This window comes from Gemella sp. zg-570 (assembly GCF_018866345.1).
In the GTDB taxonomy this organism is placed as follows: Bacteria; Bacillota; Bacilli; order Staphylococcales; family Gemellaceae; genus Gemelliphila.
Genome location: NZ_CP076443.1, coordinates 205,172 through 435,857, shown reverse-complemented (window position 1 = coordinate 435,857; position 230,686 = coordinate 205,172). Strand labels below are relative to the sequence as shown.

Below are 230,686 nucleotides of genomic sequence, written 5' to 3'. Positions count from 1 at the left end.
AGGTATTTCTTCATTTTCTATTTTGAACTTTAGTTTTATTTTGGCTTCTTCAAAAGATATATTTTTAAATTTGTTTAGTAGTAGTGTTATTCCCATTTCTGCTGCATAAACAGCGCCTAACTCTAATTCGTTATTTCCAGAACAAGAGTTTGTTATGTAGCCACTATCTTTTAATATATCTAAATCTGAAAATTCTATTGTTTCTGCCTTTTTTGTTATTACTTCTCCTATCCACTTATATTTTCTGCTTTTTTCTTTTAATTTATTATCAAAGTATGTACTTGTTTCATACATTTAGTACTCCTCCAAGTTAAAACTAACATCCCAAATTCCATATTTATTTAATAAGTTTATTTTGTAGTTTGTCACGTAAGAAGATATTGTTTTTTCTGTAAGTGTATATGGATTAAAATATTTTACTTCTAGTTCTCTATTTTTTAATAATTCCGATATTTTTAAAAGCCATTTAGAGGTTAATGTCAATTTTACTGTTATGTTCACTACTCCTTCTCTTAAAACATCTCGTTGTTTTATACCTGCTTGTGTTATTCCTCCACTTGATGATTCTATATCATTAAATTCAAATTCTAATTCATCAGGAGTTGGTATTTTTATGTTATTTATTTTTAAGTATGTTGTTTTATTCATTTTATCTTCCTCCTGATTTTATAATTTGTCTACGTTGTGTATTTACTATAATCTCATCTAATAAGTTACCTCCTAAATATACAGGTATTGTTATATCTTGTGCGTTATTGTTAAGGTTTATTTTTGATAGTAGTTTTGATATATCTGAGTTACTTTGTGTTACGTTAATTAGTTTTTGTATTTTATATTTTTCTGAACTTGGATTTAATACTAGATCTTGTGAGAGTCTTTTTACTGATGATTTTAATATTCCTCTACTGTTATCTAGTGTTTTTGATAAACCTTTTATAAAATCTGGCATTCAGCTTTCATAATCTGTAAGTGGCCCTACTTCTGGCACACTAAAGTGTAGATAACTCCAAATGGTATCAGCTACTCCTTTTACTGCGTCTACTACTGCACTAATTTTATTTTTTATACCTTGTACTAACCCTGAAATTAAATCACTACCCCAAGTGTATGATGATTTTATTAATCCGAAGATGTAATCTACTGCTGCTTTAAAACCGTTTTGAATTGTAGAGCTAATGTTCCCTATTATGTTACTAATGGCAGATAACATGTTATTAAATATTTGTGATACGTAGTTATATATATTGCTTACTATATTAGTAATTATTGAATAAATACTATTCCAAATTGTTGACATCGTACTTGATATATTGTTAAGTATAGTGCTTATTGTATTTTGTATTTTATTCCATGTAGAAGATATTAAATTACTAATTGTCGTTATTACACTATTAATTAGACTACTAATTCCACTCCAAATTGTTGAAATTATTTCTTTTATTGAACTCCAAATAGTTCCTGTGATAGTAAAAATAGTATTCCAGTAAGTTGTTATTACTGTTTTTATTATTTCTATTATTGTAATTACTGTTGTTTTTAGACCTATCCATATTGTTTCAAAAAATAGTTTAATTCCTTCCCATATTGTTGTGAATGTTGTTTTTAGATTCGTAAATGTAGTAGTAAAATATACTTTTATAACTTCCCAAACTATTATTAGTGTTTGTTTTACTTCTTCCCAAATATTTATAAAGTATTCTTTTATCCCTTGCCATGTTCTTAAAAAAAATTCTTTTATTTCACTCCAATGATCTTTTAAATAACTACCTATAGATATCAATGTTACAACCGCAGCTATTATAGCGAGCATTTGTACTATCGCACCAGATAAACCAGCCATTACACCACTCATCGCACTAAAAGCACCAGAAATTGTTGCAACACCCGTTATTAAATTTCCTATAGAACCAATGACTGTACCGATTATTACTAAAAGTGGACCTATCGTAGCTACTATAAGCCCAATTATTACGACTATCTGTTTAGCTGTTGGACTTAAACTATTCAACCAAGTTGCTATACCTCCAAAAACTGTAGCGATCCCTTGTAAAATTGGACCTAAAACATCAGAAATTGTTTCTCCTAAACTACCTAATGCTAGCTTAGCGTTATTACTAGCTACTTTAAATTTATCTATACCATCCTCTGTTCCTTCAAATGTTTTGTCTACAACATCCTCGTACTCAGACATACTTTTTGATAAATCATCTATAGAAAATCTACCTTCTCTTATAGCCCTAGTCATCTCTGCAGCACCTTTAGTTCCGAAAATCTTAGTCGCAATCGTTAGTGCTTCAGTTTCACTCCCTGCATTTTTTATCGATTCAATTGTTTTCTTAAGGGCTTCATCCATAGAAAGTCCATCTTTAGTGTAGGCTGCGACTGCCTTTCTAAAACCTCTTAACGCTTGATCTGCATTTACACCATTTGCTTCAAATTGTGCAAGTAAGTTAATACTCTGACCTAGATTTAACCCCATTTCTTTTAGGATTGCTCCATGTTGCTGAACTCCGTTCATAAGAGTATCAACACTTATTCCTGTATCTTGTGCTTTTTGTGTTATTAATCCTAACACATTGGCAGTTTCCTTAGCGTCAATACCCCACTGAAGCATTATTTTATTTGTCATTCCTATAGCGGTATTTAGGTCTGTTTCATTTATCTCTGCGAACTTAAGAAATAAAGTAGATAGTTCTTGAAGCTCATCACCAGTGACTTTAAACCTAGTGTTAACCTCTCCCACCGCAACACCTACATCACTCATACTAACAGGTAAACTTTTAAAAATATTATCCGCAACATTTTTTAACCCCTCAAAACTTTCTCCAGTTGCTCCAGTTTTTTTGATAATCGTATCATATCCTTCATCAATTTCACGAAAGGCTAATGTTGCTGCAGCTCCAACTGCTACAATTGGTGCTGTCACATTTTTTGATAGATTTGTGCCTACTGAAGATATCTTCTCTCCAGTCTCTTTGAATTTACCTCCAACTTCTTTAAGTGTAGCTTGCATCGAACTATTAGTGTGTTTTAATTTTTCTGTGAATTTATCTAGTTCTTGTTCAGTCGCAATAATTTCTCTTTTTAATGCGTCAAATTGCTTTTCTGAAATATCTCCATTTGCGAGTGCAGTTTTAGCTTGTTCCTCAGCGAGCCTTAATGTTTCTAGTTTTTTCTTATTTTCTTCTATGGCTGTATTTAAGAGTTCTTGTTTTTGAGTAAGTAATTCGGTATTATGTGGATCAAGTTTCAATAGTCTTTCAACATCTTTAAGTTCTCTTTGAGTTTGCTTAATCTTACCTTCAACTTCACTTAATGCTTGTTTTAATTTAAGAGTATCTCCTCCGATTTCTACAGTAATACCTGCTATTCTACTTGCCATACAATCACCTCCTAAAAATTATCCATATCTTCTTGTGTCGCTATTACTTTATAGTTATAACTATCATTATTTTTTTCAATGTACATATCATTTACTAACCCTATTGTTAACTCAGATAAATCATTCATTGAAAGTCCTAATTCAACTGAACGCAGTAAAAAAAGAGCGGTATTTAACGTCCGCTCAGTTTCTTTTGCTTTTTTTTAGATGTACTCATATTTTTAACATTTATACCCCATAATTTTATTAAGTCTGGTAGAAGTTTATATACAGATAAAGTATCAAACTGTTCTAACCATTCACCTACATCATTTGAGATTTTATCATCTGCATGGTAAGCCATAATATATGCGATATTTTCAAATATTTCTAAACTCTCAATATCGATATTTCCTTTATTCTTATTAATCTTATCTAATATAAGCAAATCTTTATAAATATCACGACTAAACTTCATTCTGTAAAGTCTAGGTATCGCTGCTGACGCTTTAAATGTTACAACTTTTCCATCTACATTTATATCTTTAATAACTCCCATTACATTTCTCCTTCATGTGTTGGCATATACACTGTTTGATACCAATTCTTATATGTTTCTTCTGTTGTCTCTTTACCAGTTTTACTCTTCACAAGTCCTTATTTGATAGGTCTTGCTTTTATTGAAAGTGTTTCTGTTTGTACTTCTCTTGATTCCTCATTTGTTTGACCTTCAATTTTTGGGCGACCTGCTGAACAATTATAAAGTACATGACGTATTTTTTTCTGATCTCCATCAAATTCAAAAAGTAGTGCAAAGTTCTTTGTTTCTGATCCTGAATCTTCAACTAGAACTTTATTCTTATCTTCTTTTTCTTGAAGAATATCCTTTCTGAAACTTTCTGGAATCATTGCAATCTCAAGATCACCGTCATATCCCATATTGTTATTGATTGTGTAATATGATCCTCCATCTGCATAGAAACTTTCTGGTTCTCCATTAGGTTCTAAACTAATTTTTACAGCACCTGGAATTGGTACTGGTTTTTCATAAGTTGTTGTATCACCTTCAGTTAATTTTGCATAGTGAACATGAGACAAATTAAATTTTACTTTATTTTCCATACTTAAACCTCCATCTTATAAATTGTTTCATACATTTGTTCACTAGATATCCATATTTCCTCTTTTTGATATATTATTCCTTCATTTAAAAATATTTTTTCTAGCCTGTTTTCAAGTTCAAAATCTTTTTTTGAAGTATATAATTCCACTATAAGTTTTTTAAATTTGTAATAAATTAACCCATCGGCATTAAATAAGTTGTCCCCAGAATAGTAATATAGTAGGTATGGTAATTTTGGATTACTACCTTCTTTAAAATGACTATAGACAAAGGGTATTTTTAATTTTTCTAACATTTTACATACTTCGTTTGTATCCATCACATTTTCTCCTCTAGTTTTTGTGTAATTCTCTCTTCTAAATTTCTAGTGGCTGGCTCTATATGAGGTATTGCTTTAGTTCGTCCACCATTTTTTTTAGCGTGTCCAAATTCTAGTAAGTGTGTTAGTTGATATTTGTTTCTTGAATGAACTACAACCTCAATAGAATTAGCACTTTCTCTTTTCTTGGTACTTTTCCAACTTGCTCGATATTTTTTGGTTTTCACAGGAGCATTATCTTTAATTTCATCTCTTACTTCATTTCCTAACTCCACTATACAAGATTTTAGTTCGTTTCCTGCTAAGTCGGCATAGTCTTTTAAACTTTTATTAATTTCTTTTGCTAATGAATCAATATTTACTTTTTTAGTCATTTATATTTACCATTTTAAATTTAATATATTTATTATTAAACTCGTCTAAATCTTTCAAATTATATATTTCATTATTTATTTTTACTCTGTATTCTAGTGTATTCATATTTTTTAATTTATTACACTTTCTAATTGTTACTAAATAATAAGATTTATTTTTTATAACACCTTGTTTTTCATATTCTTCTGAATTTAATAATTTTATATTGGAATAACAACTATAAAAATCACTCCAATGTTCTGTTTGTTGGTGTAATTCATCAAAATTAACTATACATTTTTGTATTGTTATTCTTGTATTTAATAAATGAATGTACATTAAAATTCCACCTTTCTTATCCCAAATAAAAGACTTCTAAGAGTTAGTGTTAATTCTTTATGGTTAGCTTCTTCTCTGTGTTCAAAAAGATAAGCAACTGTATACATCATTGCTGTTTTAACTTCTTCACATAATAAAAGAGTAGAATCTTCTTCTACTCTTAGAATATGCACGCATAAATTTTTTGAAGTTTTTATTAAAGATTCAAGCAGTAAGTCATCATCACTTGAATCTACTCTTAAATATTGTTTTACTTCTTCTAGTTTAAGACTCACTGCTTATCACTCCTTTTTTATCCATCTGTTTTTAATATTTGTACTGCTTCTTTAACTAGTAGTTTCCCATCAACTCTTTCTTTAGCTACAAATCCAATCATACCATTACCCGCGAATAATTCTTGGAGTTCCTTAAATGAACGAGCACCTCTATCACCTATGTTATAATAGCTAAAATCACCAAAAGCAATTTTATTTTCTGGTGCAAAAGCTGAAGTATACACTGGGTATCCTGCTAATTTATCAGGTTCTCCTAATTGGTATGATGGTTGCCAAATATATGCACCATTGTTATCTTTTAGTTTTCTGATATTAGCTATTATTTTATCATTTGTAATAAAAACTGCATTTTTTCGGTATGGACGCTTTAAAGCATGAACTAAGTTTATTACATCATCTGCTTTAATCGTAGATACTTTATCTAAATAGGTTCCACCATTTGTTTCATGAAATATTCCTGTCGGTTTATTATTTCCATCTCCATTTAAAAATGCATCTTCTTCAGCATTAGCTAGTGCTTTGCCGAATTGTTCTGTTATATAGTTTTCTAAATTAAATGCACTATCATAAAGTAGTTCTTCTGTTACTTTTATAGCAACATGCAATTTGTGAGCATCTAATAACATTTGTTTAAATGTTGCTTCTCCAAATTTCAACCCTCCACCTTCTTCAACCCACGCAGCCGCAGGGCTTGTCGCAGCTATATTGATTTTATGCTTACCATTTGTTTTTAAAGTCTGAGATAATTTTCTAATAATATTTTCTTCTTCTAACGTATCAACTAATCTACTATCATACTCATCTGGAACTAAATATCCTCCATCAGTATCTACTTTTTCTTGTAGGATATTTTCAATTTGTCTAAAATTAGATCGTAGTGCTTTTATCATTGCTTTTTTGTGTTGAAGATTTTTTTTGATTTTATCTTCTTTGTCAGACACCATTGGTTTTGAGATTAACGGATCATTTACTGGTTTTGATAATTCTCTTTCCATATTTTCCATCTCTTGAAGTCTCTCTATTTCAAAAGTAAAGTTTTTAACTTTTTCTTCCATCTTGTTGTAAGTTTCAACATCTTCTTTTGATAATAGTCCATCACTATCTTTTTTACTCTCAACAAAGGCTTTTGCACCTTCCCATGCTTTAGCACGTTTTTCAATTAATTCTTGTATTTTTTTATTCATAATTCTTACCTCCAGTTTTTTATTAAATCTAATCTATTTATTAACGAATCAGCTTCTATTTTTTCTTCGTTTACGTTTTTAAAAGTTTCTTTGATTTTATTCATCATTGAATTTTGAACTGTTGCTTCTTGATAAAGCATACTAACATTTGGAATCTCAATATCCTGAATCTCATCTCGTTTTAAGATAGAATCAGCAAAACCAAGTTCAACTGCTTTTCTTGCATCCATCCATGTTTCATTATCCATAAGTTTTGATATTTTGTTTCGTGATAATCCCGTTTTTATTTCATAAGCATTAATTATTGATTCTTTAACCTCACTTAACATATCTATAGCTCTTTGCATTTCGCTTGTACTACCATATGCAATTGTCATAGGGTTATGAATCATAAGCATTGAAACAGGACTCATAATAACTTCTGTTCCTGCCATAGCAACTACACTCGCAGCACTAGCTGCTATCCCATCAATTTTCACCTTAACATTTCCTTTGTGTTCCATTAAGAGATTATAAATTTGTGCGGCTGCAATACAGTCTCCACCAGGTGAATTTATCCATACAGTAATATCTCCACTATGTTTAATTAGTTCTTCTTTAAAAATCTGTGGAGTAACCTCATCATCAAACCACGATTCTTCAGCTATTGTTCCATTTAAAAATAATATGTTCTCTGGTGGTTTATCATTATTATTTTGTACTGTCTTCCAATTCCAAAATTTTTTCATCTGTGTTTTCCTCCTTATAATCTGTTAATCTCTCTGCATAAGAACCAGCCTTTTTAAGTGGTAACATGTTACCATTGACTAGATATAAGTTTCCTCCTTCCTCATCTGATATCAAATCTAAGTTTTCTAAACTCCTTATATCATTAGCACTCATCCAACCATTCTGACGTGCTGTTGCATATCCATTCATCCTACTTTGATAATCTCCTCTAAGTAGTCCATCAACATTGAATTTTATATAATATTTTTTCTTTTCATCACTTTTAAGTAATCTCCTAGTCATAGCTTGTTCAAAACGTTTCACCCAAGGATCTAGCGTATATTTAACAAACTCAAGAGATTGTTGTTCAATATTAGAAAAACTAGACTTTTCAAGATCACCTACCATGTGTGGAGGAACTCTGAAAATTCTAGCTATCTCATTTATTTGAAATTTTCTTGTTTCTAAAAACTGTGCTTCATTTGGTGCTATTGAAATAGGAGTATATTTCATACCTTCTTCAAGTATCGCAACTTTATGGTTATTCTTACCTGAAAATCCTCTAGTCCAACTTTTCCTTAAAATCTCTGCATTTTTTACTGTACCAGGATGTTCTAATATTCCACTTGGTGTCGCTCCATTAGAAAAAAATTTCGCCCCGTATTCTTCAGCTGCAATAGCCATACCAATTGCATTTTTAGCCATAGCTATTGGTGAGTAACCTACTAAGCCATCAAATCCTAATCCTGGTATGTGTAATACGTCTTGTGTGGTTAATTTTACTTTTCCATCATTTGTTGTATATTCATAAAAAATTGTATTATTTTCATCTCTATCAACTTTCATTTTATCTGGCATTAGTGGGTAAAGTCCTAAAACATCACCTTTCCCATTACGAATAATTTGAGCATATGCATTCCCCCATAATAATAAATGTGTCATTAATGTTTCTCTAAATATAAAACTTGTCATCTCATTGTTAGGTTCGTTATGGAGTAAGTTATATAAATAGTGGTTGGTTGCTTTTTTACTTCCTAAATCTGTTATTTCGTATATATGTAGTGGTAAACTAGCGAGGGTTTCTGATAATATTCTCACACATGAATATACAGCTGTCATCTGCATTGCAGTTTTTTCATTTACTCTTTTGCCACTTGCTGTTTGCCCAATAAAAAAAGAGTGGTTATTTCCACTCAATTTATTTATTGGCTTATCTCTTGATTTAAATAGTCTACTTAATATCATAATTTTGTCTCCTAATTTTTTGTATAATAAAAACACCTACTTAAGTGTAGATGTTTCATTTCTTATATTTTCAAAAGAGCAGATAATTGATCCCTTTTGGCATAAATAATTGCGATAATTTGTACGGATTTATTTTCTAAATCTATCCAGTAATATACATAGAAGTTTTCAATAAGTATTTTTCTAATACCTTCCTTAGCGTATTTTTCTTCACTAAGTTTAGGATTTCTTTCTGGAAATATATCTAATTTTTCAATACCTTCTTTTAATTTTTTTAATGTTTTTCTTGCTGCTAATGGAGAGTTTAAATCATTTTTAATATATGTTATTATATTTTCTAAATGTTCTACAGCTTGAGATGTAATTTCTATTTGGTATTTTTCCATTAAATCTCGCTTTCTAATTTAGAAAATACTAAATTCATACTCTTTGATTTACCCTCTTTCGCCTGAGATAATCCATTAGTAAGTATATTATCTAACTCTTCTTCACTTAAGGTATCTACAGTTATTACTTCATTAGGTATAGTTACTGAAAATGGTATACCTTTATTCATAATAATTTGCCTATAAAACATGTCTATTGCTGTTGCTCTAGGTATACCAATTGTTTCTAAAATCTGTTCTGCTTGTTTCTTTATATTTTCTTGTATCCTAACATTAACGCTAGCTGTTTTGGTCATTACCATATTTATCACCATCCTTAGCTAACATTATATAATTTTGTGTTGCTTTTTGCAATACATTTGTATTTTTTTTTTATAAAAACAACAATCCTCTATCATCATACCCACTTTCTACATTCTGATTACCACATCTTATAGCTCTATCTAGTGCCATAAATGTCTCACATATGAACTACCGCAACATCCACACCTAATTTTTCCAAAGTATTTTTTCTCTGTATAGCATTTTTTATTTTCACTTAACTGCACTTGAACCGCATCAAATACTTCTTTATCAATTATTGCTTCATGGCTATTTTCTACATAATACTGAGGTAGCTATCCGTTGTTCCTTTTCTGAGTCTTGTTTAAGAAGTCTGCTACATAGTGTTTTTGAAGTAAGGCATCACCTTTATATTTTTAATTTGTTAAAATACTTCTTACACTGCTATAACTCCATTTTTCTTGCCCTCTTGGTGTCAGTATTTTATTTTCAGTTAGATGTTTTGCTATTTGATTAGGATTTTTCCCTGATAAGAACTGTCCAAATATGTATCTTACTATTTGGGCTTGCTCTTTATCAAATTCTAATCCACCCTCCTCTTCTGGCTTAAAACCTAGTACATTATTATATGCGAATGTCACTCTACCCTCAGCAGCTTGTTTTCGTTTAGACCATGTTATATTTTCTGATATTGATCTACTTTCTTCTTGTGCTAAGGAACTCATTATTGTAATAAGTAATTCACCCTTTAAATCAAATGTCCAGATGTTTTCTTTTTCAAAGTATATCTCCACTACAAAATCTTTTAGTTTTCTTACAGTTGATAGTGAACCTACTGTATTTCTTGCGAACCTACTTTGTTTTTTCTTTTTTATATTATCCCAATGTTCTAATTTAGTGCGTTGCAGTTTTAGTTGATCCAATTGCTCTAAAATATGCACATAGTCTTTTCTTTCTTGCACACGTATTTCCAATTCATTTTGTAAATGTTCAATTTGTAACTGGATATCTCTCAACGATAATCCATCCTTGTTTAAGCTCGTTTCAATTTTTTGATTTAGCACTTCTAAAACTTCGTGACGATTCCCCATCAACTTATTTATTCCACGGATAATCATATTTTGGAGCTCTGTCTCATTAATTAATTCTACACAACAACAGGATACGCCTTTATCAATTCTCGTTTTACAACGCCAATTTACTGACTTTTTTCCTTTAGAAGACCATTGAATTCTTCTGAATGCACTCTCATATTCTTTACAAATAATCACATTGGATAAGCATACTTACTACTATACGTTGATTTTCTTTTGTTTTTTCCTTGATATTGTTCTGCTCTTTGTCGCAACTCCACTTGAACTTTATGAAATACTTCTTTTTAAATAATGCCTTCATGGCTATTCTCTACATAATACTGTGATACTATACCGCTATTCACCACTCTCTTTTTACTCAATACATCCACTGTATAAGTTTTCTGAAGTAAGGCATCTCCCATATACTTTTCATTAGTCAGTATTTTTCGAATACTCCCTGCACGACATAAACTAAGATTAGCTGCAGTCATTATATTATCCGCCATCAAACTATTCGCAATCTTCTGTAAACTTTTTCCCTCTAAATACTCTTTGAAAATCCGTTTAATGATATGTGATTCGTTTGGATCTACTACCAATTGCCCATTCTTGTCTTTGTTATACCCTAAAAAACGATTGTGATTGACCCCGCACTTCCCCTTTTTGATATCTGTACTGAATACCCATCTTGACGTTTTTACTAATGGATTCTGAATACCCATCTTGACGTTTTTACTAATGGATTCTGATTCTTGCTGTGCAAGAAAGGCCATAATAGTGAGTAGAACTTCTACCTTAGAGCCCATAGTGTTAATATTTTCTTTTTCAAAATAAACTGGAATTTTATACTCTTTTAATTGCCGAGTATAATGCAAGCAATCTAGTGTATTTCTAGCAAAACGGCTAATGGATTTTGTAATAATCAAGTCAATTTTTCCCTCTTCTTTTCACTTTCTGAAATTGATTTTCTTCTCGCACCTACTCTACTTCCGCCACGCATTAAATCCGCCTCCTATAGTTGTAAATGGAATTTTACCATATTTTCATTGATTTAGCAATTTGTTTTTTCTTTTTTTCGTCCGTTTTTGTCCGTTTTTTGTCCGTTTTCGGTATTCATAACATTATGTAAAAAATAAGTCTATAGTTACCACATACCTATATTGTTATAGTAAATTATATAATTAAGTTAGCCAGAGATACAAAAAAAGCATCTCATAGGATATACTTTTAGTAACTACAAAAAAAGGATACCAAGAGATGCAAGAACATTATAACACAAAAGGCAAACACATTACAGAAAAAAAGCGTTATTTAATTGAAAAATGGAAAAAAGAAGGAAAAAGCAACCGAGAAATCGCTAGATTATTAGGCAAAAATCACCAAACTATTAATAACGAAATTAAACGCGGACTGATTGATTTATCTTTTCATGGTGGCACTAAAGAATACTCTGCTCAAAAAGCACAGAATGATTATAATCATTTACGTTTAGCCGTAGGTAGAACGGATACGTGGACTGTAGAAAAAGAAAATGTAATCAGAGAAAAAATTATGCATAAATATTCCCCTGAAATGATTAGTCAATTACTGGATATGCCGTCTTTTACGACAATTTACACATGGATATATAAAGGATGGATAGCAGGTATTTCACGTAAATATCTGATTTACCCTAGAAAAACTAAACCAATAAAATCAAATGAAAAACGACCACCAAGAAAAACGAATGCCCTTTCTATTGAACAGCGTCCACAAGAGATTAACGAACGAAAAGAAATTGGGCATTTTGAAATTGATTTAGTCATTTTAAACAAGAAACGTGGACAACAGTTATTGACATTAACAGACAGAAAAACACGCTATGAAATCATTCGTCTTATTCCTGATAAAACGGCCCAAAGTGTGAATACCGCTTTGACGTCTATTCAACAAGACTATTTAATTCGCTCTTTAACAGCTGATAATGGTTCTGAATTTTTAAGACTAGACGAAGCCATCACTTGTCCTATTTATTACGCACATCCGTTTTCTTCTTATGAACGAGGTAGTAACGAAAATGCAAATCGATTGATTAGACGATGGTTCCCAAAAGGCACAACAACCGTTACTCCTAACGAAGTAACGGCTGTTGAACAATGGATAAATCGTTATCCACGTAAATTATTTAATTATGTATGTCCTTATGACTTGCCTGAGGTGGCTAACTTACTATTGTAATTTGCGATCTGTATTGTTATCAATAAAAATATAACAACTAACCTCGTCATAATATTAAATTGTTATATAATATTTTTTCTTTTCCTATAATTTAACTAATATTTTCAAACATCCCTATCAACTCCACCCCGATTAAACATTACTGTTAACTCGACACCTCCTCCTAAACTTTAAAATTCTCTCAAAACAAAAAATACCCAAGCGTTATTCAATTTCGAATAACACTTGGAAATCCTTATTTTATCAGCATATTTACTGCATCCACCCTATTTTTTCACCAACAGAGTTATACACTATACATGAAACGAGTGGATATGTTCGTTTATAAATTATTTTACATATTAAAGAAAATATTTTATTTTTTTTAATTTTAATCATTAGTTAAGTACCTATTTGTTTCTTTTTTAATTACTGCATTATTTTTTATTATTTGGGATTGGATCTATACTATTAAAGTAGACACAAAAATAAATAATATATTATAATAAAATAGACAAGAAAGGAAGTGGTAAAAATGGCTAAAAATGTCTACACAGAAGATTTTAAAAAATCTATAGTCAGCCTATACCAAAATGGAAAATAACAAACAGAACTTAGCAATAATTATGGAGTTTCTATTAGTACAATAAATAAATGGGTAAAAAATACTCAGAGATTCAAATAGATGACGGTGAAATATTTACTGCTCAACAAATTAAAGAATTACAGAAACGTAATGCTCAATTAGAGGAAGAAATAATAATTCTAAAAAAAGCGATTGCCATATTCACTCCACACTTAAACAAAGATTAGAAGCTATCAATCCCCTTAAAAACCAACACAATATCAAGCTTCTTTGTAAAGTGTTAAATGTAAATAGGAGTACATATTATAAATATATTTCGCCAAAAAGAATTAGAAATACTTATTGAGGAGCAAAATAAAAAAATAGAATACCTAGAAAATGAATTGAACAAAATTCCTATAAAAGCTAATATATCTGAAATATTACTTAATGAATTTGGTAGAATAGAAAGTGAATTAACAACCCTAAATTATCAGCTTAAAATGTATGAGGAATTATACAAACTAAAAATTGATAAAGAAAATGTTGAAAATGAATTAAATTGTATAATAAAATCTATATCTGAAAAAATAGAAAATACTATAAATAATCAAATGAATGAATACAATGATTTTGTATGTGATAATAAAAAAACAGCACCTATACTGAATATAGAAAGTATTAAAAAATATAACTTTTATATTCCAAATGATACAGGGACTGGTTCTCAATTTAGAGCTATTATTGAATATGATTTAAGTTTATTGAATAAAACTCAATTACCATGTATAATACATGATTCGATAATATTAAAACAAACTGAGGATGAAGGTATTTCAAAAATATTAGAATTATATAATTCATTTGACAAACAAATATTTATAGCAATAGATAAACAAAATACTCTTCCTGAGAAAGCAAGAAAAATAATAAAAGATACAACTATTACTAGTTTATCTCCTAACGGAAATGAACTATTTGGACATTCTTGGAATAATAAGAATAACTAATATACATTTGATTGCAATTATAATAAGAGAAATACAAAGTATTTACTTATTTAAAAATATTACAATTTAAATAAATCATTTTACTAATATGTTAAAATACTATATTAATGTCATATATTATATTTATTAAATATACCTTACATATTTTTTATTAATTTGATATAATATTACTTGAAATATAAAAAAAGGAGAATACAATTATGCGTAAATTTTATTTTAATAATATTGATGATTTAATAAACCATTTATTCTACAAATACGGGGAACTTTCTCCATTAAAATTACAAAAGAGTTTATATTTCTTATTTGCTTTTTATTCTGGAAATTATCAAGCAAAAGAAAAAGAAGGAGTCACTGAATCTTCATATTCAGACTCTTATCCAAAATATTTGTTTGATGCAAATTTTGAAGCATGGAATTATGGTCCGGTCATAAAAGAAGTTTATAAAAAAAATAAAGCTAGAGAATATAATGCTAAAGAGTTTAAATTTGATCTAGAGGCCAAAATTAATATAGAAATTAATAAGTTTATTAATGATGTTTCTGAAATGATTATAAACAAATCAGATTTTGCTCTTGTTGATAGAAGCCATGAAGATTATGTATGGAAAAATTCTTTTAAAAATAAAAATTCTAAGATTATGAAAAAAGAAGATATAGAAAATGAATACAGAAAAATTTTCCAAAGCATTTAATATTATGGAAAATAAAAAAAACAACATAAAATCAAATTCATCATTAAAAAGTAGCAATAGTATTAAGTCATCAAAATTTTTACAAGTTACTGAAGAATCAGACTATCAAATTTACGAGGAAAACACCCTTAAATCATTTAATATAAAAAATAGTGAGTTTACTAATTTTTTAAATAGACATCAAATTAGTGATTACAAAGAAAAAGTGTCAAACTTATTTGATAATCTAGTTCAATTAAATAATGAAAATAAAGCTATACTACTTAGTGTTGATTTAAAAGATATAAAACCTGATATTTATAAAAAAACAAAAGAAATTATGCTTAAATTTATTAGCGAAGATGATTTTTTAAAATTTGAGGATATGTTTTTAAAATATAATATTTTAGATAAATTGAAAATGTCAACACCTTATAGAATATTTTTATACAAGGATTTTAACAAAAACAAATATATTATATTTTTAATAGATCCCCATCACCTAGTTATAACTGATAAAAAAACTAGAAAAAATAAAGTATATAAAAATAATATTAATAATGATATTTGCATAAGTAAATTTCAAAAAACTCCATAACTATAAATAAAAACAAAGACCAAGAGAAATTTTGGCTGTATAATAAATACGAGGCATGGAGAATTTTGGCTCTAAGTCAAATCCTGGGGATGGAAATTAATGGTAATCTTATGCAGCAGAATTCTGCTGCATAAGATTATTTTTAATGTCATTTTTCTTATCATAATTCGCCAATAATCTAAATACAATTAAAATTCTTAACCTAAAATTATAAAATGATGTACCCATAAGATACTCTTTTAATAAGTTTTATTTTATTATTAATCCCTTCTAGAACACCATTAGAATAGTTATATCTCAAGCTATTTATCATATAATCTTCATATTTTTTAATAGTTTTAATAGCTTTGATCATACCTTAAGAGTAAGTATCTTCATTATTATTTATAGTTTCTTTAAATAATTCTATATTTCTTGTCTTTAATGCATACCTTATTTCTTGCATTATTTTATAGTTGTTAGCCAATATTTGATCTATTGATAGTATGTAATCTAATACTTCTTTGTTAGATACTGTTCTTCCAAATGTTCTTGAATAGTGAGTTTTCTGATAGTTTATTTCACTATATTCTTTTAATAGTAACCTCCAATATATTTTTAATTATATATATATATGCCTTTCTTTATTTTTGAATTTATTCATTAGTTGTATTCTGTATTTATTGAATTCTCTATTTATATTCTGTACTATATGAAACCTATCTATTATTATTTCTGCTTTAGGAAATATTTCTTTTATTAGTTTCATATAGGGTGGATATATATAAATACATATTGTTTTTACTTTTTTTCTTATGTTTCTTGGTATAGCTATAATGTTATGAATCCCAAAAGTTAGACAAAACTTTAGGAGGTGCAGTTCAATTTTTCATAGAATTGAGAATTAAATAGAACCTTTCAGCTATATATATTTTCTATATATATTAAACACTCTTTTAAAGAATACATGTTCAAATTACTTACTGCTCCTATTTGACCTAAAATATATGCACCGGAATAAAAAGGAATCTCTTCAATAAAAATATCTAAAATATTATAATTTTCTGGTAACCCATATTGTTTTGATAATTTATTTAACAATAATTTTTTACTATTATAATCTTTATAGTTTTCAAAATCTTTATATAATATCCTTTGAAATTCTGTTTTCACGATATTTTCAATCAACAAGTTAGTAATAAATTTTCTATAGTATTTTAAATTTTTTATTAAAATATCATTGCAAATGGAGCTTTCTATTAAATGAGCAAACTTTTCTTCTTCCTCTATTGATAAAATTAAGTTATATCTTATTTTAAAATAATTTAAAATAACATGAGATATTTCATGTAATATATATATATTATTAAAAATATTATTATAATTATTAGGAAAAATTAATATATTTTCTCTGCTCAATGGTAGATACACACATCTATAATAGTTTTCATTTAAATAAATTAAATTCTCACATAATGTTTTACTTACAAAGTTATATAAAGATATATCAAATTTTATTAAATTCAAAATATTAGTTATATTTATCTCATTAAAGACATCGCTATCTTTTATACCAAATACATAATATTGATAATTTTCTTTAAACGTATCTATTAATGGTTTTAATCCATTTTTATCTCTCCATATATAATAATCAAACTTGTATTTTTTTATATTATTATTTATACTTTCATTAATAAAATTCTCACATTTTATATCAATACCTTCTAAACTGAATTCAATATTGGGCAAATTAGGTGGATATTTTCTAAATAATTCCATTATATCTTCCTCACTTGCATCTTTTATCATTATAATATTTTTATCTAGCGCCCTTTCATACTCTAACAAGTTTTCTCTTGGTAAAATACTGGCTAAATACTCAATAGAATCTCTCTGTTCAATAATTGCATACAGCAATTTATCTGTTAATTGTTTTTCCATCGTTTTACACCAAAAATAATCATAAGTATCAGTAAAACAAATACAGCGAATATTAACCAAACAAATGTTACTTCAAAAGTATCAGATAATACTCCATTAAGGAAAACTGCTGCACTCATTATTAAAGATTCTACTGCGTAAAATATAGAAACTAAGGTCGTTCTACTTTTATTATATAATATTATTTCTTCGTGTAGAATCACACTTGATCGTATAGAAAGTACCGTAAAGAAAATAATATAAACTATAAAAATTAAAAATTTTAATATTGGTAAATTAATAAAATAAATGACAATTACTAATATGCTATTCATTATGAGTAAAGTAGTAAACAACAACTTATTACTCTCGACTTTCCCTATTTTTTCTGATAAAAAGCTACCTAACATTCCTGAAATACAAATTATCACCCATATATACCCATTTAAAAAATCTAGGTTAGGTATATAAAAAATAGATTGCCATTGATTTGATGGACCAGCATCTAAAATGGAAGGCATTAATAGCAATAAAATTAGCAAAGTTGAACTTTTCAAAATTGATAATTTTAAAACTGTACTTTTTAAATGCTCTGATGAATTTTTTATAATACTTATTATATCTAATTTTCCTCTATTTAAAAATGTTCTAGGGAATGCACTTAAAACAATTAAAAATACTAAAGAAAAAATAATAATACTAGCTATCAGTGACGCACTTTGATTATGCTTAAACAAAATTTTAGAACTCACAAAACCAACAATCATCGTTAATGACGAAGTTATCATCATACTTCTTGAAAAAATTTTTGAAATTTCTTCCTTTTTTCCTATTTCATCCAAACTATTTACAATCCAACTTTGTAAAGTTCCAGATTGAAAAGATTCTGCAATTGCTGAAAATAATGCTGAAATTAACAGTAAGTAAAAATTTTGGGTTAATAAAAAAATTAATCCGATCACTCTAAAAATACAACTTAATAGTAATGTCTTTTTTACTCCTATTACATCCGTTATTACTCCACAAGGTACCTCTGTTAAAAATGAAAATAAGAAAAATAATGCTAAATATATCCCTAATTGTGAGTAGGTAAAACCTTGATTTAATAAAAAAATATATAATATTGGGTTAAACATAGCTATTCCCATAGCAAGACCACTAGTTAAGATAAAATATTTATTAGTAATATTTTTAATCATCAATACTATTCTCCTTTAACTTTTTTATTTATTGTATACTTTTCTCCATAATTATCTCTCTTTAAAAAACCATAGTCAATCATATATCTTCTCAAAATAGCATAGTCATCATAATATTTTTTCAAAAATTTATTGAGCTCCTTTTCAGAAAACATTTCATTTTCTTTTTGTAATTCACCCAATAAATATGAAAATATAATTATTTTTACATTCTCTTTTTTGGGGATAACAGTTAATCGTCCATTTCTCAAATATCTATTTATTATTTCGTTCTCCATTTTTCCTCCTTATAAAAAATTGCTAAATATTTGTACACTTCTCTTTCAATATCCAACTCATTCCCCACTAATCTTACATTACTTAAATGTATCAGGGAAAGATGTTCAGCTCTGATATAATTTTTATTAGTAAAATATTTTATTTTTCTTTTATTTAAATTTATATTTATTTTCACTAATTTTTTTTTATCTCTATCTTCCTTTCCTTTTATATATTTTTTTAGCATTGTATATCTAGACTCATAAGCAATTGAAAAATAATCAAAAAGATATACTGTATTCTCTAACATCAACATAAATTTTTCTAATTCGGTCATATTATCAAAATCTACACAATCTTTTAGAGTATTCAAAATTCTTTTTGAATCTTCACAGGAAAATTTTTCAAAATTATCAATTCCTAAATTATAGTATCTGCAAATTTCTTTTTCATAAGGTAATATCTTGAAATTATTTAATTTAAAGCTACTCAATATAAAAGTAATTTTATGAAAATTATTTATTCCTTTACACCTTAATCTCAATACTCTTTCATTATTACCATTAATATAGAATAGATAAAAAAATTTTATGTCATTTTCTAAAATACTATTTAATGCTAGAAAGACATCACTTATAAAAGAATCTAAAACCAACTCTAAATATATCCAATCTTTCAACATATCCCTTTTATATGGATTTTCTACTATTGGGTACAACTTAGTACAATTATCTTTACTATTATGACTACCTACATCATATGAAATAATCACTTCATTAGCATAATGTTCATTTTTTTCATATATTATACTGTCTTTCTGTATAAATTCTTTAAAATGCAGGATTGAATATTTTTTTAATTCTTTAAATAAGAAAAAAATTACATTGCTATCATTAAAATCTACAAATATTTCCACATCACTTATTACATAAGAAAAATCTTGAGATTCACACATTTCGTATATTTTCAATAGTACGTCTCTAAATTTAGATATATCAGAAAATAATAACTTATTATACTTAATAACAAACTGTTCCCTATAAATAATAAATTTTCTATTAATCATTAATCTTGGTATATAGTTATAATCTTTTATTAAAGTTGGTATATAATTATAAGCTATATTATCTATATTAGAAACTAGTAATAGAAGTCTACATACATCATCTAGTAATTTTAGATTAATTGGTGAATTTATACTTATATCTACCTGCTTACCGTCTTTATCAGTTAATATAAATTCTCTATTTTTTTCATTCACAGTTAAAAATAAATCATTTAAATTTAAATCGCTAGATATATTTCTTGAATAATTAATATTTATTCCTTTTTTTTGTTTATTTTTTAAAAAATAATTAGTAATATTATTCTCTGATTTATAATTTAACGAATACTTATTTTCTTGTATCTCTTCATTTATAGAAAAACTTCTATATAAAGGTTTAGATGTATCCAAGTTATATAATAATTTTCCTTTAACTTCTATTATATTAACAGTAACATCGAAATTATATTCATAGTTCTTCTCAAAATTAAGTTTTTTTACTCTAATATCCAAAAAATTTTTATCATTAGTCATAAAATAAGCATCTAGGTGTTCACATATAAATTTAGTCCATTCTTCACTTCCATCATACTCATTAATAGATATAAATTCATTTACTTTATTCAAAAAATTGTAGTTTTTCAAAATATCTAGTATACTTATTTTTATAAAAGAATACGCATCTGTAAATTCTTCTACTAATTCATAATAACCTTTTAGATTTCTCTTTTTACGCAATCTACCTAAAAAATTACCCAATTCTACTATATCATTACTTGGAAGATCTAAATAATACATCTCATTACTTAATCTTGGACGTACAAGTATCCCATCTTCAGATATATCAGATAATACTATTTTTTCTTCTGATTCAGGAAGTAAAAACTTATTTTCCAATAAATTTTCGACTAATAACCTAATGTCACTATCAGAATAGCCAAGTAATCTAAAGTTTAATAATTTATATAATAACTCATTATTTATAAATCTATTTTTTGTACAAAATTCTACTATATCTTTAAGATAAATTTTTTCTATCCTTATTAATTCACCATTTTTTTTTAATTCATAGTAATCACCATAGTCCATAAATTCCCTATTAAAGAAATATTTTCCAGTAGGAACATAGAAAATATTGGCTTTTTTCAATTCAGGATAACTATACTCAACTTTCTTTTCACTTATAGTCACATTATGTTCTAGTACCATACCAAATAGAGGATTTGTTCTATACCTCATTCTATTTACGTATTTAGTCTTACCTTCAGGAGTATATATATTCATGAATTTTAGTATAATATCAATATCTGAGAAAGAATTATCAAATTTCCCCATTGATAATACTGGTTTTCTTAATGTTATTTTTTTGAAATTCATATATTCTCCTTACTTATTTATAAAATTTTGCCATATCTTTTAATAAATTGTAGATTAAATATGCAGATGTGTTGGCCCCTACAAGAGACAAATCATTGCTGGAATTATATTCTACAATATCAATTCCTAAAACTTTCACATCTAAATCAAATATTTTCCTAATAATTTCCAATAAGTTATTTACAGTTGAACCATTTGGTACAGGATAAGTAACCCCCGGATTATAAACAGGATCTAAATAATCCAAATCAATCGAAATATATAATGGTATATTCTTATTCTTTTTTAAGTAAGTTATTAAGTTTTCTATATCAGTAAATTTTGTCAAGTCTCTTGAAGTGTTATATTCTTCTATAAATAATGGACTCCTCGCACCAAAATTTATCAACTCTATATCTCCACTAAAGCTTTCTTTTAATTTTTTCATTACATTTCCATTGTGTAATTCTTCTAGTTCTGATATATCTAAATGTGCATCAAAATACAATAACCTTAATGACTTATAACCACTATTATTTATTCCTTTGACAATCGGGTATGTTATAGTATGATCCCCTCCCAAAAACAAAGGGAATATATTATTATTTGAAGAGTATATTTTATAAGATATAGATTCAATTTCATTTATCATTTTACTATTAAAATTTATATTAAGGAACCCGTAATCATAGATATATGAACATTCGACATCTAAATCTTTATTTTCTCTTATACTTATATTTGGATTTGGAAATTTATTTGACATATCCTTTAGTATAGAAATAGAATCTCTATTGTAATTATGCTTTATTGTCCCTTGAAAATAAGGAAATTCAAAAACTCCAACCTTCTTCTCTCTACTCTCTACATCATTCAAATCTTCTAGTAAACATCTACTATCAATCCCAAATAAAGAATAACTTGTATTAGGAATCAAATTATAATAATTTGGAAATAAGCTTATAAAACTATAATTAATTAATATCTCTATATCATCATTGCCAAATAAAATATCAATATATTTACCTCTATTCTTATATAAAAAATCTGCGCTTTCTTTATTCATTTCTAAATAAATTTCTGAAATTCTTATTCCATTCTCTTCTCTTTTAATGTAATTATTAATAAAATATTTCATAATTAAATCCTTAACTAAACATTCTTAATGTATTAATTAACTTTCCTTTTTCTCTCAGTATATTTTTTAATCTTTTTGTTACTTTAGTATTATAATTATCTATATCTTGTAATCCCGGGACTATTACTCTTGCTGTATATAAAAGGACATCATCTCGGGTTAAATTCGCACAATAAACATTGTAGCTTTCTCTTTTTAAATTATCTACTAAAAATTGTAAATCTAATATTATATTCCCAGTAGATAAATCATTTATACTAGTAAATTTTATTTTTTCACTATCTATATTAATTAAAAAGGGTGAAACATATTCTTTAATTCCCATTCCCCATAAAACTGAAGGTATTTCTTCATGCTCTATGTTATCTTTAATTAAATACTCTAATTCTTTTTGTGAAACTCGTAACTGTATTGCTTCAAAAATACTTCTTTTTATTGCTACAAGAATACTCAAATTAGCCCCTGAACCATGTGTATATATAGGATATTTTTTAGATTCCAATGTACAGTGCACAACATGAACAAAAGAAAATTGGCTAATTAACGTTAGATGAATGTTTATATCTTTTTCATTCAAAAATTTTAATATTCTTTTTATAGATTTATCATCACATTCATTAATTTCAATTACCTTAACTTTCATCCTTGCTTTATGTACTATCGAATAGGAATCTCTTTCTAAGACTTCCAATAAACCTTGCAAAATAGCTCTAGAAAATGTTACTTCTGAAGAAATTCCAGTGGTTGATTGTGAATGTAACATAAGTTCTTTAGGGCGATCATATGGAAAGAATACACTATTTGCTGGTAAAAAAATTTTTTCCTTATTCGTTAAACAGTATCCTTCAATCCACTCAAAATTTTTACATTGAGAATATTCATTTATAAAATTTTCATCTAATTTTAATTCTATAGGATTAAGAATTCTTCTCCCAAGTCTCTTTAAATTTTTATAACTATCTGTTATTATATATTTATTATCGTACAAAAATAATCTGGCAGAATATCTCTCTATTCCTTCTCCTACCGCACTAAAAAATGATTGTACATCTGTACTCCCCTTTCCACCATGAACAGAAAATTTATTTTCAATATCCTTTCTTGACGAATAAGATTTATATATTTTAAAATTTAAATCACTATATTCGTCTAAACTTTCCACCTTATAAACAGGAGATAATTCACTTATGGAACTAATTAAATTATTTGAATCATGGACACTTAAATATCGTGTATCTCCTAATTCATAATTTTCTGAAATTAGATCTGCATCCGAAAATGCTACAGTTTTCTTATTAGGGTATTTTACTACATCTACATACTCTATATTCCCTGTATGTTTTCTGTATACAACAGACTTATTATTTAACAATTTATAATTTGTAAATTTAATTATTTCTTGATTATTTTCTTCAAGTTTATTAAAAAAAGAATGATATGCTATTATTCCATAATTATTTGAAAATAATTCCAAAATAGAATAGTCAATATTTTCCACTATCCTAATTACTACGGATTCTAAATCCTCAAGTTTTATCATATATAATATATTGTATGTTTCTAAAATACAAATAGAATAATTATCAAAATTATTAGACTGTGATACAAATTCAACAGCTGTGCTATAATCTCTAATAGATATAACTGGTATTCTAATATTATTTATTGTAAGAAAATTAATTTCATTAATTTTAGGAAATTCATATTCAAAAATTGAATCATCTAGTATTTCATAATAATCTTGAAATAATTTGCAAAACATTTTTCCTTTATTATTTAAATACACTTCTTCTATTTCCTGCATAAATACTTCCTACCTCCATTTTATATTTTAAAATAAGAGTGCAAAGATAATTCTTCACACTCTTTCTAATAACCCTACACTATTTTAATACGCACTAGAATATCTGCATTTTGATTGTGCAACTACAGGTTTTGAAACGCTAACCTTTTTTATAATAAGATTTTCTTTTTTATCTTTAGTAGAGTTTATAACATTATTTTTATTAACTTTTTTCATGGTATTTCCCCCTTTCTTTAATTATTATGATTAAAGAATATCAAAAAAATAAATTTTCGTCAACTTATTTTCTGTTTTTTATATTTTTTTTTGAAATTATATAAGATATTAGGGAATTTTTACTATATTTTTCTGAAAATTATATCTTTAATTTATTAAAAAATTTATTCTTAATTTTTTCCAACCATGGCTCTTATTTTTTATAAGAACTGATAATAGAATTTCTTTTTCTCCCTTTCTATAATCTATAAAACTAATATAACATACTAATAAATTACTACTTTTGAATTATTTAAAATTTGAATTCTTCACTTTTTTACAGATCGCAAATTACAATAGTAAGTTAGCCACCTCAGGCAAGTCATAAGGACATACATAATTAAATAATTTACGTGGATAACGATTTATCCATTGTTCAACAGCCGTTACTTCGTTAGGAGTAACGGTTGTTGTGCCTTTTGGGAACCATCGTCTAATCAATCGATTTGCATTTTCGTTACTACCTCGTTCATAAGAAGAAAACGGATGTGCGTAATAAATAGGACAAGTGATGGCTTCGTCTAGTCTTAAAAATTCAGAACCATTATCAGCTGTTAAAGAGCGAATTAAATAGTCTTGTTGAATAGACGTCAAAGCGGTATTCACACTTTGGGCCGTTTTATCAGGAATAAGACGAATGATTTCATAGCGTGTTTTTCTGTCTGTTAATGTCAATAACTGTTGTCCACGTTTCTTGTTTAAAATGACTAAATCAATTTCAAAATGCCCAATTTCTTTTCGTTCGTTAATCTCTTGTGGTCGCTGTTCAATAGAGAGGGCATTCGTTTTTCTTGGTGGTCGTTTTTCATTTGATTTTATTGGTTTAGTTTTTCTAGGGTAAATCAGATGTTTACGTGAAATACCTGCTATCCATCCTTTATATATCCATGTGTAAATTGTCGTAAAAGACGGCATATCTGGTAATTGACTAATCATTTCAGGGGAATATTTATCCATAATTTTTTCTCTGATTACATTTTCTTTTTCTACAGTCCACGTATCCGTTCTACCTACGGCTAAACGTAAATGATTATAATCATTCTGTGCTTTTTGAGCAGAGTATTCTTTAGTGCCACCATGAAAAGATAAATCAATCAGTCCGCGTTTAATTTCGTTATTAATAGTTTGGTGATTTTTGCCTAATAATCTAGCGATTTCTCGGTTACTTTTTCCTTCTTTTTTCCATTTTTCAATTAAATAACGCTCTTTTTCTGTAATGTGTTTGCCTTTTGTGTTATAATGTTCTTGCATCTCTTGGTATCCTTTTTTTGTAGTTACTAAAAGTATATCCTATGAGATGCTTTTTTTTGTATCACTGGCTAACTTAATTATATAATTTACTTTATAAAATAAATTAGATACAGTATAAATAATAAATATTTTTGTATTTTAATAATATTAAAATTATATGTAAATAATTAAATTATTTCATCTAATATAAATAGGCTTTGACTATACTTATTTTTTCCGATATAATATATTATAATTAAGTAGGATTTATTGTTTAAAAATACTAATAAATAATAATGTATATATAATTAAACTAAATTAGAATAGCTATTTTGTCTAAATCTTAATTTTTAAAGAATAATAATTTAATACATATACTCATTAATACCATATTAATTATAAAAAAGAGGTGATTATACGAACAATAATTTTGTTATATTTAAAAATAAAAAATCTGATTTATATTACATTTTCTTCATTAATTCTAATATGAAAATAGAAATAAGTTATAAATTATACAAAGTGATGTTACATTACTCTAAAAACAATATGTTAATACAAGACAAAATAAATAATATTTTATCAATTAGAAAAAAATATTAATTTTAAGCAAGAAACTGTTATTAATACTAATATAAGTATGTTTAATAGCAGAAAGATAAATATACAAGATATTAATATAAACAATAAGGCGATAGTATTTTTTGGATTTCCTTATGATTTAGGTTCTTCAAATTATGCTGGTTCAAGAAATGCCCCAGTATTATTAAGAGAATATAGTAGTTCTTTGTATGATTATTTTAATAATAATTTTGTATCATTACCATTAGAAGCTTATGATATTGGGGATATAAATAGAAGAATTTATAAGAGTAATGGTAAAGAGTTTGATTTTGCATCTAATATTGTTGAGTATTTAATTTCATCTAATAAAATACCCATAATTTTAGGAGGAGATCATTCTATTTCGTATTCTACAATTAAAGGTGTTATAAATTCTAAAAAAGAATTTGGAATTATTCATTTTGATGCTCATCAAGATTTTCAAACAGAATTAAATTCAAATCAAAATTGGAGAGAATATCTACACCACGGTAATTTTTTAAATTGGATTATAGGAAATAAAGAAATTAAATTTTTATATCAATTTGGAATAGATGAGTACTCTAAAATATATAAGCATAATAAGATTCGTAGTTTTAATACAAAAGATGTTTTATTAAATATAGATAAAATTTTAAAATCTATGGATAAGAACATAGGATACTATTTAACCTTTGATGTAGATTGCCTATCTACAGAATTTATAACATCAACTGGAACGCCAATCCCAGGAGGGTTCACATATAGAGAAATTAATTATATTATTGATAAATTTATGGAATATAATATAAAAATTATTGCTTTAGATATTGTAGAATTAAATGATAAAAATAGAATGGATAGTTTAAATATATGCAAAATAATATTGGATTTAATTAAAGTATTGAGGTGATATATTGGAACTAAAGAATTTAGTACATAACTCGAATGTAAGAAAAAATAAAATTAATTCTTTTTTAGATTTTAAAGAAGAATTGATTAAAGATAGCCTATTTTTAGATTTGTATTTCAAATATAAATCTCCAAAATACACCTCACAAAGCACTTATTATCAAAATAAAATTTTAGGAGATTCTTTTGTATACGAAAGAAATATTAAATATAATAATATTGAGGAAAAATATAATTCATTAATTGATAATAAAGATAAAATACTTTTATTTAATTCAGGTATGTCTGCAATAACAACTTTAATAACAACATACATAGAGGGATATAATAAAACTAAAATAACTATATTAAGTACTATAGGATATTTTGAAACAGATAAATTTTTAAAAAAATTAACCTTTCCTGTAATATATAAGTCTGCGAACAATGAATTAGACTTAGTAAATGAAATAATTTCTAATGATATAGATATTTTATTTATTGAACCAGTTACTTATTCTTTAAACATGAATATTTTTGATATTTATCATATTATAAAATTATTTAATGACTATTCTAATAATAAAAAAATAAAAATTATTATTATTGATATAACATTAATTAGCCATTTCAATATAGATATTGATAAAATAAAAAAGATATTGAATAAAGAAAATATCTTTTGTATCATTGTTCAATCTCTACTTAAGTTATATCAATTTGGGTTAGAATTAACAAGTTCTGGAATGGCTATTTTAATCAGTAATTTCCGAGATGAAAAAATTAAAAATGAATTTGAAAAATATACCAATACAGTTGTTGAAAATAGAATGCTATATGGTACAAATTTAAATTTATCATCATTAAGAATATTTACTAACAACTTTTTATTCCATAGTATTTATTTGGAAAAATATATAAAAAAAATTCACGAAAACAATAGTTATGTCGCGAAACGTATTAATAACATAAAATTCAAAAAAATAGTCCACCCTGTCTTAAAAAACACTATTTTTAAACATTCAAAATCACCTTTTATTTTAATTCAATTAAATATAGATATTGAGAGTGAATATGATAAATTAATAAAAATAATTATTGATAACCCAGCACAAGAAGATTACTTAATTGATTATGGTTCTAGTTTTGGATTTCACAAAACTAGGATTGAAAAAATTATATATGACATTAACAACAGGAAATGCTTTTTAAAAATAGCTGTAGGCTACTGTAATAAAAATTTAGAAAAAATTATAGAATTAATAAATAATATGTAGTAAGAAGAAATTTATGCAACTTAGTAAATTTATTTTGCCAACTTTTGATCGTAATTTCTTTGATATAATTAAAGATTTAAAAACTCCTTGTGTTTGTTATGATTACAATTTTTTAATTAAAACTATAGAAAATTTTAAAAAAGATTTATCTTTATTCTATAGATCAGATTTATATTTCGCTGTAAAAGCTAATAATAACATAGAAATATTAAAAATTTTAAAAAAACTTGATTTAGGGGTGATGTTGCAAGTTATGAAGAATATAGTTTAGTAAGAAAATTAAATTTTGATAAAATATCAATAACGTCTCCTTGTTTAAGTATAAATGATATTAGAGAAATTTCAAAAAACAATATAATTGATATAGATAACATAGAACAAATAAACTACATTAATAATGAAAATATTGGAATTAGAATAAGTTTAGATAACTCTAAGTATGAAAATTATGGCATACCTATAAGCAATAAACATGATTTTGAATATATTAAGAAAAAAATAAAAAAATCATACGAATACATTATCACTCTAATAATTTTAATGTAGAAGAATTTCTAAATAGAATTAAAATATCTAAAAATTTAATAGAAAAGTATCCTACAATAAAAGAAATAAATATGGGTGGAGATTTATTAACATTATATAAAAATAGGAGTAAGTTTTTAAAAATTTTAATTAATTTGAATAGTGATCCGGTATTTAAAAAAATTAAATTAATTTTTGAACCTGGAGATGCTCTATTGAAATACTGTGGATTTTTACTCACGTCTGTAGTTAATAAAAAAATTGTTAATAATAAAAATATACTTTTTGTTGATTCATCTATATGGGTTTCATCACCTTGGGGAATAGAAAAACCTATAATATTGAATCCTAAAATAAAGAAAGAAAAATATGAAGTTATGGGTAATACTATGTATTATGGGGATTGTTTTGGAAATTTTTCACTTGAAACAAAAAATAAAGGAGATATAATTATTTTTCCTGGATTTGGTAGTTATACTATTTCAAATTTTAGAAATTTTCATCTTTATAAAAAATATAAAGAATACTTAATTATCGACAAAAAAATATTACAAATATGAGGCAAATTATGAAGGAAATAGTAAGTGTTGATAGTCTTAGTAAAGACTATATAATTAAAAACAGAGTTAGTTTTTTAAAAACTGAAAAGAAAATTAAAAATGCTTTAAAAAATATAACTTTCAAAATATCGGAAGGAGAAATTGTAGGATATATAGGAAACAATGGTGCAGGTAAATCTACAACTATAAAATTATTATTAGGTATACTCACTGCTACAAAAGGAAGTATAAAAGTTTTAGGTAAAGACCCTTTTGTCAATAGACAAAGTAATGCTAAAAATATTGGGGTACTCTTTGGGCAAAAATCTCATTTATGGTGGGATTTACCCCTGATAGATTCCTTTAAATACCTATCAAAAATTTATGATTTAGAAGATGAAGAATGGCTAAATTATTTGATAAAAGAATTAAATGTAACCGAATACTTATATCAGCCAGTTAGACAACTTTCCTTAGGGCAAAGAATGCGTGGAGAATTTATAGCCAGCATAATACACAAACCAAAATTAGTTTTTTTAGATGAACCTACCATAGGTTTAGATATAGAAACAAAGAGAATAATTATTGAACTCATTTTAAAAATAAATAAACAATACAATACTACTATAATATTAACAACTCACGAAATTTCAGATATAGAAAAAACTTGTAAAAGAATGATTTTAATAAGTGATGGGCAAATAACTTATGATGGAGCAGTTAAAAGCTTCAAAGATATTTTTAATAAATATAAAAAAATAAAAATGTACGGAGAAAATCTATATGATTTAAAAAAAGAAGGTATATTTTTACTGCGTACAAATATTGATTCAAAAGAATTTGTTTTTGATGAAAGCAAATTTAATGTAATAGATTTATTAAAACTAATACCAAATGAAAGTATAGTTACACAAACAGAGGTATTAAAGTTAAATCTTCAAGAGGTATTACTTGTCAAAGACAAGCTAGGTGAGAGCTATGAATAGATTTTTTGGATATTCTTTATATCAATATAAAACTTTACGTCAATATAAGTTTAATACAATAATGCAAATAATAGCGTCTTTAACTATGATATTAATACAATATAGTGTATGGACTTATGTAAAAAAATATAATTCTATAGATGTTGATGAAATAATAACTTATGTTTTGCTAGCTATTATTTTACAAATATTATTACCTATAAAATCAGCTACAAATTTTGTATCTGAAAAAATTTTAAAAGGTAATATTATTAATTATTTAAACAGACCTGATGGATTGATAATCATAATATTTTTTATTGTTTTTGGTAACTTTTTTTATAAATTAAAATTTCAAGTATTACCTATTTTAGTTATCTATGTGGTGTTTTTTTACAATATAATTTTTAAAATTTTTTCTTTTGAAAGATTGATACTTTTTCTTTTAATGTATTTACTAAGTTATCTTATTGCATTTTTATTAGGCTATATTATTGCCCTTTTATCAACAGTATTTATAAAAATAAATGGTATTTCTGAGTTAGTAAATGCCCTACTTATTGTTTTTGGTGGAGGACTATTACCTATAGACTTATATCCAAAATTGTTATTAAAAATATCAGAATTTACACCATTTTATTCCATAATGTATACTCCTGTTTCTATGATTGTATATGATAATAATTATAGCAAAATATTATTTATGTTTATTATGCAAATTTTTTGGATTATTATATTATGGATAATTTATAAAAAATTATCATATTATGTGTTTAAAAAATTAGATATAATGGGAGGTTAAAATGAAGAAGCACTTATATTTATATTTAGAATTTCTAAAAATGGATACAAAAAGAATACTAAGTTATAAGCTAGATTTTTTAGTAGGGAATTTAGGATACTTACTTGATAGTTTTACTACCTTATTTATATTACTTATTACTCTAAATTATACAGATATAATTGGTGGATTTTCTTTATATCAAATATTATTTATGTATGGTTTTTTAACTTTGACAGCAGCCTTATGGGAATTTTTCTTTGTTACAACATTAGAAGTTCCTTATTTGATACAAACAGGAGAGTTAGATTTGTTTTTATTACGACCTCTTAATATCCTTTACCAATTTATTATTTTTCAATTAGATGAAGAAGCTTTATTTGAGTTAATAACAGGGATAATTATTATTGTTTTTGCATTATACAATTTAGATATTAATATAACTTTCATATTTTTAATAAAGTTTATTTTATTTACAATATCTGCAGTCTTAGTAAGAGAAGCAATATATCTCGCCTTAGTATCATTTAGTTTCTTTTCAATAACAAATGATGGGATAAAATCAATTTTATGGCAGTTATATGAGTTGTCAAATTACCCTATTAATATCTATCCATTTTTTATAAAAGTAGTATTAGTGATTATTCCTTTCTCATTTGTAGGATATTTTCCAGTGATAAATTTAATAAATTATACAAATATTTTTGATTTAGAAAGCTTACTATTAATGTTTATTGGTCTTCTGCTAGTCCTACTAGTATACAAAACAATATGGAATTTTGGATTAAAAAGATATCAAAGTACAGGCTCATAGTAAAACAGGGTTCTAAAAGGAGGTGATATTTAATGAATGAGAATACTTTTAATTTAGATATTGACAATATAGAAATTCAAGAAATCCTAGAAGAATTAGATGAATTGGAACTACAATTAATAAATTCAGAAAACTTAGAAAAAGATTACGGATTTGTTTTTGCTAAAGGTGGAGGAAGTAGACCTAGAGTTTCAATGGATTATTAAATTATAATTATTATAGTATCTATTGTATTGTTATTAAAATAATAGAACCCTAATAAAAATCAAAGTAACATTACAATTATATAAAAATTTCGAGCAATAGATTAAATACCGCTCGAAATTTTTATATAATAATATACTTTAACCGATTTTAATTCTCATAATTTTTAATATTGATTTTAGTTTCAATAAAAGAAATATAATATTTTAATTTGCTAAATTTTTAAAAAACGAACAATATCCATACAATAATAAATAGACTAAAAAGTGTAATGCATTAAAATATTTTCTATGTTTATTCCCGTAAGCTTCAAATTCATTTTTGCAGTTTATACATTTAAATTGATAATATGCTTTTTTTCTACTATATTCAGATTTTTATTACCATTTATTTCTACATTTGTCTAAACAGAATCTTCTTATCCTCCCTTTTCCTTGTTCTACACTCTAAATATTCATTTTTTTATTTTTCTATATTTTCTTTATTTCTTCTACAATATGATTTTACTGTGTTTATTTATAGATCTAGTTTTTCTGATATTTTTTGTAAATTAAACCTTTTTCTCTTAATCTTATTATTATTCTTTTATCTATTCTCCTAATAGATAAAGGACAAAGTCTTATGGCTTAAGTAGTATTTTTAGAAATTTTTTATAAAAAATATAATAATATAATTTTATTTTAAGATAGAATTTCCCTTTTACTCCTTTAACCTTAAAAGTTATTATCGCTATCTGTGATTAATATTATACATGAAAATAGTATAACTATTGTAGAAATTACTGCATAATTCACAATATATCCTCTTAATACTGCTACTATAGGATTAACTAAAAAATATACTTAAGATTACACAAATAACAATAGCCATAATTTTTTCAGGAATATTCTTTTGAACAGTACTAAAATATGAGATAGACACCAGTCTATTTATCTAACATATACTGTCCATAATACTACTATTATTAGATAAGATAAATATACATTTTCTAGTAATAACATTAAACCTATGATAAATAAAGCTGAACTTTGTAAAATTAAGGTAATATTAAAAATTTTAAACTTATTAGTTACAACAACTAAATATTTATAAAATATACTACAGTATATTATTTCAAATACAGAAAATGCTAATTCTAAGAAACTGTGACTCCCTTTAAAAAATGAAAATGAATCTACTGAAATTTTAGGTAATAATAAAAATATACTCCAAAAACAGAAGTTTGTTAATAGACCAATGGTAACTATACTTCTTACTATAATTTTTTTAAAAATATATGAAATTCCTTCTTTAATATTTTGTATAGAAGAATTAGAACTTGTATAAGTAACTACATTCATTTTTAAATTCACAATAGATGTCAAAAATAATATACTTATAAATAGTAAGGCAAGCAGGGTTTGTTTAAAATCTAAAAATGTAATATATATTACATATATAAAAATTACCACTATACTTTATATTTGACTAAACGTTATTGCTAGAGAATTATTTTTATATAATTTTTCATTTTTTTATATAAAATAGAAATTATAGATTCCTAAGGTTGGTACATGTAAGTTCCCTATAATAGCAGATAAAAACATAACTATACTTATCATTACTGTAAATTCAAATTTACCTTATAATAAAATTATACCTACTATTAATAAATTCGTGCAGTAATTAACAATTTTATAAAATATAACTTATTAAATTTGTCTAAGATCCCAGCAACTAAAGTCGATAAAAATATCCCACATAATTAACTTACTTGCACCAATTATCGTAATTACAATTCTACTATAACAAATTACTACAGCATGCCAGTAAATATGCACTCAATACTTGATATAATATACTTGTTATAAAATCTTAAACTAAAATCTTTTTAAAGATTATTTCTTCCTATACAATAAGTTTATTTTAATTTCCGAATTATTATCTCATATCATAAGTGTATCTCTTTAGTTGCAAATTCATCAAAATCACTTGAATGAGAAACTACTAACGTTGTCATTTGATATCTAGTGCAGTAGTCACTTATATTTTGGGCAATTTCTTTTGATAAACTATCATTTAAAGCACTAGTAGGTTCATCTAATACTAAAAACTCTGGTCTCCTGATTAAGATCCTTGCTAGAGATAATCTTTGTTTTTGTCCGCCTGATAAGTTATCCCCATTTTTAGTTAATTCATAATTAAGACCTTTTTCTTCTACTAGTTCTGTTAGTCCAACCACATAAAGTACTTCTGTAAGTCTCCTTTCTAAATTATCATCACCCAATAGAATATTTTCTCTTAGAGATTTTTCAAATATCAGTGGAGATTGGCTTGTTTTTAAAATTCTTGAATAAGTATCCTTTAAAACAAGTTCACTATCATTCCATCTTAGTTTTCCTGCAAATGTTTCATCACTTGTTTTTACATTATTCATTATTATATCAACAAGACTAGATTTACCTACACCACTAGCTCCTTTAAGAAGAACAAAGTCGCCTCTGTTTACTTCTATTTTTAGATTTTCCAAAATCTTAACAGATCCTTCATTATGTTTAAAATAATTAATATCAAGACTTAATTTTTCAAAAGCTTCTAATTTCTCTTTTTCTTTTGTTTTATAAGAAACCAAATCAACAAAGTTTTCTTCCATCTTTTTACTAGTTTCATAAATTCCTATTTGGATAGAAATTGAACGCACTGGTTCGTCTAACATTCTTGAGTATGTGTACAAGGCTACTGCTGACCCTACTGTCATTTGGTCATTAATTATAAAATAAGATGAAATAATAATTGAAATTATGGGCAAGACAAAGGCTATTATCGTTGATGTGCCAACATATAAAGAAAAATACTTAGCAACAGCTTTGTTTTTATCTATTCTTTCTTCAATTAGAGAATTAAATCCTTTTATAAAATAAGATTCTTTCCTTAATTGTTTTACATCTAATAATGAATTTAGTGATTCTAAAATGTATTGATTAGATCTGGCAACTAAGGCTTGATCTTCCTTTACAACATCTGACATTTTTTTACTAACATTTTGAACAACAAGGAAACACAAAAAAGTTAATACTAACATAGCAAATGTTACATAAATATTGTACACAAGCATATAAGTAACAGTCACTATAAATACCAGTGCCTGCATAACCATAAGTACAACCCCTTGTGAATACCAGTCAGATATTCTTTTACTGTCATTGGTAATTTTAGATAGAACTTGCCCTGATGATTCATCTTTCATATCGGAATAATCTTTCTTCAAAATTTGCGAATATAAAAATTTCATAAAAGTAAAATTACCCAGAAAGAATAATTTCCTAAGTAAGTATTGACCTATAAAAATAAATACGAAATAAACAGTAGTTATTACTGCAAGTATCTTTAAATTATAAATTCCACTACTAAAATCTTTATTTATCATAGAATCGAAAATCTTCTGAATATAGCCTACTGCAGTCAGAAGCAATATCGTTTTAATCAATGAGAATATTAGAGTTAAGCTTTGATCTAACCGTAATATTTTAAAATACTGTTTCATATAAATCCTCCATATTATGACAATTAAGATAAGCTACTTTTTAAGTAGCTTATCTGTTAATTTTCTTTTTAATGATTCGTAGTACCCACTTTCACATAAGTCTTCAAATTCTAACAATTTATAATTTTTTAAAATATAAGATGGATATTCAACTTTATTTTTGAAATTACTTTCTTTTATTATTTTTGCAAATTCTTTGATTTTACTCAATAATCTAGGATCCCTGCTTTTTACAGCTGTTCTTATCGAAATAAACGTAATTTCTGGAATTGGTAGCATTTTATTAGTGATCTTGCTGACAATTTCCTCCCCTTTCCAAAATTTCCCAAACATAATCTGCTCAGATGAAAATAACTCTTTTAACGTGTAATGTGACCAAGATATTATCTTTTCCCACTGTCTATATGATAAATCGTCCACATCAAAAATTATATTTTTTGTATAGAATATCATATCTCTCTCAGATAAATTATGTCTTGCTTTTCTAAATTTTTCTGTTAAAATCAATGATTTATAGAATATGTATTTAGATAATTTTTCATCAGTATTCTCTGAACTTAAAACAACCTCTGTGCAATTCAACAAATTTTTATCTATTGATGATTTTAGATATGGACAAATCATATCTATTTTTTCTATATACTTTAAAAATTTTTCATTCATAGTATTTCCCTACATATCTTCTATAATTGCTGAGCAATCCCAAGACATTTTTAATACTCCCGTTTTTATATATTCTTCATATTCTTTTTCTTGGAAGTTACCCTCTCCTGTTACAAACCATGATATATCTAATTTACCAAATTTATTTTCATATAATTTTACCCAAGCTAATTCTTCTGGAAATTTAGCTTTATTTGGTACATGTTCTATATAAGCTCCTGCAGTTTCTAAGCAAAATTCTTTATATTCTTTATCATCTTCTAACATATGGTGCCAAACTTCATCCATGTATGTATTAGGCATTTTTAAATCCACACCTTCTACTTTTAATAAAGTGAAAAATTTTCTTAACTCTTTTGTTGCATGTTCTTCTGTTACAATTAATTTAGTCATAATAGTCTCCCCTATTAGTTATAGTATACTTTTTGTATCTATAATAAAACTACGTTTTTAAACGAATTTATTATATTCATCTTTTTTATTTTCCAGATAAATAAAAATGTAATTATATAATTTACACTAATATAAATGATAATGCTACACTGTAATCTATCGTTAATAAATATATTAATACCGATATAATTAGATTAAGTAACAATATTTTATTGGTATTTAATTTAAACATATCTACATTTTCTATATTTGAAATTCTTAGATAGTAATATTTATCTATCCTGGATTTACACCAAAACTCCCTTGTGTATATCCAATTACTAATAATGTTGAAAAAATTAAATTTATTGTTATTATTTTTAATACTTTATTTTTCATAAATATTTCCTCCCTATCTTTTTTATGAATTATACATCCTCAAAATTTCGTTGTCAATATTTTTTAATATGTTTTTGTGTTTTTCTATTTATTCTTTTATAATTTTCAATTCTCTAGCTATTAATTATCATTTTATAATATGACGTTTTTGTTTGAGTTATATAAAATAAAAAAGAGAAGCTTTCTCTATGAAAAATTCTCTTTTATGTATTGCTTTATTTGTATAGCTAATTTATTATTATTTTCTCCTTTTAAATATAATAATGCTTTTTTTATAATATAGTTTCACTTCTTATTTTTCTTTAAAACTCTCACTAACATTGCCTAAAAAACAAGATATATTCTAGTAAATATGACATTTTATATTACTTACATATTTCTATAGTGTCTAATATTTCCTGTATCCCCTTTTTATTTTCTTTATTTAATCATAAAAATCTATAATCGTTATATTTATACTTTAGTAATTTATAGTCTTCTTCTACACTATTTGCTTTAATTTTATCAAAAATTTTTGAAACATTTTTTGAGATTCTTTTTTCTCTCTACTAATGTAGCCATTAGTCCTGTTTAGTAGTATATTATTATGAATATAATTAATATTTTTAAGAAGCGATCATAATCTCCTATAATATTTGCTGTTAAGACTCCTAAAAATGAAAAATTTAATTGATGAAATATTACTAGTGATTTCATGCTTCCTACCTTATTATGTATATTATTTTCATAATTTTCTTTACTGTTTTTATTATTGGACTAGCTAGATTATTTATTGTTGATAGATAAGAAGTTATAATTGATATTCTCTTATTTATAGATGATCTATCATCTGCATAAAAATAATAAATATATGGAGCATAGATAAATATCTTTGAGCGGTTTTCTATATATTTTATTTTCCTTTTAAAGATGACTCCATCTTTTGTATTTATGATAAATTCAATCATTTATCATATCTATATAACCTATTTATATTGGATATTCTATATATTTAACATCTACCTTATTTTCTAAATTAATCTTATAAATCCTTTGTTTTGTGATTCTAATAAATATATATAATTATCCCTTAATGCTGAATGCTGATAAGCTCATAATTTGAGATATTTCGTTTTAATGTTAATCCTGAGACTCTAAACTTTATATCCATGAAATCCAATACTTCTTCTTTGAAAGACAGGTACTATGCCCCTTCAAATAATAATATAGTAGCATTTTCCTAAAACGATTCAAGTGATAGTGCGAGTACAAAAAGAGGAAGTCTTAATCAAGTAGAATCAGAAAAAATATATAATGGATATAAATTTATTTGAAACTTTACAAATTATCAAGGTAAGGGAACGATATCTTCACTAGATTTAATTCTTTGTCTAGGCGAAAGATCTTACATGGGATATGTATATAAAAATGATAAATTTCTAGTGGTATCAACAATAGAAAGAGCTATTAAAACATTAACAGAAAAACTAACGACCATTAGTAATGTCGAGATAGACTTTAAAAAGGAGAATTTACAAGTATAGTACTAAAAGATACAGGAGAAATATTAATAAAAAACATCAAAAAAGACCTAATAAATATAGGACTAACTTATAACTTACTTAAAAAAGTAGGAGTTGCTGATAAACATACTATTATGCCAGAAAAAATTCAAACAGAATAATTGTTATAATATATTCTATTCAAATAAAACACATTATATTGGACTAACCCCATATAGTCCATACTCTAATACCACACTTAAAATTATAAAAATAAAAAGGTGACTTATCTACATTTTCTTCTAATTTATCTTCAAAGATTAATATTTCTACAATAGCTTTTTTACCTAAAGGAAAATTTGAATTAAAGAAGTTTACTCTTGCCTTATAAAGCATTCCGCTAATATTGGTAGAGAATAAATCTTCTACTGCTTTAGTTACTAAATTATCTCATATATATTCTTCCTCTACTCCTGTCTTTATATCTCTTAGTATTATTCTAGCTTGTCCTTTCACTCTCTTTTCCTTTCTAATTTTTTATTTTTATTTAGCCGAGTCTTATTCTTTCCGTACTATCTTCATAATGGTTATCACATATGTTTTTTATTTTGAGGGAAATTCTATAATTGATACTAGTTGTCTTTTGTATTTCATAAGGTAGTCACTTGTATTTATAAATTTCTTTGTAACTACTTTACCTAGTTCTATTTTATTAAATAGTCCTGTAATATTTTTATCATTCTTAGATTTTGCTTTGTTTAGAGTACTTAGTTAGTGCCAGCCTCAGAAGTTTCCATATCTCCTTTTATCTTTAAATTAAAATTAGTTATGCAAGATGGTTTATTATCATTTGCGTTTTTCTTGCTAAATACAATAACACCTCCGAGATCTAAACTGGAATATCTACTGGAAGCCTTAGCTCAAATGTAATATACTTCATTACTAATATATCATTTAAGATATTTCTTACTAGTCTTTCTCTTGTTTCTTTTAATCCAGTTTACTACTAGATTCATAATAAAACCATATCCTGTCCCTTTTATAATATCTCTTTTTGTAAAATAATATCTTTTGCAATCTTCGCTGTAAATATCCGTCATGTTCCTTGTTATTTTATATTGTGTAATATTATATTCCATCAAGATAAAAACTTTCGGGATCTCCTTTAGTTTCTAGTGATATCGATACTCTCCCAGGTATAGGCACTGGCTTTTTATAGCTTATTGTTTCTTTGCTTTTGTAAAATAAGGCATCCATAAAGATAACTCGGGCTTGTTTTTATTACTTTTACTATAATTTCAATTTTTTCTTTTGGTATATTTGAAATTATTCCTTGTGCATACTTATGAATATTTTGATGACTTATATTTGTTTTGTTACCTAATTCTTATAAAGTAAGATTGTTTTTCAATCTCATTTTTTATTCTATTACCACTATCCAAATCTTAAACCTCAGAAATAAGATATTTACTATATTTTTATAATTTATCATATTTTTAAAAATTCCACAAACTAAATTTAATTATTAAAAAATGTCCACTTCTTATTTAGTTGCGGATATAAATTAGTATGAATGTCTAAAAATTAAAAAAAGACTTATAAAAAGTCTTTTTTCTAGTAAAGTGCTATGAATGCCTATTATAACATATCTTAGCCATATATTAAATTAAAATTATCAAGAAAATGGTAAATTGTCTTCCTGAATTCTACATTTTCTTTATATATATTTATTACGGTGAAAAATTTAATTTTATAGTCATCTAAAGCAATATGCGAATGGCTAATCTATTCATCTCTTTCATTAATATATCATTTACCTAGTTCATAAAGTTTTTCTTGTTGCACATTTGGAATATCTGTTTTTTATTTAAATGTTATTTCATATATCTTTTCATATGCTAAAAATGCCCTTTTTGAAATATTATCTTTAACCTTATTAAACTCTTATTTCATCTTCTATAAAACTGTTATATCAAATGATTTTACACTTGTTTTTCTAGTTTCAATAAATGTAACCTGTCTTTTTTGTACTAAATTATCTGATTCTTCTAATAATGTAGATAATCCACTCCGTTCTTCTAATACAATTGTTTATTCAAAATCATATGAATGTTTTCTCAATGTTTTTTCTGTTAATTTGTAACTAAATGAGAATACTTTATCTTCTATTTTATTATAAGTAAAATTTTCTTTTCTTACTAAGCCAGGTCTTTATATTTTTCTATTTTTTCCTTATAGTAAAATTTCATCTCCTCTTACACTACCTCATATGGAAAATAGTTAATGTCAATATTCTGGATTACCTTGCAAAAGTTACTCAACACCACCTTTATCTTTTATTGATGTTAAAGCTTCCCCTAGTGCTGAAAATTTTACTGTTAATTTATCATTTTTAACTTAATAACCATTTTCATTTCCTCCTAAAATAAAGTAAAGTGGCAGTAAAGGACTAATATATTTATGTATAAAATTTATTAAGAAATTTCTTTGATACTATTCAATAACTTGTGTTTCTGAAACTTTCTTGTACCAGTGAGCAGATTTTTTCGGATATCTTTCTTGTGTTTCAAAGTCTACATAGAATAAACCGTAACGTTTTTCATATCCATTTGACCATGAGAATACATCCATTAATGACCAAATGAAGTAGCCTCTTACATCTGCTCCATCCTTAATTGAATCTGAGATAACTTCAAGGTGTTTTTTCACGTAGTCAATTCTTACGTCATCGTAAACTGTTCCATCTAAAAATTCATCTTTATAGCCTAATCCATTTTCTGTGATATAAATTTTCTTGTAGTTTGGATAATCGTTTTTAACTCTCATGATTTGATCATATAAACCTTGGGGATAAATAATCCAGTCCCAATCAGTTTTTTTTACATAGTCAGGAGCAACCCTTTTACCTACACCTTTTATTTGATATTTAGAAGACCCTTTTTCGCCTTTCCCGTTATGAATTATTTCATTTTCTCCATCAAATGCTTCCATCCAATCACTCATATAGTAATTTATTCCTAAAAAATCATTTAAATCTTTTGTTGCTTCTAAAACTTTAAAATCTTCATCTCTTAGGTCTAATTCTCCACCGTTAGAATTTAGAATTTCTTTAACTCCTGCAAGTGTTGCTTCTGAGTATTTTCCCAAGTATGTAGCGTCTAAAATAAATTTGTTGTGAATAATATCTTCTAATTCAGCTGCTCTTACATCTGCAGAATTTTTTGGATTAAGTGGATATTTAGTTGGAAGTGCATGAACTACACCGATTTCTCCTTCATATCCTTTATCTTTATAAATTTTTACTACCTTAGCATGTGAAACCATCATATTGTGGTGCGATTGGAATAGTTTAGCTAAATCATATTGAATACCAGGTGGGAATTTCCCTACTAGGTATTGTCCGTCGCCGATAGGTCCGATTTCATTAAATGTAGTCCAGTATTTAACTTCTTTAAATTCTTCAAAACAATACTCTGCATACGCTACAAAGTGTTCAATATTTTCTCTATTTAAGAAATCTCCATTAGAGTGTAAAGTTTCTGGAGTATCAAAGTGGTGTAATGTTACAAATGCTTCTACACCATGTTTGTGACATTCATCGAATAATTTGTGGTAGTATTCCACACCTTTTTGATTGACTTCCCCATACCCTGTTGGAAAAATACGTGACCAAGCTATAGAAATACGAATTCCATTAAGTCCGTATTCTTTTGCTAATTTTAAGTCTACTGTATATCTATTATAGAAATCGCTAGCTGGTTCTGCCGTATACCAATAATTATCTACTAGATATTTATCCCATGCAACAGCTCCTTTTCCATCAGTTTTTGTAGCACCTTCAGCTTGATATGCTGCTGTTGCTCCACCAAATATAAAATATTTTGGTAATGTCTTTGTCATTTTCCTATACCTCTTATCTCTAAAATACGGAAATAATGCTATTAATTTTATTAAATATTACTATTTCCATTATCAAAATTTATTAACTATTTACTTGCTCTTTTACGAATTCTAATGATCCTTTCCCATCACGAGTTAATCCGATGTATTGAAATCCTTCTGTTTTAACTAGTTTGATCCCTAGTTTATCAGTTTCTGCTTTCATATCTTCATAGTTAGAAGATACTTGAGGAGCTAAGATAACTAATTGATATTGTGGAAGAATTTCACGGTGAGCTCCGTAAGAACCTGCTGTTGCAGTAATTGGCTCTCCAAATTCTTTAGACGCTTTTGTTAAAGCGTTAGCTAAAAGACCACTTGTTCCTCCACCTGCACATAGTACAAGAACATTTATTTGTTCCGTTAAAGTTTTTATTTCTTGATTTTTTTTCTCTGCTTTTTCTAACAATGCATCATCTTTAGCTGTGTTGAAGTTAGCTAAAAAAGTAGTTTGAGAAGATTTTCCAGATAATTCATCTTCAAGAATTTGTTTGTCATATACTTTGAAGAATGGGTAGTAAATTAACACGTCTACCACTATTAATGTTAATCCTAGAACGAATGACCATAATCCAAAGCCTGTTCCCATTACAATTCCAAGGGGACCTGGTGTTGTCCATGGTAAGTTTATGAAGAATGAGTTCATTCCAAGTACATCAACAAAAAATTTGAAAATCCATACATTTGCGATTGGTGCAAATACGAATGGCACAAAGAATACTGGGTTCAATACAAGCGGTGCTCCAAATAAGATTGGTTCGTTAACTCCGAAGAATGTTGGAACAACTGATGCACGGCCGATTGCTTTATTACGTTTAGATTTAGATAACCACATAAAGATAAATGGCACTACTAATGTAGCTCCTGTTCCTCCCATTGTTACGATGAACATTTGAGTACCAGGTGTTAAAATTTTATCTGCTTGTTCTCCTGCTTCTAATAATTGAAAATTTGTTTCGATATTTGCATATGTAATAGCTGCGATTGCCGGTTCTACGATTGATGGTCCGTGAATTCCCACGAACCAGAATAATGCAAATGCTCCGAAAATAATTGTAATTCCTACATATCCATCAGCAGCGTGGAATAATGGAGCTAATAAAGTTCCAACTACTTCTGCAGATCCTGTCCCTACTGTTGATCTTGATAAGATATCAATTCCATATAATATAATAATTGATAATGTGAATGGAATTAAGTCTTTGAATACTTGAGAAATGTTTGGTGGAACTTCCTCTGGCATACGGATTGTTACATCATTTTTTACACACACTTTGTAAATATTTACTACGATGAATGCTGATAAGAATGTTGTTAGTAAACCTTTAGTTCCTAAAAATCCATTTGCGAATCCTTTTTCTAATTGATCAGCTGCTAGTAATAAGAAACCAGTAATAGCTGCCAACATTGTAGATATAAAGTTTATCTGGTTTGTTGGTGGTAAACTAAGATTTATTGAATCTGTTAAAGATTTAGCAGTAGTCCCAGCTACTAGTAATGCAACTACTCCCATTGTGTATCCGTATGGTTTCATAATTAATGCTTCAGTAGCTTCATCCCATTTAAATCCAAAAATGTTAGGTACATAAGCAATCAGTAAGAAAATACTAGAGAATAATATTACCGGCATGCTGGCAATAAATCCATCACGGATTGCTCGTAGATAAATATTTCTCGATACCTTTTCAAAGAAAGGTTTCATTTTTTCTATTTGTAAAATTAATCCATTCATTATTTGCCTACCCTTCTATACAATTCAATAAAGTGTTTGATTGTATCTTTTAATAGAATTGTTGTCATTAGGTGGTCTTGCCCATGCATCATAGTAACACTATATGCTAAATCTTCTCCTACTGCTTCTTTTTGAATTAGAGATGTCTGTGCATTGTGAGCTAATACAATGTTTTCTTGAGCTAAAACTACTAATTGTTCAGCCTTATCAAAGTTACCTTCTTGAGCTACTTTTAATGATTCTAATAATTTAGAGCGTGCATCTCCTGCATAAGCTACAATTTCAAATCCTAATAATGTAATTTCTTCTTTGTTCATAGTATTTTCTCCTCTCTAAATCTATTGATTGATTTATTTTAATCTTTCTTTCCATGGTGTTGCTGTTTCTTTTAAGACTTTGTTTAAGTCATCGATGTTTTTGAATCCAGTTGTACGTAACCACTCACGTGCAGCACCTTCACCTTGTTCAATATATTCTTTAACACTTCCTGCCCAAGTAGCACGTCCACATAAAACACCGTTAAATTTAGATTCTGCTTCTTTAGCAAATAATAATGTTTCTTGGAATAATTTTGCTGAAACTCCTGCACTCAAGAAAATGTACGGTAAGCGAGTTGCTTCCTCTTGCTCTTTAAAAAATGTCGCTGCTTCTTCTTTAGTATGTAGAACTTCTCCATCTGCATATCCTTCAACAAAGTTCATATTTACAGGCACTTCTACTTTTAATACATCAACACCAAATCTGTCATCTGAGAATACTTTCATTGCTTCGATAACTTTACGAGGTTTTAATTTAGCGTATTCTGCACTTGTTGCATCTGATAATTTCTCATCGTAAGATAAAATTTCTAAGTAGAATGGAATATCTTCTGCTTTGCATTCAGAACCAATCCTTTCAATATATACTTGTTTTTTAACCTTTGTTTCTTCATCACTATCAACATCATAGTATAATAAGAATTTAATTGCATCTGCTCCTTTTTCTTTAAGGCGTAGTACTGACCAATCTTCTAAACAGTCAGGCAATCTCTTAGTGTTGCTTGTATCATATCCAGTTTTTTCATATGCTAATAGTAAACCTGTATTATTGTCCAATCTCTTAGTTGCTGCTAGTCCATATTCTGGGTCTAATAACATTGATGATGCATATGGAGTTAATTCTTCTGTTACTAAAACTTTTAATTCTTCCATTTGTGCAACTGATATCTCTTCTGTTTGGTGTTTAGCCATTATTTTTTTTAATGCACCACGTTGGTCAAAAGCTAATGCTGATATTATTCCGTTTTCATCACTTAATTTTTCCATATATTTTAATTTTTGTTCTGTTAATGCCATGCTTTTATACCTCTTTAACTTCTATTTTGTCAAATAATTCTTGATAGTTCTTTAAATTTATAAATCCAGTTTGTTTTTCTTGTGCATTTAGCATTCCTAATATGTTAGCTTTTTTCAGTAAATCTTCATCGCTTACTTCATGTATTAATGCTGATGCTATACCTGCTACTGTAGAATCTCCAGAACCTACTGGATTTACAACCCCAATTTTTGGAATGTTTACTTTGTAGAATTTATCACCATGTTTGGCAAAGGCTCCATTAGAACCCAGTGAAACGATAATCCATTCCACACCTACAAATAACTGATCTGATAATAAACCTTTTAGGTCTTCAATATCATATGTAACTTTTACATCAAATATTGCTGATAATTCATCAATATTTGGTTTAATTACATAAGGTTTCTTTTTCGCTTTTAATGTAGATACTAAAAATTCTCCTGAACAATCAAGAATTGTCTCCTTATTATTCTCAGTAGAAATTTCTACCATTTTTACATAGTAATCTTTAGATACACCCTTCGGTAAACTTCCTGATATAACAACTAAATCTGCTTCTTTTACTAATTTTTCATAATGTGTTAAAAAGTTTTGAGCTTCTTCTTCACTTATCTTAGGCCCTGGTTCCAAAATTTCAGTTTGATTTCCCCCGTGTAAAACTGCTATACAGTTACGAGTATCTCCTGATATTTTATAGAAATCATTCCCTACTTTATTTTTATTTAATTCCTCTTCTATAAATTCCCCAATTTTTCCACCTAATAGACCGCTTGCCTTAACATTATCACCTAACTGAGATAAAACTCTAGTAACATTTAATCCTTTGCCTCCTACTGTTTTATTTACTTCAGCTACACTGTTTACTGTATCTAAATTAAATTTATCTAATTGGTAAGCTATATCAACTGAGGGATTCATTGTTATTGTAAGTATTTTCTTATTAGTCATGATACTCTCCGCGAGCCCATTTTTCTAATAATTCTGTAAAGAATCCTTCATCTGTTTGATATTTATTAATTGTTTCTACTTTAGTAATTTTTTCGATAAGTTTTTTGTTTTCTTCTGTTGGTTTGTATTCTGCTTTGATAAATGCTTCAATGATGTCGTTCATTAGTAAGCCTCCTGTGATTTTCCCTCCAAATCCGATTACATTAGCGTTCAATTCTTCTTTAGCATATAATGCTGAAGTCATGTCTCTTACTAAAGCTGAACGTATTCCTGGAACTTTGTTTACAGCGTTGTTAATTCCAACTCCTGTACCACAAATACAAATTCCTAAGTCTGCTTGTCCTCTCGCTACTGATTCTCCTACTTTTTTACCGAAGATTGGGTAGTGAGTTCTTACGTTATCGTAAGTTCCGAAATCTAGTACTTCATATCCTTGTGTTTTTAAAAAGTCTACAACTGCAATTTTTTCATTTGTAACAATGTGATCACATCCGATAGCTATTTTCATTTTTGTATCTCCTCTTTATACTTTCTTCCTATAAATAATTCAATTAGCACATTTTGTTAAGCATATCTACACGAATTTGGTGACGTCCACCGTCGTAATCTGCTTCTACAAATCCTTTGGCGATGTTTTTTGCAATTCCTGGACCAACAATTTCAGAACCGATTGTAATTATTCTTGAATTGTTGTGTACTCTTGTCATGTAAGCTGATCTTTCATCTGAAACTTCTGCTGCTACCATTCCTTTAAGTTTTGTCGCTACCATAAATGGACCAGCTCCATAAGCATCAACTACAATCCCTAAGTTTTTTTCATTTGCAACAACTTCTTTAGCCACTGCTAATGTTACATCAACAAAATCTGCATCTTCTTTTTCAACATCTAGTACTTCATGTCCTAAATCTAGCAAGTAAGCCTTTAGTACATTCTTTAATTCCACTCCTGCTTTATCAGAACCTAATACAACTGTCATTTAAATTTCCTCCTCTTGTTTTTATTTTATTTAGTAGAATGTTTGTTTTTGTTGCTTCTCTTTCTACACTTTCATTTTTACAAAAAAAAACACATTTGTCAACACTTTTTTTGGATATTTTGTTATTTTTTTGTTTATAATTGTTTATAAAAACAAAAAATGACAGTCCCAATCACTACTGTCATGCGTTTTCATTATATTGTTTTCATTTTTGAAAAATTAAACTAGCTAATTTTAATTATGTTGATATTCTTAAGAATTGGAAATACATATACTAAATTTTATAATAATTCACCTTAAGTAAATTCCCATTATTTTTTATTCATATTATTGTTCTAACGATATTACTTCAATATATTTTGAAATTTGATTAATTATATCTGCATCTTCTGAATCTGTTACTACAGCCGTCAAGTCAGCCAATTTACAGAATGTAGTAAAATCTTTCTTGCCAATTTTTGTGCTATCTAATAATAAATATTGTTCCAAAGAATTATAAATTGCCAATTTTTGAGTATAGCCTTCTTCCAGCGACGAAGTCATAACATCATTCTCAAATATTCCATTAGCACTGAAGAACATTTTACTAAAATGCATATTTTCTAAACTAGTATTTGTAATTTCTCCTACAAATGATTCTGAAATTTGACGCATTTCTCCACCTAATAAAAACACCTTAAATGTTACAGATTTTTTCTTAGATAGAATATTAAATACTGGTAGGCAATTAGTAACTACTGTTAAATTAGTATTTTGAATTTCTTCAGCTAAGATTTCTACAGTAGTACTTGGACCTAAAAAAATTGTATCTTCCTCTTCTATTAAATTCGCCGCTAATTTAGCTATTTTTAATTTTTCTTCAGGATTTTTAGTATGCTTTTCTCTGTACGATACTTCTTTATATTGGAAGGCTGAATTCGATCTTGCTCCACCATGTATTTTTTTTAATACACCTTGTTCTTCAAGTTCAATAAAATCTCTTCGGACGGTCATATCTGTAACACCAAATGTTCCCATAATTTCTGAAATCCTTACTGTTCCTTTTTTATTTACTAATTTAGTAATTTCCTGATGTCGTTGAAACTTGTTCATTTTTATAACTCCTTTACATCCTTTACAAACATTATACAACAAAATAACGTAAAATGTTTATATATTGGATTTTCAAACAAAAAAAGTAATATATTCTCACTTATATGAATATATTAAATCCTTCTTTTATATTTATTTCTAATATTTCTAATCATTTTTGGGGAATCATATTTTCTAAATCAACTTATTTTTATTACTTTCACTCTATGACTCCTGATATATAAATAATATCATATAGTATTTTTTGTCAATATAGTATTATTATTGAACTTAATATTATTATTTAACAATTATATTTGGAATTAAATTTTCTAAATATTTTAACAAAAACTTAAACTATTTAACGATACATTAAATCTATGTAATCTCTAGGTTTATATCTACATTAATAATCTCATTACTAACATAGGTAGTGAACTCTTATCACTTTTTTCAGCTTATTTAAATGGTGTTATTCTATACATTTGTATCAACTAACTAATATCAACATAGGTTATAAAAAATTTCATATCTTATCTCCTAGCTCTTTATAAAAACTATAAATTTACTGATTAAGTAATTTATCACTATTACAATAAATTGAATAAATATTTTACCAATAAAGTCTTGAAATCCTATCCATACTAACAATTCCACACCTAATATTTCCACAGCCATAGTAAATAGTCTTGATGTGAAAAATTTTGATAATTCATAAAATATTTTTTTAAAGCCGTAAGCCTTAGAATTAAATACATATCTTGCATTAACTACATAAGCAAAGAGTATGGATAGTGCTATCGAAATAAAATTTGCTACTGCCCTTTCCATTCCTGACCTAGTCAATATGTAGTAGGCTACTAAATTAACTAGAGTGGTACAAACTCCAAAGAAAATATAGTTTATAATAGTTTTGTATTTTGGATTTTTATAATAAGCAAAATTTATATTTAATGATTTTTTCATATTAAACCCCTATTACTATAATAAGCTATACAACTTTATCTCAGGATATTTATCACTAAACCAACGCATAGCAAATTCATTTTCAAAAAGGAATACATACTTATCTTGCAAGTCTTTTACCAGCACACTTCTTGATGATGACATACTTTCTTTTATCATATCTTCATTTTCTATCCAGCGTGTCGTCTTTTGCCCGATATGTTCCATAATAACTTCGGTATTATATTCATTTCGCATTCTATGTTCAAAAACTTCAAACTGTAATTGCCCAACTGCACCTAAAATTATTTGGTTGGTGTGTAAGGTTTTATAATATTGAATAGCCCCCTCTTGAACCAGTTGCTCCACTCCCTTGTGGAAATGTTTTTGCTTCAAGACATTTTTTGCAGAAACCTTAACAAAAATTTCTGGCGTAAACGACGGCAACTTTTCAAATTCAACTTTTTTATTTTGGTAAAGTGTATCGCCTATCTGATAATTACCACTATCATAAAGACCGATAATATCTCCTGGATAGGCTGTATCTATGGTAGCTTTATCATCAGCCATAAAATTGGTAGAACGTGAAATTTTTATTTTTTTGCCAGTTCTCGTAAGATTAACGTCCATTCCTCGATTAAAAACTCCTGAACACACTCTTAAAAAGGCTATCCTATCCCTGTGTTTCGGGTCCATATTGGCTTGAATTTTAAAAATAAATCCTGAAAATTCTTTATCTAGTGGCTGAACCTTGCTACCCTCTACGGTATTTCTTTCTTTTGGTGTCGGTGCCGTATCAACATAATAATTTAAAAAACTTTCCACTCCAAATGACGACAGGGCAGAACCAAAAAATACTGGAGTTTGTTCCCCTCTTAACTGCTTATCATAGTCATACTCTACACCTGCTTGTGTAATTAATATCATATCTTCGACACATTTTGTATACATAGTGTCATTTGCCAAAGGATTATTATCAAAAATATTATATTCACTATCTAGATCAACAAAATTTTCTCCCTCTTTAAAGGGTTCTATATAATGATTTTTTCTATCCATGATACCAAAAAAGTTTTGTCCCATTCCTACTGGTAAGTTCATAGGATAAGTTTCTATTTCTAATTTTTCTTCAATTTCTTCTAATAATTCTAAGGGGTCTTTTATTTCCCTATCCAACTTGTTGATAAAAGTAAATATGGGTATACCCCTCATCTTACAAACTTTAAAAAGTTTTAGAGTTTGTGCCTCTATCCCCTTAGCTCCGTCAATTACCATGACTGCACTATCTACTGCCATCAAAGTTCTATAGGTATCTTCAGAAAAATCTTCGTGTCCTGGCGTATCTAAAATATTTATTATTTTTCCGTCATAATCAAATTGCATAACAGATGATGTTACAGAAATTCCACGTTGTTTTTCTATATCCATCCAATCACTTTTAGCAAATTTTCCTGTTTTCTTTCCCTTGACTGTTCCAGCTTCTCTAATAGCTCCACCGAATAATAATAATTTTTCAGTTAGGGTAGTTTTCCCAGCGTCAGGGTGAGAAATTATTGCGAAAGTTCTTCTCTTTGTTACTTGTTCTTGTATTGTGGTCACTTCTACTTTCTACCTTTCATTCTTATATTTCTTATTTGCCTCTTCTAAACATATTACAGGGTCAGAGTGCCAAACTTTTTTGCCGTTTTTTAAAATTTCGTAGTCCTCTCTACCCTTTGATGCCAAAATTATTACATCACCCTCTTGTGATAATTCTACTATTCTTTTTACTGCTTCTGTTCTAAACCATATTTTTTCGTAATTTTTGTGTTGCATTCCTTCTTCTATGGATGACATCAAAACTTCTACATCTTCATCTCTTGGACTGTCTGTTGTGATAATCACACAATCTGCTTGCGATATTATCTTACCTATATAAGCCCCTTTTGACAAATCTCTTCCGCCACCCATACCAGTTAAAAGCAGAGTTCTTCTGCCCTTTCTCATCTCCTTAGTAGCCTCTAATAATTTTTCATAGCCGTCTGGTGTGTGGGCAAAATCACTTATTATATCTATTGGCAAGCCTTCTCCTAAAATTTCCATACGTCCGTATAAGGCTGACAAGTTGGGTAAAAGTTTTATAATTTTTTCCAAAGAAAATCCTTTTAACCATACTGCTATTAGGGCAGCCAAGATATTACTTACCATAAAATTACCGATAAATGGTATTGTCGCTTCAAAATTACCCTCTGGACTTTTCAAAGTAAAACTAGTTGCTAATTTATTATTTATAGTAGCCGTTTTAATATTATAGGCATAAAAATCTGCACTTTTATCTTCTATCGAATATGTAATTTCTTCTTGATAAAGACACTTAGACATTATCTCATAGTATTTATCATCTTTATTAAGAACTCCGTACTTGCTCTCTAATAAATTATTTCCTAGGGTTGAAAATAGTAAGGCCTTGTCATAAGCATAGGTCTGCATATCGCCATGAAAATCTAAATGCTCGTGTGTTAGGTTAGTAAAAATTGCTATATCGACATCAACATTATAAATTCTTCCTAAAACCATGGCATGTGATGAGGCTTCAAAAGAAAAATGTTTGATATTTTCCCTTTTAACTTCACCAATTTTATTGTGCAGGCTGACAACATCTGGTGTCGTATTTCCTAGATAGATAGGTTTATCATCATTTTTACAAAATCCATTCGTTCCTAGATAAGAACTACTTTCTCCTAGCAGTATTAAAATATTATGAATTAATGAGGTAATACTTGTCTTACCATTAGTACCCGTTACTGCTACGGTAGAAATTTTTTTATAGCTGTCATTTAGGTAAGCCGCCAATTTACTGGCAATTTTATTTACTTCTTTTTCCTTTACTACTAGGACGCAAGAATTATTAAAATTATAATTTGTATCCTTGCTGGCTACTATCAAACTTGCACCACTATCTACTGCCGATTTGATATAATCATGACCATCAACACTATAACCAACTTGGGCAACAAAACAAAAATTCTTTTTAACCTGTTTTGAATTGCTAGTAATTCCAGCAAGTGCTTCAGGAATTTTACCATATATTTTTTTTATTTTAATATTTTTTATAATTTTTTTAATATCCATAAATTAATTCGACCCTTATAAAAAATTTACCACCTTACATTATAACACGTTAATTAAGAATACTCAAATTATCATTTATCTTTAATATATTAGTAAATTATATAATTAAGTTAGCCAGTAGTACAAAAAAAGCATCTCATAGGATATACTTTTAGTAACTACAAAAAAAGGATACCAAGAGATGCAAGAACATTATAACACAAAAGGCAAACACATTACAGAAAAAGAGCGTTATTTAATTGAAAAATGGAAAAAAGAAGGAAAAAGTAACCGAGAAATCGCTAGATTATTAGGCAAAAATCACCAAACTATTAATAACGAAATTAAACGCGGACTGATTGATTTATCTTTTCATGGTGGCACTAAAGAATACTCTGCTCAAAAAGCACAGAATGATTATAATCATTTACGTTTAGCCGTAGGTAGAACGGATACGTGGACTGTAGAAAAAGAAAATGTAATCAGAGAAAAAATTATGGATAAATATTCCCCTGAAATGATTAGTCAATTACCAGATATGCCGTCTTTTACGACAATTTACACATGGATATATAAAGGATGGATAGCAGGTATTTCACGTAAACATCTGATTTACCCTAGAAAAACTAAACCAATAAAATCAAATGAAAAACGACCACCAAGAAAAACGAATGCCCTCTCTATTGAACAGCGACCACAAGAGATTAACGAACGAAAAGAAATTGGGCATTTTGAAATTGATTTAGTCATTTTAAACAAGAAACGTGGACAACAGTTATTGACATTAACAGACAGAAAAACACGCTATGAAATCATTCGTCTTATTCCTGATAAAACGGCCCAAAGTGTGAATACCGCTTTGACGTCTATTCAACAAGACTATTTAATTCGCTCTTTAACAGCTGATAATGGTTCTGAATTTTTAAGACTAGACGAAGCCATCACTTGTCCTATTTATTACGCACATCCGTTTTCTTCTTATGAACGAGGTAGTAACGAAAATGCAAATCGATTGATTAGACGATGGTTCCCAAAAGGCACAACAACCGTTACTCCTAACGAAGTAACGGCTGTTGAACAATGGATAAATCGTTATCCACGTAAATTATTTAATTATGTATGTCCTTATGACTTGCCTGAGGTGGCTAACTTACTATTGTAATTTGCGTCTTTAATATATTTAATTTTTTAAAAATAAATAAGACCAATAATAAATTATTAGTCTTCACTATAAAAATTTTTCATATTATTTACTTACGTTTATAAAATATTTTTAGTCTCTGTTATTTTTATTGCTTCCATTATATTATTAGCTAACCTTTTTATGACTGGAACAACAACAGAGTTTCCTGCTTGTTTGTATAAATGACTTTGTGCTAAATTAGATGGTAACACATAATCTTTAGGGTAACCTTGAAATAAAAAACATTCTTTTGGAGTTAATTTTCTAATTCCATGTTTAGTTAAAATAATTGGTACATTATGCCCACCTGTTCCCATATTAGCTGTTAAAGTTGGACATAGTTTAGATTTATTTTCTCTAACATAAACTCTACGCCATTGATACAAAGTATCTTCATTTTTTATCTCATCTTTTAAAACTTCATAAAAACTACAATTATTTTCATTATAATAAAATTTATCATCAACTTTTTCATTGTAATTTATAATATCGCTTATTTTTGTGCTTAATAGTAGCGGTTCAATATCCTTAAAATTTTTAAAATCATCTTTTTTTCTAAAACCTATTATATAAATTCTTTCTCTATTTTGTGGAATATTCCCGTATTCGCAAGCATTAAGAATCATTGTTTTTAATTTATACCCATAACTTTCCAATGTTTCTTTTATAACTTTATAAGTATTTCCCTTATCATGCGTCAATAAATTTTTAACATTTTCTATGAATATTACTCTTGGTAATTTATCCTTTATAACTCTAGCTAACTGAAAAAATATTTCTCCTCTTTCATCTTCAAAACCTTTTCGATAACCAGCTATTGAAAAAGCTTGACATGGAAATCCACCTACAATAACGTCAACATCTGGAATAGTTTTTGTATTTATGTTATGAATATCGTCAATTACGATTTTGCTATGGTGATTAGATTTAAAAGTTTCAGCTGCTTTATTATCAAACTCATTAGACCAAACAATTTTAAAACCAGCTTGTTGAAAACCTAACTCTATTCCTCCAACACCTGCAAAAAGACCTGCAACTTTCATATTTATCTCCTTTTGCAAAAAATAAAACTATTATGTTTTTATAATTTAAATCTATATACTGTCTACTTTCTAAACTCTTCTTCAAATTCTTCGAAACTACCTAACTTTAAAAAGTCTAGATTATATATACCATTTTTCATTTTTGATAATTTTATACTATCTATGCCCATTATATCTAGTTTTTCTCTAGTAACGAGTTCTCCTTCTTTCAACTCAAGAATATCCCTTAAAATCCATTTGCCAAGTTCAGAATTAGGGTTACTCATCAATGCTTTTCCACCTTGTTGTGCAACTCTCATACTAATAATTTTTCCATTTGGTAATTTTACATCAAAGGGGGTTGTTTTATTATCTTCAGTACTATAATTAAAGAACTGTTTTTTATTCTTATGTATCCAACTAGGTATAGAAATATAAACTTCATTCAAATTTCTAATTCTTCCTCTTGCATTCCACTGATTAAGCCCTGAACGCTCTTCTACTCTATTATTTCTTGTGCTATATAAAGGTAAAACTATATAATCTATAACTGAATTATCACTCAAATATAATTTATCTACACTATTTTCTTCAATTATATCTTTATTTTTAATAGATAGCAAAAAATTGTATGGGTCTTTTAATATTTCAACGCTAAAACCAAATATTTTATTATTTCTACAAGTATTAAATCTTTTTAATAATGTACTTTTTGATAAACTAAAACTATATTCATGTATCATATCTGTAAAATGAATTGTCGTTTTACTTTGTGATGTTACTTTAATATTATCTATATTAATTAAATCCATATCTTCTTCAAAAATATATATATATTTATCACTTCTTGTTACTAAGTGATACATCATTTCGTTCAAATTACATATTCTCATAGTTGATTTAATTCTTTCATTTCTCATTTCAGAAACTTTTTTTACTAAATCTAAGCCTTTCAAATCTCTAAGTAAATATGATTCTTTATTAAACTCGGCAATCTTTTGAAATGTATTACCTTTATTCTGTAAAAATGTCTTTAAACCAATACCGATACCATTTTTCCCAGCATCAGCAGAAACATCACTCCTAGATAAATTATCAGCATTAAACGACTTGCAAAATATATTCTCCATCGCCCTATAATATAAAAATGGACTTTTACTTTCTGAAAATAAATTAGATAAGGAGCAAGTAACTTCAAGTAATTCAACATATAATTTTTTACTATAATCATCTTGTTTTAAAAAAAATTTACTTTCCAAAAACTCAATCCTAAAATAAAATTTCAATTAAAATATTGTAACATATTTTTGAAAACTTTTCTATAAATAGATGATAATATAAAATAAAGGAATTTGCATATTTATTTTATTTTTTTATTCCTAATTAATGCTATAATAGATTAATAAAAGAGAAATTATGGACAAAGAAAAATTTATTTTAGAATTACTTGAAACCATAAAAAATAAAGATTTGGCAAAAATTACTTTTTCTAATATTCGGGACAAGTCATTGGAACTGGAAAAAGTTATTGATAAATTTCTACTAATAAAAAAGAAAATCATATTCAATTTGGATATCTCTATAAGAGAATTTTAAAACATATAAATATTAAACTAGATGATTTCAAGGCTATTGGTTAAGAACTTACTAAACTTTTTACCTTTGCTCGTAATATAAATATAAAAATTTCAAAAAAAGAAAAACTGAATATTAGTAGAAAAATAATTTTTCTAGATGCTAGTTAAGCTGGGTGAGATAATACCATAAAAATATAAAAAACTTGACTGGGCAAATTTTTCTACCAAGTTTTTTTATATTATTAATATAAACTAAAAGTCTATATCTATCAATAATTTTTTTAGTGTGGATAAGAAAATCTATACTAAATATTTTTTATTAATTTTCTATCAATCCCATTGAGAAAAAAGAAAAAAGAGAACTGATAGTTCTCTTTTTTCTAAAGGATCTTGTAAAATATGTTTTATAATAATAATACTTAAATAAAAATTTTTTAATTCTATTTTATTAGCAAAATGCTATTTCTTAACAAATAAATTTTCTGTTTTTTCTAAATACTTATTGATTACTAACTGTGTAACCAAACTAGTTGAATTAGGAATAAAATTGCAAAAACATACATTAAAGGATGAATGTCCTTAACCTGTTTTTTAGTAAGTTTTAAAACTACATAGAAAATAAATCCAAATGCAATACCGTCATTGATAGACCCAGTTAAAGGAATACCCAAGATGGTTACAAAAGCTGGGAATGATTCTGTAATATCTCCCCACTCTATTTTTGCTATGTTTTCCATCATAAATGAACCTATTATTATAAGTGCAGGTGATGTAATAGCAGAAACAGACGCTAGACTACTAGCTAGTGGGAATATAAATACCGATATTAAAATTAACATAGCTGTTGTAAATGAAGTTAGTCCAGTACGGCCACCGTTTGCCACTCCTGATGATGATTCTATATAAGCAGTTGTTGGAGACGAACCGAATAAGGCACCAACTGTTGTTCCAAATGAATCAGCTAAAAGAACATTTCTAACACGATCTATTTTCCCATCTTTTATAAGCCCTGCTTGGTTAGCAACTGCAATCATAGTTCCTGTTGTATCAAATAGAGTAACCATTAAAAAGGCGAATACTATACCATACAAACCCATTTGAAAAACATTAATACTTTCAGTTATAGGATTATAAAGTAAAGAAAAATTAAATTTCGGAAGACCAAAAATACCATTAATTTTTAATATACCCATAAAGTAACTTACAACAGCTACCACAAACATTCCTATAAAAATAGCACCTTTTACTTCTAAAACTAATAAAATTAGAATAACTATTATTCCTAAAACTGTTAGGTAAGCCATAGGTTCACTCAATTTTCCTAATGATAATATTGTCGCCTTATTAGCTACTATAATACCTGAATTTTTAAGTCCGATAAAGGTAATAAACAGACCGATAGCAACAGAGATCCCATGTTTTAGATTGTTCGGAATCGAATCAATCAGAGATTCCCTAAATTTTGTAGCAGATAGTAAAATAAATATTACCCCTGAAATAAAACAGCTTGCTAAAATTGTTGTATAATTTGCTCCAGTAATGGCAACAACACTAGCAAAATAAGAATTAAGAGCCATTCCTGGTGCTACAACTATTGGATAGTTAGCCCCAAGTGCCATAATTAAAGTACCAACTAAAATAGCAAGTATCGTAGCTGTAAAAACTCTTTCTAATGGAACTCCTACACTTGATAAAATAGCTGGATTAACTACAATAATATAAGACATTGAAAAAAATGTAATAAAGCCTGATGATACTTCCGTTAAAACATTTGTCTTATTTTCTTGTAATTTAAAAATTCGATTTAACATAAAATTTTTCTCCTTTTTTAAATTATAGTTCGTAATCGAACCAATAACTATATTACTATTTTTTAAAAAATAAATCAAGAAAAATTTATTATTTTTTCTATAAAAATAAATAGAAGCAAAAATCTTATTACTAAAAGATTAATTACTTTTATTTATAAATTTTGTTATTTTCTTTGCCATAAAAAATTATTCTTTATCAAATTTTGGCACATAAAAATGACGATTTTCCAAACCGAATATTCTATCCGAAAATTCTCCTGGTGTAACATCTACTAAATTTTTATCAAACATTTGCATACGAGCATCTATATTGTCAATAAAATTCAAAATTTCCGCTTCTTTTAACATAGGTAATTTTGGAGAGCCAAATTCATACTTGCCATGATGAGATAGGATAAGATGGCGTAATAAAATAATTTCTTCACCCTCTATGCCTAATTTTTCTGCTGTTCTTGAGACTTCGTCACTCATAGTACAGATATGCCCCAACAGTTCCCCCTCTATGGTGTAGTTAGTAGATATAGGTCCACTTAATTCAATAGTTTTTCCTAAATCATGCAGGATTATTCCACTGTATAATAAGTCTTTATTTAAACTTGGATAAATATTTATAAGAGCCTGAGCTATTTTTAACATGGTAGTAGTGTGATAAATTAAGCCAGAATAAAAATCATGATGCATAGACTTGGCAGCAGGATAAGTTACAAATTCTTTTCTATATTTATTTAAAAGTTCTATGGTAACAGCCTTTAAATTTTTATTGTCTATAAGTTTTAAAAAAGTATTAAGTTCTGCTATCATTGTATCTTTAGGAATTGGTGCTACTTGAATAAAGTCATCAACATAAACTTCATCACTATCTGTTTTTAGGCGATAAGAATTTATTTTTAGTTGCATTTTTCCCCTGTATTCATTGGCTATCCCCTCTACATAAATTAAAATTCCAGATTTTAAGTTTGCATAGTCATCTTCTTTAACTTCCCATATTTTTGCTTCTATACTGCCAGTCTTATCTTTTAAGCTAAGAGTTAAATAGGGTTTCCCACTTGTAGCTATTCCCTTAGTAACATTATTTACTAAAAAAAACTGATTTATCTGCATTGCATTTTCAAAATCTTTAATAAACATAATTTCCTCCTTTTATAAATATTCACGCATTAATTTTAATTTTTTATCTATTTGATTACTATAATTTCCATAGCTAACAGGGTCTTTAGGATTTAGTATTGAATGAATATTATTATCCTATCAATAATTTTACTACTTGCTCCCCAACCTATTCCTATTATATTTTGTACTTCTTCCATTATTATAATATTATATAGATTAATATGTCCAGCTTTTGAATATCCTATATTTTCCATATTTGCCAAAATATTTTTTTGCCTGTATAGATAATAAGGAAAGTAATTATTTTTTTCATCCATTCCTTAGTTATCTCAAGCATCTGTTCTGCTTCTCTCCCACTCGCTACCGGATAGCGTGAGCGTTGCTTAGTCATCTGGCTAGCACGTTTAAAACTTAGGGCGTGTACCGTAATATTTTCTGGTGCAAGTTTTTCAAAATTATTAAGAGTATCTTTGATGTCTTCAATATTTTCCCCAGGCAAGCCTACTATCATATCCATATTAATAGTCTTGATGTAGGGTCTTGATAGATGATATTTTTTTATAGTTTCTTCAACACTATGTATCCTTCCTATTGCCCTAAGTGTAGTATCGTTAAAACTTTAAGGATTGACGCTAATTCTATCTATCTTGTATTTTTTTAAGACAGCCAGTTTTTCTTCATCTATGGTATCTGGTCTACCTGCTTCAACAGTTATTTCACGAAGTTTTGATAAATCTATTTTTTCATATATCTTAACCAAAACTTTTTCCAAATCTTCTGCACTTAAACTTGTTGGCGTTCCTCCGCCAAAATATATGCTGGTAACAGACTTTTTCTTTTCTGTTAAAATTTCAAAAACTAAATCAATTTCTTCAAAGAGCATATTTAAAAAAGGTTGCATACGCTCATCATTTTTCCTTATTTGATAGGCAGGAAATGTGCAATAAGCACATTTAGTTGGACAAAAAGGAATACCTATATATATGCTTACTTCATTGTCATTAATTTGATAAAAGTCGGGTATGGTTGCTAGTTGCAACTTAAAAATATTTTCTAAAGCCAAAATACTTTCATCAAGTAACAGATAATCTTCTTTTAATATTTTCTTTACCGCGTCGTAATTTTTATCTTCCTTATAAAGAATATGAAATAGTTTTGTTGGTCTAATACCTGTTAAAATTCCCCAAGGACTTACATAATCAAATACTTTATTAAAAAATTTAACTATTTATTTACTTAATAATCTTTTTAACTATTTACCATCTTTGTAATTTTTTATTAGAGAATAACTTGTGTAATTATTATAATCACTAGATAATTGAATTTTATATTTGTTTATATTAAAATCTAATCTTATATTTATTGTATCAGCTATTTCTTTGTTGTCGTAACAAAAAGTAGCACCCTGCACATACTGCTGTGCAAGGTGTTTAATTGTTAAACCATAAACTTCTTCTAAAATACCTGTTACTAAAAAGTTATAGTTATTATTTTTCATATTTATTAAATAATTCTTCCAATGGTTTATAAATTATTTTATTTATATCATCTAAAGTTATTTGTAAACGTTGTTGTGCTTGTATTAAATTATTAACTTTTTCATCAGCTAACAATTTAGCTTGTAACTCTTGGAATTTAGTCGTTTTTTCTTCTGAAGGTTGTTCTCCCTTATTCATTAAAGTCATAAATTCTTCTTGCACTGAAATAAATTCTTTGTATAATTTATCAGATTCTGCATTCTCTTTTACTGCTTCAAAAGCACCTTCCACAGTCTTATAATTTTCATCAGCACGCAAGGCACGTTCTAATTCATTTGCTTTATCATAAAGATTTGTCATTTTGAATCTCCTAAATATAATTATTTTTACAAGCTAAGTATATCATATATCTACTATTTTTAAAAGTTAATAGAAATTAGAATGTATTCATTTACAAAATAAGCCACTTAGTATAAAATAAAGATATAATAAAAAACTAGGAGGCAGTTTATATGAAAATAGCATGGATTGGTGTTGGTGTTATGGGAGAAAGTCTTGTAAATCATCTACTTAATGCAGATCATGAAGTATTTGTTTACAACAGAACACAAAGTAAGTGTGCTAATGTTGTAAAAAACGGAGCTATCTTATTAGAAAAAATTTCTGACGCTCCAAAATTTGCAGATATTATTTTTACAATGGTTGGTTATCCAAAAGATGTAGAAGAAGTCTATCTTGGAGAAAATGGACTAATAACCGAGGCAAAAGAAAATCAAATATTTATAGATATGACAACCTCTTCTCCGACACTAGCTGAAAAAATTAATGCAGAATTTTTGAAAAAAAATGCTCATACATTTGATATTCCTGTTACTGGTGGGGATATAGGAGCAAAAAATGGAACACTTACAGTTTTTGTTGGTGGAGATAAAAAAATATTTGAAGAAAAAGTTTATAAACTTATTCAAACATTCTGCAAGACAATAGAATATTTTGGGACTACTGGCAAGGGGCAATATGCAAAACTTGGAAACCAAATTGCCATAGCAACTACCATGATTTCGCTTGCAGAAAGTTATAAATTTGCAAAAGAAACTGGCTTAGATACAGACCTATTCTTAAAAACTATTTCTACTGGTTCAGCAGGAAGTTTTTCAATGTCTTCTTATGGTCCTAGAATATTAGAAGAAGATTATAAGCCAGGATTTTTCATTCATCACTTTATCAAAGATATGCGACTTGCTCTTGAAGAATGTCAAAAATTAAATTTACTTCTACCAGGTTTAGAATTAGTTTATGAAATGTATAACTATCTAAAAGATGAAGTAAAATATAATGAGGGAACACAAGCCATAATAAAATATTATGAATAAAATGTAGCAAACCAAGAACATATTCCTTTAAATTAGACAGTTAAATTATAATATATTTTAATTAAAGCATCATACCATACTTTACTAGGAATGATGCTTTTTAATATAATTCTTGTATTATTTAAAATTATACATAATCTTTTATTGTAAATAAGGCTAACTTTCTTGTTTTATAGTTTGTTTTTTCTTTTCTTACCATAAAAAAATATATCCCCAAAAACCAAACACTTTTTTGTGTTTAATTTTCAGGGACATATTTTTTTATTATTTATTCAAAGCTGATTTTGCTTGTTCACAAAGATTAGCAAAAGCTACACTATCGTGAATAGCTACTTCAGATAACATTTTACGGTTAATGTTAATTCCTGCAACTTTTAATCCATTCATTAAACGGCTGTATGAAATTCCATTTAATCTAGCTGCTGCATTAATACGAACTATCCATAATCTTCTGAAATTACGTTTTGTTTGACGACGGTCACGGAAAGCATACATTCCAGATTTCATTACTTGTTGTTTTGCAACTTTAAATAATGTATGTTTTGAACCAAAATATCCTTTAGCTAATTTTAAAATCTTTTTACGGCGACGACGAGTCACTGTTCCACCTTTAACACGTGGCATATCAAATTCCTCCTTACGAATATATAAAATAAATTAAATTTACTTTATCTCTAATATATTATTTTACTAATAAAGTTCTAATACGTTTGTAATCACCACGAGATACCAATGATGCTTTACGCAGATGACGTTTTTGTTTAGTAGTCTTTCTTGAAAACCAGTGAGAAGTATATGCACGGCTTCTTTTTAATTTTCCGCTTGCTGTTCTTTTCACACGTTTTGCTAAACCACGGTGAGTTTTCATTTTTGGCATTATCAATTTCCTCCTATATTAAACCTTTACTTATCTTTTTTTGGTGCTAGGACTAAAAACATACTGCGACCATCCATTTTAGGCCTTTGTTCGACAGTTGCTACATCACTAGCTTCATTAGAAAATTGTTCTAAAACTTTCTGTCCAATTTCTTTGTGGGTGATTGCTCTACCCTTAAAGCGAATAGTTACCTTAACTTTATCTTCTTTTGTTAAGAATTTTTTAGCATTTTTTAATTTAGTATCAAAATCATGTTTATCAATTGTTGGTGATAATCTAATTTCTTTTACTGTAATAATTTTTTGATTTTTACGGGCTTCTTTTTCTTTTTTCTGTTGCTCAAATTTGAATTTACCATAATTCATTATTTTTGCAACAGGAGTTTTTGCGTTAGGAGCAACAATAACAACATCTAAATTCATTCTTGATGCGATTTCGATAGCTTCTGACTTTGTTTTAATTCCTAATTGTTCCCCATTTTGACTAATTAAAAGAAATTCCTTCGCTTTAATCCCTTCATTGATTTGTGCAGTATCTTTACTAATGACCAGCACCTCCTATTTATATAATTCATCAAATACTATAAAAACAAAAGGCTGAATGTACATAATACATCCAGCCTAAATAATTCTAAAATTATTACTAACCTAACATCCTAAACGAGTGCAGGTGAGAAACTGGTGCTTCTACTTTCGTATTCAATATCTGTTATTGTACATTTTTTTATAATATTTGTCAACAGTTTTATTTTTTATTCCACAAAAACTTCTGATTCTTCTTTTGAATCTAATTCTGTTTCTTCTATTTTTGCTAAATGGTCGATTGAAATATTATTATAACGCATCATACCTGTTCCAGCTGGAATAAGTTTTCCGATTATAACATTTTCTTTTAGACCCATCAGTTTATCTTCTTTACCTTTAACTGCTGCATCTGTTAGTACACGAGTTGTTTCTTGGAATGAAGCTGCTGACAAGAAACTTTCTGTTTCTAGTGATGCTTTTGTAATACCTAAAATTACAGGTTTGGCAGTAGCCATAGTGCCACGTTTTGCTAAAATTTTAGAATTTTCATCTGTAAATCTATGAATATCTACTAAGGAACCTGGTAATAAGTCTGTATCCCCTGCATTGATAATTCTAACTTTACGAAGCATTTGACGAACCATTACCTCAACGTGTTTATCACTTATTTCTACCCCTTGCATCCTATATACTTTTTGTACTTCTGTTAATAAGTAACTTTGTACTCTTTCTATTCCTGCAATAGCTAATAGTTCTTTTGGCTCAATAGAACCTTCTGTTAATACTTGACCACGAGATACTCTATCTCCTTCTTTAACAAGAAGACGACTAGCACCGTAATCTTGATATTCTCTTTCTTCTTCTAAGTCACTAACAACAAATATTCTACGAACATGGTTGAAAGTAATTTCTACTTTAGTAACTAATCCATCAATTTCTGAAACTAGGGCTTTACCTTTTGGATTTCTAGCTTCAAATAATTCTTGGATACGGGGTAAACCTTGAGTTATGTCTGCTCCTGCAACCCCTCCAGTATGAAAAGTACGCATTGTAAGCTGTGTTCCTGGCTCTCCGATAGATTGGGCAGCTATTGTACCAACAGCCTCTCCAACCTCTACTTTTTCACCAGTAGCTAAATTTTTACCGTAACATTTTTCACAAACACCATGACGGCTATTACATGTGAAGGCTGAACGTATTAAGACACTTTCAATACTAGCATTTTCTATTGCTTTTGCTTTGTCAAGAGTAATCATTTCGCCTTCTGCTACTATTAATTCTCCTGTATCAGGATTAATAACATTTTCTTTTGAATAGCGACCTTCTAAACGTTCTTGTAGCGATTCAATTTCATCTGTTCCATTTTTAAGTGACGAAACTTTTAGTCCTCTTGATGTTCCACAATCTTTTTCTCGAACAATTACATCTTGAGCAACGTCTACTAAACGGCGAGTTAGGTATCCAGAGTCGGCTGTTTTAAGTGCCGTATCTGCAAGACCTTTACGCGCTCCGTGTGAAGAAATAAAGTATTCTAATACCGTTAATCCTTCTTTAAACGATGAACGAACTGGCATTTCCATAATTCTTCCAGATGGTGAAGCCATAAGTCCACGCATACCTGCCAACTGTGTAAAGTTTGAGGCGTTACCACGAGCTCCCGAATCACTCATCATGTGTATTGGATTCGTTGCTGGAAGTGAGTCCATAAGTTGATCTTGAATAATATCTTTTGCTTTTGCCCACTGTGCAATGATGTTTTGGTATCTTTCTTCTTCTGTTAGTAGACCACGTTTAAATAGGTTCATAATCTTATCAACATTCTTTTGTGAAACGGCAAGAATTTCATACTTGTTAGGTAGTACTAATACGTCACTAACCCCAACAGTTATACCTGCTCGAGAAGAATATTTGAATCCTAAATCTTTCATTCTATCTAACATGGTAGATGTTTCTGTGATATGGAATATATTAAATATTTCAGAAATTATTTTTGATAAGAAACCTTTTTTGAATGGTGTTACTGGTTCTAATTTAGAAATAAATTCTTTTAAACCACCGTCTTTTAATTTTTTACTTGAAATAAAGTATTTGTCAGGTAATGCTAATTCAAGATTTTCCTTTGTTGGTTCATTCAAATAAGGAAATTCTTCTGGCAATATTTCATTAAATATTACTTTACCTATTGTTGTAATAAGTATTTTTTTATTTTGCTCTTGAGTGAAATTTTTATTTTTAAAAGATTTTGCAAATATACCTATTCTTGAATGTAGATGAATATAACCATTTTGGTAAGCCATACTAGCTTCGTTGGCATCTTTAAAGATCATACCCTCCCCTACTGCACCTGGTCTTTCAAGTGTTAGATAGTAATTACCTAATACCATATCTTGAGACGGTGTAACTACTGGTTTCCCGTCTTTAGGGTTTAGGATGTTTTGTGCTGCTAACATCAACATTCTAGCTTCTGCTTGTGCCTCTTTTGATAAAGGTACATGTACTGCCATTTGATCTCCATCAAAGTCAGCGTTGAATGCTGTCGTAACAAGTGGGTGCAACCTAATCGCACGACCCTCAACCAAAATTGGTTCAAATGCTTGAATACCTAGTCTGTGTAAAGTCGGTGCACGGTTAAGAAGAACTGGATGCTCTTTAATTATCTCTTCTAAAATATCCCATACGTGATCTTCCATTTTTTCAATTTGTGTTTTAGCATTTTTTATATTATTAGCTAATTCACGTTTTACTAACTCTCTCATAACAAAAGGTTTAAATAATTCAAGAGCCATTTCTTTTGGAAGTCCACATTGGTACATTTTTAAATTTGGTCCTACTACGATAACAGAACGACCTGAGTAGTCAACACGTTTACCTAATAGATTTTGGCGAAAACGACCATGTTTTCCTTTTAACATATTAGATAATGATTTCAAAGTTCTATTACCTGCTCCTGTTACTGGACGGCCTCTACGGCCATTATCAATTAAAGCATCAACTGCTTCTTGTAACATACGTTTTTCATTTTGCACTATTAAGCCAGGTGCATTTAATTCTATTAATTTTTTAAGACGATTATTACGGTTAATAACACGTCTATACAAATCATTCAAATCAGAAGTAGCAAAACGACCACCGTCTAACTGTACCATAGGACGAATTTCTGGCGGTATAACAGGTAATGCAGTCATTATCATCCATTCTGGTTTGTTACCAGAATTTTTAAATGCTTCAAAAACTTCTATACGCTTAATAAGTTTTACAACTTTTTGCCCTGATTTATAGTTACTATCACTTAATTCTTTAAGTTCATTTTTTAAATCTTTAAGTTCTTTTTCTAAATCTAATTCCTCTAATAAGTCACGAATAGCTTCAGCTCCCATTTTTGCAACAAAAGAATTAGCTCCGTACTTACTTCTTGTTTCACGAACTTCACGCTCTGAGATAATTTGTTTTTTTAATAAATTTGTTTCTACTGGATCGATAACGATATAAGAAGCAAAATAAATTACTTCTTCCAGTTGTCTAGGAGTTAAGTCCAGTAATAGACCCATTCTACTTGGGCTGCCTTTGAAATACCAAATATGACTTACAGGTGCTGCTAGTTCCAAGTGAGCCATTCTTTCACGACGCACTTTTGATAAAGTAACGTCAACACCACATTTATCACATTTTATGTTTTTATATCTTACCCTTTTATACTTTCCACAGGCACATTCCCAATCTTTAGTAGGACCGAATATTTTTTCACAAAATAGACCGTAATTTTCTGGTTTTAGTGTTCTATAATTTATAGTTTCTGGTTTTGTAACTTCTCCGTAAGACCATGATCTTATTTTCTCTGGAGAAGCTAGACTGATTTTCATATATGAGAAATTATTTACATCTATCAAGAAGCCTACCTCCTTTATTATTTAATAACAATAATTCTTGCATAGTTTTTATTGTAAGTCTTCTTCGATTTTTTCTATATCCGCATATTCATCTTCATCACTTGTTAGTGATGCTAGTAGTGCATCTAAGCCCAAAGTTTCTTTTTTTTCCACAATCTCTTCTTCTTTAGAAGCTGATTCTTCTACTTCCTCTATGCTACGGTGTGAATGATGTTCAATAGTATCTGCAATTTCCATTTGAGCAAGGTCAACTTCATTGTCGTTGCTATCCATAACTCTAAAGTCCATACCTAGTGCTTGTAATTCTTTCATAAGAACCCTAAATGATTCTGGAACACCAGGGCGTGGTATATTTTCACCTTTTACTATTGCTTCATAAGTTTTTGTTCGTCCATTAGTATCATCTGATTTGTAAGTTAATATTTCTTGAAGTGTGTAGGCTGCACCGTATGCTTCTAATGCCCATACCTCCATTTCCCCAAATCTTTGTCCACCAAATTGAGCTTTACCTCCAAGTGGTTGTTGAGTTACAAGTGAGTAAGGGCCCGTTGATCGTGCGTGTAGTTTGTCGTCTACCATGTGGGCAAGTTTAATCATATACATTACCCCAACTGATACACGACTATCAAATGGTTCTCCTGTTCGCCCGTCATAAAGAACTGTTTTAGCATCTTTTGACATACCTGCTTCTGCAATAGTTGACCAAACATCATCATCATTTGCTCCGTCAAAAACAGGTGTGGCAACGTGTATTCCTAATTTCTTTGCAGCCATACCTAAATGAAGTTCTAATACTTGTCCGATATTCATACGAGAAGGTACACCTAGAGGATTTAACATAACATCTACTGGTGTTCCATCTGGTAAGTAAGGCATATCTTCTTCTGGTAAAATATTTGATATAACCCCTTTATTCCCATGGCGACCTGCCATTTTATCACCGACACGTATTTTTCTTTTTTGAACGATAAACACTCTAACTAATTCATTTACACCATTAGCTAGTTCTGCTCCGTCTTCTCTTCTGAATATTTTAACATCTGCAACTACCCCATCAGCACCATGTGGTACTCTTAGTGATGTATCTCTTACCTCTTTTGATTTAGCACCAAATATTGCATACAATAATTTCTCTTCTGGTGTTTGGTCAGTTACCCCTTTAGGAGTTACCTTACCTACTAAAATATCTCCGTCTTTTACTTCAGCTCCAATGCGAATTATCCCCCTTGAATCAAGATTTTTAAGGGCATTTTCTCCAACATTCGGTATTTCACGAGTAATTTCTTCAGAACCTAATTTAGTATCACGAGTTTCTGTTTCATATTCTTCCAAGTGAATAGATGTATACACATCATCTTTTACAAGTCTTTCACTCATAATAACGGCATCTTCATAATTATAACCGTCCCAGTTGACAAAGGCTACTACTAGATTTTTACCTAGGGCTAATTCTCCCTTCTCCATAGATGGACCGTCAGCAAGAATATCTTTTACATCAACCCTATATCCAACTTTAACAATAGGTTTTTGGTTATAAGATGTAGAGTGGTTTGAACGTGCAAACTTATGAACTTGATAAGTATCAACATTACCTAAAAGTTCTTCTCCATCTAACATTTCAATTCTTTTTACTTTAATTTTTGTTGCATCTACATATTCAACAATCCCAGGATATTTTGCTACTACGGCTGCTCCTGAATCTCTAGCTGATACATGCTCCATACCAGTACCAACAAATGGTGCTTCTGTTGTCATCAAAGGCACTGCTTGACGCTGCATGTTGGCACCCATTAAGGCACGGTTAGAGTCGTCATTTTCTAAAAATGGAATACAGGCAGTTGCCACAGACACAACTTGTTTTGGAGATACGTCCATATAATTCATCATTTCTTTTGGTTTAATCGTATTATCCCCACGGAATCTACAAACTACTTCATCATCTAAGAAGTACCCTTTTTTATCGACATTTGAATTTGATTGAGCTACCACGTATTTATCTTCTTGGTCTGCTGTTAAATAAGAAACTTCTTCTGTTACATAAGGTCTTCCTTTTTTATCAAATTCTACTTTTCGATATGGTGTCATTATAAAACCAAACTCATTAATTCTTGCAAATGAAGAAAGTGAGTTGATTAGACCTATGTTTGGTCCCTCTGGTGTTTCGATAGGACACATACGACCATAATGTGAATAGTGAACGTCACGGACTTCCATACCCGCTCTCTCACGAGTTAGACCACCAGGTCCTAGAGCAGAAAGACGACGTTTATGCGTTAATTCTGATAAAGGATTTGTTTGGTCCATAAATTGTGATAATTGAGAACTACCAAAAAATTCTTTAATTATTGCTGTTACAGGACGAACATTAATAAGTTGTTGCGGTGTTATTTCCTCTGAATCTTGGATAGACATTCTTTCACGAACTACTCTTTCCATACGAGTAATACCTACACGAATTTGATTTTGTAATAATTCTCCTATACAACGCAAACGACGATTACCCAAGTGGTCAATATCATCAACATTACCGATCAACTCAAATTCAAAACCATCACTATTTCTTCTATTTCTTATTAATAGTAAATAATAGTTTATAATTGCAATAATATCAGCTATTGACAGCGTCATTAAATCTTTATCAGGGCTGGCATTACCTACTATGTGTAAGACTTGGTCATTAGTTAATTCGTCAATCTTATAATTACTTCCAGCTTTTACAGCATTTACTACTTTGAATAATTGTATTCTCAAAGTATCTTTGCCGTCCAAACTTTCTTTCATATAGTACTCTTTAACATTTGCTGTCGTCACTAATTCATTACTTATACTATCCAATATTGCTCTTGTTAATTTTATACCTTTTTCTACTAATACTTCCCCTGTTTCAGTATCAACTATTGGTTCAACTAAAACTTGATTTTCTAATCTTTCTGATACATTTAGCTTATTGTTTAATTTATAACGTCCAACTTTTGCTAAGTCGTATCTGCGAGCGTCGAAGAAACGTGCATATAGTGTCGCTTTAGCTGTTTCTACATTTGTAGGTTCTCCTGGTCTTAATTTATCATAAATGACTTTTAATGCAGTTGCTGTATCTCTATTTTCATCTTTTTCAAGCGTATTTAGTAATTCATCATCTTCACCGAATAAACTGATAATTTCTTCATCAGTATTAAAACCTAATGCTCTAATTAGTGTTGTTAAAGGTATTTTTCTAGTTCTGTCTATTCTAGCAAATGCTAATCCCTTAATATCTTTTTCAAACTCTAACCAAGCCCCACGGTTAGGTATAACAGTTGTTTTATAAGCATTAGAAATATTTTTTACTTTTAGTTTTTCATCTTCAGTAAAATAAACTGATGGTGAACGTACTAATTGTGAAACTATAACACGTTCTGCTCCATTGATAATAAAAGTACCAGTATCTGTCATAAGGGGTAATTCTCCCATAAACACTTCTTGTTCTTTTATTTCGCCTGTTTCTTTGTTTAGCAACCTAACTTTAACTCTTAATGGAGCTGCGTATGTAACGTCACGTTCTTTTGCTTTGTCTATATCGTATTTAGGAGTTCCTAATTTATAGTCAATAAACTCTAAACTTAATTTTTCATTATTTCCTTCGATAGGAGAAACATCTCTAAAAACTTCTTTAAGCCCAGTTTCTAAAAATTTCTCGTAAGACGAAGTTTGAATTTCTATTAAGTCTGGTAGGTCTATAGCTTCTGAAATTTTTGCATAACTACGTCTTTCTCTATGTTTACCAAATTTAACTTTTTGCAACTGTGTCACCCCTCGATATTTTTTATAACATTGATTTTTAAGTTTGTATAAAATGCTGTAAATATAGTTTTTTATACAAATTTTAATAATTCATTCATAATTTTAAATAAATTACTTGCAATATATCATATTATCATAATTTATTTTTAAAGTCAATTTATTTTATTGATTTTAGGATATAATATCCCTTGTTTCTAGAAACAATTTTAACGTCTTTAAATAAATTTTCTAATAATTTTTTACAACTTGCCATACCTTGTTTTTTTTGAATGACTACCCACAACTCTCCATCAGTATTAAGAAATTCAAAACTTTGTTTCATTATTTTATGCACTACTTCCTTGCCTGCCCTTATTGGCGGATTGCTTAAAATTATATCAAAACTTTCTTCTATATTATCAAGAACATCATTTTCTATTAATTTTACTTGATTTTCAACCTTATTTAATTTCAAATTTTTATCAGATAATTCTAAACTTCTTTTATTTATATCTATCATGGTAAAAGAAAAATTTTTGTAGTTATCAGCTAAAAATACAGATACTACTCCGTAACCACAACCCAAATCACAAACTTTTGCACTAGTTTTTTGGCTACTAAAATTTTCTAGCAAAGTTCTCGTTCCAAAATCAACACCATTTTTAGAAAATACGCCATTATCCGTTATAAATTTATATTCTTTTTCCTTGATAAATCCTCTTATTATTTGCTCCTTACTTTTTGAATTAGGATTATTTGTATAATAATGTTCCATATATTATCACCTACATAAATTAAAAAAGTATATCTCTGCTTAGCTGAGCTAATCTGAGATATACTATATATTATTATCATCTAAATACATTCTAATGAATATTTGTTATTTTTACATCTATCTAATTAGTTTTTAGTTAAAATTCAATTATTTAACTTCTACTGAAGCTCCAACTTCTTCTAATTTAGCTTTAATTTCTTCTGCTTCTTCTTTAGAAACTCCTTCTTTAAGAGTTGATGGTGCACCGTCAACTTTTTCTTTAGCTTCTTTTAGCCCGTCGCCAGTGATTTCACGAACAACTTTGATTACTTTAATTTTTTGGTCTCCAGTAGCAACTAATACTACATCAAATTCAGTTTTTTCTTCTACATCAGCAACTCCAGCACCAGCTACAACAGCTACAGGTGCAGCCGCAGTTACTCCAAACTCTTCTTCAATTGCTTTTACTAGGTCGTTTAACTCTAAAACTGACATAGCTTTGATAGCTTCTAAAATTTGTTCTTTAGTCATTATAATTTTCCTCCGATTGTGTATAAGTAATTTTTATTTTTTATTAAGCTTCTTGTTCAGCTTTTTGGTCTGCAACAGCCTTAACTGCTAAAGCAGTATTTCTCATTGGTGCTGTTAATACAGATAATAGCATAGAAAGTAATCCTTCCTTGCTTGGTAATGTTGCGATAGCTTTAACTTCATCTAACAAAGCTACTTTACCTTCGATTACACCTGCTTTTAATTCAAGGTTTTCATGATTTTTAGCAAAATCATTCAGAACTCTGGCTGGTGCAACTACATCTTCACTTGAAAAAGCAATGGCATTTGGTCCAGTTAATACTTCATTTAACCCCTCAATTCCTGCTTGTTCCATAGCTCGACGTACTAATGAGTTTTTGTAAACTTTAAATGTTAACCCTTCGTTACGCATATTGTTACGTAGTTCTGTTACTTCAGCAACATTGAGACCACGATAATCAGCGATAACGATTGATGAACTTGCTTTAATTTCTTCTGCAATTTGGTTTACAAGTTCTTGTTTTCTCTCAATAGCTTTTGACATTGAATTTCCTCCTAATTAGATTTATCAATCTCATTGTACCAATAAAAGAACCTTTCTGCATGCGAGAACACACAAAAAGGCATAACATAATACTCTTTTTATTATCGTCCTCGGTAGGATTATTAAAACTTTCGTTCCCTACTGTCTTAGGTACATTTTAAACTGACTTTAGATAATATACACTATTTCTATTACAATGTCAAGTTATTTTTAATTTCATTTGCAAAATATTTTTTAAAATAATTTTTTTAATAATTAAATTTTATTTAAATACATAATAATTATTTTTTTAACATAAACTTTTAAAATTTTACTTCTTATAATAATTTTGTAAAATTTAAACAAAATAAAAAGCAGAAGTTTTCTTCTGCTTTAATTTCATAATCTCAAATTTTAAGTAATTATTTTTTAATAAGTTTTTATTTTAACCATAAAATAATTTTTCTTGAAAATTTTTAAAGTAAAATAATTTTTTTATTTCCACAAGTCTTCTAATAAGTGAGTTTGTGTTCTATCTGGTCCAGTAGAAAATACTGAAATTTTAACGCCAACTAATTCTTCTATGCGTTTTAGGTAGTTGCGAGCATTTTCTGGTAATTCTTCTAATGATGTTACTCCTGTAATATCCTCATCAAATCCTGGTAAAATTTCGTAAACTGGCTTGCAGTCTTTTATAATATTTTCACTAGCTGGATATTCTTTTAACAATTCTCCATTAAAGTCATAGGCTGTACATATTTTTAATTCTTTCAAACCACTAAGAACATCTAAGCAATTTACTGACAAGTTAGTCATACCTGATACACGTGCAGAATGACGCATAACCACAGTATCAAACCAACCTATGCGTCTTGGTCGTCTTGTAACTGTTCCGTATTCATTACCAACTTCTCTAATTGTATCTCCTATTTCATCAAATAATTCTGTTGGGAAAGGTCCATCACCTACTCGTGAAGTGTAGGCTTTACATATACCTAAGACTTTAAATCCATTTGTTGGGACAAAACCATTGCCAACAGTAATTCCACCAGCACTCGGATTTGATGAAGTTACATAAGGGTAAGTCCCGTGGTCAATATCAAGCATTACACCTTGTGCTCCCTCAAACAAGATGTTTTTATTAGATTTTTGTGCATCTTCTAATACTTTAGCTGTATCCGTAACATACTCAGATAATTTTTTTCCGTATTCAAAGTATTCATCAAAAATTTCTTCGACTGTAAAACCTTCTACTCCGTAAATTTTTTCAAAGACTTCATTTTTTTCTAACAAGTTTTGTTCTAATTTTTTTCTGAACAAATCTGCATCTAATAAGTCTGCTATTCTAATTCCACAGCGTTTATATTTGTCTACATAAGTTGGCCCTATACCTTTTTTAGTTGTTCCAATTTTAGAGTCACCACGTCTTAATTCTTCGACTTCATCTAATTTTAAATGATAAGGTAAAACTACATGTACTCTGTTAGATATTCTTAATCCCTTACAAGTTACTCCAGTTTCTTTAAGTTTATCAATTTCTCCGCACAGCCATTTAGGGTCAACAACAAGACCATTTCCGATAATTGATAACTTGTCTTCGTTAAATATTCCTGAAGGTATCAACTGAAGTTTATAAGTCTTACCATCAAATTTTATGGTATGCCCTGCATTATTCCCTCCCTGATAACGAGCAATCACATCAGCCTTTTCTGCAAGAAAATCAGTAATTTTCCCTTTCCCTTCATCTCCCCATTGTGAACCAACTATTACTATTGTAGTCATATAAATTGACCTCCTAAATTTTATATAAATATCACTTTTTATTATAACAAGTTCTATTAATGTTTGCAATATACAAAAAAATATTAAGTATTAAATAGAAAAACGAATAATTAACATTAAAAAAAGAGTGAATTTTTAAATCCACTCTCTAAAGTTCGCTTTTTAAAAAATATATCTTAGAAGATATATGCTCAAACCCCATTTTTTCGTACATATACTTTGGTGTGTCGTAAGAATCTGCTATTAAAATTATATATTTTTTATTAAATATTTTTATTGCACGATGTATTAACCCACTAGCAATACCTTTTTTTCTATATTTTTCTGCTACATATAAATTATCAACTTCTAAATAATTATCATTTAAAATAATATTTACAGAAGCAATAATTTTATTATTTTCCTTAGCTATTAACTGAACTATTTCTTCATTTCTTATATCTTCGTATATGGATTCTTTGTTGTGATTTGCCCACTCTTCATTGGCAAACTCTAAGTCTATTTTGTAGTTAAAATCAATATATTCTGGATAATCAGCCTTTTCTAAAACTGAAATATTTAAGTTATCAGCATCAATAATTTTTATTTTTTCAACATCTAGCCTATATAAATCAAATTCGGTGTTAGTGTAACCATTATTTTTTAAAAATTTTACTAATTTTTTATCTAACTCTGTATTTTCTGGCAGAGCTAAATTAATAAAATTTACACTCTTATCCCTAAAAAATTCTCTGCAAGCATCTATATAGTAAGCTAGCTCATCTTCATTTTTAGGAATTTCTTTTATTTCTAAATAGTTATCACTGTAAGATAATTTTGATTTTATTCTTCTGTGGATAAGATATTTTTCAGTTTCAAGGGCTACTTTAGATTTTGTATGAACATTTATAAAGCTATGTTGCATTGTAAAATACCTTTCTAATATAAGAATTATTACTGTTTCTTGTCAGATTTTTCTTTGCTAGTATCTTCTTTAGGCCTATTCTCATTACTTATAGTAGGGTCATTAGCTAAGTCTTGAATAGTTAATTGTTTTGGTAAATACTGCAATAAATCCTCTGCCGCTAGATTAACATAATTAGCTGTTCTGTAAAAGTTAGCAGCTGGTTTAACAGTTGATTTTTCATACTTTTTTATTAAAGGAACTATATATCCTTGATAGTGAATATTTATTAAATCATTAGCCATTGGTAAATTATTGTCCAAGGTATTATTTAAAACTGAAGATACATAAAGTAGATGAGATGGTTTTGGATAATAATAGTAAACTCCTGCCATGTTTGCGTCATATCCACCTATTCTATGTGATACTATATTTATATTATTAGTAGCAAACATTGATACAGCAGATGTTATCTGACTTGTTGTCATGTTGTGAGTAACATTATCTCCACCTATTGAAATCAATTCATTAACTTTTGCCAGAGCATTTAAACTCTTAGCCTTGTCTATAATTGCATGAATTATTTGAAGTTGTCTTTGACCTCTTTCGATGTCACTGTCATGGTATCTAGTACGAGCAAAAGCTAGAGCTTCTTCTCCTTTCAAATTATGCCAACCCTGTTTTAAATGAATAGTCCCCTGTTCTCCGTTAGAATTTTGCTCCACCATATCAAAGGGAACATATAATTTTACACCACCCAAAGAGTCTACAACTTGTTCAAAGGCTTTAAAATTTACAACGACATAAAAATTGATAGGAACATTAAGTAAATTACTCACCGCTTCTATTGTCCCATCGCTACCCCCATAAACATGGGCATGAGTTATCTTATCAAAGAAATAGGCTGAGGGATCATTTTTATCAGACGAATTTCTCATAAGAGTAAAAGAATCTCTAGGTATACTTACCATATCCATTCTATTTTTATCCTTATTGACAGTTAATAAAACTAGAGAGTCTGTTCTACTATTTTCTCTAGTTTGCCCTTCTGCAGCCCTAGAATCATTTTCATCTATCCCCATTATTAACAATGAAAACTTTTTAAAATTAGGGTCAACCTGCTCTGTATTTTCCGAATGTTTAAAACCTTGTTTTACATTACTTGAAAAATTACCCCAAGTGTAAATAAGAAAACCACTAGTAGCTACAAGTAAAAAGAGAAATGTATATAATATTCTTCTCCATCTTTTTCTTTTCTTTTTATTTTCTTCTACAACTTTTTCAACTCGTGATAATCTCGAATATTGATTTTTATCAGTATTATTACCCATATCTTCTCTCCATTTTTATAAATACCATACAATTATACTATATTTTTTTTTCAAATACTACTTTTAAAAGTAAATAAATATAATTAATTTAATTATTATCTAATTCTACAACTATATATTCAAGATTATTATTTATTCTCGTTGGAAAAGAACTATTCCCCAGCCCCTGTGAAACTATCATAGAAGTGTTTTTTTCTTTATAAATTCCATGCGTATATTTTGGAAAAAATCCTTGACTTGGAGAAAATATTCTACCCACAAAAGGAATATTCCACTGTCCACCATGAGCATGTCCAGAAAAGACCAAATCAAAACCTACTTCTGAATAGATATATAATTTTTCCGGTCTGTGAGCTAGTAAAATATTAAATTCTCCAGAATCATAATTTGCTAAAAGTGTATTTCTGTGATTTGCATAATAATTTTTATAATCATCAACCAAGAAATAATTAAAATCTTCTATTCCAGAAATTATAATTTTATCATTGCCTCTTTTTAGACTTACTTTTCTGTTAGAAATATTTTTTATTCCTAGCTTATCCAAGACTTTTTTTAAGTTTTCGTATTCATCACCAAGTCTAAGTTCATGATTGCCAGAAACAAAATAGCAATCTGCCATATCTACTAACTGGGATAGTATATTGTAAGCTGTGGCAGAATTATTTCTATAACTATCCAATATGTCGCCAGTAATAAAAATAAGGTCTGCTTTTTCTTTTCTTATATTGTCAAAAAATATTTGGTCTGAAAAACCTATTTTGTCGCAGTGAATATCTGATAACTGAATTATTTTAAAACCTCTAAATGAAGGAGGGATTTTTGAATTATTTATTTTAAAACTATTTTTTTTGACAAATTTATTTTGATATAAATATGTGGCAATCAAGGATAAACTTGCCAAAATATATTTTTTAATTTTCATATAGTTCTCACTTTACATATTTTTTCTAAGTATATCATTATAGTCTGTTTACTGCAATATTAATATAATTTAACATAAAAAGTGCGTGATTTTTATTTCACGCACTTTTTTATTTACAACTATCACAATCACATTCGTCGCAATTTTCACCATCACAACTACAAGCTGAATTTGTATGATTGTTATTAAAATTTTCATAACTACTATTCATCGCTTGTTCAGCTAAAAAATCATGCAAGTATCTTTTTATTGTTGCACTAGCAGTTAATTCGTAAACATTACTTAAAATTTCAGGATAAGTAGCTTCATTATACAAGAAAGGTCTATGCTTTTTTATTTCTTTTTCGACAAAATCTGCATAGTCTTCTTCTTCAGAAAGTGCTAATAAGGCTAGGGCTAGAAGAGACGAATCTTCTTTAATTATGTCATACCCCTGATAAATTTCAAATACTTTTTCTGCTTCGTAAAGTTCTTTTAGGGCATTAATTGCAATATACAGACTGTCATTATCAATTCCCATAATCGTTAAAATTTCTTTTACCATTGTTCTAATATCATTGTATCTTTTCTCTTGCTTATAAAGAGAAGTTAGTTGAATGTAGACATTTTTTGACAATCCTTGTAAGTCTAAATATTTTTCTAAATACTTAATAGCTTCTTGTCCCTTACTCATAAAACCAAGGTGCATATAAGCATCAAGATTTTCATTATCCAAGGCTACCGTTTTTAGTAAAAATTCTTTTGATTTATCCAAATCTTTTAATTGGTTATGGGCGTATGCCAAAGAAAAATAAATTTCTGCATCCTCATATTCTATTCCATATTGATTATAAAAATCTACTACATCTTCAAATTTTCCTAAAGATAAAAGATTATTAGTAACTTCTATAAAATTATCAATATTATTATTTTCATTAAACATCTTGTAGCTAAGTTCTAAGGCATCATCACCACGACCAACTTCAACGTAAACATTAGCAAGTTCTACATCAATAAGAGCTTTTAAATCTTCATCATCTTTAACTAATAATTTTGCTTGTTTAAATTTTTCTTCTGCTACATCAAATAAGAAATCATACTTGTAAATAAGACCTTCAAGCAATAGTATTTGGGCAGTTTTTTCTGCATTAAACAAAACCATTAGGGCTTCATCTTTTTTCCCAAGGTGCATTAAATTATCTACATAGCTTACTATGGCACCCTCATCTTCCTTATTATTTTCATATATTACTTCAGATACTTCTAGTGCCTTGTCTAGCATTCCATGTTCAAAAAATATCTCCCTAAAAACTTCTAATTGCCCTCTTTCTAAAAAATTAATATCTATATTTTCATATTCTTTTAAAAATTGTTCTATATCCATATTCTGCTCCTCTTTTAATAATTTCTATTTGCTAAACTAGCTACAATAAATAATAAATCTTCTCTGACATTTTTTGGAAACTTTTCTAGCATCAGTTTTGCCTTAGTTAAATATCTATCACTTATTAATTTTACTTTTGATAAAATTTCTTTATCAGCCTTTAATTCAGAAATGAGATTTAATTTTTCAATTTCCGTAAAATTTTTATATCCCAAAAATTTTTTTCTATCTTTTTTTATTTTAAAAATTATGGGCAGTGTTATGTTACCACTCATAAGATCCTGTCCCGTATCTTTACCAAGCACCTTTTCATCTGCTACAAAATCAAGATAATCGTCCATAATTTGATAACTCATACCCAGATAATAGCCGAACTTGTAACTTTTTTCTACATACTCATCAATTGCACCAGAAGATATTGAACCCAAGGCACAAGAACAAGCTATAAGAATGGCAGTTTTTCTTTTTATTTTTTTCAAGTAATCAAGTTCTCTTGTATCAATATTATACAAGTCTTCATACTGGATAATTTCACCATTACAAATTTGTTTTAAAGTTTCTGATAAATAAGTATGAACTCTTCCATTTTTTATCTTAGCTACTTCATTTAGGACAAGGGCAAACAAATAGTCCCCGATAAACAAGGCTGTATTGTTGCCATAAATATTATTTAAAGTAGCACGCCCCCTGCGTTCACTTGCACCGTCTATAATATCATCATGAATTAATGTCGTTGTATGAATTATCTCTAATATGGCAGCTATATGGCGTATATCCTCACTATATTTTTTATTATCTCCTAGAGCTGAACAAACAAGAGCTAAAATCAACCTAATACCCTTGCCACCAGAAGAAAAGTAAGACTGGATAATTTCATTTATTTTCTCATCATCACAAGAAACTAAGTTTACTATTAATTTTTTTGTTTTCTTTATTTCTAATTCATAATTATTAAGCATGCAAGAAATTAAACTCCTCTATCAATGTTTGAAGCTGCACTTCTCTTTTTAATAAATCTGATAAATATTCTTTATAACAATCATAAAAATTTCTTAAAAAAAATACTTTTTCATCAAAACTAAATTCCTTATTATATAAACAAAATAATAAACTTGGTAGACTAATAGCTAAATCAATAATTTCTAAGTTAGAAATATCTTTTTTAAGTAATAAAAGATAATTTTTTTTCATTACAGAAGAAAGCAAACTCAATTTACTCAAATCATTTAAAAAAAGCGAGTAATACTCAAAACTAAAAAAATCTCCTAATAATATTTCTTTAGAAGATAACTTAACATTAAAAAAAGCTTTTATGTGCTTATCTAAAGACGAAGTAGCAAAATAAATTGCTTCATTAATATTATCATTATCAAGAGAATATTTACAAACTAAATCTTTATATCCTAAAAACTTTATTAAATTTTCGTCATACTTATAAAAATATTTTTTCATACTCCTTACTCCATAAATTGCGATATAGAAATTATAACACAAAAACTACTTAATAAATAGAATTTGGCACAAAGAAAACAGCCAATATTAAATATTAGCTGACAAAAATTTTATTTGAATATTTTTTCTAAGTTTACTGCCTTGTTTAAAATTTCTGTTATGAATATACCAAAACCCATAACTAAGAATTGCGATAGAAGTAAAGAAGCATATATTGCTACAAAAACATCCCATTCAAAAGCAACTCTTGCTGAATTTTCTCCTGAAAATATTGCAATCTCATAAGCAATAATAGGCATACATACCCCTAAATAAACTACTATATTAACAATGTGTCTAACTATTCTATTTTTAATAAATTTAAAAATAAATATACTTAAAGCTAAAGCAAGCCCTGTTCCTAAGGTTCCAAAAAATACATCAACAAGACCTAAGGGACTAAAAAAATTAGCAATAGCTACACCCAAAGTAATCGGCACCCAAAACAGTGGACTGAATACTACTAATTGGGCTAAAGATTCACTGTATCTAAACTGTATAGCTCCATAAGAAAAACTAAGATTAGATACTGTCAGCACTACATATATGGCGGCTATTAAGGCTTGCAGTGTTAAAATTTTAACTTTATTATTTCTCATTTATCCTCCTTACAATGTTCAAGAATAAAAACAAAAAAACACTAGAATATGAGAGGCTAGTGTTTAGCTAGTTTTTTTTATAGATGGATCTCTCAAACATCTTTTATTAAATTTTTTAGTACTAATTCTAACATTAAATTATAAAATAGTCAAATAAAAATTTTAAAGATAAAGCATAGTTAATAATTTATTAAAAAATAGGTTCGGAAATTCCAAACCTATTTAAAAAATTAATTATCGTATTTTGCTCCACTATAAGCATCTTTTTTATATAATTTTAAAACATCTGTACATATTTTATCATATATAAATGCTGATACAAAAGGTATAACTATATAAACTAAGAATACTACTAATACACTAGCTCCCTTTTCAATAGCTTTAAGTGGTCCTATTAATCCTATAATACCAAAACCTGCACTTGTTTGATCGCCTAAAATATTAAATGCCCAGACTGATAAACCAGTCGTAGCCGCAGTAGCTAATATAGGAACTAAAAGAAGTGGAGTCCTCGCCACGTTAGGCATCATAAGTTTTATAGCACCAAGTATTATGGCTAAACTTACTCCTGACGGATTTTTAACTTTTATTGAACCTATCATAAGTACAGCTGCTGCTGATAAAACTCCAATAGCAGAAGCTCCTGCTCCTAAATAATTTGTATTAGAGAATAAAATAATACCCATTGCAACAGTAGATACTGGTGTAACTATAAAGAATGAGAACGACATAGCTATCAACATACACATAACTAAAGGTTGCAATGTAGTAAATGATAAAACAATATCAGCTAAAAATTTAGTAAGTTTTTGCATATATGGTAATGTATACAAACCTATTAAAGCTGGTAGTCCCCCACCTACTATTGGCAAGAAAATAATTGCTAATGAACCGAATTTTCCACTCACTGATTTAATAATATAAGTAGCAATCAAAGCAACAAGAAGCACATTAAACAAGTCCCCAACAGGTGTTGTTGTATATGCTTTTAATTGTGCATTATAAACTATCGAACCACTACCTGCTAATAAAGCAGCACCAAGAACAGTATTTTCTAAAGGTGTAAACTTCATTGAAATTGCTATTAATGAACCTATTAAAACAGGAACTGCAAATTGTAATAAATATACAGCCTTGCTCGCCGTTGCGAAAAAGTCTGACAAAAATAATTTTCCTGCGTACTTAAACACTGCACTAAGAACTGCGTTTGCTATAAGACCAGAAACTATACCTATTGCCATACCATTTAAAACAATATTAAATAGTTTTTTTAGTGTTAATTTTTCACTCATTTTAACATCTCCTTTAAAAATTTAATTCATCTGATTATAATAATGTAAGATGAGTTAAAACTATAATAACACAATTTATAAGAATTGCAATATGAATTTTCAAAAAAATAAGTAAATTTATAAAATAATTTTTCAATTTATTATTTTCATAAGATAAAAACTAAAAAAATTAGTGCCGTTTTTTATCAACACTAAATATTTTTATTTTATAAAATTGGTTTTTTTACAGGACTTCCTGCTTTTCTTGGATACTTGTTAGGAGTTTCCTTTGTTTTTTTTATTTTTAATATATGGCGTTCTTCTTCGCCAATAAAAAATTCAAAATCTTCTTCTAATTTTCCACCTAATAAGGCTATAGCTTTTTTAGCTTCCAATTTTTCTTCATCAGATTTTTGAGATTTCAAGGCTATAAAGTGTCCTCCTTTTTTTACAAGAGGTAAGCAAAATTCTGATAATATATTTAATCTTGCTACTGCCCTAGCAGTTACCAAATCAAAACTTTCTCTGTATTCCTTATTTTGTCCCAAATCTTCTGCCCTAGAATGAATAAAATTATACTTGTCTAGCCCTAACTCTTCTGCCAGTATATTTAAAAATTTTATACGCTTATTAAGAGAGTCAACTATGGTAACTTTCAAATGTGGAAAAATTATTTTCAGGGGAATAGACGGAAAACCTGCACCACTACCAACATCACAAATATTTTCTACACTAGAAAAATCAAAATAAAATGAAGTAGCCAAAGAATCGTAAAAATGTTTTGTATAAAATTCTTCTTCATTGGTAATAGCCGTTAAATTGATACGTTCATTCCAATAAATAACCAATTCAAAATATTTTTCAAACTGTTTTTTTTGTTTGTCTGATAAGTTTATTCCATTTGTTGCTAAATTTTTATAAAATTCTTTTTTATTCATCATTTTTTCTCGTTCTTCTTTGCTCTAAATAGACTAATAAAATAGAAATATCTGCTGGATTAACTCCAGATATACGAGATGCTTGACCTATGGTCAAGGGTAATACTTTTTTTAATTTTTCTCGAGCCTCTATTGCCAAACTAGGTACATCGTCATAGTCTAAGTCAACAGGTATTTTTTTCTCGTCCATTTTTTTCATTTTTTCTACTTGTTGCAATGATTTTTTAATATAGCCTGCATATTTTATTTCTATTTCTACTTGTTCAATTAGATCAAGGGGTAGACTAACTTCTTGTTCTGCTAAATTCATAATATCGAAATAAGAAAGTTCTGGGCGTTTCAATAAGTCTAGTGCCAAGATACCATCTCTTAATTCTGCTGTTTTTAAATTATTCATCTTGTCAACAACTATTTTTGTTGGGGTAATTTTAAATGTTTTTAATCTTTCTATTTCATCAGCTATCATTTGTCGCTTAATACAAAATTTATCATAACGTTCTTTTGATATTAAATTTAACTTATAAGCCTTGTCTGATAATCTCATATCAGCATTATCATGGCGTAGTAATAATCTATGTTCAGCTCTTGATGTCAATAATCTGTAAGGTTCGTTAGTTCCCTTAGTTACTAAATCATCTATTAAGACACCTATATAGGCTTCATCTCTACCCAATATTAGAGGTTCTTCCCCCAATACTTTACAAGCCGCATTTATACCCGCAATAATTCCCTGACCAGCCGCTTCTTCATAGCCACTTGTTCCGTTAAGTTGCCCAGCTGTAAATAGTCCTGCTATTAACTTTGTTTCTAGTGTTGGCCATAGACTTGTTGGATTGATAGCGTCATATTCAATAGCGTAACCATTTCTCATAATTTTAGCATTTTCTAAACCTGCTATGGATTTAATCATATCTCTTTGGACATCATCGGGAAGGGAAGTTGATAAACCTTGTACATAAATTTCTTTTGTACCCCTGCCCTCTGGTTCTAGAAATAATTGATGTCTTTCCTTGTCATTAAAACGAACATACTTATCTTCGATACTCGGACAATATCTTGGACCAGTTCCCTTTATCACACCAGAATACATAGCAGAACGATTTAAGTTTTTAGCTATAATATCGTGAGTGCTAGTATTTGTATAAGTTAGCCAGCAAGGTATTTGATCTTTAACAAAATCGGTAGTTTCATAACTAAAAGCATATTCCTTATCATCACCTGGTTGAATTTCTGTTTTTGTAAAATCAACAGTATCCGCATTAACACGAGGTGGTGTTCCAGTCTTAAATCTAACCATATCAAATCCTAAATTTTCTAGTTGTTCTGCCAAGTCAATAGATGGCATTTGATGATTAGGTCCTGAAGAATATTTAACATCACCTATTACTATCTCTCCTCTAAGATAAGTTCCCGTTGTTATAACAATAGCCTTAGCCTTGTAACTTGTTCCCAGCATAGTTTTAAGTCCAATAACTTTATTATTTTCTACTATAAGATCACGCACCATAGCTTGTTCCAAATCTAAGTTAGGAGCATTTTCTAATAAATTTTTCATTTCTAGTTGATACTTTACCTTATCTGATTGCATACGCAAGGCACGAACTGCTGGCCCCTTTGCTGTATTTAACATTCTTGTTTGAATATTTGTTTTGTCAGCAATTTTTGCCATAGCTCCACCAAGTGCATCAATTTCACGAACAACTATTCCCTTAGCTGGACCACCAACACTAGGATTGCAAGGCATAAAACCAATCGTATCTAAATTAATTGTAATCAATAAAGTTTTTACACCCTTTCTACTGGCAGCCAAAGATGCTTCAATACCAGCATGACCCCCACCAATTACAATTACATCATACTCTTTTAAAAATTCAGTCATAATTCCTCCAAAATATTTAATAAATAACTTTCAAAATTATGCTTTCACCAAAATTTTGTATATTACTTTTCAAATATATATTATCATAACTTATATTTATTATCTAATCTTTTAACTAAAAATAAAAACATAATAAGGTTAAATAATTTTAACCCTATTATGTTCATAAAAATTATATATTATTTTTTAATAATTTCATAAGTTGCTTTTACATCATCACTTAGCAAATGAGATATTTTACAACGTAATTTAATATTTTCAATTATTCCTTCTATATCCTCTTTTGTTAAATCAGGATAATCAACCTTTATTTCAGCATGATAAGCCCTGTTTTCGTAATCAAAAGATAAGTCTATTTCTATGGATAAGTCTAGAATTTCATATTTTCTGAAAAAGTAGCCCTTAGAACACATCAAGATACAGCCAGAAAATGCCACCGTAAAAACATCCATAGGTCCATCTGCTTCTGTCATCTTTAAAACATATTCTTGCTCATTACTACTTTTAGCAAAAACATCAAAACCTTTATCTAATTTACTCTTAACCTTATACATAATTTATTGCTCCTTTATTATTTTTTTTATTTCCTCATACAAATTACAATTAATTTTATTAAATTTAATATCACTAAAATCGAAATATTTTGTTATTTCATTAGGCTGTAATATTAAATATGCTCCAGCAGAAGTAGCAGCTAATGAACCTGGTTTTGAATCTTCTACTGCGATACAGTTTTCGATACTCACTCCCAATCTATAAGCAGCCGCCAAATAAATATCAGGTGCCGGCTTGCCATTTTCCACATCATATTTTGTTACTATATCATCAACATAGTTATAAAGATTATGTTCTTTTAAACCATCTATGATATGTTCCAAACTTCCATTAGATGCCACACCGATTTTTATATTATTTGCTATTAACAATTTAAAAGTATCTTCTATATAGGGAAGCAAAGGTGATTTAATAAATCTGTCATACATAGACGTTAAATCTTTTTCTAGTTTGCTATATTTTTCTTCACTCATATCATAAGTTGACATAATATACTTTTTACATTGCTCTGCACTTGTGCCAGGAACGTTTTTAATATAATTTATAATATCCAATTCTATATTTGTATGTTTTTTTATTAATTCTGACATTACTTCATAATATGTTTTTTCTGTATCAACAATCGTTCCGTCAAAATCAAAAATAACCGCTTCTAATTTTTTTATCATCAATCAACCTCCAAGATTCTCTATTATCATATTAACATTTTTAAAACTTTTTTGCCAGAGAAGAAGATAAAAAAGTTAGAATAACATTTAAAAAATAAATTCTGCTATAACTTATATAAGTGCTTATTTCTTGTTTTCTTATATTTTTATTTTATTAAAATTTTAAAAATTAAATTTCTCTAGTAGCTTCTTTTAACCACATTCTTTCTTCTTCAGTTAAGTGCGGAGCGACTACTTCATAAACTTTTTTGTGATATTTATTTAATTCATATCTATCAACATCATTTAACATATTAAAGTCTATTGCTTCTAAATCAAATGGCACGTAGGTTATTACTTCAAACTCTAAAAATTGACCATATTCATTTTTTACAGTTTTTCTAACAACTAATTCATTTTCCAAACGTATTCCGTGTGAATTAGTAATGTATAGTCCAGGTTCATTTGATAGTACCATGCCCTCTCTTAAAGGTTCTAATTCATTTAGACGAATTTGCCAACGAATGCCAGCTGGACCTTCATGGATATTACCCAAGTATCCTACTCCGTGTCCTGTTCCGTGATTATAGTTTTCGTAATTTTCCCACAGAGGCATACGAGCTAAAACATCAAGATTTTGCCCAGTAACTCCCTCTAAAAACTTAGCCTTAGATAATTGTAAATTAGCTTTTAATACACGTGTGTAGTCATGCTTTAATTCATCACTAACTTTTCCAATAGCAGTAGTTCTAGTAATATCCGTAGAACCCTGCATATAATTTGCACCAGTATCAGTTAGTAAGAATGTTCCAAGATTAATATTTACATTTGTTTCTGGAGTTGAAGAATAGTGAATAATAGCACCGTTAGCGGCATGACCACATATAGGAGCAAAACTTGGGCAGATATAATCTCCTTGCTCTCTTCTAAATTCTACTAATTTATCAGAAACACTAAGTTCACTTTCCTTTTCAATAAGTCCATTTTTAGCTAGTTGTTTTAACCAATAAATAAATTTAGTGTGTGCAACTCCATCTTTAACATGGGCAGAAATTATATTTTTAATTTCAATTTCATTTTTCATAGCTTTCATCAGAACAGTTGGATTACGTTTTTCTATTAATGTCGCTTCCTTAGGAATATTATTAAATATTGCATAATTTAACAAAGCTGGGTCTACTAAAACAACATCTGAATATGAAAATTCTTTTACATCTTCATAAATATAATTATACGGCTTTAAATTAACATTATCTTTTGCAAGTTCTTCTTTTATTGAAGTAGATAATTTACTTTCATCAACATAAAAATCAACTTTATTTTCATATACTATTGAATAACTTAAAAGTAGAGTGAAGAAATCAACATCAGTACCACGAATATTTAGTAACCAGCCATTGTCATCTAAAGTTGTTATTATGTGTGCATTAGCTCCAACTTCAGCCATTTCACGTCTAAGTCTTTCTAATTTTTGAGCAACAGTTTGTCCAGCTTGCTCTAAACTTAACGAGAATGCCTTGTTTTTTGATAATGAAGGTCTATCATCCCAAATTTCATCAACTAAGTCAATATCGTATTTTATTGTGGCATTTTTCTTTTTAAGTTTGACAAATAATTCTTTACCTTGCCCAAACATAACAACTCTTCCGTCAAAACCTAATACTCCACCCTCTGAAATATTTTCAACGATAAAATCTGTTATACTTGGAACCTCTGGCTCTCCCATTTTTTGTAAAACTATACCACTGCTTGCAAGTTGATTTTCTGCCTGTAAAAAGTATCTACCGTCAGTCCAAAGACCTGCAAAATCTTTTGTAACGACAACAGTCCCAGCAGAACCAGTAAAGCCACTTATAAATTCCCTAGACTTAAAATGTTCCCCTACATATTCACTGTTGTGATAGTCAGCAGTAGGTATCATATAAATATCTATCCCATCACTAGCCATAAGTTCTCTTAATTTAGCTATTCTCTCAAGCACATTCATAAATTTTCTCCTTATTTTAATATTTCCCTAAATTTATCTGTTGCTTTAATAAGTCCGTCAACAATCCCTGCTTCTCCTGATGAATGACCTGAAGCAACAACTACATTTAATTCACAATTATTTAATTTTTTACTTAGTTCATAAGCCCCAATAACTCGACAATCAATATCATAACGTCCATGAACAATAATAGTAGGAACATCTTTAATAACATCTACATTATTTAAGATATAATTATCATCATCCCAGAACATATTGTTCATCCAAAAATGGCATTCTATGGTCGCCATTGAAATTGCATAATTAATTTCTCCAAAACTATTTTCTAAATTTGGATCTGGCAGAAGAGTTACAAGATTTCCCTCCCACATACTCCATTCTTTAGCTGCTTGTTCTCTATCTTCCCTATCATCACTTGTTAATCTTCTATAATAAGCTGAGATAATATCTTTTCTTTCTTCTTCTGGTATTATGCTAATATATTTTTCAAATGCTTCTGGTTGAATATTACTTGCACCACCAATTTCATAAATCCATTCTATATCTTCACGGCGTCCCAAGAATATTCCCCTCAATACCAAACCTTGTACTCTTTCTGGATGCTTAATAGCATAGCATAAAGCTAGTGTTGCCCCCCAGCTACCACCAAAGACAAGCCATTTTTCAATATTTAAGGCTTGACGAATTTTTTCTATATCTTCGATAATATGCCAAGTATCATTATTTTCTAAACAAGCATGTGGTGTAGATTTACCACTCCCTCTTTGATCGAAAACTATTATACGATAAAATTCAGGGGCAAAGTATCTTCTACAAGTTGGAGAAGAACCACAACCAGGTCCACCATGTAAAAAAATAACAGGCTGTCCCTTTGGATTACCTGATTCTTCATAGTAGATTGTATGCTGTTCATCTACTTTTATAAAATCAGTAAAATTAGCTTCAATCTCTGGGTAAAATGTTCTTAATGTCATATTAATTACTCCTTATTTCTATTTTATACACCTATATTATAACATAGAAAAATAAAAATGAGTAAGAAATTTTCTATTCATTTAATTTATTTGACGACCTTTTATAAAATAAACTAACGTTCTATTAAAATTTCTCCCTCACGAAGTTTAACAATAGAAGCAAGTTTTTTCTCGAATAAGAATAATAACAGTGCTAATACTGCCAAGACTACCGCTATTCCTATTATACATGTAGGAAGTTTTGTGTCAAAGTCCAATTATAAATATATCCATAAGATTTAGCGGCAATAAATGTAGAAATAGTCCAAACTGCCATTAAGATAGATAGAATATGTTTTGGTGCATATTTAGAAATAAAGGCATTTCCTAATGGAGAAAATACCATTTCCCCTAATGAAAGAATAACACCAAACATTACAATCCATAAAATACTTGCTTTAGATGATTCTGGAGTTCCTACACCACCTTGCACTTCTGCTCCAACAAGCATTAAGAACGATGTTCCAAGAAGTAATAAACCTAGAGACAATTTTTTATATAAGCTCATATCTCCTTGAGGTCTCTTAGAAAGTTTCACCCATAAAGCTCCAAGAACTGGCTCTAAAACGATACATAGTAAGGTATTTTCTGAATCGAATAGTGCAGTAGAAACTTGACTACCAAATACATTTAAGTCTACATAAGTTGGTGCATAGTCATAAACAGCAAGATATGTTAAGTACCAGAATAACCAGAATACTACTGAGAATAATGAGATAAGAATTATTGAAAAAACTCTTCTTAATTCCTAGGTTGCTATAGGCGTTTGTTCTTTTTTATCTGTTTCTTCTTTAACTTCACTTTCTTTGTGAATTGACCCTGCTTGTAGAGATTACATTACAGAAAAAGGATACGGAGAATATTTCACTCACAGAACTGGTCATAATATAGGTTTAGAGTGCCATGAGTTCGGTGATGTTTCTTCTATCAATACTGATGTTCTTGAGCCGGGTATGGTATTTTCAATAGAACCAGGTATCTACCTACCAGGAGAATTTGGAGTTCGTATAGAAGATTTAGTTTTAGTAACAGAAGATGGTTGCGAAAACTTAAACAAACTAAATAAAGAACTAGTTGTTGTAGGAGAATAAAAATTTTTTAAAAAAGGAGTATTTTTACTCCTTTTTTATTTTGCCAATTAAATAAAAAATAATACCACATAGCAAAATATTATATGAATTTTTTTATTAATATTTTATAATCTAAAATAAAGGAGGTATAAAATGAATTTAGAATTAATTATTGACAGCAAATTTAAGGAGACACTTATAAAAATTTTTACAAATAAAGTTGATAATAAAATTGAAAAAATTATTAACTTCACTAAAACGAATAAGGACGTGATTATTGGCTATAAAAATAATGAACTTGAAATACTAAAAGAAGAAGATATAGAAAGAATATTTATTGAAGATAAAACTACATTTTTAATTGCAAACTGTCAAAAATATAAATCAAAAAGTAGATTATATGAATTTGATAATCTACTGAATAATAATTTTATAAAAATATCTCAAAGTGAAATTGTAAATCTAAATTTTATTAAAAAATTAGATTTCAGCTACAAGGGAACTATTATGCTTAAATTCAAAAATGGAGATAGCACATTTGTTTCAAGGAGAAATATAAAAAATTTTAAAAATAAGTTGAATATTTAGGAGGTATAAATATGAAAATTTTAAAAGAAATAATTTTATATTCAATAATAGGTATTGGCTTTGGTACGCTACTACACTACATAATAACTACTTTTATTTTAGATTACAGTTTTTCACCAGTTGTTCCTAATTTTGCTAGTAAATTTAATAACATAGATACAGCAGTAGGGCTGCAACTTTTAGTATTTGCCCTTATAGGAGTATCACAAGGTTTTGCAAGAAATATTTTTAAGCAGGACAATTATTTATTTAGGCAGAGTATAATTCATTATTTTCTTATTACCCTGCCCCTGCTTTTAGGTGGTTACTACCTACATTGGTTTGAATTAGATCTTAAAAAATTACTAAGATTTTTAATTTTTGTAAGTTTAATTTATTTTATACTATTTTTAATTTTCTACTTTTCTACAAAAAAGAAAATAGATGAGATAAATAAAAAATTAAGTAAGAATTTATAATTTAAAAGGACTACATTCATGTAGTCCTTAAATTTATATTTTTGTAATTTCAACTTTATTTGTAAACTTTATTTAAAAATTTCTCTATATAAGACCAATATTCTTCATTATATTTTCTTTCTGCCTTGCAGTGTTTAGAGTCTTTAAATATATGAATTTCTTTATTAGATGTCAATAATTCATAAGCTTTCTGAGCATTTGCTAATGGAACATAGCCGTCTGCATCGCCATGTAATATTAGGGCTGGTAGTTTTGTAGTTTTCAAGGCTTCACTTGCATCAACATCTCCAAAATTATAACCCGCCTTAATTTTCGTAACCATGTTAGCTAGAGGTATTACAGGAAATGATGGCAAGCCAAACATTTTATCTAGTTGGTAAACAAATTCTTCTTTTAAGTTTACATAACCACTGTCTTCAATAAAGCCTTTAACATTATCTGGCAAGCCCTTATTTAGAGAATTCATAGTTGTTGCTGCACCCATACTAATACCAAATAAGACTATTTGTGGGTTGTTATTTTCAGTAGAAACTTTTTTCACCCAAGAAACTAGGTCGGTTGAATCATACCCGCCCATAGAGTAGGCTTTCCCTTCACTTTTCCCATGTCCTATTAGGTCAGGTGCAAATACATTATAACCCCTATCGTAAAAACCACGAATATAGTTTGCCGCTTTTTTAGCTTCAATAAAGAAACCGTGTGTTACTACTACCCATTTTCTTGCCTGTGCTTCTTCTTTAGAATCTTTATGAACAAAAGTATATCCTTTTAATTTTACTCCCGTAACAGAATTCATGCTGTGTTCTTGTTTGTTTTCATCAAACCATTTCATATTTATTTCTTTTCTCGGATCAACTACTCCGTCATCATCTTGATTTGAAACCTTATCTTTATTAACTTTTGGATTTAAGGCAAAGTTGTAAAAATAATCACCGGTAAACCAACCCGCTCCCAAAATAAATACAACTAAAAAACTAAGAATTATTTTTTTATATTTTTTTACAAATTTCATTAACATTCTCCTAATATATAATTTATTTTAAAATATATTATATATCTAACAGAGATAAAAGTAAACAAAAAAGTTTACTTTTATTTTAATTGAAATATAAAATAAATTTATTTACTTCTTAAAATTTTTCTAAAATTTTTAGGGTATCTAGCATTTCTTTCATTACTTTTACATTGTGCATTCTAACAATTTTTGCTCCTCTTTTTATAGCTTCTATTGATAAAGTAGCACTAACAATATCCCTATCCTTAGGCTGGGTGTTCCCCCCTAAAATAAAATCTGTTGTTCGTTTACGACTGGCTGCGTATTGTATTGTAGAATTAAGAATATTCATAGCTGCTAATTTTTTAGTAATGATAATATTTTCCTCTGCATTTTTTCCAAAGCCTATTCCTGGATCTACTATAATATTTTCTTTTTTTACTCCTGCCCTTAAGCAAATATTTAGACTTTCTTGCAAGTCAGCAATTAAACTTTCTATTTCTCTTCCTTTTTGAGTAGCTCCATTGTGCATAATTATGATTGGTAGATTATATTCAAAAGCTACTTCTGCCATATTATTATTCTTTGCGCCATGAACATCATTAATTATATTTGCTCCCAGTTTAATAGCCTCCTTAGCAACCCTAGCCTTATATGTGTCTATACTAATTAAAATATCTGGAAAATTTTTTCTTATGCTTGGTAATATTAAACTTAATCTTGCTATCTCCTCTTCTTCAGACAATAACTTTGCTCCAGGTCTTGTAGATTCACAGCCCACATCTATTATGTCGGCTCCGTCTTCTAACATTTTTTTTACCTGATTTAAGGCTAAGTCTTTGTCAAAAAAATCTCCACCGTCAGAAAAAGAATCTGGGGTAAAATTTAAGATGCCCATTATTAAATATTTCTTTTCTGTCAATAATTTTTGAAGCTTAGTCATCATTTTTCTCCTTTAATAATTCTTTTCTTACTTCTGATATAAGATATAAAGACCCACTTACTAAAAAAGTTTCATCAGTTTTTAACTTAGGTACTATATCTTCTAAGGCTTGTTTGTAATTATCAAATATTTTTATTTCTTTTGTAAAGCTGGCAAGCAAGTTTTCTAACTTAGATTCTTTTATTTCAATAGGAACTTTGGTTACATAAAAGCTGGCGTCCAAACTTTCAAATAGTTTAATCATTTCTGAATAGTCTTTGTCTGCTAATATTCCTATTAATATTTTTATTTTTCCTAAATTTTGTTTTTTGAGATAGTTTACCAGACTTCTAACTCCGTCAATATTGTGGGCTCCGTCTAGTAAAATATTATTTTTTACCCATTCTAATCTGCCTAGCCATCTAGTATTTTCTAAACCTTTTTTTATTTCTACATCTGTTAAATTAATAGTATTTTTTTCTCTTAAAAATAAGAGTGCTTCTAAGGCTAAAGAGGCATTGTAAATTTGATGCTCTCCTAGCATTTTTATTTTTATATTTTTAAAACTTTTGTAAGAAAATATGTTGTGCTTAAAGGCAATTTCTTCTACATCAATATAATTTTCAGCTAAAATTTTAAGCCTAGCATTTTTTACTATGGCAACTTTTTTAATTATAGAAATAACTCCTTCTTTATTAGGATATAATAAAATATTATCATTTCCTTGAATAATACCTGCTTTTTCATAAGCAATTTTTTCTAGGCTATCTCCCAGTATATTGGTATGGTCAAGACTAATTTTAGTAATTATTGATAATTCCTTATTTTCAAAAATATTGGTAGCATCAAAACGTCCACCCAAACCAACTTCCATAATAGCAAAATCAACCTTGTTTTTTTCAAAGTAGCAAATTGCGACTACTGTTAATAATTCAAAAACAGAAATATTGTCTTTATCACTTGCAAAATTCTTATACCAAATATTAGAAATTTCTTGATATAAAGTATACATTTCTTGATAGCTAATAAAATTATTATTAATTCTTATCCTATCGTTAAAACTTACCATACTAGGACTAGAATACATACCTACCTTGTATTTTTGAGCTAGTGTATTTTGCAAGTATGAACTTACAGACCCCTTGCCATTTGTTCCAGCTATATGAATTACTCTTAATTTTTTCTCTGGATTACCTAGAATATTTAAAATATTTTTCATTCTATGTAGACCCAACTTCATACCACTCCGTTCTGATTTTGATACTACATTAACGATTAATTCTTCTGCTATATATTCTAAAATATAAATTGTTAAGTCGTTATTTATTTTTTTTAATTCTTGCCATACATCTTCCAAATTTTCCAAATTAAATACAGCTAGAGTTTTATCATCTACATTAATATTATTTTTTTTTGCATAAGTTAGCAACTTTTCTTTATAAAAATTTATTGTCATTTTTTAATCTCCTAAAATTCATAAATTAATTTTACTATGAAGCAAAAAAAAAGTACATATCACAGCATTTTATTTGATATTAAAAATTTAATTTACTAAAATACGTTTATTACTAATTAGTGATAAATTATAAAGAGGTATTTATGGACATAGCTTGGTAAAAATTCTGCAACATATACATATAGTATTTAGAAGAGAAGAAGGTGTTATAACTGCTAATATTAGCAAAACAATTAAGAATACTGGACTTACTCTTGCACAATTTGGTATTCTTGATGTTCTTTACACAAAAGGACAAATGAAAATTTGTAATTTACTTAATATAGTTCTAGCAACTTCAGGTAACATGACTGTAATTTTAAAAAATATGGAAAGTGCAAATTTAATTTATCGTAAAAAAGATGAAGTTGATAAACCTGCATTCCTTGTAAGATTAAAAGAAAATAGAAAAAACTTTTTGAAGAAATTCTTCCTAATCATAGAAAAGAATTAGAAAATGTCTACTCTATTCTCACAAAGGAAGATAAAGAAACACTTATTAATATTTTAAAAAAATTCAAAAATTTCAAAATCATCTAGGAGGAAATAAAATCCAAAAATCAGTATTAATAGCAGTAGATTTAAATAGAAAGGGGGATTTAATCAGCAATTTGCTAATTACATTAAAGAAGAACTTGAAAATCAGGGGCTAGCAACTAGCTTTTTAGATTATAAAAATTTACCAATCTTGGAGCAAGATACAGAACGTCCAGAACCAAAAGAAGTAAAATTAATTAGATATTAATTAGCAAAAGCAGATGCCATATATATAGTAAGTCCAAAATATAATGCTTCTTAGCCTGATATTGTTAAAAATTTATTAAACTGCTTAGCACGTCCAGCTAAAACTTTCGACTTTGAAATGCCAACTCTCCTAGATAGCAAAAAACAACCCTTGCTGTAGCTGTTGATTCAACAGAAGCTAAATTTGTTCATAAAAATCTTAATAAAATTTTAAAATACATAAGAAATGATGTATTCCAAGGTGAAAGTCTAGGAATTTCTTTAGCAGCTGATACATGGTAACCAGGTGAATTATTATTATCTGACTAACAAAAAGCCAAAACAGATGAATATATAAAAGTATTTATAAATTTCTTAAAATAAAAATAAAAAAATGATTTAGAAATATTTCTAAATCATTTTTTTATTAATCTTATGCTTTTTTAAAAAATTTTTGGTTTATCTTATCAACAATAGAAGCTAAGGATGCATCTCCTGAAACGTTGCAAGCCGTACCAAAACTATCTTGTGCTATATATAAGGCAATCATTAAAGAAATCATAATTTCATTGAAGCCTAATACTGATTGTAATAATCCTAAAGCGGCAAAAACTGCTCCGCCAGGTACTCCAGGGGCGGCTACCATAGTAATACCTAATAAAACTATAAATTGAACCATTACTGATATCGCTGGAAAAGCCCCACCATGTTGTAGCCAATAAACTGCTGTTGCACATGTAGTTAAAGTTATTGTACTTCCAGATAAGTGGATTGTAGCAAATAAAGGTATTGTAAAGTTAGCAACTGCTGGGTCAACACCCATTTTTTTAGTTGACTGTAATGTTACTGGTATTGTGGCTGCTGATGATTGAGTTCCTATTGCTGTAGCATAAGCTGGTAATATTTTAACTAACATTTTAAATGGATTTTTTTTGTTAACTGCTCCGCCAAATGTATACTGTAATAAAATTACCACAAAATGTAAAATTAATATAACAACAAAAACAAAAAGGAATATTTTTAAAATTTTAAATACTTCTCCTGAACCAGTTATATTAGCAAAAACTCCCATTATATAAAATGGTAACAATGGAATTATTAATTTGTTAAGTAGTAGTTCAATAACTTGACCAAATTCTTCAAAAGCTTTTTTCATTCCCTTCAATTTTAATGAAGAAATACCTATCCCTAAAACAAATGACAATATTAAAGCTGTTGTAACACCAAATATTGCTGGCATTTCAAATTTTATATACCCTGATAAAAGCAACTCTTCTGGATTCGTCAAACTTTGGAGTTGTGAACCCTTTAATATATTTGGTAAAAAGATTTTTGCTACTAAAAATGCCAAAGTACCTGCAAATAAAGTAGAAATATAAGCAATCATTGTAGAAAGTCCTAATAATTTACCAGCATTACTTGATAACTGACTTATCCCAGGAACAATAAATCCTACAATTATTAAAGGTATTGCAAAACCTAAAAATGAACTAAATATGTCTGAAAATGTAACTAGAACTCTGATAGCATAAGCTGGTAATACATTTCCTAATACTATACCCACAACTAAAGCCAAAACTAATTTTGCTAGCAGTGGTAACCTTTTATAAAAACTCATAATTTTTTTCTCCTTATATAAAATTTAACCTTCTGTATTTTTTAAAAATACATGTGTACATTATACAAGAATATTTTTAATTTGTAAATAGAAAAAAAGAAAAAATTTAAAAATTTTTTATATTTTTTCTTCCTATTTAAAATTAATTTACAAGCATAGTATTTTTATAAATTAAATATTAGTTTATTATTAAAAAATAAAAAAGAGAAATCACTCTCCTTTGTAAATTCTTTTATATCTATTTTTAATTACTAGTATAAGTTTTTCTAATAATATTTTTAAAATTGCATAAACAGGAATACCTATAACAGCACCTAGTATCCCCATCATATTTGTCCCAATAATAACCACAAATATTACTGTTAATGGATGTTGCTTCATACTTCGTCCCATTATATTAGGCGAAATAAAATTTCCTTCTAAAAATTGCACAACTCCCCAGACGACTAGCATCTTTAAAACCATTACCCAATCAGTTCCAAAAGCAACTAGCATTGCAGGTATAATAGCCATCATCGGCCCTAAATAAGGAACTATACTAAGTACTCCTGCTAAAGTTGCTAAAGACACTGCATACTGCAAACCGATTATTTGATAACCTACAAAAAGTAAAATACCTACACAAACAGAAACTAACATTTGCCCAGAAATATAAGATCCTACCTTATTATCTATTTCGTTAATTGTAGTCTCTATAGGTTCTTTAGATTTTTCAGGTAACTTGCTTATAATATAAATTTTAAATCTACTGGAATCTTTTAATAAATAATAAAGTACAAAAGGTGTAGTAATAATTATTGCAGCTGTTGATGATAATATTGAAGCTGCATTCGAAATGAAATTAGTAAAAATATCAAATGCCGCTGCACTAAGTTGTGTTCCATTCAAATTTTCATTAATGTAGACTATAATATTTTTTACAATAGCATTGTCTGCATTTGCCTCTAAATAATTTCTAATTATATTTACATAACCTGGCATAGAAGTTATTAAGTGCTGGGTCTGCTCAATCATAACTGGCACTGCCCCAATAAATACTGTTAGTATTACTGCTATCCCAAATATTATAGATAAGATAGATGCCATCCCACTATTTATTTTAGTTTTTGCTAATAACAAATTATAAACAGGATTCAGCATATAAAAGAATATATATGCTACTAAAACTGGAACCAGCAAGCTGTTAATTACTATTATAAGAGGTGCCATTATAACATTTATTTGACTATATAACCAAATTGCAGTAAATAATAAAATTATAACTATTAAAATATAAATACTTAATTTACCACCCAAAAAGCGAATTATATTTTCTTCTTTAGTGCTTGTTTTTTCAATTTCTATTTTTTCTTTTATTGATTTTTCTTTATTCATAGCTATTCCTTTCTTTATTATTTATTACATGTTAATATATTTTATCATATTCTTTCTTTAAATACATTTAATAAAGGTTTGATAAATATATTTTATAAAAAATAATTTCAACTGGCAATGTAAAATATTTGTAAAAAATTTTACAAACATTCAATAATTTTATTTATAAAATAATTATTTCTTTAAAAATATTTTTTTCTAACAGTAAATTATTGCAAATAAATTTTTAATACTAAAAAAATATTTTATTAAATATTTCCAATAATAAAGTATAGAATTAGCATATATCATATTTATAAAATAAACTTACTAAGCATGATTATAACTTAGTAAGTTTATTATTAATTATATTTATTAAAAATTGACTACATTAGCACTTGTGCCAGTTTTGATTACTTCTAATGCAGAGTTTAAGCCACCTTCTACAAGATTTTCTATAGCGGTAGTTGTGTAAAAGGCTGTATGAGGTGTATAGATTACATCATCACGATTAATTAATTCTTGAAGTAATTCATCATTTATTCTATATTTACTTAAATCTTTAGGAACATAGTCGCCCTCATTTTCATAAACATCAAGAGCTGCACCTAGTAATTTACCACTATCTAGTCCTCTTAAAACCGCTTTTGTGTCTACTAGCATACCACGAGCAGCATTTACTATTATTGAATTTTCTTTCATCTTAGCTATAAAGTCATCATTGACTAGATGCTTATATTCTTTTACTGCTGGCATGTGTAGTGTTATAACGTCAGATTGTGCTACAAGGTCATCTATATTATCAACATAAGCAAGAATTTTTTTGGCTTCGTCATTTTTAAAAATGTCATAGCCGATTACTTTTGCTCCGAGTGCATTAAATAGTTTTGCCACTTGAGTTCCTATTCTTCCAGTTCCGATAACTCCTACTGTAAGTGTTCTAACTTCTCTTGATAATATTTCTGGTTCCCATGAAAAATTATGTTCAGAAACTCTATTTTTAATTTTTTTGATATTTCTACTTAAATATAAAGTTGTTGTAATTACATGTTCAGCAATAGCATTAGGAGAGTATGATGGAACATTTGTCATCTTAATTCCGTATTCTCTCATTAAATCTAAATCGTAAATATCAAATCCTGCTGAACGTGTTGAAAAAACTTTTATACCTTCAGATTTTGCAAAATCGTAAACTTCTTTTTCAAATGGTTTGTTTTGAGCAAGAACTACCCCCTCAACACCTCTTATTAATTCTACATTATCTTTAGTAAGATTTTCATTAGTTACAAGTAATTCAATTTCAAAATTTTTTTCTCTCCAAATTTCTAATGCTTTTTTCTCATCTTCTCTTATATTAAATACTGCTAGTTTCATACTCTTAACCTCCTATTTACCTAATTCTTCAAAAATAAAAATATCACGTTTGTATATTTTTAAAATTTTTACAAATATAAAATCAGTTATCAATGCAAATACAAATGTTGCCATAAAGTAAACTATAAATAAAATAGTTATTTTACTCAAGATAGAACCTTGCATAAATTGGAAGGCTGCTATTGGACCAATAAGCCCTGAAAAACCAAAACCTGCTGACGCCGCAGTGCCTTGAATAGTGAAATAGTAGGCTAAAAATCCTGCAAAGACCGCATTTATAATTATTGGTATATTAACTATTGGATATTTCAACCAGTTTGGCATAAATATTTTCATAGAACCAAAAAATAAACTTAATGGTACCCCTATTTTATTTACACGCATGGTTCCCACCACTAAAGTCATTGCACAACTTGCTATTCCGACATTAGCCGCTCCAGATGCTAAACCTTGTAATCCTACTGCTATTGAAACAGCAACAGTTGATACTGGAGAAACTATTATTAGGGCAAATGAAATTGCTAGTAATATACTCATAAGTAATGGTTGCAATGTTGTAAAATCCATTATTATACTACCGATAAAACCAGTAATTTTTTTTACGTATGGTAGTATTGTTAAACCAAATGTTCCTACAATAGCTGTTGTTAGTACTGGCAGTAAAATTATTGTTAAACTACCAAATTTCCCCCTAAAAAATTGCATAACTAAAACTAAGACAGCAGAAACTATCATTATATTAATTAAATCTCCAATACCGTTGATAATCATTTTGCCATCTACTATACTGATAGAACCTCCACAAATAAAAGAAACCATACCCGAAATTGCCACTTCAATAGGCTGCATTTTAAACTGTAAGGCTACTAAGATACCTATTAAAGCTGGTGTAGCTAATTGCGACATACCTAAAACATTATAAATCATTTTAATTATACTACTATCATTAATAAAAAATTTAAGTATGCCTCCTAAAACTGCATTAGGTATTAAACCAACGACTATCCCTAAAGCAACACCGTTAAGTAATTTATTAAAAAAACTTTTTACTCCATCTTTTCCCACAAAAAAACCTCCGTAATTTTTTGATATAAGATATCAATAAAATTAATTATAACATAAAAAAAATGTGAAATAAACTATATTTTAATAAAATTAAAAAGCATTTACAAATTTATAAATTCTTAAATATAAAATCTATATTATTTTTTTAATAAATCACGAATTTCTTTAAGTAATTCTTCTTTAGAATCAACTGCTGGTACTTCTTTTTCACCATCTTCTGCTTCTACTTTAGAAACTTTTACTTTTGCTGTATTAATAATTTTTACAAACATGAAAATAGATACTGCTACTATTAAGAAATCAATAATTATTTGTATAAAATTACCATACTTAATTCCCTTCCATTCTATTGCTGTAAAGTCTGAACGGCTTGGGAATAATAACATAATTAGTGGCATAATTATATCTGCTACTAAAGAAGATACTATTTTCCCAAAAGCCGCACCAATTACAACCCCTATAGCTAAGTCTAATACATTACCCTTTAAGGCAAATTCTTTGAATTCTTTTAACATTTTTTCTCCTTTGTAAAATTTTTGCTCTAAAACAATGTTAGTAATTCTAACACAGATTTTTTATCCTGCCTAGTAATATGAACTGAATTTTTATTTTTGCACACAAAATATTGTTTTATTCTACTCAAAGAAAAATTTTTAAATAAGATATTATAAAAAATTATTTATTGCAAAACAAAAAACAGTAAATATTCTTGATTTACTGTTTTAAAGATAATTTTTTATTTTTTTGTTTTCCGTTTGTTAGTTACTTCTTTTTTAAGTAAAAAGAGATAACATAAGTTATATTTAAAGTTATAATTCAATTATCTTTAAATTTTTAATCTCACTTCTTTTTTTTATCAAAACTTCTTTTGATATATCAGACTTATCAATACCTATAACATATCTGTTTTTGTTTATTCCAGCTAATAAAAAGCTAGATGATCCACAAAAACAATCCATTATAATAGAACTCTCATTAGAAGATTGTTCCACTATCATTGATAACATATCTATATTCTTTTCAGTAGGGTATATTGGATTTTGTGGGTCTTTAAAATTTGTCCATATATCTTGTATTTTCTTTCCTTTATGCTCATCAGAAAATTTTTTAATTCTCGGTACTCCATTTTTAGACCACTCTATTAATCCATCATTATCTAGCTTGTCAAGTTCTTTAGGACTACACCTCCAATGTCTACCTTTTGGTGGCATCATTCCTTTCCATTTTCCTCCTGTTTCTCCATTTTTGGTTTCCCCTGGAGCGTGGCAAGGCACAGTATTATATCTTCTTCCTTTCTCATCAATCTTTGGAAATTTTTTTAGTATTTCATCTTCACTTAAAGGAATAGTTATATTATTGAATATGTTTTTTTGATTTTTCTTTGAATATATATATATAACATCTTTCTCATTTCCAAAAGCTCGTCGTTTGAAATTTTTAGGATTTGATTTTACTCTAGTTATATCATTTACAAAATTTTCCATTCCAAAAATTTCATCAAGTAATAATTTTATATAATGTCCTAATTTACAATCTATATGAAAATACAAAGTTCCTCTATCACTAAGTAATTTTTTTATTAAAATTACTCGTTCTCTTATAAATTCTAAATATTCATTTAAAGCCATTTTATCACTGTATGCTAAACTATCGTTTTTAGATGAACTAATAGTTGATACCTTATCTTCACTGTAATAAAAGTTAGAATTAGTATTAAAGGGTGGATCAATATATACTAAATCCACTTGATTTTCAAAATCATTTAATAGCATAATCATAGAATCAAAATTATCTCCTTTAATATATAATCCCTTTTCTTCGCCTTTAGAAATATTTTTTAACTCTAATTTTTTCAACTCAATAATTTTATCAATTTCTTTAAAAGGCTTCTTATTCTTATAATCTAAAAACATATTAATTCCTCATTATATTGAATATAAATAATCTCTTAGTAATATCGCTGATACTATTATCTCATCATTTGAAAAGTCGTTACATATGCTATTATACATTTTATTTTTTGTCTTTATATACAGTACTCCATCTAAAATTGAAATTACTTTAACATTGTAATTAGTATCTCTTAGTGGTTCTTTCATTGTAGCAACTGCATCAGCAAATTGTGCATTTTGGTGTCCACCAAAGTCTGTTAAAAATTTAGCTTCTCCTAAAATATAAGTTTTATTAAATTTCGCCATAAAATCTAAACCTTTATTTCTATCATATCCTAAAAATTCATTAGCAAAATTTTTCATACTTGCATCAGAACCATTAAAAACTATATTCTCTGTAGTATTCATAAATTCTTCAGTAGATGTTGTAATTTTACAACCTAATGCTCCAGCATCTATCCAATTTTTAAACATCGGCCCTATTTGCCTATTAGTTTCTTTTGGTGCAGTCGTTTTATCAAAAATTTCATCAAGCCCTAACTCATATAACATTCCTGTAATTCTATTAACTGTGTTAGGATTTCTAGCAATAGCACTTTTATCTCTCTTTAAATATGCTACATAAGAATCTTTAATAGGAAAAATTTCTTGTGCTAATAAAACATTTAATAAATTTGTTGAATCTCTATTTTCAAAATAATATTTTATATCTCTTACATCTTCTTCTTTTAACTCTCTTCTCAAATTAACAGACATAGGATATATTTTAAAAAGCAAATCCAAATAATTTCTTTGATTTGCTAACTCTATACTCTTTTCAGTCCAAATGTTCATACTTTAATTCTCCTTTATTATATAAATAACTTCTCCAGCCTTAAAATTCAACGCTTTACAAATTTTCACTATATTTTTTTAAGATATATACTCATTCTTACCCATATTTGCTATGCAATTTGTTGTTAAATTTGCTTTTTCTATTAAATATTTTTCTTAAATTAATTTTTTAAATTATTTAATTCACATAAAAATTTGCAAATAAAATATTTTTGATAAAATTATTAGGCTATATAAAATAAACAAAAAATATTAAATTTTTTAAAATTTACTATTTTGAAGATAATTTTTTATTTTTTTGTTTTCCGTTTGTTAGTTACTTCTTTTTTAAGTAAAAAGAACTAGATTTTTATTTAATCGTCTTAAAATTTTTTATATATCAAAAAGTTCTGTAGGATCAATTTTAAATTGCAACATATTTGCAGTTGGTCTTCCATTATCTCCACCTTTTCTCTGAAGTGTAACTTTACCAAGTTTTATTGAACCTCTAGGGCTAATTTTAACTTTACCATCTGCAAAATAATGATTAATAACTTCATTTATATTTTTCAAAACCCATCTGGCATCTTCTTGTAATTTTTGTGCTACTAAAACCCATTCAGCAGAAAATTCTCCTCGTCCCTTTAAAATATCAGATATTATTAGCAATTTATTATTATTTAACCAATCTAACAATAATTCTCTTTCTTCGTAGGTTAATTCATCCATAAACATTCTTCTATCATCTCTAATATCATCTCTATAAGGTTTTAGTTCACCAGTAAAATATTCTAAAATTGTATACACATCCAAAGGAATATTCCATAATTCGTTATAACTTTTTAACCACCTTTTATCAATTTGATTAAATCCTTTCTTATTGCTTACAAGTTTTACTTGTATATTTTCAATATCAAGTGCATCTCTCAGTTTAACTTGAACTTTTACATTCAAATCTGCTTTATATCCACTTATAACAATCGCCTTTACATATTCAATTCTTTCCAAAGAATAACCCATAATTGTTAGCCATTCTTTAGCTTCGTCGTTATTTTGCCAATCATTAAATTTGTCTGCTATATGTTGTTCATTTCTAAATCCATCTTTTGCAGTTTTTGATCCTAATTTAACTTTATCAATTTCCACCATCTTTTTATACCTCAACTTTAATATTTTTAATCATTTCTTTAGTAATTGCTTCTATAACATTTACCGTCATTGCATTCCCTGCTTGAGATAACACTTTATTGTTATTTAATTTATTTTTTTTAACTTTTTCTGCAATATTTTTAGGAAATCCTTGAAGTAATAATGCTTCATATCCACTTAATTTTTTTATTTTACCATTTTTTATATAAAGTAATCCGTGCCTTCCCGTTCGTAATGTAGGAAAAGTTTTATCATATTTACGTAAGTCTGATTGTCGCCAATCAATAACAAAATTTTCCCAACTTATAACTTCTTTATTTGTGAATTTATTACAATTATATTTATTTGATAAATATTTTTGAAATGTCTTATCTAAAATATCTAACTCCAGGTTATTATCTTCATCTAAAAACCAATCAAAATTTTTATTTGATAAATTTTCTATAGGAAATTCAAACATGCCATTATCATACCTTTTTTTAAATCCTACAATATATATTCTCTCTCTCATTTGAGGAACTCCAAAATCAAGACTGTCTATAACTTTGTAATAAATATTATATCCTATATTTTCAAGTTCTTTTTTTATTGTATTAAAAGTATTTCCTTTATCGTGATTTACTAATCCTTTAACATTCTCTAAAATGAAATATTTAACATTTTTATGTTTCATAATTTCTATTAAAGAATATATTATTTGTCCTCTTTCGTCATCAAATCCTGCTCTTTTCCCCACAATTGAAAATGTTTGGCAGGGGAATCCTGCAATCATAAATTCAAAATCAGGTAATTTATCAAAGTCCAAATTAGTTAAATCTCCATAATTTCTATTATCTTCAAAAAAAATTCGATAAGTTTCTGCAGTTTTTTCATCTATTTCACAATGACCAACACATTCTAATCCATTGTTTTCTAACCCTATCCTTCCACCACCAATTCCTGAACAAAAATCAAAAAATTTTAACATATCATTACCTTTCTATTTTTTAAACTAATTACTTGTTATAAATTACACTAAAGTACTTTACATATCTAAATGATACCTACTCACTCTTTCCAATATTATATGCAATTTGTTGTTAAATTTGCTTTTTCTATTAAATATTTTTCTTAAATTAATTTTTTAAATTATTTAATTCACATAAAAATTTGCAAATAAAATATTTTGATAAAATTATTAGGCTATATAAAATAAACAAAAAACAGTAAATTTTTAAAAATTTACTATTTTAAAGATAATTTTTTATTTTTTTCTTGGATTTTCTATTACTATTGCCCCAGCAGGAGTTCCCTTGATACAGTGTTTACACATATTTAAGAATAATCCATGCTCAACAACACCAACAATATTAGCTAATTTTTCTTTAACTATTTCTATATCAAATCCTAAATCCAGATGTAAATCAACTATATAATTCTTGTTATCTGTTATTAATATTTCTTCATTTTTATAGCGTAAGACAGGATTTAAACCTTGTTTTTTCATCTTGTTGATAGTGTGTGTATAAGCAAATGGTAAAATTTCAACTGGTAAATTAAAAGCACCAAGTTCTTCAACGTCTTTACTCTCGTCATAAATCCAAACCACGTGTTCGCTTAAGTCGGCAACTATTTTTTCTCTAAATAGGGCTGCACCACCACCTTTTATGGCATTAAAATTTTTGTCGATTTCGTCAACACCGTCTACTGTTAAATCGATGTGTTCAACTTCTTCTAGTTCTTTTACATTAAGACCTAATGATTTTGCCAATTCTATACTTTGAACAGAAGTAGAAACTAGTTCTACATTTAAGCCTTCTTTTACTTTTTCTGCTATGGCATGAATAAAATAATATACGGTTGAGCCAGTTCCTAAACCTACTACCATACCATCTTTTACAAAATCTAATGCTTTATACCCTACCTGTTCTTTTAAATTCATAATTTTCTCCTTATTTATATTCAATCAATAAATATTTTTTCTTACCACGTCTTAATACTAGATAAGATTTTTCTAACACGTCTTTATCAGAAATTGTATAATCTAAATCAGTAATTTTTTCACCGTTGATGTAGATTGCACCGTTTGTTATATCTTCACGAGCCTGACGTTTTGAAGTAACTAATTTTGATTTTACCAAGAAATCTACTATATTATCTTCTTCTTTTTCTAATATTTCTTTTGGCATTGCTTTTACAGCTTGTAAAAATTCAGAAGGTGATAAGTCTTTAATATTGCCAGAGAAAAGTGCTTCTGTTACGTGTTTTGCACTTTCAAGTGCTTCATCACCATGAACTATTTTCACCATTTCTTCTGCTAATTTTATCTGAGCCTTTCTAAGATGAGGTTCTGTTTCTACACTTCTAGCTAATTCTTCTATTACTTCTTTTTCTAAAAATGTGAATTTTTTTAAACTAGCAATTACGTCAGCATCAGCAGTGTTGAACCAGAATTGATAAAATTCATAAGGCGTAGTTTTTTCTGGGTCTAACCAGACTGCACCTCCTGTTGATTTTCCAAATTTTGTTCCGTCAGATTTTAACATCAAAGGAATTGTAAAGCCGTAGGCTTCTGTATCTCCATTTAATTTACGCATAATTTCTAAACCAGTTACTATATTTCCCCACTGGTCAGAACCACCAAGTTGCATTTTAACATTATGATTTTTATTCAGATAAGCAAAATCAATTCCTTGTAGTAGACTATAAGAAAATTCTGTAAATGACAAACCATTTTCTAGCCTAGATGATACAGAATCTTTGGCAAGCATATAATTTATATTTACTAATTTTCCATAATCTCTTAAAAATTCTAGCATTGATAACTTGCTCAACCAATCATGATTATTAACAAATTCTATATTTTTATTGTTACGAAAAATATTGCGTAACTGTCCTTCTAATTTTTTTGCATTAGCTTCAATTATATCCAAAGTTTGTAATTGTCTTTCTTCACTACGACCAGAAGGGTCGCCAATAACTCCTGTTCCACCACCAACTAAAACAACGGGCTTGTGTCCATACTCTGCAAATCTTTTTAAAGTTAAAAATGGTAATAGGTGTCCTACGTGCAAAGAATCACCAGTTGGATCAGTCCCACAATAGATAGATACACTTTCTCGTTCTAATAATTCTCTTATTCCATTTTCATCAGTTTGTTGATAAACCAAATCTCTGTATTTTAAATCTTTTAATAATTTAGACATATATCCAACTCCTTTAATTTAATTTACAATTTATTATAGCATAATATTATAGTCAATAACTAGTTTAAATAAAAGTTTTTATTTAATATAATTTTCTAAAAAATTTTTTTATAAAGACTTATAAGCAAGTTTTTTTATTATTTCTGTGTGTTCTGGATAATCTTTTATTAATTCAGCTTGAGTAAACAATTCAAAATCTTCATAAGTAAAAGCAGGCGTAACAACACAAGCAACTATGGCAAAGTCATCAGGATTTTTACTTTTTACACTGGATGCAAAAATTACACCTTTAGGAACTGTATATTGCAAGACTTGATTTTCTCCTAAACCTAAAAATTTCTTCATATCTGCCGTTAGGAAAAATCATGTGAATAGTTAAAGACTTGCCACCGTGATAAAAGCATAATTCATCAGATTTTAATCTGTGAAAATGCGATGGATTACTGGCTGTTAGTAAAAATAAAATATTGGACATTAAATTTCTATCTCTTCCGTCTGCTAATTTAATTTTTTCTTCTGAAATATAAGTTTCTTTAAAGTAGCCTCCCTCTGAATGTTTTTCTAATTTCAATTTTTCTACATAATATTTATAATCTTTCATAATTTTTCTCCTAAAATTTATATAAATAATTTTACCATAAATATCTTTTAATAAATTAAAATAGAAAAAATAAAATTTTTTTCTTAATTTCTTCTTAAAATCTTCTTTAATTTATTTATTGAAGAATATTTGATTATGTATTAAAATGAAATAGAAAATAAAATTTTGAAAGGATAAAAAATTGATTACAGCAAAAAATATTATAATTGACCCCCACGATACTTTGCGTACTCGTTGCGAAGAAGTAAAATCACCCATATCTCTTGAAGATAAAAAAATTTTAAAAAGTTTATTGGAATATGTAATAGCTTCTCAAGATGATGAATTATGCAAAAAATACAATCTAAAACCAGGAATTGGTCTAGCAGCTCCACAAATAAATGTTGCAAAAAGAATGATAGCAGTTCACATACCAGATGAGGAAGATGAAAAAAATACAATTTCATATGCCCTTTACAATCCAAAAATAATTTCTCATTCTTCTGCCAAATGCTATCTTGAGGGAGGAGAAGGTTGTTTATCTGTTGATAAAGAAATCAAGGGTTATGTTCCTAGATATTCAAAAATAAAAGTTATTGGCTATACTGAAAATGACGAAAAAGTTACTTTAAACTTAACAGGTTTAGCAGCTATTTGCTTCCAACATGAGATTGACCATTTAAACGGTGTTCTATTCTACGACCACATAAATAAAACTAATCCTTTTGACGTGCCAGAAGAATACGAAAAACTTTAATAAAATTTCTTGACAAAAAAATAAAATAAGAGTAAAATATTAGAAAATTAAATATAAAAATTTGATATAGACATATTTTAAAGTAATAAAATTTCAGAGAGAGTACATTTGCTGCGAGTACTTAATTTTATTTTTAAAATTCTACTATTTCCTATTTGCATAGGGTCAAATAAGTTAGCTTTTATTTAAAAAGAAGAGAGCCTGTATGGCTGAATTTGGGTGGAACCACGAAATACTCATCGTCCCTTGTCTTATTTTAAGACAGGGGATTTTTTATATTAAAATTAGGAGGATATTTTATGTTAGACATTAAATTAATAAGAGTACAACCAGACTTGGTTAGAGAAAAAATTGCTAAACGTGGCGACAATACAGAAGTAGTTGATAAAATTTTAGAACTAGATAAAAAACGACGTGAGTTACTTGTTAAAGTTGAAGATTTAAAAGCACTTAGAAATAAAACAAGTGAAGAAATAGCAATTTTAAAACGTAAAAAAGAAGATGCAAGTGAAGTTATTAAAGAGATGAAAAAAGTTTCTGATGAAATAACTAATCTTGATGTTGAAATAAGAGAAATAGACGAAAAATTACATGACATTGTATGTCGCATACCTAACCTAGTTTCTGATGAAACACCTAGCGGCGAAGATGAAAGTGAAAATATTGAAGTTAGACGTATTGGAGAAATTAGAAATTTTGGTTTTGAACCAAAGGCTCACTGGGATTTAGTAGAGGACTTAGACATAGTTGATTTTGAACGTGCTGCAAAAGTAAGTGGAAGTAGATTTTTATTCTATAAAAATGCCGGTGCTTTATTGGAACGTGCCTTGATAAATTTTATGATTGATACTCACGTTTTAGAACACGGCTACCAAGAAATGATGGTTCCTCAACTTGTAAATAAAAATTCTCTATTCGGAACGGGACAATTCCCTAAATTTTTGGAAGATGTTTATACGATAGAATCAGAAGGCTTAACTCTTATCCCAACAGCAGAAGTTCCACTAACAAATTATCACAGCAACGAAATCCTAGAAGAAGATTATTTACCAAAAGGACTTACTGGATTTAGTATTTGCTTCCGTTCAGAAGCAGGAAGTGCAGGTCGTGATACTCGTGGACTTATCCGCATGCACCAATTTGACAAGGTAGAAATGGTTCGCTTTGCAAAACCAGAAGAATCATACGAGCAGTTAGAAATTATGACTTCTCACGCAGAAAATATTTTGAAAAAATTACAACTACCCTACCGTGTAATTACACTTTGTACAGGAGATACTGGTTTTTGCAGTGCTAAAACATATGATTTAGAAGTTTGGTTACCAAGCTATAACGCATATAAAGAAATAAGTTCTTGTTCAAACTGTACAGATTTCCAAGCAAGACGTGCTAATATCCGCTTCCGTAGAAAAGATACAGGAAAAATTGAATTTGCTCATACATTGAACGGTTCTGGACTTGCTGTTGGTAGAACAGCGGCTGCCATAATTGAAAATTATCAAAATGAAGATGGCTCAATTACAATACCAGAAGTTTTAAGAGCCTATATGAGAAATATGGAAAAAATTACAAAATAATTTTATAGCAAAAAGGATTGGAAAATTCCAATCCTTTTTTATCCTTTATAAACAACTGATTCTTGATTATCAAGTATATATTCATAAATTAATTCTGATACTTTTTCAGTATTGTGGCGAACAATATTTTTTCTATTTTTATTACATCTTCATCAGAATTAATTTCTATTCCTAAATTTTTTGATTATCTTTTATATTTAATCAAGCTGTATCTCTTTCTAGTATAATAAATATCAATTATTCCTACTATAAAAATTAATATAAAAGAATACTTATATCCACTATATGCGATAACATACATTAATAAATATGATATAAACGATTGTAATAAAAATAGTATGGAATGTTTCTCGCTTATACTATTCCATTGAAATAAAGTGTATATGCTATAAAATATAAGAATAGTCAATATAAAAATTTGACTTGTAAAAAATATAAAAGGATATTCAATATTAAATTTTTGCCTGATTTCTGTAACTACAAGAAGTGAAGTTACAGTAAATAAAAATCCTAGTATGCCTGTATTGTATAAAATAATTTTATTTTTCATAGTAAACATCTCCCTTTAAAAGTTTTATAAGAAGTATTTACACCATAAACCGTAATATTATACATTGCCTACCATACAAATTACCTTTATTCAATTATTAAACTTACTTATATCCTTTACCTCTATTTATTATAACATATAAAAATATTTTTTCTAATTATTACTTTCTTTTTATGGTGTTTTTTATAAATTAACTTCTGTATTTTCTAAAATAAAGAAGTTAAGAATTTTCAACAAACTTATATATTACCCAACTAACAAAACAATAATTTTTTATTGGAGATTTAAACATTCTTCAATAGAAATTTTTTTAATGATTATTAGAAAATATAATAAATAATAATTTTACAGTATATATAATAAAACGCCGAGAAAAATTTTCTCGGCTTAGATTATTTATTATTTTATTCTTAAATAATCCTTTTTTATCCTTTATAAACAATTGATTCTTGATTATCAAGTATATATTCATAAATTAATTCTGAAACTTTTTCAGTATTGTGGCGAACAATGTTTTTTTCTATTTTTATTACATCTTCATCAGAACTTATTTCTATTCCTAAATTTTTTACTTCTTCATAATCTAATATAACCTTGTCTTGTTTCGAGAGCTTATAAAATTTCAAAACATTTTCTTCTATATCTTTTGAATTTGCTATTACCAAATCAAAAATATTTTCTCCTATGTGTTTATTTATTGCTTTTATGTGGTCGGACACCTTGTAATTATCAGTTTCTCCATTTTGCGTCATAACATTAGCAACATAAATTTTTCTAGCCTTACTGTTTTTTATTTTTTCTGCTATATTTCCAATAACCAAGTTGGGTATGATAGATGTGTACAAACTACCTGGACCCATTATAATATAATCAGCTTCTTCAATAGCTTTTAAGACATAATCAGTTGTCTTAACAGTTTTTGGAGTTATATATACCCTATCTATCACGCCACCATATTCAGTTATTGTTGATTCTCCTCTTACAATAGTATTATCTTTCATAACTGCATTTAATGTTGCTATATCGTTAGTTGTTGGTAAAACTGTACCCTTGACATTAAAAATTTTGCTCATAATTTTTACAGCTGTCGAAAAATCTCCATGAATATCTGCCATGGCAGCAATCATCAAATTACCGACTGGGTGTCCACTAATCTCTCCAATATCAAAACGATACTGAAACATTTTTTCCAAGTGTGGTTCTACATCAGAAAGTGCAGCTATTACATTTCTTATATCCCCCGGTGAGGGAATATTCATATCACTTCTTATTTTACCAGAACTTCCACCATCATCTGCAACAGTTACTAAAGCTGTTATATCTAATGGATAATTTTTAAGTCCTCGCAAAAGAACAGATAAGCCTGTACCTCCTCCAATAGTTACTACTTTTATCTCATTATTCATAATATTACCTGCTCATATTTATATCTCTATGTGAAATATAAGTTGTGTATCCTTCTTTTTTAATATCTTCAAACAATTTTCTAGCTATACTTACAGAACGGTGCTTACCTCCCGTACAACCAACAGCTATGGCTATCTTATCTCTACCTTCATACTGATATTTTTCAATCATAAATAAAATTAATTTTTTCAAATTATCATAAAATTCTTGACTTGTATCATCTGCCATAACATAATTATAAACATCTTCTTCCAAACCAGTTTTTTCTTTTAACTCATCTATATAAAATGGATTTCTTAAGAATCTTACATCAATAATATTATCAGCATCAATAGGAATACCATATTTATAACCAAAACTAGAAACTGTTACATGATACCTATCAAGTTTTTTGATACTAAAATCTTGAGAAATTTTTTCTATTAAATCTTTAACTTTTAGCTTGCTCGTGTCATAAATATAATTTGCATTGACTCTGATATTTTTCATCAGTTCACGTTCTGCCCTGATACCATCTAACAAGTTACTTTTTTTAGAAAGTGGGTGATTTTTTCTAGTTTCCTTGTACCTATTAACTAAAACTTCATCACTACAATCAATATAAATAATTTTTATATTAAAATTATCATCTTTTAAAATATTTTGCAACATTGTTCCAAGTTCTAATGAGAATTTTTTACTTCTTATATCTATACTAATAGCAGCCTTTGTTATATCTTTTTCTATCAACAATTTTAAAAATGCATCAACAAGTAGTGAGGGCATATTGTCAACACAAAAATATCCAAAATCTTCAAAAACGTCTAAAGCTGAATTTTTACCAGCACCACTCAAACCAGTAATAATAACTAAATCTTTTTTCATTTTATTTTCCTCTTAAATTATAATTTACAAAAATATATTTTACTTAATTATACACTATTTACAAATATAAAAAAAGTCTAGCTAGTTTTCTAGCTTATAATCTGTATTTTAAATTGAAATATTTTAAAATAAAATTCTTAAAATAAATTTTTTAAAATTAAAAAATATTTAGCATAGATTTTTATCCGCACTAAATATTAAAATAATTATTTTGCTTCATACCAGTTGTTGCCGTAAGAAGCATCTGCTTTTAATTTAACCTGCATATTAGCTGAAGATTCCATTAATTCTTTAACTATTTTTTCTAATTCTTCCCTGTCATCTTTATGCACATCGAATATTAATTCGTCATGAACTTGCAATAATAATTTTGCTCTTAGCTTGCTTTCTTTTAAATAGTTAGCAACTTTTACCATAGCAATTTTTATAATGTCTGCTGCACTTCCTTGTATTGGTGTATTCATGGCAATACGGCTATTTAAGTTTACTATCATTTTATTTTTATTGTTTATTTCTGGTAAATACCTACGACGAGAAAATAAAGTTTCTACGTAATTATTCTCTTTTGCAAATTGCACTATCTCGTCCATGTAGTTTTTAACACCAGAAAATGTTTCTAAATATTTTTCTATAAATTCTTTGGCTCTTTTTCTACTAATCCCTAAATTATTAGACAGACCAAAATCTGAAATACCATAAACTATTCCAAAGTTTACAGCCTTAGCTTCACGACGCATATTTTCTGTAACTTCTTCCAGTGCTACATTATTCACTTGACTTGCTGTTTTTGTATGTATATCTTCATCATTATTAAAGGCTTCTATCATAACTTTGTCATTTGCTATATGGGCTAAAACTCTTAATTCTATTTGCGAGTAGTCTATGGCTAAAATAAGATTATCAGCACTAGATGGTACAAAGGCACGACGAATTTTTTTCCCATCTTCTATTCTGATTGGAATATTTTGCAAGTTTGGATTGATAGATGATAAGCGTCCAGTTTGAGCCAGCGTTTGTTCATAGATAGTATGAATTTTACCCTCTCTACTTATATCCTTAATCAACCCTTTGGCATAGGTAGAATTTAATTTAGTAATTGTTCGATACTCCATAATAAGTGGAACAATTGGGTGTTTATTTTCTAAAAATTCAAGGACTTCAATAGAAGTCGAATAACCTGTTTTCGTTTTTTTCACAGCTGGCAAACCTAAATTTTCAAAAAGAACCATACCTAATTGTTTTGGCGAAGAAATATTAAATTCACTACCTGCTAGGGCATAAATAGAATATTCTAAATCTTCTGTTCGCTTATCCAAATCATAACTTATAAGCTCCAACTCTTTTTTATTGACATGTATTCCTTCAAATTCCATATCAGCTAAAACTTTAGATGTTGGTATTTCTATATCATGATAAAGAGAAAGCATATTTTGCTCATTTAGTAAATTTTCCAATACAGGTTTTAATTCAAAATTATATCTAACTATCTTGGCTAAGTAATTTTCAAAAATTTCTTTTGGAGGGACTGAACGTTTTACCCCCTTGCCATAAATTTCTTCATCACTTTCTAAAATTTTTCCTAAATAGTGATTTACTATCTTATCTAATTTGCCAGCAAGGGTTACATCTACCAAGTAGCTAGCTATCCTTGCATCGAATATGGTTCCCCTTATTTCTATTCCATAAAATTTTGCGTGATAGGCAACTTTTTTAAAATCAAAAATATTTTTGCTTTCTTCTGAAGATAGATAAGAAACTACATTTTTATTAGTAAAAAAATCTTCTTTAGCAAATAGGTAGATACTATTATCTGAGTAAACAGCAAGGGATAAAACATCGCTATTATGGTAGTCATCTGTATAGCATTCTAAGTGAATAGCTGAATTTTTTAAATTTAAGTCTGTCTTAGCGTCAGAATAAATAATTTTTAAGTTTACTTCTTCTTTTTTTGCTGGAGGCTTTTCTAATTTTTTTAGAAAGGAGCTGAACTCTAATTTTTTATATAAATTTGTTTTTTTATCAATATCTTCCGTAAAAGTTAAGTCTGAAATTTCACGCTTTATAGGTACCTGTGTATAAATGGTTGCCAATTTTTTACTAAGAATGGCACTATCCTTGCCATTTTCTAATCTCTCTTTTAATTTTTTCCCATTTATCTTATCAATATTATTTAAGACTTCTTCTAGGCTACCGTATTCAGACAATAATTTAATTGCAGTTTTTTCTCCGATACCTTCAATTCCTGGTATATTATCCGACTTGTCCCCCATTAAGCCTTTCATATCTATTATTTGCAAAGGGCTTAGCCCGTATTTTTTATTAATAAAGGCGGGTGTGTAATAATCAAGTTCTGTAACCCCTCGCTTAGTATAATAAATTGTAATCTTGTCACTTGCTAATTGTGTTAAATCCTTATCTCCTGACACTACTATTACATCATGACCCAAGGCTTGCGATTTTTTTGCATAAGTTCCTATAATATCGTCCGCCTCATATTCAGCATCTTCTTCATATTTTATTCCGTAACTATCCAAAAGTTCTCGAACATAGTCAAATTGCTCTACTAGTTCGCTAGGAGTTTTATCTCGTGTTCCCTTGTAATCTGAATAAGTTTGATGACGGAAGGTAGCCTTGCCCTTATCAAATGCAACCAAAGCAAAATCAGGTTTAACATCTGCCAATAACTTTTCTAGCATTAAAGCAAATCCGTAAACAGCGTTTGTATATAAAGCCTTTTTATTTTTTAAAAGTGGCATGGCGTGAAAGGCACGATAAGTTAAACTATTACCATCTAATAACATAATTTTTGACATAAATAATCCTCAATTTTCTCTATAATCATTAACATTATAACACAAAAACTACTCGCTTCATAAAATATAAGTTGAACTAGTAACTTATAAAATTTTAATTTCTATAATAAATAAAAATTTCCTGACATAAAATTTTCAAAATAAGATTTTAAAATAAAAAATTAATTATAAATATTATAAATTTTCTTAACTGCAAATATTTTTTATAAAAATAAAAAACCTGATAAAATTATCAGGTCTTAATGTATATCTCGTTTTTTAAAGTTAGCTCCACTAACTTCTGCAATATTCCCCATAGAAAGAAAGGCATTTTTATCTATACTTGTAACTATTTCTTTTAAAATTGATTCTTCTATACGAGTGATAACACAAAAAACAACTTTAGTCTTATCACCACTATAACCACCCTCTGCTATAAGTAATGTAACACCCCTACCTAATTGTTTCTGTATGGCCTTACTAATAGCGTCATAGTCTTTAGAAATAATCATAACTGATTTAGAATCGTTTAATCCTTCAATAACCGTATCCATAACTTTTGAAGCTATGAAATAACTTATCATTGAATAAAGGGCTGCTTCCCAACCAAAAATAAAACCAGAAATAATAAATATCCCTACATTAATAACTAAAACCATCTCTCCAACAGAAATTGGTAATTTTCTTGTAATAAAAATAGAAAACATCTCACTGCCGTCTAATGTTCCACCGCTACGAATAACTAAGCCAACGCCAATACCCAGTATTATCCCTCCAAAAACACAAGCTAAAAATGGATTTGTTACCAAAGGGGGGTAAGGGTGGAATAAGCTTGTTGATATAGATAGAGCTACCACACCGAAAATAGAAGCCAGTGTAAATTGTAAACCTATTTGTTTATAGCCTAAATACAAAAATGGAATGTTTAAAATAAATATAAAGATACCTAAGGGGATTTTTATATAGTGATAAGCAATAATAGATAAACCTACTACCCCACCATCTAAAATATTATTAGGTATTAAGAAAAATTCTAGTCCCGCCGCAAAAATTATAGAACCTATTAATACTACAAAATATTTTTTCAAATAATTTAATTTTGACAATTAAATTCTCCTTTCAAAAATTGTGATATTTATATAGTAACATAATAGTAAATATATTTAAATTAATAGGTGTTACTAAACATTTTAAAGTTATATAATAGTTTTTATCCTTTATTTTATATTTTTTATTTCAAACCTTTACTTTCCCCTAAAATTAGATTGAATAATATTTACTGCTTTTCTTAAAAAAGACTTTGGTAAAAATTTTACACTTGTAACTAAAATTTTATTTTGCAAACCAGGTAAAATTATAACTTTCTTACTAGACATAAATTTATCATAAGCATAATTTACAACTTCACTAGCTTCTTGCATTTTTACTCCACTGAAATTCACATCGGCATTTTTTTCAAAATTAGTTTTCGTAGGTCCTGGACATAGGGCTGATATTTTTATATTAAATTTGGTCAGTTCTTCAGCTAAAGCTTCTGTAAAACTTAAAACAAAGGCTTTACTTGCATAGTAAACACTCATTTTTGGCCCTGGCATAAAGCTAGCAACCGAAGCAAGATTTAAAATTTTTCCACTATTTTTATCAATCATTTCATTTAGGAAATAATGCGTCATTTGAACCAAACTTCTAACATTCAAATCTATCATATTTGTTTGTTTATCCAAATCACTATCTTTAAAATCTCCGAAATCTCCAAAACCTGCATTATTAATTAAGATTTCTACTCTTAAATTATTTTCTTTACAATATTCATAAACTTCTTTTGCCGCTGAATTTTTTGATAAATCTTTTACTAAAATAAAGACTCTAATATTATATTTTTTTTCTAAATAATTTTTTATTTCTAATAATTTATTTTCACTTCTTGCTACTAATAATAAATTATAAGTTTCCTTTGCATACTTGTAAGCAAACTCTTTCCCTAAACCTAATGATGCTCCAGTTATTAATACTATTTTTGTCATAATCTTCTCCTTAAAAATTTATTATTAAATTTTACTATATTTTAAATTAAAAATATACTTAAAATATTTGTATTATTTGTTTGCAAATTTTTAATAGTCTTATTTTTGAAAATAAAAAAGACAACCTTTCGATTATCTTTTTTAAGTTCATAAAATTTAATAATTAAACAAAAAGACACTTAGTTAATTTCCTTAATGTCTTTTTAGCTATCTTTACCAATTATTAAAGCCACCATTTTTTATTATTTTTGGATAATCTACAAATGACATACTTAAATCTAGTCTCCCAGGTACTCCGGCAGCAGAACCATCTGAAGTATATTGATGCATTCCATATGAAGAAGCAACATAAGTGTTAGGATCTTGAGTCCAGTGAGCTACCCAGCGATTATACTTATTTAAGTCGTTTGACATACTATTAAACCAATTTCTAGAGGCGTATACTCCACCTAAGTAACCATTTTCCTTGTAAATATCTATATGAGTTTTTATTATATTTTCTCTTCCTTGCCAAGAATTTGCTGGGTGATGTGAACCTTGTTTTTCTTTCCAATAATCAGCATCCTCCATATCAACAAATATTGGGTATTCTGGCTTATAGTTTTTAATTGTATTTAGAAACATATTTGCTTCAGCTTTAGCCTGCTCTTCATTAAGAGCGTAAGAGTACCAATAAAATCCAAATGGAATACCTTCTTTTAAGGCTGCGTTGGCATATTCTCTAAATTTTCTATCTTCTCTTACTGTTCCAAAACCAGCACGAATTATTAGCCCATCAACTTCATGTTTTAATTTTGAAAAATCTATATCAAGATTATGTTCGCTTATATCTGCTATTTTTTTAGGGGTAAATTTGTAGCTGATATTTTCTTTATTAACTTTGTTGTCTATGTAGTCTACATGGTAGCCGTCTGATGGCAAACTACTTGTTAGCATTGCTCCATTTACTCCTAGGTAGTAGTCTCCTATCCACTTGTTTTTTGCTAGGCTTCCGTCTGCTTCTAAATAATACCATTTTCCATTTTCTTGATGCCAGCCTGTTTGTTTTGTTTTGTTTGCTAGCCACTTACCATTTTCATCTACATAGTAGCCGTCTGGTGTCCAACTACTTGTTAGCATTGCTCCATTTGCTCCTAGGTAGTAGTCTCCTATCCACTTGCTTTTTGCTAGGCTTCCGTCTGCTTCTAAATAATACCATTTTCCATTTTCTTGATGCCAGCCTGTTTGTTTTGTTTTGTTTGCTAGCCACTTGCCTCTGTAGTCTACATAGTAGCCGTCTGGTGTCCAACTACTTGTTAGCATTGCTCCATTTACTCCTAGGTAGTAGTCTCCTATCCACTTGTTTTTTGCTAGGCTGCCGTCTGCTTCTAAATAGTACCATTTGCCATTTTCTTGATGCCAGCCTGTTTGTTTTGTTTTGTTTGCTAGCCACTTACCACTGTAATCTACATAGTAGCCGTCTGGTGTCCAACTACTTGTTAGCATCGCTCCATTTGCTCCTAGGTAGTAGTCTCCTATCCACTTGTTTTTTGCTAGGTTGCCGTCTGCTTCTAAATAGTACCATTTGCCATTTTCTTGATACCAGCCTGTTTGTTTGGCTTTGTTGGGAACCCACTTACCATTTTCATCTACATAGTAGCCGTCTGGTGTCCAACTACTTGTTAGCATCGCTCCATTTGCTCCTAGGTAGTAGTCTCCTATCCACTTGTTTTTTGCTAGGCTGCCGTCTGCTTCTAAATAGTACCATTTGCCATTTTCTTGATACCAGCCTAGACTTTGTGCTGATGCTATTTTTTCTTCCACTACTTGATTTACTATTAATGGACTAGTCATTACTGCTAGCATCATCAATATTTTTTTTGTCTTATTTCTTTTCATTTTTTCTCTCCACAAGATATTTTTTTATATTCTTTATGCTAGATTATTCTAACATATATTTTCTTTATTTATAATATCTGTAGAGTTTCTTTTTTATTACTTTTTGGTTACAAAAATAAATAATAAGTAAAATTTTTTTAATTTATGTCTTGGTTTTTTTGTAAACTTCTAATGCTTTTTTACCATAAAAATTACTGAATTTATACCAAGTATAAAGATATTCTCCAATTATCTTGCCCTTGTTTTCTTGATTTATTGCCCATAAAAACCAGTAAAATGACATTACAGAAATATAAGCAAAAAAGTGTCCTAACTCTTTGCCACTTGGTTTGTATTCAAGATAATCTGCTATTGTTTTCTCCACTTCTTCTAAATTAAAATCTGAACAAGAAATAAAAGTTCCTAAGTCTAATGCAGGGTCAGCCATTCCAGAATATTCCCAATCTATCAGATACATTTTATCTTCTTTATCAATTATAAAATTTGATGGATTCGTGTTGATATTACATAAAGTTTTTTTTGAATCCTTATTTTCTAAATATACTTTTAATTTTGCTATCATATCTTCCATATAAGACATATTATTAAAATCTGTTCTTTTATATTTAGACAAATGTTTTTTTAATTTATCTATTTCATGCCAAATATTAAATTCAAAAGATGTAGTTTCGCTACTATTATGAAGTTTTTTTAATATTTTAATAGCCTTTGATACATGTTCTTTATTCTTATAATCCAGACTTGTTGTGTCATACATAAAATAAGCTAATTTCCAACCTTCTTTTTTATCTACATATATGTATGACTTATCTATTTCCAATTTTTTAGCAATTTCTAAGGTAGCTACTTCACTAGCCCTATTAATATAAAGTTCTGTATCTATATCAGGATGCCTATAAACATAATTTTTCCCTAAAACTTTGAACTTAAATGAAGTATTGGTTGCAGTTGATTGTATAGGTTTTATATTGACTATATCGCTTTCTTTACAATCTAATACTTTGCAAATATTTCTTAAAATATCTGAGTTAGCATTATTAATATATTTTTCATCAAAACTTCTTAAATCTTCTAGTGAATCAAATTCTTTGATATTTGATTTGTCATATTTTCTTATAGATAAATCTAAATCTTTAATGTATCTAATATATAGGTCTTCCCACAATTTTTCTTTTGTAATTGAATACTTATATTCATTATTCAAAATTTCTACAAATTTATCACTAAAATTTTTATCAAAATAAACATGCCCCAACATTGTCCAAGAATCTTTTCCGCCGATAGTTACATCTAAAATTCTATTTTTTTTGTCATAGCTAACACAGTATTCTTCTGTTGAACCAGCTTCAAAAACACAAGAATAATAGGCGTGATATACATATTTTTCAAATGGATTTTCTACAAAATAATTATCTGAAGAACAAATATAGGTATTAGCTAATTTATGAGTTACAAGTTTTAATGATGAGCTATTATTATATCTATTATAGTCTGAATTAATAACTATATTTACATTAAATTTTTCTTCGAGATAAAACATTTTTTCTTTCATGTAACCTACTACTAGAGTAATATCATTTATTCCAACCTCTTGAAGTTGTTTTATCTGTCTTTCTATTAATTTTTCGCCCTTGACTATTAATAATCCTTTGGGACTTTCATAGGATAAGGGAGCAAATCTACTACTCATACCTGCTGCCATAATTACAGCATTTTGAACTTTGTAAGGTTCTAAAGATTTATAACCCTTCTCCGTAATACTTATATCTTCACTTAATAAATTTTCATTTTTTAATTCTGCTATTAAAGAATTTACTTTTCCTAATGATATAGATAACCTTTCTGCAATTTCTCTTTGCGATAAATACTTATTACCATTTTTTTCAATAATATTTAATAAATTAAATTTTGCTTCTTTCAATTTTCTCTCCAATGTTCATTTTTTTATTTTAATATTCCTTATTTGAACATACTATAAAATAATATCACAGTAACTATTATTAGTAAAGAAAAATTAAAAGAAATATGTTTATAAAAAATTTTTTATGATACTAACAAATATAAAAAATTAAAATTGAATTTATTATAAATTTTGACTTTACTATGTAAATTTTTGCTACTGTTTAAACAATAATTTTATGAAAAATAAAAAAGATATAAACTTTTTAAGTTATATCTTCTTGTTTAAAATTTTATAAATTACTAAAAATATATTTTAAATTGTCAACTACTGATAGTAAATATTTACAAATCATTTTAAGATTTATTACAAAAATTTTATATGTAGTCTATTTTTTTATTTTTTAAATAATATTTTTTCCAACTAAAGCCTTTAATTAATCCTAGCAAAGTTCCTAGTCCGTAAGAAAGATGAACTGCAAAAATTAAAAAGGGTAATAGTAAATTTGTCATAGAAAATTCATTCTTTATTATGGCTAAACTGCTTACTAAAATTATGAATAAAAAGTAAATTGAAAATAATATTACTAAAAAAATGCTACTGAAATAGCTAAGTAATAAGGAAGCTATTATGGCTAAAACAAATAATAAGGGAACAAAATGAAATATAGAAAAACATTTAGGATAAACATGGCTAACTTTTCCTATCCAGTCTCCATTAGAATATTTTTGTTTTAACATTCCTTTTAGATTTGGTCTTGTATATTGATAGGATAAAATAGAATTGTTGTAGGCTATCTTATAAGCATTTTTTCTAATTCTATAATGTATTTCATTATCTTCTACCCTGCCAACTAGTTCATCTAGCAAACCTACTTTTTCAAATACTTCTCTTTTGTACATACCCTGAAATACTGAAGAAACATATTTTATTTTATTATCATCGCTTTGTTTGCGATAGTTGGCAATTCCACTACCAAAAATATTTTCTTCTACCAGTAATAAAGTTTTTGAAAAACTATCTTCATTTTCTATTATACTCGGTCTAGGTCCTCCGCAAACTTGCTCACCTGATAAAATAGTTTTAACATTTTCTTCGATAAAATTTTTGCTTATGTGCGAATGACAATCTACTTTTAAAAAACAATCTCCACTAGCATTTTTTATACCAATGTTCATACCCACAGACAATATTTTTTTAGGGTTTTTTAGTAATAAAATATTATTAAATTCATTACTGCTTGCTTTAAATTTTTCTAGTATATTCCAACTATTATCTGACGACATACCATCTATAAAAATTATTTCTATTTTCTTTTTAGGGTATGTTTGGTTTTCTAAATCTTTAATTAATCTCGGTAAATATTTTTCTTCATTTAGTAACCCTATAATTACAGATACTAACATAAGCCACCTCTGTTTTTTCTAAAAAGGATTTGCATTAGAAACTACCTCTTTATTTGTAATATGAAGATAATTTTCTAATTCTTTCTCAATTACTGCTACTTCCTCTTTATATTTTTCTTGCTTATAAATTTGAATATTATTTATTGAAATATCAGGATTAAAATATTTTCTTTTCTTTATATGATTAGTAGAATCTAAATTTAGGTAAGCCTCTATCATTTTTATACTATTATCATAGTTAAAAATTAAGTCTTCAAATTTTATTCTTAAAACCTCATAATTATTTTTTCTTTCATTCTCTCTCATTTCTTTATAATAGCGACAAAATTTATAAACGTCTTCAGGATATAAGACTGGTACCCCATTTTTAACCCATACATATTTGTTCATGATGAAAACATCTCTGGGATCTCTTTCTACTATCACAACCTTAATATCTAAATACTTAGCATAATTATCCAACCTATATACATTGTGAGGCAATAAAAGTTGGTCTAATACTATATCCTTTTCACTATCTTTATTTAATTCCTCTACAAAATCTTCTATAAATTCTCCTGTATATTGATAAAATTTATCCTCTTTTATAAATGTGTACTCTATATCAAATTTATCTAATTTAGGTGGCTTATTAAAAAGTTTTAGACTTCTATTGATTATAGCTCTTTTATAAAGTTTAAAGCCCCTATATTTTTCATTATAGTACCAAACTCCACTAAAACTATCAAATTTAATTTTTTGAATATACTTATCTACTATATCTAAAAAGTTAGCCGATACATATTTTTTATAATTACCAGGCCACCAACCTCTTAAAGAATATAAATCACTAATTTTATTCCTAAAATTTTTAATGGCTTCATCACTTCTAAGAGCATTATTATTTAATAATAACTTATCTTCCAAGTCAAAAACTCCATCTGGCATATGTAAAAATATATATTCATAGTCTGCATTTTTTGTGTTTATCCCCTTATATTCACGCAGTATATCTGTTACTGCAGATGAACCACTTCCCATATAGCCTGTGGGTACAATAATTTTTTTACTCATATTATATCTCCTCAAGTAAATTAATTAAACTTGAAACTTGCTTTTCTAATGTATAATTTTCAACATGACCTAAACAAGATTCTTTTTTGATTAATCTATCTTTCTTATCTTTTTTTAACTCGCTAGCTAAATAATTTATTAACTCTCTATCGTAGTCATTAACAAAACCACACTTACCTAAATTAGATAATTCTTCTACTCCTCCTACATTTGTGCTAACAAATCCAACTCCTAGTGCTAAACCTTCAACAAAAACGGTAGGAAACCCTTCACCTTTTGAAGTCATTAAAATATAGGATGAAGATTTTATATAAGGATATGGATTAGATTTGTAACCTAATAAAATTACTCTATCTTCTAAAGAATTTTCTTTAATAAAATCCTCAACCCAAGACTTTAATTCACCTTCTCCTAATAAATATAATTTTTGTTTTATATCTTTTTTAACTAGTTCTAAGTAGATATTCAATAATCTTTTTATCCCCTTAGCTTCTTCTAATCTTCCTAAAAACAATAAAGAATCTTTTTCATACTCAACTTCTTCTTTAGAATTTTTAATTATATCTGAAAAGTCATAGCCATTATATATTTTTACTACCTTATCTTCATATTCAGGATAAACATCAACTATCGACTGCTGAGTTTTATTTGATATTGCTACTATTCTATCAATATTTTTTAAGGCCTTACCGTATTTTATTTTATTAAATTTTTCTTTTTCATCTAGTAAATTTTCAATACTTCCATGATTCCAGGCAATACTTTTTGTATTTTTATTTATTAAATAAGCAGGATAAAGATAATTAAAGGCTATTTCATAATCATATTTTTTTCGGCATCTAACCCTTTTATATAGATTAGGAACATACTCAAAGAAAAGTCTCTTAAAAAGATATTTTATTCTCCTATCATCAATTTTATTAAGTAGGGGCTTTAATAATCTTGTTTTTTCACCTAGATTAACTTTATGATTATTAAATTTTCCAACTTCTAAGACATCTATGTCGTATTTTTTTTCTAACTCTCTAGTTAGATTAGACAAAATTTTTTCAGCACCGCCACCCTCTCTGGTTGTCCATACTGTAAATAATATTTTTTTCATTTAATGTCCCTTTTATTATAAAAATTTTTGTAATATTTCTTTTATTTTTAATAATGATATTACTAACAATCTATTATCACTATATACATATTTTAAAATAGTCCTCTTCATAATATTTTCTTTTTGTAAATACTTATTATTTAGCCAGCTATGATAAATATTATTTACATAATCACGAAGTTCCTTTAAAACTTTAGAATTTTTATCAATTTGTATAATAGAAACGTAACTTACATATAGCATATGATGAATGTGTAAATATTCTAGTTCTGCATAATATGTATCTAAAATATTTTTTTCTTCAAAGTATTTCTTTAAATCTTTCATGACGATAAATATATCTTTTTTCTTTTCTATATCCTTATTTGTCATAATAGAGTTACTATTAATATAATATTTATATATATCAATGTCAAAACTACTTATGCTTTTTGCTTCGGTTAGTAATTTCGGACTTATGTTCAAATCTTCATATAATGTCCTATCCAAGAATTTTAAATTTGTATTTCTTATAAATTCTGTATTAAAAATAAATTTCCAAGAAGACGGAGCTGTTAATAATATTTTCTTATTATCTGATAGAATGAAATCTTTTTGCAAAATTATTCTATCTAGGCTTACTTGAATTTTTTTATTTGATATCTGAGTATAATTAAATATATTTATATCAGAATCTATCCTATCTAAAACATTAGATACAGCATCTTCTATTATTTCATCATCCACATCAATCATCCATAAAAATTTTCCCTTAGCATTTTCAACAGCATAATTTCTTACAGAACTTAATCCACCATTTTCTTTATTAATTAATACATAATTTTTAAAAATATTTGAATAGTTTCTTAAAATAACTTCACTATTATCTTTTGATCCATCATTTATTACTAATACTTCAACTTCTTTATTACCCTTATAATTTTCTATTGATTTAGAAATTGAATTTAAACAACGTTCTAAATAATTTTCTCCATTATAAACTGCAACAGCTATAGTTAAATACATAATATCTCCTTAATCTTTAATTATAAAATAGTATACCATATTCCTGATAGATATATTATATAAAATTTACCACAGTATTCAAATTATTACTGTGGTAAAATAAAAATCTTTATTTTTAAACTTATTTATGCAATTTACACAAAAATATGTAAATGTATATTTACTTCTCTCTTATAATAATATAAACTCCTAAAATTATTACAAATGAGCTAATAATTGTTCTTATAGTCAAATCTGTTCCTAAAATAATAAATGAAAATACTGCTGTCCAAATTACATAGGTAACATTTAGTCCCGTAGCTTTTGAAGCCTGCAAATAATTTATGGCAGCATAATATAATAGATAAGAAAGCATATTTGCTAAAACCATACCTACTACTATTAATATAAAATTACCTTTTGCAACAAAATTAAAATCTACCTTATTAAAAATTATTATTAGTAAATAGGCTAGAAAAGATGTAGTTTGACGTATAAACAGAGCCTCTATGGGTCTTAAATCATTATCCATCGCATAAGATGATAATACACTCTCACTAGCCCAAGACAAAGCACATAATAGACCAAATAAAATTCCTAAATATGTTCTTGCTCCACTACTTATTTCAAATGTTTGAGAAAACAAAGCTAGCACTATAAGAATTATTCCAAAAATAGTTTCTTTATTAACCTTATTTTTTAAAAATATTATTGATAAGACCACAGCTAAGCCAGGATATATGGCAGTAACTGACGAAGCAAAGCCTGCACCAAGATATTTAACGGCATATAAATTAAACTGCATACCTAAAGGACCAGCTAAAATAGCCGCAAGAACTAAGCTGTAATTTTTCATACTAGAAAATATTTTAAAATTTATCTTCCCATATTTTATAACTATTAATAGCCCTAAAAAAATAAGACTGAAAAAATCATGAACAAGCGAAACTAAAAATGGCGAAACATCAAAAATAGAAAATAATAAGCCGCTTAAAGTAAGACCCATCCCCCAAAATAAGCCAGAAAATAAACCTATATATACTTTACTTTTATTTTTCATATCTTGCCTTATACTCCTCTAAGTTCTTTAACATTCTTTCATATCTATCTCTCCCGTAAGTACCGAAAAATGTACCTTGTTCTTCTTTATAAACCGTCCACAAACTCCAAAGAATATCTTGCAAAATTTTATATATAAATATCTTTTGCTGATTTATAGGAGTTTTTTCAGTTTTATAAAAATTAAAAAATTCTTCTTCCTCTGATTTTATAAAATTAGATTCTAAAAATAGGGATGCTATATCCCACATAGGATCATTTACTGCACAATACTCCCAATCAATAAGATATATTCTACCCTTAGTATCTTCAATAAAATTTTCAGGAACCAGGTCTATATGACAATTTTTGTAATCAAGTCCTATCTTGTTTAATTCTTCCTTTAATTTTATTATTTCTAACTTAATTTCTTTATAATTTTTATAAGGTATAGAATTTTCTATCAAACTTTCATACTTTTCAATTTCAAAAAAAATATCAAATTTTGAATTAAATTGTGGTTTTGACAAATGAACTATTTGTAATATTTTAGATATAGAAGATAATTTTGTTTTTATTATTTTTTCATCATAAGTAATTGCATTTTCAATATATTCATTTATTTCTATACCTTGTTTTATATCAAATATATAATTATTAACATCAAGATTAAATAATTTTACTATCTCTAAATTTTTTTTCTCCAACTCTCTGCTAATTAATTTTTCTGTTCCCCTACCAAAAAATTTAAGTATATATTTTTTTTTATTTGTTTCGACTAAATAATTGTAGTTAGTCATTCCTCCTATTACTTCTATATTATTTACATCTTGAGAAAAATTTTTATCAAAAATCTTTATAATTTCTTTATAATTCAAATAACTCACTCTCCTAATAATAAAATTCTAAATCAAAATAATTATACCACAAGTAGACTTATATTTAAAATTTATTAACAAGTAATCAATAATGTGTTATAATTAATAAATATTTTTTAGGAGAATTAATAGTGAAGAATTTAAAAATAAACGCCCTAGCATCTGTTACAGTAAGAGTTTTAAATATCCTATCCCCCTTGATTACAGGACCCTATATTGCTAGAACATTATCAAAGGAAAATATAAGTTTATTTGATGCATCAAACACCATAGCTCAACTATTTATTCCTTTTGCCACATTTGGAATATATACCTATGGAGTTAGAGCTATAAGCAAGGTAAAAAACAATATAAAAAAAAGGAATGAATTATTTTCAGAACTATTTTTTTTGTCTGTAATATCGACCTTAATAACATCTTTGATATACTATACTTACGTAACAAATTTTTTAGATTATAAAAATAATATTCAAATATATGTTTATTCTATACTAGGTCTCCAAATATTATGTCAATTCCTATATATAGAATGGATAAATGAAGCATTTGAAAATTATACTTTTATTTTATACAAGACTATAGTAGTAAGATTAACAATATTCACATTAACCTTTACTCTCATAAAAGATGCTGACGACGTATTACCCTACGTTTCAATAATGACCCTAGCAGAAATTTTAAATATGCTAATAAGTTTTATATGGATAAAAAAAGAAGTTAAGTTTGTTAAAATTAAAATTAAAAACTTATTAAAATTACTATCCCCCCTATTTACAATTTTATTACTATCCAATCTAAATATGCTATATATCTATTTAGATAGAATATTTTTAACAAACTCTCCTGTATCTACAAATATATCAGACTATGTAGTATCTTATAATATAGTTATGCTAATTACAGGTGTTATAAGTGGTGCCATAAGTGTTAATATACCTAGATTAAGCTACTATTGGGGAGAAAATAAAATTGAAGATTATACCAATTTAATAAATAAGGGAAGTCAGTTTTTTTTATTTCTAATAACTCCTATAAGCTTTGGACTTATGATTTTAGGGACAGAAGCTACTCTTATTTATGGGGGAGATAAATTCTTATCAGCTGGAATAGTTACATCAATATTTGCAATAAGAGCATTAATTTTGGCCTTAGATAATATAATAGGTATTCAAATTTTATTTGTACAAGGTTATGAAAAAAAACTAGCTCTGTATATTGCCATTGGGGGTTTAAGCAATCTCGCCCTAAATTCTCTACTCTTCTATAATAATTTATTCTCACCTGAATACTACATCATGACAACCATAGTAGCCGAAATAATAGTTGTAATACTCTATGTGCAATTTATTATTAGAAAAAATATAATGAATTTAAAAAACTTACTTCAAAACTTTTTAAAATACACCATAATTTCTTCAACATTTTTTGTAGTATCATTAATTGTAGAAAAATTTATTCCACATAGTATTATCATAAATAAAATAACTATACTAAGTATTGCTATAAAAATAATTTCTTGTGGACTAATTTATTTCTTAATTTTATACATATCGAAAGATAAAATGCTTTATGATACTATATACTTTATAAAAGGTAAAATAAAAAGGCTGGCAAAATGAAAAAATTAGAATTAAATGAAATAAAAAAAATAGGATTAGACATATTAATTTATATAGATGGTTTTTGCAAAAAAAATAATATTGAATATTTTATAAATTACGGAACTCTTTTAGGAGCTGTAAGACATAAGGGTTTTATCCCCTGGGATGATGATATAGATATAACAATGACTAGAGAAAATTATAATAAATTTATTAAACTATTTAAAAATGATACTTCTAAATATAAAATACTTTCACTAGAAAGTGAAAAAAATTATTTTAATAACTTTATTAAAATTCACAACTCAGAAACTAAAATAATTTACAGTGATTTAACAAAAAGTTATGATTCTGGAATTTTTATTGATATATTCCCCCTAGACTATTTTGATAACAAAAAAGTTATTAATATAAGTTATTTCTTTGAAAGTTTAAAATATCTATCATTTATTAAAAAAGAAAATGTTACATACAAGGACAGTAAAATAAAAGATTTATGCAGGATTATTATGTGGTACCTAGTAAGACCTATCCATCCTAAATTTTTTGCTAAAGTAATAGAAAAAATAATAAAAAAATACACTTCAAATAAGCCCACTTTTTCCGCATTTATTATATCCAAAAATAAAGAGAAGGATATTTTACCTCTTAATACAGGAAGAGAATTAATAGAATTAGAATTTGAAAATCATAAATTCCCAGCCCCTAAAAATTATGATGAAGTTTTAACCTACTTGTACAATGATTACATGAAATTACCAAAAAAATCTGAACAAGTACCCCATAAATTTTATGCTTATTATACAGATAAAAAAAATAGTAACTAAAAATTTTAGTTACTATTTTTTTCAAATATATTAAGAAAATATTATTATATTATACAAGGATTTTAATTAAATATTATAATTCATAAGAAATTATACCTAATATTTTTTTATCAAAATTATTTAACTGTTGCAAGGCTTTTTCAAAATTTTTATATCTTGTGCTTCCATACTCTTCTACAAATATAGGATTTAAAATTCCCTCAAAATCACTTACAGATCTTAATAATTTTATATTATATCCTGCTTTTATTACTTTTTTATGTACAAGTTTATTTGTAGTTATAAGTGTAATATCATTAGAAAAATATTTAGTAACGACAGCTATATCTTTTGAAGAAGTAATATCAAAAACTTTTTTAACTTCCTTGTATCTATTGTAATCTCCTATTCTATTAATTGTTGGATTAAATATATATAGTAAGAAATTCACACCAGCAACAAATATTAAAGTCAATACCCCAATTAATGCTAATTTAATTACTAACTGTTTTTTACTATAAGTTATTTCCATATTTTCTGAACTTGATGAATTAGAATATACCGTATTTAATTTTTCAATAGTTACATCGCTATAAACGCCTGAATAATTTTTAATTATACTATCTATCTTACCTTCAATAAATAAATTCAATTCTTTATTAGGAGTAAGTATTTCTACTGAAACTCCCTTATTTTCTTCTAAAGGATTAATTTTTATTTTTTTTATCCAATAATCTATATTTGAATTTTTAAGTACTGTTGCATCACTTCCTAATGTTGCTGCATATTTTTTTAAGTCCTCTTCTTTAGAATCATTAAATAAATAAGCTCCATTAATGTTAGCAGATATTATTTTAGAATAAAAATCACTATATCCACCATAGACATTATTTATTTTTTTTTCAGAAGTGGTCTGTGGAGTAGATATTTTGTAAATGACGTAACTAGAAAAGTTGGAATTTACATTGCTTACAGTTTTAGTATTTATTGTTTTATAAATTAAAGGTAGAGCTATCAATAAATATATAATTAATGCTCCTATAATGTTTACCCTTAATTTTTTATATATATTAGCAAATAAATCTGCTAAAGAATAATTTTCAAACATTTTATTTATCTCCTTATCAAATAAGCCTTATTTTTCTTCAAAATATTAGACGTTAGTAATATTAGCAAAATTATAAACCATAAAGGAAGTTCCAACACATGAGAAAAACTAGCTGAAAAAGAACCTCTAGGTGTAAAAAATAATTCTGTTAAAATAACTAAAGCTAAAAATGATATTACTATTTTTCCAATGTATAATTTTCTTAATAAAAATACAAATATAAATCCTAAAATTATACCCATTAAAATTACTCCTACATAACCAAAATCAATATAATTACCTATGACATAACTGTCCCCTATGCCATGACCTTCTAAATAATATTTTTGGTAAACAATATAAGATAAATTATGAGCAAGAGAGTTGCTTTCTAAAGCTACTGTTAATCTATCAGTAGATGGAATATCTACCGAATTAAACAATAAATTCCCAATTTTTCCCCTATAAATATAATCTATTATACTGCCAAAAGTATAGTTTCTTAATTCACGATTAGGTAAGTCTCCTTGATACATATATCCCCAAGCAAGAACATTAAAACTACTTCCCTGCTTATAAATAAAATCTATAATAATATCAATAAAGCTAAGATTCCCTACGTTTTTCCCATCTCTAGTATAATTTATAATACTCATTATTACAATTATCGGTAGGGAGAAAATAGCCATTAAAACTTTTTCCTTATATCCTATCCATTTTCCTTTTTCTGTTTGATTTCTTACAAAATAATAAACAAATGAAAATATTAAGCTTAGTATAAAAGGATTTCTAGTTCCCGTAAGTAAAATTATAAAATTTGCAAATACATATAACAATAATACAATACTGGCATAAAGTTTTTTTGGTTTTGTCGCCAAATAAAATATTAATATAAAGAATGCAAAATTCCCTAAATAGTGAACTATTAAAGGAAGTTTACTTTCAAATGTAGCAAAATATAGATAATAATCATTTACTTTTATCTTAAATAAAACTTTTTCTATATTTAAGGCTAAATAGGCCGGATAGGTACAAAATAATAAAACTACGGCTACTATTCTAATAGTTTTAATGTAGTTATAATCGTATTGATATTCTACAAGCTTCTTTTTGCTATAATATCTATCTCCTATAAGACCACCGATAAAAATAGAAATGACAGATAGCATTATTATTTTTATACAAAATTCATATATATAATTTTGATAATTAGGTAAATAGCCAGTTTTAAAATAATCTATTGTTGGTAAAGATAGTAAAAATAAAAATATCAGCAAATAAAATATCAAGTGAATTATATAATTTTTTAAATTTTTAAAAGTATAGATTATACACGTTACTAACAATAAAATTGCACTTATTAATAAGTATATTACATCATCAGAATAAAAATAAAACAGGATAAATGCAAAAAATATGCTATAACTGAAAAAAGCAGCTAAACTAATTACTTTTTTTTCTATATTCAATATAGCACCTCCTTTTACTCTAAATTTAAATTTTTCATTTTTTCTTCTGAAAAATAATCTTCAGAAAAAGTATATTCTGCAACTTCAAATATTCCTATATCTAGTTTAAATATTTAAAATAGTAGTCTATATTAAAGATATTTTGATAATTATATATTGTTATATATTCATCAAATTTACTCATTAGATATTTTTGCCGTCCATTTAGATAAAAAGCTTGAAAAAAGGGCTTTAGGTAAAGTATTAGCATTTGAAGAATTATTTTTATATGATTAAATCTTGGATATCTTTCATAAAGCATTACATCATAATACTCTGCTATATTATGAAGTTATAAATTGAATAATCTAACCACCATTTCTTAAATAAAATTAAGCATAAATAATCAAAATAATTTATCTTTTATATTTTTCTGCATTAAGATTTTATCAAAATCAGAATTAACCATCCTCCAAAAAGATAGTTTGAAGGTAGGAATATTAAGACTTTTTCATAATAATTATTTATTCAATATCGTTCTTGATTTATATTTTTTATAAAGATATCTATAAAGTTTAATATTAACATTTAAAATTAAGACTGAAATTTTTAATTCTTTTGCTGCCTTGCTACTCTTTAATATTTTAGAAAAGTTATTTTTAAAATATTCTCTAAGCTCTATAAATTCTGGATAATTTTTATAATTATTATCAACTATTAAATGATTAAAGGTCGAAAGATAAGCATAAGTAAGACGAATAAAACTTTCTTCTGAAAACTGTGGGTATTCTTTCAATATGTAGTCATTAATAGTATTTAATATTTCTATAATATCTATTTGCTTGCTACTATATTTTTCAGTTGTAATACTATTTTCTCTGATGTAATAATAGTAGTAACATTTACTTGTTATAGCAATCTTGTCTATTACTTTAAACAAATCATAATTATAAAACATATCTTCATAATATTTCCCTACTGGAAATTTTAATTTTTTAGCTATATCTGATGATATTAATTTACACCAGACAGAACCATAAACTTTTTCCATACTTAGATACTCTTTTATATACTCATCTACCCTTAGTATATTACAAAATTCTTCTCCAGCATAATGAGGTTTTTCCTTATTACCATATACTCTAGTAACATTACACTCTGCTATATCAATATTATTAGTTTTTATTGTTTCATAAAGGTGCTGATACATATTTTCATGTATATAGTCATCACTATCAACAAAGCCTATATATTTTCCTCTTGCTTTTTCTACACCAAAATTTCTTGCATCTGATAGCCCCCCATTTTCTTTATGGTAGACTACTATTCTGCTGTCCGTTTTAGCTAGTTCTTCGCACATCTTTCCACTATCATCTGGTGAACCATCATCAACTAAGATTATTTCTAAATTTTTATAGGTTTGCAATAAAATTGAATTTACGCATCTTTCTAAGTACTTTTCTACTTTATATACTGGTACTATTATACTTATTAATTCATCATTCATATTTATCTTGCTAAACCTTTCATATATTTTTATATTATTTTATACAGATTAATTTTATTATTATACTCTTATTATTAAAAACAATAAATTTTTTTATTATACATTTCTAAAGTTTACACTCTAATACTTAAACTTAATTAATAATAAAATAACATACTTTTACATTTTATTATTAAATATCTCTTCAACTATATTTTTGTAAGTTTCTATAATATATTCTATTTCTTCATTTGTCAATCTTGTATTTAAGGGTAATGAAATTTCATTTTCAAAATATTTGTAGGCATTAGGGTAATCTTTTATATCAAAACCTTTATTTTTATATGCAGTTAGTAAGGGCAGTGGTTTGTAATGAACATTGACACTAATTCCCTTTTCTGCTAATCTTGTAATAATTTCATTTCTTTGTTCTAAGTTTGCCCCCTCAACATGAGTTATGTAAAGATGATGCGATGATAGATAGTCTTCTGTTTTATGTTTTAAGAATTTTATTCTTGTATTTTCAAAAAATTTGTCATACATATCCACTATTTCATATCTACGCTTAAGTAAAGCTGGATATCTATTTAATTGAACAAGACCTATTGAAGCTACTATATCAGTCATATTACACTTATAACCAGGTATTACTATATCGTATTCCCAAGAACCTGCTTTCATCTTGCTTAGGGCGTCTTTAGTTTGTCCATGTAGTGATAATATCTGAAATTTTTGATAAAGTTCTTCATTGTCAAAATTAGGATTTTCTTTCCAAGTAGCACTACCTCCCTCGGCAGTTGTGAAATTTTTAACTGCATGGAATGAAAAAGAACTAAAATCTGCTATATTACCAACTTTTTTCCCCTTATATACTGTTCCTAAGGCGTGGGCCGCATCACTAATTATAGCAATTCTTCCTAATTTTTCTTGGTAGTCGCTACTTGCTTTAAAGATATTTTTTTTCTCTTCTACTATTTCAAATAATTTTTCATAGTTACATGGTATTCCACACAAGTCAACAGGTATTATTGCTTTTGTTTTTTCTGTAATTGCTGAACTTAGTTTGTCATAATCCATCTCAAAATTATCTTTTTGGATATCAACCATTACAGCCTTAGCTCCAACATGATAAATTACTGAACAAGATGCAGTATAAGTCATAGCAGGAACTATCACCTCATCACCCTGACCAATTTCAAGAACACGAAGAATTAATTCTAGTGCGGCAGTTGCAGAATTTAAGCACACTGTTTTTGGGCTTTGTGTGTATTCTGACAATTTTTTTTCTAGTTCTTTTGTTTTTGGACCTGTTGTTATCCAACCTGATTTTAAGACTTCTGTTACCGCAGCAATTTCTTCATTTGAAATATCTGGTGGTGAAAATGGTATATTTAATTTTGTCATAAAATTTCTCCTGAAAATTTAAATAAGTATGATATAAAGTAAATTATACCATACTTAATGTTATAAATAAAAATTATTTATAGTAAATATAAAATTAAAATATTTTTTATTTCTTTCTTATGGCTATAAAAAATATTAAGAATCTTTCATGCCCATTTTTTTATCTAAATTATACATTATCTTAGCAATTTTATAGCCCCAAAGTGGGTCAGTAGCATAGTAGACATTCATACCAGATTTTTTATCTCCTAGGAATGCACCCCTAGCTGGAAAACCAGTATTAATTAAATATCTATTATTAATCCATTGTGCAGCCCCTAAAATTCCTGCATCAACATTATCAAAAGTTGTGGCTGATTGATAAGGATTTGTATCATAGGCTTTTATCCCAAAAAAGTTATTTTTATCAACAGCTATTCTGCTTTTACCCCACGCACTTTCCAATGCTGCGTGTGATAAAAGATATAAGGCATTCACTCCATATCTTTCTTCTGCTGCTTTAAAAGTTGCTCCCTTGTTTAAAAGTTTACTAGAAGAACCTCCCATTATAGCAATCATTCTATTTAAATCTTCAGCACTGTAATTAGTTTTAGTTTTTAAGTTCTTATATTGAAATACTTCAACACCTGACTTAGCTACATTATTATTTTTTGTTTGATTAGGCATCCACTTACCATTTTCATCTACATAGTAGCCGTCTGGTGTCCAACTACTTGTTAGCATTGCTCCATTTACTCCTAGGTAGTAGTCTCCTATCCACTTGTTTTTTGCTAGGCTTCCGTCTGCTTCTAAATAGTACCATTTGCCATTTTCTTGATGCCAGCCTGTTTGTTTTGTTTTGTTTGCTAGCCACTTACCACTGTAATCTACATAGTAGCCGTCTGGCGTCCAACTACTTGTTAGCATTGCTCCATTTGCTCCTAGGTAGTAGTCTCCTATCCACTTGTTTTTTGCTAGGTTGCCGTCTGCTTCTAAATAGTACCATTTGCCATTTTCTTGATACCAGCCTGTTTGTTTGGCTTTGTTGGGAACCCACTTACCATTTTCATCTACATAGTAGCCGTCTGGTGTCCAACTACTTGTTAGCATCGCTCCATTTGCTCCTAGGTAGTAGTCTCCTATCCACTTGTTTTTTGCTAGGTTGCCGTCTGCTTCTAAATAGTACCATTTGCCATTTTCTTGATACCAGCCTAGACTTTGTGCTGATGCTATTTTTTCTTCCACTACTTGATTTACTATTAATGGACTAGTCATTACTGCTAGCATCATCAATATTTTTTTTGTCTTATTTCTTTTCATTTTCTATCTCCACAAGATGTTTTTTTATATTCTTTATGCTAGATTATTCTAACATATATTTTCTTTATTTATAATATCTGTAGAGTTTCTTTTTTATTACTTTTTGGTTACAAAATAAATAATAAGTAAAATTTTTTTAATTTATGTCTTGGTGTTTCTATGAATTTCTAAATAAAAAATACGCCAAACTCCTTACAAATTTTTATAGAGATTTGCAATTAGCACCAAAAAATGAAAAAAATTCCCCTCATGGATTTGAAGCATACTAAAATAAAAAGTCATAGATAAATTATCTATGACTTTTTATTTTAAAACTTCTAAAAAGGTTCTTACCATTATTTTTACATCACTTGAAAAACTAAAATTCTCAAGATAAGCAAGATTATATTTCATCTTTTCCGGTAAGATTTTTTCTATATAAACTTGGTCTACACTCATGCCTTGCGAGGTATATTTTTCAATTTTTTCATCTTCATCTTTATATTCTATACTAGCAATAGACGTTACTCCAGCTGGCAAAAGCAGACTTGCATACATAAGATCAGAATACTTATCAACATATTTTTTCACCTCTGGGCGAGTCCCCACAAAACTCATATCACCTAGCAATATATTAATAAGTTGAGGCAATTCATCAATACGCAATTTTCTTAATTTTTTCCCTACTGAACTTATGCGGGGGTCATCTTGCAAGGTAACTAGAGAGCCTAACTTGTCAGCATTTTTTACCATGGTTCTAAACTTATAAATTCTAAACTCCCTGCCGTAACTTGTAACTCTAGCCTGTCTATAAAAAATTTCCCCCTCACTATCAAGTTTTATCCAAATTGCTATAAATAAAAAAACTGGACTAAGTAATATCAATAAAAATAAAGCGAGTATTTTATCAAATATTTTTTTTATTAACAAAGAAAATTTTTTTCTCTGAATTATTTTATAATAATATTCTACTGCTGAATTTTGAAATCTACTATCTAAATCTGAAAATTTTTTCATAAGGCTCCACTTTATAATTAATTTATTGACAATTATACCATAAAATTTTTAAAAATAATACTGTGTAAAATATATAATAAAAAAGATTAATAAAATTAATTTTATTAATCTTTTACTTGTATGACTAAAATAAATGAGAATATCTTTAATTCCCCTATTGAACTTAATATTTAAATTTATCTAAATCCATTTCTTCAAGTTTTACAAACTTAGTTTTCTTAATTAGTTTATGAGCTAAACATATAATAATTATTAGTACTGGTGGCAAAATATCATAGATTGCCACTGCAAAACCACCCTTAGAAAAGTCAGCATAAGTTTGTAATACAATTAAGGCTACAAATGCAAAGACAGCTAAATAAGAACCAAACAAACCAAATTTTGCTCTGTAGGGTAGAACTTCCTGTTCATTTTTTCCTTGTTTTCTTATTGCATTTCTTAATCTTATTTGTGCAATTATAGATATCGACCAAACACATACTACTAAAACTCCTACAAGGGCTAGCAACATGTAGTAACCAGCAGCGTTATATTTTTCAAAAATAAAACTTAATACTATAACCAACACACTTGTTAAAACTGCTAATTGCGGACTAGAATTAGTGCTTAACTTAGAAAATACTTTTGGAGCATATCCTCTTGTACTCAAAGAAAATAATTGTCTACTTGAAAAGTATATACCAGAATTTCCTGCTGAAAGTACAGATGCACATATTACAGCATTCATTACAGTGGCCGCAATTAACATACCAGCATTTTCAAAAACTAATGTAAATGGTGATGCGAGAATATTAGATGTATCTAGTAGTCTGGGATCACTTGCAGGAATTACTGCTGATATTATAAATATTGTTGCTACATAAAATATTAAAATTCTCCAGAAAACTTGATTAACTGCTTTTGGCATAGTTTCTGCCGGATTTTGACTTTCTCCTGAAGCTACTGCTACTGATTCAGTTCCTCCAAAAGAAAAGGCGGCTGTTGATAAGATAGCGAAAAATCCTAAAAATCCTTCTGCCCCACTAATTTTATTATTTGCAACAAAAGTATTTAAACCGTGTGCTTGCCCACCTAAAATTCCAAATATTAAAGCAAAACCTGAAATTAAAAATATAATTACTGTTATTACCTTAATAAAAGTTAGCCAATATTCTATTTCTCCGAATATTCTAACACTAGTGATATTAATTACACATAGTACTATTAAAAAGAAAATACATAGTGTAAATGAAGAAAACTGTTGGAAGAATGACCAAAACTGTAAAACTTTTGACAAAGTTATTATGTCTATTCCTGCAACTAAAATCCAAATAACCCAGTATAGCCAACCAACTGCAAAACCTAAAGATGGATCTATAAAACGTTCGGCATAAGAACTAAATGAACCTGATACTGGATAAAAACTTGCCATCTCTCCTAGTGATGACATCAAAAAATATATGAATACACCTATTACTAAATAAGATAAGACCGCCTTGTAAGACCCTGCTTGGCTAACTACGGCTCCACTAGCCATAAATAAACCTGTTCCTATTGAACCTCCAATAGCCATCATAGAAATATGTCTTGATCGCAGATTTCTTTTCATTTTGACTTCTGTCATAATATCACATCCTTTTTTAAAAATTTTAATCTTAATTATATACCCATTTCCCAAGCTTGTAAAGTGTTTTTAAAAAATTTTCTGAATTTAATCTTACTTTTAAAAAATATAGGTTTAACTATATAAAAAGACCTACCCAAATGAGTAGGTCCTTAAAATTACTATTAAAAAATAAAATCTTTATCTTCTAGTGATTCAACATTCATACTAACCACATAACCATCTCCCTTAACACTGAAGAAGTCGTGATTTTTAGTAGAAGTGTCCATAGCATTTTCAATAATTGGATTTAAGTCCTTGTGTTCAAAATATCCCGGATAACCTAAATTTGCCAAAGCCCTATTTGCATTATATTCTATATAATCTTTTACCTGCTCTGTTAAACCTATTTGGTCATACAAGTCTTTTGTATAAGCTAATTCATTATCATACAAGTCCAGTAATAGGTCATACATTTCTTTTTCTGCTAGTTTCTGTTCTTCTTGAGTTAGGCTTTTAAATATTTCTTGAGCGTCAAAGCCTGTAAAGGAACCGTGAATAGTTTCATCTAAAAGAATTTTACGAATAATCTCTCCAGAAGTTGTAACCTTACCTTGTCCAGCTAGATATAAAGGATAGAAAAATCCGCTATAAAAAATATATGATTCCAAAAATACCGATGCTACTCTTGCCATGTATAAGTCATAAGTTGACACTTCTGGCTTAAATAATTTCATATAATAACTTTCTATTCTTAAAGCCTTATACTGCAATTCCTTATTTTCTACTACCCACTCATCTAATAAATAATCAGTTTCTTTACTGGGTATCAAAGATGTAAAGATTGTAGAATAACTTTTAGCGTGCATCTGCTCCATCATTCCCATAAAGCTATATACTGCTTGTTTTCTCATATCTTCTGTGTGTAAAGACACCAAGGGCATTCCCTTGTCACCTTGTTGCGTATCTAAACCTGTCAAGCCTGCAAGAACTTTTTTATAAGTATCACGCTCTAAATCATTTAAGTCTTCTGTCCAGCTCTTAATATCCTTAGACACCTTAAACTCCGTATCAACCCAAAATTGAGCGATATTCTGACGCCAATACATAAATGTTAAATCGTCTTGTTTATTCCAATTTACTGCTTTCATCTAAAATTCCTCTTAATTCTATACAGCACAAGAAGTACATTCTTCTACTGATAATAATTTATTTCTAGTATAATATAGTGATTTTAAACCTTTGTGGTGGGCATAGATGTAGTATCTAGCCAACTGTCTAGTTGTAATATCCGAATTTACATACAGTATTACAGAAATACCCTGATCTACATGTTCTTGAATAACTGCCATTAAGTCTATCAATTTCATCTGGTCAATAGTAAAGGCTGATTTGTAGTACCATTGATTGCGGGCATTAAGATATGGCATAGGATAAAATGTTTCAGCATTACCATAAGTACGACGTTCTATCTTATCAACTATGGGTAAAACACTTGATGTTGAGTTCTGCACATAAGAAATACTTTGAGTAGGTGCTATAGCCATTCTATATGCGTGGTATAAACCATGTTCCCTTACCTTGTTTTTCAAAATATCCCAATCCTCTTTTGTTGGTATATAAATATCTTCAAATAAGGCTTTTACCTTATCTGTTTTTGGAAGATAGTCCTGCTCTACATATCTTTTAAAGTAATTTCCCTTATAATACTCAGATTTTTCAAAGTCTTTAAATGTTTCCTTACGTTCCCTAGCTATCATCATAGAGCGTTCAATAGTATAGAAATTAACCATCATAAAGAAGACATTGGCAAAATCTTTAGCTTCTTCACTTTCGTAGGCTATTAAATTCTTAGTTAAGTAACCATGTAAATTCATAGCTCCTAAACCAACTGAATGAAATTCATCATTAGCCTTTACAACACCAGGAGCATTTTTTATTTTTGTAGAATTTGATACAAATGTTAAAGCGTCCATACCAGAATAGACAGATTCTTTAATCTTCTTGCTTTCCATAACATTAACAATATTTAATGAAGCAAGATTACAAGATATATCACGTTTAATTATATCTGCTTCTCCATAATCTTTTATTATAGAAGTTTCTTGTAATTGGAAAATTTCTGTACAAAGATTACTCATTTTAACCTGACCTATTTCTTTTAGGGCATGATTTTTATTAGCATTGTCCTTAAACATCATATATGGATAACCTGATTGTAGCTGAGTTGAGGCTATTAAAGATAGCATATCACGAGCTGAGTATTTTCTCTTAATAACATTGTCATTAGCTACAAATTTATCATAATATTTAGCTATATCTATATCATCTAAAACCAGCCCATATTCTTCCCAAATAGAATGAGGACCGAACATATAAAAGTCCTTGTTTTCTTTTGCCAAATCAAAGAATAATGACGGCACTATCAAGCCTGTTGAAATTGTAGGCAAGCGTAACTCTTCATCAGCATTAACTTTTTTAGTATCCAAAAACTCCAATACGTCATAGTGGAAAATATTTAAGTAGACTGCCCCAGCTCCAGGTCTTTGCCCCAGTTGATCTGCATAAGAAAAACCTTGTTCTAAGGACTTAGCTACTGGTATAACCCCCTTAGCAACACCCTTTATACCCTTGATACTTTCTCCTCTGGCACGCAGTTTTGATAAATTTATCGCAACACCGCCACCAATTTTCGACAATTGCTTAGCCGTAGAATCAACATAATTGATAGAGTTAAGAGAATCCCCCACCTCTAATAAAAAGCAAGATACCAACTCCCCACGACGACTACGTCCAGCATTTAAAAAAGTTGGTGTCGCTGGTTGAACACGTTGCTCTAACATTGCTATAATAAGTTGCTTAGCCAAAGATGCATCACCATTAGCCAAATACATAGCTACAATAAATACGTGTTGATTATAATTTTCTAAATATTGTTTCTTATCATTTGTTTTCAAAGCGTAATCTTTATAAAACTTACTTGCAGCCATATATGACTTAAATTCAAACTTATAATTTGTAGCAAACTCTAAACAATCTAAAATTTCTTCTTCTATATATTTTTTAAAAATATTATCATAGAAATTTTCTTCAACTAAATATTTTAAACGTTTCATCTCTGAACTAAATTTCACAGTCCTATCATCAACTTCACGTAAAAATTCAGCAATAGCTTCCTTGTCTTTTCCTAATTTAAAAAAACCAGTATCATCTCTTTTTGTTACTTCATTATTTAATTCAATATGTCTGTATTCTTTCATTAATCTTTCATCTCCAAATAAATTTTTTTAAACTTTATCAAATCTTTAGTATTCCCATGCAACTCTATTTTCATAAGCAAGGGAACCTTATAGTCTTGACTTATCCTATCGGCGGCCTTGGCAAAACGATTTCCCCAATTCTTATTACCACTACCAACTACACCAACAAGATTTTTATGATTATTTTTCAAAAATTCACTTACATCATCTGGGATTTGACCAAAACCAATAGTAGGCGTAACTAATATATAATTAAAGTCTACTTCAGAATCAATTTCCCATAAATTCACCATATCTTCCTTTGGAATTTTGCACATATTTAAGAATCTTAAACAATTACCTGTCAGTGAATAATAAACTATTTTCATACTACTTCCCCTAATATTAATTCAGCCTAAAACAAAATCTAAACGAAAATTATTTTCTGGAAATTATTTTATATGCTAATAATTTTACACTTAAATTTTTACTTTTTCAATTAAAATAATCAAGCATTTCTTAAGAAAAACATTATTAATTATATTTTTAAAAAAATTTAATTTTTTATATTGATTTAATAAGAAGTTATAAAAAATTTATTTTTAAAAATTTTTATAAAATTCTTAGATTTATATATTAAAGTATATTAAAATAACTATTGTAAAATTTTACTAATTTTATAAAAATATTATTCTTATATCAATAAGAAATTACTTATTTCATTACAAATTTCTTATACATCATAAATTACAAAATACTTATTTTAATTTGCTAATATTTAGTATTTTAAAAACTGCTATAAGAATTTTTAAATTAAAATTTCTGCTAAGTTATATAAAAATAAAAATTTTTTACTGCTTTATATTATTTTTAACTATACAGAAAAATTTTATTATAGTTTTTTCTATATAATTAATTGATTTTTATTTAGAAATAAAAATATAATTTTAAATTCTATAAAAAAGCTATTAAGCTTGATATTTTAAAATATTTATATTCATATTTTGTTTTTTGGTGTTTTATTTTTGTTTCTTTAAAAAATTTTCTATATATTAAAACAATTAGCTTTGTTTTTTTTCATCATTACTAATTATTATAAAGGCTTTTTTTGTTTATACATAAAGAAGATAATCATTCAGTTTCGTTCTTTCTTTTTTGATAAATATACAAACTTTTATAACTTTTTTGCTATTTTGTTAATATACTTTTTATATTCTTATATTAAAATATTTTTCTTTTCATTAAGAATATAGACGGTTATATTCTAGCAAACAATTAAAATATTAAACAAAATAAAAAAGGCGAGTAAAACTCGCCTCTGCATGACCCGTACGGGATTCGAACCCGTGTTACCGCCGTGAAAGGGCGGTGTCTTAACCACTTGACCAACGGGCCAAAATAAAATGCCTCTAAGGCATTTTAATAATGAGCCATGAAGGACTCGAACCTTCGACCCTTTGATTAAAAGTCAAATGCTCTACCAACTGAGCTAATGGCTCATGGCTGGGATACCTGGATTCGAACCAGGGAATGACGGAGTCAAAGTCCGTTGCCTTACCGCTTGGCTATATCCCAATATGATTAAATGGTGGGAAGAAGTGGATTCGAACCACTGAACCCTAAGGAACGGATTTACAGTCCGTCGCGTTTAGCCTCTTCGCTATCTTCCCATTAAATGGTGGAGGTTAACGGGATCGAACCGCTGACCCCTTGCTTGTAAGGCAAGTGCTCTCCCAGCTGAGCTAAACCTCCAATGACCCGTACGGGATTCGAACCCGTGTTACCGCCGTGAAAGGGCGGTGTCTTAACCACTTGACCAACGGGCCAAAAAATGGCTCCACAGGCAGGACTCGAACCTGCGACCCTCTGATTAACAGTCAGATGCTACTACCAACTGAGCTACTGTGGAATCATAAGCCTAAAGCATTCGCTAAAGACTAAAGCCTGGCAACGTTCTAATCTCGCAGGTTCTAAGACCAACTACCCTCGACGCTAAAGAGCTTAACTTCTGTGTTCGGTATGGTTACAGGTGTGTCCTCTTTGCTATCGCCACCAGACGAAAACTTTATATATATTATATTATATCCAATCTACTTTGTCAATTCCAAAACTTACTTGATTAAGTCTTCGACCTATTAGTTTTAGTCAGCTCAATGTGTTACCACACTTACACTCCTAACCTATTCTCCTTGTCGTCTTCAAGGGGTCTTATACTACGTGGGAAATCTCATCTTGAGGGGGGCTTCATGCTTAGATGCTTTCAGCTCTTATCCCGTCCGTATTTAGCTACCCAGCTATGCCACTGGCGCAACAACTGGTACACCATTGATACGTCCATCCCGGTCCTCTCGTACTAAGGACAGCTCCTCTCAAATTTCCTACGCCCACGACGGATAGGGACCGAACTGTCTCACGACGTTCTGAACCCAGCTCGCGTACCGCTTTAATGGGCGAACAGCCCAACCCTTGGGACCGACTACAGCCCCAGGATGCGATGAGCCGACATCGAGGTGCCAAACCTCCCCGTCGATGTGGACTCTTGGGGGAGATAAGCCTGTTATCCCCAGGGTAGCTTTTATCCGTTGAGCGATGGCCCTTCCATTCGGTACCACCGGATCACTAAGTCCTGCTTTCGCACCTGCTCGACTTGTCTGTCTCACAGTCAAGCTCCCTTGTGCCTTTACACTCTCTAAATGATTTCCAACCATTCTGAGGGAACCTTTGAACGCCTCCGTTACTCTTTAGGAGGCGACCGCCCCAGTCAAACTGCCTACCTGACACTGTCTCTGAGTTTTCTATTCTCTAGGTTAGAATTCCAATACAGCAAGGGTAGTATCCCAACATCGCCTCCTCGTACACTGGCGTGCACGTCTCTTAGGCTCCTACCTATCCTGTACATACTGCATCAAAATTCAATATCAAGCTACAGTAAAGCTCCATGGGGTCTTTCCGTCCTGTCGCGGGTAACCTGCATCTTCACAGGTACTATGATTTCACCGAGTCCATCGTTGAGACAGTGCCCAAATCGTTACGCCTTTCGTGCGGGTCGGAACTTACCCGACAAGGAATTTCGCTACCTTAGGACCGTTATAGTTACGGCCGCCGTTTACTGGGGCTTCAATTCATACCTTCGCTTGCGCTAAGCACTCCTCTTAACCTTCCAGCACCGGGCAGGCGTCAGCCCCTATACTTCACCTTGCGGTTTTGCAGAGACCTGTGTTTTTGATAAACAGTCGCTTGGGCCTATTCACTGCGACCACATCTCTGTGGCTCCCCTTCTCCCTAAGTTACGGGGTCATTTTGCCGAGTTCCTTAACGATGGTTCTCTCGCTCACCTTAGAATTCTCTTCCCAACTACCTGTGTCGGTTTGCGGTACGGGCACCTCTTATCTCGATAGCGGCTTTTCTTGAGAGTTTGGTTTTAGCAACTTCGCTACTTGTTTTCGCTCCCCTTAACGCTTCATGATTATGCTTGGCGGTTTTTCCTACCTCGCTCACTTTGCGCTTAGACGTACTATTCCATCAGTACGATTGCTTAACCTCCTCTGTCCCCACTTCTCTCAATTGATATTTGGTGGTACAGGAATTTCTACCTGTTGTCCATCGGCTTTTCCTTTCGGATTCACCTTAGGTCCCGACTTACCCAGGGCGGACGAGCCTTCCCCTGGAAACCTTAGTCTTTCGGTGGATAGGATTCTCACCTATCTTTCGCTACTCACACCGGCATTCTCACTTCTAACCGCTCCACCTCACCTTCCAGTTCGGCTTCACCGCTGTTAGAACGCTCTCCTACCATATAACATTAGTTATATCCGCAGCTTCGGTTGTTTGTTTAGCCCCGGTACATTTTCGGCGCAATGTCACTCGACCAGTGAGCTATTACGCACTCTTTAAATGGTGGCTGCTTCTAAGCCAACATCCTGGTTGTCTGTGCATCATCACATCCTTTTCCACTTAACATACAATTTGGGACCTTAGCTGGCGGTCTGGGCTGTTTCCCTTTTGACTACGAACCTTATCACCCGCAGTCTGACTCCCGTTTATATTTATTTGGCATTCGGAGTTTATCTGAATTCGGTAACCCGGGATGGGCCCCTAGTCCAAATAGTGCTCTACCTCCAATAAACTTCTAACGAGGCTAGCCCTAAAGCTATTTCGGAGAGAACCAGCTATTTCCAAGTTCGATTGGAATTTCTCCCCTACCCACAGCTCATCCAAACACTTTTCAACGTGTCCTGGTTCGGTCCTCCATTCAGTGTTACCTAAACTTCAACCTGGCCATGGGTAGATCACTTGGTTTCGGGTCTACTCCATCATACTATTTCGCCCTTTTAAGACTCGCTTTCGCTTCGGCTCCATGTCTTCCACTTAACCTTGCATGATAGAGTAACTCGCCGGTTCATTCTACAAAAGGCACGCCATCACACTTATATAGTGCTCTGACTAGTTGTAAGCACACGGTTTCAGGTTCTTTTTCACTCCCCTCCCGGGGTTCTTTTCACCTTTCCCTCACGGTACTGGTTCACTATCGGTCACTAGGTAGTATTTAGCCTTGCCAGATGGTCCTGGCTGTTTCCAACGGAATTTCTCGTGTTCCGCTGTACTCAGGTTCTATCTCTTTTCAATTTGCCATTTCGTCTACAGGGCTTTTACCTTCTTTGGCTCGCCTTCCCATGCGATTTGACTATGGCTTTTCTCCAATTTGTTGATAGTCCTACAACCCCCTAAAGCATGCTTTAGGGTTTGGGCTTTTTCCTTTTCGCTCGCCGCTACTTAGGAAATCGATTTTTCTTTCTTTTCCTGCAGGTACTTAGATGTTTCAGTTCTCTGCGTTACCTCCCTTTCGGGTGACAGCTTTTTATTTCTGCCGGGTTGCCCCATTCGGATATCTACGGATCTTTGATTACTTACGTCTTCCCGTAGCGTTTCGTCGTTTGTCACGTCCTTCTTCGGCTCCTAGTGCCAAGGCATTCTCCGTGTGCTCTTTTCTACTTAATCGTGTAGCTTTGGCTTCGTTTTTTCCTTGAACTCTTTTTCTCGGTTTTTCTCTTGTAAATCTTCTTTATAATATATATTCTGTTTTCATTGTGCTTGAGTGTTTGAACACTCAAAACTAAAAGAAATTGTCAATGTTTTTCCTTTTTCCTTAGAAAGGAGGTGATCCAGCCGCACCTTCCGATACGGCTACCTTGTTACGACTTCACCCCAATCATCTACCCCACCGTGACCGGCTCCCTCCTTGCGGTTAGGCCACCGTCTTCGGGTGTTATAAACTCTCGTGGTGTGACGGGCGGTGTGTACAAGACCCGGGAACGTATTCACCGCGACATTCTGATCCGCGATTACTAGCGATTCCAGCTTCATGTAGTCGAGTTGCAGACTACAATCCGAACTGAGAATAGTTTTGTGAGGTTGGCTTGCTTTTACAAGGTCGCTTCTCTTTGTTCTTATCCATTGTAGTACGTGTGTAGCCCAAGTCATAAGGGGCATGATGATTTGACGTCATCCCCACCTTCCTCCAGTTTGTCACTGGCAGTCTATCTAGAGTCCCCATCTTACTGCTGGCAACTAGTTATAAGGGTTGCGCTCGTTGCGGGACTTAACCCAACATCTCACGACACGAGCTGACGACAACCATGCACCACCTGTATCAGTGTATTACCATAGGCAATAACAATTTAATCTCTTATCTCTTCACTGTATGTCAAGACTTGGTAAGGTTCTTCGCGTTGCTTCGAATTAAACCACATACTCCACCGCTTGTGCGGGTCCCCGTCAATTCCTTTGAGTTTCAGTCTTGCGACCGTACTCCCCAGGCGGAGTGCTTAATGCCTTAGCTGCAGCACTGAAGTCTTTTGACTCCAACACTTAGCACTCATCGTTTACGGCGTGGACTACCAGGGTATCTAATCCTGTTTGCTCCCCACGCTTTCGCGCCTCAGTGTCAGTTGCAGGCCAAAAAGCCGCCTTCGCCACTGGTGTTCCTCCTAATCTCTACGCATTTCACCGCTACACTAGGAATTCCACTTTTCTCTCCTGCACTCAAGTTTAACAGTTTCCAATGACCTTCCACGGTTGAGCCGTGGGCTTTCACATCAGACTTATTAAACCACCTGCGCGCGCTTTACGCCCAATAATTCCGGACAACGCTTGCCACCTACGTATTACCGCGGCTGCTGGCACGTAGTTAGCCGTGGCTTTCTGGTTAGGTACCGTCTCTACTGTATATAGTTACTATACAGTCATTCTTCCCTAACAACAGAGTTTTACGAACCGAAATCCTTCTTCACTCACGCGGCGTTGCTCCGTCAGACTTTCGTCCATTGCGGAAGATTCCCTACTGCTGCCTCCCGTAGGAGTCTGGGCCGTGTCTCAGTCCCAGTGTGGCCGATCACCCTCTCAGGTCGGCTATGCATCGTCGCCTTGGTAGGCTTTTACCCTACCAACTAGCTAATGCAGCGCAAAGCCATCTCATAGTGTCAGTTTTCTCCGACTTTTAATTTTTCTTCATGCGATTTTAATCTTATCCGGTATTAGCTACCGTTTCCAGTAGTTGTCCCAGTCTATGAGGCAGGTTCTTTACGTGTTACTCACCCGTTCGCCGCTAAAAGTTGTTGGTGCAAAGCTCCTACATCTTTTCGCTCGACTTGCATGTATTAGGCACGCCGCCAGCGTTCGTCCTGAGCCAGGATCAAACTCTCCAAATTTTATTTGTTTGTTTGATTAGCTCTTTTAAAGTTTTTTGTTGTCTTTTTTAACTTTTTTTGGAATTAACGTTGACTTTTTCTTTTAGTTTTCAATGTTCAAGTTGCTGCTTTTTTTACAGCTTTTATATTCTATCATTCTATTTTTTCTTTGTCAAGTTCTTTTTTGTGTTTTTTTTATTTTTTTTAAAATTTTTAAAAAATATTTAAAAAGCTTTTTTGTTTTATGAACTTTTGCTTGTTTTTTTCTATGAATTGTTGGTCTTTTAGGACTTTTTTATTCTAGCATTTGTTTTTGTTTCTTGTCAAGTGTTTTTTGGGTTTTTTAATCAGCTTCTAAAGAATATTATTCTATTTATTGGCTGTGAATAAGTTTATTTTCTTAGATGCTTAAACAGTATATATTTATAATCTTTAAGCCATATAGCATATATAATAAAATACTAGTGCTACTTTCTTTATAGTAAATTATATATTATTTTTTAAATTATCTTATCTTAATTCTTTTTTTACTTCCTAATAAACTTGTCTAATAATTAAAAATAAGCTCCTAGTTAATTATAATAAACTTGCATTTTTATATTTATTTTAATAAGTAATTTTCTATGAAATTAGAATTTTAAGATCTATCTAAGGATAAAATAAAAAATATTTAGACCAGATTTTTATCTAGCCTAAATATTTTTCTATATATTATCTTACTTTTAAATTTTAAAATTATAACTAATTAAAATATACATATTTTATGTTAAGTTCTAGTAACCTTATTATTTTATGTGAGTTTTTATACACTTACTTCTTCACTATATTCTTCTTCAAGAGTTTGTGTTCCCCTACCGTCTTTTAAATCATATTCAATTTCTAATTTCAGTTTATATTTTTCACCGCTTGTTAGATCCCTAAGAATATATGAAAAATCACTATTTCCTAAAGTTATGTTTTTAAAAGTAGAATCATCACTTGCTTTTTTAATTATAAGTTTTCTACTAGTAATACCCTCTCCATTAATATCAAAGAATACATTTAAAATACCGTCTTCTTCTTCAGGTTCAGTAAAACTAGCAGTTGGAGCTACTAAAGGTTCATCTTCCATAGCTATATTAGCTTGATTCTTTCTAACTAATTTAAGTTTTTTATCTTCTTTTTTTAATTCGTAATTTGAAGCATCACCACTTTTTTCATTAAATTCTATACTTGCATTTACCTCATCTAAATTACCACTTCCAACAGTAAGATATATTCTTTCATTTGATTCATCAGTTATTTCGAATTTTTGTGGATTAATTGACAGATTTAAGTTGCCACTTATATTATTTTTAACATTTATACTTGAATTTAATCCTAATTTTATTTTTCCACCATTTGATTTGATATTTCCTATATTCATATTAGTAGATGGTGCTACTTGGACACTATCATTGGCATTTTTCATCTCTAATGTATCAATATCTTTAACATTATTAGAAAAAGTTACACTTGAATTGTTTAATGTGATATTGTTTATCTTATTTTTAATATCTAATTTTTTATTACCATTTCGGTTTTTTAGTATTAAGCTACTATTGCTTGCATTGCTAGCATCAATATAGTTTATATCACTATTTCCTTCTAATGTTATGCTAACTTCTCCAGTATTCATATGATTTCCACTTGATAGACTTATACCCATAGGATTGCTACTTGATGTGTCGATTCTAGTATGAGCGTCAAGTTTTAGTTTTATTTTTCTGCTTGTACTATTATTCATATTAGCAGTTATAATTTTTTTAAAGGCAGTTCCCGTGTAAGATTTTCCATCTCTTCCTTGAGTGTGTTCTGTTGGAGCTGGTGAGTTTTTAAAAATAACAGTAACATCTTTTTCTGTTGCAACATCACTACTATCACTACCTACTACTAAGATAAAAGCATCTTGATTTTGAGTACCCATTGGTCTTGTTGTTACATTATCAAAGGTTACACTAGAGTGGTTAGTATAGATATATTGAGGGGTATAACCATCTTGCGTGCTAGATAGTGTTATGTTTTTTAGTACTGTTTTGTCTCCTTTAAATGAATAGCTTAGGTCTCTACCATAAATTGTATGTCCCTGCCCATCAATAGTTATAGATTTACTAGTAGTTAGGGTACTATTGTTCATATATGTTGATAAATTAACATCTCCCAGTAAGACGACAGCTTCCCCATCATTTGCGGCCTCTATCGCATCCATTAGGTCATTATATGGTTTTTCTTTACTTCCGTCTCCTTCTTCACTAGCACTGGTATTTACATATAACTTTTCTGTTGGTTCTGGCTCTGGAGCTTCTTCTTCCATGTCGTCAGTTTCTGGGGCTGCTGGGCTTGCTTCTGGAGCTACTGGGCTTGCCTCTGCCATATCTCCACCATTTTCTGGACTTGCTTCTGCCATACCCTCCTCATTTCCTGGTTGAGTTCTTACAACTGTTCCTGATTCTGGCATCTCTCCATTGTTTTCTGCTGGAGCCGCTGGGCTTGCTGCTGCCATATCTCCACCGTTTTCTGGGCTTGGTTCTGGGGCTGTTGGACTTGCTCCAGCTTCTGGTCTTTCTTCAGCTCCTGGACTTGCCGCTGGCATCTCATGATTTCCTGGTTGAGATTCTGCTGGAGCTGTTTCTGCTCCTGTTCCTGGGCTTGCTGCTGCCATATCTCCACCAGTTCCTGGACTTGCTCCAGTTCCTGCTGGTTCTGCTCCAGTTTCTGGGCTTGCCGCTGCTCCTGCGTCTGCCATTGGTTGAGATTCTGTTCCTGTTCCTGGACTTGCTGTTGCCATATCTCCACCAGTTCCTGCTGGTTCTGCTCCAGTTTCTGGACTTGCTTCTGCCATACCCTCCTCATTTCCTGGTTGAGTTCTTACAACTGTTCCTGATTCTGGCATCTCTCCATTGTTTTCTGCTGGGGCTGCTGGGCCTGTTTCGCCACTTCCTGCCGCTCCAGTTTCTCCCATTGGTTGAGATTCTGCTCCTGCCATTGCTCCATTATTTTCAGCTGGGGCTGTTGGACTTGCTGCTGCCATATCTCCACCAGTTCCTGGGTTTGATTCTGCTGTATTTTCTGCTCCTGCCATTGCTCCATTATTTTCAGCTGGGGCTGTTGGACTTGCTGCTGCCATATCTCCACCAGTTCCCGCTACTTCTGTATTTTCTCCCATTGGTTGAGATTCTGTTCCTGTGTTTTCTTCTGGGACTTCTGGACTTGCCGCAGTCCCTGCTTCTGGGGCTGCTCCTGCGATTGCTCCACCTGTTTCTGGCATTTCATGATTTCCAGGGTTTGCTTCTGCTGTATTTTCTCCCATTACTCCAGGGTTTCCTGCAGGAGCTGCTGGGCTTGCTTCTGGTCTTGCTGGGGCTACTTCACCTCTTCCTGCTGGACCTGTTTCTGCTCCTGTGTTCTCAGCTGGAGATTCTGGGCTTGTTGCTGGCATCTCTCCACCAGTTCCTGCTGGTTCTGCTCCAGTTTCTGGGCTTGCTTCTGCTCCTGTGTCTGGTTGAGATTCTGTTCCTGTGTTATCAGCTGGGGCTGGTTCTGCTCCTGGCATTGCTCCAGTTCCTGCTGGAGCTGCTGGGCTTGTTGCTGCTCCTCCCATTGGCTGAGATTCTGCTGGAGCTGCTGGGGCTGCTGATTCTGGGCTTGCTTCTGTTCCTGGTTGAGTTCTTACAACTGTTCCTGATTCTGGCGTTCCCTCAGCTTCTGGTTGTCCTTGACTTGGTGCAGTCTCTGCTTCTGGTGCTGCTGGGCTTGCTTCTGGTTGTCCTTGACTTGCTGGGACTTCTGGGCTTGCCGCTTGGATATCCTCCTCTACATCATAGCTTATTCGCACTTTATAGCTATCTTCCCCTGTTTGGGCTTCAAAGGCTAGTGTTTTTCTTACCAAAGCTGTATTAGGTAGTACTCTTTTCCCTTCTTTTTTTACTTCTATTTCTTCTTCTTCTTCTGCTTTAAGTTTTGCTATTTTACTTAGGTACTTATTGCCTTTTTGGTCATATATTTCTACACTTACATTTTCCACATCTTGCAGGGCTTTTGCTTTTAGGAATATTCTACCCTCTTTTTTATATAACACACCTAATATCGACTCGTCTTTTGTCTCGCCTATGTAGCCGTCTTCTTTATTATATTTTGTTTCTAGCCCTTTGGGTTCTTGGGCTTCTGTCTTTATATTGCTAGCTACTAGGCTTAAACCAACCGCTATTGACACTGCGCCTACTGTTAGCTTCCTTATAGCATATTTTTTCTTCTTGTCCATTTTTTCCTCCTATTTAACTTATATTATTTATTATAGTTTATTTATATATTATTAGAACTTTTATTAAAATTATTTTTAGACAATTTACCTATGTTTTATAAATTATAATATATTTTATTAAAATATGCTATAAAAATATCTTAAAAAATAAATATTTTTCCCTAAAATTATAAAATTTTATTTTATTAATAAAACTTCAAGAAAATATAGTAAAAAATAAAAAAGCCAGAGAAAAATCTCTGACTTTCTTACTTAAAATATATCTTATTAAAGAACAACTACATTTGCAGCTTGAGGACCACGATTTCCTTCTTCTACTAAAAATTCTACCTTGTCCCCTTCTTTAAGAGTTTTGAATCCTTCTTTAGTGATAGCTGAAAAATGTACGAACACATCTTTTCCACCCTCTACTGAAATAAATCCAAATCCTTTTTCTTCGTTAAACCATTTTACTGTACCTTGTTGCATAAGCTCGGTCTCCTTAAATTTTATTTTTTATCAATACCTATTTAATATAATTTTTGCTCCAAAGATAATAAATAAAAAATAAACCGCCGTTCACTTACATAACTTATACCTATATTACAATTATTACTTTAATACTTTATTGATTTTATATATTATACACTATTATTTTAAAGATTACAAGATAAAAGACCTAATTTTTAAAATTTAAAAACTAGGTCTCCTTTCTTATTCAGCTATATTGAAATAAACTTTTTTTGTGAAGTTTGTAGAATTTAATACTGTTCTTATGGCATTAATAGTCATACCTTTTTTACCTATTATTCTTCCGCAATCGTCTGGGTGGACACTTAGAACATAATGCTCTCTAGCATTTTTTATAAATTTTTCTATTTTTATTTCTTCCTTATGTTCTACAATTTCACTAACAATATTATAAATTAATTCTTCCATATTTTCTCCTTATTTTACTACCAAGTTTACTAATCTATTTGGAACTGAAATTACTTTTACAAGATTTTTTCCTTCTATTAATGTTTGAACTTCTTTATTAGCTAAAACTTGTTTTTCTAATTCTTCTTTTGATAAATCTTTAGCAAGTTCTAATTTTGTTCTCACCTTACCTAGCACTTGAACAACTATTTCTACTGTATTGCTTACGAGTTTGCTTTCGTCATAAGTCGGCCATGAAGCATAGGCTAAAGTTTCTGTATTACCATATATAGCCCACATTTCTTCTGCTAAGTGTGGTGCAAATGGAGCCAGTAGTTGAATAAATCCTAAAGCGTATTTTTTCGGAATAAATTCTGCCTTGTTACAGTCGTTTACGAAAACCATAAGTTGTGAAATTGCTGTATTGAATTGTAGATTTTCTATATCTTCTCCAACTTTTTTCACTGTGAAATTGTAACTTATTTCTAAATCAGTATTATCCTTGTCGACAATTTTTTCACTAACTTGATTTGTTTCTTCATTAACAAGCAAACGATAAACTCTATCTAGGAAACGGCGTGAACCGTCTAAACCATTTGTTGACCAAGCTATCGACGCATCAAGTGGCCCCATAAACATTTCGTAAACTCTTAGTGTATCAGCTCCGTGTGATTTTACAATATCGTCTGGATTTACTACATTGCCTTTTGATTTAGACATTTTTTCCGGTTTACCATTTTTACTTTCTGCTAAAATCATACCTTGATTGAATAATTTTTGGAATGGTTCTTTTGTTGGAACTAGTCCTAAATCGTATAAAACTTTGTGCCAAAATCTTGCATAAAGTAAATGCAGAACTGCATGTTCAGCTCCCCCTATATAAATATCAACTGGCAACCAATATTTTAATTTTTCTGGGTCAGCAAATTTTTCGCTATTATTCGGGTCTATGTATCTTAAATAGTACCAGCAAGAGCCAGCCCATTGAGGCATTGTGTTAGTTTCTCTTTTTCCTTTTTTACCAGTTTTTTGACAAACTACATTTACCCAATCACTTAGATTAGCTAGGGGTGATTCTCCTGTGCCAGATGGTTTTATATTGTCTGTTTCTGGTAGCAGTAAAGGCAATTCATCTTCAGGAACAGTCGTCATTGTTCCATCTTCCCAAGTAATTACTGGTATTGGTTCTCCCCAGTAACGCTGGCGAGAGAATAACCAATCACGCAGTTTATAAGTTACTTTTTTCTGACCTAAATTATTTTTTTCTAAAAATTCTATTGCTTTTTCTATGGCGTCAGCCTTGTTAAGTCCGTCTAAAAATTCTGAATTGATGTGTTCATTATCTTCTAAGTGGACAGATTTTTCAACATCTCCACCAGCTATTACTGATATAATCGGCAAATTAAATTTTTTAGCAAATTCAAAATCTCGCTCGTCGTGGGCAGGTACTGACATGATAGCCCCTGTTCCGTAAGACATAAGAACATAGTCAGCTATCCAAATCGGAATTTTTTTATTATTTATTGGATTGATTGCATAAGCTCCAGTAAATACTCCTGTTTTATCTTTGTTAAGGTCGGTACGTTGCAAATCAGATTTGCGTTTTACTTCTTCTAAGTATTTTTCAACTACATATTTTTGTTCAGGGCTTGTAATTTTTTCTACTAATTTATGTTCAGGAGCTAATACACAGTAAGTTGCTCCAAACAAGGTGTCAGGACGTGTTGTAAATACTGTAAATTTCTCGTCATGTCCAAAAATTTCAAAATCTACTTCTGCTCCCTCAGATTTTCCAATCCAGTTTCTTTGCATAGCTTTTAAACTTTCAGGCCAGTCTAATTCTTCTAAGTCTTGAAGTAATCTTTCTGCATACTCTGTTATTTTTAGAACCCATTGTCGCATAGGACGGCGTTCAACAGGATGACCTCCACGTTCTGAAACTCCGTCTACTACTTCTTCATTTGATAAAACTGTTCCCAAGGCTGGACACCAGTTTACAGGAACTTCATCAACATAAGCCAAGCCCTTATTGTATAATTGAATAAAAATCCACTGCGTCCACTTGTAGTAGTTAGGGTCTGTTGTATCAACTTCCCTATCCCAATCATAAGAAAATCCTAATTCTTTTATTTGACGACGGAAGGTGTCAATATTTTTTTTCGTAAATTCTCTCGGGTCGTTACCAGTATCCAGAGCATATTGTTCAGCCGGCAAACCAAATGCGTCCCAGCCCATAGGATGAAGAACATTATAACCCTTAGCTCTTTTATATCTACTCAATATATCGGTTGCTGTATACCCCTCTGGATGTCCTACATGCAGACCAGCTCCTGACGGATAAGGAAACATATCTAAGGCATAAAATTTTTCCTTAGACATATCGTCGCTTGTTTTAAAAGTTTTATTTTTTTCCCAATAATCTTGCCATTTTTTTTCTATTACTCTATGGTTAAACACTTTTTCACACTCCATTCTTCTTACATTGTTTACATTATAGCAATTTTTAAATTTTTTAGCAATGCTTTATTAAGTTAAGATTTTTCTAAAAAAATAATATTTTCTGTTTAGAATTTTTATTTTTTTAAAAATTTTTTCTTCTACAAAAATTAAAAATTATTTTATTTTTCTAAAATAAAAAACTGTAAAATAAATATTTTACAGTTTTATCTTCTTATTAATTTTAAAATTTTTCTGCGTAAAGGCAGACCATAGTCGTACATAAATTTATAAGTTTTGCTAATGGCATAATCAAACTCTCCATAATGTTCAACTACATTTGGATTAAAATGAGACTTGTAAAGTAATAATCCATCTTCAAGACTACCTTCTACTCCACCCATAGAAGTTTTTACTGCTCCCATTTCAAAAAATTTCTTCATTGTTTCTACATAGACCTTATATTGAGCAGGGATTTTTGAAAATTTACCGTTCATACCGCCATAAAGAATTTCTGAACTTAGGCCGTATTTAACTGATATGACCGAAGAAATTACGTGTCTTTCTTCATGAGTTTCTTCATATAAGTCTTCAAAATATTTTATTAAACCTTGTATTCCCTGCAAACTCTCTTCAAGTTTATATTTTTTCTTACGCATCTTCTCATTAAGACTAGCTATTTCTTCTAAAATTTCTTCTTCTTTTTGCCTGCACTTACTTAGTGAATTTTTAACATCCATATAGGCTGTATAAATTATACAGTCTTTGCCATAAATTTCAAAAAGATTTTCAAAATATTCCTTATTACGTAAAGTAATATTTTTTCTTTGCTCCGTACCCGATAGGGCAAACATCAAGTCATCTAAACCATTTTTATCCATACACTGTGTTTCAATTAATATTTTTTCTGAATTTTTTAATAATCTATGTGTGCGTTTGGGCAGTTCAGTTTCAAAATTTTCGTTCAAATAGGTTACAGCTTCAAATCTTGGTTGGATAGTATCACTCATTTGCAAAGTAAAACCCTTATGTTTGAATTTAGCCTTTTTAAAAATTGACATGATACTTTCTTTTTTACTATCTTCTTTAGCTTCAAGAAATTCTTTTTTAGGGGCATTTTTCAAGGGTTCAGGAATATCTATTTTTAATAACTTAGCCTTATTTTTTTTTGCATATAATTTTAAGTTTTTTAAAAAATATTCTAAAAGTTCTGCATTATTATAATCAAGAATGGGCCCTCTCGGTAGATACCATAGACCGCTTCTTGTTAAAATTTGTGCCGTCGCTAAAACGTTAGAATTGTCGTCTATGACAGCAAGTCTTTTATACCCCCAAGTATTTTTTACTTTTACCCAGCCAGGAGATTGAAAAATACTACAATTTATATTTTTTTCTACAAATTCATTATATTTTTCTATACTTATATCATCTATAAATTTCATTATATTTTTCCTTTATCAATATTTTGACTATCAACTTCTAAAATTTTATTACTTAAGTGAATTTTAAAATTTTATAAATTCTCAAAATAATTATGGAGTAGCTCGCTAAAGTCTACTCCAATATTATTACTATTCTTTATAACCGTCTGGATGTTTACTTTGCCAACGCCAAGAATCTTCACACATTCTTGAAATATCATATTCTGCCTGCCAACCTAACTCTTCTTTTGCCCTGCTCGCATCAGCATAGCAAGTTGCAATATCTCCGCTACGACGCTTAGCAATAACATAAGGCAATTGTCTACCTACGGCAATACTCATATTTTTTATAACATCAAGAACTGAATAGCCCTTTCCAGTTCCTAAATTATAAACAGATAAACCAGAATTAGCTGCTAATTTTTTAAGGGCTAGAACATGACCCTTTGCCAAGTCTACAACGTGAATATAATCACGCACCCCAGTTCCGTCATGCGTGTCATAGTCATTACCAAAAACATTTACTTTTTCTAATTTTCCTACTGCCACTTGTGATATGTAAGGAAGTAAATTATTTGGAATGCCGTTTGGGTCTTCTCCCATATCTCCACATTCATGAGCCCCTATCGGATTAAAGTATCTAAGTAACACAATATTCCATTCTTTATCAGCCGTATAAACATCTCCTAAAATTTGTTCTAACATTAACTTAGTTCGTCCATAAGGATTAGTTGCTGACAGTGGAAAATCTTCTTTTATAGGTACTGTATGCGGGTCGCCATATACCGTTGCAGAAGATGAGAAAATTATATTCTTACAATTATTTTTTTTCATAACTTCACACAAAACTAGCGTACCAGAAATATTATTGTCATAATAAGTCAGAGGAATTTGGCAAGATTCACCTACTGCTTTTAAACCTGCAAAGTGAATAACACCAAAAATATTTTTTTCTTTTTTAAAAATTTCATCAATTTTTTTCTCATCACGAATATCTGCCTTATAAAAAGTCAAATCTTTACCAGTTATTTTTTTTACTACTTCTAAACTTTTTTCATTAGCATTATACAAGTTATCTACAACTACAACTTCATAACCTGAATTTAATAATTCAACACAAGTGTGAGAACCGATATAACCAGCTCCACCTGTAACCAATATTTTTTTTGTCATAATCTGAAACACGTCTAATATAGACTTCTCCTTATTCCAATATATGATAATTCTATATTATATTAATTAGAATGTCAACAAAACCTAAAATTGTAAACTTAGTTTTAAACTTAATATAAAAAACCCAACACTACTAACTAAATTTAGATTAGTATGTGTTGAGTTAAAATTATTTATTTTTTCTTAGGTATTATAAATACTATTGACATAATTGCAAATATACAAAATGCTACGTTAGTAATTAATCCGTAAGTTGCTCCAGCTGTAAAATCTTTGCCAGATGCTAAACCATTATAAACTGCTGCTGATATCGTAACTCCGATAGCTCCACCTAATGAACTTGCCATTTTGTAAATTCCTGCTGCAACTCCAGCTTTTTCGTTTGGCACACTTGAAATTGCTGTATCTGTTGAAGGTGTTGCATAAATTCCAAGACCTGTTCCGAATAAGGCATAACCAATAAATACTAAAACAAAATAAGTTGAACCTTGAACCATTGTTAAGGCCATAAGAGCTATCCCGATAGCATTAATAAGAGTACCAATTAACATTGGTTTTCTTGAACCCATTTTTTGTAATAATTTTTCTCCGATACGAATAGTAATTAAAACACAAACTAGATAACCTAAAGACATCATACCGGCTTTTTGAGAATTTAAGCCACGACCTTGTTGCATGTAAGAATTAATTACGAATAATGTTCCAGCTACTGCATTAAGTAAAAAGTTAGAAATTGTTGCACCTAGATAACCTTGATTTTTGAATAAAGAAAAATCTATAAAAGAATTACTTTTACTAACTTCAACTTTGTAGAAAACATATAGACCAACAATTACTACTGCTATTAAACCTAGTGTTAGCGGACTTAAGAAACCTAATTCTTTTCCTTTAGAAATTCCGATATTTAAGGCTAGCATTGTTATTACAAAAATAGTTAATCCTACATAATCGAAACTTTGTTTTTTATCAGATTTAACTTTACTTTCTGGTGTTCCCATAATTAGTAAAATACTTATTACTGAAACAACAATCGAAATAATAAATACATACTTCCAACCTAGTGAACTAGAAACTGCCCCACCAAATAAAGAGCAAAGACCAGAACCACCCCAAGAACCGATTGACCAGTAACTAACTGCACGTTGACGTTCTGCTCCGTCATAATAAGTTTTAACAAGTGCCATTGTTGCTGGCATAATAAATGCGGCTGCAAGACCTTGCAAGGCACGACCTGCTATAAATAAACCTGAACCAGTCGCAACTACTAATAGGGCTGACCCTATAATATTTAAAACAAGACCTATTAAAGAAAATTTAACACGACCTAATTTATCAGCTAAACCTCCAGCTGCAACAATAAAAATTCCAGAAAATAGAGCTGTTATTGAAATACCGATATTCATAGCACCAGCTGAAATTTTTAAAGTTTTTTGTACGTCAGGTGCTATATTTAACATTGATTGGGCAAATAACCAAAAAGCTAAAACTGCTAGTACAATACCGATTAATAATTTATTTGTTCCCTTGTAATTTGTTTGCATTTTATTCATTCTCCTTTAAACATTCTAATAAGGCTGTTGCCATAGCTTTGGCAGATATTAATATTGATTTTTCATCAATATTAAATTTTGGATTATGGTGTGGATACATTACAGACCCTTCTTTATAAGCTCCTACATAAAAGAAACAACTTGGTTTTTCTTGTGCATAATAAGCAAAATCTTCTGACGGTGTTTGCTTAGGACACTCAAGAACATTTTTAACTACTGCTATTTTATTTTCTTCTAGTGATTTTTTTACTAGGGCTGTAACTTCATAATCATTTACCAAGACTGGATAATCATTTTTGTAATCAAGTTCATATTCAAGACCAAAGGCTGAACTGATACCTGCTAATAATCTTGTAAATTCTTTTTCGATAACATCACGGGCTTCTTCATTCATAATACGAACATCACCCTCCAAAGTTACTTTTTCTTTTATTACGTTAGCAGAACCCACTCCATCAAATGAACCAATAGTAACTACTGCTGTATCAAAAGGATTTACTCTTCTACTAATTATAGTTTGCACCGCAGTTACAAAATGAGATGCCGCAACTATCGTATCATTAGCAAGATGTGGCATTGAACCATGACCACCCTTTCCTTTTAAGGTAACCTTGAAATTTGCTCGTCCTGTTTGAATTGCCCCTGCCCTGTACTCAACATTTCCTGTTGGCATTGTACTCATAACATGAATACCTAAAACTGCATCTACATTATCAAGAACCCCAGCCTCAACCATAGATTTTGCTCCACCCGGTGGCACTTCTTCTGCTGGCTGATGAATTACCCTAACATTACCGCTTAATTCATCTTTTAATTCAATAAGTGTTTCTGCCAAAACCAACATATAGGCTGTGTGTGCGTCATGACCACAAGCGTGCATTACACCTTTTTTCTTTGAAGCATAAGGTAAACCTGTTTCTTCTTGAATTGGTAGAGCGTCAAAATCAGCACGAATAGCAATAGTTTTTCCTGGTTTTGCTCCCATAATATCAACAACTATTCCGTAGCCATCACCAACATTAGTTTTTATCTGACAATCCTTATCTTTATAAAAATTTTTTATATACTTTGCCGTCTCAGTTTCATAAAAAGATAATTCTGGATTTTCGTGCAGATAACGACGAATTTCTATCATGCGTTCTTCTTTTTCTTCTAAAATTTTATAAATTTTATTTAAAAGATTATTCATAATTAATACTCCTTTTATTTTTCTTAACTTAATTTTAATAGACTTAAAATTTCTTGTAAAATTCCTTTTAAAATAAAAAACATAACCAAATAGTTATTTTAAAAATTTAATAATTATTTAAAAGAAAAATTAAATTTATTTTATTTAATAGCTTTTATAGAAATTTTTCTGTATAATATCTATATCAACTTGTTATAATACTAATAAATTATAAAATTTTTAAATATAACTAAATAGAATTTTTTTTATAACTCTTTAGTTATTTACAGGAGCTTATATGGATAATAAGAGAAAATTAGACTATCTTACTAAAATTATTACAAGTAAAAATATTACAAAAGCAGCTACTGAACTTTTTGTATCACAACCCTACTTGAGTAAATTTATTAAAAATATTGAAGAAGAATTAGAAATTAAAATTTTTCAAAAAATAAATGGGCAGATAAATTTAACTTTTGCAGGGGAAAGATACCTTAACTATCTGACTGAAATAGATAAGTTGGAACAGAAAATGCAGAGTGAATTTGACTTGATACGTAATAACAAAAAAGGAAAAATTCGTCTGGGTATAAATCCAGCTTTGGCAACGGCTATGTTATATAAGGTTATACCCCAATTTAAACAAACAAATCCTAATATTATGATTGAATTATTTGAGAAAAATCAAAATATTTCCGAAGAAATGTTAGAAAATAACCAGCTCGATGTTGTTATTGGTATGTCGCCCATATTCAATGAAAAATTATCCTATAATATTATCTATACTGAAAATATGTATTTATTCGCTCACAAATCTAGCAAATTATATAATGGTAAGATAAAGGATATTACAAAATTTTCTAAGTCCCTTGCCCTCTTAAATAATGAACCTATAATTTTAACGCCCTTGCAATACGGCATAGGAAAAATGGTAGAAAATTTTTTCAAAAAAAATAATTTAGAATTAAATACTTCTATTACGACAAGTACCGTACCAACAGCAGTCAATCTTGCTAAATCTGGTATGGGCTGCACCTTTATTCCAGAAAATTTAATTAATAACTATCTTGAAGAAGACGCTACAATTTATAGTTTTAAAAAAACTGATATTAAGGCTGAATATATAGCAATCTTTAGAAAAAATGAACAGCTACCACAAATAACTATAAATTTACTCAATACCATTCTTGAAAACTTAAAAAAATAAAACTTACAGTTACTAATTTCTGTAAGTTTTTTATTTTTAAGTTTTAATTGAAATTTGTAGTTGGTTTTGAGTAGAAAAAAGATAAGAAAATTTTATTTTTTTAAAATTTATTTTCTTTAGTGTCTGCTTTTTTTATTTTACAATGTTTTATACATTTACTCTACAACTTTTATTTTTAAAGAGTAAAAATTTATCACGGTTTGATTATTTCTTATCTTTTTTAAAATTTTATTTTTTATCTTCTGAAATTGATTTTGTTACATCACCAATCAATTTTCCAAAATCAATAGCATTTTTTGATGTTATTACAGCTTGCCCTGTTTCTTCTTCAATTTCTTTTCTAGCATTACCTGCAATAGAGCCACCACGTTTTGCAACTTTTTTATTTTCTTCTAAGCCTTGGGGGTTGGTTGCATTGGCAAGTTCTGTTGTTGTAGCTTCTGCTAGCATATTTAATACAAGTTCAAGTGTAGACATATTATCTCTAAGGTTTTGTTTTTTTAGTCCCTTGTAATCTTTGTACTCTCTTGTTGTCATACCTGTCCAAGCCTTAGTAATTTCATTTGTAAGAATTGCATACTCTCTACCCTCTCTTACTCCGTGGTCTTGCCAAGTATCAGTTAATTCTTTTCTAACTTGAATAGCTTGTAGTCTTTGGTTAATCCATTCTCTTGTATAGCCTTTTTTTAGATAAGTTTCTAAGGCTCTGTCGATTGTTAGTTCCGGGTCAATTATTTCATCAATTCTTTCTTTTCCTACTTGGGCTAGCCACATCTTAAATGGTTCAGCTTTTGGAGATGGAATGGATTGTATGATACGGAAAATCCCTTGCATATCGGCAACGTCAGTTTTATACATTTTACCGTCTTTATGCGACTTTAATTTCAGTGCGTGACAATTTGTCACGACCTCGCTAGCTTCTTCTTTTAATCTTTGTTTTAATTTTCTCCAATAAGCTCCAGCATCTTTACTCTCCGTCAAAACTGCGACAACATCAATTATGCTAAAATACCAGTCTTCTTTGTCCCTATCCCAAATCGAACGTATCTTATTGCCCTCAAATAATTTTATTTCATTATTCATATTTTATCTCCTTATATTTTTTACTTCCTCTTCACAACTTCTTTAGTTGCTTGAATTTTTTTATCAGCGTAAAGTACCACGTCTTTAATAACTAACTTCTGTACGGCTGATATTAGGGTATTTATAAATTCAAAATCAATTTCACCGTTTTTGGTTGGGAGTTGGATAAATTCTTTTTTTACTTTTTCCCAACCTGCTTTATCTGTCCAAGCAAAATTACCATATATAGATTTCCTAATTGCACCTGTTAAAAACAAATTATGATTGTCATTAAGTGAAAAATCTAACTTGCAAGATATTGCATAAGCATCTTGTAACACTGTAAATTCTTTACTTTGATAAAATGTTGCACCAGTATTTGCTCCATTAGCAGATATTGAAATTACATTTTTTAATATAGTTGCATTTGCTTTAGGAGCGTAGTTATTAAGTCCTTGATTTTCAATTCCTGCGGTTAAAACTGGAAGATTGAATTTTTCTGTCTTTCTAGGAGATAAATCTCCTACTTTCATTTTTAAATTTTTTGTTTTGATTTTCTCAAACAAATCTCCAATCCTAAACTCCGCCCAAGTAAGTTTATCTGCTAAGACAAGGTCTAGTGCCTCACGCTCAAGAGTGGATAACTTATAGTTATCCAAGCCGCTTACTGTCAAGTAAGCGGCTAGCTCGCTTATACGCTCCTCTTCTAGCTCGCTTATATAAGCGTCCATAAATTCAAAATCAATTTCTCCATTTTTGATTGGGAGTTTTAGAATAAATGAATTTATCCATTCTTTAGTAGAGCCTGTCCCCCAGCTAAAATTACTTAATAAATGTTTAAATATTCCTACAAAGAATATTCCAATACTTTCATTAAATTCAGAAAATTTAGGCACAAGTATTTTAACATTATTTCCTGTAAAATATTTTTCCTTTTGGTAAAAAACCGTGAATGTGTCTTGTGCAAAAGATAATGTATTTTTAGGATTTAAAAATTCTTCACTTTGTTTAATATACCCTCTAATTCCATTTTCTCCAGTTTTTCTAACAACATAAGGATAACTATCTAATATTTTTTCTTCCATAATCTCTATATTGTTAGCGTGAAAAATTTTTTTCGATGATTTAACCTCAAACAAATCCCCAATCCTATACTCGCCCCACTGAATATTTTTTAGTTTTTTATCCAGTGAGGCTTTTATTTTTTTGATTTTGCTTCCTCCTGGTCTGTATTTTTTATAAGGTTTGCTACTTCCCAAGCCAAATAATCTGCCACGGTTTTTTTAAAGTCTTCTAGTTTTGGTCTTGTGTCTATTGGGGCTGACTGGTTCCAGTCTGCTCCATTGTTTGGGTCGATATGTCCTTCATAGTATTCTTTTTCTGTAAAGATATTTAGTTTGCTTTTGCCAAAGCGGACTAGGTTTGTTATTTCTTCGTATCTTTCTTTTGCTCTGTCGGTATCTCTTAGGTTGTTGCTTGCTTTTTTTCTGTTGCTTCTTGTGTAGCCGTCATTTGAAAAGTCTATGAATTTTACTATTTCATCTTTTTGGTGTCTTTCTCCTACTCTAAAGACGTATATGTTGGTTTGGACGCTTGATTTGCCGACAAATAGGTCTATTGGCATTTTTATGCTGGCTAGTAGGGTGTTTTTTTCTAGTATTTTTTGGTTTATTTCTTTTGCCTTGCCACTTCCTGCTGAGTTTTGTATGATGATTGCCGCATAGCCTTTGTTCATCATTGACAAGGCTTTTTCTACAAAGACCATGCCGTTGCCTTGGGCTGAGTAGGGTGGGTTTAGGATAAAGGCTGTGGCTGGGAAGGTTTCTTCTGTTTTGCCAAAGCCGTATTTGCCGTCAAAGTCTGTTAGTGAGTCTTTGTTTAGTATGTTTGAGCTACCATCTCCCATTAGTATCATGTTTAGTATGGCTAGCATGTAGATGTTTGATAGGACTTCTAGTCCTAGTAGTTGTTCGGCTTTTATTTGGAGTATTTTTTGTTCTAGTTCGGCTGGTGATTTTATTTTTTCTTTGGCGTCTATTATCATTTCGTTCATTGCGGCTACTAGTAGTCCGGCTGAACCTGTCGCAAAGTCCCAAACGTAGCTGTCTTTATCTACTCTGGCTAGTTTTACGAGTAGGTTTGCTACATAAGAGGGTGTTAGGACTACATCGTTTAGTTTGTCTTGGGTAAATCCTAACCAAGAGTACATTTCATTAAATAGTTTTCCTGTGAAGTCTGTTGTTAGTCCTATTTTGTAGTAGATGCCTAAGTCGTCTATTATTTTTGCAAATATTCTTTTTAGTTGGCTTTCTCCGTTTACTGCCTTGTTTATGTTGTCTGAAAGTAGGGTGTTTTCTAAACTTCTTACTATTAATTTTTGTTTTGTATAGGGTAGGTTTTTCTTTTTTAGGAAGGATTTTATTTTTCTTATTATGATTTCTCCGTCTGTGTTGCCTTCTTCTTGTGATGATTTTAGGTCTGATTTTTCTAGTGGGCTTACTTCTCCAGGTATTCCTAGGTTTGCCATTATACTCGCTGATACTAGGTATACTCTGTCGTTTTCGCTAAGTCCTTTTTCGCTTGCGTATATGTCGTTGTTTAGTTTTACTAGACTGGCATTGATTTCTTTTTCTCTTTTGTCTTTTAGGGCTTCTAGTTCTTCTGTTGTTAGGGATAGTTCACTTATTTTTTTTATGAAGTCGTCAAAGTTTTCTTTTCTTAAAAATGATAGGTCTGTGTATTTTCCGATTTCTTGACCTATTCCAAAGTTTTCTTTTGATACGTAGTAGACTCCTATTGTGTGTTTGATTTCTTCTTTGTCGTTTTTATAGCCTGTTACTCCTATAGCTATTACTTGGGTGTAGCTTGTGTAGTGTAGGATTGCATTGGCGTAGTGGACTGCTCCGTTTACTGCATAGTCGTTTATGTTTTTGTAGTTGGGGGAGTTTTTGCTGTTTCTGTTGTCTACATTTCCGTTTTCGTCTAGTTTTATGAGTTTGTCTTTGTAGCCTTTGTATTCTATTAGGACGGGGTAGTAGTTTAGGTTTTTGTCTTGTAGTAGGAGTTTGGCATCAGGTCTGTTGCCTCCACTTCCTCCATTTTTTGATTTGTATTCGTCTAGTGCCTTGTCTATTTCTGCATTTAGGCTTTCTTGTTCGAGTTTGTAGTCTAGCTTGTAGTTTTTTAGCCAGCCGTTTACTAGGTCTGCTATGTTGGGTTCTATTGATTTTATTTTTGCCATCTTGGGTTCCTTTTTGTGTTTTTTTAGTTTTATTATACTATATTTATATTTGTTAGGTCTATGTATTTTTTCTTGTTTTTATAATTGTTTTGAGTTTAATTTTATTTTTTTAAATATTTTATTTGGTATAGTTTTTTGTGGGGCTGGTTTTGATTTTTACAACTTGACTTATTTTATTTTAATTTTTTGAGCTTGTTTTATAGTTTTTGTTTGGCTTCTAGTTTTAATTTTTTTAGCTTGTATTATTTTGATTTTTGATTTTATATTTTATTTGAAATTATTTAATAATTTTTTTTCTAATTATTTTTATTTGAATTTGTTTTATAGTTTTTTTCTTTTTGTATAAATTTATTTTACTAGGTAAAATAAAAAATCTTGTAACAAAAGTTACAAGATTTTATTCTTTTCTGATACGTTCATACATTATAATTCCAGCTGCTACTGACGCATTAAGACTTTGTGTTTTGCCCAGCATTGGCAGGTGATAAAGAAAATCACAAGCCTCGCTTACACTCTTGCTAATTCCGTAGCCCTCATTACCAATGACTATTACTAGGGGAACATCTCTTGCTATCTTTGTATAATTTTCGGAATTTTTTCCTAGGCTTGTGCCGGCAATCCAAAATCCTTTTTCCTTTAACTTATTTATACTGTCCAAAAGATTACCCACCCTGGCAACTGGCATATATTCTATTGCTCCGGCAGATGATTTAACGACGGTTTGACTTACTACTGCCGCCCTACGTTTTGGGATAATTACACCCTTTATTCCACTCGCTTCTGCACTCCTAATAATAGCACCCAGATTATGCGGATCTTCGATATGGTCTAGTAGTAATAGGGTAGTATCCTTATCAATAGTACCCAAAGAATTTAGCATTTCATCTAATTCATAGTAGTTATAGGGAGCGACAAAAGCGACAAGACCCTGATGACGTTCAGTAGTTAAATTATCCAGCTTTCTTTTAGGGACTTCTTGGCAAATAATTTTCTTTTCATTTGCTATGGCAAAAATACTTTTTAAACGCCCCTTTTCTATCCCCTCTTGAAAAAGAATTTTATTTATTTCTCGTCCAGCATTTATGGCTTCCAAAATGCTATTACGTCCAGCTATAATTTCTTTTTCGCTACTTTCATCTGAAATTTTGTATGAATTTTCCTGTTTTTTAAATTTATTCAAATTGAAATCTTTATTATTTTTAAATTTTTTCTCCTGATTTCTCATATTCATTTATAATGTAAGTAAATACTTGCTCCAATCTCAAAAAATTTTTTTCTAAATACCAATAACCAAAAACCGCTTCTAAACCTGTTGCCAACTTATATTCCATAATACTGGCATTCTTCGCCTTAGAGTTATTTTTTTGATTTTTTGCCCTCTTATAAATGGCAACTTCTTCTTCCGTCAGAATATTATTTTCCAAAATAGATTGCATAAATTTAGCCTGCGCCTTGGCAGACACCATGCCCGAAACCAATTTATGCAAATCATTTATTTTTCCTATGTGGTAGGTCATCATATATTCACGGCTCATAATATCATAGATACTATCTCCTATGTAGGCTAGGGACAAGGCTTGGATATTAGCAGAATTTTTTATATTTACCTTTTGAAAACTAAATTTTATATTCTCTTCCATCTAACTCCTTGTTTGGTATCTTCTAAAATAATTCCTTGTTCCTTTAAATCATCTCTTATCTTATCAGCCAAGGCAAAATCACGATTTTTTCTTGCTTCTTCTCGCTTATTTATCAAATTGTCTATTTTTTCATCTTCCATATTTGCCTTATCATCTACTAGGCTAATTCCTAATATTTCTACATAAGTTTCAAAAGTTGCCTTTAAGACTTCCAAAGTTTCCTTATTAACTTCATCACGTTCAGTATAAACGTTAGTAATTCTTACTAAATCATACCAAGAAGACAGGGCATTAGCAGTATTAAAATCATCATTCATCTGTTCTTCCAAGTAGCTAATATTATCCGAGGCTTCATTGACAACATCATCATCTAACCTTTGCTGTGTCATAGAATTAGCAAGCCTAAATAATAAATTTTGATATGAAGTTTTGATTTTATTATAATTAGTTTTTGCTAGTTCAATAGTTTCTAAGGAATAATTTATTGGTGTTCGGTAGTGAACACTTAGCATAAATAGCCTAATTACCATAGGTTCAACACTTTTTCTAATATCTTTTAATAGGGTAAAATTACCCAGCGACTTACTCATTTTTGTTCCGTCAATATTTATAAAACCATTGTGCATCCAATAATTACTAAACTGGGCGTGATTATGGCATTCAGACTGGGCTATTTCATTTTCGTGGTGAGGAAAAGTCAAATCCTGTCCCCCAGCATGAATATCTATGGTTGTCCCCAAAGTTTCTTTTGCCATAACAGAACATTCTATATGCCAACCAGGTCGCCCATTGCCAAAAGGACTAGCCCAAAAAACTTCACCAGCCTTTGCCGCTTTCCACAGGGCAAAATCTAGTGGGTCTTCTTTTTGGTCGTTGGCTTCTACCCTTGCCCCACTTATTAAGTCCTCTATTGATTGCTTACTCAACTTACCATAATCTTTTTTTCTACGAGTTCTAAAATAAACATCACCATTTACTTCATAGGCAAAATCTTCATCTACAAGTTTTTTTATAAATTCAATTATTTCTGGTATATAGTCGCTAACACGCGGATTACTATCAGCACGCTTGCAACCCAAGGCGTCATAATCTTCATAAAATGCTTGTATGTACTTATCCGTCAAATCTTTTGTCGGTATTTTTTCCTCCTGGCTAGCCTTAATAATCTTGTCATCTACATCAGTAAAATTCGACACATATTTTATATCATAGCCTGCATATTCAAAGTATCTTCTAACAACATCAAAAGAGATTATGGGACGGGCATTACCTATATGAATATAATTATAAACAGTCGGTCCACAAACATACATTTTCACCTTATTATCTTCTATGGGTTTAAAAATCTCTTTTTTTTGCGTTAGAGTATTATAAATTTTTATCAAAACTCTTCTCCTTATTTTACAAAACTTTTCACAACTTATTTTAACACAATATAAGGATAAACAATAGTATTTTACCATATTAATAAAATATCTTTTTATAGAACACTTAAAATTTTAAAATTAAAAAACGAAATTTCTTGATAAAATTTTAATTTAAAAAATATTAAATTGCTAAAATAATTTACTTAACAATTACACTAAAGCTACAAATTTTTTATTTACTCCTTACTAAATTTTTTAATTTATAAAAAAATAACTAGTAATATTTTTTCTTATTACTAATTATTTTATAGAATAAAAATTTTATACTTTAACTTCTTTACACTACTTTTAATTTTGTATCTTGATTTTTGTTATTTTAATTTTATAATCAAAATAATTTAATCTTGCAAGTATTATTAAGTTATTAAAATAAAAATATTGGCTATTTGTCAACAAGTAATTATAAAAAATATTTATCTTACAAAAATTCAAAAATATAGAAATTTCACTATAAATTATTCTTATTTTTCTTTATATTTTTTATGTTTATTTTTAATTGTGTATTTTTTACATACTTAAATAAGCCTAATTGTTTTATTTTTTGATTTTTATCATTATTACTAATTATTATAGAACCAAATTTTAAAATAAATTTATTTTATACTTATTATAAAAAATTTTTCTCTAGCTAAAATTTTTAAAATTAAGAGGCTAACTATTTTTTACTGACCTAAATTTTATAAAAATAAAAAAAAGACTACCGCCTATAAGTAATCTTTTAAAGTATAATTAGAATTTGTAAATAGTTGGGACAAAAGCGTATCCTAGTTAAATCATATAACCAGGATACTGGCTAGAGCTAGACGACGCAAATAATATTTACGCATTTCAAGCACTCTTTTGACCAACAAAGTTAGTTTAATAATTTATTGTTGTATGTTGTTGTGTTGTATTGTGTATGTAGTATGTTATTTGTTGTATGAAAAATTTTATATTAAACTAATTCGATAATTGCAGTTTCTGCTCCGTCTCCACGTCTAGGTCCTACACGTAGAATACGAGTGTAGCCACCATTACGGTCTGCATATTTTGGTGCAACTTCTTCAAATAATTTTTTAAGTGCTAATTGGCTTTTACCTTCTGCTGTTGCAACAGCTACTGGTTGCATGAATTTAGCTGCGTTACGTCTTGCTGCTAAGTCACCTTTTTTACCAAAAGTAATCATTTTTTCTGTTAAAGAACGAACTTCTTTAGCTCTTGTAACTGTTGTTTCAATTCTTCCGTGAACTATTAGAGCAGTTACTAAATTTCTTAACATTGCCTTACGGTGTGCAGATGTACGTCCTAATTTTCTGTAACCCATAGTATTCCTCCTTATTATTCTTCTCTAAAACCTAAGTTTAAATCTTCTAATTTAACACGCACTTCGTCAAGTGATTTTCTTCCTAAGTTACGTACTTTTATCATTTCTTGCTCAGATTTATTTGCAAGTTCTTGTACTGTATTTATTCCTGCACGTTTCAAGCAGTTGTAACTACGAACTGATAAATCTAATTCTTCTATTGTCATATCTAACATTTGTCCAGAAGCATCTTCTTCTTTAGCAATTAATACACTTGTATTAGCCGCTTCTTCAGACATTTCCATAAATAACTCTAAGTGAGATATTAGGATTTTTGATGCTAGACCTAAAGCATCTTGGGCCTTTATAGTTCCATTTGTGCTTACTTCTATTGTAAGTTTATCAAAGTCTGTACTTTGACCTACTCTAGTTTTTTCAACTGTATAGTTTACTTTTTCTACTGGTGTATAAATTGAATCAATAGCTATTACTCCTATTGGTAAATCACGACGTTTGTTGCCATCTGCTGGAACAAAACCACGTCCTTTACCTACATAGATTAACATTTCAAGTTGTCCATCTTCAGCTACTGTTGCTATATGTTGGTCTTTATTAAAAATTTCAACATCAGAATCAGCCATAATATCTTCAGCTCTTACTACTTTTGGACCCTTAACGTTAATTGATACAACTTTTTCTTCTTCAGAATGTAATTGGAAGGCAATATTTTTAACGTTCATAATTATTTCTGTAACGTCTTCTACTACTCCTCTTATTGCAGAAAATTCATGTTGAACTCCTGTAATATCTATACACCTTGCAGCTGCACCTGGTAATGATGAGATTAACATTCTTCTCAATGAATTACCCAATGTAGTTCCGTATCCACGCTCTAATGGTTCTACTACAAAGCGACCGAATTTTTCATCATTTGATAATTCAACGATTTGTATTTTTGGTTTTTCTATTGCTAACATTATGTTAAACCTCCTCTAAATTTTGTCAATGTCAATACTATTATACACGACGACGTTTAGGTGGACGGCAACCGTTGTGGGGAACTGGTGTTACATCTTTTATTGATGTTACTTCCAAACCTGCAGATTGTAATGCTCTAATAGCTGCTTCACGTCCAGCTCCTGGACCTTTTACAGTTACATCTACATATTTCATACCATGCTCCATAGCTGTTTTAGCTGCTGCTTCACTTGCCATTTGTGCCGCGAATGGAGTTGATTTTCTAGAACCTTTAAATCCTAATGCTCCTGCACTTGACCATGCTACTGCATTACCATGCTCATCAGTGATTGTTACTATTGAGTTATTAAATGTTGAACGAATGTGTGCTACACCGTTTTGTATATTTTTTTTCACACGACGTTTACGTGATTGTTGTTTACGAGCCATAGTGTTTATTCTCCTCCTATTCTAATTATTTTTTCTTGTTCGCTACTGTTTTCTTAGGACCTTTTCTTGTACGAGCATTATTTTTAGTATTTTGTCCACGTACAGGAAGCCCACGACGATGACGAATTCCTCTGAAGCATCCAATTTCCATTAAACGTTTAATATTTAATGAAACTTCACGGCGTAAATCACCTTCTGTTTTGTAGTTATCTACTATTTCACGAATTTTATCAAGTTCTTCACCTGTTAAATCTTTTACTCTTGCATCTTCAGAAACTCCTGCTTCTTTTAAGATTTTTTGAGAAGTTTTCAAACCTATACCATATACATATGTTAATGATATTACTACTCGTTTTTCACGAGGTATATCAACACCTGCAATACGTGCCATTAATTTTGCACCTCCTATTATCCTTGTTTTTGTTTATGTTTTGCATTTTCGCAAATCACTAATACTTTACCACCACGACGAATTACTTTGCATTTGTCACAGATTTTTTTAACTGATGGTCTTACTTTCATCCTTATATTTCCTCCTTGAAATTATAACTTATTTGAATCTATAAGTTATTCTACCTTTAGTTAGGTCATACGGACTCATTTCAACTGTAACTTTATCTCCAGGTAAAATTCTTATATAATTCATTCTAATTTTCCCAGAAACATGCGCTAAAATAACATGACCATTTTCTAATTCTACTTTAAACATTGCATTAGGCAAGTTTTCTACCACTAAACCTTCTACTTCAATGACATCTTTTGCCATATATTCCTCCCTGATTATTTAAGTGTATCTAATATTTTTTTGATATCTGAAAATACTACTTGAATATCTCTATCTCCGTCAATACTTTGAACTACACCATCTTTTTTGCTATAAAAATCTAACAATGGTTTTGTTTGTTCAATATTAACTTCTAATCTATTCGCAACAGTTTCTTCATTATCATCACTTCTTTGATATAGTTCACCTTGGCAATTATCACATTCACCTTCTACTCTTGTAGGGTTGAAAATTAAATGATAGGTAGCTCCACAAGAACGACATATTCTTCTTCCTGTTAAACGAGGTAGTAGAATACTTGGTTTGACATCTATGTTTAGTACCTTTTCAATTTTTCTAGCTGATTTTACCAAAATTTCATCAAGGGCTACAGCTTGTTCTACTGTTCTAGGAAATCCATCAAGTAAAAAGCCTTCTTTTGCATCTTCTTGATTTAATCTTTCTTCTACAAGTCCAATTGTTACACTATCGGGTACCAACTGTCCCTTGTCAATATAACTTTTTGCTTCAACTCCTAGTGGCGTTTGATTTTTTATCGCTGCCCTAAACATATCTCCTGTTGATATGTGTGGCAAGGGATAATTTTCTTTTATTTTTTCTGCTTGTGTTCCCTTACCTGCACCTGGCAGTCCCATTAATAGTATGTTCATATTATTACCTCTTATCTTCTTCTAGATTTCATAAATCCAGTATAGTGTTTTTCTGTTAGTTGAGTATTAAGTTGCTTAACTGTTTCAAGTGCTACACTGACTACAATCAATAAACTTGTTCCTCCAATTTGCACAGACGCTGGTAATTTAGCCAATGTGGCGAACATTGTTGGAAGGATAGCAATCGCCGCTAAAAATATTGAACCTACAAAAGTTAATCTATACAAAACTTTTGTAATGTATTTTTCAGTTTCTTTACCAGGTCTAATCCCTGGTACGAAACTCCCTTGTTTTCTCAAATTATCAGCCATTTTTTCTGGATTGACTTGTACCATGACGTAGAAATATGTAAAAGCAATAATCAAGACTACATATAGTGTCATTCCAGCCCAATGACTTAAATCGAAATAACTAGCAATTTTTTGTACTTTTTCATTATGCCAAAATATTGCGATAGTTCTTGGCAACTGTAAGAATGCCACTGCAAAAATTACTGGAATAACTCCTGCACCATTTACTTTTAATGGTAAATATGTTGAACGTGCTCCCAACATTTTTCTTCCTGCTCTAGCTTGTGAGTATTGAATTGGTATTTTACGCAAGGCTTCTTGTACATAAACTACACTCATTACTACTGCTAAAACTACAAGTATTACTACTCCTATTTTTAAAAGTGCCAAAGTTAAATTTTCTGCACCTTTTATCTGACTTTCATAAATTTGTATAAATCCTTGTGGAAGTCTTGCTATAATACCAGCTAAGATTATTATCGAAACTCCGTTTCCTACTCCGTATTGAGTTACTAAGTCACCCATCCACAGTAGTAAAGCTGTTCCTGCTGTAAGTACTATTGCAATAGTTAAAAATCCTAAAATAGATGTATCTTTAACCAAGCCTGTATATGCATTATTAAATCCATAAGACATTACTATGGATTGCACAAAGGCTAAAATTATTGCCAATACTCTAGTTAATTTTTGCGTTTTTTTCTGACCCACTTCACCTTGTTTTGACCACTCAGTTAGGGTAGGTATAATATCCATTTGCATAAGTTGAATTACGATAGATGCTGTAATGTAGGGAATAATACCTATAGCAAATACAGAAAACTGTTGTAAAGCTCCTCCTGCGAATGTATTAAATATACTAAATATTCCTGAATCTTCTGCTTTTAATACCGATGCATCAACACCTGGTATTGGCAAATATGACCCTATACGAAATATTGTAATAATAAAAAATGTAAATAATATTTTGTTACGAGTTTCTTTTACTTTAAATAAGTTGAATAGTGCTTTTAGCATTACTATAGCACCTCACAAACTCCACCAGCTACCTCAATTGCTTCTCTTGCTGAAGATGAGAATTTATGAGCTTGTACTGTAAGTTTTTTCTCTAACTTACCTGTAGCTAATACTTTTACACCTGAAAGTTCTTTTTTAATAACTTTTGCTTCTAATAGAGCGGCAGGGCTAACTACAGAACCATCTTCAAATTTGTTTAAATCTGCAAGATTTACAAGAGCGTAATCTTTTCTATTTACATTCTTAAATCCACGTTTTGGAATACGTCTGAATAAAGGATTTTGTCCCCCTTCAAAACCTGGGCGAACTCCACCACCACTACGTGCTTTTTGACCTTTGTGACCACGTCCACTTGTTTTTCCGTTTCCTGAACCAATCCCACGACCTACTCTATTACGTTCTTTTCTAGAACCTTCAACTGGTTTTAATTCATGTAATTTCATTTAGACGAGCACCTCCTTATTTTATTTTTCTTCTACTGTTACTAAGTGTGATACTTTATTAATCATACCACGAATTGCAGCATTATCTTTATGTTCTACTGTTTGGTGCATTTTTCTAAGACCTAAGGCTTGAACTACTTTTCTTTGTTTTTCTGGACGTCCTATCGTACTACGAGTTAGGGTTACTTTTAATGTCATGATCTATTCCCTCCTCTTATCCTAATAATTCTTCCACAGATTTTCCACGTAAAGCTGCTACGTGTTCTACTGTTTGTAGTCTAGTTAATCCTTCAACTGTTGCACGTACCATATTAATTGGTGTGTTAGAACCTAAAGATTTAGAAAGAATGTTTGAAATTCCTGCTAATTCTAATACGGCACGAACTGGACCACCAGCTATAACCCCAGTACCAGGCGCTGCTGGTTTTATTAATACAGAACCTGCTCCAAAGTTACCGATAATTTCGTGAGGTGTTGTTCCGTTCACAATTGGTACATTTATTAAGTTGTGTTTTGCAGCTTCTACTGCTTTTTTAATTGCATCTGGTACCTCTTGGGCCTTACCAGTTCCAAATCCAACACGTCCATTTTTATCACCCACTACTACTAAAGCAGAGAAACGGAAACGACGTCCACCTTTAACAACTTTAGCTACACGACGAATAGCAACTACACGTTCTTCAAATTCTTTTTTGATTTCTTCTTGGCGCATCTTGTCTATTTCCCTCCTTATTAGAATACTAGTCCGTTTTCACGTGCTGCATCAGCTAATGCTTTAACACGTCCATGGTATAAATATCCTCCACGGTCGAAAACAACTTTAGTAATTCCTTTTGATTTTGCTGCTTCAGCAATTAATTTTCCAACTTCTTTTGCTGCAGCTACGCTTGATTTAGATACTTCAGCTAATTTTAGTGATGAAGCAGATGCTAATGTTACACCTTTAGCATCATCAATAATTTGTGCATAAATATTTGTGTTTGAACGATATACGTTTAAACGTGGTACTTCCTTAGTTCCTTGAACTTTTACACGTACTCTTGCGTGTCTTTTTTTACGAACTTTGTTTTTATCAAGTTTCGTAATCATATTTGAAACACTCCTTTCTTTTATCTATTATTTACCAGTTTTTCCTTCTTTACGGCGTACATATTCCCCAACATAGCGAATACCTTTTCCTTTATAAGGTTCTGGTGGGCGTACTGCACGAACTTTCGCCGCATATTGCCCTACTAATTCTTTGCTAATTCCTTCAATACTTACTTTAGTATTTCCTTCAACACCTAGTTTAATTCCTTCAATTTGTTCAAATTCTACTGGGTGAGAATAACCAACGCTAAGCACTAATTTATTTCCTTGCATTTGAGTACGATAACCAACCCCGATTAATTCTAGTTCTTTTCTAAATCCATTAGAAACACCTTCAATCATGTTAGCTAATAATGCACGAGTTGTTCCATGTATTGTACGATGTCTTTTTGAATCGCTTGGACGTACTACTGTTATTTCATTACCTTCAACGTTAAATGTTAATTCAGCGTCAAATTGTTTTGTTAATTCACCTTTAGGTCCTTTTACTACTGCTAAGTTGTTATCTAACTTAACTTCTACTCCTGCAGGTATCGTAATAACTTTATTACCTATACGAGACATTAATTGGCTCCTCCTTCTATTATTACCAGATGTAAGCTAATACTTCTCCACCTGTATTATTTTTACGAGCAACTTTATCAGTTACAACTCCATTTGAAGTTGAGACGATTGCTATACCTAATCCGTTTAATACTTTTGGAAGCTCATCAGCTTTAGCATATACACGTAAACCAGGTTTTGAAATTCTTTTAATTCCTTTAATTACTCTTTCTCCTCTTGAGTATTTAAGGAAGATTTTGATTATTCCTTGTTTGTTATCTTCGATATATTCTACATCTTTGATAAAACCTTCTTGTTTTAAGATTTCAACTATTTCTTTTTTTATGTTTGATGCTGGTACTTCTAGTGATTCGTGTTTTACCATATTAGCATTACGAATACGAGTAAGTAAATCTGCGATAGGATCTGTCATTGTCATTAGGATAAATCCCCCTTTCTATTTTTATATTACCAACTTGATTTTTTAACTCCAGGTATTTGACCTTTATAAGCTAATTCACGGAATTTAATACGTGAAATTCCAAATTTACCAATGTATCCATGTGGACGTCCCGTAATGCTACAACGATTACGTAGTCTTGCTGGCGCTGAATTTTTTGGAAGTTTGCTTAATCCGATGTAATCACCTTTAGCTTTTAATTCTTCTCTTTTAGCTGCATATTTTTCAACTAATCTTTGGCGTTTTAGTTCACGCTCTACCATTGATTTTTTAGCCATTATACTACCTCTCTAATATTATTTTGCAAACGGCATTCCACAAAGTGCTAATAACTCACGAGCTTCATCATCTGTTTTAGCTGTAGTTACAACTACTATGTCCATACCTCTAACTTTACTTACTTTATCATAGTCAATTTCTGGGAAAATTAGTTGCTCTTTAACTCCTAGCGTATAATTCCCACGCCCATCAAATGCTTTTTTAGAAACACCATGGAAGTCACGAACACGAGGAAGTGCTACTGTTACTAATTTATCAAAAAATTCATACATTCTTTCTCCACGCAAAGTAACTTTAGTTCCAATAGGCATCCCTTCACGTAAACGGTAAGTTGCTATTGATTTTTTAGCTCTTGTTACTAGTGGTTTTTGTCCAGATATTAAAGTTAATTCTGTAACTGCATTGTCTAGGTTTTTAGAGTTTTGAACTGCATCTCCTACACCCATGTTAATTACGATTTTTTCAATTTTCGGTACTTGCATTACACTTTTGTATCCGAACTTTGTCATTAATTCTTTTGTTATCTCTGTTTTAAATTTATCTCCTAAACGAGCCATCTAAAATAGTGCCTCCTTTCTCTACTATTAATTAAATTTCTTTTCCTGATTTTTTAGATATACGTACTTTTTTACCATCTCTCACTTCAAAACCTACTCTTGTTGGTTTTCCAGTTTCAGGATCTTGTAACATTACATTAGATACGTGAATTGGTGCTTCAAATTCAACTCTTCCACCTTGAGGTGCTGCTTGAGATGATTTTGTGTGTTTTTTTACAATATTAACACCTTCAACAACTACACGGTCTTCTTTTGGTAAAGCTTGTTTTACTATCCCAACTTTACCTTTATCTTTTCCGGTAATTACTACTACTTTATCACCTTTTTTAATGAACATGTCTTGCTGGCCTCCTTCTTTATTTCTACTTTTTAAGTGATTATAATACTTCTGGAGCTAGTGATACGATCTTCATATAGTTACCGTCTCTTAGTTCACGAGCAACTGGACCAAAGATACGAGTACCACGTGGACTCTTATCATCACGGATAATTACACAAGCATTTTCATCAAATTTTATATATGACCCATCATTACGACGAGCTCCTGTTTTTGTACGAACTACTACAGCTTTAACTACATCACCTTTTTTAACAACTCCTCCTGGTGTTGCTTTTTTTACAGAACATACAATTACATCACCAATATTAGCAATTTTACGTCCTGAACCACCAAGAACTTTGATTGTTAAAACTTCTTTTGCTCCTGAGTTATCAGCTACTTTTAAGCGTGTTTCTTGTTGAATCATGCGCTTTTTGCCTCCTTATTACAGTATATTTATACTTTTTTAGATAATTACTGCTTCTTCTACTACTTCTACTAAACGGAAGTGTTTTGTTGCAGATAATGGACGAGTTTCCATTATTTTTACAATATCATTAATTTTTGCTACATTATTTTCATCATGTGCTTTGAATTTTTTTGAATATTTTACGCGTTTCCCGTAAAGTGGATGTTTTTTGTAAGTTTCTACTAAAACTGTGATTGTTTTATCCATTTTAGTTGAAACAACTTTACCTACGTAAACTTTTCTATCATTTCTTTCAGTCATAGTTACCTCCTATTTTATTTATTCGCTAATTCTCTTTCGCGAATAACAGTTTTCATACGAGCGATTGATTTTCTAACTTGACTAATACGAGCTGTATTTTCTAATTGACCTGTTGCCAATTGGAAGCGTAAGTTGAAAAGCTCTTCTTTTAATTCTTTAATTTTTGTTTCTAACTCTTGTGAAGTTAATTCTCTAATCATAGATTTGAATTCTCTTGTTTTCATTATGCTTCACCACCTGTTTCTTCACGTTTTACAAATTTACATTTAACAGGTAATTTGTGAGATGCAAGTCTTAGAGCTTCACGAGCAACTTCTTCACTTACTCCAGCAACTTCAAACATCACTCTACCTGGTTTAACTATTGCAACCCATCCTTCAACTGCACCTTTACCAGAACCCATACGAACTTCTAAAGGTTTTTTAGTGTAAGGCATGTGGGGGAATATTTTAATCCACACTTTACCACCACGTTTCATATAACGTGTCATAGCAATACGTGCTGATTCTATTTGACGAGAAGTAACTCTTGATGCTGTTGTAGCTTGTAATCCGTATTCTCCGAAATCTACTACTGTGCCAGCTTTTGCTTTACCTTTTGTTGATTGTCTGTGTTGACGACGATATTTTACACGTTTAGGCATTAACATAATTAGTTACCTCCTTTTTCAGATTTTTTAGTTGGTAATACTTCACCACGGTTAATCCAAACTTTAACTCCAAGTTTGCCATAAGTTGTATCAGCTTCTTCATGAGCGTAGTCAATATCAGCTCTTAATGTATGTAGAGGTACCGACCCTTCTGAATATCCTTCTGAACGAGCCATATCTGCTCCACCAAGTCGTCCTGATACTTGAGTTTTAATTCCTTTTGCTCCACCTCTAATAGCTCTTTGGATAGCTTGTTTTTGAGCACGACGGAATGATACACGAGCTTCTAATTGACGAGCAATATTTTCTGCAACTAGTTTAGCGTCGATATCAACTTTTTTAATTTCCACAACGTTTATGTGTACTCTTTTTCCAGTTAATTTATTTAACGATAGTCTTAATTTATCAATTTCAGTTCCACCTTTACCGATTACCATACCAGGTTTGCCAGTGTGTACTGAAATGTTTACTTTTTTATCAAATCTTTCAATTTCTACTTTAGAAACTGATGCGTCTTTTAATTGTTTACTTATAAATTCACGTATTCTAAAATCTTCGTGTAAGTTTGTAGCAAAATCTTTTTCTGCATACCATTTTGAATCCCAATCACGAATAATTCCTACACGCAATCCTATTGGATGTACTTTTTGACCCACAGTTTAGCCTCCTTTTGTTTTTTAGATATACTAAAATATTATTTGTTGTCGCTTACTACGATAGTAATATGACTTGTTCTTTTGTTAATTGCACTTGCAGATCCTTTTGCACGTGGACGGAATCTCTTAAGAGTTGGTCCTTCGTTTGCAAAAGCTTGTGATACTACTAAGTCTTCTATATTCATTCCGTAATTATGTTCAGCATTTGCAGTAGCTGACTTGATAACTTTAGCCACTGGTAATGAAGCTGCTCTAGGTGTGAATTCTAAAATTCCTAATGCTTCGCCCACTTTTTTGCCACGTACTAAGTCTAATACAAGTCTTACTTTACGAGGTGCTATGCGGACTGTCTTAGCGATTGCTTTTGACTCCATGAGGTGCCTCCTTGATTTTATCTATTTATTATCTTCTTCTTGTTTTTTTATCGTCTGCTGCGTGACCTTTATATGTTCTTGTCGGTGCAAACTCTCCAAGCTTATGTCCAACCATATCCTCAGTTACATAAACAGGTACATGTTTTCTTCCGTCATATACAGCAAATGTAATTCCAATAAAAGTTGGGAATATTGTTGAACGACGTGACCAAGTTTTAATTACTTGTTTTTTCTCTTGGCCATTCATTTTTTCTACTTTTGCTAATAAGTGGTGATCAGCGAATGGTCCTTTTTTTAAGCTACGAGCCATTGTGTTATCTCCTTTCGAATGTTGTATGCTGTGTTGTTGGTAAAGAGCTTTTGCTCCTTACCAAGTCCAGCTATTTTCCTATTTGTTACGAGCACGTACAATGAATTTGTTTGAACGAGCTTTTTTAGAACGTGTTTTCTTCCCAAGTGTAGGTTTACCCCAAGGCGACATTGGTGATTTGCGTCCGATTGAAGTACGTCCTTCACCTCCACCGTGTGGGTGATCGTTAGGGTTCATAACAGAACCACGAACTGTAGGTCTTTTACCTAGCCAACGAGTTCTTCCTGCTTTACCTATATTAATTAATCCGTGTTGTTCGTTACCAACTTCACCTATTGTTGCACGGCAAGTCGCTAAAATCATTCTTACTTCTCCTGATTTAAGACGAACTAATACGTATTTACCTTCTTTACCTAATACTTGAGCACTTGCACCAGCAGAACGAACTAATTGTCCACCTTTACCTGGTTTAAGTTCTATGTTGTGTATTAAAGTACCTACTGGAATATTAGCAAGCGGTAAAGAGTTACCTACTTTAATATCTACTTCTTGCCCTGAAACTACTTCTTGTCCAACAACTAATTCTTTCGGTGCAATTATGTATCGTTTTTCACCATCAACATAGTGTAACAATGCGATATTTGCAGAACGATTTGGATCGTACTCTATTGTAGCAACTTTTGCTGGTACATTGTCTTTATTTCTTTTAAAGTCAATAATGCGGTATTGTTTTTTGTGTCCTCCCCCATTGTGGCGAACTGTTATTTTACCTTGATTATTTCTTCCCGCTTTTTTCGGTAGCGGCGCTAATAATGACTTTTCTGGTTTTGTTGCAGTTATTTCTGCAAAATCTAATGATGTCATATTACGACGACCATTAGTTATAGCCTTATATACTTTAATAGCCATTTGTCATTTCCCTCCATAGTGGTTTTAATTTCTTATTAAGCAAATAATCCTTCGATTGTTTGTCCTTCAGCTAATTTTACAATAGCTTTACGTTTTTTATTTGTAAATCCTGCATGTCTTCCAACACGACGGAATTTAGCTTTATAATTCATCACGTTCACTTTTTCAACTTTAACTCCGAAAATTTCTTCGATAGCTTGTTTGATTTGAGTTTTGTGAGCACGTGTACCTACTAAGAAAGTATATTTATTTTCTTGCATTAATAAATATGATTTCTCAGTTAAAACTGGGCGTTTGATAATATCGCGAGCTTCCATTATGCTAATACCTCCCCAACTTTTTCTACTGCATCTTTAGTGAATACAACTTTATTGTGTCCTAAGATGTCTACTACATTTAATCCTTCAGACTCAATTATATTGACTCCTGGGATATTTCTTCCTGATAATAAAGCATTTTCTTCATATTGAGATACTACGAATAATACTTTTTTATCCAAACCTAAGTTTGTCATCATTTCTTTAAAGTTTTTAGTTTTGATTGCATCAAATGATAATGTTTCTAATGCGAATACTTCATTAGCTGCAACTTTAGAAGATAAAGCAGAGCGTAATGCTAGCCTACGCATTTTTCTTGGCATTTTAAAGCCATAATCACGTGGTGTTGGACCAAATACAATTCCTCCTCCACGCCATTGTGGCGAACGAATAGACCCTTGACGAGCACGTCCTGTTCCTTTTTGACGCCATGGTTTGCGACCACCACCTGATACTTCAGAACGTCCTTTAGTTTTGTGAGTACCTTGACGTAAAGAAGCTCTTTGTAAAGTTACAGCTTGGAATAAAACGTGTTGATTTGGTTCAATTCCAAATACTGCATCATTAGCTTCAACTACACCAACTCTAGTACCATCTTGTTTAAATAAATCTAATTGTGTCATGTGCTAATTTCCTCCTTCCGTATATTTCTTATTTACCAGATTTAACTGCTGATTGGATTTTTACGAAACTTTTCTTAGAACCTGGGATACAGCCTTTGATTAAGATAACTCCGTTTTCTACATCAACACCTACAACTTCTAAGTTTTGAGTAGTTACTGTAACTCCACCCATTTGACCTGGTAGTGCTTTACCTTTAAATACACGGTTAGGTGCTACAGGTCCCATTGACCCAGGGCGACGGTGGTAACGAGAACCGTGAGCCATTGGTCCACGACTTTGCCCGTGGCGTTTGATTGCCCCTTGGAATCCTTTACCTTTACTTGTTCCTGTTACGTCAACTAAGTCTCCTGTTGCAAAAATATCAACTTGGACTTCTTGACCTACTTCATAATTTGCTACATCAGCATCTCTAATTTCACGAACAAAACGTTTTGGAGCAGTGTTTGCTTTGTCAGCATGACCTTGCTCAGGTTTGTTAGCTACTTTTACTAAACGGTCTTTACGTTCTTTGTCGTAAGGACGTTTGTCATCAAATCCTAATTGGATTGAGTTGTATCCTTCTACTTCTACTGTTTTCTTTTGTAGTACGACGTTGCCTTTTGCTTCTATAACTGTTACTGGGATTAATTCACCGTTCTCAGCAAAAATTTGAGTCATACCAACTTTTCTACCTAAGATACCTTTAGTCATCGAAAGTCACCTCCTGATTATTATAATTTTAATTCGATGTCAACACCTGATGGTAAGTTTAAGCTGATTAAAGCGTCAACTGTTTTTTGTGTTGGTTCAATAATATCGATTAGACGTTTGTGAGTACGTTGTTCAAATTGCTCACGACTATCTTTATAAACGTGAACTGAACGTAAGATTGTGTACACAGCTTTTTCTGTTGGTAACGGAATTGGTCCAGACACTTTTGCACCAGAACGTTTTGCTGTTTCAACAATTTTTTCTGCACTTTGATCTACTAATCTGTGGTCATATCCTTTTAGACGGATACGTATTCTTTGTTTTGCCATCATTTCTCCTCCTGTTTGTATATTCGCCATCGTCTAGCAATGACTTCTCCACGAAAGTTATCCAACTACGTTATGCCATGGCAAAGCGGCCTGGCGTGTCGGTAACCTTTCGCTTCAACGCAAGTCTTTAATAAGACCAACATTACTATTATACATACTTAAAAATAATAATGCAAGTATTTTTTAAATATTTTCTAATTAATTTTAGAATTGTAAAACTGCATATTCTAAAATGAAATTAGCAATAATAATATGCAATCTATGAAGACAAATAATTAAACGTTCTTTAGAATATTTATCAAGTTCTAAAATAAAATTAACCAGCTAAAGATAATAAAAAACTAAAATTTTTAATTACAAAAATCTTAGTTTTTATTTTTCTATTTATTTTTTTCAAACCATTTTATAGCGTAAGAGCAAGTGGCGTCTAATTTAATATTATTTTCTTTGGCATAGGTAACTACTTCTTGCATTAGTTTGCCTGCTAAGCCTTGACCTCTGTATTTTTCATCAACAAAAACTTTTGTTATTGTTTGGCTACCGTCTGGATTTTTGGGAAAAACTAAATAACAGATAGATGTTTTTTCATCTTCTCCGTAATATAAAAAATCTTTTTTGTCGTTAAGTTGAAATTGCATAGTAATCTCCTTTTTTAAAAAAAATATTTTTAATTATTAAATTTTTTTCCTGTTAGTAAAAATTGTTCTAATTTTTTTCTGTCTTTGGCACTTATTCTGATATTTCTATTTTTAATTCTTGTTTCATTGTGTTTTTTTATGTATTTTGACATTTGATTTTTTCTGTCATACAAATCTTTTATAAATCTATGGCAATCTCTAAGGATAGCTCCATATCCTAAAGCACTATCTCTTTCATCCCTGTCATCACTAACAACTATTACGTCGACAAAATGATTTATGTAGAGTTCTTTTGTTTTTCTTTCTATCCATCTGTCAGCATCTTCCCCGTTTTTAGTGTAGACTATATAAATTGGATTTTCTTCTTTTATATATTCCTTATTACCATTTTTGTAGGCATCAAAAACACAATAAACTTTGTAGTTGTTGCCAGAAGCATATTCTTTTAGTATTTCTATAAGGCTATCTCTTTCTGTTTGAAAGGCAGAACTTTTTATTTTAGAATATTCTTTCAGCTTGAATAAGAGGTTGTAGCCGTCTATTATGAGATATTGGTTTTTCAAAAAATTCTCCTTTCGTATTTTTTCCTCCATAATATTATAGCAAAAAATTTTAAATTTTAGAAAAATTAAATTTTAATTTCTTGTTAAAGCCTATACAGTATGTTATAATTAGAAATAAGGGAGTCTGTGAACAGTCTGAGAGGAACCTTGTAGGTTCGACCATACCTGATCTGGATAATGCCAGCGTAGGAAATTAATTTAGTCATGAATTTGACTGTTAATGGGTCATAAAATTAGATAAAACACAACTTCCTAAAATAGAGTACTTGTACTTAATATTGAGGAGGTTTTTTATTTTGCTAAATTGTAGCATTGCTTTACAAATTTTACCACTTGGTAGGGAGGATAGGATAGAAATTATTGATAAGGTCATATATTTTTTAAAAAGTAGGCATGACAAGATTGTGGTTTCTCCTTTTGAAACGGTTATTGAGGGGGAATTTAATTATCTCATGGATAGCTTGAAAATGGCTATAGACTTAGCTGGGAAAGAACATAAAAATATATTTGCCAACGTGAAAATAAACTATGGAGAGATTATGACGTCTTATGAAAAAATTAAAAAATTTGATAAATAGACATATTAGTCTAGTTACATTTTCTTTAATTATATTTATTTGGCAAATTTCTGGAAATCTTGGTTTATTACCAAAATTTATTATACCTACACCATTAGAGATAGCCAGAGCCTTTATAAAAAATTATAATCAATTATTATTTCATAGTAAAATAACAATAATAGAAGCTTTTATAGGGCTAAGTTACGGTATATTAATAGCTTGTCTTTTAGCTGTTTTAATGGATACTTTTAACTCTTTTAATAGGGCAATCTATCCCCTACTGATAATAACACAAACAGTTCCCACTATTGCCATAGCTCCTATACTGGTTTTATGGTTAGGCTACGGTATGGCTCCAAAGATAGTTTTAATAATAATAACAACTACTTTCCCAATAATAATTAGCATATTAGATGGTTTCAGAAATGCTGATGAAGACACGATACAACTTTTAAAATTGATGAAGGCTAATAAATGGCAGATAATGAAGCATGTTAAGATTCCAAATTCTTTAAGCTATTTCTATGCTGGTTTGCGTGTCAGTGTATCTTACGCCTTTATAGCGGCGGTTGTTTCTGAATGGTTGGGAGGTTTTGAAGGTCTTGGAGTATATATGATTAGGACAAAAAAACTATTTCAATACGACACAATGTTTGCAATAATTATTCTGGTATCAGCAATTAGTTTATTAAGTATGAAAATTATAAAAATTAGTGAAAAGAAACTTATTAAATGGAAATATATAGGAGAAAATGATGAAAATAATTAAAAAAATACTTTATAGCATTCTGTCACTTATTATGATAATAAGTATTACAGCTTGTGCAACAAAAAAAGAAGAAACTACAAAACTTAAAAAAGTAGATTTTATACTAGATTGGACACCTAATACTAATCACACTGGGCTATATGTAGCTAAAGAAAAGGGATATTTAAAAGAAGCTGGGATTGACTTAGATATAAAATTACCCCCAGAAGATAGTTCTTCAGACTTGGTAATAAATAACAAAGCTCCCTTTGCCATATATTTTCAAGATAGCATGGCAAACAAACTAGCAAAAGGAGCAGAAATAACTGCTGTCGCAGCAATAATAGAACATAATACATCAGGAATTATCTCAAAAAAACAGGCAAATATAACTAGACCAAAAGATTTGGAAAATAAAAAATACGGAACTTGGAATGATCCAATAGAACTTGCCATGATAAAAAATATTATGGATAAAGAAAAAGCTGACTTTAAAAAGTTAGAATTGGTTCCTAATACGGATAGCAACTCTGTTACGGCTATTGAGAATAAAGTCTTTGATGCTGCATGGATTTTTTATGCTTGGGACGGACTACTGGCTAAAAGTATGAATATAGACACAAACTTCTTTTACCTAAAAGATTTTGCCCCAGAACTTGATTATTATTCACCAGTAATAATTGCAAATAACAAGTATTTAAAAGAAAATGGTGACGAAGCCAAAAAAATAATTCAAGCAATTAAAAAAGGTTATCAGTATGCAATAGAAAATCCTAAAGAAGCTGCTGAGATACTTATTAAGTACGCTCCTGAACTAAAGGATAAAAAAGAGTTTGTTATTGAATCACAAAAATATTTAGCAAAACAATACGCTACAAATAAAGATAAATGGGGAGAAATAGACCCTGCAAGATGGAATAAATTTTATAAGTGGCTTAACGAAAATAAAATTACAGAAAATCCATTAAAAGAAAATGCTGGCTTTACGAATGAATACATAAAATAATGAAGATATTAGAAATAGAAAATTTAACTTATACCTATCCTAACAATCCAGTATTAGAAAATATAAATATGTATGTTAAAAAAGGTGAAGTCGTTTCGATAATCGGAACAAGCGGTGTAGGTAAATCAACTCTTTTTAACATCATAGCGGGAATTGAAAAATTACAAGCTGGTTCTATAAAAATAGGACAAGATAGCAATTTTATCGGAAAAGTAAGCTATATGCTCCAAAAAGATTTATTGCTAGAGCATAAAACAGTTATAAGAAATATTGCCCTACCCCTTATTATAAGAGGGGTGAAAAAAGAAGAAGCCCTTAAAGAAGCAGAGGAGAAGCTCATTCAATTCGGTTTAGAAAAATATAAGGACAAGTACCCAAAAGAACTAAGTGGTGGCATGCGACAAAGAATAGCTCTACTAAGAACCTATATGTTTAAGGAAAAATTATTTTTACTAGATGAAGCCTTTAGTGCCTTAGACGCTATTACAAAAAGAGAGCTACACCAGTGGTATTTGGATATTCATAAAAAATTAGGGCTAACAAGTCTAATAATTACCCACGATATAGAAGAAGCTATAAATCTAAGCGATAGAATATACATTTTAAAAAATAAACCAGGTCAACTAGTTGATGAAGTAGTAATAACTTTCGACGAAACAGAAGATATAGACTACCAAAAACTAAAATTTAAAAAAGCAATATTACAAAAATTAGGAATATAAAAAAAAAGTATTGATTAGAAAAGCTAATCAATACTTTTATTTTTAAAATTTTAAAAGGAATAAATATTTCTTTGGAAATACTTGTTATAAAGTTTACTTATCTAGTTTATTACATATTTTAAAAATTTTTCCGAAAGAAAAACAATAAAAAATTAAATTTAGAGCAATTTATAATTTATACTTTTTAATATTTATTCCCTTCCTCATCTTATTAAATTCAAGTAAATGATAGAAAAACAAAAATAATAATAATATTAGGTCTAGTCCTAAACTTAGAAAATAATATCTCGCTTCTTTAGTATCTGTTCTAAGACCTTCTATATTTTCATATAGCATAGCCTTAGCTAAAAATACGTCAATAATATTACTATTTCTATATGATAATCCATAATTACATTTTGTAGTTCATATTTTTTATCTTCAAACGAAACTGTGATCTTATATTCGGTAGTTCCCCCTATTTTTTATAATAAATTCCCTCTACTTTTTTACCCTTGATTTTACGGGTTTAAATTCTAGATTTGTATTATAAGTTTTTGCCCATAAATAAAATGAAATAGTTAAGCCTAGTAATAAGAATATAAAGCTAAAATAGACTTTTAAAATTTTTTTATTTTTTTCATTTTTATTTTATACCTATAAATATTTTCTTATTATTTCTAAATTTAAAGTATATTTAATTTTGCTTATTTTCTGTAATACTGATTAAATATTTTAATTATTTATTTTTTAAATTATATTCATACACACAAGAATCTAATTCAATTTCAAAAAATTAATTTTTTTAGCTCCTACTAATTCAAATTTTTCATAAAATTTTCTAGCTTTATGGTTTTGAGATAAAATTAAGACTTTAGTTTTCTTATAATCTTTTAGCAATATATTTAAGGCTTTTGAAATAGCTGATGTCCTATATCCCTATTTTGATATTCTTTAAGAATATATAACATAAATTTCTCCATCATTTTCATTTAGCCTATATTTTCCAAAACTATATCTCCTACTTGCGCCACATAAATATTCGCTTTTTTATTTTTTATAATATTTTTATTAGCTTCAAGCACATATCCCCACTTATATTAGCCAGCTTGTCTTTAGGAATTAAGTATTTATATGTATTACTCCATTCTCTAGCATGAATTTTACTTATTTCTAGTACTTCATCAATATTTGCTATTCTTATTTCCGTAATATTTCTTCCATAAATTTTATTTATATAGGATTTAATAATTAGTAAAATTTTTTTGAATATTTTTATAATAAATTAACTTTATATAGTTATAAATATTTTATTTATTAATAAATTTTAACATTTCTTCAACATATTCTTTATTAGTATCATGTTTTTTTAGATGATTAAGGACTGCTATAGCTGGTTCTGAAACGTCTGCTAGTTTTAATCTTGTTTGGTTAATTACTGCAATTTCATCTTCTGTTAGTAGTAATTCTTCTTTTCTTGTTGAACTTTTTGCAAAATCAATGGCTGGATAAATTCTTTTTCTTGCCAAGTCTGGAGAAAGGACTAATTCCATATTTCCTGTCCCCTTAAATTCTTCAAATATTAAATCGTCCATACGAGAACCAGTATCTACTAAAGCCGTCGCTATAATTGTTAGACTTCCGCCACCTTCTACATTACGGGCTGCGCCAAAAAATGATTTTGGTTTGTGCAAGCTATAGGGGTCAACTCCTCCAGAAAGTACCTTGCCACTGCTTGGCGAAACTATGTTATAGGCTCTTGCTAGTCTTGTTATACTGTCCATTAATATTATCACATCTTGCCCAAGTTCAACTCGTCTTTTGGCGTGTTCAATCACTAATTCTGCAACTCTGACATGATTTTCTGGTTTTTCATCAAAGGTAGAACTTACAACCTCAGCCCCTTGAACAGAACCTTCCATGTCTGTTACTTCTTCAGGTCTTTCATCAATAAGTAAAATAATTAATTTTTTATCGGGATAATTTTTACGAATTGCGTTGGCAATTTCTTTTATTAATGTGGTTTTTCCAACTTTTGGTGGTGCAACTATTAAGCCACGTTGTCCAAATCCAATAGGGCTTACCAAGTCTATAAATCTAGTAGATAATTTTTCTTTTGTTGTTTCTAATTTTATTTTTTGATTGGGGTAGATAGGAGTAAGGGCTTGAAAATGGGGACGTGATTTTATTTCTTCAGCATTTACACCATTTATAAAATCAACTTGAAGAAGACCGTAGTAGCGTTCATTTTCTTTGGGCTTACGAACTTTACCAGTAACTTCATCGCCTTTTTTTAATTCAAAGCGTCTAATCTGTGATGAAGAAATATAAATATCAACTTCGCCCTTATTGTAATTTACCGTTCGTAAAAATCCAAAACCTTGTTCCTGGTGAATATCATCTAAAGCGCCTGTTAAGTAGTAGTTGCCGTCTTTTTCCATTTGTTTTTCTAATATGGCAAGCACCAACTCTTTTTTATTTAATGTTGAATAACGTTCTACTTTCAAATCTTTGGCAAGTAGGGTCAATTCTTTTGTTGTCATAGTCTTGTATAAGTCATCAAAACTTTTATAGTCCATTTTTTTCTCCTTAAAATTTTTATAAAAAAAGAATATTAGCAAATACTAATATTCTCATCGCTATCTATATTTTATTAATTTTATAATATTATTGCAAGTAAACTATTTTTTGTTAAGTATGAGTACCGATGATAAAATAATTACTATTCCTAATATGTCATAAAAAAAATTTTTTTCTTCCTAAGAGGATAAAAGAAAAAAATAATAGCAACTATGGCTTCAAAGCAACTAACTATGCTTCCTCTAACTGCTCCAATAAGTTGAACAACTTCTAGGTATATTGAAAATAATAGTATCTTACCAAAAACTATAACTCCGAACATGGCAAAAAATCAATAAGATTAAATCCTGCTGGAATATAAAAACTGCCAGTTGCTATTTGAATAACAAGACCAGCAATAAAAAATCCCCAAGCTACTGTTAAGATAGAACCGTATTTTTTATTAGGTCTATTGATAAAATATTATAAGATGCCAAGCCGAGTGCAGAAAATATTCCCCAAAACAGCCCCCAAGGAGATATTATAATATTATAAAAATTTAGGTGAGTTGCTATAAAGTACCAAAAAACGATAAAAAGATAGCAAGCAGTTCATTCAAAACTGGCAATCTTTTTTAGCGATGCAATAATAGAACATAATCATTGTAGGTCCTAAATATTGCAGGATAGTGGCTATTGATGAGTTAGTATATTTTATTGATAAAAAATAAATTCCTTGACAAATAAGCAGACCTAAAAAAGCAAAATTTATTAATTTTATTACATCTTTTTTGTTGGCAAAGGGACTAAAAATTTTCTTTATTTTCTTTGGTGTAGAGAATAAGTAACATATAAAGCCCGAATAAAATATGCGATTGCTTATTGTCCAAGTTGAATTAAGTTTAGAAACATTGAGCAAGTATTCTCCTAAAACTCCAGATAGTCCCTAAAAACTTGCACCTAAAAGAGCATAAATAATTCCTTTTCTATAATCACTTAAAATTTTTTCATTTTCTAGTCATTACCTTCTAAGTCTTTATTATCAAATAATTTTAAATTTTTGGCTACCAAGTCATCACTATTTTCGATAATATCTTCATAGGTCATTAAGTCATTTACTAAAATTGTTGTGAATATGGTAATGATTTTTTTGAAGGACACAATCATATTGCCACAAGTATAAAAATTAGCTTCTAAATTATGATTTATAAAACCAAATGGGGAGTACCAAAAACCGTAACCTATATTTTCTCTTTCTTTTAAAAATTTTTCTGTTTCTTCTTTGGGATAACCCTTTATTATTGATATTGGATAGAGTAAACTCAGTAATTTTATGTCTTTTAGGGGCTTATTTCCTTTTGTTCTGCATACAGAATAAATATCCAAGGCCTTGCCGGTTAATATTTTATCCTTAAAAATTTCAAAAGTGTAACCAGTTTTTTCTTCTAGTTCTTTTTTGTAATTTTTTTCTATATCTTCTTCATCAAAATCTATGGAACGACGACCATTAAATAAGTTTTCTTTTTGCAAGTATAAATAAGCCTTTAATTCCTCTTGTGAGGTTGATAAGGATAGCAAAGGATTACTGGTGATAAAGGAACTTTTCTTAGATTCAAAGGCTATGAAATAAAGTTTTTTCTTGGTAAAATATTTTACAATTTTTGCCAAAGAAATTTCTTCATCTAAGACTATTTGATTCTTTCTTGACAGGGCTATTCTTTTAAAAATATTATTTTCTATTTGTTCTAAGGCTTCTTTTATGTTATCTTGCCAAACTTCTGGATATATTTCTCTTACTGATTTTGGCTGGATTAATCTCAAGGGTATAAATTCTTTATTTGCAATTTTTCTTAAAAATACTATTCTATCTTGCCATTGTTTAGAAAAATCTACATCTTTTTTGTTTTTAAAAAATAGTGTAAATAAAATTTCTTCATCCTTAAAAACTGCTAGTATGCTGGGTATCACAAAAATAGTGTCGCTAAAATCTATCCACTCTTGTGATTTTTTATTATTACCAGCAGAAACACCACCATACATGCCAAAATAATCGTTTGAAAAATCATCAATATTTATTTTGCTTGTTTGGGACATTAGATTTTCAAAATCTGATGTTATGGTATCATTTTTATAATTGGTTAGAAAATCATTAGAATCAAAATTCCAAGTATATTCATGCCCTATTCCTATAATCATATCCTTGGCATTGGGTCTTTTAATGGCAAATCTTTTTCCCTTTTTTTCGTAAAATATGGTTAGAAAGTCGTAGGCTGTTATATTATTTTTTATTTTAAAACTAACTGCTACTGTATCTTTTAGGTCAAGCTTGCTAAAATCGTAATCAATTATATGTTTATAGTCATTAATATTATTCATCTTCCTTAGCTATGTACTTCTCTACTTTCATTTGTTCTACTAATTCTTTTTTCTTGCGTTGTTTTTCTTTGATTAGCTTATTCACTTCCTCTTCTGACTTATAACCCGCGTCCTTATCCACAAAGATAGTTAAATTTTTGTGATTTTTTAATAAAGAGATTGGGCTTTTATCTTCATTTTCTTCAAAGATATTAGCAACATATTCTTTTTTATCACTGCCTATGGCTATTAAAAATATATTTCTTGCTGACATGATATTGTCATAACCCATAGCTACTACCTTATCACTATTTAGCTTGAAACCATATTTTTCTATTAAATTATTTTTTTCATAAGATGATAATTCGTAAATATGCACATCACTATTTTCTTCTGTTACCCTGTTATAATTTAAAATATAGCCTGCCTTGTCTATAAATAAAATTGCTACATCAATAGGATTTTCTTTGAGTATCTCCTTGTATAAATATATATCTTCTTCTTTTTGGTATTCAGGTGAAAATATATTTTTATAGTCCACTTCAAGAGGCTTGTAAAGATTTTTTCTCATAAGTCTATACAGACCAAAATCTTCTTCCTTGTCCATATTAAGAAATTCTTTTTGACCGATAAAAATAACATGATTGTAGTTGTATTTACCGTTAATATGTTCATCTACTATTCTTTTTTCAAACTGACTACCCAATATTTTTTCAGAAAAAGAAAAAACTGCACCGGCTTCTATAAATTTTTCTAATTCGTCATAAACTCGATTAAAAACAGCTTGCTCACTATTACATACTATATATTTCAATTTTTTTCTCCATTTATTTTATTTTACACTTAATTATATCATATTTTTTAGCCCTAGTAGCTAACCTACAAAAACTAAATATTTTTTACAAATATCCACAAAAAATTCTTTATAATTACCTTCGTCCAATAAACTTTTTTGAAATTCATCAACTATATAATCACTATCAGCTTCCATAAGCCCTATTAATCTTTCAAAAGTATCCAAAAAATGTTCTTCTGGAGCATTGATTATGTAATTAAATTTTTGTTGGGCAAAAAAGGGTGCAAAAACTTGCTGAAATGCCCCCTGTTTTATCTTATAAATTAATTTTTTCCCAGCCACTTCAAATAAATCCTTGTTATCTTCAACAAAAATTCTAGCTTTTTCATAGTTGGTAAAAAATTGAACTGCTACACTTCCCTTGTATTCTCTTATTAATGGTAGGTGATAGCCATTTTGTTCGTAACTTGCCTTATCAAGCACTATAAAATGTTCCCCCATATTCCAAAATTCTCTTGCTATATGATAAAATGCCAATCGCCAAGCATCAGAACCCAGAGGAATTTTTTTAAAACTGCTTATTTGCTCAACTATTTTTATATCGTCCATTATTTTGCCTCCTAGTTTCTTATTTTTTCAACTCGATTACTGTGGCTATTCTTTTTTCTGTTCCCTTGTCTTTTCTATAAGATAAAAATTTATCATTATCTGCAACAGTACAAAAACCACTTGAAGAAATATTTTTTTCCAAAATACCAGCTTTAATTAAAAAATATTTATTAATAGTTTCTAAATCTAAAAAATAAGAATTTTCTATTCTTTTATAGTAGTTCTTGATATTAAATTTAGAAAATTTTTCTATAAGTTCAAGTGATACTTGATAATTATTAATACTGATATGTGGGGCAAGAAAGACTTGAATATCTTTTTCAGAAGATGTGTAAATATTTTTCATTTTGCTAACTACTTGAGAAGCTATTTTGTCATAAGTTCCCCTCCAACCTGCATGGGCTAGGGCAACAACTTTTTTTGTTTTGTCATAAAATATAAGTGGCAGGCAATCTGCTGTGAAAATTAGTAAAGGGGTATTTACTTTGTCAGTTATTAGGGCATCGCACTCTGTTGAAAAATTAATAATATTTGAATTTACCAACTCTACTTTAGAACCATGAACCTGTTTAGCATAAGATAATTTATCAACATTAAAACTATACTTACTCAAAACTTTTTTTATATCTTCAATATTTTTTCCGTCAACTTCTCTTTTTGTAAAAGCAAATTTTACCCTCTCATCTTCATACAAATACAAATATTTTTCTTCTCTCATAAAATCCTCTGTTTATTTGAATATTAACTATATTATAAACTATTCCTAAGATAAAAGTAAAATTAATTGTAATTCTTGAGAAAAAATAAATAAAATATTATTTTAAAAATTTAAATTTAATATTTATATAAAAAATACATACTAAGCTACTGAAAAATTTTACTTGCAAAATATTTTATTTATAGACTTGACTTGATAAAAAATATTTTATCTTTTCTAACTAAAATTGTAAATAATTTACAAAAAAATATTTAGTGAGAATTTTTATCCCACTAAATATTATCTAGCATTTAATTTATTTGATATTTTTAAAATAATTCATCGAAGAATGATAATTGTGCTTTTTCTGGTAGTCCTTTAAAAGTTCCTAAGTCTTTTAAATATTCCATTATAGTTGTAGAAACTCCGCCCCTTTTAGAAAAATCTTCCACGGATAAAAAGGCTTTTTCTTCTCTAGCTTGAACAATTCTTAGGGCGACACTTTTACCGAGTGAAGGAACTATTGAAAATGGAGGTATCAGTGTATCACCTTCTATTACATAGTCAAAACTTTGAGATTTTTCTAAATTTATTCCTGCAAATTTATAACCACGTTGCAACATTTCATAAGCTAGTTCATAACTTACTAAAGAATCCAAATCTTTACCAGAAACTTGACTTTTATCTGTTTCTTTTATTTCTTTTATTCTTTTAGCTAAAAATTCTTTACCCTTAACTACTGTTTTTATGTCATAATCATTTGCTCTTACTGAGAAATATGCACAGTAATAAATTATTGGGTGGTAGACTTTAAACCAGGCAATTCTAAGTGCCATTAGTACATAGGCTGCGGCGTGAGCCTTAGGGAACATGTATTTAATTTTTTTGCAAGAATTTATATACCATTCAGGAACATTATTGGCACGCATAGCTTCTTCCCATTCTTCTTTTAGACCTCTGCCCTTACGAACACTTTCCATAATTGTAAATGCTAAACTTTCTTCTAATCCTGCATAAATTAAGTAAACCATAATGTCATCCCGACAACCTATAACTTCTTTTAAAGTACAAATTTCTTTTTTTATAAGTTCGTGGGCATTCCCCAACCAAACATCTGTACCATGCGATAACCCTGAAATTTGTACCAATTCTGAATAAGTTGTTGGTTTGGTATCTTGAAGCATTTGAATTACAAAACCTGTTCCAAATTCTGGAATACCTAAAGTTCCTGTTGCACAACCTAAATCTTTACTTGTAACACCTAAAACATCAGGAGAAGAAAAAATCTTCATAACTTCTTTATCAGAAACATCAATTTCAGTAGGAGTAATTCCTGATAGGTCTTGTAATTTTCTAATCATGGTCGGGTCATCATGACCTAAAATATCAAATTTTAATATGTTGTCATGAATAGAGTGAAAATCAAAATGTGTCGTAAGCCAAGCACTGTTTGCATCATCTGCTGGATATTGATATGGAGTAAAATCAAAAATTTCCATATCATTTGGCACAACCAAAATTCCTCCTGGATGTTGCCCTGTAGTTCGCTTAACTCCTTCACAACCAGTAGCTATTCTTTCTAAATCGACATCGCGTTTTTCTATATCATTTTTCTCAAAATATTCTCTTGTAAATGAATAGGCTGTTTTTTTTGCAACTGTTGATATGGTTCCTGCTCGATAAACATAATCTTCTCCAAAAATTTCTTTTGTAAAATTATGTGCCGTCGGTTGATACTCTCCTGAAAAATTCAAATCAATATCGGGTACCTTATCTCCTTTAAATCCTAAAAAAGTTTCAAAGGGGATATCTTGTCCATCTTTTTTCATCTTAGTTTGACAGTGAGGACAATTTTTATTCGGCAAGTCAAAACCAGATGCGTATTCACCCTTTAAGAAAAATTCGCTGTGCTGGCATTTAGGGCAAACATAGTGAGGTACTAAGGGATTTACTTCTGTAATATCCATCATGGTAGCGACCAAAGAAGAACCAACAGAACCCCTAGAACCTACTAAGTAGCCATCGGATAAAGATTTTTTTACTAATTTACTAGAAATTAAATATACAACTGAAAATCCATTATTAATTATAGAATTTAATTCTTTTTCTAATCTTTTTTCTACTATTTCTGGCAACTTGCCCCCATATATTTTTCGAGCTTTTTCATAACTCATATTTCTTACTTCATCTTCTGCACCCTCAATTTTTGGAGTGTATAACTTATCTTTTAAGGGAACAACTACATCAATCATATTATTAATTTTATGGGTATTATTTATTACAATATCCTCAATTAATTTTTTATCATTTAAAAATGAAAATTCAGCCAACATTTCATCAGTTGTTAATAGATTAGAAACTGGCATAATATCTCTTGCGGCAGGATTATTTTTAACCGTAAGTCTTAGAATTTGGCGATAAACTTGTTGATAACTATCAAGATAATAAACATCGCCTGTGGCAACTACAATTTTGCCTTGCTGTTTAGCTAAATTTATTAGTCTTTTTATCTCATTTTTTAATTCTTCTTTATCAGCCAAACGTTCTTCATTTATAAATCTTTCGTAATGATGCAGGGGTTGAACTTCTATATAATCATAAAATTTAAGGGTTTCTATAATTTTATCCTGGCGTGAATTTAATAATTCTTCAAAAACTTCATTGGCAGAATTGCCACTTCCAATTAAAAGATTTTGGCGATATTTTTCAAGTAAACTACGGGGAATAGTTGGTTTCCCTGAAGATAAAAATTGTGTTGAACTATAAGACACCAATCTAAATAAATCTTTTAGCCCTTGAGAATTTTTTACTAAGATAGAACAAGGAAAAGCACGAGATCTTTTATGGGCAGTTTCCAAATCAATAATAGTATCTATCTGGCTATGTTTTTTTATGCCAAGTTCATCTAATTGATTTAACATTTTAACAAATATTCCTGATGTTGTTCTTGTGTCATAAATGGCTCTGTGGTGTTGAAGCAATTTTACTTTATAAAATTTTGCCAAAGGGCTAAGTCCATGACGACTTGTTTCTTTATTGACTGCACGAGAAATAAATAGGGTATCTATACTTGCATAATGTAAATCTTTCATTATACCCAGTCGTTCAAAAGATTTCCCTATCATTCCCAAATCAAATTTAGCATTGTGAGCAACTAAAATATCATCATCATCTAACCACTTATAAAAATTTGTCATTACCTCTTCTTCAAAAGGTGCGTCTTTGACATCTTCATTACTTATGCTTGTTAGTCTTGTTATAAATTCTGAAATATTTCTGCGTGGATTAATATAAGATTCAAAACTATCAATTTCTTTTCCGTCCCTGACCTTAACTGCCGCTATTTCTATTAACTTATCACGTTCAGCAGATAGCCCAGTCGTTTCAACGTCAAACACTACATAGGTTGCATCCTTTAATAGAATATCTTTTTTGTTTGTTGTTGCTCGGATACCGTCATCTATAATAAAGGCATTCAGACCGTAAATAGCTTTTATATCTTTGCCCTTAGTTGATAAACAAATTTCTGGATAAGCCTGAACTCCGTAAGTGTCGGTAAAGGCTATGGCAGCATGCCCCCAAGTCAAAGCTCTTTTAATATAATCACCAGCAAAATCTACTCCATCTAGTGAGGACATTTTCGTATGAAGATTTAATTCGATACGTTTTTTCCCTTCATGAGTATCCATTTTTTCTTCTTTAGTTGCCAGTTCAATAGCTCGAGGTTCTATTACCGTATCATTCAAATAATTATCGTAAGATACATTACCTTCTAATTTTATCCATTGCCCCTCTTTCAAAGTGGAAATAAGCTCTATAAGAGCATTTTTTCTTGTACTCGTCTTAAATTTTGCATTATCAGCATTGAAAAAAATACGCATAATTATCGATTCTGTATAGTCTGTCAATTTAATACGATATTGTCCGCCACCCTTTCTAAATTCTATTTTTTCTATTTCAAAAATTTGACCAAAAATATTTGCTGACCCCTTATATCCTATAATATCTTTTATTTCTTGTATTTCTTCATCTGAAATAGCTTTACCAAATTTTGCTACATTAATTTTAGCGACTTCTTCTTTAACTTCTTGTTTTTTTTCATTTTCTAGGTCTATTTTTTCTAATCTAGCCAGTTCATTATTTATTTCTTCTTCTTTTTTAGTAATAATTTTTTCCAGTTTGAAATTTGCTTTTATAGATATAAGGTCTATTCCTAATTTTTTATAGATTTTTAAAAATTCTACTTCATTACTTTCTATATAATTATTCCAAATTATCGGAGTTAAAACCTTGATAATTAATTCCTTATTTTCTATTTTTGCAGTGTTAGATAAAATTAATTCTACTATTTTTTCATTTTGCAAATCAACAAATTTTTCTGCGACAACAAATGGCCAGTATTCTAAAATTTTTTCATCTGAAATAAACCCTTTAATTTTAAAATTATAGGTTACTGAATAATCTTCAAAAAAACTTTCTCTAAATTTTTTTATAAAAATTATAAAGTCATTTACGTTTGGTAAGCTCTTAACTTCAAAATTAAAAGTCCATATTTTATTTTTCTTGTCTTTAAAAATATTTTCAAGAATTATACTTGCAAAATCTTCTTTTTCTAAAAGATGATTAAGGTCTAAGGTTTTTAGTAATAAAGAAAAATGTTTATTAGTCATTTTTTATCCTCTATTTTCAATATAATTTTATCCTATCTAGTATAACATATTTCTAGTACAAAAACTAAAAGAGTAGCCAGAAAATTTAATTTCTAGCTACTCTTTTTTATTTTTTATGCGTAAAATTCTTTAATGATTTCTAATATTTTATCTGTTGAATACTCGACTTTTTCGCCCGTTTTTCTTTCTTTGATTTCAACTATATTTTCTTGAGCTTTTTTACCTACAATAATTTGTAGTGGTATCCCTATTAGGTCGGCGTCATTAAATTTCACTCCAGCACGTTCATTTCTATCATCGAATAAAACTTCTATTTTTGCATTGTTCAGTTCTTTATAAATTTTTTCTGATAGTTTCACTTGTTCTTCTTTTTTCATGTCTAAGCAAAGTAAATGAACTTGATATGGTGCTACTTCTTTTGGCCAAATTATACCGTACTCGTCATTGTGTTGTTCTATGACTGCAGATAGCAGACGTGATACTCCTATTCCGTAGCAGCCCATATAGAATGGTTGTGCTTTACCCTTGGCATCTAAATAGTTAATACCCATTGATTTAGAATATCCTTGTCCAAGTTCAAAGACTTGACCAATCTCTATACCCTTAGCAAATTTCACTTTACCTGATAAGTCTTCTGCTAAATCTCCTTCTTCTATCATACGCAAATCATAAAATCCATCTACTTCATAATCTCCTGGATTTACGTTGATGTAGTGGAATCCTTTTTTGTTGGCACCACAACTATGATTGTACATATATTTAACTGCAATGTCGGCAATCACTCTACAGTTTTTAATACCGAATGGTCCCATGTATCCCACTACTGACCCCATTGATTCTATTTCTTCTGGGCTTGCCATTTCAACTTCACTTGTTCCAGTTACTTTTTTAAATTTCAAATCATTTAATTGGTCATTACCTCGCATTAAAACTAGGTAAAGTTCTCCGTCAGCTTTTAGGGCTAAAGCTTTCATTGCACGATTAACTTCTACACCACAATAGGATGCAATTTCATCAATAGTTTCTTGGGCTGGAGTTTCTAAAAGTGAACGTTCTTTTTTCTCATAAACTGGCATTGTGTAATTTTCTTCTACAACTTTTGCAGTTTCGATATTTGCTGCATAATCTGATTCATCAGTGTAGGCTATTGTATCTTCTCCTACATCAGCCAAGGCTTGAAATTCGTGAGTGTAAGAACCACCAATATTACCTGAATCTGCCTGAACTGCACGATATTTTAAATCCATTCTATCATAAATTTTACAATATGCATTGAAGTGATCTATATAACCTTCACGCAATGACTCTGAAGAGTCGTGAAATGAATATGAATCTTTCATAATAAATTCTTTACAACGTAATAGTCCTAACCGAGGGCGAACTTCGTCACGGAATTTTGTTTGAATTTGGTAAAGTGTTAGGGGTAGTTGTTTATATGACGTTAGCATATTCTCTACCGTCTGACAAACTATTTCTTCAGAAGTAGCCTGCATGGCATAGCCTGCACCTTTTCTATCTGTAATACGCATAAGTTCATCGCCCATTTTATTCCAGCGACCTGACCTTTGCCAATATTCTTGTGCCTGTAATAAGGGCATTACAATTTCTGCTGCGTCGATAGCTTCATGTTCTTCACGAATAATTTTTTTAATTTTTTCAACAACATTGTTAGCTAAGGGCAGATAAGTATAAACGCCAGCTGAGACCTGCTTAACCATACCTGCTTTAATTAACAATTTATGACTTATTGCTTCTGCACTAGCTGGTATTTCTCTTGTAGTTGGAATGAATGTTTTCGTTTGTTTCATAATAAAATACCACCTTTTAAATTTAAATATAGCTAGATTATAACATAAATAATAAAAAAAATATATTTTTTATTAAAATTTTCAAAAAATTTTAAGCTTGTTATACATTAAAAAAACTATAAAATATATTTTTTATATTTCATAGTTAATTTTTCTTAAACATTATATTTTAACAGCTTAAATTCAGAACCGTTATATTCTAATTCATTAAGTGATGTGTTAATAATATAATTTTTATTAGGTCTTAGATTTTTACTTTCTAAAAATATTCTAGTACATGCTCCATGACAGACTACTAAAATGGTTTCGTTTTCATGAAGAACATACTTTTCTTTTAAAAATTCTTCTACTCTTTTGGCAACGTTAGTATCTAATTCTACTGAAGATAGGTCATTATTCTCTCGTCCTTTACGCCACTCTTCATAAGTTGCACCTTCAAATTTTCCATAATTTTTTTCTATCACTCTAATATCTTTTGTTATTTCAATATCAGCATTATTAGAATTATCTAGCATGTATCTGCAAGTATCATAGGCTCTATCTAAAGGACTACTGTAGGCCCTTGCTATTTTATAATCTCTTATTTTTTCTGACGCCTTAATGGCTTGATTTATCCCCTCTTGATTTAGGGGAATGTTTGTACTTCCTTGTACCAAATGATTTTTATTATAATCTGTTTCTCCATGACGGACCATTAAAATTTTCATATCCTGCTCCTTAATAATTTATTCTATAAAAATATAGCCACGAAATGTCGTAGCTATAATATAATTAAAATTCTTCTTCCGAATCAACACTAAACTTAGATACTATTTCATCTCTTCCATATTCATTATATAGGTCTTCATCTTCTTCGTCTTCTTCCTCATCTTTTAGAAGCTCATCAACTTCATCAGTAATTTCTTCTTCATATTCTTCTGATAAATCGAAATCTTCTTCATCTAATGAGTAAGTGCTTATACTCGGTTCTGTAAAATTTTGTACATCTTCTAAAGATAATTTTTCTTTTAACATCCAGTTACCATCTTCTACACAGACAAAACGTCCGTCAACATTTAAGTCAGTATAGAAATAAGACATTTGTGATATAAATTCTTCCTCTGATAAGTTTAATTGTGGTTTGATATAATCAAAAAAGTCATAAATGTTTAATCTTTTAATATCATTTTCTACAATATATTGATAGCATTGTTCTGTGATTGATAAACTATTTACTTTTTTTAATTCTGTCATTCTTCTTCTCCTATTACATTTTTTCTGGAGCATTAACTCCTATTAATTCTAAAGCATTTTTAATTGTTATTTTTACAGCTTTTATTAGGGCAAGATAACTAGCTGTTTGTTCTTTGTTGTCAGTAATTACCTTCTTGTTACCATAAAACTTGTGGAGGGATGCTGCAAGATTTTGCATATAATTACATACCCTGTGCGGTTCATAACTTTTTGCAGCCTGAGCTACTACTTCTGGGAAATAGGCTAGATTTTTTAATATTTCCACAGAATAATCATCTGTTAAAAGTTCTTTATTATATTGTCTAGCTTCTATTTTTTGTTCATCTGCTTGACGCAAGATTGAACATATACGAGCGTGGGCATATTGAACGTAGTAAAGTGGATTATCACTACTTTGTTCTTTGGCTAAGGTAAAATCAAAATCGAGATGGGCATCTGCACTACGCATAACCAAGAAATAACGTGCAGCATCTACTCCAACTTCATCAATTAAATCTCTTATGGTTATTGATTTACCTGTACGCTTACTCATTTTTACTTCTTGACCATTTTCAAGTAATCTTACAAGTTGCATAATCAAAATTTCTAAATTGTTTGAATTATAACCAGTTGCATTTACAGATGCTTTAAGTCTTGGAACATAGCCGTGATGGTCGGCCCCAAATAAATTTATTAATTTTTCAAAACCTCTGTCGAATTTATCCTTGTGATAGGCAATATCGGGTGTGAAATATGTATAGGCACCGTCTGCTTTTATAAGAACTCTGTCTTTATCATCTCCTGTTAATAATTCAGTAGTTCTTAACCAAGTTGCACCGTCTAATTTATATAGATGCCCTAGTTCTTCTAATTTTTCTAGCGTTGCTTTTACCTTGCCACTTTCGTACAAGGAAGTTTCACTGTAAAAATTATCAAACTCTACCCTAAAATCTTTCAAATCATTTTTTAATTTTTCTAGCTGATAATTTACTGAATATGAACGCAAGAATTTAAGATATTCATCTTCTTTTTTACTTAAAAGACTATCTCCATATTCTTTAGCCAAAACTTGCCCTAATTTTACAATATCTTTTCCATTATAGGCGTCTTCTGGCATTTGTACATCAAGACCTAGAGCTTGTTTGTATCTAGCGTCAGCTGACATGCTTAAATTCTTAATTTGCTTACCAGCATCATTGACGTAAAATTCTCTTGTAACGTCATAAGAAGATTTTTTCATAATCCTAGCTAAAGAATCTGCTACCGCTCCATTACGAGCATGACCAACGTGTAAATCTCCTGTCGGATTGGCTGATACATACTCTAATAAAATTTTCTCATTATTTCCTGTTTGATTTTCTCCAAAATTTTCATTTTTTTGAAAAACTTCAGAAAGAATATCAGCAAGATTAGATTTATTTACAAAAAAATTAATAAAACCTGGACCTGCTATTTCAATTTTTTCTACAAAACTATTTTCTTCAATATTATTTATTATTTCTTCAGCAATAATTCTAGGATTTTTTCTTAGAATTTTTGTAAGTTGCATTGCTATATTACTAGAAAAATCTCCATTACCTATATTTTTTGGAGTTTCTACATAAATATCAATATCTGCTGCACCTATTTTTTCAACAGATGACTTAAGTAAATTAATAATTTTTGCTTTCATCATTTCTCCTTGATATTTTAGTATAAAAAGCATGGGTAATAAATTTATATAGTTTACTATATCTTTTCAAATAAAAATTATAACATAATTTATTATTTAATTACATAGCTATATTACTTTTATTTAATAAATTTTTCAATAGAAAATAGCATAAATTTTAAAATTTTTTTATTTATATCTTAATCTTTCATAACTTATATTTTTATTTTTAAATTAAGCAATAAAAATAAAATTTTAAATTTTAATATTTAGGTTTAAAAATAAAAAATTCTTGCCTGAAATAAATATTTCAAGCAAGAATTTTCTATAATTGTTTTATTAATTCCGTAGTTAGTTTAGAAGAATTTTCAGCTGCAATTTGTAAAAACTCATCAAAGGTAATTCTACTTCCTTCTTCTGCCTTGTCGCTAACACTTCTACATATTATAAACTTCACGCCAAAGTTATAACAAGTTTGGGCTATGGCTGCAGCCTCCATGTCTACAACCAACATTTTTGGAAAATATTTTAAAATTTCTTTTTTTCTATTCTCATCAGAAATAAAAGAATCCGATGTGCCAACTAGACCAAAGTGAATATTGTTATTTGATAAACTAATATTTTCAGCTTTTTTTACTAAGTCAGTAGCACTTTTGTATGAAGCTGGCATCTGGGGTACTTGTCCAAATCTATAACCGAAATGTCTTGCATCAACATCAAAGTAAGATATTTCTGTTCCCACTATCATATCGCCAATTTCTAATTTATTATCCAAAGAACCACAAGAACCAATATTTATAACATAATCAATATTATAGTTATCAAGTAATAAAGAAGTGGCAATAGCTGCATTTACTTTACCCGGTTTAGAAAGCATAAGTATTATTTCTTTTTCTAAATATTTTCCCAAATAAAATTCTACATGGGCTTTTTTTTCTATGCTTAAATCTTTTATTTCAGATTTAATAATAGCAACTTCTTCTGGCATTGCACCAATTAAAGCTATCATATAATTACTCAACTTTCAAAATTTTAATATCGATTGAATCTTCTGGACCAGTAGGTAGAGAAACTTTTACCACATCGCCAACTTCTTTACCCAACAAGGCTTGAGCCACTGGAGATTCATTAGAAATTTTAAATTCAAAAGGATTTGCTTCTGCACTACCCACTATCTTGTAAGTTTCTTCTTCACCATTAGGTACTTCTACATAAGTTACCGTATGACCCAAACGTATTGTATTTGATGATGTATCAATTTCAATAATTTTTGCATAACGAATCATTTGTTCCATTTCAAGAATTTTTTGCTCTATAAATCCTTGTTCGTCTTTTGCAGCATCATACTCAGAGTTCTCAGACAAGTCTCCAAAACTACGTGCAATTTTTATTTTTTCTATAACTTCTGGCCGTTTTACTTTTTTATAGTGTTCTAATTCTGCTATTAACTTGTCATAACCTTCTTGTGTCATTTGATATTCTAAATTTTCTTCTATTGCCATGTATTATCTCCTTTTTATACTTTCTAAAATTTAGTATACACTTTTTTATATTATTTTTCTAGTATTGATTTAATTTTTGTTATTAATATATCTACTGCTATGTCGTTATAACCACCATCAGGAATTATTATATCTGCATATTGTTTAGTCGGTTGTATATATTGTTCGTGCATAGGTCTTACTGAAGTTAAGTATTGATTAATTACAGATTCAACACTACGACCTCTTTCGTTCATATCTCTAAGCAAGCGACGTAATATTCTTATATCACTGGGTGTATCTACAAAAATTTTTATATCTAAAAATTCTCTTATAGTCTTTGAATACAAACCGAATAAGCCCTCTAAAATAATAACTTCTTTTGATTCTTGAATAACTGTTTCTTTACTTCTTGTGTGATTTACATAATCATATCTTGGCATTTCAACAGTTTTTCCTGCAATTAATTCTTTAAGTTGAGAACATAAGTATTCATTATCAAATGCATCTGGGTGGTCGTAATTAGTTTTTATTCTTTCTTCCATGGTCATATGACTTTGGTCTTTGTAATAATAATCTTGTTCAATTAATACAACTTTATCTTTGGTTAATTCTTCTATAATTCTTTTGGTAACAGTAGTTTTTCCGCTACCACTTCCACCAACTATACCGATAACTAAAGGTTTATTCATAATTATCTTGCTCCAATTTCTTTTCTCATCATATTTTGCTTGAATACCCTACTATCAATTTTTGTTCTGATAATTTGTAGCGGGTGTCTTGCAGCGTCTATCAAGTCGCCATCTTCGTCATAGATTTCGCCAATAACCTGTTCAAAACTTTCTATCTCGGGGCCAAAAAATTCTACCCTATCACCAGTTTTGAAATGATTTCTTTGTTGAATAGTTGCTATTCCACTACTTTCATCATAGTGTAAAACCTGTCCTACGAAATCAAAATTTGTTTTCTTGCCACCTTGATTACCAAACATTTGTTCTTTGTAAGTTGGTATATTGTAGAAAAATGATGAAGCTGTATCCCTGTTAGCACATTTATACAATTCTAATTTGTAGGCTGGTGTCATTTCAAAATTATCTGGATCGGCACAGTAATCATCTATTAATTTTCTATAAACACTAGCAACAGTTGCAACATAGTGTATAGATTTCATACGCCCCTCTACCTTTAAAGAATCAATACCTAATTCTATAATTTCTGGTATACTCTCTATTAGAGTTAAATCTTTTGGACTCATGGCGTAAGGGTCGGAACCTTCTGTATAAAGTGCTGTATCTTCTGTCTTATCTTCTTCATACAAGTCATAATTCCAGCGACACGATTGACAACAACCACCCCTGTTACTATCTCTAGCCGTCATATAATTACTCAAGGTACATCTGCCCGAGTAGGCTATACACATAGCACCATGTACAAACATTTCTATTTCTACATTTGTTTTTTCACGAATTTCTTTAATTTCTTCATAACCAGTTTCTCTTGCTAAAACTACTCGGTGAACATTTTCACTTTCCCAGTATTGCACTTCCTTATAATTAGAAATTGATTGCTGTGTGCTTATATGTATTTCTACATTAGGAGCAACTCTTCTACAAGTTTCTATTATGTAAGGGTCAGCTACTATTATTCCTCTAACACCTGCATCTTGCAAGGCTGATAAAAATTCTTCTAAGCCGCCAAAATTTTCATTGTGGGCTATAATGTTTGCTGTTACATAAATATCTGCTCCGTAACCCTTAGCAAATTCGCAACCCTCTTTTATTTCTTCGATAGTGAAATTATCTGCATTACTTCGCAGACCAAATTCTTGACCACCAAGAAAAATTGCATCAGCTCCATAGTGAACTGCAACCTTTAATTTTTCCAAATTACCTGCTGGCATTAGTAATTCTGGTTTTCTCGTTATTACTCTTTTTCCATTAATTATTTCTGAAATTTTTGGTATTGCCATAAATTAGGTAGTCATATTCAAGTATGACCCTGCCTCCTTTTAAATTCTAAATTAGAAATTTTATTTAAGTTTTTTACTTAAAGCATTATAATTTTAAAATATTTTTAATAAAAAATATTAAACAATCTAAAATTATTAATCAATATATAGTTTTTTTATTGAAAAATCCTAAATCTATGTTTCTATACTTAGGTTTTATTCTTTCAATATCGTCGTAAAAATCTTTCTTTTCTTCTTGATAAGATTCTTCATCTTCATAGTATAAGTCAATAGCATCACGATAAATTGTTGTTACTTCTGTGATGTAGTCTTCACTTTTTAAAATTCCGTCAATTTTTAGGGCTGTTACCCCCGATGAAATTAATCTATCCAAATATTCAATCGCACAAATATCATTGGCACTCATAATATGGGTACCGTTGGAATCTTCAAAAATTGGATAGCGTTCATTTCTGTCTTTACTGTATAAAAATAGTTTTTTAGAGTTAGAATATTTTTCTATATATTCTTCCTTGTCGCTATACAGAAAATAATTATCCACTAAACTTCTTATAGACTGAAACATACATAACATTCCTTGGACTTGCACTTCAAGTTCATATTCTGACTTGACAGCTATTTCTTCAATTTCTTCTATTGTAAGTTCTTTAGATAGACAAGTTCTGTATGCTCCTCGCTTGCCCCAATAATTGCAAGAAAAAGAATTTGTTGCTAGAGTATGGGGATCCCACTGCAATTTGAAATTTAATTTTTCTTCTCTTACTATAGTTATTATAGTTGGTTCGCCGTATATCACTGCATCAGGACTTAAAGTATCTACATATTTTAAATAGTCTACAAGTTCTTCTAAATGTTTATTATGAAAAATTGCATTTGCACTGACGTATGCTTTTTTTCCTGCTTGATGTATTATTTGAATAGCTCTTTTCAAATCTTCCCTATCAAATTCACCAGCTAATCTTAGACCAAATTTTTCTTCACCAATAACAAATGCGTCTGCTCCAACATTTATTAATTCGTAAATATGGTCAATACTTTTAGGTGTTACTACTAATTCTACTGTCATAATTTACCTTTCAATAATTAAAAAATAAAACTAAAAAAATGAAATTATTATACCATAAGATTTAAGTTAAAATATTTTTACTACTAACTTCTAATAGTAATAGCTATTCCATCTCCAAAGGGTAAAATTACCGTTTCATAATTTTTATTTTTCATTAGCCACTCATTATAATTATTAATTTTTCTTGATAATTGTTTTAAATCTCTACTCTGTTTAATAATGCTGGGGTCTGCTACCATCCCCTTAAACAAAACATTATCCGTAATTACTAGCACATCTTCAGAAAAATATGGTTCATATAATTCAAAAAATTTTCTACTTTGACTTTTTGCCCCATCAATAAAAACTACATCATAAGGAGAATTTTTTACTACTTCTTCTGACAATTCTAAAGCATCGCCATAAATCAAACTTATTTTATTTAGTAGATTTCTTGCAGACACATTTTTTCTTGCCAAATCATACATTTTTTTATCACGCTCAATAGTTGTAACCTTACAGCCAACTTTTTCGCATAAATTTATAGAACTGTAAGCAATAGCTGTGCCAATTTCTAAAATATTTTTAGCTTTTTTTATTTTTAATAATTGAACTAAATATGCCAAGCCTATCTTATCAATAATAGGAACATGATTTTCTTTAGCAAATATTTCTAATTCTTTAAAAAATTTCTCACTATCTGGTAGTAGATTTTCTACATATAGGCTATCTTTAGATTCTATTGCAACCATTTTTTCTCCTGTAAATTTTTACTAGACATATAAAATTTAAAAATATTATCTTAACATAATAACATATCCAAGCAAAAAAATACAGTAAGATATTCTAGCAATCTCACTGCACTTAGAGTTTTTAAAATTATATTTTAATAAAAAAATTATGTTTCAAAAAATCAAAACATAATTTTTCTAATATATATTTTTTGTTTAATAGCCTAAGTAATTTTTTAAAAAATAATTAAAAATAATTATCCTATTTTACTTATTTTTCTCCAGTATTTTTTTTATTTTTTTGTTAAATTCTCTGCGTACCATCATTATTGAATTATCACACTTTAAGCATTTAATTTTTATATCTGCTCCCATCCTGGTAATTTGCCAACGATTTGTTCCGCAAGGATGTTTTTTTTTCATTTCGATAATATCATTCAAATCGTAATCCATAAGCTCCTCTTATTAACCTTTCAATCTGCCTTGAAATTTATTATAAAAATCTTTTCTTAGTTTTGTTTCTACTAGACTAGATTTATTTAATTTGACCTTAACCCCTACTTTAATACTAGCAATATTATCTTCTATTTTTGTAATAGCAGTCAATATTATTTTTTCTTTTTTGTAAAAATATTTATTGTAGTTATCACTTGAATTTAATGAATCTAGTAAGCTATTTATTTCCATTTCTAATTTTTCTAAACTTTCTGTAATTAAAATAGAAAATTCTGCTGTAGCTAGATTATAAGTTTGAGAATAATTAATAACTTGATTAATGCTACTATTGGGAATAAAATAAATTTCACCACTATTAGCGAGTATTTTTGTTGAACGTAAACCTAGGGCAAGGACACTTCCTTCGGCTATAAAAGCAGATTGATTATTTATTTTTACATAATCCCCAACATCAAACTGACCTTCTAATATCAAGAAAAATCCTGTAATTACATCTTTAACAAGACTTTGAGCTCCAAATCCAATGGCAACACTGACTATCCCAGCACTTGCTAAAATTCCTGTTGTGTTTATACCGAAAACAGAGAGTATCTGAATAGAAGCTATAAAGTATATCAGATATTTTATTAGGTTATTGATTAATTTATGCAACGTATCGGTACGTTTTATATTAGCCTTAATGCCAAATTTTTCATTAGTTTTTAAACTTGTTAGCATTATGTAATCAGAAATTTTTAAAATTATTTTGGTTGTAAGGCTGGCTATAACTGCAATTAATATTATTAATAATATTTTCTCTAAAAGAATTTTGTACAAATTTTCATCTGTTATTATATTTAAAAATTTATTTTTTAACACTTCCATTTTTAGTTCCTAAATAATCCCACTATTCTGTCAAATTCTTCATTATCATTAAATTCTATTTCTATCTTACCTTTTTTATTACGACTTTGTTTTATCTTAACTTCCGTCCCCAATAATTTTTTCAAAATATTTTCTTGTTCTTCAATAAAAATATCTTTTTTGATAGTTTTTTTTATAATTGCAGGATTTTTAATTTTAGCTATATAGTCTTCTAAATTTCTAACTGACATATTTTCTTTAATAACTTTTTGTGCAAGAATAGGAATTTCTTTTTCTACTTTCAAGCCGAGTAGAGTCTTTGCATGCCCTGCAGTTATTAAATTATTTGCCAGCATTTCTTTTACAGACTGGGGTAATTTTAGTAAACGTAAGGTGTTAGTAACATAGGGTCTACTCTTACCTAATTTTTTAGCAAGCTCTTCTTGCGTTATTTTTAAACTATCCATTAATTGTTTATAACTCAAGGCCTCTTCTAAAACTGATAAGTCTTCGCGCTGTAAATTTTCTAAAATGCCAAAAACCATCATCTCTTCGTCACTAAATTTTTTTACTATGGCTGGAATTGATTTCTTTCCTAATTTTTCAAATGCCTTAACCCGTCTTTCCCCTGCAACTATATAGTAGCCATTAATAGATTTTTTTAAAATTATGGGTTGCAAAAGACCATTTGTTTCTATTGATCCTGCTAATTCTGTGATTTTTTCTTCATTAAATGTTGTTCTGGGTTGATAAGGATTTTTTTTAATTTTTTCTATATCTATTTCTTCAATTTTTACAAAGTTGTCATCTATTTGTTCAACATTTTCCGTTTGAAAAATAGCTCCTAGACCTTTTCCTAATCCTTTTGATTTAGCCACGACCAATCACCTCTTTTGCCAATGCTAGATATTGTTTTGCTCCAGTAGAAGACTTTGCATATTCAATAATAGGTTCGCCAAAACTTGGAGCTTCACTAAGTCTTACCGTTCTTGAAATTATGGTATCAAAAATTTTTTCTTTAAAATATTTACGCACTTCTTCTGATACCTGACTAGAAATATTGGTTCTGCTATCTGTCATTGTCAGCAGAACACCAAAAATTTCTAATGTTGAATTTAGGTGTTTTCTAACTATATTAAATGTATTCATCAGTTGACTTAATCCTTCTAAGGCGTAATATTCTGTTTGTACAGGAATTATTACTCCGTCAGCAGCCGTCAGTGAATTTAGTGTAATAAGACCCAAAGATGGAGGACAGTCTATAATTATATAGTCATAAGAACTTTCTAATTCTGATATGGAATTTTTCATTCTTTGTTCACGACTGATTACAGAAACAAGTTCTACTTCTGCACCAGCTAGTTCTATACTTGATGGAACTATATCAAGATTGTCATAAGACGTAGGTTTTATAGCTGTATTTATATTTACTTCATCAACAAGTACGCTATAAATTGATTTTTCTACATCATTTTTATCAATACCGATACCACTTGTCGCATTGGCTTGGGGGTCTGTATCTATCATTAATACTTTCTTCTTTAAACTTGCAAGTGATGCTGCTAAATTTATAGCCGTTGTTGTCTTCCCCACACCACCCTTTTGGTTGCACACTGCTAATACTTTCATTCCTTCTCCTTTATTGTTTATATCTAGGTACTCTAACTGTTAGAACCACAGCATTCATTTCTTCATCTTCTTCTTTTGACAAGTCTACATCATATTTTTCTTCTAGCTTAGAAATTTCTTTGAGCAACTTTGCCAATATTTTTTGAGCATCATAATTTATAATATTATCAGAAGTCTTATTTTCATTTTTTAATTCTAAGTAATTATTGATTTTTTCTTCTGTCTGAACAACATTTAGATTTTGAAGTAGAATTTGTTGCAATATTTTTTCTTGAACATTAGTTTCTAATTTAACCATTGCCCTGCCATGTCTTTCAGTAATTTTTTTTGTACTAATTGCATCTACTACTTTGGGACATAATTTTAACAATCTAATTTTGTTGGCAACAGTTGCCTGAGTTTTTCCTAATGATTTGGCTAACTCTTCTTGCGTAATATTATTTATTTCTAATAATTGCTGATAGGCATTAGCTTCTTCTATGGGACTTAATTCTTCTCTTTGAATATTTTCTATTAAGGCTAAGGTTGCCATCTGTTCATCAGTCAATTCTTTTACTATTGCCTTGGTTTTTGTTTCGTTTAAGTATTTTAAGGCTCTAAGTCTTCGTTCCCCAGCAATAAGTTCATAATTCCCGTCTGCTAACTCTCTTACAGTTATTGATTGCAACAAACCATTTTGTTTAATTGATTCTGCTAATTCTATAATCTTACTATCATCAAATTCTCGTCTAGGTTGAAACTTACTCGGTACTATTCTATCAACATATATTTCCTTTAGCACATCTTCGTCAGAAATTCCTACCTTGTCTGCCCTATGTGTTAGGTTATATAGTTTACTAAATGGCTTTGCTGTTCCTACCAATAAAATCACTCCCATCTTTTTACATTATTATAAAATAGAATATCATATCATGGCTGATAAGTCAAAATATTTCCCAAAGAAATTTTAATAAAATATCTTTATCTAATGCTAAATTTAATATTAATTTCCCAAAAACATCTTAAATTCTTTTTAAAAAATTAAGATGAAAATTTTATTCTATACATTTTTAAAGAAAATTTTTATAAACTTATTTTTTACTACTTTATTATTAAAATTATTTATTAAAATTAGTAATCAATAATTTTTTATTTTTTATTTTAATATCTAAATAAATAGAATTTAATTTCTTATTCGTTTTTACATATAATTTTAAAAATTCCCATTAATAATTTTAAAATAAAAAAGTATGACAAATATTTGTCATACTTTTTCTAATTTAATTCTGCTACTTTTAAACGTGCTAGAGCTTTTGCTAAAGCTATCTGAGCTCTTTTTACATCATAGTTCGTATCAGAGGTTAATCTTTCTTCTGCTCTTTGTTTTGCACGTTCCGCACGGTCCTTATCAATAATATCAGCTAATTCAGCAGTTTGAACTATAATGGTAACTTCTTTGCCATGACATTCTGCAACACCTTCACTTACTGCAAAATAGATATTTTTATTTTTATCGTCTACAACTTTTAAAGTGCCTATTTTTAATGTTGTAACTGTTGGTTCATGTTTTGCCATAATGCCCATACTACCATTATGTGTTTCTATTGTAACCATTCTGATATTCTGCTCATTATAAACTTCTCCATGAGGGGTAGCTATTGTTACTTTCATAGTATTCATATATATCTCCTATTTTATACTTCAACTCCAAGTTTACTAGCTTTTTCCAATACGTCTTTTATTCCTCCAACTAAACGGAAACAGTCTTCTGGAATATTGTCATATTTACCATCAAGTATATCTCTAAATGCTTCTACCGATTCTGATACGGGTACGTATGAGCCAGGTTGCCCTGTAAATTGTTCAGCAACATGGAAATTTTGTGATAGGAAGAATTGAATACGTCTTGCTCTTTCAACTGTTTTCTTATCTTCATCACTTAATTCATCCATACCTAGTATTGCAATAATATCTTGTAGCTCACGATATTTTTGTAGTGTTCTTTGTACTCTTGTAGCAACATTGTAGTGGTCTTCTCCTACTATTTCTGGAGAAAGTGCTCTTGATGTAGAAGCAAGAGGGTCAACAGCTGGATAAATACCCATTTCTGTTAAGGCACGCTCTAAGTTTGTTGTTGCGTCCAAGTGAGCAAATGTTGTTGCTGGTGCTGGGTCAGTATAGTCATCTGCTGGCACATAAATTGCTTGAATAGATGTAACCGAACCTTTTTTTGTTGATGTAATACGTTCTTGTAATCTACCCATTTCAGTTGCTAATGTTGGTTGATAACCAACGGCTGACGGCATACGTCCTAGCAAGGCAGAAACTTCTGAACCTGCTTGAGTAAAACGGAAGATATTATCAATGAATAATAACACGTCTTGCCCTTCTTCATCTCGGAAATGCTCTGCCATTGTTAGTCCTGTTAATGCAACACGCATACGTGCTCCAGGTGGTTCGTTCATCTGACCAAAAACCATGGCAGTTTTATTGATAACTCCTGAGTCGCTCATTTCATAGTAAAGGTCGTTCCCTTCACGAGTTCGCTCTCCAACTCCTGTGAATACAGAAATACCCCCATGTTGTTGTGCAACGTTGTTAATAAGTTCCTGAATTAAAACTGTTTTTCCTACTCCAGCTCCACCGAATAAACCTATTTTCCCACCCTTGATGTAAGGCGCTAACAAGTCTATTACTTTGATACCTGTTTCTAATACTTCTACTTGTGTTGATAAATCTTCAAAAGTAGGTGCTTCTCTATGAATAGCATCTTTTTTAATTTCTGCTCCAGCAGCTTCTTTATTATCAACTGGTTCCCCTAGTACGTTAAATACACGTCCAAGCGTGAAATTTCCTACTGGCACTGATATAGGAGCACCAGTATCAAAAACTTCAGCCCCCCTACTAAGTCCATCTGTTGATGCCATAGCTATAGTTCTTACTGCATTATCCCCTATGTGTAGAGATACTTCAAGAACTAATTTTTCTTTATTTCTATCGCCCTTATCAATATACACTTCAAGTGCGTTTAATAAATCAGGCATTTGCCCTGCTTCAAACTGTACGTCTACTACAGGTCCCGTAACTTGGAGAATATAACCTTTGTTCATTATGTTCTTTGCTACTTATGGTAGCTTCTCCTTTCATCATTTTTTAAATTATTGAGTGGCAGCTGCACCGGCAACAATTTCTGTTATTTCTTGTGTAATAGCTGCTTGACGTGCACGATTATATTTAATAGATAGTGTATCAATAATAGCTTGAGCATTGTCTGTTGAATTTTTCATAGCAGTTTTACGCGCTGAATGTTCACTTGCTTTACTATCTAAAATACTTCCATAAATCATACTTTCAGCATATTGAGGTAATAAGACACTTAAAACTCCAGAAGGATTAGGCTCGAAATTATACATACCTAAAACTGTTTCTTTAGAGTCCGTACTCATTAACTCATCTTTATTTTCTATTGGTAATACTTGTGTTTCTGTAACTTCTTGAGAAATCATACTTATAAAGTGGTTGTAATGAAGATAAATTTTATCATATTTTTTATCTTCATAGTAACCAACAACCTTACTCGTAATTTCTTTAACCTGAGAAAAACTCGGTTCGTCGGGTAAATCTCTATAGAAATCTATAAGTGGAAAAGCATTTTTTCTAAAAAATTCTGTCCCGTAATTTCCGATAGATACTATACCGTATTCGTCATTGCTAGCATGTCTACTTGTTACAGTATTTACAAGATTTCTTATTATATTAGAATTAAATCCTCCACATAAACCACTATCGCTAGTGATAACTACATATAATGTTTTCTTAACCTCTCTTTTTACTAACATTGGATGTTTCAAAGTCTTGTTATTAGAAAAGATTGTAGCCATTACTTCTTGTATTTTTTTCATATAAGGGGTAAATCTAACTGCATTAGATTGTGCCTTCATTAATTTAGAAGTAGATACCATTTCCATAGCCTTAGTGATGTGGCTTGTTTTTTTAGTAGAGTTTATTTTATTTTTTATATCTCTAAGTGATGCCAACTAATTCACCGCCTTTTCTAATTACATTTTAAGAGAAAGTTTTTTTAAATGCTTCTATGACTGAATTCATAACTTCTGCTTCTGGTAAATCCTTAGTTTCTTGAATATATTTTATCGCTTCATTAGGATTAGCATCTAAGTAAGAATATAATTCTTGTTCAAATCTATGAATATCTTTTACTGCAACATCATCTAAATAGCCCTTAGTCAAAGCATAAAGTATCATAACTTGTTTTTCTACTGGAATTGGTTTATGTAAATCTTGTTTTAATACCTCAACTGTTCTTTGTCCTCTATCAAGTTTTGCTCTTGTTGCAGGGTCTAAATCTGAACCAAATTGCGCAAAACTTTCTAACTCTCTATAAGAGGCTAGGTCAAGACGTAAGGTACCAGACACTTTTTTCATAGCCTTAATTTGTGCAGAACCACCAACTCGTGATACTGATAACCCAGCATTAATAGCTGGTCTTACTCCAGAGAAGAATAGGTCTGACTGCAAGAATATTTGTCCGTCTGTTATTGAAATAACGTTTGTTGGTACATAAGCCGAAATATCTCCTGCTTGAGTTTCAACAAATGGTAGAGCTGTTATAGAGCCCCCACCAAAATCTTCATTAACACGGGCTGCTCTTTCTAATAAACGACTATGCAAGTAGAATACATCGCCTGGATATGCTTCACGTCCTGGTGGTCGTTTAAGTAATAATGAAAGCTCACGATAAGCGGCCGCTTGTTTAGACAAGTCGTCATAAACTATAACTACATCTTTACCGTTAAACATAAATTCTTCTGCCATAGCTACCCCTGCATAAGGTGCTATATAAAGAAGAGGTGCTGGTTGTGAAGATGATGCTGTTACTACAATCGTATATTCCATAGCACCATGTGCTTTTAATGTTTCAACAACACTACGAACAGTAGATTCTTTTTGACCAATAGCTACATAGATACAAATCATATTTTGTCCTTTTTGAGCAAGAATTGAATCTATTGCAACAGATGTTTTACCTGTTTGTCTATCTCCAATTATAAGTTCGCGTTGCCCACGTCCGATTGGTACTAGTGAATCTATGGCTTTAATACCTGTTTGAAAAGGAACAGATACTGATTTACGTCCCATTACCCCTACCGCTGGTGATTCTATTGGACGACGTTTGGTAGTTTTAATAGCTCCACGTCCATCAACTGACTGCCCTAGTGGATTTACTACACGTCCGATCAGTTCTTCTCCTACGGGTACATCCATAACACGACCAGTCCTACGTACTTTATCACCTTCAACAATATTTTTTGTAGAACCTAAAATAACTATACCTACATTAGTTTCCTCTAAATTTTGAGCTAGTCCCATTACTCCTGTTTTAGGAAATTCTACCAGCTCTCCGCTCATAATTTCATTAAGACCATACACACGAGCTATACCGTCTCCAACTTCTATTACTGTTCCGACATCTGTTGACTTTAATTCAAACTGATAATCTTCTATTTGAGATTTAAGTAGTACACTAATCTCTTCAGCTTTAATAGCCATCTATGTCCCTCCTTAATTTTTTATACTAAATGTTAGCCATTTTTCTTTGAATATCCTTAATTCTTGTCTTAATTGTGGAGTCTATTACTTTACCCTTGTAAGATATCTTTAGTCCTCCAATTAAACTTTCATCAATAACATTATCTATTTCTACTTTATTAACATTTAGTTTCCCCTTAATAGTATCAGCTAATTTAGTTAGTTCTTCAGAATTTAGTTTATAAACAGATTCTACTTTTACAAAAGTTGTATTGTTGAATACATTACTTATTTCTGTATAAACTTCTACTACATCTCCTATTAAAGTTATTTGTAAATTATTTGCCAAAATTTTTATAACATTCACAACGTATTTATTAACACCACTAAATGCTTTATCAATTATTTGACATTTTTGTTCTTTACTTATATTAGGGTTATTCATCAAAGTAATGAAGCTATTTTCTTCTAAAATAGCTTTTGAGCATTGTTTTAAATCATTATCAACTATTGATAATGTGTTGTTTGCTTTAGCAATGTTAAATAGTGTTTTTCCTATTTTAGCAGCTAAAATCGATTTACTCATTACTTATTCCCTACCTCTCTTATAATTTTATCTACAAGTACACTTTGAGCATTAGCATCTAATTCTTTTTCAATAATTTTTGATGCTACCAATACAGATAATTCTACTATTTGCTTGCTTATTTCATCTAGTGCTTTGTTCTTCTCGTCTTCGATGTCTCGTCTAGCATTTTCTTTTATTAGTTCTGCGTGTTCTTTTGCATCATTTAGAATTGTGCGTTTTTCAAGTTTAGACTGTTCGCGAGCTTTTTCCATCATATCTTTGATTTCAGCTTGTGCATTGGCTAAGTTTTCTTGATTTTTTTTTAATAATTCTAAAGATTCTTTTTGGTTTCTTTCAGCTTCGTCAAGTTGATTATTTACTAAAGCTTGACGTTCATCAAGCATATTTAGTAGTTTACTCCAAGCAAATTTATAAAGTGCCCAAAAAAGAATTAATCCTGCAATTACGTTTACTATTATATTTGCTATATTAAAACCTTGTTGAGAAGAATGTTCTGTAGCTAAAAATATTAATTGTCCCATATTTAACATCCTCCTATCTTAGTATTCTGGTAGTTATCTATTATTTATATATAAGTATAAACGCCACTACGATACTAAGAATTGGGAAACCCTCTACTAAGGCGAACATCATTAATGCACTAGATTTGAATTTTGGTTCTAGCTCTGGTTGACGTGCTGATGATTCCATATATTTTCCAAATAAAAATCCATTGCCAATACCTGCTCCTAAAGCAGCTAAACCTGCCGCTATTCCTGCTCCTAATAATCCCATAATTAATTTTTAACCTCCGTAAATTTTTGTATAATAATTATGTTTTTAGTGTTCATCTGAAACTTTATGTGAAATGTAGGTATACACCATTGTTGTAAATATATATGCTTGGATAAAACCTATAAATAGTGAGAAGCCTTTCCATATTACAAGCCCGATAATTCCTGGTATGAAGTATAAAACTCCGCCGATAGTAGCTAGGGAAACTAGCATACCTAATAGAACTTCACCTGCGAATATGTTACCAAACAAACGCATTGATAGAGTAAGTATATTTACAAACTCTTCTATAATTTTGAAGGGTGTTAGCCATACACCGTTCGAAGCAAAAGTACCCAAGTAAAACTTAGCACCCTTGTTTTTATAACTATAATAATGAGTGAACAATATCATGATACCTGCCAACGTAAAAGTAAAAGTTGGATCTGCTGTAACAGAGTTTATATATAATACATCATCATAGCTAATTTCTAATAAAACTCCAATGGTATTAGCAACTACTAATAATGTTACTAAACTTAACCCCATAGCCCATAAATTTTTTCCATACTTAGCCCAAGATATATTTTCTGAAATAACTTTTCTTATTAAGTCTGCAATTATTTCAATCATATTTTGCCGTTTACTATCTGGTCTTAATTCTACTCTCTTTGTGAAAAACATAACCATAAAAAATGTTATCAAACAAGTTAAAATAGTACCTATGGCACTAGGTATATTTAAAGTAATATCAGTACCAAATAATTTCGTGATGAGATAAGTTTGCTCATGCATTTAATCTCTCGCCTCTCTTTTTAGAAATTAGTTTTGTATATCATCTACTGTCTTAACATATTAGACGTACAGTTTACATTATATTATTTTTTAATTTATGTTTCAAGTAATTTTAGTTTTAAAATACCCATTAAAACAATTTTAATATTTTACTTAGTTCCAAATATTCTATCTCCCGCATCACCAAGTCCTGGAACAATATAGCCATGATCGTTCAAATGACTATCTAAGCCTGCAATAAAAATTTCAATTTCAGGATGAGCATTTTTTAGTGCTTCTACGCCTTCTGGTGCTGCTATTAAACACATAAATTTAATATCAGTAACCCCTCTTTGTTTTAAAGAGTTTATCGCCGCTATGGCAGAACCTCCAGTTGCTAACATTGGGTCGACTACTATAAATTGTCTTTTTTCTGGTTCGTTAGGTATCTTTACAAAATATTCGTGTGGTTGCAAAGTTTCCGGATCTCTATACAAACCAACATGCCCAACTCTTGCAGATGGAATTAAAGCCATTAACCCATCTACCATTCCTAAACCTGCTCTTAAAATTGGAACAAAAACTATTTTTTTTCCTGACAATCTTTTGCAAGTTGTAGTTTCCACAGGTGTCGTAACTGTTACTTCTTCCAATGGTAAATCCCTAGTTAATTCATAGCCCATTAACATACCAACTTCATTAGTTAGTTGTCTAAAGTCTTTAGAACTTGTCTCTATATCTCTAATGAATGATAGTTTATGCTGAATTAAGGGATGATCAAATACATGTACCTTTGACATATTCTATACTCCTTTAAAATAATTGTTATAAAATAATTTTACTCTAATTTTTAATATTTAACAAGTTATTTCAGAATAGATGATCATAATAAAATTTAAAAATAAATTTTTGATATTTCATTTCAAATAAATTTATTTTAAATTTGATTTGATAACTATTTATTGTATTTTTTTTTTATTTGTGTATAATTATATACATTAAATTTTAAAAATGATTTCAAAATTATTTTTTATTATTTTTTACTTTGATAAAGAAAAAATATATTTTCGACAAAAGGAGGTTAATAATGACCTTTAAACATTTATTTGGAATGTTTTTAATTTTTTTAGTTAGTTATATAGCTATACCTATCTTAATACTTAGTTATACTACGAATAATTTAGACAAAGCAGCCTTTGCTATTATGCTTATTTTAGCATTTTTATCTTTTGCTCTAAATTTATTTTTCACATACAGGCTAGGCAAGGAAATACAAATACCTTTTTTATCTGCCATGTGTAGTGCAGGCTTATTTTTTATTTATAATAATTCTGTTATTGTAGTATTTCTTATAATTTTTATACTTTCTTTTGCTGGATATTTTATAGGTGCATTAGTTACTAAGGAGGACTAGTTATGAATAAAAAGTTTGAAAAATTTAGATTGCTTTTCTTATTTTCTATTTACTTATTTTTTTATTTTTTTCCTATGCTAACAAATCCGTTTGTTCCTGCTAATATTATAGAAATAATTGTGATTTTGTCATTAGCACTTCTAGGATTTTTAGTAATATATTCTCTTATAATAAATCAGAATATTAATAGGCAAACTGTCAGCAATGTTCAAAGTGGAATTTTTATTTTTATGATAATTCTACTGGTATTTAATCCTTTTGGTTTTGCTAAAAATTATAATTTTTATATTCCTCGAATAATTTGTATAGTCATAATACTTGTTTGGCTTCTTGCAACTATGTACCTAGCTAAAAAATTTAATGTGAATAAGGCAGTTCCTTTAATTATATTTGTACCGTCCTTAATTCAGGCTATACTTATGAGTATAAGTGTAACTGCAAAAATATATTTAGCCTTTCCTTACTTAACGGCAATAATAACTATTATAGGAATATTTTGGTATAGAAATTATGAATCAAGAAAATAAAATTATAAAATCAGCAGGAATAATTATTAGAGATAGAAAACTTTTAGCCCTAAAAAAGAAAAATAATGCTAGTCATTTTATTTTGCCAGGTGGAAAATTAGAAGTTGATGAAACAAAAGAAGAAGCTCTTATCAGAGAGTTAAAAGAAGAATTGAATATTAGTGTAGATGAAAATAGTATAAGATTTTTAACAACAATAAATTCAACAGCTCAGTTTGAAAATATACCTATCACATCTTATATTTTTATGGTGGACTATAAATATGATTTTGCAATAGCAAATGAAATATCTTCTTATGAGTGGATAGATATTTATAAGCCTGATAAAAGTAAGTTGACACCAACATTAATTGAAGTTATTAAATGTTTAAAAATAACTGGCTACACTAAATAATTATAAAATACTTAGGAGGTATCTATGATACAAGCAGATAATATTTGGATTTTGTGGGCTATAATTTTATTTATAGCCGCATTTAGTATATATTTAGAAGATAAGTTTACATGGGCAAAAAAAATCACCGGTGCTATTATTGCTATGATAATAGCTGCGACACTAGGTAATTTAAAAATAATTCCTACAGAATCTGAAGTTTATGACAGTATTTGGTCTTATGTAATTCCATTAGCCATACCCATGTTACTTTTTCAATGTGATATTAAACAAATTTGGAAAGAAAGTGGTCGCATGACCATAATATTTTTAATTTCTTCTCTAGGTACAATATTAGGAGCTATGTTAGGTTACATATTACTACATAACCACATACCAGTTTTAAATCATATAGCAGGTATGATGACAGCTTCATACATAGGAGGTAGTGTGAATTTTGTTGCTGTAACAACAGCCTTTAACACTCCATCTGATTTGGTATCAGCCGTTACAGTTAGCGACTATTTAATTACAGTTATATACTTCTTTATATTAATCGCTATACCTAGTTCTAAATTTTTTCAAAAACATTTTAAGTCAACCTACAATCACCAAAATCAAAATGAAATAAAAAAAGAAGAAAAAAATCTTAACACTTCAGTCAGAGATATTGCCTTTTCTTTTGCAAGCTCTGCTGTGATAGTGGCTTTAAGTTTTACCCTATCAGAGCATTTAGTAAAGCTAGGAGAAAATCCTATCATGCAATTTATTTCAAATAAATATTTAATCTTGGCTACAATAACCGTGATTTTAACAAGTGCTTTCCCGAAATTTTTCCAAAGTATAAAATCAAGTAATGAACTTGGAACATTTTTAATCTACATCTTTTTTGTAGTAATCGGTATTCCTGCTTCTATTACTTCTATATTAGAAAAATCACCATTGATAGTAGTATTTTGTGCAATAATAGTTCTTGTTAATATGGTAGTTACTTTTATTGGTGCAAAAATTTTTAATTTCACTGTTGAAGAAGCTATCATAGCTTCAAATGCAAATATTGGTGGACCTACTACCGCTGTGGCCATGGCAATATCTAAGAGCTGGCATAAATTTGTTGCTCCTGCCATGCTAGTAGGAACTCTCGGTTACATCATAGGAACCTACTTCGGTCTGCTTTTAGGTCAATACTTAGGATAAATTATATTCAAAAGAGAATTTTTAGTAATAGAAATTCTCTTTTTTATTTTTATGTCTTAATGATATTAACTATCATTGGCTGGTAAAGAAAAAATTAACTTGTATGATGTAAAGAGGAGGAATAATTATGAACACACTAACAACAAATTTTCATCATACTAAACATTATAAAAATCAAATTAAATCTTAAAAAACTATTTACATAAGTATTATAATAACTCTTGCTTTTGCCTTATTAGAATTATTTGGAGGTATTATATCTAATTCTCTAGCCCTAATCGGAGATTCTTTTCACATGCTTTCTGACGTTTTAGCCTTGGGAGCAAGTGCTATTGCCATATATTTTTCAGCAAAAAAGCCAACAGATAATTTTACATTCGGCTATCTGCGTTTAGAAGTTATCACAGCATTTGTCAACGGCTTAGTCCTTATCGCCATTTCTTTTTACATGATAATCGAGGGTATTTTGTCTATTATTTATCCTCGTGAAATAGAATTAAAAACTATGCTAGGAATTTCTATAATCGTTTTGATATTCAATATAAGGATAACTTTGGTATTGCATAAAAGTCTTAAAGAAGAAAATAATTTGAATGTGCAAAGTGCAATTTGGCATTTTATCGGAGATTTAATAAATTCTATCGGCCTTATTATTTCAGCTATTATTATCTATTTTACAGGCTACAAAATAGTTGATGTTATTATGAGTATTTTTATAAGTTTTGTCCTTTTTAAAGGGGGCTATAAAATTACCAAAAAAGCATTTTTAATATTAATGGATTATTCTAATATTAATATCAAGGATATTGGTAATGATATCTTAAATATTTCTGGTGTGGATAATGTTCACGAAAGTCACCTGTGGAATACCAATGACGAAGAAAAAACAATAACAATGCATGCCCTTATTAATTCTAATGAAATAAATTACAGAGCAGCCAATCAAAAAATAAAAAATATTCTTAAAGATAAATATAGTATAGAACATAGCTTTATTGATATTCACGAAAATTGTAAAAATCATGTATAATCATTAAAAAATAAAAAATTAATTTCTAAATTTTGACAAAAAATCTTAAGAGGGCTATACTTAATATAGATTATTATTAATAAGGAGTTTATATGTTAGAAAATAAAGATGATTTAAAGAAAAGAATTGGCGAGTTAGCCTACGAAGTTACACAAAACTCTGCGACAGAAAGAGCATTTTCTGGGAAATATGATAACTTTTTTGAAAAGGGTATTTATGTCGATGTCGTGAGTGGTGAAGTCTTATTCTCTTCACTTGATAAATTTAATTCTGGTTGTGGCTGGCCTGCCTTTTCTAAACCCATAGAAAACAAGATGGTTACAAATCACGCAGATTTTTCTTACGGTATGCACAGGGTAGAAGTACGCAGTAAAGAAGCCAACTCTCATTTGGGACATGTCTTTAGTGATGGGCCACTTGATAAGGGCGGACTTAGATACTGTATAAATTCTGCAGCCTTGAAATTTATAGCCTATGAAAAATTAGATGAAGAAGGCTACTCTAAATGGAAAGAAATTTTTGAAGAAAAATAAAAATACCTTGTCTTTTGTCAAGGTATTTTTATTTGTTAATAAATGTTGATAACAAATATTTATTTTGGATTTCAGCTATTTATTAATATATGTGAATAAAAAATTAATAAAAATATTTGTTTAGAATTTCATATCTTTACTAATGTCTGTCGCTAAAAAGGAATAAAAATATCTGCTTGAAATTTCTACTCTTTATTAATATATGTTGCTAAAAATATTCATTTGAAATTTCAGCTTTTTATTAATAGATGTAGGTAAGAAAGTAATAAAAAATATTTAGTGCAGATTTTTCTTAGCCACACTAAATATTATATATTTTTTATGAAATTTTAATTCTCAAAAAATTTTTAATGTTCTTAAAGATTATTTCTCCATTTAACTAACTCTTCTTTGTCTTCTTCTTTGATGTAGCCTTGCTTACTCGCTTCTTCTATCAACAAGTCATAGTTAGTTATTGTGAAATATTTTACATTTGCTTCTTTAAATGCTGCTAGAGCCTTAGGTAAATTATAACTATAAATTGCTACTACTCCTAAAACCTCACAACCTATTTCTTCTAATGCTTTTACTACATTTATTGATGATAGTCCAGTAGAAATTAAATCTTCTACTACAACCACCTTATCATTTTTTTTCACTAAACCTTCAATTTGGTTAGTTTTTCCATGTTTTTTCTTAGAGTCTCGAACATAAGACATTGGCAAATCTAGTAGCTCACTAACCCATGCTGCGTGAGGTATACCAGCCGTAGCTGTTCCTGCTACAACCGTAACTTCTGAAAAGTTTTCTTTGATAAGTTGAGCTAAGCCATTAGCTATATTGCGACGAACATTCGGATAAGACATAGTCAGCCTATTATCACAGTATATGGGTGATTTAATTCCTGATGTCCAAGTAAAATAGTCGTGGGGTCTTAGTTCCACTGCCTTGATTTCTAATAAATTTTTTGCTACTTCTTGAGCAAGATTCTTAGTCATTATATTATCTCCTTCTTAATTTTTTAAAACTATTTACAAAATTTATTGCCCTAAAAATTCTTTCTTAAATTTTTTATAAGCAGCTACCGGGTCTTCTGATTGTGTTATGGGGCGACCTACTACTATATGTGTAGAACCCATTTCTCTTGCACGCTTGGGTGTCGCAATTCTTTTTTGGTCGCCGTCCTCATCAGTTGCAAGGCGAATACCTGGTGTTACTTTTAAAAATTTTTCCTTAGTAACCTCTTTTATTTTACTAACTTCAAGAACAGATGATACCACACCATCAAGCCTTGCTTTTTCTGCCAGTTTTGCATAATTCAAAACACTTGCTTCTAAACTTTTTTCTATCAGCTGTTCTTTTTTCATATTTTCTTTTGATGTTGATGTTAATTGTGTAATTGCAATTACCCTTGTCTTGAAACTTCCACCAATAAGCATACCTTTTTTAGCAGCTTCTAACATTTCTTGTCCACCAGCAGCATGCACTGTTAAAATATCAACAGAAAATTTTGCTAGCCCCTTGCTTGCTCCGTAAACTGTATTGGGTATGTCATGAAGTTTTAAATCTAAAAATATTTTATGCCCTCTTTTTTTGATTTCTTCTAAAACTCTAGGTCCATTTTGCAAATACAATTCCATTCCTACCTTAACAAATGGTTTTTCATCTTGAAACTTATCCAAAAAATCTAGGCTTTCTTCTAATGTTGGAAAATCTAATGCTATTATTACATCATTTTTCATAATTTTCTCCTCAATAATCTATATTATTCTCAATCAAATAATCTTTATAAGATTTGTAGTCGTCCTTACTTTAAAAAATCAAACCAAGCCTTATAATAAATTCTACATTTAATTATACAATTTACATGTTTTTTCTAATTTTTTAATATTTTTAAAAAGTTAGCTAAAAGATTTATAATTTCTAATTTT

At 29.5% G+C, this 230,686-nt stretch carries 225 protein-coding genes, 7 tRNA genes, 3 rRNA genes, 4 pseudogenes, 1 riboswitch and 2 other annotated features (1 of these 242 only partly in view); of the genes and pseudogenes, 36 read left to right on the top strand and 203 right to left on the bottom strand.

The window, feature by feature from the left end; all coding sequences use genetic code 11:
* From KMP11_RS02170 to KMP11_RS02090, 17 genes and pseudogenes are all read right to left on the bottom strand, one after another.
* Positions 1–294: the beginning of a hypothetical protein gene (locus tag KMP11_RS02170; RefSeq protein WP_216280009.1), read on the bottom strand. It extends 513 nt beyond the left edge of the window; only the first 294 of its 807 coding nucleotides appear in the window; the start codon lies at positions 292–294; the stop codon falls past the left edge of the window.
* Positions 295–648: a hypothetical protein gene (locus tag KMP11_RS02165; RefSeq protein WP_216280008.1), complete on the bottom strand. Its 354-nt coding sequence runs from the start codon at positions 646–648 to the stop codon at positions 295–297. It lies immediately after the preceding gene.
* A 1-nt stretch (position 649) separates the two neighbouring features.
* Entirely contained in the window at positions 650–949 is a 300-nt protein-coding gene (locus tag KMP11_RS02160; protein WP_216280007.1) for a hypothetical protein, read from the bottom strand.
* The gene (locus KMP11_RS02155) at positions 950–3,382 is read right to left on the bottom strand and encodes a phage tail tape measure protein (RefSeq protein ID WP_216280006.1); all 2,433 of its coding nucleotides are present in this window, start codon (positions 3,380–3,382) and stop codon (positions 950–952) included.
* 172 nt (positions 3,383–3,554) lie between these two features.
* On the bottom strand, positions 3,555–3,920 hold the full coding sequence (locus KMP11_RS02150; RefSeq protein ID WP_216279810.1) for a hypothetical protein: 366 nt from the start codon (positions 3,918–3,920) through the stop codon (positions 3,555–3,557).
* Positions 3,920–4,483: pseudogene (locus tag KMP11_RS02145) on the bottom strand (major tail protein). Before KMP11_RS02145 ends, KMP11_RS02150 begins: the two are co-directional and overlap by 1 nt.
* A 2-nt stretch (positions 4,484–4,485) precedes the next feature.
* On the bottom strand, positions 4,486–4,803 hold the full coding sequence (locus KMP11_RS02140) for a hypothetical protein (RefSeq protein ID WP_216280005.1): 318 nt from the start codon (positions 4,801–4,803) through the stop codon (positions 4,486–4,488).
* Complete coding sequence (locus KMP11_RS02135) at positions 4,803–5,177, bottom strand: HK97 gp10 family phage protein (RefSeq protein WP_179940155.1); 375 nt, start codon at positions 5,175–5,177, stop codon at positions 4,803–4,805. The genes KMP11_RS02140 and KMP11_RS02135 overlap by 1 nt, the downstream gene beginning before the upstream one ends.
* Positions 5,170–5,496, bottom strand: a complete 327-nt coding sequence (locus KMP11_RS02130; RefSeq protein ID WP_179940157.1) for a phage head closure protein — start codon at positions 5,494–5,496, stop codon at positions 5,170–5,172. The genes KMP11_RS02135 and KMP11_RS02130 overlap by 8 nt, the downstream gene beginning before the upstream one ends.
* Positions 5,496–5,771: a head-tail connector protein gene (locus KMP11_RS02125; protein WP_216280004.1), complete on the bottom strand. Its 276-nt coding sequence runs from the start codon at positions 5,769–5,771 to the stop codon at positions 5,496–5,498. The genes KMP11_RS02130 and KMP11_RS02125 overlap by 1 nt, the downstream gene beginning before the upstream one ends.
* Before the next feature lie 17 nt (positions 5,772–5,788).
* A complete protein-coding gene (locus KMP11_RS02120; protein ID WP_216280003.1) occupies positions 5,789–6,955 on the bottom strand; it encodes a phage major capsid protein in 1,167 nt (388 codons plus the stop codon).
* A 5-nt stretch (positions 6,956–6,960) separates the two neighbouring features.
* The gene (locus tag KMP11_RS02115) at positions 6,961–7,683 is read right to left on the bottom strand and encodes a head maturation protease, ClpP-related (protein WP_215756974.1); all 723 of its coding nucleotides are present in this window, start codon (positions 7,681–7,683) and stop codon (positions 6,961–6,963) included.
* Positions 7,646–8,908 (bottom strand): phage portal protein, encoded by a 1,263-nt coding sequence (locus KMP11_RS02110; protein ID WP_371741358.1) that lies wholly within the window; start codon positions 8,906–8,908, stop codon positions 7,646–7,648. Before KMP11_RS02110 ends, KMP11_RS02115 begins: the two co-directional genes overlap by 38 nt.
* Positions 8,909–8,970: 62 nt before the next feature.
* Positions 8,971–9,294, bottom strand: coding sequence for a type II toxin-antitoxin system RelE/ParE family toxin (locus tag KMP11_RS02105; RefSeq protein WP_215757039.1), 324 nt, complete (start codon positions 9,292–9,294; stop codon positions 8,971–8,973).
* Positions 9,294–9,596 (bottom strand): type II toxin-antitoxin system RelB/DinJ family antitoxin, encoded by a 303-nt coding sequence (locus KMP11_RS02100; protein ID WP_215757040.1) that lies wholly within the window; start codon positions 9,594–9,596, stop codon positions 9,294–9,296. Before KMP11_RS02100 ends, KMP11_RS02105 begins: the two co-directional genes overlap by 1 nt.
* A gap of 141 nt (positions 9,597–9,737) precedes the next feature.
* A pseudogene (locus KMP11_RS02095) lies at positions 9,738–10,667 on the bottom strand (recombinase family protein).
* A 287-nt stretch (positions 10,668–10,954) separates the two neighbouring features.
* Positions 10,955–11,584, bottom strand: coding sequence for a recombinase family protein (locus KMP11_RS02090; RefSeq protein WP_371741366.1), 630 nt, complete (start codon positions 11,582–11,584; stop codon positions 10,955–10,957).
* A gap of 325 nt (positions 11,585–11,909) precedes the next feature.
* Here KMP11_RS02090 and KMP11_RS02085 point away from each other — a divergent pair, with 325 nt between their 5' ends.
* From KMP11_RS02085 to KMP11_RS02060, 5 genes are all read left to right on the top strand, one after another.
* Positions 11,910–12,869: an IS30 family transposase gene (locus KMP11_RS02085; protein WP_216280002.1), complete on the top strand. Its 960-nt coding sequence runs from the start codon at positions 11,910–11,912 to the stop codon at positions 12,867–12,869.
* A 633-nt stretch (positions 12,870–13,502) separates the two neighbouring features.
* Positions 13,503–13,661, top strand: coding sequence for a hypothetical protein (locus KMP11_RS02080; RefSeq protein WP_215757067.1), 159 nt, complete (start codon positions 13,503–13,505; stop codon positions 13,659–13,661).
* Positions 13,662–13,817: 156 nt separating this feature from the next.
* The gene (locus tag KMP11_RS02070) at positions 13,818–14,423 is read left to right on the top strand and encodes a DUF2326 domain-containing protein (protein ID WP_215756962.1); all 606 of its coding nucleotides are present in this window, start codon (positions 13,818–13,820) and stop codon (positions 14,421–14,423) included.
* A 200-nt stretch (positions 14,424–14,623) separates the two neighbouring features.
* Positions 14,624–15,118 (top strand): Panacea domain-containing protein, encoded by a 495-nt coding sequence (locus KMP11_RS02065; RefSeq protein WP_215756961.1) that lies wholly within the window; start codon positions 14,624–14,626, stop codon positions 15,116–15,118.
* On the top strand, positions 15,087–15,695 hold the full coding sequence (locus KMP11_RS02060; protein WP_215756960.1) for a hypothetical protein: 609 nt from the start codon (positions 15,087–15,089) through the stop codon (positions 15,693–15,695). The genes KMP11_RS02065 and KMP11_RS02060 overlap by 32 nt, the downstream gene beginning before the upstream one ends.
* Positions 15,696–15,903: 208 nt before the next feature.
* Here KMP11_RS02060 and KMP11_RS07905 read toward each other — a convergent pair whose 3' ends face one another.
* The 10 genes from KMP11_RS07905 to KMP11_RS02015 all read right to left on the bottom strand — a co-directional run bounded on the left by KMP11_RS07905 (position 15,904) and on the right by KMP11_RS02015 (position 25,903).
* A complete protein-coding gene (locus KMP11_RS07905; RefSeq protein ID WP_215756959.1) occupies positions 15,904–16,050 on the bottom strand; it encodes a transposase in 147 nt (48 codons plus the stop codon).
* Between the two features lie 246 nt (positions 16,051–16,296).
* Entirely contained in the window at positions 16,297–16,491 is a 195-nt protein-coding gene (locus KMP11_RS07900; protein WP_371741365.1) for a transposase, read from the bottom strand.
* 101 nt (positions 16,492–16,592) lie between these two features.
* Positions 16,593–17,618 (bottom strand): hypothetical protein, encoded by a 1,026-nt coding sequence (locus KMP11_RS02045; protein WP_215756958.1) that lies wholly within the window; start codon positions 17,616–17,618, stop codon positions 16,593–16,595.
* Positions 17,603–18,796, bottom strand: a complete 1,194-nt coding sequence (locus KMP11_RS02040; protein WP_215756957.1) for an MFS transporter — start codon at positions 18,794–18,796, stop codon at positions 17,603–17,605. Before KMP11_RS02040 ends, KMP11_RS02045 begins: the two co-directional genes overlap by 16 nt.
* A gap of 5 nt (positions 18,797–18,801) precedes the next feature.
* On the bottom strand, positions 18,802–19,074 hold the full coding sequence (locus KMP11_RS02035; RefSeq protein WP_215756956.1) for a DUF2087 domain-containing protein: 273 nt from the start codon (positions 19,072–19,074) through the stop codon (positions 18,802–18,804).
* On the bottom strand, positions 19,059–21,476 hold the full coding sequence (locus KMP11_RS02030) for a lantibiotic dehydratase C-terminal domain-containing protein (protein ID WP_216280001.1): 2,418 nt from the start codon (positions 21,474–21,476) through the stop codon (positions 19,059–19,061). The genes KMP11_RS02035 and KMP11_RS02030 overlap by 16 nt, the downstream gene beginning before the upstream one ends.
* A 13-nt stretch (positions 21,477–21,489) precedes the next feature.
* Positions 21,490–22,593 (bottom strand): arginase family protein, encoded by a 1,104-nt coding sequence (locus tag KMP11_RS02025; protein WP_216280000.1) that lies wholly within the window; start codon positions 22,591–22,593, stop codon positions 21,490–21,492.
* 10 nt (positions 22,594–22,603) lie between these two features.
* The gene (locus KMP11_RS02020; protein ID WP_215756953.1) at positions 22,604–24,397 is read right to left on the bottom strand and encodes a YcaO-like family protein; all 1,794 of its coding nucleotides are present in this window, start codon (positions 24,395–24,397) and stop codon (positions 22,604–22,606) included.
* 84 nt (positions 24,398–24,481) lie between these two features.
* Entirely contained in the window at positions 24,482–24,613 is a 132-nt protein-coding gene (locus KMP11_RS07815; RefSeq protein ID WP_256442632.1) for a hypothetical protein, read from the bottom strand.
* Between the two features lie 330 nt (positions 24,614–24,943).
* Complete coding sequence (locus KMP11_RS02015; RefSeq protein ID WP_216279571.1) at positions 24,944–25,903, bottom strand: IS30 family transposase; 960 nt, start codon at positions 25,901–25,903, stop codon at positions 24,944–24,946.
* A 619-nt stretch (positions 25,904–26,522) separates the two neighbouring features.
* On the opposite strand from KMP11_RS02015, the gene KMP11_RS02010 reads away from it, so the two are divergent.
* The 8 genes from KMP11_RS02010 (at position 26,523) to KMP11_RS01975 (ending at position 32,462) form a co-directional block, all read left to right on the top strand.
* A complete protein-coding gene (locus KMP11_RS02010; protein ID WP_215756729.1) occupies positions 26,523–27,377 on the top strand; it encodes an arginase family protein in 855 nt (284 codons plus the stop codon).
* Between the two features lie 4 nt (positions 27,378–27,381).
* Positions 27,382–28,632, top strand: a complete 1,251-nt coding sequence (locus KMP11_RS02005) for a PLP-dependent transferase (RefSeq protein ID WP_216279999.1) — start codon at positions 27,382–27,384, stop codon at positions 28,630–28,632.
* Positions 28,633–28,645: 13 nt separating this feature from the next.
* Complete coding sequence (locus tag KMP11_RS02000) at positions 28,646–28,903, top strand: hypothetical protein (protein ID WP_215756731.1); 258 nt, start codon at positions 28,646–28,648, stop codon at positions 28,901–28,903.
* A 346-nt stretch (positions 28,904–29,249) separates the two neighbouring features.
* Positions 29,250–29,717, top strand: a complete 468-nt coding sequence (locus tag KMP11_RS01995; RefSeq protein WP_215756732.1) for a type III PLP-dependent enzyme domain-containing protein — start codon at positions 29,250–29,252, stop codon at positions 29,715–29,717.
* Positions 29,718–29,725: 8 nt separating this feature from the next.
* On the top strand, positions 29,726–30,682 hold the full coding sequence (locus KMP11_RS01990; RefSeq protein WP_215756733.1) for an ABC transporter ATP-binding protein: 957 nt from the start codon (positions 29,726–29,728) through the stop codon (positions 30,680–30,682).
* A complete protein-coding gene (locus KMP11_RS01985; RefSeq protein ID WP_215756734.1) occupies positions 30,675–31,463 on the top strand; it encodes a hypothetical protein in 789 nt (262 codons plus the stop codon). The genes KMP11_RS01990 and KMP11_RS01985 overlap by 8 nt, the downstream gene beginning before the upstream one ends.
* A 1-nt stretch (position 31,464) precedes the next feature.
* Entirely contained in the window at positions 31,465–32,256 is a 792-nt protein-coding gene (locus tag KMP11_RS01980; protein WP_215756735.1) for an ABC transporter permease, read from the top strand.
* Between the two features lie 32 nt (positions 32,257–32,288).
* A complete protein-coding gene (locus KMP11_RS01975; RefSeq protein WP_215756736.1) occupies positions 32,289–32,462 on the top strand; it encodes a hypothetical protein in 174 nt (57 codons plus the stop codon).
* Between the two features lie 927 nt (positions 32,463–33,389).
* On the opposite strand, the gene KMP11_RS01970 is transcribed toward KMP11_RS01975, so the two are convergent.
* The 4 genes from KMP11_RS01970 to KMP11_RS01955 form a co-directional block, all read right to left on the bottom strand.
* On the bottom strand, positions 33,390–33,911 hold the full coding sequence (locus tag KMP11_RS01970; RefSeq protein ID WP_215756737.1) for a hypothetical protein: 522 nt from the start codon (positions 33,909–33,911) through the stop codon (positions 33,390–33,392).
* Positions 33,912–34,390: 479 nt separating this feature from the next.
* On the bottom strand, positions 34,391–35,983 hold the full coding sequence (locus tag KMP11_RS01965) for an ABC transporter transmembrane domain-containing protein (protein ID WP_215756738.1): 1,593 nt from the start codon (positions 35,981–35,983) through the stop codon (positions 34,391–34,393).
* Between the two features lie 33 nt (positions 35,984–36,016).
* The gene (locus KMP11_RS01960; protein ID WP_215756739.1) at positions 36,017–36,646 is read right to left on the bottom strand and encodes a DUF6875 domain-containing protein; all 630 of its coding nucleotides are present in this window, start codon (positions 36,644–36,646) and stop codon (positions 36,017–36,019) included.
* 9 nt (positions 36,647–36,655) lie between these two features.
* On the bottom strand, positions 36,656–37,039 hold the full coding sequence (locus KMP11_RS01955) for a glycine-rich domain-containing protein (protein WP_215756740.1): 384 nt from the start codon (positions 37,037–37,039) through the stop codon (positions 36,656–36,658).
* A gap of 1,766 nt (positions 37,040–38,805) precedes the next feature.
* Here KMP11_RS01955 and KMP11_RS07810 point away from each other — a divergent pair.
* Positions 38,806–38,940 carry a hypothetical protein gene (locus KMP11_RS07810; protein WP_256442627.1) on the top strand — a complete coding sequence of 45 codons (135 nt, stop codon included), beginning with the start codon at positions 38,806–38,808 and terminating at the stop codon, positions 38,938–38,940.
* 183 nt (positions 38,941–39,123) lie between these two features.
* Here the strand turns inward: KMP11_RS07810 and KMP11_RS01950 are convergent, their stop codons facing one another.
* The 12 genes from KMP11_RS01950 to KMP11_RS01895 all read right to left on the bottom strand — a co-directional run bounded on the left by KMP11_RS01950 (position 39,124) and on the right by KMP11_RS01895 (position 52,956).
* The gene (locus tag KMP11_RS01950; RefSeq protein ID WP_215756741.1) at positions 39,124–39,294 is read right to left on the bottom strand and encodes a hypothetical protein; all 171 of its coding nucleotides are present in this window, start codon (positions 39,292–39,294) and stop codon (positions 39,124–39,126) included.
* 2,097 nt (positions 39,295–41,391) lie between these two features.
* Positions 41,392–42,798, bottom strand: a complete 1,407-nt coding sequence (gene lacG, locus KMP11_RS01945; protein ID WP_215756742.1) for a 6-phospho-beta-galactosidase — start codon at positions 42,796–42,798, stop codon at positions 41,392–41,394.
* 82 nt (positions 42,799–42,880) lie between these two features.
* Positions 42,881–44,569 (bottom strand): lactose-specific PTS transporter subunit EIIC, encoded by a 1,689-nt coding sequence (locus KMP11_RS01940; protein WP_216279998.1) that lies wholly within the window; start codon positions 44,567–44,569, stop codon positions 42,881–42,883.
* The gene (locus KMP11_RS01935; protein ID WP_215756744.1) at positions 44,569–44,886 is read right to left on the bottom strand and encodes a PTS lactose/cellobiose transporter subunit IIA; all 318 of its coding nucleotides are present in this window, start codon (positions 44,884–44,886) and stop codon (positions 44,569–44,571) included. The genes KMP11_RS01940 and KMP11_RS01935 overlap by 1 nt, the downstream gene beginning before the upstream one ends.
* 33 nt (positions 44,887–44,919) lie before the next feature.
* On the bottom strand, positions 44,920–45,903 hold the full coding sequence (lacD, locus tag KMP11_RS01930) for a tagatose-bisphosphate aldolase (RefSeq protein WP_215756745.1): 984 nt from the start codon (positions 45,901–45,903) through the stop codon (positions 44,920–44,922).
* A gap of 4 nt (positions 45,904–45,907) precedes the next feature.
* On the bottom strand, positions 45,908–46,852 hold the full coding sequence (locus KMP11_RS01925) for a tagatose-6-phosphate kinase (protein ID WP_215756746.1): 945 nt from the start codon (positions 46,850–46,852) through the stop codon (positions 45,908–45,910).
* A complete protein-coding gene (lacB, locus tag KMP11_RS01920; protein ID WP_215756747.1) occupies positions 46,845–47,360 on the bottom strand; it encodes a galactose-6-phosphate isomerase subunit LacB in 516 nt (171 codons plus the stop codon). Before lacB ends, KMP11_RS01925 begins: the two co-directional genes overlap by 8 nt.
* 43 nt (positions 47,361–47,403) lie before the next feature.
* Entirely contained in the window at positions 47,404–47,829 is a 426-nt protein-coding gene (gene lacA / locus KMP11_RS01915; RefSeq protein WP_215756748.1) for a galactose-6-phosphate isomerase subunit LacA, read from the bottom strand.
* A 327-nt stretch (positions 47,830–48,156) separates the two neighbouring features.
* Positions 48,157–48,921 carry a DeoR/GlpR family DNA-binding transcription regulator gene (locus tag KMP11_RS01910; protein WP_215756749.1) on the bottom strand — a complete coding sequence of 255 codons (765 nt, stop codon included), beginning with the start codon at positions 48,919–48,921 and terminating at the stop codon, positions 48,157–48,159.
* A gap of 519 nt (positions 48,922–49,440) precedes the next feature.
* A complete protein-coding gene (locus tag KMP11_RS01905) occupies positions 49,441–49,866 on the bottom strand; it encodes a GtrA family protein (RefSeq protein WP_216279997.1) in 426 nt (141 codons plus the stop codon).
* Between the two features lie 15 nt (positions 49,867–49,881).
* Entirely contained in the window at positions 49,882–51,435 is a 1,554-nt protein-coding gene (locus KMP11_RS01900) for a peptide chain release factor 3 (RefSeq protein WP_371741364.1), read from the bottom strand.
* Between the two features lie 18 nt (positions 51,436–51,453).
* Positions 51,454–52,956 carry a UDP-N-acetylmuramoyl-L-alanyl-D-glutamate--2,6-diaminopimelate ligase gene (locus tag KMP11_RS01895; RefSeq protein WP_215756752.1) on the bottom strand — a complete coding sequence of 501 codons (1,503 nt, stop codon included), beginning with the start codon at positions 52,954–52,956 and terminating at the stop codon, positions 51,454–51,456.
* 181 nt (positions 52,957–53,137) lie between these two features.
* Between KMP11_RS01895 and KMP11_RS01890 the strand changes: the two genes are divergently transcribed.
* A complete protein-coding gene (locus KMP11_RS01890) occupies positions 53,138–54,097 on the top strand; it encodes an IS30 family transposase (protein ID WP_216279571.1) in 960 nt (319 codons plus the stop codon).
* Between the two features lie 98 nt (positions 54,098–54,195).
* Here the strand turns inward: KMP11_RS01890 and KMP11_RS01885 are convergent, their stop codons facing one another.
* Both KMP11_RS01885 and KMP11_RS01880 read right to left on the bottom strand, forming a co-directional pair.
* The gene (locus KMP11_RS01885; protein ID WP_215756703.1) at positions 54,196–55,161 is read right to left on the bottom strand and encodes a DNA cytosine methyltransferase; all 966 of its coding nucleotides are present in this window, start codon (positions 55,159–55,161) and stop codon (positions 54,196–54,198) included.
* Positions 55,162–55,223: 62 nt separating this feature from the next.
* Positions 55,224–56,399, bottom strand: a complete 1,176-nt coding sequence (locus tag KMP11_RS01880; protein ID WP_215756702.1) for a phospholipase D-like domain-containing protein — start codon at positions 56,397–56,399, stop codon at positions 55,224–55,226.
* A 157-nt stretch (positions 56,400–56,556) separates the two neighbouring features.
* Between KMP11_RS01880 and KMP11_RS01875 the strand changes: the two genes are divergently transcribed.
* Entirely contained in the window at positions 56,557–56,736 is a 180-nt protein-coding gene (locus KMP11_RS01875) for a hypothetical protein (protein ID WP_215756701.1), read from the top strand.
* Between the two features lie 490 nt (positions 56,737–57,226).
* Here KMP11_RS01875 and KMP11_RS01870 read toward each other — a convergent pair whose 3' ends face one another.
* The 7 genes from KMP11_RS01870 to KMP11_RS01840 all read right to left on the bottom strand — a co-directional run bounded on the left by KMP11_RS01870 (position 57,227) and on the right by KMP11_RS01840 (position 61,476).
* Complete coding sequence (locus tag KMP11_RS01870) at positions 57,227–58,528, bottom strand: NCS2 family permease (RefSeq protein ID WP_252344714.1); 1,302 nt, start codon at positions 58,526–58,528, stop codon at positions 57,227–57,229.
* A 186-nt stretch (positions 58,529–58,714) separates the two neighbouring features.
* Complete coding sequence (locus KMP11_RS01865) at positions 58,715–59,656, bottom strand: HD domain-containing protein (RefSeq protein WP_215756700.1); 942 nt, start codon at positions 59,654–59,656, stop codon at positions 58,715–58,717.
* 92 nt (positions 59,657–59,748) lie between these two features.
* Positions 59,749–59,892 carry a hypothetical protein gene (locus KMP11_RS01860; protein WP_215756699.1) on the bottom strand — a complete coding sequence of 48 codons (144 nt, stop codon included), beginning with the start codon at positions 59,890–59,892 and terminating at the stop codon, positions 59,749–59,751.
* Complete coding sequence (locus KMP11_RS01855) at positions 59,880–60,155, bottom strand: hypothetical protein (protein ID WP_215756698.1); 276 nt, start codon at positions 60,153–60,155, stop codon at positions 59,880–59,882. The genes KMP11_RS01860 and KMP11_RS01855 overlap by 13 nt, the downstream gene beginning before the upstream one ends.
* Positions 60,156–60,257: 102 nt before the next feature.
* The gene (locus KMP11_RS01850) at positions 60,258–60,701 is read right to left on the bottom strand and encodes a radical SAM protein (protein ID WP_215756697.1); all 444 of its coding nucleotides are present in this window, start codon (positions 60,699–60,701) and stop codon (positions 60,258–60,260) included.
* Positions 60,702–60,890: 189 nt separating this feature from the next.
* Positions 60,891–61,136, bottom strand: coding sequence for a hypothetical protein (locus KMP11_RS01845; protein ID WP_215756696.1), 246 nt, complete (start codon positions 61,134–61,136; stop codon positions 60,891–60,893).
* Positions 61,126–61,476, bottom strand: coding sequence for a YlbF family regulator (locus tag KMP11_RS01840; protein WP_215756695.1), 351 nt, complete (start codon positions 61,474–61,476; stop codon positions 61,126–61,128). The genes KMP11_RS01845 and KMP11_RS01840 overlap by 11 nt, the downstream gene beginning before the upstream one ends.
* A gap of 152 nt (positions 61,477–61,628) precedes the next feature.
* On the opposite strand from KMP11_RS01840, the gene KMP11_RS01835 reads away from it, so the two are divergent.
* On the top strand, positions 61,629–62,489 hold the full coding sequence (locus tag KMP11_RS01835) for an NAD(P)-dependent oxidoreductase (RefSeq protein WP_215756694.1): 861 nt from the start codon (positions 61,629–61,631) through the stop codon (positions 62,487–62,489).
* Between the two features lie 264 nt (positions 62,490–62,753).
* Here the strand turns inward: KMP11_RS01835 and rplT are convergent, their stop codons facing one another.
* The 24 genes and pseudogenes from rplT to KMP11_RS01715 all read right to left on the bottom strand — a co-directional run.
* Complete coding sequence (gene rplT / locus KMP11_RS01830) at positions 62,754–63,113, bottom strand: 50S ribosomal protein L20 (protein ID WP_215756693.1); 360 nt, start codon at positions 63,111–63,113, stop codon at positions 62,754–62,756.
* Between the two features lie 58 nt (positions 63,114–63,171).
* A complete protein-coding gene (gene rpmI / locus KMP11_RS01825) occupies positions 63,172–63,366 on the bottom strand; it encodes a 50S ribosomal protein L35 (RefSeq protein ID WP_215756692.1) in 195 nt (64 codons plus the stop codon).
* Positions 63,367–63,392: 26 nt separating this feature from the next.
* Positions 63,393–63,920 (bottom strand): translation initiation factor IF-3, encoded by a 528-nt coding sequence (gene infC, locus KMP11_RS01820; RefSeq protein WP_215756691.1) that lies wholly within the window; start codon positions 63,918–63,920, stop codon positions 63,393–63,395.
* Between the two features lie 28 nt (positions 63,921–63,948).
* Positions 63,949–64,064, bottom strand: a sequence feature (ribosomal protein L20 leader region).
* Positions 64,065–64,117: 53 nt separating this feature from the next.
* Positions 64,118–67,777 (bottom strand): DNA-directed RNA polymerase subunit beta', encoded by a 3,660-nt coding sequence (rpoC, locus tag KMP11_RS01815; protein WP_215756690.1) that lies wholly within the window; start codon positions 67,775–67,777, stop codon positions 64,118–64,120.
* A 48-nt stretch (positions 67,778–67,825) separates the two neighbouring features.
* A complete protein-coding gene (gene rpoB, locus KMP11_RS01810) occupies positions 67,826–71,557 on the bottom strand; it encodes a DNA-directed RNA polymerase subunit beta (RefSeq protein WP_216279996.1) in 3,732 nt (1,243 codons plus the stop codon).
* 157 nt (positions 71,558–71,714) lie between these two features.
* Positions 71,715–72,311 carry a class I SAM-dependent methyltransferase gene (locus KMP11_RS01805; protein ID WP_215756688.1) on the bottom strand — a complete coding sequence of 199 codons (597 nt, stop codon included), beginning with the start codon at positions 72,309–72,311 and terminating at the stop codon, positions 71,715–71,717.
* 147 nt (positions 72,312–72,458) lie between these two features.
* The gene (gene rplL, locus KMP11_RS01800) at positions 72,459–72,821 is read right to left on the bottom strand and encodes a 50S ribosomal protein L7/L12 (RefSeq protein ID WP_215756687.1); all 363 of its coding nucleotides are present in this window, start codon (positions 72,819–72,821) and stop codon (positions 72,459–72,461) included.
* A gap of 43 nt (positions 72,822–72,864) precedes the next feature.
* On the bottom strand, positions 72,865–73,365 hold the full coding sequence (rplJ, locus tag KMP11_RS01795; protein WP_215756686.1) for a 50S ribosomal protein L10: 501 nt from the start codon (positions 73,363–73,365) through the stop codon (positions 72,865–72,867).
* 35 nt (positions 73,366–73,400) lie between these two features.
* Positions 73,401–73,534 (bottom strand) — a sequence feature (ribosomal protein L10 leader region).
* Between the two features lie 305 nt (positions 73,535–73,839).
* Positions 73,840–75,126 (bottom strand): adenylosuccinate synthase, encoded by a 1,287-nt coding sequence (locus tag KMP11_RS01790; protein ID WP_216279995.1) that lies wholly within the window; start codon positions 75,124–75,126, stop codon positions 73,840–73,842.
* Positions 75,127–75,274: 148 nt separating this feature from the next.
* Entirely contained in the window at positions 75,275–76,030 is a 756-nt protein-coding gene (locus KMP11_RS01785) for a GNAT family N-acetyltransferase (protein ID WP_215756684.1), read from the bottom strand.
* Positions 76,031–76,059: 29 nt separating this feature from the next.
* The gene (locus tag KMP11_RS01780) at positions 76,060–77,340 is read right to left on the bottom strand and encodes an LCP family protein (protein WP_216279994.1); all 1,281 of its coding nucleotides are present in this window, start codon (positions 77,338–77,340) and stop codon (positions 76,060–76,062) included.
* 88 nt (positions 77,341–77,428) lie between these two features.
* Positions 77,429–78,262, bottom strand: a complete 834-nt coding sequence (locus tag KMP11_RS01775) for a metallophosphoesterase (protein WP_216279993.1) — start codon at positions 78,260–78,262, stop codon at positions 77,429–77,431.
* A gap of 109 nt (positions 78,263–78,371) precedes the next feature.
* Positions 78,372–79,625 carry a tetratricopeptide repeat protein gene (locus KMP11_RS01770; RefSeq protein ID WP_216279992.1) on the bottom strand — a complete coding sequence of 418 codons (1,254 nt, stop codon included), beginning with the start codon at positions 79,623–79,625 and terminating at the stop codon, positions 78,372–78,374.
* A gap of 14 nt (positions 79,626–79,639) precedes the next feature.
* Positions 79,640–80,584: a polyprenyl synthetase family protein gene (locus KMP11_RS01765; RefSeq protein ID WP_216279991.1), complete on the bottom strand. Its 945-nt coding sequence runs from the start codon at positions 80,582–80,584 to the stop codon at positions 79,640–79,642.
* Complete coding sequence (locus KMP11_RS01760) at positions 80,577–81,077, bottom strand: hypothetical protein (RefSeq protein WP_215756679.1); 501 nt, start codon at positions 81,075–81,077, stop codon at positions 80,577–80,579. Before KMP11_RS01760 ends, KMP11_RS01765 begins: the two co-directional genes overlap by 8 nt.
* Before the next feature lie 110 nt (positions 81,078–81,187).
* Entirely contained in the window at positions 81,188–81,715 is a 528-nt protein-coding gene (locus KMP11_RS01755) for a QueT transporter family protein (RefSeq protein WP_215756678.1), read from the bottom strand.
* Between the two features lie 230 nt (positions 81,716–81,945).
* The gene (locus KMP11_RS01750; RefSeq protein WP_216279990.1) at positions 81,946–83,007 is read right to left on the bottom strand and encodes a PTS sugar transporter subunit IIC; all 1,062 of its coding nucleotides are present in this window, start codon (positions 83,005–83,007) and stop codon (positions 81,946–81,948) included.
* A gap of 206 nt (positions 83,008–83,213) precedes the next feature.
* Positions 83,214–83,924: a 16S rRNA (guanine(527)-N(7))-methyltransferase RsmG gene (rsmG, locus tag KMP11_RS01745; RefSeq protein ID WP_216279989.1), complete on the bottom strand. Its 711-nt coding sequence runs from the start codon at positions 83,922–83,924 to the stop codon at positions 83,214–83,216.
* Positions 83,917–85,803, bottom strand: coding sequence for a tRNA uridine-5-carboxymethylaminomethyl(34) synthesis enzyme MnmG (mnmG, locus tag KMP11_RS01740; protein ID WP_216279988.1), 1,887 nt, complete (start codon positions 85,801–85,803; stop codon positions 83,917–83,919). The genes rsmG and mnmG overlap by 8 nt, the downstream gene beginning before the upstream one ends.
* A gap of 179 nt (positions 85,804–85,982) precedes the next feature.
* On the bottom strand, positions 85,983–86,357 hold the full coding sequence (locus tag KMP11_RS01735) for an OsmC family protein (protein WP_215756639.1): 375 nt from the start codon (positions 86,355–86,357) through the stop codon (positions 85,983–85,985).
* A 3-nt stretch (positions 86,358–86,360) separates the two neighbouring features.
* Positions 86,361–87,026 (bottom strand): HAD family hydrolase, encoded by a 666-nt coding sequence (locus tag KMP11_RS01730; RefSeq protein WP_253195964.1) that lies wholly within the window; start codon positions 87,024–87,026, stop codon positions 86,361–86,363.
* 169 nt (positions 87,027–87,195) lie between these two features.
* Complete coding sequence (locus KMP11_RS01725; RefSeq protein ID WP_215756638.1) at positions 87,196–88,992, bottom strand: aminopeptidase P family protein; 1,797 nt, start codon at positions 88,990–88,992, stop codon at positions 87,196–87,198.
* An 11-nt stretch (positions 88,993–89,003) separates the two neighbouring features.
* A complete protein-coding gene (gene pip, locus KMP11_RS01720) occupies positions 89,004–89,966 on the bottom strand; it encodes a prolyl aminopeptidase (protein ID WP_215756637.1) in 963 nt (320 codons plus the stop codon).
* A gap of 223 nt (positions 89,967–90,189) precedes the next feature.
* A pseudogene (locus KMP11_RS01715) lies at positions 90,190–90,741 on the bottom strand (MFS transporter); the annotation flags it as partial.
* A gap of 76 nt (positions 90,742–90,817) precedes the next feature.
* Between KMP11_RS01715 and KMP11_RS01710 the strand changes: the two are divergent.
* From KMP11_RS01710 to KMP11_RS01700, 3 genes are all read left to right on the top strand, one after another.
* Positions 90,818–91,096, top strand: coding sequence for a M24 family metallopeptidase (locus KMP11_RS01710; RefSeq protein ID WP_371741363.1), 279 nt, complete (start codon positions 90,818–90,820; stop codon positions 91,094–91,096).
* Between the two features lie 132 nt (positions 91,097–91,228).
* Entirely contained in the window at positions 91,229–91,663 is a 435-nt protein-coding gene (locus KMP11_RS01705) for a LytTR family DNA-binding domain-containing protein (protein WP_215756636.1), read from the top strand.
* A gap of 11 nt (positions 91,664–91,674) precedes the next feature.
* Positions 91,675–92,121 carry a DUF3021 domain-containing protein gene (locus tag KMP11_RS01700; RefSeq protein ID WP_216279987.1) on the top strand — a complete coding sequence of 149 codons (447 nt, stop codon included), beginning with the start codon at positions 91,675–91,677 and terminating at the stop codon, positions 92,119–92,121.
* A 55-nt stretch (positions 92,122–92,176) separates the two neighbouring features.
* Here KMP11_RS01700 and KMP11_RS01695 read toward each other — a convergent pair whose 3' ends face one another.
* The 3 genes from KMP11_RS01695 to KMP11_RS01685 all read right to left on the bottom strand — a co-directional run bounded on the left by KMP11_RS01695 (position 92,177) and on the right by KMP11_RS01685 (position 95,493).
* Positions 92,177–93,133 carry an alpha/beta hydrolase gene (locus KMP11_RS01695; RefSeq protein ID WP_215756634.1) on the bottom strand — a complete coding sequence of 319 codons (957 nt, stop codon included), beginning with the start codon at positions 93,131–93,133 and terminating at the stop codon, positions 92,177–92,179.
* Positions 93,134–93,251: 118 nt separating this feature from the next.
* Positions 93,252–94,058, bottom strand: a complete 807-nt coding sequence (gene folP / locus KMP11_RS01690; RefSeq protein ID WP_215756633.1) for a dihydropteroate synthase — start codon at positions 94,056–94,058, stop codon at positions 93,252–93,254.
* Positions 94,051–95,493, bottom strand: a complete 1,443-nt coding sequence (locus KMP11_RS01685) for a bifunctional folylpolyglutamate synthase/dihydrofolate synthase (RefSeq protein ID WP_215756632.1) — start codon at positions 95,491–95,493, stop codon at positions 94,051–94,053. The genes folP and KMP11_RS01685 overlap by 8 nt, the downstream gene beginning before the upstream one ends.
* Positions 95,494–95,647: 154 nt before the next feature.
* Between KMP11_RS01685 and KMP11_RS01680 the strand changes: the two genes are divergently transcribed.
* A complete protein-coding gene (locus tag KMP11_RS01680) occupies positions 95,648–95,986 on the top strand; it encodes a MarR family winged helix-turn-helix transcriptional regulator (RefSeq protein WP_216279986.1) in 339 nt (112 codons plus the stop codon).
* 702 nt (positions 95,987–96,688) lie between these two features.
* Here the strand turns inward: KMP11_RS01680 and KMP11_RS01675 are convergent.
* The 13 genes from KMP11_RS01675 to KMP11_RS07890 all read right to left on the bottom strand — a co-directional run bounded on the left by KMP11_RS01675 (position 96,689) and on the right by KMP11_RS07890 (position 109,305).
* Positions 96,689–97,873, bottom strand: a complete 1,185-nt coding sequence (locus tag KMP11_RS01675; RefSeq protein WP_215756630.1) for a dicarboxylate/amino acid:cation symporter — start codon at positions 97,871–97,873, stop codon at positions 96,689–96,691.
* Positions 97,874–98,083: 210 nt separating this feature from the next.
* Entirely contained in the window at positions 98,084–99,247 is a 1,164-nt protein-coding gene (locus KMP11_RS01670) for an AI-2E family transporter (protein ID WP_215756629.1), read from the bottom strand.
* A 354-nt stretch (positions 99,248–99,601) separates the two neighbouring features.
* Complete coding sequence (locus tag KMP11_RS01665; RefSeq protein ID WP_215756628.1) at positions 99,602–100,600, bottom strand: D-2-hydroxyacid dehydrogenase; 999 nt, start codon at positions 100,598–100,600, stop codon at positions 99,602–99,604.
* A gap of 12 nt (positions 100,601–100,612) precedes the next feature.
* The gene (locus tag KMP11_RS01660; protein WP_215756627.1) at positions 100,613–101,665 is read right to left on the bottom strand and encodes a PTS sugar transporter subunit IIC; all 1,053 of its coding nucleotides are present in this window, start codon (positions 101,663–101,665) and stop codon (positions 100,613–100,615) included.
* Between the two features lie 137 nt (positions 101,666–101,802).
* Positions 101,803–102,180 carry a large conductance mechanosensitive channel protein MscL gene (gene mscL, locus KMP11_RS01655; protein ID WP_215756626.1) on the bottom strand — a complete coding sequence of 126 codons (378 nt, stop codon included), beginning with the start codon at positions 102,178–102,180 and terminating at the stop codon, positions 101,803–101,805.
* A gap of 294 nt (positions 102,181–102,474) precedes the next feature.
* Positions 102,475–103,578 carry a site-specific DNA-methyltransferase gene (locus tag KMP11_RS01650; protein WP_215756625.1) on the bottom strand — a complete coding sequence of 368 codons (1,104 nt, stop codon included), beginning with the start codon at positions 103,576–103,578 and terminating at the stop codon, positions 102,475–102,477.
* 12 nt (positions 103,579–103,590) lie between these two features.
* The gene (locus KMP11_RS01645; RefSeq protein ID WP_215756624.1) at positions 103,591–104,391 is read right to left on the bottom strand and encodes a hypothetical protein; all 801 of its coding nucleotides are present in this window, start codon (positions 104,389–104,391) and stop codon (positions 103,591–103,593) included.
* Between the two features lie 372 nt (positions 104,392–104,763).
* Entirely contained in the window at positions 104,764–105,519 is a 756-nt protein-coding gene (locus KMP11_RS01640) for a PDDEXK family nuclease (RefSeq protein ID WP_215756623.1), read from the bottom strand.
* A 4-nt stretch (positions 105,520–105,523) separates the two neighbouring features.
* Entirely contained in the window at positions 105,524–106,486 is a 963-nt protein-coding gene (gene dcm, locus KMP11_RS01635) for a DNA (cytosine-5-)-methyltransferase (protein ID WP_215756622.1), read from the bottom strand.
* A 276-nt stretch (positions 106,487–106,762) separates the two neighbouring features.
* Positions 106,763–107,440: a ribose-5-phosphate isomerase RpiA gene (rpiA, locus tag KMP11_RS01630; RefSeq protein ID WP_215756621.1), complete on the bottom strand. Its 678-nt coding sequence runs from the start codon at positions 107,438–107,440 to the stop codon at positions 106,763–106,765.
* Positions 107,441–107,450: 10 nt separating this feature from the next.
* Positions 107,451–108,704 (bottom strand): tyrosine--tRNA ligase, encoded by a 1,254-nt coding sequence (gene tyrS / locus KMP11_RS01625; protein ID WP_215756620.1) that lies wholly within the window; start codon positions 108,702–108,704, stop codon positions 107,451–107,453.
* Positions 108,705–108,812: 108 nt separating this feature from the next.
* Positions 108,813–109,013 (bottom strand): cupin domain-containing protein, encoded by a 201-nt coding sequence (locus KMP11_RS07895; RefSeq protein ID WP_371741356.1) that lies wholly within the window; start codon positions 109,011–109,013, stop codon positions 108,813–108,815.
* Positions 108,994–109,305, bottom strand: coding sequence for a cupin domain-containing protein (locus KMP11_RS07890; RefSeq protein WP_371741355.1), 312 nt, complete (start codon positions 109,303–109,305; stop codon positions 108,994–108,996). Before KMP11_RS07890 ends, KMP11_RS07895 begins: the two co-directional genes overlap by 20 nt.
* A 181-nt stretch (positions 109,306–109,486) precedes the next feature.
* Between KMP11_RS07890 and def the strand changes: the two genes are divergently transcribed.
* Both def and serS read left to right on the top strand, forming a co-directional pair.
* Positions 109,487–110,041, top strand: a complete 555-nt coding sequence (gene def, locus KMP11_RS01615; protein WP_215756619.1) for a peptide deformylase — start codon at positions 109,487–109,489, stop codon at positions 110,039–110,041.
* A gap of 299 nt (positions 110,042–110,340) precedes the next feature.
* Entirely contained in the window at positions 110,341–111,618 is a 1,278-nt protein-coding gene (gene serS, locus KMP11_RS01610; protein WP_215756618.1) for a serine--tRNA ligase, read from the top strand.
* Between the two features lie 975 nt (positions 111,619–112,593).
* On the opposite strand, the gene yvcK is transcribed toward serS, so the two are convergent.
* From yvcK to KMP11_RS01545, 13 genes are all read right to left on the bottom strand, one after another.
* The gene (yvcK, locus tag KMP11_RS01605) at positions 112,594–113,574 is read right to left on the bottom strand and encodes a gluconeogenesis factor YvcK family protein (protein WP_215756616.1); all 981 of its coding nucleotides are present in this window, start codon (positions 113,572–113,574) and stop codon (positions 112,594–112,596) included.
* 4 nt (positions 113,575–113,578) lie between these two features.
* On the bottom strand, positions 113,579–114,439 hold the full coding sequence (rapZ, locus tag KMP11_RS01600; protein WP_215756615.1) for an RNase adapter RapZ: 861 nt from the start codon (positions 114,437–114,439) through the stop codon (positions 113,579–113,581).
* A gap of 206 nt (positions 114,440–114,645) precedes the next feature.
* Positions 114,646–117,252: a DNA polymerase I gene (polA, locus tag KMP11_RS01595; protein ID WP_215756614.1), complete on the bottom strand. Its 2,607-nt coding sequence runs from the start codon at positions 117,250–117,252 to the stop codon at positions 114,646–114,648.
* Positions 117,253–117,491: 239 nt separating this feature from the next.
* The gene (locus tag KMP11_RS01590; protein ID WP_215756613.1) at positions 117,492–118,337 is read right to left on the bottom strand and encodes a YitT family protein; all 846 of its coding nucleotides are present in this window, start codon (positions 118,335–118,337) and stop codon (positions 117,492–117,494) included.
* A 138-nt stretch (positions 118,338–118,475) separates the two neighbouring features.
* A complete protein-coding gene (locus tag KMP11_RS01585) occupies positions 118,476–119,255 on the bottom strand; it encodes an SDR family NAD(P)-dependent oxidoreductase (protein WP_215756612.1) in 780 nt (259 codons plus the stop codon).
* Between the two features lie 213 nt (positions 119,256–119,468).
* Positions 119,469–121,133: a GH25 family lysozyme gene (locus KMP11_RS01580; protein ID WP_216279985.1), complete on the bottom strand. Its 1,665-nt coding sequence runs from the start codon at positions 121,131–121,133 to the stop codon at positions 119,469–119,471.
* A 142-nt stretch (positions 121,134–121,275) separates the two neighbouring features.
* Entirely contained in the window at positions 121,276–123,054 is a 1,779-nt protein-coding gene (locus KMP11_RS01575) for an NTP transferase domain-containing protein (RefSeq protein ID WP_215756907.1), read from the bottom strand.
* 356 nt (positions 123,055–123,410) lie between these two features.
* Positions 123,411–124,439, bottom strand: a complete 1,029-nt coding sequence (locus KMP11_RS01570) for a glycosyltransferase family 2 protein (RefSeq protein WP_216279984.1) — start codon at positions 124,437–124,439, stop codon at positions 123,411–123,413.
* An 18-nt stretch (positions 124,440–124,457) separates the two neighbouring features.
* Positions 124,458–125,492 (bottom strand): sulfotransferase family protein, encoded by a 1,035-nt coding sequence (locus KMP11_RS01565; RefSeq protein WP_215756905.1) that lies wholly within the window; start codon positions 125,490–125,492, stop codon positions 124,458–124,460.
* 1 nt (position 125,493) lies between these two features.
* Positions 125,494–126,594 (bottom strand): glycosyltransferase, encoded by a 1,101-nt coding sequence (locus tag KMP11_RS01560; protein WP_215756904.1) that lies wholly within the window; start codon positions 126,592–126,594, stop codon positions 125,494–125,496.
* Between the two features lie 15 nt (positions 126,595–126,609).
* The gene (locus tag KMP11_RS01555) at positions 126,610–127,599 is read right to left on the bottom strand and encodes a glycosyltransferase family 2 protein (RefSeq protein ID WP_215756903.1); all 990 of its coding nucleotides are present in this window, start codon (positions 127,597–127,599) and stop codon (positions 126,610–126,612) included.
* 160 nt (positions 127,600–127,759) lie between these two features.
* Positions 127,760–128,638, bottom strand: coding sequence for a DMT family transporter (locus KMP11_RS01550; RefSeq protein ID WP_215756902.1), 879 nt, complete (start codon positions 128,636–128,638; stop codon positions 127,760–127,762).
* Positions 128,628–129,494 carry a choline kinase family protein gene (locus KMP11_RS01545; RefSeq protein ID WP_252344733.1) on the bottom strand — a complete coding sequence of 289 codons (867 nt, stop codon included), beginning with the start codon at positions 129,492–129,494 and terminating at the stop codon, positions 128,628–128,630. The genes KMP11_RS01550 and KMP11_RS01545 overlap by 11 nt, the downstream gene beginning before the upstream one ends.
* A gap of 131 nt (positions 129,495–129,625) precedes the next feature.
* Between KMP11_RS01545 and KMP11_RS01540 the strand changes: the two genes are divergently transcribed.
* Together KMP11_RS01540 and KMP11_RS01535 are read left to right on the top strand one after the other, a co-directional pair.
* On the top strand, positions 129,626–131,113 hold the full coding sequence (locus tag KMP11_RS01540) for an oligosaccharide flippase family protein (RefSeq protein ID WP_216279983.1): 1,488 nt from the start codon (positions 129,626–129,628) through the stop codon (positions 131,111–131,113).
* Positions 131,110–131,922 carry a LicD family protein gene (locus KMP11_RS01535; protein WP_215756900.1) on the top strand — a complete coding sequence of 271 codons (813 nt, stop codon included), beginning with the start codon at positions 131,110–131,112 and terminating at the stop codon, positions 131,920–131,922. The genes KMP11_RS01540 and KMP11_RS01535 overlap by 4 nt, the downstream gene beginning before the upstream one ends.
* A 73-nt stretch (positions 131,923–131,995) precedes the next feature.
* Here the strand turns inward: KMP11_RS01535 and KMP11_RS01530 are convergent, their stop codons facing one another.
* The 28 genes from KMP11_RS01530 to KMP11_RS01395 all read right to left on the bottom strand — a co-directional run bounded on the left by KMP11_RS01530 (position 131,996) and on the right by KMP11_RS01395 (position 164,073).
* Positions 131,996–133,009 carry a teichoic acid biosynthesis protein TarQ gene (locus KMP11_RS01530; protein WP_215756899.1) on the bottom strand — a complete coding sequence of 338 codons (1,014 nt, stop codon included), beginning with the start codon at positions 133,007–133,009 and terminating at the stop codon, positions 131,996–131,998.
* Between the two features lie 5 nt (positions 133,010–133,014).
* A complete protein-coding gene (locus KMP11_RS01525; protein WP_215756898.1) occupies positions 133,015–134,457 on the bottom strand; it encodes an O-antigen polysaccharide polymerase Wzy family protein in 1,443 nt (480 codons plus the stop codon).
* A 499-nt stretch (positions 134,458–134,956) separates the two neighbouring features.
* Entirely contained in the window at positions 134,957–135,943 is a 987-nt protein-coding gene (locus KMP11_RS01520; RefSeq protein WP_216279982.1) for a glycosyltransferase, read from the bottom strand.
* A 159-nt stretch (positions 135,944–136,102) separates the two neighbouring features.
* A complete protein-coding gene (locus tag KMP11_RS01515) occupies positions 136,103–137,326 on the bottom strand; it encodes a DegT/DnrJ/EryC1/StrS family aminotransferase (protein WP_216279981.1) in 1,224 nt (407 codons plus the stop codon).
* Positions 137,327–137,461: 135 nt separating this feature from the next.
* A complete protein-coding gene (locus tag KMP11_RS01510; protein ID WP_216279980.1) occupies positions 137,462–138,625 on the bottom strand; it encodes a glucosaminidase domain-containing protein in 1,164 nt (387 codons plus the stop codon).
* A gap of 303 nt (positions 138,626–138,928) precedes the next feature.
* Positions 138,929–139,621 (bottom strand): sugar transferase, encoded by a 693-nt coding sequence (locus KMP11_RS01505; protein WP_216279979.1) that lies wholly within the window; start codon positions 139,619–139,621, stop codon positions 138,929–138,931.
* 163 nt (positions 139,622–139,784) lie between these two features.
* Positions 139,785–141,224, bottom strand: coding sequence for an amino acid permease (locus tag KMP11_RS01500; protein ID WP_216279978.1), 1,440 nt, complete (start codon positions 141,222–141,224; stop codon positions 139,785–139,787).
* A gap of 164 nt (positions 141,225–141,388) precedes the next feature.
* Positions 141,389–142,354 (bottom strand): class 1b ribonucleoside-diphosphate reductase subunit beta, encoded by a 966-nt coding sequence (nrdF, locus tag KMP11_RS01495; protein ID WP_216279977.1) that lies wholly within the window; start codon positions 142,352–142,354, stop codon positions 141,389–141,391.
* Positions 142,355–142,372: 18 nt separating this feature from the next.
* Positions 142,373–144,463, bottom strand: coding sequence for a class 1b ribonucleoside-diphosphate reductase subunit alpha (gene nrdE, locus KMP11_RS01490; protein WP_215757017.1), 2,091 nt, complete (start codon positions 144,461–144,463; stop codon positions 142,373–142,375).
* Positions 144,463–144,831 carry a class Ib ribonucleoside-diphosphate reductase assembly flavoprotein NrdI gene (nrdI, locus tag KMP11_RS01485; RefSeq protein WP_215757018.1) on the bottom strand — a complete coding sequence of 123 codons (369 nt, stop codon included), beginning with the start codon at positions 144,829–144,831 and terminating at the stop codon, positions 144,463–144,465. Before nrdI ends, nrdE begins: the two co-directional genes overlap by 1 nt.
* 934 nt (positions 144,832–145,765) lie before the next feature.
* A tRNA-Glu gene (locus KMP11_RS01480) sits at positions 145,766–145,837 on the bottom strand.
* 31 nt (positions 145,838–145,868) lie between these two features.
* A tRNA-Lys gene (locus tag KMP11_RS01475) sits at positions 145,869–145,941 on the bottom strand.
* A 1-nt stretch (position 145,942) separates the two neighbouring features.
* Positions 145,943–146,017 (bottom strand) — tRNA-Gln (locus tag KMP11_RS01470).
* A gap of 11 nt (positions 146,018–146,028) precedes the next feature.
* Positions 146,029–146,112: transfer RNA gene (locus KMP11_RS01465), tRNA-Tyr, on the bottom strand.
* Positions 146,113–146,118: 6 nt separating this feature from the next.
* Positions 146,119–146,194 (bottom strand) — tRNA-Val (locus KMP11_RS01460).
* A gap of 2 nt (positions 146,195–146,196) precedes the next feature.
* A tRNA-Glu gene (locus KMP11_RS01455) sits at positions 146,197–146,268 on the bottom strand.
* 6 nt (positions 146,269–146,274) lie between these two features.
* Positions 146,275–146,351: transfer RNA gene (locus tag KMP11_RS01450), tRNA-Asn, on the bottom strand.
* A 33-nt stretch (positions 146,352–146,384) separates the two neighbouring features.
* Positions 146,385–146,499: ribosomal RNA gene (gene rrf / locus KMP11_RS01445) — 5S ribosomal RNA — on the bottom strand.
* Between the two features lie 58 nt (positions 146,500–146,557).
* Positions 146,558–149,440: ribosomal RNA gene (locus KMP11_RS01440) — 23S ribosomal RNA — on the bottom strand.
* Positions 149,441–149,592: 152 nt separating this feature from the next.
* A 16S ribosomal RNA gene (locus KMP11_RS01435) occupies positions 149,593–151,149 on the bottom strand.
* Together the 16S, 23S and 5S rRNA genes with 7 tRNA genes alongside form the textbook arrangement of a ribosomal RNA operon.
* A 781-nt stretch (positions 151,150–151,930) precedes the next feature.
* Complete coding sequence (locus tag KMP11_RS01430; RefSeq protein WP_216279976.1) at positions 151,931–155,407, bottom strand: YSIRK-type signal peptide-containing protein; 3,477 nt, start codon at positions 155,405–155,407, stop codon at positions 151,931–151,933.
* A gap of 267 nt (positions 155,408–155,674) precedes the next feature.
* Positions 155,675–155,875: a cold-shock protein gene (locus KMP11_RS01425; protein ID WP_215756917.1), complete on the bottom strand. Its 201-nt coding sequence runs from the start codon at positions 155,873–155,875 to the stop codon at positions 155,675–155,677.
* Between the two features lie 225 nt (positions 155,876–156,100).
* Entirely contained in the window at positions 156,101–156,325 is a 225-nt protein-coding gene (locus KMP11_RS01420) for a KH domain-containing protein (protein ID WP_215756916.1), read from the bottom strand.
* A 9-nt stretch (positions 156,326–156,334) separates the two neighbouring features.
* Positions 156,335–158,776 carry a leucine--tRNA ligase gene (gene leuS, locus KMP11_RS01415; RefSeq protein ID WP_216279975.1) on the bottom strand — a complete coding sequence of 814 codons (2,442 nt, stop codon included), beginning with the start codon at positions 158,774–158,776 and terminating at the stop codon, positions 156,335–156,337.
* A gap of 191 nt (positions 158,777–158,967) precedes the next feature.
* Positions 158,968–160,182: a lipid II:glycine glycyltransferase FemX gene (locus KMP11_RS01410; RefSeq protein ID WP_216279974.1), complete on the bottom strand. Its 1,215-nt coding sequence runs from the start codon at positions 160,180–160,182 to the stop codon at positions 158,968–158,970.
* A gap of 129 nt (positions 160,183–160,311) precedes the next feature.
* Positions 160,312–161,334, bottom strand: coding sequence for a UDP-glucose 4-epimerase GalE (gene galE / locus KMP11_RS01405; RefSeq protein WP_216279973.1), 1,023 nt, complete (start codon positions 161,332–161,334; stop codon positions 160,312–160,314).
* A gap of 173 nt (positions 161,335–161,507) precedes the next feature.
* Positions 161,508–162,875 (bottom strand): MFS transporter, encoded by a 1,368-nt coding sequence (locus tag KMP11_RS01400; RefSeq protein ID WP_216280169.1) that lies wholly within the window; start codon positions 162,873–162,875, stop codon positions 161,508–161,510.
* 1 nt (position 162,876) lies between these two features.
* Positions 162,877–164,073: a M20 family metallopeptidase gene (locus KMP11_RS01395; RefSeq protein WP_216279972.1), complete on the bottom strand. Its 1,197-nt coding sequence runs from the start codon at positions 164,071–164,073 to the stop codon at positions 162,877–162,879.
* A gap of 277 nt (positions 164,074–164,350) precedes the next feature.
* Between KMP11_RS01395 and KMP11_RS01390 the strand changes: the two genes are divergently transcribed.
* Positions 164,351–165,259, top strand: coding sequence for a LysR family transcriptional regulator (locus KMP11_RS01390; protein WP_216279971.1), 909 nt, complete (start codon positions 164,351–164,353; stop codon positions 165,257–165,259).
* 228 nt (positions 165,260–165,487) lie between these two features.
* Here KMP11_RS01390 and KMP11_RS01385 read toward each other — a convergent pair whose 3' ends face one another.
* The 37 genes from KMP11_RS01385 to KMP11_RS01205 form a co-directional block, all read right to left on the bottom strand.
* Positions 165,488–166,342 carry a BRO family protein gene (locus KMP11_RS01385; RefSeq protein ID WP_216279970.1) on the bottom strand — a complete coding sequence of 285 codons (855 nt, stop codon included), beginning with the start codon at positions 166,340–166,342 and terminating at the stop codon, positions 165,488–165,490.
* A gap of 20 nt (positions 166,343–166,362) precedes the next feature.
* Positions 166,363–167,580 carry a restriction endonuclease subunit S gene (locus KMP11_RS01380; RefSeq protein ID WP_216279969.1) on the bottom strand — a complete coding sequence of 406 codons (1,218 nt, stop codon included), beginning with the start codon at positions 167,578–167,580 and terminating at the stop codon, positions 166,363–166,365.
* Positions 167,520–169,562, bottom strand: coding sequence for an HsdM family class I SAM-dependent methyltransferase (locus KMP11_RS01375; RefSeq protein ID WP_216279968.1), 2,043 nt, complete (start codon positions 169,560–169,562; stop codon positions 167,520–167,522). Before KMP11_RS01375 ends, KMP11_RS01380 begins: the two co-directional genes overlap by 61 nt.
* A gap of 397 nt (positions 169,563–169,959) precedes the next feature.
* Positions 169,960–170,793, bottom strand: coding sequence for a 23S rRNA (guanosine(2251)-2'-O)-methyltransferase RlmB (rlmB, locus tag KMP11_RS01370; RefSeq protein WP_371741354.1), 834 nt, complete (start codon positions 170,791–170,793; stop codon positions 169,960–169,962).
* Positions 170,762–171,202 carry a Mini-ribonuclease 3 gene (locus KMP11_RS01365; RefSeq protein ID WP_216279967.1) on the bottom strand — a complete coding sequence of 147 codons (441 nt, stop codon included), beginning with the start codon at positions 171,200–171,202 and terminating at the stop codon, positions 170,762–170,764. The genes rlmB and KMP11_RS01365 overlap by 32 nt, the downstream gene beginning before the upstream one ends.
* The gene (gene cysS / locus KMP11_RS01360) at positions 171,187–172,587 is read right to left on the bottom strand and encodes a cysteine--tRNA ligase (RefSeq protein WP_216279966.1); all 1,401 of its coding nucleotides are present in this window, start codon (positions 172,585–172,587) and stop codon (positions 171,187–171,189) included. Before cysS ends, KMP11_RS01365 begins: the two co-directional genes overlap by 16 nt.
* 976 nt (positions 172,588–173,563) lie before the next feature.
* Positions 173,564–173,932, bottom strand: a complete 369-nt coding sequence (gene rplQ / locus KMP11_RS01355) for a 50S ribosomal protein L17 (protein ID WP_215756041.1) — start codon at positions 173,930–173,932, stop codon at positions 173,564–173,566.
* Between the two features lie 14 nt (positions 173,933–173,946).
* The gene (locus KMP11_RS01350) at positions 173,947–174,888 is read right to left on the bottom strand and encodes a DNA-directed RNA polymerase subunit alpha (protein WP_215756042.1); all 942 of its coding nucleotides are present in this window, start codon (positions 174,886–174,888) and stop codon (positions 173,947–173,949) included.
* Positions 174,889–174,928: 40 nt separating this feature from the next.
* Complete coding sequence (gene rpsK / locus KMP11_RS01345) at positions 174,929–175,318, bottom strand: 30S ribosomal protein S11 (protein WP_215756043.1); 390 nt, start codon at positions 175,316–175,318, stop codon at positions 174,929–174,931.
* 25 nt (positions 175,319–175,343) lie between these two features.
* Positions 175,344–175,709 carry a 30S ribosomal protein S13 gene (gene rpsM / locus KMP11_RS01340; protein WP_215756044.1) on the bottom strand — a complete coding sequence of 122 codons (366 nt, stop codon included), beginning with the start codon at positions 175,707–175,709 and terminating at the stop codon, positions 175,344–175,346.
* A 17-nt stretch (positions 175,710–175,726) separates the two neighbouring features.
* Positions 175,727–175,840: a 50S ribosomal protein L36 gene (gene rpmJ, locus KMP11_RS01335; protein WP_003144208.1), complete on the bottom strand. Its 114-nt coding sequence runs from the start codon at positions 175,838–175,840 to the stop codon at positions 175,727–175,729.
* A gap of 28 nt (positions 175,841–175,868) precedes the next feature.
* On the bottom strand, positions 175,869–176,084 hold the full coding sequence (gene infA, locus KMP11_RS01330) for a translation initiation factor IF-1 (RefSeq protein WP_066130735.1): 216 nt from the start codon (positions 176,082–176,084) through the stop codon (positions 175,869–175,871).
* A gap of 14 nt (positions 176,085–176,098) precedes the next feature.
* Positions 176,099–176,752: an adenylate kinase gene (locus tag KMP11_RS01325; RefSeq protein ID WP_216279965.1), complete on the bottom strand. Its 654-nt coding sequence runs from the start codon at positions 176,750–176,752 to the stop codon at positions 176,099–176,101.
* Between the two features lie 11 nt (positions 176,753–176,763).
* Positions 176,764–178,056 (bottom strand): preprotein translocase subunit SecY, encoded by a 1,293-nt coding sequence (gene secY / locus KMP11_RS01320; RefSeq protein WP_215756046.1) that lies wholly within the window; start codon positions 178,054–178,056, stop codon positions 176,764–176,766.
* 2 nt (positions 178,057–178,058) lie between these two features.
* Positions 178,059–178,499 carry a 50S ribosomal protein L15 gene (rplO, locus tag KMP11_RS01315; RefSeq protein WP_216279964.1) on the bottom strand — a complete coding sequence of 147 codons (441 nt, stop codon included), beginning with the start codon at positions 178,497–178,499 and terminating at the stop codon, positions 178,059–178,061.
* Positions 178,500–178,520: 21 nt separating this feature from the next.
* A complete protein-coding gene (gene rpmD, locus KMP11_RS01310; protein WP_179942112.1) occupies positions 178,521–178,697 on the bottom strand; it encodes a 50S ribosomal protein L30 in 177 nt (58 codons plus the stop codon).
* 16 nt (positions 178,698–178,713) lie between these two features.
* Positions 178,714–179,211: a 30S ribosomal protein S5 gene (rpsE, locus tag KMP11_RS01305; protein WP_215756048.1), complete on the bottom strand. Its 498-nt coding sequence runs from the start codon at positions 179,209–179,211 to the stop codon at positions 178,714–178,716.
* A 20-nt stretch (positions 179,212–179,231) separates the two neighbouring features.
* Positions 179,232–179,588 (bottom strand): 50S ribosomal protein L18, encoded by a 357-nt coding sequence (gene rplR, locus KMP11_RS01300; RefSeq protein ID WP_215756049.1) that lies wholly within the window; start codon positions 179,586–179,588, stop codon positions 179,232–179,234.
* A gap of 27 nt (positions 179,589–179,615) precedes the next feature.
* Positions 179,616–180,152 (bottom strand): 50S ribosomal protein L6, encoded by a 537-nt coding sequence (gene rplF / locus KMP11_RS01295; RefSeq protein ID WP_215756050.1) that lies wholly within the window; start codon positions 180,150–180,152, stop codon positions 179,616–179,618.
* Positions 180,153–180,174: 22 nt separating this feature from the next.
* Entirely contained in the window at positions 180,175–180,570 is a 396-nt protein-coding gene (gene rpsH / locus KMP11_RS01290) for a 30S ribosomal protein S8 (protein WP_215756051.1), read from the bottom strand.
* A gap of 29 nt (positions 180,571–180,599) precedes the next feature.
* Positions 180,600–180,869, bottom strand: a complete 270-nt coding sequence (gene rpsN, locus KMP11_RS01285; protein ID WP_215756052.1) for a 30S ribosomal protein S14 — start codon at positions 180,867–180,869, stop codon at positions 180,600–180,602.
* Positions 180,870–180,887: 18 nt separating this feature from the next.
* On the bottom strand, positions 180,888–181,427 hold the full coding sequence (rplE, locus tag KMP11_RS01280) for a 50S ribosomal protein L5 (RefSeq protein ID WP_215756053.1): 540 nt from the start codon (positions 181,425–181,427) through the stop codon (positions 180,888–180,890).
* A 31-nt stretch (positions 181,428–181,458) separates the two neighbouring features.
* Positions 181,459–181,764: a 50S ribosomal protein L24 gene (rplX, locus tag KMP11_RS01275; RefSeq protein WP_215756054.1), complete on the bottom strand. Its 306-nt coding sequence runs from the start codon at positions 181,762–181,764 to the stop codon at positions 181,459–181,461.
* Between the two features lie 40 nt (positions 181,765–181,804).
* A complete protein-coding gene (gene rplN, locus KMP11_RS01270) occupies positions 181,805–182,173 on the bottom strand; it encodes a 50S ribosomal protein L14 (RefSeq protein ID WP_215756055.1) in 369 nt (122 codons plus the stop codon).
* 39 nt (positions 182,174–182,212) lie between these two features.
* Positions 182,213–182,476 carry a 30S ribosomal protein S17 gene (rpsQ, locus tag KMP11_RS01265; protein WP_215756056.1) on the bottom strand — a complete coding sequence of 88 codons (264 nt, stop codon included), beginning with the start codon at positions 182,474–182,476 and terminating at the stop codon, positions 182,213–182,215.
* A 14-nt stretch (positions 182,477–182,490) separates the two neighbouring features.
* Positions 182,491–182,676 (bottom strand): 50S ribosomal protein L29, encoded by a 186-nt coding sequence (gene rpmC, locus KMP11_RS01260; protein WP_370520016.1) that lies wholly within the window; start codon positions 182,674–182,676, stop codon positions 182,491–182,493.
* 23 nt (positions 182,677–182,699) lie between these two features.
* Positions 182,700–183,125 (bottom strand): 50S ribosomal protein L16, encoded by a 426-nt coding sequence (gene rplP, locus KMP11_RS01255; RefSeq protein WP_215756057.1) that lies wholly within the window; start codon positions 183,123–183,125, stop codon positions 182,700–182,702.
* A gap of 2 nt (positions 183,126–183,127) precedes the next feature.
* Positions 183,128–183,781 carry a 30S ribosomal protein S3 gene (gene rpsC / locus KMP11_RS01250; RefSeq protein ID WP_215756058.1) on the bottom strand — a complete coding sequence of 218 codons (654 nt, stop codon included), beginning with the start codon at positions 183,779–183,781 and terminating at the stop codon, positions 183,128–183,130.
* A 38-nt stretch (positions 183,782–183,819) separates the two neighbouring features.
* Positions 183,820–184,155, bottom strand: a complete 336-nt coding sequence (gene rplV, locus KMP11_RS01245) for a 50S ribosomal protein L22 (protein ID WP_215756059.1) — start codon at positions 184,153–184,155, stop codon at positions 183,820–183,822.
* A gap of 28 nt (positions 184,156–184,183) precedes the next feature.
* Positions 184,184–184,465 (bottom strand): 30S ribosomal protein S19, encoded by a 282-nt coding sequence (gene rpsS, locus KMP11_RS01240; protein WP_215756060.1) that lies wholly within the window; start codon positions 184,463–184,465, stop codon positions 184,184–184,186.
* A gap of 78 nt (positions 184,466–184,543) precedes the next feature.
* On the bottom strand, positions 184,544–185,374 hold the full coding sequence (rplB, locus tag KMP11_RS01235; protein WP_215756061.1) for a 50S ribosomal protein L2: 831 nt from the start codon (positions 185,372–185,374) through the stop codon (positions 184,544–184,546).
* Between the two features lie 35 nt (positions 185,375–185,409).
* On the bottom strand, positions 185,410–185,691 hold the full coding sequence (gene rplW / locus KMP11_RS01230; protein WP_215756062.1) for a 50S ribosomal protein L23: 282 nt from the start codon (positions 185,689–185,691) through the stop codon (positions 185,410–185,412).
* Positions 185,691–186,314 carry a 50S ribosomal protein L4 gene (gene rplD, locus KMP11_RS01225; RefSeq protein WP_215756063.1) on the bottom strand — a complete coding sequence of 208 codons (624 nt, stop codon included), beginning with the start codon at positions 186,312–186,314 and terminating at the stop codon, positions 185,691–185,693. The genes rplW and rplD overlap by 1 nt, the downstream gene beginning before the upstream one ends.
* 28 nt (positions 186,315–186,342) lie before the next feature.
* Entirely contained in the window at positions 186,343–187,005 is a 663-nt protein-coding gene (gene rplC, locus KMP11_RS01220; RefSeq protein WP_215756064.1) for a 50S ribosomal protein L3, read from the bottom strand.
* Positions 187,006–187,025: 20 nt separating this feature from the next.
* A complete protein-coding gene (rpsJ, locus tag KMP11_RS01215; protein ID WP_215756137.1) occupies positions 187,026–187,334 on the bottom strand; it encodes a 30S ribosomal protein S10 in 309 nt (102 codons plus the stop codon).
* Between the two features lie 380 nt (positions 187,335–187,714).
* Positions 187,715–187,972: a GNAT family N-acetyltransferase gene (locus tag KMP11_RS01210; RefSeq protein ID WP_215756065.1), complete on the bottom strand. Its 258-nt coding sequence runs from the start codon at positions 187,970–187,972 to the stop codon at positions 187,715–187,717.
* Between the two features lie 29 nt (positions 187,973–188,001).
* Positions 188,002–188,535: an NYN domain-containing protein gene (locus KMP11_RS01205; RefSeq protein WP_215756066.1), complete on the bottom strand. Its 534-nt coding sequence runs from the start codon at positions 188,533–188,535 to the stop codon at positions 188,002–188,004.
* Positions 188,536–188,641: 106 nt separating this feature from the next.
* Positions 188,642–188,744: riboswitch (TPP riboswitch) on the top strand.
* 87 nt (positions 188,745–188,831) lie between these two features.
* Here KMP11_RS01205 and KMP11_RS01200 point away from each other — a divergent pair.
* Genes KMP11_RS01200 through KMP11_RS01185 form a run of 4 tightly spaced genes read left to right on the top strand, consistent with a single transcriptional unit; the run spans position 188,832 to position 191,571 of the window.
* Positions 188,832–189,113, top strand: a complete 282-nt coding sequence (locus KMP11_RS01200) for a thiamine-binding protein (protein ID WP_215756067.1) — start codon at positions 188,832–188,834, stop codon at positions 189,111–189,113.
* Positions 189,085–189,864, top strand: coding sequence for an ABC transporter permease (locus KMP11_RS01195; RefSeq protein ID WP_215756068.1), 780 nt, complete (start codon positions 189,085–189,087; stop codon positions 189,862–189,864). Before KMP11_RS01200 ends, KMP11_RS01195 begins: the two co-directional genes overlap by 29 nt.
* Entirely contained in the window at positions 189,851–190,849 is a 999-nt protein-coding gene (locus KMP11_RS01190) for an ABC transporter substrate-binding protein (RefSeq protein ID WP_252344659.1), read from the top strand. The genes KMP11_RS01195 and KMP11_RS01190 overlap by 14 nt, the downstream gene beginning before the upstream one ends.
* Positions 190,849–191,571 carry an ABC transporter ATP-binding protein gene (locus KMP11_RS01185; protein WP_215756069.1) on the top strand — a complete coding sequence of 241 codons (723 nt, stop codon included), beginning with the start codon at positions 190,849–190,851 and terminating at the stop codon, positions 191,569–191,571. The genes KMP11_RS01190 and KMP11_RS01185 overlap by 1 nt, the downstream gene beginning before the upstream one ends.
* A gap of 1,289 nt (positions 191,572–192,860) precedes the next feature.
* Here the strand turns inward: KMP11_RS01185 and rho are convergent.
* The 31 genes from rho to upp all read right to left on the bottom strand — a co-directional run bounded on the left by rho (position 192,861) and on the right by upp (position 224,502).
* A complete protein-coding gene (gene rho / locus KMP11_RS01180; RefSeq protein ID WP_215756070.1) occupies positions 192,861–194,129 on the bottom strand; it encodes a transcription termination factor Rho in 1,269 nt (422 codons plus the stop codon).
* A gap of 595 nt (positions 194,130–194,724) precedes the next feature.
* Positions 194,725–195,027, bottom strand: coding sequence for an EamA family transporter (locus KMP11_RS07615; protein WP_252344661.1), 303 nt, complete (start codon positions 195,025–195,027; stop codon positions 194,725–194,727).
* Positions 195,028–195,122: 95 nt separating this feature from the next.
* A complete protein-coding gene (locus KMP11_RS01170) occupies positions 195,123–196,484 on the bottom strand; it encodes a hypothetical protein (RefSeq protein ID WP_252344662.1) in 1,362 nt (453 codons plus the stop codon).
* Positions 196,477–197,277: a 6-phosphogluconolactonase gene (locus KMP11_RS01165; RefSeq protein ID WP_215756071.1), complete on the bottom strand. Its 801-nt coding sequence runs from the start codon at positions 197,275–197,277 to the stop codon at positions 196,477–196,479. The genes KMP11_RS01170 and KMP11_RS01165 overlap by 8 nt, the downstream gene beginning before the upstream one ends.
* A 60-nt stretch (positions 197,278–197,337) precedes the next feature.
* Positions 197,338–197,868, bottom strand: a complete 531-nt coding sequence (locus KMP11_RS01160) for a hypothetical protein (RefSeq protein WP_252344663.1) — start codon at positions 197,866–197,868, stop codon at positions 197,338–197,340.
* A gap of 19 nt (positions 197,869–197,887) precedes the next feature.
* Positions 197,888–198,586, bottom strand: coding sequence for a peptidoglycan editing factor PgeF (pgeF, locus tag KMP11_RS01155; RefSeq protein WP_215756072.1), 699 nt, complete (start codon positions 198,584–198,586; stop codon positions 197,888–197,890).
* 308 nt (positions 198,587–198,894) lie between these two features.
* Positions 198,895–203,235, bottom strand: coding sequence for a PolC-type DNA polymerase III (locus tag KMP11_RS01150; RefSeq protein ID WP_216279963.1), 4,341 nt, complete (start codon positions 203,233–203,235; stop codon positions 198,895–198,897).
* Between the two features lie 113 nt (positions 203,236–203,348).
* Positions 203,349–205,043, bottom strand: coding sequence for a proline--tRNA ligase (locus KMP11_RS01145; RefSeq protein ID WP_215756074.1), 1,695 nt, complete (start codon positions 205,041–205,043; stop codon positions 203,349–203,351).
* Between the two features lie 155 nt (positions 205,044–205,198).
* Positions 205,199–205,750 (bottom strand): histidine phosphatase family protein, encoded by a 552-nt coding sequence (locus tag KMP11_RS01140; protein ID WP_215756075.1) that lies wholly within the window; start codon positions 205,748–205,750, stop codon positions 205,199–205,201.
* Between the two features lie 64 nt (positions 205,751–205,814).
* Positions 205,815–206,276 carry a DNA-directed RNA polymerase subunit delta gene (gene rpoE, locus KMP11_RS01135; protein ID WP_215756076.1) on the bottom strand — a complete coding sequence of 154 codons (462 nt, stop codon included), beginning with the start codon at positions 206,274–206,276 and terminating at the stop codon, positions 205,815–205,817.
* A gap of 13 nt (positions 206,277–206,289) precedes the next feature.
* Positions 206,290–207,927 carry an arginine--tRNA ligase gene (gene argS / locus KMP11_RS01130; protein WP_305798195.1) on the bottom strand — a complete coding sequence of 546 codons (1,638 nt, stop codon included), beginning with the start codon at positions 207,925–207,927 and terminating at the stop codon, positions 206,290–206,292.
* 304 nt (positions 207,928–208,231) lie between these two features.
* Positions 208,232–208,915, bottom strand: a complete 684-nt coding sequence (locus KMP11_RS01125; RefSeq protein WP_216279962.1) for a 5'-methylthioadenosine/adenosylhomocysteine nucleosidase — start codon at positions 208,913–208,915, stop codon at positions 208,232–208,234.
* A 4-nt stretch (positions 208,916–208,919) separates the two neighbouring features.
* Entirely contained in the window at positions 208,920–209,402 is a 483-nt protein-coding gene (gene greA / locus KMP11_RS01120; protein ID WP_216280167.1) for a transcription elongation factor GreA, read from the bottom strand.
* Between the two features lie 56 nt (positions 209,403–209,458).
* Complete coding sequence (gene udk / locus KMP11_RS01115) at positions 209,459–210,079, bottom strand: uridine kinase (protein WP_215756079.1); 621 nt, start codon at positions 210,077–210,079, stop codon at positions 209,459–209,461.
* Between the two features lie 2 nt (positions 210,080–210,081).
* A complete protein-coding gene (locus KMP11_RS01110; protein WP_215756080.1) occupies positions 210,082–211,356 on the bottom strand; it encodes a peptidase U32 family protein in 1,275 nt (424 codons plus the stop codon).
* A gap of 139 nt (positions 211,357–211,495) precedes the next feature.
* Positions 211,496–212,425, bottom strand: coding sequence for a peptidase U32 family protein (locus tag KMP11_RS01105; RefSeq protein ID WP_215756142.1), 930 nt, complete (start codon positions 212,423–212,425; stop codon positions 211,496–211,498).
* 80 nt (positions 212,426–212,505) lie between these two features.
* On the bottom strand, positions 212,506–213,153 hold the full coding sequence (locus KMP11_RS01100) for an O-methyltransferase (protein ID WP_215756081.1): 648 nt from the start codon (positions 213,151–213,153) through the stop codon (positions 212,506–212,508).
* 246 nt (positions 213,154–213,399) lie between these two features.
* Entirely contained in the window at positions 213,400–213,585 is a 186-nt protein-coding gene (locus KMP11_RS01095) for a DUF951 domain-containing protein (RefSeq protein ID WP_215756082.1), read from the bottom strand.
* Positions 213,586–213,597: 12 nt separating this feature from the next.
* The gene (locus tag KMP11_RS01090) at positions 213,598–214,452 is read right to left on the bottom strand and encodes a mechanosensitive ion channel family protein (protein ID WP_215756083.1); all 855 of its coding nucleotides are present in this window, start codon (positions 214,450–214,452) and stop codon (positions 213,598–213,600) included.
* A 2-nt stretch (positions 214,453–214,454) separates the two neighbouring features.
* The gene (locus KMP11_RS01085) at positions 214,455–215,309 is read right to left on the bottom strand and encodes a ParB/RepB/Spo0J family partition protein (RefSeq protein WP_215756084.1); all 855 of its coding nucleotides are present in this window, start codon (positions 215,307–215,309) and stop codon (positions 214,455–214,457) included.
* Positions 215,302–216,060 carry a ParA family protein gene (locus tag KMP11_RS01080; RefSeq protein ID WP_215756085.1) on the bottom strand — a complete coding sequence of 253 codons (759 nt, stop codon included), beginning with the start codon at positions 216,058–216,060 and terminating at the stop codon, positions 215,302–215,304. The genes KMP11_RS01085 and KMP11_RS01080 overlap by 8 nt, the downstream gene beginning before the upstream one ends.
* A gap of 10 nt (positions 216,061–216,070) precedes the next feature.
* Positions 216,071–216,937 (bottom strand): ParB/RepB/Spo0J family partition protein, encoded by an 867-nt coding sequence (locus KMP11_RS01075; RefSeq protein ID WP_253195963.1) that lies wholly within the window; start codon positions 216,935–216,937, stop codon positions 216,071–216,073.
* Positions 216,938–217,314: 377 nt separating this feature from the next.
* Entirely contained in the window at positions 217,315–217,719 is a 405-nt protein-coding gene (locus tag KMP11_RS01070) for a F0F1 ATP synthase subunit epsilon (protein WP_215756087.1), read from the bottom strand.
* Between the two features lie 14 nt (positions 217,720–217,733).
* Entirely contained in the window at positions 217,734–219,149 is a 1,416-nt protein-coding gene (atpD, locus tag KMP11_RS01065) for a F0F1 ATP synthase subunit beta (RefSeq protein ID WP_216279961.1), read from the bottom strand.
* Positions 219,150–219,197: 48 nt separating this feature from the next.
* Positions 219,198–220,076: an ATP synthase F1 subunit gamma gene (atpG, locus tag KMP11_RS01060; protein ID WP_215756089.1), complete on the bottom strand. Its 879-nt coding sequence runs from the start codon at positions 220,074–220,076 to the stop codon at positions 219,198–219,200.
* Between the two features lie 28 nt (positions 220,077–220,104).
* Positions 220,105–221,607: a F0F1 ATP synthase subunit alpha gene (gene atpA / locus KMP11_RS01055; protein ID WP_215756090.1), complete on the bottom strand. Its 1,503-nt coding sequence runs from the start codon at positions 221,605–221,607 to the stop codon at positions 220,105–220,107.
* Between the two features lie 25 nt (positions 221,608–221,632).
* Entirely contained in the window at positions 221,633–222,172 is a 540-nt protein-coding gene (gene atpH, locus KMP11_RS01050) for an ATP synthase F1 subunit delta (protein WP_215756091.1), read from the bottom strand.
* On the bottom strand, positions 222,172–222,696 hold the full coding sequence (atpF, locus tag KMP11_RS01045; RefSeq protein ID WP_215756092.1) for a F0F1 ATP synthase subunit B: 525 nt from the start codon (positions 222,694–222,696) through the stop codon (positions 222,172–222,174). The genes atpH and atpF overlap by 1 nt, the downstream gene beginning before the upstream one ends.
* Before the next feature lie 40 nt (positions 222,697–222,736).
* On the bottom strand, positions 222,737–222,949 hold the full coding sequence (atpE, locus tag KMP11_RS01040; RefSeq protein WP_215756093.1) for a F0F1 ATP synthase subunit C: 213 nt from the start codon (positions 222,947–222,949) through the stop codon (positions 222,737–222,739).
* Positions 222,950–222,994: 45 nt separating this feature from the next.
* Positions 222,995–223,723, bottom strand: a complete 729-nt coding sequence (gene atpB, locus KMP11_RS01035) for a F0F1 ATP synthase subunit A (RefSeq protein ID WP_215756094.1) — start codon at positions 223,721–223,723, stop codon at positions 222,995–222,997.
* 149 nt (positions 223,724–223,872) lie between these two features.
* Positions 223,873–224,502 carry a uracil phosphoribosyltransferase gene (gene upp / locus KMP11_RS01030; RefSeq protein WP_215756095.1) on the bottom strand — a complete coding sequence of 210 codons (630 nt, stop codon included), beginning with the start codon at positions 224,500–224,502 and terminating at the stop codon, positions 223,873–223,875.
* Between the two features lie 287 nt (positions 224,503–224,789).
* Here upp and KMP11_RS01025 point away from each other — a divergent pair, with 287 nt between their 5' ends.
* The 6 genes and pseudogenes from KMP11_RS01025 (at position 224,790) to msrB (ending at position 228,776) form a co-directional block, all read left to right on the top strand.
* A complete protein-coding gene (locus KMP11_RS01025; RefSeq protein WP_215756096.1) occupies positions 224,790–225,116 on the top strand; it encodes a hypothetical protein in 327 nt (108 codons plus the stop codon).
* Between the two features lie 2 nt (positions 225,117–225,118).
* Positions 225,119–225,643 carry a hypothetical protein gene (locus KMP11_RS01020; RefSeq protein ID WP_215756097.1) on the top strand — a complete coding sequence of 175 codons (525 nt, stop codon included), beginning with the start codon at positions 225,119–225,121 and terminating at the stop codon, positions 225,641–225,643.
* Entirely contained in the window at positions 225,627–226,037 is a 411-nt protein-coding gene (locus tag KMP11_RS01015) for an NUDIX hydrolase (RefSeq protein ID WP_215756098.1), read from the top strand. The genes KMP11_RS01020 and KMP11_RS01015 overlap by 17 nt, the downstream gene beginning before the upstream one ends.
* Before the next feature lie 24 nt (positions 226,038–226,061).
* A complete protein-coding gene (locus tag KMP11_RS01010) occupies positions 226,062–227,213 on the top strand; it encodes a DUF819 family protein (RefSeq protein WP_215756099.1) in 1,152 nt (383 codons plus the stop codon).
* Between the two features lie 127 nt (positions 227,214–227,340).
* Positions 227,341–228,243, top strand: a pseudogene (locus KMP11_RS01005) (cation diffusion facilitator family transporter).
* A gap of 92 nt (positions 228,244–228,335) precedes the next feature.
* Positions 228,336–228,776 (top strand): peptide-methionine (R)-S-oxide reductase MsrB, encoded by a 441-nt coding sequence (gene msrB / locus KMP11_RS01000; protein WP_215756100.1) that lies wholly within the window; start codon positions 228,336–228,338, stop codon positions 228,774–228,776.
* Positions 228,777–229,132: 356 nt separating this feature from the next.
* On the opposite strand, the gene pyrE is transcribed toward msrB, so the two are convergent.
* Both pyrE and pyrF read right to left on the bottom strand, forming a co-directional pair.
* Entirely contained in the window at positions 229,133–229,753 is a 621-nt protein-coding gene (pyrE, locus tag KMP11_RS00995) for an orotate phosphoribosyltransferase (protein ID WP_215756101.1), read from the bottom strand.
* Between the two features lie 42 nt (positions 229,754–229,795).
* A complete protein-coding gene (gene pyrF / locus KMP11_RS00990; RefSeq protein ID WP_215756102.1) occupies positions 229,796–230,497 on the bottom strand; it encodes an orotidine-5'-phosphate decarboxylase in 702 nt (233 codons plus the stop codon).
* Positions 230,498–230,686 lie beyond the last annotated feature (189 nt).

Bases quoted from the DNA above. Each gene is read 5' to 3' on its own strand.
- KMP11_RS02165 (WP_216280008.1), bottom strand. From the start codon at position 648: ATGAATAAAACAACATACTTAAAAATAAATAACATAAAAATACCAACT.
- KMP11_RS02160 (WP_216280007.1), bottom strand. From the start codon at position 949: ATGCCAGATTTTATAAAAGGTTTATCAAAAACACTAGATAACAGTAGA.
- KMP11_RS02155 (WP_216280006.1), bottom strand. From the start codon at position 3,382: ATGGCAAGTAGAATAGCAGGTATTACTGTAGAAATCGGAGGAGATACT.
- KMP11_RS02150 (WP_216279810.1), bottom strand. From the start codon at position 3,920: ATGGGAGTTATTAAAGATATAAATGTAGATGGAAAAGTTGTAACATTT.
- KMP11_RS02140 (WP_216280005.1), bottom strand. From the start codon at position 4,803: ATGGATACAAACGAAGTATGTAAAATGTTAGAAAAATTAAAAATACCC.
- KMP11_RS02135 (WP_179940155.1), bottom strand. From the start codon at position 5,177: ATGACTAAAAAAGTAAATATTGATTCATTAGCAAAAGAAATTAATAAA.
- KMP11_RS02130 (WP_179940157.1), bottom strand. From the start codon at position 5,496: ATGTACATTCATTTATTAAATACAAGAATAACAATACAAAAATGTATA.
- KMP11_RS02120 (WP_216280003.1), bottom strand. From the start codon at position 6,955: ATGAATAAAAAAATACAAGAATTAATTGAAAAACGTGCTAAAGCATGG.
- KMP11_RS02115 (WP_215756974.1), bottom strand. From the start codon at position 7,683: ATGAAAAAATTTTGGAATTGGAAGACAGTACAAAATAATAATGATAAA.
- KMP11_RS02110 (WP_371741358.1), bottom strand. From the start codon at position 8,908: ATGATATTAAGTAGACTATTTAAATCAAGAGATAAGCCAATAAATAAA.
- KMP11_RS02105 (WP_215757039.1), bottom strand. From the start codon at position 9,294: ATGGAAAAATACCAAATAGAAATTACATCTCAAGCTGTAGAACATTTA.
- KMP11_RS02100 (WP_215757040.1), bottom strand. From the start codon at position 9,596: ATGGTAATGACCAAAACAGCTAGCGTTAATGTTAGGATACAAGAAAAT.
- KMP11_RS02085 (WP_216280002.1), top strand. From the start codon at position 11,910: ATGCAAGAACATTATAACACAAAAGGCAAACACATTACAGAAAAAAAG.
- KMP11_RS02080 (WP_215757067.1), top strand. From the start codon at position 13,503: ATGGGTAAAAAATACTCAGAGATTCAAATAGATGACGGTGAAATATTT.
- KMP11_RS02065 (WP_215756961.1), top strand. From the start codon at position 14,624: ATGCGTAAATTTTATTTTAATAATATTGATGATTTAATAAACCATTTA.
- KMP11_RS02060 (WP_215756960.1), top strand. From the start codon at position 15,087: ATGAATACAGAAAAATTTTCCAAAGCATTTAATATTATGGAAAATAAA.
- KMP11_RS07905 (WP_215756959.1), bottom strand. From the start codon at position 16,050: ATGATCAAAGCTATTAAAACTATTAAAAAATATGAAGATTATATGATA.
- KMP11_RS02045 (WP_215756958.1), bottom strand. From the start codon at position 17,618: ATGGAAAAACAATTAACAGATAAATTGCTGTATGCAATTATTGAACAG.
- KMP11_RS02040 (WP_215756957.1), bottom strand. From the start codon at position 18,796: ATGATTAAAAATATTACTAATAAATATTTTATCTTAACTAGTGGTCTT.
- KMP11_RS02035 (WP_215756956.1), bottom strand. From the start codon at position 19,074: ATGGAGAACGAAATAATAAATAGATATTTGAGAAATGGACGATTAACT.
- KMP11_RS02030 (WP_216280001.1), bottom strand. From the start codon at position 21,476: ATGAATTTCAAAAAAATAACATTAAGAAAACCAGTATTATCAATGGGG.
- KMP11_RS02025 (WP_216280000.1), bottom strand. From the start codon at position 22,593: ATGAAATATTTTATTAATAATTACATTAAAAGAGAAGAGAATGGAATA.
- KMP11_RS02020 (WP_215756953.1), bottom strand. From the start codon at position 24,397: ATGCAGGAAATAGAAGAAGTGTATTTAAATAATAAAGGAAAAATGTTT.
- KMP11_RS07815 (WP_256442632.1), bottom strand. From the start codon at position 24,613: ATGAAAAAAGTTAATAAAAATAATGTTATAAACTCTACTAAAGATAAA.
- KMP11_RS02015 (WP_216279571.1), bottom strand. From the start codon at position 25,903: ATGCAAGAACATTATAACACAAAAGGCAAACACATTACAGAAAAAGAG.
- KMP11_RS02010 (WP_215756729.1), top strand. From the start codon at position 26,523: ATGTTTAATAGCAGAAAGATAAATATACAAGATATTAATATAAACAAT.
- KMP11_RS02000 (WP_215756731.1), top strand. From the start codon at position 28,646: ATGCAACTTAGTAAATTTATTTTGCCAACTTTTGATCGTAATTTCTTT.
- KMP11_RS01995 (WP_215756732.1), top strand. From the start codon at position 29,250: ATGGGTGGAGATTTATTAACATTATATAAAAATAGGAGTAAGTTTTTA.
- KMP11_RS01990 (WP_215756733.1), top strand. From the start codon at position 29,726: ATGAAGGAAATAGTAAGTGTTGATAGTCTTAGTAAAGACTATATAATT.
- KMP11_RS01985 (WP_215756734.1), top strand. From the start codon at position 30,675: ATGAATAGATTTTTTGGATATTCTTTATATCAATATAAAACTTTACGT.
- KMP11_RS01980 (WP_215756735.1), top strand. From the start codon at position 31,465: ATGAAGAAGCACTTATATTTATATTTAGAATTTCTAAAAATGGATACA.
- KMP11_RS01975 (WP_215756736.1), top strand. From the start codon at position 32,289: ATGAATGAGAATACTTTTAATTTAGATATTGACAATATAGAAATTCAA.
- KMP11_RS01965 (WP_215756738.1), bottom strand. From the start codon at position 35,983: ATGAAACAGTATTTTAAAATATTACGGTTAGATCAAAGCTTAACTCTA.
- KMP11_RS01960 (WP_215756739.1), bottom strand. From the start codon at position 36,646: ATGAATGAAAAATTTTTAAAGTATATAGAAAAAATAGATATGATTTGT.
- KMP11_RS01955 (WP_215756740.1), bottom strand. From the start codon at position 37,039: ATGACTAAATTAATTGTAACAGAAGAACATGCAACAAAAGAGTTAAGA.
- KMP11_RS07810 (WP_256442627.1), top strand. From the start codon at position 38,806: ATGGGATATGTATATAAAAATGATAAATTTCTAGTGGTATCAACAATA.
- KMP11_RS01950 (WP_215756741.1), bottom strand. From the start codon at position 39,294: ATGCTTTATAAGGCAAGAGTAAACTTCTTTAATTCAAATTTTCCTTTA.
- lacG (WP_215756742.1), bottom strand. From the start codon at position 42,798: ATGACAAAGACATTACCAAAATATTTTATATTTGGTGGAGCAACAGCA.
- KMP11_RS01940 (WP_216279998.1), bottom strand. From the start codon at position 44,569: ATGAATGGATTAATTTTACAAATAGAAAAAATGAAACCTTTCTTTGAA.
- KMP11_RS01935 (WP_215756744.1), bottom strand. From the start codon at position 44,886: ATGAACAAAGAAGAAATTACATTATTAGGATTTGAAATTGTAGCTTAT.
- lacD (WP_215756745.1), bottom strand. From the start codon at position 45,903: ATGGCATTAACAGAACAAAAATTAAAATATATGGAAAAATTAAGTGAT.
- KMP11_RS01925 (WP_215756746.1), bottom strand. From the start codon at position 46,852: ATGACTAATAAGAAAATACTTACAATAACAATGAATCCCTCAGTTGAT.
- lacB (WP_215756747.1), bottom strand. From the start codon at position 47,360: ATGAAAATAGCTATCGGATGTGATCACATTGTTACAAATGAAAAAATT.
- lacA (WP_215756748.1), bottom strand. From the start codon at position 47,829: ATGACAGTTGTATTAGGTTCTGATAAAGCAGGAGTGGAATTAAAGAAT.
- KMP11_RS01910 (WP_215756749.1), bottom strand. From the start codon at position 48,921: ATGAACAAGTTTCAACGACATCAGGAAATTACTAAATTAGTAAATAAA.
- KMP11_RS01905 (WP_216279997.1), bottom strand. From the start codon at position 49,866: ATGAAAAAATCATTAAATATAAATTTTGCTTATTATAAAAATCCAAAA.
- KMP11_RS01895 (WP_215756752.1), bottom strand. From the start codon at position 52,956: ATGGATATTAAAAAAATTATAAAAAATATTAAAATAAAAAAAATATAT.
- KMP11_RS01890 (WP_216279571.1), top strand. From the start codon at position 53,138: ATGCAAGAACATTATAACACAAAAGGCAAACACATTACAGAAAAAGAG.
- KMP11_RS01885 (WP_215756703.1), bottom strand. From the start codon at position 55,161: ATGAAAGTTGCAGGTCTTTTTGCAGGTGTTGGAGGAATAGAGTTAGGT.
- KMP11_RS01875 (WP_215756701.1), top strand. From the start codon at position 56,557: ATGGACAAAGAAAAATTTATTTTAGAATTACTTGAAACCATAAAAAAT.
- KMP11_RS01870 (WP_252344714.1), bottom strand. From the start codon at position 58,528: ATGTTAAATCGAATTTTTAAATTACAAGAAAATAAGACAAATGTTTTA.
- KMP11_RS01865 (WP_215756700.1), bottom strand. From the start codon at position 59,656: ATGTTTATTAAAGATTTTGAAAATGCAATGCAGATAAATCAGTTTTTT.
- KMP11_RS01860 (WP_215756699.1), bottom strand. From the start codon at position 59,892: ATGGAAAATATAGGATATTCAAAAGCTGGACATATTAATCTATATAAT.
- KMP11_RS01855 (WP_215756698.1), bottom strand. From the start codon at position 60,155: ATGGATATGATAGTAGGCTTGCCTGGGGAAAATATTGAAGACATCAAA.
- KMP11_RS01845 (WP_215756696.1), bottom strand. From the start codon at position 61,136: ATGAAAAATAATAACTATAACTTTTTAGTAACAGGTATTTTAGAAGAA.
- KMP11_RS01840 (WP_215756695.1), bottom strand. From the start codon at position 61,476: ATGACAAATCTTTATGATAAAGCAAATGAATTAGAACGTGCCTTGCGT.
- KMP11_RS01835 (WP_215756694.1), top strand. From the start codon at position 61,629: ATGAAAATAGCATGGATTGGTGTTGGTGTTATGGGAGAAAGTCTTGTA.
- rplT (WP_215756693.1), bottom strand. From the start codon at position 63,113: ATGCCACGTGTTAAAGGTGGAACAGTGACTCGTCGTCGCCGTAAAAAG.
- rpmI (WP_215756692.1), bottom strand. From the start codon at position 63,366: ATGCCAAAAATGAAAACTCACCGTGGTTTAGCAAAACGTGTGAAAAGA.
- KMP11_RS01805 (WP_215756688.1), bottom strand. From the start codon at position 72,311: ATGGAACATTATTATACAAATAATCCTAATTCAAAAAGTAAGGAGCAA.
- rplL (WP_215756687.1), bottom strand. From the start codon at position 72,821: ATGACTAAAGAACAAATTTTAGAAGCTATCAAAGCTATGTCAGTTTTA.
- rplJ (WP_215756686.1), bottom strand. From the start codon at position 73,365: ATGTCAAAAGCTATTGAGAGAAAACAAGAACTTGTAAACCAAATTGCA.
- KMP11_RS01790 (WP_216279995.1), bottom strand. From the start codon at position 75,126: ATGACTACAATAGTAATAGTTGGTTCACAATGGGGAGATGAAGGGAAA.
- KMP11_RS01785 (WP_215756684.1), bottom strand. From the start codon at position 76,030: ATGCAACATAGCTTTATAAATGTTCATACAAAATCTAAAGTAGCCCTT.
- KMP11_RS01780 (WP_216279994.1), bottom strand. From the start codon at position 77,340: ATGGGTAATAATACTGATAAAAATCAATATTCGAGATTATCACGAGTT.
- KMP11_RS01775 (WP_216279993.1), bottom strand. From the start codon at position 78,262: ATGAAAATTAAAAAATATATTTTGGCAAGTTTATCCTTGATTGCCACA.
- KMP11_RS01770 (WP_216279992.1), bottom strand. From the start codon at position 79,625: ATGGATATAGAACAATTTTTAAAAGAATATGAAAATATAGATATTAAT.
- KMP11_RS01765 (WP_216279991.1), bottom strand. From the start codon at position 80,584: ATGCTTAATAATTATGAATTAGAAATAAAGAAAACAAAAAAATTAATA.
- KMP11_RS01760 (WP_215756679.1), bottom strand. From the start codon at position 81,077: ATGAAAAAATATTTTTATAAGTATGACGAAAATTTAATAAAGTTTTTA.
- KMP11_RS01755 (WP_215756678.1), bottom strand. From the start codon at position 81,715: ATGAGAAATAATAAAGTTAAAATTTTAACACTGCAAGCCTTAATAGCC.
- KMP11_RS01750 (WP_216279990.1), bottom strand. From the start codon at position 83,007: ATGAGTGAAAAATTAACACTAAAAAAACTATTTAATATTGTTTTAAAT.
- rsmG (WP_216279989.1), bottom strand. From the start codon at position 83,924: ATGAATAAAAAAGAATTTTATAAAAATTTAGCAACAAATGGAATAAAC.
- mnmG (WP_216279988.1), bottom strand. From the start codon at position 85,803: ATGACTGAATTTTTAAAAGAGTATGATGTAATTGTAATTGGTGGGGGT.
- KMP11_RS01735 (WP_215756639.1), bottom strand. From the start codon at position 86,357: ATGTATAAGGTTAAGAGTAAATTAGATAAAGGTTTTGATGTTTTTGCT.
- KMP11_RS01730 (WP_253195964.1), bottom strand. From the start codon at position 87,026: ATGATAAAAAAATTAGAAGCGGTTATTTTTGATTTTGACGGAACGATT.
- KMP11_RS01725 (WP_215756638.1), bottom strand. From the start codon at position 88,992: ATGAATGTGCTTGAGAGAATAGCTAAATTAAGAGAACTTATGGCTAGT.
- pip (WP_215756637.1), bottom strand. From the start codon at position 89,966: ATGACATTAAGAACATTTTACCCAGAGATTGAAGCTAATTTTACTGAT.
- KMP11_RS01705 (WP_215756636.1), top strand. From the start codon at position 91,229: ATGAATTTAGAATTAATTATTGACAGCAAATTTAAGGAGACACTTATA.
- KMP11_RS01700 (WP_216279987.1), top strand. From the start codon at position 91,675: ATGAAAATTTTAAAAGAAATAATTTTATATTCAATAATAGGTATTGGC.
- KMP11_RS01695 (WP_215756634.1), bottom strand. From the start codon at position 93,133: ATGAAATTTGTAAAAAAATATAAAAAAATAATTCTTAGTTTTTTAGTT.
- folP (WP_215756633.1), bottom strand. From the start codon at position 94,058: ATGACTAAGCTTCAAAAATTATTGACAGAAAAGAAATATTTAATAATG.
- KMP11_RS01685 (WP_215756632.1), bottom strand. From the start codon at position 95,493: ATGACAATAAATTTTTATAAAGAAAAGTTGCTAACTTATGCAAAAAAA.
- KMP11_RS01675 (WP_215756630.1), bottom strand. From the start codon at position 97,873: ATGAGTTTTTATAAAAGGTTACCACTGCTAGCAAAATTAGTTTTGGCT.
- KMP11_RS01670 (WP_215756629.1), bottom strand. From the start codon at position 99,247: ATGAATAAAGAAAAATCAATAAAAGAAAAAATAGAAATTGAAAAAACA.
- KMP11_RS01665 (WP_215756628.1), bottom strand. From the start codon at position 100,600: ATGAAACTAGCAGTATTTAATATAAGAGAAGATGAGAAAAAAGCATTA.
- mscL (WP_215756626.1), bottom strand. From the start codon at position 102,180: ATGTTAAAAGAATTCAAAGAATTTGCCTTAAAGGGTAATGTATTAGAC.
- KMP11_RS01650 (WP_215756625.1), bottom strand. From the start codon at position 103,578: ATGTTTTTAGATTATAAGAATAAGAAGCCTTTTAAAGAAATTGATAAA.
- KMP11_RS01645 (WP_215756624.1), bottom strand. From the start codon at position 104,391: ATGAACATTTGGACTGAAAAGAGTATAGAGTTAGCAAATCAAAGAAAT.
- KMP11_RS01640 (WP_215756623.1), bottom strand. From the start codon at position 105,519: ATGGTGGAAATTGATAAAGTTAAATTAGGATCAAAAACTGCAAAAGAT.
- dcm (WP_215756622.1), bottom strand. From the start codon at position 106,486: ATGTTAAAATTTTTTGATTTTTGTTCAGGAATTGGTGGTGGAAGGATA.
- rpiA (WP_215756621.1), bottom strand. From the start codon at position 107,440: ATGAATTTAAAAGAACAGGTAGGGTATAAAGCATTAGATTTTGTAAAA.
- tyrS (WP_215756620.1), bottom strand. From the start codon at position 108,704: ATGTCTAAATTATTAAAAGATTTAAAATACAGAGATTTGGTTTATCAA.
- KMP11_RS07890 (WP_371741355.1), bottom strand. From the start codon at position 109,305: ATGAAAGATTATAAATATTATGTAGAAAAATTGAAATTAGAAAAACAT.
- serS (WP_215756618.1), top strand. From the start codon at position 110,341: ATGTTAGACATTAAATTAATAAGAGTACAACCAGACTTGGTTAGAGAA.
- yvcK (WP_215756616.1), bottom strand. From the start codon at position 113,574: ATGAATAATGAGATAAAAGTAGTAACTATTGGAGGAGGTACAGGCTTA.
- rapZ (WP_215756615.1), bottom strand. From the start codon at position 114,439: ATGAAAAAAGATTTAGTTATTATTACTGGTTTGAGTGGTGCTGGTAAA.
- polA (WP_215756614.1), bottom strand. From the start codon at position 117,252: ATGTCAAAAATTATGTTATTAGATGGTAATAGTTTAACTTATCGTGCC.
- KMP11_RS01585 (WP_215756612.1), bottom strand. From the start codon at position 119,255: ATGACAAAAATAGTATTAATAACTGGAGCATCATTAGGTTTAGGGAAA.
- KMP11_RS01580 (WP_216279985.1), bottom strand. From the start codon at position 121,133: ATGAAAAGAAATAAGACAAAAAAAATATTGATGATGCTAGCAGTAATG.
- KMP11_RS01570 (WP_216279984.1), bottom strand. From the start codon at position 124,439: ATGTTAGTATCTGTAATTATAGGGTTACTAAATGAAGAAAAATATTTA.
- KMP11_RS01565 (WP_215756905.1), bottom strand. From the start codon at position 125,492: ATGAGTAAAAAAATTATTGTACCCACAGGCTATATGGGAAGTGGTTCA.
- KMP11_RS01560 (WP_215756904.1), bottom strand. From the start codon at position 126,594: ATGAAAAAAATATTATTTACAGTATGGACAACCAGAGAGGGTGGCGGT.
- KMP11_RS01555 (WP_215756903.1), bottom strand. From the start codon at position 127,599: ATGTATTTAACTATAGCTGTTGCAGTTTATAATGGAGAAAATTATTTA.
- KMP11_RS01550 (WP_215756902.1), bottom strand. From the start codon at position 128,638: ATGAAAAATAAAAGTAAAGTATATATAGGTTTATTTTCTGGCTTATTT.
- KMP11_RS01535 (WP_215756900.1), top strand. From the start codon at position 131,110: ATGAAAAAATTAGAATTAAATGAAATAAAAAAAATAGGATTAGACATA.
- KMP11_RS01530 (WP_215756899.1), bottom strand. From the start codon at position 133,009: ATGTTTGAAAATTATTCTTTAGCAGATTTATTTGCTAATATATATAAA.
- KMP11_RS01520 (WP_216279982.1), bottom strand. From the start codon at position 135,943: ATGAATGATGAATTAATAAGTATAATAGTACCAGTATATAAAGTAGAA.
- KMP11_RS01515 (WP_216279981.1), bottom strand. From the start codon at position 137,326: ATGACAAAATTAAATATACCATTTTCACCACCAGATATTTCAAATGAA.
- KMP11_RS01510 (WP_216279980.1), bottom strand. From the start codon at position 138,625: ATGAAAAGAAATAAGACAAAAAAAATATTGATGATGCTAGCAGTAATG.
- KMP11_RS01505 (WP_216279979.1), bottom strand. From the start codon at position 139,621: ATGAAAAAATTTTCAGATTTAGATAGTAGATTTCAAAATTCAGCAGTA.
- KMP11_RS01500 (WP_216279978.1), bottom strand. From the start codon at position 141,224: ATGACAGAAGTCAAAATGAAAAGAAATCTGCGATCAAGACATATTTCT.
- nrdF (WP_216279977.1), bottom strand. From the start codon at position 142,354: ATGAAAGCAGTAAATTGGAATAAACAAGACGATTTAACATTTATGTAT.
- nrdE (WP_215757017.1), bottom strand. From the start codon at position 144,463: ATGAAAGAATACAGACATATTGAATTAAATAATGAAGTAACAAAAAGA.
- nrdI (WP_215757018.1), bottom strand. From the start codon at position 144,831: ATGAAAATAGTTTATTATTCACTGACAGGTAATTGTTTAAGATTCTTA.
- KMP11_RS01430 (WP_216279976.1), bottom strand. From the start codon at position 155,407: ATGGACAAGAAGAAAAAATATGCTATAAGGAAGCTAACAGTAGGCGCA.
- KMP11_RS01425 (WP_215756917.1), bottom strand. From the start codon at position 155,875: ATGCAACAAGGTACAGTAAAATGGTTTAACGAAGAAAAAGGATTTGGA.
- KMP11_RS01420 (WP_215756916.1), bottom strand. From the start codon at position 156,325: ATGGAAGAATTAATTTATAATATTGTTAGTGAAATTGTAGAACATAAG.
- leuS (WP_216279975.1), bottom strand. From the start codon at position 158,776: ATGGAGTGTGAAAAAGTGTTTAACCATAGAGTAATAGAAAAAAAATGG.
- KMP11_RS01410 (WP_216279974.1), bottom strand. From the start codon at position 160,182: ATGAAATTTATAGATGATATAAGTATAGAAAAATATAATGAATTTGTA.
- galE (WP_216279973.1), bottom strand. From the start codon at position 161,334: ATGACAAAAAAAATATTGGTTACAGGTGGAGCTGGTTATATCGGTTCT.
- KMP11_RS01400 (WP_216280169.1), bottom strand. From the start codon at position 162,875: ATGCAAACAAATTACAAGGGAACAAATAAATTATTAATCGGTATTGTA.
- KMP11_RS01395 (WP_216279972.1), bottom strand. From the start codon at position 164,073: ATGAATAATCTTTTAAATAAAATTTATAAAATTTTAGAAGAAAAAGAA.
- KMP11_RS01390 (WP_216279971.1), top strand. From the start codon at position 164,351: ATGGATAATAAGAGAAAATTAGACTATCTTACTAAAATTATTACAAGT.
- KMP11_RS01385 (WP_216279970.1), bottom strand. From the start codon at position 166,342: ATGAATAATGAAATAAAATTATTTGAGGGCAATAAGATACGTTCGATT.
- KMP11_RS01375 (WP_216279968.1), bottom strand. From the start codon at position 169,562: ATGGCAAAAATAAAATCAATAGAACCCAACATAGCAGACCTAGTAAAC.
- rlmB (WP_371741354.1), bottom strand. From the start codon at position 170,793: ATGAATATGAGAAATCAGGAGAAAAAATTTAAAAATAATAAAGATTTC.
- KMP11_RS01365 (WP_216279967.1), bottom strand. From the start codon at position 171,202: ATGGAAGAGAATATAAAATTTAGTTTTCAAAAGGTAAATATAAAAAAT.
- rplQ (WP_215756041.1), bottom strand. From the start codon at position 173,932: ATGGGTTACAGAAAATTAGGACGTACATCTGCACACCGTAAGGCAATG.
- KMP11_RS01350 (WP_215756042.1), bottom strand. From the start codon at position 174,888: ATGTTAGCAATAGAAAAACCAAAAATACAAATCGTTGAATTATCAAAT.
- rpsK (WP_215756043.1), bottom strand. From the start codon at position 175,318: ATGGCTCGTAAACAACAATCACGTAAACGTCGTGTGAAAAAAAATATA.
- rpsM (WP_215756044.1), bottom strand. From the start codon at position 175,709: ATGGCACGTATTGCAGGTGTTGATATACCTCGTGAAAAACGAGTAGTA.
- rpmJ (WP_003144208.1), bottom strand. From the start codon at position 175,840: ATGAAAGTAAGACCATCAGTTAAAAAAATCTGTGACAAATGCAAAGTA.
- infA (WP_066130735.1), bottom strand. From the start codon at position 176,084: ATGGCAAAAGATGTCATTGAAGTAGAAGGTTTAGTGGTAGAAAACTTG.
- KMP11_RS01325 (WP_216279965.1), bottom strand. From the start codon at position 176,752: ATGAACATACTATTAATGGGACTGCCAGGTGCAGGTAAGGGAACACAA.
- secY (WP_215756046.1), bottom strand. From the start codon at position 178,056: ATGCTAAAAGCACTATTCAACTTATTTAAAGTAAAAGAAACTCGTAAC.
- rplO (WP_216279964.1), bottom strand. From the start codon at position 178,499: ATGAAATTACATGAATTAAAACCAGTTGAAGGTTCTAGAAAAGAACGT.
- rpmD (WP_179942112.1), bottom strand. From the start codon at position 178,697: ATGACATTAAAAGTAACCCTAACTCGTAGTACGATAGGACGTCCAGAA.
- rpsE (WP_215756048.1), bottom strand. From the start codon at position 179,211: ATGCGCCAAGAAGAAATCAAAAAAGAATTTGAAGAACGTGTAGTTGCT.
- rplR (WP_215756049.1), bottom strand. From the start codon at position 179,588: ATGATTACGAAACTTGATAAAAACAAAGTTCGTAAAAAAAGACACGCA.
- rplF (WP_215756050.1), bottom strand. From the start codon at position 180,152: ATGTCTCGTATAGGTAATAAAGTTATTACGATACCTGCAGGAGTAGAA.
- rpsH (WP_215756051.1), bottom strand. From the start codon at position 180,570: ATGACAATGACAGATCCTATCGCAGATTTACTTACTCGTATTCGTAAT.
- rpsN (WP_215756052.1), bottom strand. From the start codon at position 180,869: ATGGCTAAAAAATCAATGGTAGAGCGTGAACTAAAACGCCAAAGATTA.
- rplE (WP_215756053.1), bottom strand. From the start codon at position 181,427: ATGGCTCGTTTAGGAGATAAATTTAAAACAGAGATAACAAAAGAATTA.
- rplX (WP_215756054.1), bottom strand. From the start codon at position 181,764: ATGTTCATTAAAAAAGGTGATAAAGTAGTAGTAATTACCGGAAAAGAT.
- rplN (WP_215756055.1), bottom strand. From the start codon at position 182,173: ATGATTCAACAAGAAACACGCTTAAAAGTAGCTGATAACTCAGGAGCA.
- rpsQ (WP_215756056.1), bottom strand. From the start codon at position 182,476: ATGACTGAAAGAAATGATAGAAAAGTTTACGTAGGTAAAGTTGTTTCA.
- rpmC (WP_370520016.1), bottom strand. From the start codon at position 182,676: ATGATTAGAGAATTAACTTCACAAGAGTTAGAAACAAAAATTAAAGAA.
- rplP (WP_215756057.1), bottom strand. From the start codon at position 183,125: ATGTTAATGCCTAAACGTGTAAAATATCGTCGTCAACACAGACAATCA.
- rplV (WP_215756059.1), bottom strand. From the start codon at position 184,155: ATGGAGTCAAAAGCAATCGCTAAGACAGTCCGCATAGCACCTCGTAAA.
- rpsS (WP_215756060.1), bottom strand. From the start codon at position 184,465: ATGGCTCGTAGCTTAAAAAAAGGACCATTCGCTGATCACCACTTATTA.
- rplB (WP_215756061.1), bottom strand. From the start codon at position 185,374: ATGGCTATTAAAGTATATAAGGCTATAACTAATGGTCGTCGTAATATG.
- rplW (WP_215756062.1), bottom strand. From the start codon at position 185,691: ATGGAAGCTCGCGATATTATCAAACGCCCAGTTTTAACTGAGAAATCA.
- rplD (WP_215756063.1), bottom strand. From the start codon at position 186,314: ATGACACAATTAGATTTATTTAAACAAGATGGTACTAGAGTTGGTGTA.
- rplC (WP_215756064.1), bottom strand. From the start codon at position 187,005: ATGACTAAAGGTATCTTAGGTAGAAAAGTTGGTATGACTCAAATTTTT.
- rpsJ (WP_215756137.1), bottom strand. From the start codon at position 187,334: ATGGCAAAACAAAGAATACGTATCCGTCTAAAAGGATATGACCACAGA.
- KMP11_RS01210 (WP_215756065.1), bottom strand. From the start codon at position 187,972: ATGCAATTTCAACTTAACGACAAAAAAGATTTTTTATATTACGGAGAA.
- KMP11_RS01195 (WP_215756068.1), top strand. From the start codon at position 189,085: ATGAAAAAATTAAAAAATTTGATAAATAGACATATTAGTCTAGTTACA.
- KMP11_RS01190 (WP_252344659.1), top strand. From the start codon at position 189,851: ATGAAAATAATTAAAAAAATACTTTATAGCATTCTGTCACTTATTATG.
- KMP11_RS01185 (WP_215756069.1), top strand. From the start codon at position 190,849: ATGAAGATATTAGAAATAGAAAATTTAACTTATACCTATCCTAACAAT.
- rho (WP_215756070.1), bottom strand. From the start codon at position 194,129: ATGGACTATAAAAGTTTTGATGACTTATACAAGACTATGACAACAAAA.
- KMP11_RS01170 (WP_252344662.1), bottom strand. From the start codon at position 196,484: ATGAATAATATTAATGACTATAAACATATAATTGATTACGATTTTAGC.
- KMP11_RS01160 (WP_252344663.1), bottom strand. From the start codon at position 197,868: ATGGACGATATAAAAATAGTTGAGCAAATAAGCAGTTTTAAAAAAATT.
- pgeF (WP_215756072.1), bottom strand. From the start codon at position 198,586: ATGAGAGAAGAAAAATATTTGTATTTGTATGAAGATGAGAGGGTAAAA.
- KMP11_RS01150 (WP_216279963.1), bottom strand. From the start codon at position 203,235: ATGACTAATAAACATTTTTCTTTATTACTAAAAACCTTAGACCTTAAT.
- KMP11_RS01145 (WP_215756074.1), bottom strand. From the start codon at position 205,043: ATGAAACAAACGAAAACATTCATTCCAACTACAAGAGAAATACCAGCT.
- KMP11_RS01140 (WP_215756075.1), bottom strand. From the start codon at position 205,750: ATGAAAATTTTAATGGTCCGTCATGGAGAAACAGATTATAATAAAAAT.
- rpoE (WP_215756076.1), bottom strand. From the start codon at position 206,276: ATGACAGAATTAAAAAAAGTAAATAGTTTATCAATCACAGAACAATGC.
- argS (WP_305798195.1), bottom strand. From the start codon at position 207,927: ATGAAAGCAAAAATTATTAATTTACTTAAGTCATCTGTTGAAAAAATA.
- KMP11_RS01125 (WP_216279962.1), bottom strand. From the start codon at position 208,915: ATGATAGCTTTAATTGGTGCAATGCCAGAAGAAGTTGCTATTATTAAA.
- udk (WP_215756079.1), bottom strand. From the start codon at position 210,079: ATGAATAAACCTTTAGTTATCGGTATAGTTGGTGGAAGTGGTAGCGGA.
- KMP11_RS01110 (WP_215756080.1), bottom strand. From the start codon at position 211,356: ATGGCAATACCAAAAATTTCAGAAATAATTAATGGAAAAAGAGTAATA.
- KMP11_RS01100 (WP_215756081.1), bottom strand. From the start codon at position 213,153: ATGGTTGCAATAGAATCTAAAGATAGCCTATATGTAGAAAATCTACTA.
- KMP11_RS01095 (WP_215756082.1), bottom strand. From the start codon at position 213,585: ATGGATTACGATTTGAATGATATTATCGAAATGAAAAAAAAACATCCT.
- KMP11_RS01090 (WP_215756083.1), bottom strand. From the start codon at position 214,452: ATGGAAGTGTTAAAAAATAAATTTTTAAATATAATAACAGATGAAAAT.
- KMP11_RS01080 (WP_215756085.1), bottom strand. From the start codon at position 216,060: ATGAAAGTATTAGCAGTGTGCAACCAAAAGGGTGGTGTGGGGAAGACA.
- KMP11_RS01075 (WP_253195963.1), bottom strand. From the start codon at position 216,937: ATGGGAGTGATTTTATTGGTAGGAACAGCAAAGCCATTTAGTAAACTA.
- KMP11_RS01070 (WP_215756087.1), bottom strand. From the start codon at position 217,719: ATGAATACTATGAAAGTAACAATAGCTACCCCTCATGGAGAAGTTTAT.
- atpD (WP_216279961.1), bottom strand. From the start codon at position 219,149: ATGAACAAAGGTTATATTCTCCAAGTTACGGGACCTGTAGTAGACGTA.
- atpA (WP_215756090.1), bottom strand. From the start codon at position 221,607: ATGGCTATTAAAGCTGAAGAGATTAGTGTACTACTTAAATCTCAAATA.
- atpH (WP_215756091.1), bottom strand. From the start codon at position 222,172: ATGAGTAAATCGATTTTAGCTGCTAAAATAGGAAAAACACTATTTAAC.
- atpF (WP_215756092.1), bottom strand. From the start codon at position 222,696: ATGGGACAATTAATATTTTTAGCTACAGAACATTCTTCTCAACAAGGT.
- atpE (WP_215756093.1), bottom strand. From the start codon at position 222,949: ATGGGATTATTAGGAGCAGGAATAGCGGCAGGTTTAGCTGCTTTAGGA.
- atpB (WP_215756094.1), bottom strand. From the start codon at position 223,723: ATGCATGAGCAAACTTATCTCATCACGAAATTATTTGGTACTGATATT.
- upp (WP_215756095.1), bottom strand. From the start codon at position 224,502: ATGTCAAAGGTACATGTATTTGATCATCCCTTAATTCAGCATAAACTA.
- KMP11_RS01025 (WP_215756096.1), top strand. From the start codon at position 224,790: ATGACCTTTAAACATTTATTTGGAATGTTTTTAATTTTTTTAGTTAGT.
- KMP11_RS01020 (WP_215756097.1), top strand. From the start codon at position 225,119: ATGAATAAAAAGTTTGAAAAATTTAGATTGCTTTTCTTATTTTCTATT.
- KMP11_RS01015 (WP_215756098.1), top strand. From the start codon at position 225,627: ATGAATCAAGAAAATAAAATTATAAAATCAGCAGGAATAATTATTAGA.
- KMP11_RS01010 (WP_215756099.1), top strand. From the start codon at position 226,062: ATGATACAAGCAGATAATATTTGGATTTTGTGGGCTATAATTTTATTT.
- msrB (WP_215756100.1), top strand. From the start codon at position 228,336: ATGTTAGAAAATAAAGATGATTTAAAGAAAAGAATTGGCGAGTTAGCC.
- pyrE (WP_215756101.1), bottom strand. From the start codon at position 229,753: ATGACTAAGAATCTTGCTCAAGAAGTAGCAAAAAATTTATTAGAAATC.
- pyrF (WP_215756102.1), bottom strand. From the start codon at position 230,497: ATGAAAAATGATGTAATAATAGCATTAGATTTTCCAACATTAGAAGAA.